Genomic DNA, 225,147 nt, shown 5'->3' with positions numbered 1-225,147 from the left:
GGCCGGCGGCCGAGGCGGGGCCGCCGGAGACGACCTCGCCGACGCGGACCGCGCGCTCGCCGGCGTGGAGGGCGAGGGAGAGGCGACGCGGCAGCGGTACGGTCTGGCCGGCGATGCCGATGGAGGCGCGGCGGACGCGGCCGTGGGCGATGAACTCGGACAGCACGACGGTCGCGGTGTTGCTGGCGACCGCGAAGCAGATGCCCTGCGCGCCGCCGATCATCGCGGTGTTAATGCCCACGACCTCGCCGTTCGAGGCGACGAGGGGGCCGCCGGAATTGCCGGGGTTCAGCGCGGCATCGGTCTGGATGACGTCGTCCATCAAGCGACCGGAGCGCGCGCGGAGCGAGCGGCCGAGGGCGGAGACGATCCCCGCGGTGATGGTGCTCTCGAAGCCCAGCGGGTTGCCGATGGCGACGACGAGCTGGCCTCGGCGGAGGGTCTTGGAATCGCCCAGGCGGGCGGAAGGGAAGGACCGGGCGCCGGTGGCGCGCAGCAGGGCGAGGTCGGTGTCCGGGTCGTCGCCCAGGACGGTGGCTTCGGTGGTCTGGCCATCCGGCAGGGCCAGACGGGCGCGGGTGGCGCCGGCGATGACGTGGCTGTTGGTGAGGACGAGGCCGTCCGGGGAGATGACGACGCCGGAGCCCATGCCGGCACGCCGGCGGTCGGCGGATTGCGGTTCGACGCGCACGACGGCGGGGCCGACGCGGTCCACGACGGAGGAGACGGTTCGGGAATAGGCGTCGACGGCCAGTGCGTCGGCCGGCGGAAGGTCGAGGGAATCGAGCATCAGAGGTGGATGACCCCCTGTCGGGCCGCGTGCGCAACGGCGTCGGTGCGGCCAGTGGCGTCGAGCTTGTCCACCACTGAAGCGACGTGGAACTTCGCGGTGTGGACGGAGATGTTCAGGGCGCGCGCGATCACCTTGTTCGACGCGCCCTCGGCCATGAGGGAGAGGACCTCGCGCTCCCGCGGCGTCAGGGCGACGCCGCCAGCGATCGCGACCGGCAGCGGCGCGGCGGCCGTCAGCGTCAGGTCCGCGGGCTGGCCGGGGCCGACGAGGCGCAGCCCGGGGATGGCGGCGAGGAGCGATGCGGCGCGGTCGGCGAGCGCGGGGTCGTCCACCGCGAGGGCGAGGGTCAGGAGCGTTCCGTCCCCCTCCCCTGCCCCGGGGCGTTCGGGCGCGTCGTCCTCGGCCAGGAGTTCGGCCGTGTCGCTCACGCCGCCGGCCTCTCCGCGATGGTCACCCGCACCTCCTGCACCGTCTCGCCGCGCTTCACCGAAAGGGGGATGTCGGTGCCCACGCTCTCCGGGCCAAGGGCGCGCATGATCGGGCGCAGGCCGGTCACGGGGGCTCCGGCCCAGGCGAGGATGATGTCGCCCTGCCGCAGGCCGGCATGGGCGCCGGGGCCGTTATCGGCGACCGTCATGACCATTGCGCCGGCGCCGCGGCCGCCATCCACCGCCACGGGCTGCAGGCCGAGGCCGAGCCAGCCGCGGGCGACGCGGCCGTGGGTGGAGAGGCGCTCGGCCACGCGGCCGATCGTCGCGGCGGGGATGACGATGACGCGGCGGCGCGGGCCGAAGACGGCCATGCCGAAGGCGCGTCCCGTGTCGTCGAGGGCAACGCCGCCCTCCGCGTCGCCGGGCATGGAGAGGCCGAGGCGGATGAGGGCATCGATCTGGCCGCCGCGGAGGGAGCGCCAGGCGGGGCCGGTCGTCGCGACGATGCCGAGGGAGGCGAAGGGGCCGGTCTCCGCCGCGCCGACGGCGAGGGCAAGGCGGCCGACGGCGGGAATGTCGGTCGAGAGCGGCAACGGCGGGGCGTTGAGGCCGGGGGCACGGAGTAGGACGACGTCGGTGCTGGGGTCGCGCCCGATGACCTCGGCGCGCGCCGAGGTGCCGGCCGTCGTGACGACGGCGACGTCGGTATCCTCGGGCAGGGCTTCCTCAGCGGTGACGACGAGGTCGTCGCGCCAGACGAAGCCTGAGGATCGGCCGCGCGCGGTGCGGACGGACACGATGGAGGGCGCGGCGCCGGCGACGATGCCGGCGATCGCGTCGGAGAGGGCGTGGAGGGACGTGCTCATGGATCCGCATGTGGGGCCCGGGGCCGGGCGGCGCCCACTAGCCGGATGGCGGGGGCGGGTGCGGCGGGCGGACCGGGGGTTCGGCCGGGCGACGCGGCCGCTCGCCCGGGCCTGCCGTCAGGCGGCGATGCGCGCAGGTTCGTCCACCTCCTCGACGGCGGCGAGCACGGCGTCCGGCGCGAACTGGTGCAGCATGTGCCCGAGGCCCTGGAGGATGCGGAGCGTGGAATCGGGAACCACGGCGTGCAGCGCGCGGGCGTGGGTGTCGGGGTCCACGATCCGGTCCTCGCTGCCGGCGAGGATGGCGACGGGCAGGCGCAGCTCGGCGTAGCGCGGGCGGAGCGACATGGTGTCGGGCGTCATCGTCATCGCGTTGGCACCGCCGGCGCGGATGACCTTCGGGCGGCGCAGCAGGGCGTCCGGGACGGCCGCGTCGAAGCCGGGCGGCACCGGCTGCGGCTGGAAGATGCGGCGCTTCAGCAGCGGAATGGTCAGGTCCGACAGGAACGGCTGGACGGTATAGCGCAGCAGGTCGCCGAGGATCGGTATGCCGCTCACCATGAACGGCACGTTGTCCGGCCGCGCGGTCGGGACGTAGTAGCCGGATACCAACACGAGGCCGCGCACCAGGTCGGGGTGGTGCACGCCGAGGGCCGCGGCGACGATCGCGCCGAAGGAGTGGCCGACGACGATAGGGCGGTCCAGGCGGAGCGCCCCGATGACTTCCGCGATCGCGTGGGCTTGCGCTTCCGAGCCCATTAGGTTGGGCCAGGGGCGGGAGGAATGGCCGAAGCCCGGCATGTCCAGCAGCACGACGCGGCGGTGGGCCGCGAGCATCGTGGCCAGGCCACTGACCGAGAAGTCCGTCGTCATGGATCCGTTGCCGTGCAGCATCAGCACCGGCGCGCGGCTGCCGCCGTCATGCGGCGCCTTGTCCACGACGTGGAAGCGGACGCCGCCGGCTTCGACGAAGCGGCCGGACGGGGGGTGACGGCGCTCGGCGGCGCGGGCCCGGAGAATGTTCCAGACTGCCATGGCCCCCAGGGCGGCGGCGAGGGCCGAAACGATGGCGGGGGCGGCGCTTCGGCGCGCGTGCGGCAGTCTCATGGGGTCGGATCCGTCACAGGTCCGGGCGGGAACCCCTTGGGTAGGGCGGGGTTGCGCCGTGGTGCTGCACTTGTGACGCTCCGACCCAAACCCCGCCGATCCGGAGACGTCATGCGCGAGATCGTCCATGTTCCCCCGCCGCCGACGTCCCGGGCGGTGCCGCCGCTCTCCTACGCGGCGCGGATCGGGGACTTGTTGTTCGTCTCCGGGCTGCCCGGCTACGACAAGGAGGCGCAGCTGGCGCCGGACTTCCCGACGCAATTCGGGCACGTGATCCGCACCCTGGATGGCGTGCTGGCGCATGCGGGCGCGGACCGCCGCCGGATCGTGAAGGCGAACGTGTACCTCGTGCGGGAGGAGGACGTGGCGGAGATGAACCGTCTCTACGCCGAGGCCTTCGGTCCCGCGCCCTATCCGGCGCGGACGACGGTCGTTGTGCGGGCGCTGCCCAGCCCGGAGATGCTGATCGAGATCGAGTGCGTCGTGGCGCTGGCGTGATGCCGCCCTGAGGCGTCGCCCCGCGTTGCGCCCGTGCCCTTCCGGGCGGGAGCGGCAGGTGACACTTCAGCAGGGCCTGGTCTTCGGCATCCTCGCGGCGATGATGGTCCTCTTCGTCTGGGACCGGATCCGGTACGACCTCGTCGCGATGCTCGGGCTGATCGCGGCGGTGGCCGCGGGGCTCGTGAAGCCGGGGGACGCGTTCAAGGGCTTTTCCGACGACGTGGTGGTGATCGTGGGCGCGGTGCTCGTCGTCTCCGCGGCGGTCGGGCGTTCCGACCTGCTGCGGCGGCTGATCCGGGCCATGGAGCCGCGGATGCGCACGACCGGGGCGCAGGTCGTCACCCTGACGGGCGCGGTGACGCTGCTGTCGGTGTTCATGAAGAACATCGGGGCGCTGGCGATCTTCCTGCCGATCGCGGTCGGCATCTCCCGGCGCAGCGGGACGCGGCTCTCGGCGCTGCTGATGCCCATGGCGTTCGGATCGCTCGTCGGCGGGCTCGTCACGCTCGTCGGGACGTCGCCGAACATCCTGGTCGCCCGGGCGCGGGCGGAGATGACGGGGCAGCCCTTCGGGATGTTCGACTACACGCCGGTGGGCCTGGGGATCGCGCTGGCCGCGATGGTCTTCCTGGCGCTGGGCTGGCGGCTGCTCGGAGGGGCGGGGCGGCGGGAGGCCGAGGCGGCGGAGGGCGTCGCGCCTTACCTGTCCGAGGCCCGGGTGCCAGAGAGGTCGCCCTTCGTGGGGCAGGACGTCGCGGCGGTGGTCGCCGCGGCGGACGGCGAGGTCGCAGTCATCGCCTTCCAGCGGGCCGGGGAGCGGCAGATGCCCGTGCCGGCGGACCTGGTGCTTCGGGACGGCGACCTGCTCGTACTGCGCGGTGAACCCGATGCGATCCGCGGGCTGATCGCGGAGGCCGGGCTTGAGTTGAACGCGGCGGACCGCGGCGCCGTGCGCGACCTGCCGACAGAGGCGGTCGGGGTGGTCGAAGCCGTGGTGATGCCGGCCTCCCCGCTCGTCGGCCGGACGCCGCAGCGACTTCGGCTGCGGGACACCCACGGGGTCAACCTACTGGCGATTGCGCGCAAGGGCCGACCGGTCGCCGAACGGCTGAAGGAGGTGCGGCTGCGGGTCGGCGACGTGCTGATGCTACAGGGGGCCGCGGACACGATGCCGACGGTGCTGCGCGACCTGGGGTGCCTGGCCTTCGGCGAGAGGAGCCCAGCCACAGGCCGGCGGCGGACGGATTGGCTGCCGGTGCTGATCCTGGCGGCGGCGATGGGGTCGGTGGCACTGGGGTTCGTCCCCGTGCCCTTCGCCTTCTTCGCGGCGGCCGTCGCCGTGGCGCTGACGGGCGTGCTGACGCTGCGGGAGGCCTACGAATCCCTGGACCTGCCGATCCTCGTCCTGCTGGCCTGCCTCATCCCGATCAGCGACGCGGTGAGCGAGACGGGCGGGGCGGCGCTGATCGCCTCCGGGCTCGCAGCGATCGGCGCGCACCTGCCGGCAGTGGGGGCGCTGGTGCTGGTGCTGCTGACGGCGATGGCGCTGACGCCGTTCCTGAACAACGCGGCGACGGCGCTGATCATGGCGCCTGTCGCGGTGCAGATGGCGCGCCAATTGGGGCTGCATGCCGATCCGCTGCTGATGGCCGTCGCGGTGGGCTGCGCCTGCGACTTCCTGACGCCCGTAGGGCACCAGTGCAACACGCTGGTGATGGGGCCGGGCGGGTACCGCTTCGGGGACTATGCCCGTCTCGGGGCGCCGCTGTCGTTGATCGTCGTGCTGGTCGCGACGTTGCTGATTCCGATCTTCTGGCCGCTGCGTTGAGCGTCAGCGGCCGTTCGCCTTCCGCCACTCCTTGAACACCTCGAGGTTGGCCTCGTCCGTCGGGGGGTAGAGGCCGAGGATGGACTGGCCTCCCCTCACCTTCTCCTGCACGAAGTCCTCGAAGGCCGTCATGTCCGTCGTCTCCGCCGCGATCTCCTCGGCGAGGTGGGCGGGGATGACGATCACGCCGTCCGTGTCGCCGACGATGACGTCGCCCGGGAAGACAGGGGCGTCGCCGCAGCCGATCGGGACGTTGATGTCGATGGCCTGGTGCAGCGTCAGGTTGGTGGGGGCGCTCGGGCGCTGGTGAAAGGCGGCGAAGCCCATGGCCGCGATGTCCGCGGCGTCGCGGAAGCCGCCATCCGTGACGACGCCGGCTACGCCACGGACCATCAGGCGAGTGACGAGGATGCCGCCGGCCGAGGCGGCGCGGGGGTCCTTGCGGCTGTCCATGACGAAGACGGCGCCGGGCGGGCATTCCTCGACGGCCTTGCGCTGGGGGTGGGCGCGGTCGCGGAAGACATCGAGGCGGTTGAGGTCCTCCCGCGCGGGCATGTAGCGCAGGGTGAAGGCCTCGCCGACCATGGACTGCTTCAAGGGAGAGAGGGGCTGGACGCCCTGGATCATCTGGCTGCGGAAGCCGCGCTTGAAGAGGGCGGTGGCGATCGTGGCCGTGGAGACGGCGCGCAGGCGGTCCCGCATTTCGGGGCTGAGGGGCATGGGCGCGGGTCCTAGTAGATCGCGGGTTCGTCGACGGGGACGCCGAACTCGGTGCGCAGGAAGTCGAAGTCGCAGCCTTCGTTCGCCTGCTGGACGTGCTGTGTGAACATGTGGCCGTAGCCCCGTTCGTAGCGCGGCTTGGGCGGCGTCCAGGCGGCCTTGCGGGCCGCGAGTTCCTCGTCCCCCACCTGCATGTTGATGCTGCGGTTCGGTACGTCGACCTCGACGATGTCGCCGGTCCGCAGCAGAGCGAGCGGGCCGCCGATCCAGGATTCCGGGGAGACGTGCAGGACGCAGGCGCCGTAGGAAGTGCCGGACATCCGCGCGTCTGACATGCGCATCATGTCACGGTGGCCCTTCTTCAGCAGCGCCTTGGGCATGGGAAGCATGCCCCATTCCGGCATGCCTGGGCCGCCCTGCGGTCCCGCGTTGCGGAGGACCATGACGTGGTCGGGCGTGACGTCCCAGTTCTCGTCGTCCACGGCCTTCTTCATCTCGGGGTAGGAGTCGAAGACGACCGCGGGGCCGCTATGCGTCAGGAAGCGCTGGTCCATCGCGGCGGGCTTGATGACACAGCCATCGGGGGCCAGGTTGCCCTTGAGAACGGCGAGCGAGCCTTCGGCGTAGATCGGGTTCTCCGTCGTACGGATGACATCGTCGTTGAAGACGCGGGCGCCGGCGATGTTCTCGCCGAGCGTGCGACCGGTCACGGTGAGACAGCTACGGTCGAGGTGGTGCTCGATGCGCGCCATGAGGCCGCGGATGCCGCCGGCGTAGAAGAAGTCCTCCATCAGATACTGGTTGCCGGAGGGGCGGACGTTGCCGATGACCGGGACCACCCGCGACGAGGCCTCGAAGTCGTCGAGGCCGATGTCCTGCCCCGCGCGGCGGGCCATGGCGATGAGGTGGATGATGGCGTTGGTGGAACAGCCCATCGCCATCGCGACGTTGATCGCGTTGACGAAAGAGGCGCGGCGCAGGATGCGCGCGGGCGTCAGGTCCTCCTTCACCATGTCCACGATGCGACGGCCGGACTCGGACGCGAGGCGGATGTGGCCGGAATCCGCCGCGGGGATGGACGAGCCCCCGGGGAGGACCATGCCCATGGCCTCCGCGATCGCGGTCATGGTGCTGGCGGTGCCCATCGTCATGCAGGTGCCGTAGGAACGGGCGATGCCGCCCTCCACGCCGAGCCAGTCCTGGTCGGTGATCTTCCCGGCGCGGAGCTCGTCCCAGTACTTCCAGGAGTCACTGCCGGAGCCCAGCGTCTTGCCCTGCCAGTTGCCCCGGAGCATCGGGCCGGCCGGGACGTAGATGCTCGGCAGGTTCATGGAGATCGCGCCCATCAGCAGGCCGGGCGTGGTCTTGTCGCAGCCGCCCATTAGGACGGCGCCGTCCACGGGGTGGGAGCGCAGCAGCTCCTCCGTCTCCATCGCCAGCATGTTGCGGTAGAGCATGGAGGTCGGCTTCAGGTAGCTCTCCGACAGCGACAGCGCCGGGAGCTCCACGGGGAAGCCGCCGGCCATGAGCACGCCGCGCTTCACGTCCTCCACCCGCGTCTTGAAGTGCATGTGGCAGGGCTGGAGGTCGGACCAGGTGTTGAGGATCGCGATGATCGGGCGGCCCTGCCATTCCTCCGGCGCGTAGCCCATCTGCATGGCGCGGGACCGGTGGCCGAAGGAGCGGAGGTCGGCGGGGCCGAACCAGCGGCGGGAACGGTAGTCCTCCGGCGCCTTGCGGGCGGGGCCGGGCTGGCCGGGTTCGGCCTCGAGCGGGTTGGGCGGCAGGTTCGGGTCGTGTGGCATCATCGCATTCCGGCGTTCGGCCGAAGGAACCACCAGCCGCGCGGAGCGGCAACCGCGGCAGCCCCGGATTGCGGGACTCGGGGCGCCCTGTTTCCCTGGCACGAAGATCGCAGGGACACCCGCATGGACCGCTTCTTTCGCCTCACCGAGAATGGCACGACACCGCGCACCGAGATCGTGGCCGGCCTGACCACCTTCCTGACGATGGCCTACATCATCGTCGTGAACCCCGGGATCATGGCGGCGGCGGGGATCGACCCGGGGGCGGCGTTCGTCGCGACCTGCCTCGCCGCCGCGATCGGGTCGGCGCTGATGGCGCTGCTCGCGAACTACCCGATCGCGCTGGCGCCGGGGATGGGCCTGAACGCCTACTTCGCCTTCGGGGTCGTGGCGGGGATGGGCGTGTCCTGGCAGGTGGCATTGGGGGCGGTGTTCCTGTCGGGCATCATCTTTTTTGCGGTGTCGCTCGCCGGGTTCCGGGAATGGCTGATCAACGGGATCCCGCTATCGCTCAAGTTGGGCATCGCGGCGGGGATCGGATTCTTCCTCGGGCTGATCGGACTCAAGAACCTGGGGCTCGTCGTAGCCCATCCCGCGACCTTCGTGGCCATGGGCAAGGTGACCTCCGCGCCGGTGCTGCTGGGGTGTGCGGGGTTCGTGCTGATCGCGGGGCTGGTGGCGCGGCGGGTGCCGGGCGCCATCGTGATCGGCATCCTCGCGACGGCGCTGGCGGGGCTTCCCTTTGGCCTGACGACGCTGTCGGGCGTGGTGTCGGCGCCGCCGTCTCTGGCGCCGACCTTCCTGCAGATGGACCTCGCGGGGGCACTGTCGCTCGGCCTCGTCGGGATCGTCTTCACCTTCTTCCTGGTGGACCTGCTGGACAATGCGGGGACGCTGATCGCGACGACGCACCGCGCGGGGCTGATGCGGCCCGACGGGTCGGTGCCGCGGCTCGGGCGCGCGCTGATGGCGGATTCGGGCGGGGCGATGATCGGGGCGACGCTCGGGACGAGCACGACGGTGTCCTACATCGAGAGCGCGGCAGGCATTCAGGCCGGTGGGCGGACGGGGCTGACATCGCTGACCGTCGCGGTGCTGTTCCTGCTCGCGCTGTTCCTCGCGCCGCTCGCGACCTCGATCCCGGCCTTCGCGACGGCGCCGGCGCTGGTCTTCGTCGCCTGCCTTATGGCGGCGTCGCTGCGCGACCTCGCCTGGGACGACACGACGGAATACCTGCCGGCGATCCTCGGCGCGATCGCGATGCCCTTCACCTTCTCGATCGCCACGGGGATCGGGCTGGGGTTCATCGCCTACGCCGCGATCAAGACGGTCGCGGGGCGGGCGGGCGAAGTGCACGGGGCGGTGTGGCTTCTGGCCGTGCTGTCGGCGGTGAAATTCGCGGTGGGCTGACGGGAGTATCCCGCCCGCCTTCGCTCGTCACTGATCCCCGGCGAAGCCCGTTTCGTGTCCGCGGAACGGCGGGGTGAAAACGCAGATCAGGCGGGTCGGTTCGGAGGCGAGGAAGGTGAAGCGGTCGCCGCGCTCCGCGACCCACAGCGATCCGGCGGCCACGTCGAGCCGCCGTCCCGAGCCGACCTCGTGGATGACCGCCCGGCCCTCGAGACAGTAGGCGATCTCGACGTGCTCGTCGTAGCCGTAGGTCGCCTCGACGCCGGGCTGCAGGACGATGTCCGTGACCGTCACGCCCAGCCCATCCTCGGCGAGGAGGAAGCGCGTCGTCTCGTAAGTGTCGTGGACCACATGCCGGCTCGTGCCTTGCAGGGCGGCCTTGGTGATCAGGCGCACGGGCATGGCCGGTTCCTCAGCCGATCCCGGCGCGCCGAAGTTCCCCGTCTAGCCGGCCCGTGGCAGTCAGCCACGCCATTTTCAGGTCGGAGCCAAGGGACCAAAGGGGGTAGGTGAAGGTCGCGGGGCGGTTGCGTTCGATCGTCATGTGGCTGATCCAGGCGAAGGCGTAGCCGCTGATGATGCCGAGGAGGATCATCCACCAGGTCGTCGTCACCAGCCCGAGCACGAACAGGCCGACGCCGACGAAGGTGCCGAAGACGTGGATCGCCCGTGTGCGGGGGTCCGCGTGTTCGCGGAGGTAGTGGAGCCAGAAGGCGTCGTAGTCGCGGATCCGTTCGGCCATGGGGCGTAGCGTAGCGCGCCCCGGTCAGGCCGCGCCATCGGCGAGTTGGGCGCGGTGCAGGCGGGCATAGGCTCCGTCGCCCCGGATCAGGTCGGCGTGGCGGCCCTCCTCGGCCACGCGGCCGTCCTCGACCACCACGATCCGATCGGCATCGCGGATGGTGGCGAGGCGGTGGGCGATGACGAGGGTGGTGCGGCCCTGCGCGAGCTCGGCGAGGGAAGCCTGGATGGCGCGTTCGGTTTCGGTGTCGAGGGCGCTCGTCGCCTCGTCCAGGATCAGGATCGGCGGGTTCTTCAGGAAGATGCGGGCGATGGCGAGGCGCTGCTTCTGGCCGCCGGAGAGGCGGACGCCGCGTTCGCCGATTTCCGTGTCCAGGCCCTTCGGCAGGGCCTCGATGACGCCGTCCAGCCGGGCGCGGCGGGCGGCCTCCAGAATGTCGGCGTCGGAGGCACCGAGGCGGCCATAGGCGATGTTCTCCCGCATCGTGCCGCCGAAGAGGAAGACGTCCTGCTGCACGATCCCGATCTGGCCGCGAAGCGATGCCAGGGTGAGGTCGCGAATGTCCGTTTCGTCCACCGTGATCCGCCCCGCCGTCACGTCGTAGAAGCGGGGCAGTAGAGACAAGATCGTCGTTTTGCCCGCGCCGGAGGGGCCGACGAAGGCGACCGTCTCCCCGGCGCGGATGGAAAGGTCGACGCCTCGCAGGACGGGGCGATTGGTCCCGTAGGCGAAGGCTACGCCCTCGTAGCGGATGTCGCCACGCAGCGCGGGCGCGGGGCGCGCGCCGGGCCGGTCGGCGACGTCCGGTTCGGTCGCAAGGAGGTCGAGGTAGCGGCGGAAGCCGGCGATGCCCTTGGGGTAGGTCTCGATAACCGAGTTGATCTTCTCGACCGGACGGAAGGAGACGCCGACGAGGAGGAGGAAGCCGACGAAGCCGCCCGGCGTCAGTTCGCCGCGCAGGACGAAGTAGGCGCCAACGACGAGGACGAGCATCTGGGTCAGGCGCATGCCGAGGTAGTTCAGCGACATGCCCGCGGCCATGAGGCGATAGGCTTCCAGCTTCGTCGTGCGGTAGCGCGCGTTGTCCGTCGCGAAGAGGCGGCGTTCATGCGCCTCGTTGGCGAAGGCCTGGACGACGCGGATGCCGCCGACGTTCTCCTCGATCCGCACGTTGAAGCCGCCGACGCGGCCGAAGAGGGCGCGCCAGTTGTTCGTCATCCGCGTGCCGTAGCGCAGGGTGACGAAGACGGACATCGGCAGGACGAGGCAGGTAAGCAGCGCGAGCTCGGCGTTGATCGCGAACATCAGGGCGAACGCGCCGAGGAACGTCATCACGGCGATGAAGAGGTCCTCGGGGCCGTGATGGGCGACCTCGCCGATCTCCTCCAGGTCCTTCGTCAGGCGGCCGACGAGGTGTCCCGTCTTGTTCGCGTCGAAGAAGGAGAAGGACAGGCGCTGGACGTGGGCGAAGGCACGGGCCCGCATCTCCGTCTCGATGTTGATGCCGAGCATGTGGCCCCAATAGGTGACCACGGCCATGAGGCCGGCATTGGCGACATACGCCGCGAGCAGGCCTGCCGTGGCGAGGCCGATCAGGGGCCAGTTCGCCTGCGGCAGCAGCACGTCCACGAAGGCCTTCACGGCGACGGGGAAGCCGAGCTCGAGCAGCCCCGACAGCACGGCGCAGCCGAAGTCGAGCAGGAACAGGCGCCGGTGCGGGCGGTAATAGGCGAAGAACTGGCGTAGCATCGCGCCGGTCCATAGCAAGATCGGCCGCCCGGTTCACGCGCCGTGACGCGCGGACGCGCGCCCTTGTGTCCCGGGCATCCCCCCTGTGATGCTATGCGCACCCACCGATGCCCCTTCCCGCCGCCCTCGTCCCCCTGCGCCACAGCGTGTTCCGCATGCTCTGGACGGCGAACCTCGTCTCCAACATCGGGGGCTGGGTGCAGAACACCGGGGCGGGGTGGCTGATGACCTCGCTCTCCCCCTCGCCGCTGATGGTGTCGCTGGTCCAGGCCGCGTCCCTGCTGCCGGTGTTCCTGCTCGCGCTGCCGGCGGGCGCGCTGGCGGACCTCGTGGACCGGCGGTGGTTCCTCATCGGTGCCCAGGCCTGGATCTGCGCGATGGCGGTGATCCTGTCCCTGCTGACGGCTTTCGGCCTCCTCGGCCCCTGGGGGCTGTTGGCGCTGACCTTCGCGATCGGGATGGGCAGCGCGGCGAACTTCCCGGCCTGGTCCGCGACAACGCCGGAGATCGTGCCGCGGGCCGACCTGCCGCAGGCCATCGTCCTCAACGGCATCGGCTTCAACCTGGCGCGGGCGGTGGGGCCGGCGATCGGCGGGCTGCTGATCGCCTGGGTCGGGACCGCGGCGACCTTCGCCTTCAACGCGGTGTCCTTCCTCTACCTCATCGTCGCGCTCTTCCTGTGGAACCGGCCGGTGCAGACGCAGACGATGCCGGGTGAAGGACTGGTCGCGGCGATGCGGACGGGCGTCCGCTACGTCGTGAACTCGCCGACGATGCGGGGGATCGTCGTCCGCGGCACCGTGGCCTTCTTCTTCGCCGCAGCGGTCTGGGGGCTGCTGCCGCTGCTCGTGCGGCAGCGGCTGCACCTGGGTCCCGAGGCCTTCGGGCTGATGCTCGGCTGCATGGGCGTGGGGGCGGTGACGGCGGGGTTCCTGCTGCCTTATGCCCGGTCGCGGCTGTCACGCTCCAACCTCGTCGTCGTCTCGGGCATCGTCAGCGGGCTGTCGGTGACGGGGCTCGGCCTCTCCACCCACTGGTTTCCGGCGGGGCTGTCTCTGCTGGTCTACGGCGCGACATGGATCTCGGTCGCCAGCACGCTGCAGGCCGCGGCGCAGCTGACCGCGCGGCCCTGGGTGCGGGCGCGGGCGATCGGGCTCTACCAGGTCACGACCTTCGGCGGGCTCGCGGCAGGGTCCTTCCTAGGCGGGACACTCGGGAATGCGGCGGGGATTCCGGTCGCGCTGACCGTGTTCGGGTTGGGCGGGGCGGCCTGCACCTGGCTGGTGCGGGGGCTCCGGATCGAGTTGCCGCCGCCCGGGGCGGCGCCCGCCGACGGCCAGGTGGAGCCCCGGCCCGCGGACCCGGCGCCGGAACTGCTGCCCACCCTGACGGCCCGCAACGACCGCGTGCTGGAGGCGGTGCGCTACCGCGTGCCGAACGGGCAGCGTGCCGGCTTCATGGCGGCGATGGCGGAAGTCCGGGGTGTGCGGCTCCGTGCGGGGGCGCTGGCCTGGCGGCTCTATGCGGACGTGGCGCGTCCCGACCTCTACGTGGAACTGTGGGCGGTCGAATCGTGGACGGACCACCTGCGGGAACAGGCGCGGCTGAGCGAAGGCGACCATGCCGCCCTGGCCCGGGCCGCGGCGTTCCACGCCGGGGCGGACGGGGCGGGGCCGGAGGCGGCGCGGTACGTCCACCTCCCTCTTTAACCACTTCGCTCCCCCAAACCCGCGCCCTCTCAGAACGGTCATTTCGCGTCGTGGTGCATCCGGGCTGAAACCCGGACGGCCCGCCCCACCTTCCCCCATGCTGCCTGCCGGGGAGGCCCCGGCCCGGGCGCTGGATCAGGAGAACGACATGGCGAGCCAGGCCACGACGCGAACCCGCAACGACACCGACACCAATGCCAAGGCGGTCAGCATCGACACGCTGCAGGCGGTGATTTCCGACGCGATCGACCTGACGAACGCGACGCGCCAGGCGCACTGGAACGTCAAGGGCAGCCACTTCTACGGCCTGCACCAGATGTTTGAGCGCTTCTACAACATGCTGGGCGAGCAGACCGACGAAATGGCGGAGCGCGCGGTGCAGCTGGGCGGCATCCCCGACGGCACGACCCAGGGGACAGGCGCGCGGACCCGGCTGGAGGCCTATCCGCGCGACATGCTGGATGGCCTGGACCACTGCGCGGCCCTCGCCGACCGCTACGCCGCCCTGGCCCGGAGCCTGCGTGAGGGGATCGAGCGGACGGACGAGGCGGGTGACCCCGACACCTCCGACCTGCTGACGGCCGTGTCGCAGGAGGTCGAGAAGGCGCTGTGGATGATCGAGGCCCACCTCCAGGGCAAGAACTGACGTCGGGCCGGGGTCCGGGACGGGGCGGGGCCCCGCCCCGGATCCGCAGCGGGCGCCCGCGCCTGTCGTGTTCCGCTTGGCCCCACGGGGCCGGGGCGGCTAGACCCCTACCCGCCGGCTGGGGGGCCGGTAGGGGGTTCCTCATGCGTCGTCATCACGTTCCGCAGGCGGCTTCGGCCGCGGTTGCAACGCCCACCCGGGAGGGCTAACTGTGGACCGGGAAGAAGAACAAGACATGAACGATCTTTTCGCGGGACGGCTCGGCAAGGGGGCGTCCAACCAGAGCTATTCCGCCGCCGACATCGAGGTCCTGGAGGGGCTCGAGCCGGTCCGGCGCCGCCCCGGCATGTATATCGGCGGCACGGACGAAAACGCGCTGCACCACCTGGCCTCCGAGATCATCGATAACGCCATGGACGAGGCGGTGGCGGGCCACGCCGACCGCATCGAGGTGACGCTGGAGCCGGACAACTGGCTGACGGTGCGCGACAACGGCCGCGGCATCCCGGTGGACCCGCACCCGAAATTCCCGAAGCTGTCGGCGCTGGAGGTCATCCTCACGACGCTGCACTCCGGAGGGAAGTTCTCGGGGAAGGCCTACGACACCTCGGGCGGCCTGCACGGCGTCGGGTCGTCCGTCGTGAACGCGCTGTCCGAGCGACTGGAAGTGGAGATCGCGCTGGACCGCACGCTGTTCACGCAGGCCTATGCGCGCGGCAAGCCGCTGACGAAGCTGAAGAACGCGGGCCCGGTGCACAACCGGCGCGGGACGACGATCCGCTTCAAGCCGGACCCCGAGATCTTCGGCAAGCTGCACTTCCAAGCGGCGCGTCTCTACCGCTTCTGCCGGTCCAAGGCGTACCTGTACCGCGGCGTCGAGATTCGCTGGTCCTGCGACCCGTCGCTCGTCATGGGCGAGACGCCGTCCAGCGCGGTGCTGCACTTCCCCGGCGGCCTCACCGACTACCTGGCCGCGGCCGTGGAGGGTCAGCCGACCGTGATTCCCGCCCCTTGGTCCGGCGAGGTCACCTTCCCCAACAATGCGGGCCGCGCGGAATGGGCGGCGACTTGGCTGGAGGGCGGCGAGGGCTTCCTCAACACCTATGCCAACACCATCCCGACGCCACAGGGCGGGACGCATGAGGCGGGGTTCCGCAGCGCGCTCGTGAAGGGGCTGCGGGCCTATGGAGAGCTGCGGAAGGAGAAGCGCGCGGCGAGCGTGACGGCCGAGGACCTGTTCGGCGGGCTAGCCGGCACGCTGTCGGTCTTCGTGCGCGACCCGCACTTCCAGGGGCAGACGAAGGACAAGCTGACGAACCCGGAGGCCGGTCGGCTCGTCGAGAACGCGCTGCGCGACCACTTCGACCACTGGCTGACCGGCGACTTCAAGCTGGCGGACAACCTGCTGGCCTGGGCGATCGAGCGGGCCGAGGACCGCATCCGCCGCAAGGAGCAGAAGGACACCCCCCGCAAGACAGCGACGCGGAAGCTGCGGCTGCCCGGGAAACTGGCGGATTGCGCGAGCGAGAGCAGCGAGGGGACGGAAATCTTCCTCGTCGAGGGCGACTCCGCCGGCGGGTCGGCCAAGCAGGCACGGGACCGGGTGACGCAGGCCGTGCTGCCGCTGCGGGGGAAAATCCTGAACGTGGCGTCGGCCTCCACGGAGAAGCTGCGGGCGAACCAGGAGCTGAAGGATCTGATCGAGGCGCTGGGCTGCGGCGTCGGGGACCGCTTCGACATCGCGCGGCTGCGCTATGCACGGGTCATCATCATGACCGACGCCGACGTGGATGGGGCCCACATCGCGGCGCTGCTGATGACCTTCTTCTACAAGGAGCTGCCGGCGCTGGTGCGCGACGGGCGGGTCTTCCTGGCGCAGCCGCCGCTCTATCGCCTCTCGGCCGGGCCGAAGTCGGTCTATGCGCGGGACGACGCGGACAAGGACCGGCTGATCAAGCGGGAGTTCAAGGCGAACCAGAAGGTCGAGGTCTCCCGCTTCAAGGGCCTGGGCGAGATGCCGCCGATGTCCCTGAAGGAAACGACGATGGACCCGCGGAAGCGGACCCTGCTGCGCGTGGTGCTGCCGCCGGAGGAGCGGGCGGATACGGCGAACCTCATCGAGGCGCTGATGGGTCGGAAGCCGGAGCTGCGCTTCAAGTTCATCCAGGAGAACGCGTCGAAGCTGGACGAGGCGGAGGTGGACGTCTGATCAGCTGCGTGCGCCCCGTTCCCTGACGAGGTCCACGAAGGCCTGCAGCGCCGCGGGCTGGTGGCGGCGGGAGGGGTAGTAGAGGTAGGGACCCTCGAAGGGTGGCAGCCATTCCGGCAGCAGCGGGATCAGTCGGCCGGCTTCCAGGAAAGGCTGGGCCCAGCCCTTGAAGGTCAGGTAGAAGCCGACGCCGTCGCAGGCAGCGGAAAGGGCGAGGTCGGCGTCGGTCGTGACCAGCGGGCCGTCCGGGCGGATCGCCACGGTCTCGCCGGCGCGCTCGAACTCCCAGGGCAGCAGCGTGCCGTTGCTGTAGCGGGTGCGGATGCAGGGCAGGCGCAGCAGGTCGGCCGGTTCGCGCGGGGTGCCGACAGATTCCAGGAACGACGGGGCGGCGACGAGGACGTATCGCATCGGGCCGCCGAGGCGCACCGCGATCATGTCGCGCGCCAGACTTTCCCCCCAGCGCACGCCCGCGTCGTACCCCTCCCGCACGATGTCGGCAAAGCCGCTTTCCGACGTCACCTCCATCGTCGCGCGGGGGTGGCGGGCGAGGAAGCGGGAGACGAGGGGCGCCAGGACCAGTTGCGTCGCGGGCGGGGGCGCGTTGATCCGGAGCGTTCCCGTGATGCTGTCCCCTGCCCTCCCCGCGTCATCCAGAGCGGCGGCGATCTCGCCGAGGGCAGGGCGCAGGCGGGCAAGCAGGGCGGCACCCGCCTCGGTTGGCGCGACGCTGCGGGTGGTGCGGTTCAGGAGGCGGACGCCGACCCGGTCCTCCAGCGCGCGGATGCGCTCGGTGACGCTGGAGGGGGAAAGGCCGGCCTCCATCGCGGCTCGCCGGAAACTGCCGTGGCGGGCGACGGCTGCGAGGAGTTCCAGGTCGGCGAGCGAAGCCCGCATTGTTCGCTCCATCCGAACAGATCGTCCGGACCATACGCGATGATGGCGTTGCCCGTCCCGCCCCAGATCGGCGGCACGCCAGAGCGGCGAAGGAGAGCCATCATGGAACAGCGTATTCTCGGTCAGGACGGGCCGGCGGTCTCGGCGATGGGGCTGGGCTGCATGGGCATGTCGGACTTCTACGGCCCGGCCGACCGCGCGGAGAGCCTGGCGACGATCGCGATGGCGGTGGAGCGCGGCATCACCTTGCTCGACACCGGTGACTTCTACGGCATGGGCCACAACGAGATGCTGATCGGCGAGGCGCTGCGGACGCTGCCGCGGGACCGGCTGGCCGTCAGCGTGAAGTTCGGGGCGCTGCGCGATCCCGACAGGGGCTGGAACGGGTACGACTCGCGTCCCGCGGCGGTGAAGAACTTCGTCACCTATTCGCTGCGGCGTCTCGGGGTGGATCACATCGACATCTATCGCCCGGCGCGGCTCGACCCCCAGGTGCCGATCGAGGACACGGTGGGCGCGATCGCCGACCTGGTGCGGGCGGGGTACGTGCGGCATGTCGGGCTGTCGGAGGTGAGCGCGGCGACCATCCGGCGCGCGGCCGCGGTGCACCGGATCAGTGACCTGCAGATCGAGTATTCCCTGCTGTCCCGCAGCATCGAGGACGAAATCCTGCCGGCCTGCCGCGCACTGGGCATCGGCGTCACGGCCTACGGCGTGCTCTCGCGCGGGCTGATCAGCGGGCACTGGTCGAAGCAGCGGAAAGGGCAGGACTTCCGCAGCGTCAGCCCGCGCTTCCAGAGCGGAAACCTGGACCACAACCTCGCGCTGGTGGAGGCGCTTCGTCAGGTCGCGGAGGCGCTGGGGGCCACCGTCGCACAGGTCGCCATCGCCTGGGCGCTGTCGCGTGGGACGGATGTCGTGCCGCTGGTCGGGGCGCGGCGGCGCGACCGGCTGGAGGAGGCGCTGGGGGCGGCGGACCTGACCCTCGACGCGGCGGGGCTGGCGCGGATCGAAGCGGCCGTGCCCCGGGGCGCCGCGGCCGGGGCGCGGTACCCGGAGTCGCAGTTGGCCCACATGGACAGCGAGCGAGGGCACGGCTGACCCTTGCCCGCCCGCCGTTCTTAGGTCACGCCTATGACCTAAGAACGGCGGGAGGAACGGAATGCGGCAGGACCTGCGGACCGAGGTGCTCGTCGTCGGCGGCGGGCCGGTCGGGATGACGCTGGCGCTGGACCTGGCCTCCCGCGGCGTGGGCGTGGTGGTGGCGGAGATGCGGCGGGCCGGGGAGCCGCCGAGCCCCAAGTGCAATCACGTCTCGGCCCGGTCCATGGAGGTGTTCCGGCGCCTCGGCGTGGCGAAGGCGCTGCGGGAGACGGGACTGCCGGCGGATTACCCGAACGACATCGCCTATCGCACGACGGCGACAGGGGTGGAGATGTCGCGCATCCCCATTCCCTGCCGTCGCGACCGCTACACCGCGACCGGCGGTCCCGACACCTGGTGGCCGACGCCGGAGCCGCCGCATCGGATCAACCAGCGCTTCCTGGAGCCCGTCCTGTTCGCCCACCTCTCGGCGACGCCGGGGGTGCGCGTGCTGAACCGGGTACAGGTCGAATCCTTCGCGCAGGATGCGCGCGGCGTGCGGGCGGCGGTGGTGGACCTGGATGGGGGTGACGGGTTCACGGTGGAGGCGCAGTTCATCGTGGGCTGCGAAGGCGGCCGTTCGATGGTCCGTCACGGGATCGGCGCGCGGTTCGAGGGGACGCCGGTCATCCAGCGCGTGCAGTCCACCTTCATCCGCGCGCCGTCGCTGCTGGGGCTGATGGGCGAGCCGGCCTGGATGATCGGCGCGCTGAACCCGCGGCGGCCCGGGATGGTCGTCGCGATCGACGGCGTGCAGGACTGGCTGGTGCACAGCCACCTGCCGCCGGGGATCGAGGATTTCGACACCTTCGACCGGGACTGGGCCATCCGCGCGATCCTCGGCGTCGGGCCGGACTTCGAATACGAGGTTCTGAGCCAGGAGGACTGGGTGGGGCGGCGTCTCGTCGCGACGCGGTTCCGGGATCGGCGAGCCTTCATCTGCGGCGACGCGGCGCATCTGTGGATGCCCTATGCGGGCTACGGGATGAATGCGGGGATCGCGGATGCGGTGACGCTGTCCTGGCAATTGGCGGCCCATCTGCGGGGCTGGGCGGAAGAGGCGATCCTCGACGCCTACGAGGCGGAGCGGAAGCCGATCACGGACCAGGTCTCGCGCTTCGCGATGAACCACGCGCTGGCGATGGTGCGGCAGCGCGGCGAGGTTCCGGCGAACATCGAGGACGATACGCCGGAGGGTGCGGCGGCCCGCGAGAAACTCGGGCGCGAGGCCTACGAGTTGAACGTCACGCAGTACTGCTGCGGCGGGCTGAACTTCGGCTACTACTACGCGGACAGCCCGATCGTCTGCGAGGACGGGGCGGAGGCGCCGGCCTATTCGATGGACGGGTTCACGCCGTCCACGGTGCCGGGTTGCCGGGCGCCGCACCTGTGGCTGGCGGAGGGACGGCCGCTGCTGGACGCGCTGTCGCCCGGGTACACGCTGCTGCGGCTCGACCCCTCGCTGGACGCGGGCGGGTTCACGGACGCTGCGGCGCGGGTGGGCATGCCCTTCGCCGTGCTGGACCTGGATCGCACCGCGGCGGAGGCGGCGGGCTACGACCACGCGCTGGTGCTGGTGCGGCCCGACACGCACGTGGCGTGGCGCGGCGACGCGCCCCCGGCCGATCCGGGCGCGGTCCTGGACCGGTTGCGCGGGGCGGCGGCTCAGCGCGCCCGTGCGGCCGCCTAGGGGACCGGAAGCATGGGGGGAACGGGAATGAACGACCTCGCGCGGCGCGGCCTGCTGGCCGGCGCAACCCTGGCGGTGACCGCCCCGGCAGTCGCGCAGGAGCGCTTCCCGAGCCGGCCGATCCGCCTGATCTCGACCTTCCCGCCCGGCGGCAGCAGCGACGTGATCGGCCGCATCCTCGCGTCGCGCGTCGAGGCGCGGCTGGGACAGCCCGTCGTCATCGAGAACCGGCCCGGCGCGGGCGGCAACATCGGAATGGAAGCGGTCGCGCGAGCCGCGCCGGACGGGCACACGCTGGGTATCGGGGCGGCAGGGGCGCTGGCGGTGAACCCCAGCCTCATGCCGAACATGCCCTACGACCCGCTGCGCGACCTCGCACCGGTCACCATGCTCGCGGGGATTCCCTTCGTCCTGGCGGCGTCGCCGCGGCTGAACGTGCGGAGCATCGCCGAACTGCGGGAGGCGGCCAGGGGGCGGGCGCAGCCGATGACGGTGGCGCATGGCGGGACCGGGACGGCGATGCACCTGTCGGCCGAGTTGCTGAAGCAGGCGGCCGACCTCCCGCTGGAGCCGGTCCCCTTCCGCGGCAGCGCACCGGCGCTGACGGCGCTGCTCGGCGGCCAGACGGACCTCGCGGTGATTGACCTGACCTCCATGGCGGGGCTGCAGGGGCAGGGCAACGTCGTGCCGCTCGCCGTCACGACCTCGGCCCGGGTGAGGAGCATGTCCGGGGTGCCGACGATCGCGGAGGCGGGCGTCGCGGGCTACGAATCCGTCGGCTGGTTCGGGCTCGTCGCACCGGCGCGGACGCCGGCGCCGGTCATCGCGGCGCTGAACGCGGCCTTCACCGAGGCGCTGCGGGAGCCGGAGGTCCGCGCGCGGCTGGAGGCCATCGGAACCGTCGCCCAGCCCACGACGCCGGAGGAGTTCGCGGCCTTCATCGCTTCGGAGACGCGGAAATGGGCGGAGGTCATCCGGCGGGCGAACGTGCGGGTGGAGTAGCCGGGCCCGCGACGCGCGGCCATGCCGCCGTCAGGCCGCGGCGCGACGAGGCGTTGCGGCGCGCTTCGGCGCGGCCTTGCGCGGCGCGGCGCCCTCGGGTTGTGCCTTGCGGGGCTTCGCCGCCTTCGTCCGGGATGGCGGCGCGGCCGACTTCTCCTGCTTCAGCCGCGCGAGCAGCGCGAGGACGGCAGCTTCTTCCGGCTTCAGGCGGGGCAGGTCGTTCCGCAATTCCTGTTCGGCCATTTCCGCGATCTCCAGCGCGAGCTTGCCGCCGAGATAGCCTTCCAGGATGTCGGGGTGGACGTAGGCCTTGCGGCAGACGGTCGGCGTGTTGCCGAGGCGGGCGGCGACCTGCTCGATCGCGGCGCGGACGTTCTTCTTCGCCGCCGTCGCGCTGTTGGCGGCCTCGAACTCCCGCAGGGCCAGGGCGGCGAGGACGGTGCCGGACCAGGTGCGGAAGTCCTTGGCGGTGATGTCGCCCCCGCTGATCTCCCGCAGGTAGGCGTTGACGTCCGCGGAGCCGACGTCGTGGATCGTACCGTCGTCGTCCTTGTAGGCGAAGAGTTCCTGTCCCGGCAGGTCCTGGCATTCGCGGACGACCTTCGCGACGCGCGGGTCGGTCACGTCCACCTCCCAATCCTTGCCGCTCTTGCCCCTGAAGTGGAAGGCGACGCGGCGGCCCTCGACCTCGGCGTGCTGGTTTTCCAGCGTTGTGAGGCCGTAGGAGCCGTTGGTGTTCGCGTATTCGTCGTTGCCGACGCGGATGAGCGTGGTTTCCAGAAGGCGGACCAGGGTGGCCAGCACCTTTTCCCGCGGCAGGCCGGGGCGGCGGAGGTCATCGGCGACGCGGGCGCGGATGCGGGGCAGGACCTCCGCGAACTCGGCCATGCGATCGTACTTCGTCTGGTCGCGGACCTCGTGCCAGCGGGGGTGATAGCGGTACTGCTTGCGGCCCTTGGCGTCGCGGCCCGTGGCCTGGATGTGGCCGTTCGCGTGGGGACAGATCCAGACCTCGGTGTAGGCGGGCGGGATGGCGAGCGAGCGGATGCGGGCGAGCGTCGCCTCCTCCTTCACCTTCGATCCGTCGGGGTTGCGGTAGGCGAAGTTCTTCCCGACCGCGTGGCGCGTGATGCCCGGGCGGTCGTCGTGGACGTAGCGGAGGCCGGCGGCCTCGGCCGCCTCCTTCGGTTCGATGATCGTGCCGGCTTCGAGATCCGACGTGGTGCTGGACATGGTGGCTCCGTTCCCCTGCCAGGAACGGCGGGGCGGGAATCCCGTTGCGGGGCGATGACGGCGGTGGGTCAGGCCGCGAGCCATTCCCGGAGCAGGGCGGTCGCGGCCGCCGGCGTCTCCATCGTCGGCAGGTGGCCGGAACCGGGGATGCGTTGCAGGACGGCGCCCGGGATGACGGCGGCCATTTCCTCGGCGAGTTCGGGCGGGGTGAGGATGTCGGCCTCCCCCACCGCGACGAGCGTGGGGACGGCGATCCGGGGCAGGTCGGGGCGGGAATCCGGACGGGACAGGATGGCGGCCTGCTGGCGCAGGAAGGCGTCGCGGCCCACGCGCTCCGCCATCTCCATGACCTCCTGCGCCAAGGGGGTGCCGAGGCGGCCGGGGTGGATCAGTTGCGGCAGCAACCGCGGCGTGACCCCGCGGAACTGGCCGGAGCGCGTGAGCGACATGAGGCCGCGCCGGCGGCGCGACTGCTCCGGGGTGTCGGGGCGGGCGGAGGTGTCGAAGAGGGCGAGGCGCAGGACGCGTTCCGGGGCGCGCCGCATGACCTCCAGCGCGACGTAGCCGCCCATGGAGAGGCCGGCGAGGGCGAAGCGCTCCGGGGCCGCAGCCAGGGCGCGGTCGGCCAGGGCGCCGACGCTGTCGTCCAGGGTGAGGTCGGCGACGATGGGATCGGCGATCCCGGACAGGCCGTTCACCTGGTCCCGCCAGAGCCGTGCGTCGCAGAGGAGGCCGGGGAGGAGCAGGAGGGGGATGCGCGGCATCGGCACTTGCTACACCGGCTGCGCTGGGGTGTCGTCGGAGCAGGCGGCGGCTGGGGCCGTCGCGGGCTGGCCCGCCGCGACCGATGCGACCCGGCTGGATGCCACGAATCCTTGCAACGACGCCGTTCCGGGGGCATATCGCCGGCGGGCGGGCGCGGGATTCCCTTCGATGGTCCCCGTGGTGCCGGTGCCTCGCGCGTCGCGGACGCGCTCTTGCGCCGCTTCCGCCCGGCCCTCGCCCCCTCAAGGGCACACCGCCGGCGCATCGCCGGCCCCTCCCTCGCGACCCGGCCTGGACCGGGCAACGCGCACAGGACACGAACGACTTTGAACGAGAACGAGACGACCGCCGGCCTTCGGGACGCCGCCCATGACGCGGCCCCGGAGGGCGCTGCCGCGCCGGAGAGCGTGGCCGTGAACGAGGTCCCCGCGGGGACGGTGCATGCCGGCGCCGCCGATGGCGACCCGGTCGGTGAGGGTTCGAGCGAGGGCTTCGCCGAGCGTCCCGCTGCCTTCGAGGAGGCCGAGCCCCTCGAGGCGCTGGCCGACGAGGACGAGGCGGACGAGGACGGCGACGACCTCGAGGACGAGGATTCGGACGACGAGGACCCGGAGGAGGTCGCGGCCGAGGAAGAAGGCCTGGCCCAGGCCGAGGCGGCCCCGCCCCGCGCGACCTTCGCCGATCTCGGCCTGTCCGAGCCGATCCTGAAGGCGGTCGAGGAGTCCGGCTACCTCCACCCCACGCCGATCCAGGAGCAGGCGATCCCGATCGTGCTCATGGGCCGGGACGTGATGGGCGTGGCCCAGACCGGAACGGGCAAGACGGCGGGCTTCACCCTGCCGATGCTCGACATCCTCGCGGGCAGCCGGGCCAAGGCGCGGATGCCGCGGTCGCTGATCCTGGAGCCGACGCGGGAACTGGCGCTGCAGGTCGCCGAGAACTTCGTGAAGTACGGCAAGTACCTCAACCTCACCCACGCCCTGCTCATCGGCGGGGAGAGCATGAATGACCAGCGCGACGTGCTGGAAAAGGGCGTGGACGTCCTGATCGCGACGCCGGGCCGGCTGCTGGACCTGTTCGAGCGCGGGCGCATCCTGCTGGCCGACTGCAAGGTGCTGGTGATCGACGAAGCGGACCGCATGCTCGACATGGGGTTCATCCCCGACGTCGAGCGGATCGTGTCGATGCTGCCGAAGATGCGGCAGACGCTGTTCTTCTCCGCCACGATGGCGCCGGAGATCCGCCGCCTGGCCGATGCCTTCCTGCAGAACCCGAAGACGATCGCCGTCTCGGCCTCGGCGACGGTCGCGACGACGATCGTGGCGGGCTTGGTCTGGGTGAAGGAGTACGACAAGCGCGAGGCGCTGCGCCGGCTGATCAAGTCGCAGGAGGTCCAGAACGCCCTGATCTTCTGCAACCGCAAGGTTGACGTCGACATCCTCTACAAGTCGCTGAAGAAGCACGGCTTCTCGGTGGGCGCGCTGCACGGCGACCTGCCGCAATCCGTTCGCTTCGCGACGCTGGAGAAGTTCAAGAACAACGAGCTGCAGCTGCTGGTGTGCTCGGACGTGGCGGCGCGGGGCATCGACATCGGCGGGCTGTCGCACGTCTTCAACTTCGACGTGCCGTTCCACGCGGAGGACTACGTGCACCGCATCGGCCGCACGGGCCGCGCGGGCCGCGAGGGGCATGCCTACACGCTGGCCGCGCCCTACGACGCGAAGCTGGTTTCCGCGGTGGAGCGGCTGACCGCGCGGCCCATCCCGCCGATGCTCGTCGAGGGCCTGGAGCCGCCGACGGCCGAGGAACTGCGCGAGGGCGAGAAGGCCGTGCGCGGCCGCGGCGGGCGCGGCGGGCCGTCCCGCGACGGGCGCTCCGGCGGGCGGGATCGCGGACGCGGCGGGGACCGTGGGCGCGAGGGCGGGCGGGATGCCAGCCGTGATGCAGGCCGCGACGCCGGCCGTGATCCTGGCCGCGACGCCGGTCGCGACAGGGGCCGTGGGCGAGACGAGCGCCCCTCCCGCAGCGCCGACCGCGTGCTGGAAGAGGTCAACCGGGAGGCTGCGCGTCCGGACGAGGGTCGGGGCGAGCCGCGGCGCGGGCGGGACGACCGTCCGCGGTCCGAGCCGCGTCGCGAGGAGCGTCCGCGGTCCGACCGGCCGCAGGAGGCGCGCGGGGATGACCGGTACCGCGACCGTGCACCGCGGGACGAGCGGCCGCGGGACGATAGGCCCCGCGACGATCGGCCCCGTGAGGATCGGCCCCGCGACGATCGGCCCCGCGACGATCGGCCCCGCGACGATCGGCCCCGCGACGATCGGCCCCGCGACGATCGGCCCCGCGACGATCGGCCCCGTGACGATCGGCCTCGGGACGATCGGCCTCGGGACGATCGGGGCAGCCGCGATGACCGTGCGCGCCGGTACCGGCAGGACGATCTGGGTCCGTCGGTCGTTGGCTTCGGCGACGCGACGCCGGCTTTCATGCTGCTGCCCATTCCCCGCCCGAGGCGGAACTCGGAGTCTCAGGACGCCGAGGCGGCCTGATCGTTACGGGTCGGGCGGGCGACCCCTTCCGGGGCGCCCCGCCGGGCCCGTCGTGCGCGAAGCTAGGTGAACATCGGCGCGGCCGGGTCTAGAACGGCGCGCCCCCAGGGAGGACGCCCGCCATGAACGTCGTGACGCCCATCTCCCCCGCCGACGCCGCCACCTCGGGCGAGCCCGAGGCGCCGCTGGCGCCGCGCCCCCGCTCGACTCCCGCCTTCCAGTGGGACGACCCGCTGCTGCTCGAGGAGCAGCTGACGGAGGACGAGCGGATGATCCGCGATGCCGCCCGGGACTTCTGCCAGGAACGGCTGATGCCCGGGATCATCCAGGCGAACCGGAACGAGACCTTCGACCGCTCCATCATGAACGCCTTCGGAGAGATGGGCTTCCTCGGCGCGACGCTCGAGGGATACGGCTGCGCAGGCGTGTCCTACGTCGCCTACGGGCTGATGGCGCGCGAGGTCGAGCGGGTCGACAGCGGCTACCGCTCCGCCTTCTCCGTCCAGTCCTCCCTCGTCATGTTCCCGATCCATGCCTTCGGGTCGGAGGAGCAGCGGCAGAAGTACCTGCCGAAGCTGCGCACCGGCGAGATGGTCGGCTGCTTCGGGCTGACGGAGCCGGATGCCGGGTCCGACCCGTCATCCATGCGCACGCGGGCGAAGAAGGTGGATGGCGGCTACCTCGTCTCGGGGTCGAAGACCTGGATCACCAATTCGCCGATCGCCGACATCGCCGTGGTCTGGGCGAAGGACGACGAAGGCATCCTGCGCGGCTTCATCCTGGAGCGCGGGATGAAGGGCCTGACCTTCCCGAAGATCGAGGGCAAGTTCAGCCTGCGCGCTTCCGTCACCGGCATGATCATGATGGATGAGGTCTTCGTCCCCGAGGAGAACCGCCTCCCCGGCGTGAAGTCGCTCGCGGGGCCCTTCTCCTGCCTCAACCGCGCGCGCTACGGCATCGCCTGGGGCGCGCTCGGGGCGGCGGAGTTCTGCTGGCACGCCGCGCGCGACTACACGCTGGGCCGCAAGATGTTCGGCAAGCCGCTGGCGCAGACGCAGCTTGTCCAGAAGAAGCTGGCGGACATGCAGACGGAGATTACGCTCGGCCTGCACGCCGTGCTCCGCGTCGGGCGGCTCTTCGACGAGGGCAAGGCGGCGCCGGAGATGATCTCCCTCGTCAAGCGCAACAACTGCGGCAAGGCGCTCGACATCGCGCGCGTCAGCCGGGACATGCACGGCGGCAACGGGATCGTCGACGAGTACCACGTGATCCGGCACGTCATGAACCTCGAGACGGTGAACACCTACGAGGGCACGCATGACGTGCATGCGCTGATCCTCGGCCGAGCGCAGACCGGACTGAACGCGTTCGGGTGAAGTGGTCCTTCGGCGCGTGATCTTCGGCGCCGATGACATCGCGGGGATCGAGCGGGCGATCGCCTCGGCGGTCGCCCCCGCCTTCCTCCTCAGCGGCATCTTCGCGCTGCTGAACGTGCTGACGGGGCGGCTGGCCCGGCTGATCGACCGGGAACGGTCGATCCGGGACGGGCGTTCCGCGCAGATCGCGGGCGAACGCGCGGCGCTGTCCCGCCGGGCGCGGGCGGTGAACCGGGCGATCCTTGCCTCGGTCGTCGCGGCCTTCCTGCTGTGCAGCCTGATCGTCTGGTCCTTCGTCGGCGGGTTCCTGGGGTTGCCCGTTGCCTGGGTGCTGGCCGCGCTGCTGGTCGGGGCGATGCTCGCGCTCATCACGGCACTTCTGTCCTTCGTGTCGGAAATCCGCATCGCGTCGCGCCACCTGCCCCTACCCGACAGGCCGGGGGATGAGTGACGCGATGCGCTTGAGCGTCGCGTCGATGGGGGCGGCGGGCGACGGCATCGCCCGCGACGACTCCGGCGCGCCGGTCTTCATTCCGTTCTCGCTCCCCGGCGAAGTCGTCCGCGTCACGCCCGGCGAGCGGCGCGGCGATGGTCGTTCGGCGACGCTGGAAGCGGTCGAGGTCCCCTCGCCCGACCGCGTCGTCCCGCCCTGCCCCCATTTCGGCACCTGCGGCGCCTGCGTGGTGCAACACTGGGCGGATCCGGCCTTCGCCGCCTGGAAGGCCGCGCGCGTGGTGGAGGCGTTGGGGCGGGCGGGGTTTCCGGACGTCGCGGTTCCGCCGGCCGTCGTCTCCGCGCCGAACACGCGGCGGCGAGCGGACCTGGCTATGCGGCGGACGGGCGGTGGCATCGTCGTCGGCTTCCACGCGCGGGGGTCGCGCGAGCCCTTCGACCTGCACGCCTGCTTCGTGCTGGATCCTCGGTTGCTGGCGCTCGTCGCGCCACTGCGGGATCTGGCGCGGCGTCTGTCGGCGTTCCGGCGTGCGGGGTCGGCCGTGGTGAACCTCCTCGACACTGGTGCTGACCTTCTGCTGCGGACGGACGGCGTTCCGACGGCAGCGGATCGCGCGGTGCTCGCGGCCTTCGGCGCCGCGAACGGCATCCCTCGCATCGCCTGGGCCGCCGAGGGCGGGCGGGAAGCGCCCGAGGTGGCGGCGCAGTCGGGGCCGGTTTCCATCGCGCTGTCCGGCGTGGCGGTGGCGCCGCCGGCCGGTGCCTTCCTCCAGGCAACGCCGGAGGGGGAGGCCGCGATCGTCGCGGCGGTGCTGGACGGCCTGCCGCGCCGGATGCCGCCGCGCGCGCCGATCGTCGAGTTGCATGCCGGCCTCGGCACGCTGACCTTCGCGCTGGCCCGGCGCGGGCGCGTCGTCGCGCATGAGGGCGCGGCGGAGGCGGTCGCGGCTCTCCGGGCGGCGGGCGCGGCGCGCGTGACCGCGACCCGGCGTGACCTGGCGCGACAACCCCTGCTGCCGCCGGAGATCGCGGGCAGCGCGGCGGTGGTGCTGGACCCGCCCTACGCCGGCGCGGCGGAGCAGGTGCCGGTGCTGGCCCGCGCCGCGACGCGGGTGGTCTATGTGTCCTGCAACCCGACTGCCCTCGCGCGCGACGCGGCAGCCTTCGCGCGGGCCCCCGGCTGGCGGGTGGAGCGGGCGGTCGCAGTGGACCAGTTCCGCTGGTCGTCGAGCGTCGAGGCCGTGGTCACCTTCGCCCGAGACTGACGCCGCCGGAGGCTGATGACGCCGGAGACTGACGGCGCCCGGGACTGAAGGCGCCCGGGACTGAAGGCGCCCGGGGCTGGCGGCTTCGGCTTGAACGCCCGGCGGCGCGCGGCATATGTGCGCTGCCCCAACGAGGGGCGGGAGACGATCCATGGAACGGCGCAGCATCCTCGCGGCGGGGCTCGCGGCCCCTGCCCTCCTCGGCACGGCCCGGGCCCAGACGGCGGCCCCCGCGGCGGAGCCGACCGCCCCGGCCTTCCACCGCTTCCAGGTCGGCGCGACGCCGGTCTTCGTGCTGCGTGAGGGCAATGTCGCCCGCCCCGACATCCGTCAGGGCTCCGTCGTCAACGCCTCCCCGGAACAGGTCCAGGCCGCACTGAACGCTGCGGGGATCACCGACTACGCGGTGCCCAACCCGTTCACGCCGACGGCGGTGCAGACCCGCGACGGGCTGGTGCTGATCGACGCGGGCTTCGGCCAGGGTGCGCCGAACGGGGCGGGATCCCTCTTCGCCTCCATGCGCGCGGCAGGGCTGGATCCGGCTTCCGTACGGACCGTGGTGTTCACGCATTTCCACGGGGACCACGTCGGCGGGTTGCTGGCCGCGGACGGCTCCCCGGCCTTCCCGAACGCGACGATCAAGGTGCCCGAAGGCGAGTGGGCGTTCTGGAACAGCGACGACGAGATGAACCGCGGCCCCGCCGCGCGCCGCCCGGCCTTCGAGAACGCCCGACGCCGCTTTGCCCCCTACGCCGCGAAGGTCGAGCGTTTCCGCGCGGGTGCGGAGGTCGCGCCGGGCGTCACCTCCGTCGCGACCTTCGGGCATTCGCCAGGACATTGCTCCTTCCTCGTCAGCGACGGGAACCAGCAGGCGCTGGTCATCGGTGACGCGGTGAACAACCCCGCGCTCTTCATGGCGAACTCGGAATGGTATCCGGGCTTCGACATGGACCCGCCCACGGCCGTCGCGACGCGCAAGGCGCTGCTCGATCGCGCGGCGACGGAGCGGATGCCCGTCATCGGCTACCACTTCCCGATGCCGGCGACCGGACGCGTGGAGCGCTCGGGGACCGGCTACCGACTGGTGCCGGTGAACGCCTGACGCGGGGGGCCCGCGTCCCGGCGAGCGTCTGCGCGCCGGGAACCGCCGCGGTGATGCGGGCGTTCGTGACGCCGGATGTCCGGCGGCGCGGCGGAAGGCTTGGGGGTGAACGAGGCGCCTGGACCGTCCCCTCCTGCTCTGCGCGCGGTCGTGCCGCACGTGGACGACCTGGGCATGTGCCATGGGGCGAACCGGGCCTTCCTGGAACTGGCTGCTGCCGGGCACGTGACCTGCGGATCGGTGATGGTGCCCTGTCCCTGGTTCCGGGAGATCGCGGAGGCCGGTGCGGCGGACCCGTCGCTCGACCTCGGCGTGCATCTGACCCTGACGAGCGAGTGGCAGGGGTATCGCTGGGCGCCGGTCTCCACGGTCAGCCGGGCCTCGGGGCTCGTCGATGGAGACGGCTTCTTCTGGCGCGACGTGGCCAGCCTCGCGCGTCACGTGGTGCCGGAAGCGGCGGAAGCGGAACTCCGCGCCCAGATGGACCGCGCCCTCGCCGCGGGGCTGCGGCCGACCCACCTGGACGCGCACATGGCTGCGGCGATGCTGCCGCAACTTCTGGACGCGCATGTCCGGATCGCCGTGGACTACGGCGCCTTCCCCGTGCTGCCGCGGGCCATCCGCTTCGCCCCGGACGCGGCGCGCTACGCCGAGGCCATCGCGGCGCTGGACCGCGCGGGCCTGCCGGTGGTGGACGAAATCCGCGGGACCCTGCCGGTCGCGGAGGAGGATCTGGCCGCGCGGTGGGACGGCATGATCGCCGGGCTGCCGGCGGGCGTCACGCACCTCGCGCTGCACGCGACGGTGCCGGGAGACTTCCAGGCGATCTCGCCCCAGCACGCGGCCTGGCGCTTCGCCGAGTACCGGCATCTGGCCTCCGGCGCGGCGACGCGGGCCTTCGAAGCGGCGGGGATTCGGCGGCTCGGCATGCGGGAGTTGCAGGCGACGTGGCGGCGCGCGCTGGCGGCGCGCCGGCCCGGGTGAGGTTTGGTCGCGGCGGGCGGTGGGCGTAGCCTGCGGCCGACGCAGGAGGACCGCATGGCCGGACGCCGCCCCTTGATCGCCGCCGGGCTCGTGGCCCCCGCCCTCGTTCTTCCCGTCCTCGCGCGGGCGCAGCCGGCGCTGCCGCCCACCGTCACGCTGCTCGTCGGCGCGGCGCCGGGCGGAACGACGGACACGCTGGCGCGGGAGATCGCGGAGGCGCTGCGCGAGCGGCTGTCGCGCAACGTCGTCGTGGAGAACCGGGCCGGCGCCGGGGGCAACGTCGCGGCCATCGCCGTCGCCCGCGCCGCGCCCGACGGCGGAACGCTGCTCGTCGCCTTCACGAGCCACACGCTGAATGCCGTGCTGATGCGCAACCTGCCGTATCGTCCCGTCGAGGACTTCACGCCGGTCGCGCTGCTCGCGCGGCTGCCGGCGAGCGTGCTGGCGGTCGGGCCTTCGGTGCGGGAGCGCGACCTCGCGGCCTTCGTCGCAGCGGCGCGGTCGCGGCCGGACGGGTTCTCCTTCGGCATCGGCGGCGTGGGATCGTCCCTGCACATGCAGACCGTGCTGCTGCGGAGCGCGTTGGGGCTTACCGGGCCGGAGGTGCCGTTCCGCGGCACGGCGCCGGCGCTGCTGGACGTCGTCGCAGGCAACGTGGACGCGATGTTCGTGCCGCTCGATGTCGCGGGCCCCGTGCTGCGGGAAGGGCGCGTGCGGGCGCTGGCGGTCAGCGGGGAGCGGCGGCTGCGTGCGCTGCCCGACGTGCCGGTGCTGGGCGAGGGCGTGCCGGGGGTGCGGACCGCGGCCGCCTGGTTCGGGGTGCTCGGCCCCGCGGGGATGAATCCCGCGACGACGGCGGCGCTGAACGAGGCGATCGTCGCGGCCATCCGGGGGCCCCGGATCGTCGAGCGCATCGAGAACGCGGGGGGCGAGGTGCAGGCGCTGTCGCCGGCAGCCTTCGGCACCTTCCTCGGGGGAGACCTGGCGCTCTGGCAGGAGACGGCGCGGATCGGGAACATCCGGCCCGAGTGAGGCGCGGCGTCAGTGACCCGCCGTTTCAGTGAGCCGCCGTGTCAGGCCGGATCGTCGAGGCGCGCGAGGCCGTCGCCGAGGCGGATGCGTCCGCCCCCGACGACGCGGGCGGTGATGCCGCCATGGCGCCGCACCGCGTTGTAGCCGCCGCGGCCCAACTCCTCCTCCATGCGGGAACACGGGTGGCACTCGCCGGACCATTCGAGGGCGGCCTCGCCGATGCGGAAGCGGCGGTCCTTCAGGGCGAGGAGGTTGATCCCGCGCACGACGATGTTGCGGCGCAGGCACCCGGCCTCGACGGGCGCGCGGCCGAGGAAGGAGCCGATCGCGGCCAGGTGCTCCTCCGCGATCAGGGTGACCTGGCGGGCGCCGTCGGCCCGCGCGTAGCGGTCGCCGCGCAGTCCGCGCCCGGGTTCGGCGACGGCTTCCGTGACCGGGAGGACCAGGGCGCGACGGGCGGGGCGGAGGCCGATCCAGACCACCGTGCCCTCCCCCATCGGCCCGCCGAGCAGCCGCCCGAGGAGGGAGTCGGGCGGGGGACCGCGGCGGGCGCCGAAGAGGTCAGGCTGCATCGGGGTGCAGCACCTCCTCCGCCGCGAGGATCGCGGTCAGGAAGACGTAGGCGCGGGAGGCGCGGTAGCGGGCATCGGTCTCGACGAGGGCCATGAAGGCACGATGCCCCGTCATGGTGCGGCCGACGAGGCATCCTGCGCCGGCCTCGCCCACCGCTTCGGCCGGCGCGTCCTCCCCGCCGTGCTGATGCATGTCGAAGCGGCCACGTGCCGGTGGGTCGCCGTCGCGCCGGAAGTTCCGGTCGGCGTCGCGGGTGACGGGGATGTCCTCTACCTGGACCAGGGCCTGATGCTCGCCGGGGCGGCCGGCGGCGTTCATGCCGACGACCCAGGCCTTGTGCTGGCCGGGGACGATGCGGAGGGCGCCACGGGCATCGATCGGCTCCTCCACGAAGCGGCGGCCCGGCGCCGTGGTGGCCTGCCAGGCGCCGCGGAGGATGGGGCGGCCATCCTCGATGGCGATGAGCAGTCGTGCATCGGAGAAGGCGTCGGGGCGCGGGTCCTGCGGCGTGCCGTCGGGCGACATGCCCTCGACGTAGGCGATGGTGAGGCAATCGGGGTGGCGGGCGACGAAATCGCCGCGGCGGAGCATGGCGCGGACGACCAGGCCCGGCAGGTCGTCGCCGGCGGCGAGCGGGAGGAGGCCGCCGGTATCGGCAAGAAGCAGGGTCTCGGCGGTGCGGCGGGTGATACCGGCGTTCAGGTCCTCCCCGAGCCGCGCGGCGTAGCGGGCCAGGGCCCAGCCGCCGACCGGTCCGAGGAAGCCGTCGGCGCCTGGGTCGAGCAGGCCGGCGAAGGTGAGTCGTTCCTGGACGTCACGGACGAGGGTTCGATCCTGGACGAGGAGCGGCAGCGGGATCGAGTCGTCGTGTCGGCCCGTCGCGACGTCGGCCAACCTCATTCACACCTCCCGAACGGCCGGGGCAGAACGGTCTCGCGGTCGCAGGGTTTGGCACCTGCGGGCGTCCCACGGGGGCGCCTCGTTCCGCGGGCGGGATGTCAATTCGCTTGCAGTCACGACTCTGCGACCTGTAATCCCGTAATCGCGCGCCGGTGAGCGCGGGGGGGGGAGGTCGGGTCGGTATGAACCTTGACGTCGCGTGGGATCGCCACCCGAATCGCCTGCCGCCCGGGCAGGCCATGACCTTCATCGTTGTCACGAGCGCGGCGCTCTGGGCGGCCCTGGCGAACGTGCTGCTCTGACAAGACCGGCGCCGAGCCCGGGTACCTCCATGCGGTGCTGGCAGGCCGACCCGACCGCAGCGTGCCGCCCGCCGCGGGCATCATCGGGACGCCGCGCCGGGGAGCCCTGCTCATGACCACCGTGCCGCTTTGGACCGATGCCGAGGTCGAGCGCGATCCGCGCGTCCGGGCCGTCTTCGACGACATCCGTGCGACGCGCGGATCGCCCTTCGTGAACAACTTCTGGCGTGGCCTGGCCAACCAGCCCGCCCTGCTCGAACGCAGCTGGGCCGCGCTGAAGGAGGTCATGTCGGCCCGGGAGGGCGGGCTCGATCCGCTGACGAAGGAGCTCGTCTACGTCGCCGTGTCCATCGCCAACGGGTGCAGCTACTGCATCCACTCCCATACGGCGGCGGCCCGCGCGAAGGGCATGACGGCGGGGCAGCACGCGGACCTCCTGGCCGTGGTCGCCATGGCGTCGCAGACGAACGCGCTCGCCAACGCCCTGCAGATCCCCGTGGATCCGGGGTTCCTCGTGGGTGGGGAGCGGGCGGGGTAGGCGGAACCCGCCGGCCGGCCGCATCAGGCCATGGGAGGCGCATCCCGGCCTGCCCAATCCGACCGTCCTCCACGGGGACCTCATTGCCCGGGCCGAACTCCGGGTGCCCGATCCCGGGCGAGAACGACCGGCGGCGGCGGTGGCTATCGCGGCAGCAGCGGCGTGACGCGCTGGACGAGGCTGGCCATCGCCGCTTCCGGCGTCTTCATGCCGAGCACGGCGGCCTCCGCCTCCTCCTTGAACAGGTCGGCCGCGCGCGCCGCCTCGTCGAAGGCGGGCAGCGGCACGCGCGCGACCTGCAGCACGCGCCGCTCCTCCTCCGCGTAGGGGATGCTCGCCTTGAAGGAGGGGTCGTCGTAGGTGCTGGGACGCACCGGGCCGTTGCCGCCGCGCGCCATCGTCAGCGTCGCGTCCTTCGACGACAGAGCCTTGATGAAAGCCCAGGACAGGTCCTTCCGTCGCGCATTGCGCGGGATCGCCATGCCCCAGAACTCGACCTTCGCGGGCGCCACGGGATAACGGTCCTGGATGGTGCGGGAGGCGGGGACTGCAACCGTCTGGAACCGGTCGGGGAATCGCGAGCGCTGGGGGTCGTTGTAGATCCGGTTGCGACTCATCGAATTCAGCGCGATGGCCGCGCGGCCCTGCTGCATCCAGGTGTTCACGTCTTCCGTCGAGATCGCGGTGAAGTTGCGCGGGAAGGCGCCGGCCTGGAACAGGTCGCGCAGCAGGCGGATGGCGTTCAGCATCCCCGGCTGGTCCGCGACGCAGCGGTAATCCGGCGTGATGAAGTCACCGTCCCAGGCGCGGGCGATGTCGATGACGTTGGGATAGGTGACCCCTGGGATCACCAGCCCGACGACCGGCGTGTTCTCCCGCCGATAGGTGCAGCGCTTCGCGACCTCGACGAGGTCTTCCATGGTTCGCGGTGGCTGCACGCCCCGTTCCTCCAGGATCGCGGCGTTGTAGTGCATGCCCGAGGACGCGTGCCGCACGGGCATCGCCACCTGCGCACCAGCCACCTTCAGCCCGCTGACGAGGCCGGGGAAGAGGTCGTCCGGCGCCTCGATCGGGTCCCGCGCCATGTAGGGGTCCAGCGGCTCGAACAGGTTCGCGGCGCGGGGCGTCATCTGCGTGTTCAGGATGAAGGCCACGTCCACGCTCGTCGCATCGAGCGACGCCTCGCGTTGCAGACGGTCCCAGAGCGGGCCCGTGTCGAAGGTCGTCCAGGTCACCCCCGCGCCGGTCGCGCGCACGAAGCCGGCCGTCGCGTCGCCGCCGGCGCCCGTCGCCACGGTCTGGTGCACCCGGTGCGACAGGACGGAGAGCGGCGCATCCTGTGCAAGCACCCCGCGCGGCGCGGCCAGGACTGCCGCACCGAGCCCGATGGCGCCGCGGCGGGTGATCGCGGTCATGGTTCTTCCTCCCGTTGGGGCGGCGTCGCGCCGCCGAAGATCTCGGTGATGGCGGTCTCCGCCGCCTCGAAATGCGCGAGCATCGCGCGCTCGGCCCGCGCGGGATCGCGTGCGACGATGGCGTCCAGGACCGCGACGTGCCGCGCGAGCGTCGCGCGCCAGTCCGGCTCCGTCCGCGTGCCCCGGTCGTTGAAGCGTCGCAGCAGTTCCTGCACGACGGGACGCAGTCCCTGCACCTGAAGGTGGACCAGCGCGTTGCCGGTCATGCGCCCCAGGTGGTCGTGGAAGTCGAGGTCGGCGGGAATCCAGCGGGGCACGTCGCCCATCGCCGCCTCCATGCGCGCGAGGATGGCGCGCATTCCCGCGATCCCCTCCCCGTCCGCGCGTTCGGCAGCGAGGCGCGCGACGCCAGGTTCCACCACGCGCCGCAGTTCAACCGCCTGCGCCAGGCCCGCCCGCGAGCCCGCCGCCGCGAACTGCCAGTAGCGCGCGAGCGGCCCGACATCCGCCGTCGCCGCGACGCGCGTGGACTTGCCTTGCCCGACCTGCAAGGCGCCGAGCGCAGCCAGTTGCCGCACCGCCTCCCGCACGACCTGCTTGGAAACGCCGAAACGCTCCGCCAGCCGTGACTCCGCCGGCAACGGGTCACCGGGCCGCAACCGCCCTTCCAGGATGGCGCGGGACAGCGCCGTGACGACCCCGTCCGCCAGGCGGATGGGGACCACCGCATCGTCCGGGAACAGCACGACGTCGGACATGGTGGGACCCTAGGCGGCACGGACCCACCTTGCAACTCAGCAACTCCTCCGATAGGTTTCCTGACAAGGGGGACCGCGATGTCCGACGCGCTGCGTATCCGGGAGGTCCGCGCCCACCCCCTTCGCGCGAGCCTCCCCACCGCCCAGCGCACGAGCCAGGGCGACTGGCCCGCGATCGAGATCGTCATCGTCGAGATCAGGACGGAATCCGGCCTGACCGGGATCGGGGAATGCCTCGGCCGGCGCGGAGCGGTCGGCTACGCGCGCTTCATCAACGCCGCCCTCGCCCCCGTCCTGGTCGGCCGGTCGGCGGGTGACCGCCGCGCCCTGTGGCGCGCCATGCGGGGCGTGCTTACGGGACGCACTGGCGGGATGCTGATCGAATGCGTCGCCGGCGTGGACATCGCTCTCTGGGACCTTGCGGGCCAGGCGGCGGGCGAACCGATCTGGCGCCTCCTCGGCGGCATGGGGCGTATGTCGGTGGATGCCTACGCGTCCTCCATCAACTGGTCCGATGACGCGCGGGTGGAGGCGGAGGTCGCGTCGGCGGTCGCGAAAGGCTTCCGCCAGATCAAGGTGAAACTGGGCACCCCGGTGCGCGACGCCGTCGCCCGCGTGCGGCAGGTCCGGCGCCTCGTCGGCGACGACCTCCGCCTCGGCGTGGACGCCAACTGGGCCTACGACGCGGACGAGGCGCTGACCGTCGGCCGCGCCCTCTGCGATACCGGCTACGACTTCTTCGAGGAACCGGTCCCGCCCGGCGACCACGCGGGCTACCGCCGCCTGTCGCAGCACCTGCCGATCCGCCTCGCCGCGGGCGAATCCGATTTCACCGCAGGCGATTCAGCCGCGCTCGTCCGCGACCACGTCCTCGGCATGATCCAGCCGGACGTCGCGCGATCCGGCGGCATCACGGAGACCTGGCGCATCGCCGAACACGCGGCGTTGCACGGCGTCGCCTATGCCCCGCATGTCGGCTGGTCCGGCGGCGTCTGCTCCGCCGCCTCGCTCCACCTCGCCGCCGCGGCGGAATCCTTCCGCACCTTCGAATGCATGGTCTTCGACAACCCGCTGCGCCAGGCGCTGACGACGCCCGTCGCCGGCGATGTCGGCGGGCTCGATGCCACCACCGGCCGCCTCGCGGTTCCCGCCGCCCCCGGGCTCGGCGTCGTCCTGCACCCCGAAGCACTGTCGCGCTTCGCCATCACGGAGGACTGATCGAGTGGACGCCGATACCTTGCGCCGCGCCGCGCAAATGGCCGATCCCCGGCTCTCCCGCTACGAACCGATGCCGCGGATCATCTGCCTCGACGACTTCGACCGCGGCTTCTGCGGCTACACGCAGCTCGTCGGCAACTACGAGCATACGCTGGATTCGATGCACCCCGAATACGCGCAGCATTCGGCGCACATGCTCTCGACGGCCATCGGGCACGATTGCGGGTCGCACAACGCGATCGACGGAACCTATTCCCTCAAGATCGCCAGCCGGGCAAAGCGCGGCGCGCGCAACGTCACGATCAAGCGCCTGACCTTCCGCAAGCGCGGTCCCATCCGGCTGGAATTCTACGTCACCTTCAAGCCCGAGGCCTCGGACCTGCGCCTGTCCGAAACCGATGTCCGCTCCTTCGGCTTCGGCTACGACCTCCAGGGCGGCGATGCCGACGGCGCGGAGAACGGGCGCGACGACCGCGTCATGCCCCACTGGCGCTTCCTCAACGCGCTGGACGGCGAGCACGTCCAGAAGTGGCAGTACAAGGCGGAGACGACGCCCTTCAAGGCCATTGGCAACGAGGGCAAGACCGTCACCCACGTCCACCTCGCCCATGAAGGGTGGCTGGACCTGCCGGGCGGTCACCAGAAGCTCTGCTACAACGAGATCCCGACGAAGGTGAATTGGCACTACGTCCGCTTCGACTACGACCTCGACGCGATGAAGGCGCTGCACTTCCAGTGCAACGATCGGATCTTCGACGTGTCGGCCTACAAGTCCATCCGCATCCCCGCCATGCGGAACCTATGGTGCATGCTGAACCTGTTCTTCTTCGTCGAGACCGACGTGGACAAGCGCGCCATGGCCTACCTCGACGGCGTCTGCCTGTCCGGGGAGTTCTGACATGCTGCGGGAAAGCCAGAACCTGGTCGTCGCGCGGAACGAGCCCTGGAGCGGCGAAGTCGCGTCCGAGCCCTACGAAGTGGGTTGGGCCAGCGAGGCCATCCTGTGGTTCCGCACCCTGGGCGTCGAAGGCGATGCCGCCGGCGCCACCCTCCGCGTCCAGCTCTCCCCCGACGGCCTGCGCTGGTCGGACGAAGGTACGACGCTCCCGGTCCCGCGCGAGGGCGAACAGGTCTATGCCCGCCTCCGCCACTTCGGCGCCTGGCTTCGCGTCACCGCGACGCTGCCGCCCGGCGTCACCGTGAAGCCGCTGCTGACCTTCAGCCTGAAGGCCTGAGGAACGCGGTGCGCGAGAGCCTCCTCACCCGCCTCGCGCTGCTGGCTCCGGCGCAGGGCCTGATCCTCGCGATCATCGTCCTGCCGGCCACCTACCTGGTGTGGCTGTCCTTCCAGGCCTCCTCCTTCGGCACCGGCGCGCGCTTCGTGGGGCTGGACAACTACCTGCGCATCGCCGGCGACCCGTACTTCTGGCGCGCCCTCCTCAACACCGCGATCGTCGTGCTGATCGTCGTCCACGGCGAACTGCTGCTCGGCCTTGGCATGGCGCTCCTCTTCGCCGCCGGCCTGCCCTTCCGGCGCCTGCTCGTCGCCGCCGTCCTCGCCCCCTACGCGGTGTCGGAAGTCGCGGCCGTCGTGATGTGGCGCTTTCTCTTCGACCCCGACGTGGGCCATGTCGCCTACGTGCTGAACGCGCTGGGCTTGCCCTCCCTCGAATACGCGGTCTCGCCCGCCAGCGGCCTCATCCTCGTCTCCCTGCTCTCGGTGTGGCTGCACCTGCCCTTCACCTTCACCATTCTCTACGCCGCCCGCCTCGCCCTGCCCGGGGAGGTCTACGAGGCCGCGCGCATCGACGGCGCCAGCGCTTGGCAGACCTTCCGCCGCGTCACGCTGCCGCTGATGGTTCCGGCGATGCTGCTGGCCATGCTGTTCCGCCTCATCTTCGCCTTCCGGTTGTTCAGTGAGGTCTGGCTGCTGACCGGCGGCGGCCCCGCGCGGCAGACGGAGGTCGTGGCCGTGTACCTCTACCTCGAAGCCTTCCGGTACAACGCTTTCGGCGGCGCCGCGGCGACCGGCTGGCTCATGGTCGTCACGTCGCTGCTGCTCGCGGCTCCGTACCTGTGGCGCCTCGCCCGCGCGCAGCGGGAGGATCGCTGACATGCGCGGCAGCCCCCTCCGCCGCGCCCTGATCGCCCTCGGCAAGGCCGTCGCCGTCGTCCTGATCCTCGCCTGGTCGCTCGGCCCCATCCTCTTGATCGTCACCTCCGCCCTGAAGCCGGAGCGCGAGATCTTCGCCGTCCCGCCCACCCTCGTCTTCACGCCGACGCTGGAGCATTTCACCGCGCTCTGGGCCCGCTGGCCCGACTTCTTCCGCGCCCTCGGCAACTCCGCGATCGTCACGGCCCTCGCGACGATCCTCGGCGTCTTCGCCTCGCTCCTCGCGGGCTACTGCTATTCCCGCTTTCCCTCGCGCTGGGTGAACGCCTCGGGCTTCCTGCTGATCGTCGTTCGCCTGATCCCGCCGATCGTGCTCACCCTGCCACTCTTCCCCGCCGTCAACGCACTGGGGTTCCAGGACACGCACCTCTTCCTCGCGGTTCTCTACGCGACCTTCTTCGTCTCCCTCGGCGCCTACGTCATGCGCGGCTTCATGGACCAGATCCCGAAGGAGATGGACGAGGCCGCGGCGGTGGATGGCGCCTCCCGCTGGCGCACCCTCTTCCAGGTCGTCGTGCCCCTCGCGGCGCAGGGCATGATGGCGGTCGCCGTCTTCATCGCCGTCTTCGCCTGGAATGAGTTCCTCTTCGCCTTCGTCTTCACCTCGACCCGCGCCAAGACTGCGCCGCTCGTCCTGGCGGAGGTCATCGGCAACTTCGACGGCGTCGAGTGGGGGGTCCTCTTCGCCGCGGCGACGGTGCAGTTGCTGCCCGTGCTCGCCTTCGTCTGGCTGACCCAGAAGTACCTCGTCGCCGGCCTGACCGCCGGCGCGACAAAGGGATGAACGGAGAAACGCCATGTCCATCACACGCCGCACCGCGCTCGTCACCGGCGCCGCACTGCTCGCCGCACCGTCCGTGCACGCGCAGGCTCGAAGACTCGATATCCTCTCCCACCGCGTCCACCAGAACGTTCTGACGACCGGCGCGGCCGGCGACCTGACGGGCGAGTGGCGCCGCGCCAATAACGCGGAGATCGCCTGGACCACGGCCGATATCGGCCCCCTCCAGGACCGCCTGCTGCGGGAAGCGTCGCTCCCGCAGACCGATTTCGGCGTCGGCTACCTCCTCAACTCCCGCGCCACCCAGGCCACCGCGAACCTGCTGGAGCCGCTCGACCCGCTCCTCTCGGCCGAGCCCATCGCGAACTACGACGACATCGCCCCCGGCCTGCGGGAGGCCATGCGCTTCGGCGGCAGCACCGCCGCCGTCCCCGTCCGCCACGCCACCAACGGCCTGTTCTACAACGCCGCGATGCTGGAGGAGCGCGGCGTCCAGCCCCCGCGCACGCTGGAGGAGTTCGTGGAGGCCGCGAAGCGCCTGACCTACCGCCCGGCATCTAGCGCGCCCGTGGTCGGCCTGGTGATGACGGCCTCCCTTGCCGCCTATCCCGTCATCTTCGCCCGGGCCTTCGGCGCCGACTTCATCACGCCGGACATGAAGGTCATCCCCGACCCCGCCGCCATGATCCGCGCCGTCGCGGTCATCCGCGACCTCTTCGAAGCCGGTGCCCTGCCCCGCACCTACGCGACCACGACCAACGAGGACCAGGTGACCTGGCTCCAACAGGGCCGCGCCGCCTTCGCCATCCTGCCCTTCGCCCGCCACGCGCAATTGAACCGGCCCGACGGCTCGCGCTTCCCCGGCAAGCTCCAGGTGATGGAGTTCCCCGTCTCGGCTTCCGCCCCCGCCGGCACCCGGATGGCCGCGACGGTCGAGTTCTGGTCAATGGCCATTCCGAAGACGGCGCGCGACAAGGGCCTCGCCTGGTCCTTCATTCGCGCCATGTCCTCGCCGGAGGTCACGCTGGGATCGGCGCGCAACGGCAACGGCCCGATCCGCCTCTCCACCTACGCCGACCCTGCCTTCGCCGCGGAGAATGCGGTGGCCGCGCTCGAGGCCGGTGCCCTCTCCCGCGCCCGCCCCCCCTTCCCCGCCTTCCCCGAAGCTTCCCGCGCCGAAGCCATCTTTGTCGAGGAGGTCCAGTCCGCCGTGCTTGGCCGCAAGGCGCCGGACGCCGCGGTGGCCGACACGATCGCCCGCGTCCGCCCGCTGATGCCCGCGACGACGTGATGCCGACCGTCGGCTGAACGGCGCCGCGCGCCCGTGGCGCGCGGCCTGGCCGCATGTCGGCGGCGTGGCCGCAACGGCGCGCCGTCATGCGCCGGCCGTCTTCCGCAGGATCGGCAGGACGGCGATGCGACGACGGACGGCGCGTCGGCATGCTCCGGGCGGAATGCACGAGGCGCCGTCGCTGGCCGAGGCGGTCGTGACGGCCCGGCGCCAGAGCCGGCAGGGCGGCTGGGCGGTCGCCTGCCGCCGGCTATTCGGGCGGCACGCCCGCGGCGACCCAGCAGGCCGCCCTTTGCGTGCCGCCCACCGACATCAGGGCGGGATCACGCTCCGTGCAGACGACGACACGGTCCGGGCAGCGCGGGGCGAAGCGGCAGCCCGGCGGGATGGCCGTCGCGTCAGGCGGATCCCCGGTCACCGTGATATCCGGCAGGCGGCCGGGGCGTGGTGGCAGTGCGGCGGTGATGAGGGCGCGGGTATAGGGGTGGCGCGGCGCCGTGAAGATGTCCTCGGTCCGCCCTTCCTCGACGACGCGGCCCAGGTACATGACGGCGACGCGGTCGCAGACCTGCCGCACGACCGCGAGGTTGTGGGAGATGAAGAGGTAGGCGAGGCCGAGCCGCGCGCGGATGTCATGGAGCAGTTCCAGGATCTGCGCCTGCACCGATACGTCCAGCGCGCTCGTCGGTTCGTCGAGGACGAGAAGGCGCGGTTCCAGCGCGAGGGCGCGGCCGATACAGACGCGCTGCTTCTGGCCGCCTGAGAGCTCGTGCGGGTAGCGCCAGAGGAAGTTCGCGGGCAGGCCGACGTCGTGCAGCAGGGCGGCGACCCGCGCGCGGAGGTCGCCGCCGATGCCCTGGATGACCAGGGGTTCCGACACCGACTGGAAGACGGTGCGGCGCGGGTTCAGCGCGGCGTGCGGGTTCTGGAAGACGATGGCGGCGTCCCGGCGCAGGCGTCGCAGGTCGGCGTCGCCGGCGCGCGTCAGGTCCTGGCCGTCGAAGGCGATGGTCCCGCCGCTGGGGTCGAGCAGGCGGAGGACGAGGCGGGCGGCGGTGGACTTGCCGCAGCCGGACTCGCCGACGAGGCCGAGGGACTCTCCCGGCCGAGAGGGTGAGGTCCACGCCGTCCACCGCGCGCAGGACACGGCCGCCGGGCAGGGCGAAGCGGCGCTCAAGGGCGCGCACGTCCAGCAGCGGGGTCACGCGGCGATCGCGCGTTCGGGCGCGACCTCCTCGGCGCGGTGGCAGGCGACGTGGCGGCCGTCCACCTCGCGCAGCACGGGTTTCTCGGCGCCGCAGCGCGTGACGGCCATGGGGCAGCGCGGGTGGAAGCGGCAGCCGGGCGGCGGGTGCAGGAGGTCGGGGATGTGGCCGGGTATGGGGCGGGCGCGGTGCTCCGGCCGGGCGAGGTCCGGCACGGCGGCGAGCAGGCCAAGCGTGTAGGGGTGGCGGGGGCGAGCGAAGATCAGCGTGGCGTCCCCGTCCTCGGCAATCGTGCCGGCGTACATGACGGCGATGCGGCGGCAGAGCGCACCGATGACGCCGAGGTCGTGCGAGATCAGCAGCAGCGTCAGGTTCGAGGCGCGGACGAGGTCGTCGATGAGGCGCAGCACGCCGGCCTGGACCGTGACGTCCAGCGCCGTCGTCGGCTCGTCGGCGATGAGGAGTCGCGGCGTGCCGGAGAGGGCGGTCGCGATGAGGACGCGCTGGCGCTGGCCGCCGGAGAGTTCGTGCGGGTAGCGATCCAGCAGGCCACCGGGATCGGGCAGGCGGACGGCAGCCAGCAGTTCCGCGGCGCGCTGCCGGGCCTGGAACCGCGGGCGGGCGCGCCGGCCGGTGGCGGTGTCATGCGCGCGGATCACGTCGGCCATTCCCTGCCCGATGCTGAACACGGGGTTCAGGAAGGTCATCGGGTCCTGGAAGATCATCGAGACGCCGGTGCCGCGCAGGCGGGCGAGCGCCGTGCGGTCCATGGCCATGACGTCGGCGCCGTCGAAGCGGACCGTGCCGGCTGTGATGCGCGCCGGCGGCATGGGGAGGAGGCGGGTGACGGAGCGCGCGAGGACCGACTTGCCGCAGCCCGTTTCGCCGACGATGCCGAGGGTCTCGCCGGGCTGGACGGAAAGGTTCACGCCGTCCAGGACCTGCGAACGCCCTTCGAAGCCGTCGAAGGCGAGGTGCAGGTCCTGAATGTCCAGTAGTGGCGAGGTCGTCACCCGCGCCCGCTCTTCGGGTCGAGGATGTCGCGGAGGCCATCGCCGAACAGGTTGAAGCCGAGGACGGTGAGGTAGATCGCAAGGCCCGGGAAAACCGCGTACCACCACCAGTTCGGCATGTAGGTGCGGGCGACGGAGATCATGGCGCCCCATTCCGGTGCGGGCGGCTTCGCGCCGAGGCCGACGAAGCCAAGGGACGCGGCCGACAGGATCGCGAGGCCCATGTCCATGGAGGCCTTGACGATGATCGGCGAGGCGCAGTTCGGCAGGATGTGCACGCCGAGGATGCGTGCGCGGGAGGCGCCGACGGAGTGCGCGGCTTCCACGAAGGGTTCGTTGCGCAGCGACAGGGCCTTGGCCTCGACCAGGCGGACATAGCCGGGCCACCAGACGAGGGAGAGGGCGACGATGCCGTTCATGATCCCTGGGCCGAGCGCCGCGACGATGGCGAGTGCCAGGACGAGGCCGGGGACGGAGAGGAAGACGTCGGTAATCCGCATGATGACGCTGCGGGTTCGCCCTCCGAAATAGCCAGCGGCAAGGCCGAGGGGCACGCCGATCGCGGCGGCGATGACGACGATCGTGAGGCCGACGTAGAGCGAGGTGCGCGTCGCGATGACGACGCGGGAGAAGAGGTCGTTGCCCATCTCATCCGTGCCGAAGAGGTGGGCGGCGGAGGGCGGCTTGAGGCGGTTGCCGAGGTTCATCGCGCCGGTCGCATCGTCCGGGTAGGGGACGATCCAGGGGCCGAAGGCGGCGAGGAAGAGGAAGAGCAGGACGAGCGCAAGGCCCAGCATCGAGGAGGGCGAGCGGGAGAATGCCCAGGCGTAGAAGCGGAGTTGCCGGATCGTGCCGGCGTGGCGTTCCCGGAAGGGCGGGCGCGCCGGAAGCGCGGTGACGCTCACGCCCGCGCCGTCCGCAGCCGGGGGTCGAGGACGCCGTAGAGCAGGTCCACGATCAGGTTGGCGACCATGAAGTTCAGGCCGATGAGCAGCGTGACGCCCATGACCGGCTTGAAGTCGCCGGCGATGGCGGAGGAGACCGCGTACAGACCGATGCCCGGCCAATCGAAGACCGTCTCGACCAGCACGGTGGAGCCGAGCATCCAGCCCCAGCGCAGCCCGATCATGGCGAGGGTGGGGAGCATGGCGTTGCGCAGGGCGTGGACGCAGACGACGCGCCAGGGGGAGACGCCGTGGGCGCGTGCCGCGGTGATGTAGTCGGAGGACAGGACCTCGATCATCTCGGCGCGGTTCACGCGAAGGATGGAGGCGAGGCAAGGAAAGGAGAGGACGAGGGCGGGGAGCACGGCGTGGGCCGACGCGTCGCGGAAGGTGGCCCATTGGCCCGCGATCAGACTATCGAGGAGGAGGAGGTTGGTAACGGGCGGCGGAGGCAGGGTCGAGACCTCCAGCCGGCCGGAGGTCGGGAGCCATTCCAGCCAGACGGAGAAGGCGAGTTGCAGGAGGATCCCGAACCAGAAGGCGGGGAGGGCGACGAGGGAGACGGCCACGAAGCGCGTCGCGTGGTCCGGGGCACGGTTCTTCATCACCGCCGAAAGCATCCCGAACGGCACGCCGAGGCCGACGCCGAGCAGCATGGAGAGGAGGACCAGCTCCAGCGTCGCGGGGAAGTAGCGCGACAGGTCCTCGGCCACCGTGCGGGTGGAGACGAGGGAGCGGCCGAAATCGCCCACCACGATGCCCGTCACGTAGCGGACGAACTGTTCGGGCAGGGGCTTGTCCAGCCCGTATTCGCGCCGGACCGTGTCCACCATCTCCGGCGTCGCGTCCGGCCCCGCCGCGAGTGCGGCGGGATCGGAGGGCGCGACGTTCGACACGACGAAGGTGATGCAGACGAGGCCGAAGAGCATCAGCCCCGTCAGCGCCACGCGACGCGCGACGTAGCCGAGCCAGGGGAGGATCAAGCGGCGTCGATCCACATGGGGTAGAAGTCCACTTCGCCCGTCAGGCGGAGCGGGCAATACTGGTAGCCCTTCACGTAGTCCCGTGCGATCCAGCGGCGGTTGGCGAGCATGCCGAAGATCTCGGGCTGCAGCTCCACCACTCGACGCTGGATGCTGGCGTAGAGCTCGCTGCGCTTGGCGTCGTCCGGCTCGATCCGCGCGGCGTCCACCCAGCCCGCGATCTGTTGGTCGGTCAGGTGGTGCATGCCCCAGTACTGTGAATGGGCGCGCGGGTGATACTTGCTGGCGATCACGTCGGGGTCGGTCGCGACCGGCGTGACGTAGACGGAGACCATGTCCGGCGCCGTTTCCGGCTTCGCGCCGCGGGCGACCATCGTCGGCCAGGGCTGGGCGGTGACGTTGACCTTGATGTTCAGCGGCTGGAGCGAGTTCAGCAGCGCCAAGCCAATGCGCCGCGGATCCTCGAGGCCCTGGACGTGGACGTATTCCAGCTCGAACCCGCCATTCGGGAAGCGGCTCTGCGCGAGGAACTGACGGGCCTTTTCGAGGTTACGGCGCGGCACGTCGGGCACGCTGACGTAACCGGGGATGGGCGGTGGGAAGGGGCTGTCCATCAGCGTCGCCGCGCCGTTGTGGATCTGGATCAGCGCGTCGTAGTCCAGCGCGTGCGCGATGGCGCGGCGGACGTTCAGGTCGGCGGTCGGGCCCTTCGTCGTGTTCATCGTGATGGCGAAGGTCGTGATGCCCGGGAAGTCGTAGGCGGCCATGCCGCGGGCGGACTTCAGCTGGTCGAAGTCGTCGGCGGGGATTTCCGCCATCATGTCGATCTCGCCGCGCTGGATCATGGCGCGGCGGGACGCGGGCTCACGGACGATGCGGTATACGACGCCAGAGAGGCGGTTGCGCTCCCCCTGCGGCCAGCCCTTCCAGTAGTCGGCGACGGCGTCCATCTGGATGATGGACTGCGGCTCGAACCGCCGCAGGCGGAAGGGGCCGGAGCCCGCGGCGTTCGTCGTCAGCCAGCGCTCGCCGTAGTCGTCGGCCTGGAGGTTCGCCTGCACCTGCTTCGGGTTCACGATGTACCAGAGCGGCACGAAGGTGATGAAGGAGGGCATCGGGCGGTTGAGGGTGAAGCGCACGGTGCGCGGGGCCACGGCCTCGATCTTCTCGGGGTCCAGGACCTCGCGGAGCATCCAGGCCACGCCCTTGTTCAGGCGGATGCCACGTTCGAAGGAATAGCGGACGGCCTCGGCGTCCACGGCGTCCCCGTTGTGGAACTTCGCGTTGCCGACGAGGTGGAAGGTCCAGACGGACTTCTCCGGGTTCGATTCCCAGCGCTCGGCGAGCCAGGGGACGATCTCCGGCGGGTTGTTCACGTACTTCGCAAGCGCGTCGTAGACGGATTGCTGGATCATGCGCGTCGAGAAGTCGTAGCGCGAATGCGGATCCAGCACGGGCACGGCCTGGCCGGCGGAGAAGACGAGGATCTTCCGCTGCCCGTCGCGCTCGAAGGCGTCGGCCGGTGCCGTGACCAGGCTGGCCGCGGCGGCCGCGCCACCCGCCAGGGCCGCCCGGCGACCGATCAGGATGTCCGTCATCGTCCTTTCCCCTTTCATTCGGCTGCCGGAGCGCGGCGGCGCCGCTCATCCTCTTCCGCCGCGCCGTCGGGGCCGATCGCCACGCCGTAGTCGCGCGATGCGGCCTCTGTGCTGATCATGCCGTCCCGCACGTCATCCAGGACGGCTTGCACGTCCCGGGCCAGGGGGTCGCCGTAGCCGGCGCCGCCGCAGAGCACGCTTTCCGCGACCTCCTCGGGACGGGTCAGGGTGACGAGGTCGCCCGTGCCGACGTCGATCAGGACCTCACCGGTCCCCGCGTTCCGGACGAGGCCGCGCGCCGTGCCGCCGGAGGCGCCGCCGAAGAGGCCGGGCGTCTCGATCCCCACGCCCTCCGGATAGAGCGCCGTCAGGGTGGGGAGGCCGTCATCGTAAAGCTTGCGCAGGCGCACGCGCTGGCCGAGGCCGCCGCGATGGCGGCCGGCGCCGCCGGTATCGGTCAGGTAGGCCTTCTCCTCGACCAGCACGGGGACGCGCTGTTCCATGAGCTCGATCGACGTGTTCGCGGCGGAGGTCGGCCAGAGCAGGCCCGACTTGCCGTCGCCGCGGGCCGATCCGCCCTGGCCGCCGCCCATGAAGAGGTGGTCGGAGTAGAGCCGCCCCGCCGCGTCGCGGCCGTAGAGCGAGATGGACTTGGGCAGGCCCGTCGCCGACTGCACCGTGTTCGGCGCGGCCTTCGAAAGGGCGCGGAATATGTTGGGGGCAATGTACCACCCGGTCCGCGTCCGCAGGTTCACCGCGGCCGGCTTGGCCGGGTTGAGGATGGAGCCTTCCGGCGCCCTGACCGTGAAGGGGCGGTAGCAGCCGGCATTGCCCCGGACGCCGGGGGAAAGCATGCACTTAAGCGGATAGGTCGCGTGGGCTTCGGTGTAGTTCAGCGTGGAGTTCAGCCCGCCGCGGGGCTGCTGCGGCGGCGCGCCGGCGAAGTCCACCGTCATCGAGTTGCCGGCGACGGTGATGGCGACGGGATAGGTCAGGACCTCGCCCAGTGGGTTGTTCTGGATCGTGGAGCGGTAGGTCCCGTCGGGGATGGCCCGGATCGCATCGCGCACGGCACGCTCGGAGCGGCCCTGCACGACTGCGGCCAGCGCGCGCAGGTCGTGCATGCCGTATTCGCGCATGAAGGCGAGCAGCCGCTCCGCTCCCAGCGCGTTCGCGGCGATGAAGGAATGGATGTCGCCGAGAACCTGGTCGGGGTTGCGGACATTCTCGCGGATCAGGGCGAAGAGGTCCTCATTCAGCAGCCCCTCCCGCGCCATCTTCATCGGCGGGATCTGGATGCCTTCCTCGTAGAGTTCGCGGGCGCGGAGGCTGTCCTTCGTGCCGCCTATGTCGGAGACGTGGCCGACGCAGGCGACCAGCCCGACCAGCCGCCCGTCGCGGAACACCGGCGTCACCACGGCGATGTCGAAGAGGTGCCCGGCGCAGAGCCAGGGGTCGTTCGTCGTCAGCACGTCGCCGGGCTTCAGGGTGTCGGGCGGGAAGCGTTCCAGCAGCGCCTTCACCGCGCGCTGCACCGTCAGGTTGAAGACGGGCATGGCGCGGGGGGAATGGGCGAGCGTCTCGCCGTCCGGGTCCAGGATGTCGCAGGCGAAGTCCTGCGCTTCGGAGATGATGAGCGAGAAGGCGGTGCGGCAGACGGTCAGCCACATCTCGTCCACGACGGTGACGAGGCGGGACCACATGATCTCCAGCGCGATCGGGTCGGCCTCGATCCGCGCGACGGCGGTCTCAAGCGGCATGTCCTGGGTAATGACGGCGTCGGGGATGGCGGCGGAGGCGACGGCGATGCGGAGGTTCCCGGCGTCGTCCACCGACATGCTGTCGCCTGGCGGGACGAGGGTCGTCGCCTCCCCCTCCTCGACGATGGCCGGGCCGGCGATGCGGTCTCCGGAACGGAGGGCATAGCGGTCCCAAACCGTCGTCTCGTTCCAGGTACCGTCGAAGTAGATGCGGCGCGTGCCCTTCCGCGCCGGGCCCGTGGCGTCCGCGCCGGCCTGGCGGAGGGACAGTGCGGGTTCCGGCCCGATGACGCGGACGCGGAAGGAAATGGCTTCGATCGTGGCCCCTGGCGGCAGCGCGGTGTAGCGCCGGGTGTAAACCTGCTCGAAGGCAGCGCGGATGGCGTCCAGAGCGTCCTCGCCCATGGCACCGCCGGGCAGAGGCACGTTGGTCTCGTGCACCTGGCCGACGAGGCGCATGTCGGCGGAGCGTTCCACCCGCATGTCGGACGCGGCGACGCCGGCTTCGGCCAGCCGGGCCCTGCATTCGGCCTCCAGGGCGTCGAGGGCCCCGTTGACTAGTCCCGCATCGAAGCCGGGTGCCAGCACCACGGGCAGGCTGCGAACGGCCTCGAAGGACAGCGGGGCGACGAGGAAGCCCAGCGCGGAGGCCGCGCCGGAGGCGGGCGGGATGATGACCTCGGCGACGCCCAGGGCGCGGGCGACCATCGCGGCATAGGCCGGACCGGCACCGCCGAAGCCGACCATGGCGTAGCGGCGGGGGTCCTTGCCCTTCTCGACGAGATGCACGCGGGCGGCGGCGGCCATGCTTTCCGTCACGACCTTCGCGATGCCCCAGGCCGCCTCGATCGGCGTCAGGCCGAGCTTCGCGCCGACCCTGCCCAGGGCGCGTTCCGCTGCCGCCGCGTCCAGCGGCATCCGGCCGCCGAGGAAGGCGGCGGGGTCGTACCAGCCCATGGCGACGTTGGCGTCGGTGACCGTCGGCTCCGTCCCGCCACGGCCGTAGCACGCGGGTCCCGGCGCGGCGCCGGCGGAGCGCGGGCCGACGCGGAGGAGCCCGACCTCATCGAGTGCGGCGATGGAGCCGCCCCCGGCGCCGATCTCGATCATGTCGATGACCGGCGCCTTGATCGGCAGGCCGCTGCCCTTCTTGAAGCGGTGGACCCGCGCCGCCTCCATCATCGGGGCGATCTCCGCGCGCCCGTCCTCGATGAGGCAGGCCTTGGCGGTGGTGCCGCCCATGTCGAAGGAAATGACGTCCTTCTGGCCCGCCCGGCCGCCGAAAAGCGCGGTCGCAAGGCCGCCGCCCGCGGGTCCCGATTCCAGCAGGCGGATGGGGAAGGCGCGCGCCGCCGCTGGCGACACGAGCCCGCCCGCGCTGTGCATCAGGCGCAGCGCACCGCGGAAGCCGCGGGCCCACAGCTCGCGCTCCAGACGCGTGAGATAGCGGTCCATCAGTGGCTGGACGTAGGCATTGGCGCAGGTCGTCACGGTGCGCTGGTATTCCCAGAGCTCCGCCACGACTTCGGAGGAGAGGGAGACTGCGACGCCCGGCGCGGCCTGCCGCACGATCTCCGCCGCGCGGCGTTCGTGCGCGGGATTGCGGTAGGCGTGCAGGAAGGAGATCGCAATGGCGCCTGCGCCCGCCGCAGCCAGTTCGCGCGCCGCGGCCTCGACCGCCGCCTCATCCAGCGGGGTCACGACGTTGCCGTCGCGATCCATTCGTTCCGCGACCTCCAGCCGGCGCCGGCGCGGCACCAGGGGGGCGGGGAATTGCAGGAACAGGTCGTAGATGTCGTAGCGCTGCTCGGTGCCCATCTCCAGCAGGTCGCGGAAGCCGCGCGTGGTGATAAGGCCGAGCGCCGCCCCGCGCCGCTCGATGATCGCGTTGGTGACGAGGGTGGTGCCGTGCACCATTTCCCCCACGTCGGAGAGGGCGATCCCGGCCGCCGAGGTGATCTCCGCCAGGCCTTCGAGGGCACCGACCGACGGGTCCTCAGGCGTCGTGAGGCACTTGTGGAGCCGGATTTGGCCGGACTCGCTGTCCGTCAGGATGAAGTCGGTGAAGGTGCCACCGATGTCGAAGCCGATGCGCCAGCGGGAAGACATGACATGAGCGTAGCAGGTCGGCCGCACCCTTGCCCATCGCATGGGATCATCGTCCCGGAGTGTGCCGCTGCGGGAAAAACGGCCACACCGCCCGGCGGCGTCCCCGCCGCCTGATGCGCCACACCTCCGCATCCTCCCGCGCGCTCTCCCTCGAAACGGTGACGCGGCGCCGAAGCCTCCCGCTTCCGCGAAGCATCACGCAGAAGAGGCGGGGGCCACTGCTCCGCGCGTTGCGAAGGCCGCGTGTCCCGCGCGCATCAACCCGCGGTCCCGGCACCGCACCGACCAGCACCGCCCTTGGCGAGGGGATTTCACCGAGGTGCAGCGTGCCCTCGGGTCAGGACGACAGAAGGTCAGCCTGGCACGCGCCCAGATCCGGTCCCCAGCGCGATGGCTCCTCACGCCACGGCTGCTCGGCGCGCGGCGGGCTGCCGGCCGTCCCGGATCACCCTGTCCAGGCGCCGGCTCACCGTCTCCGGTGCCATCGCCTGGCGACGCCGCGCGCGGGAATCCCGCCGCCCTGGACCGAATCGTTCACGAGAAATTGACTTTAGCACCCAACCCCATGATTCCTGGACGCCTCCAGGACGGGGGGCGGGTGGTGGAGTATCCGGAGACAGGCGACCCAGGCGGGCGTCCGGGCTTCGCCGACGCGGCGGGGTTCCGGGGCTCCGCCCTCGCCGACCGACCCTTCGCGCCGCCGGAAGCCTATGCCGAGGATGCCACTCGGCCCTTTGCCAGCACCGGTCCCCACGGCCACCGGCAGCGGATGCGGGAGAAACTGGTCCACCGCGGCGCCGAGGCCCTGGCGGATTACGAGCTGCTGGAAATGGTCCTCTTCGCCGCCTTCCGGATGGGCGACACGAAGCCGCTGGCGAAGTCCCTCATCAACCAGCACGGGTCGCTCGCCGCGGTGCTGGCGGCGCGGGCGGACCACCTGGCGGGCGATCCGGCGCTCGGGCTTCCGGGCGCCGCGGCGATCAAGCTGGTGCACGCCACGGCGCTGCGGATGATCCGGGCCGAAGTCTCGGCGATGCCGATCCTCTCCAGGTGGGACCGGCTGATCGAGTACCTGACGGCGGCGCTGGCGGAAGAGCGGACGGAGCAGTTTCGGGTCCTTTTCCTCGACCCCCGGAACCGGCTGATCGCGGACGAAGTCCTGCACCGCGGCACCGTGAACCACACGCCGGTCTATCCGCGGGAGGTCGTGAAGCGCGCGCTGGAACTGCACGCGACGGCGCTGATCCTGGTCCACAACCACCCCTCCGGCGACCCGACGCCGAGCGAGGCGGACGTGGTGATGACGAAGGCGGTGAAGGACGCGGCGGCGCTCCTGGAAATCCGGGTGCACGACCACGTCATCGTCGGGCGGGGCGACTGGAACTCGCTGCGACAGCTCGGGCTGATGTAGCCGCCCATCCGGTGCGACGCGCGACGGCGCGGCCCACGACGATGCCGCGGCCCGGCTGGATCACGCGCGCCGGCGACCCTACCTGTCCGCCATGAAGCGTTTCTGGGATCGGGCCGAGGTCGCGGCCGAGGGCGATGCGTTCGGGATCGTCCTGGACGGGCGGCCGCTGCGGCTGCCGGGCGGCGGGTCGCTCCGCCTGCCGCACCGGGCCGTGGCAGATGCGGTGGCGGCGGAATGGGACGCCGCGGGCGGTGCGAAGGGCACGGAGTTCACCTACGACGACGTGCCGTTGACGCGCCTCGTCGGCACGGCGGTGGACCGCATCGCGCCGGACCCCGCGCCGAGCGCCGAGGCCATCGCGAAGTACGGCGAGGCCGACCTGCTCTGCTACCGCGCGGAGGACCGGCGCCTCGCAGCGCTGGAGGCGGAGCGGTGGCAGCCGCTGCTGGACTGGGCGGCGCTGCACCTGGACGCCCCGCTGCTCGTCACGACGGGCATCGGGCATGTCGCGCAGCCCGAGGACTCGCTGCGGGCGATCCGCGCGGCGGTGGCGGCGCAGGACGCCTTCGGGATCTCGGCGCTGGGGCTGGCGGTGCCCGCGCTCGGCAGCGTCGTGCTGGGCCTGGCCATGGCGCATGGGCGTCTCGACGCGGCGGAGGCGCATGCCCTGGCGAGCCTGGACGAGACCTTCCAGGAGGAACTCTGGGGGACGGATTCCGAGGCGCAGGCGCGCCGCGCGCGGATCGGCGCCGACGTCGCGCTGGCGGAGCGGTTGATGCGGCTCTCCCGCGCCGTCCCCCACGGCCGGGCGGCGTGAAGGCCCGCCTGCTGCGCATCGAGGGCCGCGTCCAGGGCGTGGGCTACCGTGACTGGCTGATCGGCATCGCTCGCCGTGCCGGCGTCTCGGGCTGGGTCCGGAACCGGACCGACGGCTCGGTCGAGGCCCTGCTCTCCGGCGACGAAGCGGCGGTGGGCCAAGTCCTCCTCGACTGCCGCCGCGGCCCGCCGCTGGCGCGGGTGGACCGGATCACCGAATCCTTCACGGACCCGCCGGAGGAACCGGGCTTCGTGCGACGGCCGACAAGCTAGTCGTATCGATTTCGCATCGTCATCCCACTTCCCTCGACGCCTCTCGCGACCGTGAAGTAGGCCGGCCAGTATGGCTCTTTCACCGGCACCAACGGAAACGACTCCCTCCCGGGCTCCGACTCTCCGGACAGCATTGACGGCCTCGACGGCGCCGACACCCTCATCGGTTCGCCGGACGACACTCTGGACGGCGGGGCCGGCGACGACCTTCTCGTAACCTCCTGGTCCGTGACGGTGACGACGGGCGTCGGCCGCGACACGGTCCGCCTGTCGAATGTCGGCGCATCGCCTGCCATCACCGTGACCGATTTCACGGCAGGCCCGGTTGGCGATCGTCTCGACCTCTCCGCCCTGCTCGCCGGGGCAACGGGCAACCCGTTCGAGGGAACGCCGAGGTTCCGTCTCGTGCAGGAAGGGGCCAACACGCTTGTCTTCCACCAGCCCTTCCTGAGCGCGCCGGTGACCTACGTCGTCGCCCGTCTTGCCGGCGTCACCGCGTCGAGCCTCACGACCGAGAACCTCGGCTACGATCCCGGCTTCGGCCTCGTCCTCACCGGCACCGACGAAGGGGAGTCCCTCGCGGGCGGCGACCGCGCCGACACCCTCTCCGGCGGTGGAGGCAACGACACCCTCCGCGGCCTCGGCGGCCGCGACTCCCTCCTCGGCGGCGAGGGCGCCGACTCGCTCGACGGCGGCCCGGGAGACGACCGACTGGCCGGCGGTGCGGGGAACGACACCCTCGTGGGCGGCACCGGCGCGGACCTTCTGGAGGGGGCGACGGGAACGACAGGCTCTCCGGCGACGGCTCCGACACGCTCGACGGCGGGGCGGGCGACGACACGATGACGGGCCCGATCCCGTCCAACGCGTCCTCCGCCGTGGCTCTCGGCGGCGACGGGGCCGACGCGATCTCCGGCCACTTCCTCCGGGTCGACGCGGGCAAGGGCAACGACTGGGTCTACGCCTTCTCGCCCCTGATTGATCTCGGCGATGGCGACGACGTCTTCCTGCCGTCCTTCGTCGGGTCGCCGGGCGTGCCGTCGGTCACTCTCGGGGCAGGCCGCGACACGATCGTCCTGCCCAACAGCACCTACGGGTATTCCGGGCCCCGGATCGTGGACTTCGCCCCCGGCAACGGCGGAGACCGGCTGGATGTCACCAGCGCCGTGCCGATCGATCTGCCGGGCGATGCGCGTCCGAACCCGTTCGGGACCGGGGGGACCCTTCGCCTGCTCGCCGACGGCGCGGACACGCTCGTCCAGATCGGGTTCAGGCCGCCCTCGGGTGCCGTGACCTGGAATACGGCGCTCCGCCTCGTCAACGTCGCGCCAGGCGCGCTCACGGCGGAGAACCTCGGCGGCTTCGCGCCCGACGGGTCGAACCCGCCCGGCCTCGTCGTCGGTACGCCGGGCGACGACACGCTCACGGGCGGGCCGGGCGATGACAGGATCTTCGGCCGCGACGGGGCAGACCGCCTGGACGGCGCCGGCGGCCGGGACAGCCTGGACGGGGCGGAGGGAGACGACGTGCTCCTCGGCGGTGCCGGGGACGATACCCTGTCGGGCGGCGCGGGTTACGACGCGCTGCGCGGCGGCGCGGGCGCAGACGTCCTCGACGGTGGGGCCGGGATCGACGTGCTCGACCTCTCCGGGGCGACGGGGCGCGTCAGGGTGGACCTCGGTCTCACCGGCATCCAGGCGATCTCGAGGGAGGAGGGCCGCGACCTGCTCCGCTTCATCGAGGATGCCCGGTCAGGCAGCGGCGACGACATCCTCATCGGGTCGGCCGAGGCCAACCGGCTCTCGGGGAACGACGGCGCGGACCGGCTGCTCGCAGGGGCGGGGAAGGACTTCCTCGAGGGCGGCGCGGGCAACGACCTCCTCGATGGCGGCACCGGCGGCGACACCATGCGTGGCGGCGCTGGCAACGACATCTATGTCGTGGACGACGCGGCCGACGTGGTGATCGAGGAAAACAGCATCGGCGGGGACCCCGGCGGGCTCGACCGGGTGGTCGCCTCCATCTCCTACACGCTGCCCCGCTTTGTGGAGGACCTGCGCCTGGACGGCACGGCGGGCTGGGGCACCGGCAACGGCTTGGCGAACCGCATTGGGCAACGAGGCGACGAACTACCTCTTTGGAGACGGCGGCGACGACGCCCTGGCCGGCGGCGGCGGTAGCGATTTCCTGACGGGCGGGGCGGGAGACGACAGTCTCAACGGCGGGAACGATGTCGACGTCCTGACCGGTGGCGAGGGGGACGACGTCCTCGTCGGCGGTGCCGGCGCGGACATCCTGATGGGTGAAGCGGGCGGTGACCGCCTCGCGGGCGGCGACGGCGCGGATCTCCTGACGGGTGGGGATGGCTCGGACCGGCTTCAGGGTGGCGACGGCAACGACACCCTCTCCGGCGGTGCCGGCGCCGACGACCTGACGGGGGGCGCCGGCGCGGACCGCTTCGTCTTCGACACCATCCCAATCCCAGGCGCCGCCGACCTCATCCGCGACTTCGCGCCGGCGTCGGACCACCTCGTCTTCTCCCGCGCGGCCTTCGGCCTTGCTGGCGGCGCCACCTCCCTCACCCTCATCGCCGCGCCCGTCCCGGTGGCGACGGGCGCCGGGCCAGTCCTCCTCTTCGACACGCTGGGTCCGGGCCGCGGCGAACTCTCCTTCGACCCCGACTGCACCGGCGCCGCCGCCGCCGTCCTGATCGCCCGCCTCCTGGGCCTTCAGGCCCCCACCCAGGCGGACATCCTCCTCCTCTGACGCGCCCTGACACCAGACGCGTCAGGCCGCCCCCAGCGACCAAGCCCTGCCGGCCGGTTGACAATCAAGGTATCTTATCCTAAGATGCCGCGTGGCTGCTAGGAAGGATGACCGATGCCGCGGATAGCGCCGGCCCCGTCCATCCTCCCGCCCGTCCCGCCGCGCGCCCGCGTGCGACACAGCCCCGGGGACGCCTCCGCGACACTCTCCCCCGTGCAGGTCCGGACCGAACGATCGAGCGCAAGTCCCCTGATCCGAAAAGCCTGGCCCTATTCTTCGCCCGCGGCTTCCGTCCGAAACGCGCCCGCACCAGCCGGACGCAGCGCCGCCCTGACCGTCCCCTGCTCCACCGTACCCACCCCTTTCGTCCGAACGCCGCAGCGGCTTGCGTCCCGTGCGGAACCCCTCGCCCGCCGTTCCAGGTTCTCCGCGGGAGTTCGCGGGAACACCTCCACGGCCCCTTTTGTCCGAATGTTGCGCGGGCCTGCTTCCAACCCCGCGCTTACCGCCACCGGCACCCGCGCCGCCCCACGCGGCGCCCCGCCGGCCCACCGCTGCTTCCCCCTTACGTCCCTCCCTCCCGCGACCACGGTCGCTCCGCACGGGACCGCGGCCATCCCGTTCGTCCGAAAGGCGCCGCGGCAGGCTTCCGGCCCCGTAACCCCCGCGCGGAACGCCGGAACCGTCTCGCACACCGTCCGCTGCAACACGTGCGGTCCTTTTGTCCGAACCCCGCCCACCCTCACCGAACCGCTTGCAACCTCGCCCCGACCGGTCCATGTACCGCCGGCGCCCGGCAGCCTTGCCGCGGCCACGCTCCGGCCGCGTGAGACGGCCGCCCCGCGCGATCCTGCGCGCGGCCCTGTCCGGGGCGTTCACCTGATCCTGACGAATGGGATGCGACCGGACACGCGGGGCGCTCCCCGCCTGGGCCGCACCGGACGTGCGGCCACGTGAACGGAATTCCATGACGAACTTTACCGACCTCGGCCTCTCGGCGCCGCTCCTGCGCGCGCTCGAGGAAGAAGGTTACACGACGCCCACGCCGATCCAGGCACAGGCGATCCCGGCCGCGCTCGCCGGCCGTGACGTGCTGGGCATCGCCCAGACCGGCACGGGCAAGACCGCCGCCTTCGCCTTGCCGCTGCTGCACCGCCTGGCCGCCGAGCCGCGCCGCGCGCCGCCGATGGGCTGCCGTGCGCTGATCCTCTCGCCCACGCGGGAACTGGCCTCCCAGATCCTCGAGAGCATCAAGGCCTATGGCCGCCACATCCGCCCGCGCACCGCGCTGATCTTCGGCGGCGTGCCGGAAGGCGGGCAGAAGCGGACCATGGCCCAGGGCGTCGATATCCTCGTCGCGACGCCGGGCCGGCTCCTGGACCTGATCGGGCAGCGCGCGGTGCGGCTGGACGGGATCGAGACCTTCATCCTCGACGAGGCGGACCAGATGATGGACCGGGGCTTCTGGCCCTCCATCAAGCGGATCTCGGCGATGGTGCCGAAGGTGCGCCACACGATGTTCTTCTCGGCGACGATGCCGGAGGACATCGCGGCACTTGCGAAGCAGCTGATGCCGGAGCCGGTGCGCGTGGAGGTGACGCCCGTCGCCACGACGGCGGAGCGCGTGAACCAGCGCGTGATCCACACCGACCGCGACGGCAAGCGCGAGGTCCTCGCGAGGATCCTGCGCGGTGAGGGTGTGGGCCGTGCGCTCGTCTTCTCCCGCACGAAGCACGGCGCGGACCGCATCGTGAAGCAGCTCGAGCTGGACGGCCTCGCCGCCAACGCGATCCATGGCAACAAGAGCCAGGGGCAGCGGGAGCGGGCGCTGGACGCCTTCAAGCGCGGCACGGCGCCGATCCTGGTGGCCACCGACATCGCGGCGCGCGGCATCGACGTGGACGGCGTGACCCACGTCGTCCAGTACGACCTGCCGGAGGTGCCGGAGACCTACGTCCACCGCATCGGCCGCACGGCCCGCGCCGGCGCTTCGGGTGAGGCGGTGGCGCTCGTGGCGCCGGACGAGATCATGCTCCTCCGCGCCATCGAGAAGCTGACGAGGCAGCAGGTGCCGGCCGAGGGCGAGGTCTATCGCGGCCCCGTCGTGAAGCCGGCCTACCGCCTGACGCAGGGCCGCAACGCCCAGCAGTCGCGCGGACCGCGCCCCGATGCGGGGCGACACCACGCGCGTCCGTCGGGCCCGTCCGCCGGCCGTCCGGCGCCGCAGCGGGATGATCGCCGCCGCGACGACCGGGCGCCGTCACGCGCCCCGGCCCGGAGCGAAGCGGGCCGGAGCGACGGTGCTAAGGACCGTTCCTGGCGCAACTCCGACTTCCGGGACGCCGACCGGCATTGACGCGATCGGGGGGCGCGAGGCGTCCCCCGCCTGGTTCAGGCCGCCTCGGCGGCCTGAACCTCCCCGAAGACCTCCGACCACGCGGCTATCAGGGCCGCGTCGGCTTCCTCCATCGTGGCGAGGATGCCGAGGTCGTGCAGTGACGTGACGCCCGCGTCGCTGATCCCGCATGGGACGATCCCCGCGTAATGTGACAGGTCGGGCTCCACGTTCAGCGCGACGCCGTGCCAGGACACCCAGCGGGAGAGGCGGACGCCGAGCGCCGCGATCTTCGCGTCCCCGCCTGTGCGGGGGTGCCGCACCCAGATGCCCACCCGTCCGTCACGCCGCTCGCCGCGGATGTTGAATCGGTCCAGCGCCCGGATCAGCCACTCCTCCAGGCCCGTCACGTAGGCCTTCACGTCGCGCGGGCGGACCGCGCCGTGCGTGCGGTTCAGGTCGAGCATGACGTAGGCCGTGCGCTGTCCCGGGCCGTGATAGGTCCACTGCCCCCCCCTCCCCGCCTCGTGGATGGGGAAACGGGCGTCGGTCAGGTCTTCCCGCCGGGCCGAGGTGCCGGCGGTGTAGGTCGGCGGGTGTTCCAGCATCCACACAACCTGGCCGGCGGTTCCGTCGCGGATCGCGGCGGCGCGGGCGGCCATGGCGTCCAGGGCTGCGGCATAGGGGATCAACCCTTCCGAGATCGCGAAGGGGGGCGTTGCCGGGTCGGGGATCATCGGTTATACGCCGCGCCCTCTACACGGCTTGCGGTCGTGGCGGAATGGTAGACGCGCTAGCTTGAGGTGCTAGTGGGGGAAACCCTGTGGAAGTTCGAATCTTCTCGACCGCACCAGTTTCAGTCCCGGCCTGACTCAGTTCGCTCCTGACGCGGCCTCGCGGACCAGCCCCACGTAGAGTTCCTCCATCGCCCGGCAGAGCCCAGCGGAATCGCAGGCGGGGGATCGGCGCAGGGCGTCGCGCAGGCCGGCGCGTAGCGGCGCGAGCAATGCGCCCGCCGCCGCGGCGTCGTTCGCGAGAAAGACGGCCCGCGCGACCAGCGCGCCCGCATCGGGTAGCACCCAATCCCCGAGCCCGGCCGCGCTGAGCAATGAGGCGCTGGTGCGCGCGGCCCAGCGATCGCCGTCCGTCGCCAGCACGGGCACGCCCTGCCACAGCGCCTCGGTCGTCGTGGTGCCGCCGTTGTAGGGGACGGCGTCCAGCGCGACGTCCACCTCCGCATAGTCGGACAGGAAGGCGTGGTGGTCGGCGGGGCCTTCCAGCGTGACCCGCGCCGGGTCCACGCCGAGCGCGGCCATCCGTCCCGTCAGATCGTCGCGGTTCGACACCTCGCCCAGTGCGCCGTTGCGCAGCCGCAGCCGCGCGGTCGGCGCCGCACGCAGGATCGCGGCCCAGGTCGAGAGCGTCGTGTCGGTCAGCTTGTAGAGCGAACAGAAGGACCCGAAGGTCAGGTAGCCGTGCCGCAGGACTGGCGGCGGCGCGACTGCCGGAACGGCGTATGTGACGTCGAAGGCCAGGTAGGTCCCAGGCAGGCGGTGCAGCCGCTCGCCGTAGTCACCCTCCTCGCCGTCCCGGATCACCGCGCCGTCGCCGACGAGGTGCCCGATCTCCGCCACGCCGCCGGGCGCGTAGCTGTTGAACCAGGCGACCTGCACCGGCGCGGGCCGCAGCGTGAAGAACGGGAGGCGCGCGGGCAGGCTGTAGGAGTTCAGGTCCACCAGCACGTCCAGCCCGAGACGCCGCAGGTGGCCGGCGAGGCGGTCGTTCGGGACACCCCGGACCTCGTGCACCCGGTCGTCGTCGTGGTCGCGGTAGCCACTTTCGGCCGAGGGCGGCCTGCCGTCGGAGATCATGTGGATCTCGAAGCGGGCGCGGTCATGCGCGTTGATGAGGCCCCAGACCGGCTTCATGTAGTTCGCGGAGCCGAAGAAGGCGCTGACGTAACCGACCCTGAGACGGCGGCCCTCCGGCGGGGCCGGGCGCGGAGGCGGCACGGCCGCCGCACGCAGCGCCTCGCGTTCGCCGGTGATCCAGGCCTCGCGCGCCGCGCGGACGTCCGCGGTCGTGGAGCCGGGGTGGCCGGGCAGCATCACCGCGAGCTCCTTCAGCGCGGCGCGGCGGAGCGAGGGCTCGCGCCGGGCGATGTCGAGAAGGATGGGAGTCCCCTCCTCCATCCGCCCGACCATCATGAGGGAGGTCGCGAGGTTGAACCGCGGCGCGGGCAGGTCCGGGCGGATCGCGGCGGCGCGGCGGAACGCAGGGATGGCGGCGCCGTGGGCGTTCAGCGCCAGGTGCGCGCAGCCGAGGCCCCACCACGGGCCGTACTCTCCCGGGCGGGCCTCCGTCAGCGGGCGATAGGCCGCGGCCGCCTCGGCGGCACGGCCGGCGAACATGAGGGCGTCGGCCCGCATAAGCGCCAGTTCGGGGTCGTCCGCGGCTGGATCGAAGCGTTGGATGAGCGCCAGCGCCTCCGCGCCAGCACCGGCGTCCAGGAGGGTGCGCAGCCGGTGCCGCGGCGGCGTCAGGGCGCTCTGCATGTCCGATCCCCCGGTGCGGGCGGCGCCCGCGCCGGGGATCATGGCACGCGGCGGGGCGGCCCGGCCAAGGGGTCCACCCGCCCTGACGGCCGCTCAGCGGCCGCGCTGCTCCGGACCTTCCGTCTCGGCCTGGCCCTGGGCGGGGTCGTCCGGCTCTTCCCCCTTGCCGCCGCCGAGCCGCTCCAGCTTCCGCTTCACGGCCTTGTCGTGCTCGGTCAGGGGCACCGGCTCGGCCGGGGCCACGCCGGGAGGCACGGCATCACCGGGGTCGAAGTCGCGCTTGCCCGTCATGGCCTCAGCCCCCGCCGACCCCGTGGACCACGACGCCCGTGCCGTTGCAATTCCCGCACGGCTTGCCGGAGAGCGTGCCGGTACCCTGGCATTCCGGGCAGATGTCCTCGCCGGTGCCCGGCGTTCCAGGCGGAGCGTCGTCGCCCGGGGCCATGCCGCCCTTCGTGTCCTCGGCCATCGTCGCCTCCCGCGTCGTGGTCCGGGGTGAACGCGACGGCAGGCGGGCCGGTTCCCGCCCGGCGCCTGGTCCGGCATAAACCGGGGATGGACGAGGACTTCCGGCGCGCCGCGCTCGACTACCACCGCCTGCCACGGCCGGGTAAACTGGCCATCGAGCCGACGAAGCGCATGGCGACGCAGCGCGACCTTGGTCTGGCCTACTCTCCGGGCGTCGCCGCGGCCTGCGAGGCGATCGCGGCCGACCCGAACGCCGCCTACGACTACACGGTGCGCGGCAACCTCGTCGCCGTCATCACCAACGGCACGGCGGTGCTGGGCCTCGGTGCCATCGGCGCGCTGGCCTCGAAGCCAGTGATGGAGGGCAAGGCCGTCCTCTTCAAGAAGTTCGCCGCGATCGATTCCATCGACATCGAGGTGGAGGAGCGCGACCCCGACCGCTTCGTCCAGGCCGTTGCGGCGCTCGAGCCCTCCTTCGGCGCGATCAACCTCGAGGACATCAAGGCCCCCGAGTGCTTCGAGATCGAGCGCGCGCTGCGGGAGCGCATGCGCATCCCCGTCTTCCACGACGACCAGCACGGCACGGCGATCATCGTCGCGGCCGCGGTGCGGAACGGATTGCTGCTGCAGGAGAAGCGGCTGGAGGAGGCGCGGATCGTCGTCTCCGGCGCCGGCGCGGCGGCGCTCGCCTGCCTCGACCTGCTCGTCGCCATGGGTGCGCGGCGGGACAACATCACGATCTGCGACATCGAGGGCGTGGTCTACGAAGGCCGCCCGGTCCTGATGGACCCGTACAAGTCACGTTATGCCCAGAAGACCGAGGCCCGGACGCTGGCCGACGCGCTGCCGGGGGCGGACATCTTCCTCGGCCTGTCGGCACCGCGCGTGCTGAAGTCCGAATGGCTGCCGGGCATGGCGCCGCGGCCGCTTATCCTGGCGCTCGCCAACCCCGAGCCGGAGATCCTGCCGGAGGCCGTCCGCGCCGCGCGGCCCGATGCGATCGTGGCGACGGGGCGGAGCGACTACCCGAACCAGGTCAACAACGTCCTCTGCTTCCCCTTCATCTTCCGTGGTGCGCTGGATGCGGGTGCGACCACGATCAACGAGGAGATGAAGGTCGCGGCGACCGAGGCCATCGCGCGGCTCGCACGCGCCGAGGCGAGCGAGGTGGTCGCGGCCGCCTATGGCGGCCACGCCCCGGTCTTCGGTCCCGAATACATCATCCCCAAGCCCTTCGACCCCCGCCTGATCCTGGAGATCGCGCCGGCCGTCGCGCGCGCCGCGATGGATTCCGGCGTCGCGCAGCGGCCGATCGTGGATTTCGATGCGTACCGGCGCGAACTGGAACGCTTCGTCTTCCGCTCCGGCGACCTCATGCGCCCGGTCTTCGCGGCCGCGCGCAACCACCCCCGCCGCATCGCCTATGGCGAGGGCGAGGCGGACCGGACGCTGCGCGCCGTGCAGACCGTGCTCGACGAGGGGATCGCCGAACCCGTCCTCGTCGGACGGCGCGAGGTCATTGCGCAGAAGGTCCGCGCGATGGGGCTGCGCATCAACCTGGACGAGAGCGTCACGATCGTGGACCCCTCCTCGACGGAGGAGGCGGATAGCGCGGTCTTTGCGAACCTGCTGGAACTGTACCGGGCAAAGGTCGGGCGGCGCGGCGTGCCGCCCGACGCGGCGGCGGTGAACCTGCGGACGGTGCCGACGGTCGCCGCGACGCTGCTGCTGGAATCCGGACGCGTGGACGCCGCCATCGTCGGCGGCACGGGCGAATGGATGGGCCACTGGCATCACGCCTTCGACATCGTGGGTAAGCGCAGCGACGTCAGCCGGGTCTATGCCATGACCGGCGTCATCCTCGGCACGGGCACGCTGTTCTTCGTGGACACGCACCTGCTGCTTGACCCGACGGAGGAGCAGATCGCGGAGATGACGCACCTGGCCGCGGAGCAGGTGCGGGCCTTCGGGGTTGCGCCCCGGGTCGCATTGCTGTCGCATTCCTCCTTCGGCGCGTCCGGCGCAGGCTCCGCGCGGAAGATGCGGCACGCGTTGTCGCTCATCCGCCACCGCGAGCCGGGGCTGGAGGTGGACGGGGAAATGCACGCCGATGCCGCGCTGGAACCGGCGATCCGCGACCGGGCCGTGCCGGATTCCCGCCTGACGGCGTCCGCCAACCTGCTGGTCTTCCCGAACCTCGATTCGGCGAACATTGCCTACAACCTGCTGAAGGCCGCGGCCGATGGCCTTCAGCTGGGGCCGATGTTGCTCGGCATGCGCAAGCCCGTGCACGTCATCGTGCCCAGCACGACGGCACGCGGCATCGTCAACCTCTCGGCGATCGCGGCAACGCAGACGGCTGCCTGATCCCGGGCTGCGCTGCTCGCGGCCTGCGTTCTGCCGGGGGTGCCCCCATTTCGCGGGGCTCCAGCCAGGGACATCAAACGGAACGAGGGGTCCGGGAGGTGCGTTCACTCCCGTCGATGCGCGAAGGCACGCGTTCGCGCAGGGGTCCGGGAGGCAGCACCTCCCGGACCCCTGCGCGCCACCGCCAGAACCCAGGCCCCGACCAACCCAGCCGCGGTCAGAGTGGCGCCGGCTTACCCGGGGCGACCGGCGGTGCCGGAACGGGGCGGGGGGCGGGCTGGACCGGGCGGGCGGGGGCCGGGGTGGCGCCCGCTGGCGCGGGCTTCGCGCCGGGGGCAGCCGCCGCGGGCGGGACGACGACGGCCGGCGCGGCGGCCGGGCCGGGCGTGGCGCCCGGCGGGAAAGCGCGCGCCGTCAGCCCGAGTTCCCGAACGAGGTCGCCGGATGGGTTGCCCGAAACACCCATCAGCGCACCGAAAGCGAGCGGCTGCGGCGGGCGCATCGCGATCTCGATGGTCCCGGGGTTGCGGATGAAGTTCGCCACGGCCTGCCGGATCAGGCGCGTCGCGTTGGGGTCGCGTCCCTCCGGCAACGGCGTCTGCAGGGTCATCTGCGCGTACTGGTCGCGCAGCCGCGCCTCGGGCACCCGCTGCTCCCGCGCCTGCTGCGCGAAGACGCGGGGCAGCAGCCCGGCATCGGCGTAGCGGATGGCGAAGGATGCGAGCTGCCACTCCGCCATGCGGGCGAGCGCCTGGCCGGAATCCGACATGTCGCTGCCAGCCGGGGGGTTCGACCAGTTCCGGATGTCCATCCGGAGCTCCAGGCGCCCCATGTTGTCGGCCGTGATCGCCAGCGGGTCGGCGGTGAGGGTGCGCGACGCCTCGCTGCCGGTGCTCGTCACGTCGATGCGGCCGGTGAGGGCGCGGTAGCCGAGGCCGGACAGCAAGCTGCCCCCGGCCTCGGGCGGCAGGTCCAGGGAGATGCCCTCGACCGTCATCGTCCCGGCCTGGGCGGTGGGGTCGTTCGGCATCGGGGCGGATTCCAGCCGCATGCCGCCTATCGCCACCACCTGCCGACCGCTGAAGGTGGCCGAAAGGCCCTGGGCCATGCCGCTCACGGCCCGCGTCGGTGCGGCGGAGGGCGGGGCCACGTTCCGCGCCATGGCACGCGCCGTGTTGTACATAGGGAAGCCCGAGAACTCGAGCCGGCCGGCACGCAGGTCGAAGTCGCCGACCGTGCCGTTCCCCGGCCCGGCGAAGGCGAGGCCGGCGAGGGCGGCGCGGGTCAGACGTCCCTCGCCCCAGCCCTCCACCTCCAGGCGGCCGAGGCGGAAGGTGATCCGCTCGCCCGGGAGGTCGAGCTCGGCACCCTCGATCAGCGCGGTGTCGGCCGTCAGGGTCCACGGGTCCGCGTCGGCGCCGATGCGCGGGATCGTCGCGTTGGCCAGGCGCGCGCGGCCCAGCGCCATGCGGCCCTGGCCCTTGGACGGGTCCTCGGTGAAGCGCAGGCCTTCGAGCGTCGCCTCGCCAATCCGTCCCGGCGCGTAGTTCGAGAGGGTGACGCGGCCGAGGGTGAAGGCGCCGGGGTCCGGGGCCTCGAAGGCGACGGCCTCCATGACGGCGGATTCCACGGCGGCCTCGGCCCAGTTCACTGCGGCCGGCCCGGTGCCACCGGCGCCGGGCAGGCGGAGGTTGGTGAGCGAGGTCTGGGCAATCGTCAGCGCGCCCGAGGCGGCCGCGGGGGCGGCCCCGGGTGCCGGCCCCTTGCCCCCGGTCGGCGGGGCGGCCGGCGGTACCGCCGGCGTCGCCGACCGGGCAGGGCCTGTGAGGCGCAGCCCGCGCACGGTGGCGGCGCCGACGCGGTCGTCGTCGAGGTCGCGGAGCGTCACCTCCTCCGCCACCAGCTGGCTCTCGCCGTCGCGGACAAGGACGGAGGTCAGGCGGGCGACGCCGGTCACCGGGTCCACGGTCCGGCCGCGCATCTCGAAGGTCGAGCCGGGCGGGAGGACGGCGCGGAAGCGGTCGAGGGCCGCGTCCAGCCGGCGCTCCGCCTCGGCCTGGGCGACGGCATGCGCGGCGAGGCCAAGAAGGGTCGCGAAGGCGGCGGAGGCGAGCAGGGCGCGGCGGCGGGTCATGGGAACGCTCCGGTTCTGTCGTCGGCGGCCGAAGCTAGGCCGCGGCTCCCGCCCGCGCCAAGCCGCGGGGGGTGCCCGTTTCGTCGCGCCTGTCGCACCCTATCTTCACGTCATGGCGAAGCCACCCGTTCCCGCCGGGGTCCCTGCCGGGGGCCAGGGCGCCGTCGCGGCCTTCCTGGCGCGCGCAGCCTCGGTGCCCGCGCTGCGGGCGGCCCCCTCCCCCGCCCGGCTGCTCTTCGGCGTGGACGCCACGGCGAGCCGGCAGCCGACCTGGGACCATGCGGCTTCGGTCCAGGCGGAGATGTTCGGGGCCGCCGGCGGGCGGCTTGCCGTGTCGCTCGCCTACTACCGGGGCGCGGGGGAGTTCGCGGCGACGCCCTACCTGTCGGACGCGCGGGAGCTGGCGGGGCGGATGTCCCGCGTGACCTGCGCGGCGGGGCACACGCAGATCCTGCGCCTGCTGCGCCATGCGGAGGCCGAAGCGGCGACGCGGTTGCGCGCGATGGTCTTCGTCGGCGATGCCTGCGAGGAGGAGGCACGTCCCATCCTCGACGTCGCGACCCGGCTGGGGATCCTGCGGGTGCCGGCCTTCGTCTTCCAGGAGGGCGACGACCCCGCCGCGACGCCGGTGCTGCGGGAGGTCGCGCGCCGCTCCGGCGGGGCCTGGGCGCCCTTCGACCATCGTTCCGCCGGGGCGCTCGCGGCGCTGCTGCGCGGCGCGGCCGCCTATGCGTCGGGCGGGCGGGAGGCGCTGGCGCGGCTGCCCGGCGGGGCTGCGCTGCTCGCGCGTCTGGCGGCGCCGTCGTGACGGGCCGCCATGTGCAAGACGTGGTGAGGGCGCGAGACGTCGTGAGGGGGCGGCCGTGATCGCCTTCGTCATAGGCGGGGCCGTCCTGCTGGTCGTGCTCGCCGCGCTCTACGCCTTCGCGGGGGCGAGCGTCGCCGGCGCGAAGCGGGCGCTGCTCTGGAGCGGCGGGATCCTGGCCGCGATCGGGGGCGCGGTGCTGCTGCTGTCGGGGCGGGGCGGCTGGCTGACCTGGGCGCTCGTGCTCCTCGGCCCTGCGGCCTGGCGCTGGTGGCAGGGGCGGCGGATCGCGGCGACCTTCTCCGCCGCCGCCTCGGGCGACGCGGTGGAGACGACGACGCTCTCGATGCGGCTGGACCCGGCGGACGGCGCGCTTTCCGGCGTCGTGCGGCGTGGGGAATGGGCGGGGCGGGACCTCGCGGACCTGCCCCTTCCGGCGCTGCGCGGGTTGCTGGCTGGTTGCGCGGCCGACGACCCGGAAAGCGTGCCGCTGCTCGAGGCCTGGCTCGACCGGGCGCATCCGGGCTGGCGGGACGAAGCCACCGCGTCCCCGGGTCCGATGACCCGGGCGGAGGCGCTGGCCATCCTCGGTCTCGGGGACGACGCGGCGGAGGAGGCGATCCGCGCGGCGCATGCCCGCCTGATGCGCGCGGCCCATCCGGATGCAGGCGGTTCGCACTGGCTCGCCGCGCGGCTGAACGCGGCGCGCGACGTCCTGCTCGGCTCGCGCGCATAGCCGAGAACAGGTCGCGGCGGCGCGGCCGCGGCGGGCGCCGCCCTATCGCGCGGCGACCTGAATCGGGGCGGGGGATTCCTCCGCGCGCATCTCCGCGACCTCGGTCATCGTCGCGCTGAGGGAGCGGGACAGGTCCGCGTAGACCTCTGCCAGGGTGAGGGACCGCCCGTTGCGGACGAACAGCTCGCGGTTCGCGCGCCCCGCCCTGCCGACGGTCTGCAGGGCGGACCGGCGCGGCGACCGCGAGAGGTCCGTGAGGAAGCGCTGCGCGCCGGACGCACCGAGCAGGTGGACGAGGTAGAGGTCGGTCTGCGTCGGCTCCCGGCTGAGCGCGGTGCGAAGGGCCGGGCGCCAGGCCTCGAAGCGCGCCGCCGCGATGGCGGCCGCGAGCTGCGGGTCGTGACGGAGGCGCAGCACATCGCCGCGCAGCCTCGGCGGCGGGGATTTTCCCTGCTGGTGGGCCTCCGCGAGGGCCCTGGACTGCCGTTCCAGGCCGTGCCGGGCACCGAAGTCGCGCACGGCCTCGAGCCAAGTGTCGTCGGTGAACTGCATCAGGCCGCGCGCGGAGGACCGGCGGCTGCGGGCCGTGGTGTCCAGCCGGCTCTCCCGCTGGCCTACCGCGAGGAGAAAGGTGCCGTCCACGCCCGTGGCGGCCTCCGCCCGGCGCACCGCGGAGAGGACGGCGTCGCGGGGCGCCGCGACGGGTCGCGCGGGTTCGGGTCGGGCCCGAGAGGCGGGTTGGGCGGTGGAATGGGCCGCGCGCTCACCCCTCGAGGCCCGGTCGGCCCATCCGGGCTGGGACGTGGAGAGCACCGCGACGGCAACCGCGACCCCGGCCAGGCGCAAGGCGGCGGGGCGTCGGTCCCGACGGCTGGGAAAGGTGTCGCCCGGTGGGACGGCGATCGGTTGGCTTGGCACGGGCAGGGGAGCGCGGTGGAGTCGCCCCGGTTACGCGCGGCAGCGGAAACGTGAGATCGCGCCGCCCGCCCGAGCCGGGCTTTCGCGGCCGATTTCCGCGGTGGCGCCCTATTGCACGGCAACGAGGCTGCCATGGACCCAGGCTTCCGCGGCGCCGTTGCCGACCTGGTACCAGCCGCCGGGCGCCTCGCCGAGGATCGTGAAGGTCTCGCCGGGCCGGGCGACGCGGACGACGCTGCTGCCCGCGACCGGGGAGGACCGGAGGTTCGCGTTGGAGCGCACGACGAGGGTCCCGCCCGCCCGCGCCGCCGCCTGGGCTGCGGGGACGCTTGGCGCCGGGGCGTCCGCCCTTGGGGGAGAGGCCGCCAGGGGTTCCCGGCCCGGGTTCGGATCGGGCATGCCAGTCGGGAGAGGCGGGATCGGGGGCGCGACGGCAGGGCCGCCTCCGGGCCGGGGCACCGGGCCACCGCCGTCGAAGCAGCGCGTTACCGTCTCGGCGTAGACCCGCGCGGCCTCGGTGCCGGTCCGGCCGAGATACGCGTCCACCTCCGCGCCCGGGGCGACCACCGCGACGAAGAGGGTGAAGGTCGGGCCATCCGACAGGTTGGTCTGGCCACAGACCGCGAAGGCGTCGGGGACCGCCTGGCGATAGACCTGGACGCCGCGGAAGCGCGCCCCGGCCCCGGGCCTGAGGGCCCGCAGCCTGTCCTCCGCCGCAACGCGGACACGAGCGGCGTCGTCGGCCGCGGCCGGTGCACGGCGCGCCTCCTTCTCCCAGCATCCGCCGAGGAGGGCGACGAGGGTCAGGGAGAGGAGGACGCACGCGGCGGTCGACGGCGGCACGCGGCGGGTCCGGGCCAAATGGGCCGGGTCTCGGGCCGGGTCTCGGGCCGGGTCTCGGGCCGGGTCTCGGGCCGGACCGTCGGGACCGGGCATCGGACGAGCCATTGCAGCGTGCCTCCTCGACCGGCGGTCTCACGCGTCCGCGGCGGTCGCAGCCCCGGGACGCGGCACGCGCTGCTTCGGACCCGCAGTGGCCGGAACGAGCGCGGGCCGACCGCCGTTCCGGTCCACGGGACGTCCGACCATAGCCGTCCCGAGCCGATCTGGCATGCGATGATGGGCATCCGGTGATGGGCATGCGCGGATGAGCATGCGGTGATGGGAACGCTTCCTCGCCCTGGCGGTTCCGCCGCGTCGCCCCGGCCGATCCCGCAGGGCGAGACGTGAGGCCGCGCCGTGGGACCGCGCCGGCCTGGGGCGCCGCGACCGGATCCCGCTCACGCGTGCGACGACCCGGCCGGGTGCGACCGCCTTCCCGGCGCCACGCGGCCGTGGCATCCCTCCTCCGCTTTCCGGAAGGATTCCGACCCACGTGCCCAAGCCGTTGAAGAAGGCCGTCATGCCCGTCGCGGGCCTCGGCACCCGCTTCCTCCCCGCCACGAAGGCGCTGGCGAAGGAGATGCTGCCGATCGTGGACAAGCCGCTGATCCAGTACGCGGTGGAGGAGGCGCGCGCCGCGGGCATCGAGCAGTTCTGCTTCATCACGGGCCGCGGCAAGACCGCGATCGTCGAACATTTCGACGTGGCCTTCGAGCTCGAGCGCACGCTGCAGGAGCGCGGCAAGCAGGCCGTGCTGGAGGAGCTGCGCGCTGGCGCCGTGGAGCCCGGCAGCATCAGCACGGTGCGCCAGCAGGTGCCGCTGGGCCTGGGCCACGCGATCTGGTGCGCGCGGACCTTCATCGGCGACGACCCCTTCGCGATCCTGCTGCCGGACGACCTGATGCAGTGCGAGGTATCCTGCACGAAGCAGCTGGCCGACGCCTACCTGGAGACGGGCGGCAACGTCGTCGCGATCGAGGAGGTGCCGCGCGACAAGGTGAACCGCTACGGCGTCCTCGACGTGCTGGAAGACAAGGGGCGGCTGGTTTCGGTGAAGGGACTGGTGGAGAAGCCGCCGGTGGACAAGGCGCCCTCGAACCTGACGGTCATCGGGCGCTACGTGCTGATGCCCGAGGTGATCGGGCACCTGGCGAAGATGGAGCGCGGCGCGGGAAACGAGGTGCAGCTGACCGACGGCATGGCGAAGCTCATAGGGCACCAGCCCTTCCACGGGGTGCGCTACGAGGGACGGCGCTTCGACTGCGGAGACAAGGCGGGTTTCCTGGAAGCGCAGATTGCCTTCGCGCTGGCGCGGCCCGACCTGGCCGATGCGGTGCGCGGATTCCTGCCCCGCTACGCGTGAGGGAAACGAAATCCGTTCTGGTGCGATACTGACCCGGTTCGAGCTTAAGCTGAGGGGATAACCGCGGATGCGGATCGCGATGATCGGGGCCGGCTATGTCGGCCTCGTGTCCGGCGCCTGTTTCGCCGAGTTCGGGACGGAGGTCTGCGTCGTCGATACCGACGCTGCCAAGGTGGAAGCGCTGCTGGCCGGCCGCATGCCGATCTACGAGCCTGGCCTGGACAAGCTGGTGACGGAGAACGTCGCGGACGGTCGCCTATCCTTCACGACGGATGTTGCGGAGGCCATGCGCGGCGCCGAGGCGGTGTTCCTCGCGGTCGGGACGCCGTCGCGGCGCGGCGATGGGCACGCGGACCTGACCTACGTCTTCGCGGCGGCCGAGGGCGCGGCGAAGGCGGCCGAGAAGCCCTTCGTGCTCGTCACCAAGTCCACCGTCCCGGTCGGGACGGGCAAGCGGATCAAGGAGATCGTGGCGCGCGTCCGGCCGGACCTCGAGATCGCCGTCGCCTCCAACCCGGAGTTCCTGCGCGAGGGCTCGGCCATTCCGGACTTCATGCGGCCCGACCGTGTGGTGATCGGCGCCGAGACGGACCGCGCCTTCGAGGTGCTGCGACGGCTCTACCGGCCGCTCTACCTGATCGAGACGCCGATCGTGCAGACGGGGATCGAGACGGCGGAGCTGATCAAGTACGCGGCCAACGCCTTCCTTGCCACGAAGATCACCTTCATCAACGAGATGGCCGACCTCTGCGAGGTGGTCGGCGCCGACGTGCATGACGTCGCGCGCGGGATGGGCCTGGACGGGCGGATCGGGCGGAAGTTCCTCCATGCCGGGCCGGGCTATGGCGGGTCCTGCTTCCCGAAGGACACGCTGGCGCTGGCCCGCACGGCGCAGGATGCGGGCAAGCCGGTGCGCCTGGTCGAGACGACGATCCAGGTGAACGACCAGCGGAAGGCAGCGATGGCGGACCGGATCGTGGCGGCCATGGGCGGGGACGTGAAGGGCAAGACGGTCGCGGTGCTCGGCCTGACCTTCAAGCCCGAGACGGACGACATGCGGGACAGCCCGTCGCTCGACATCATGCCGCGACTGGCGGAGGCAGGGGCGGTGCTGCGGGCCTACGATCCGCAGCCGTCGCATGCGCGGCAGATGATGCCGCCAGGCGTTCACTTCGCGGGCTCCGCGCTGGAGGCGGCCGAAGGCGCCGACGCGGTCGTGCTGCTGACGGAGTGGAACGAGTTCCGGGCGCTGTCGCCGGACCGGCTCAGGAAGACGATGCGCGGGGACGTTGCCCTGGATCTGCGCAATGCCTGGGACCCGCAGGCCTTCCGCGAGGCGGGCTTCCGCTACTCCTCCATCGGGCGGCCCTGACGTCGGACGCCCCGGGGGAAGCGGTTCCGGCGCCCCGGGTTCTGCGGTAGAGCCGGGGCAGGAACGCCAGAGACAGGACAGGGGCCCCACGTGCCGTTCAGTCATCGCTTCGATCCGACCTCGCTGCGCGAGTACGACATCCGCGGAATCGTCGGGAAGACGCTTTCGGGCGACGACGCTTTCGCGATCGGGCGGACCTTCGGGTCCTTCGTGAAGCGTGCCGGCGGGTCGAAGGTCGCGGTCGGGTATGACGGGCGCCTCTCCTCGCCGGACCTGGAGGCGCGGCTCGTCGAAGGGCTGGTCGCCTGCGGGATGGAGGTGCTGCGGATTGGCTGCGGGCCGACGCCGATGCTCTACTTCGCCGGCGTGCACCTGCGGACCGACGGCGCGATCATGGTGACGGGGTCGCACAACCCGCCGGACTACAACGGGTTCAAGTCCACGCTCGGCGGCAAGCCGTTCTACGGGAAGCAGATCCAGGAACTCGGGCGCCTGGCCGCGGCGGGCGACGTGGTGGAGGAGGGCAAGGGGTCCTCTCGTCAGGTCGACGTGTCGGAGGCCTACATCGATCGCATGCTGCGCGACTACGACGGCGGCGATCGCGCCATGACCGTCGTCTGGGACCCGGGCAACGGCTCGGGCGCCGAGATCTGCCAGCGGCTCGTCGCGCGACTGCCCGGCACGCACCACGTCATCAACGGGGAGATCGACGGGCGCTTCCCGGCGCACCACCCCGACCCGACCGTCGCGAAGAACCTGGAGCAGATCATCGCGGAGGTCGCGCGCAGGAAGGCCGACCTCGGCATCGCCTTCGACGGCGATGCGGACCGCATCGGCGTCGTTGACGGTGAGGGGCACATTCTGTTCGGCGACCAGTTGATGGTCGTGCTGGCGCGCGACGTGCTGAAGGCCAAGCCGGGCGGGACGATCATCGCGGACGTGAAGGCGTCCCAGGTGCTGTTCGATGAGATCGGGCGCGCCGGCGGGGTGCCGCTGATGTGGAAGACCGGCCACTCCCTCATCAAGTCGAAAATGGCGGAGACCGGGGCGCCGCTGGCCGGCGAGATGTCCGGACACATCTTCTTTGCCGACCGCTGGTACGGCTTCGACGACGCGCTGTATTCGGCCGTGCGGCTGCTCGGGATCGTGGCGCGGTCGTCCGAACCGCTCTCGGCCACGCGCGCCGCCATGCCTCAGGTCGTGAACACGCCGGAGCTGCGTTTCGACTGCGCGGAGGACCGGAAGTTCGCGGTGGTGGAGGAAGTGAAGGCCCGCCTCTCCGCCGAAGGCGCGAACGTCCAGGCCGTGGACGGGGTGCGGGTGCTGACGGAGGACGGGTGGTGGCTGCTCCGCGCCTCCAACACCCAGGCCGTGCTGGTGGCCCGCTGCGAGGCCAAGAGTGAGGAAGGGCTGGAGCGGCTGAAGGGCAGCCTCGTCCGGCAGTTGGAGGCCAGCGGGCTGCAGGCGCCGGACTTCTCCGGCGAGAACGCGGGGCACTGATCCGCGGTCCTTGTCGCGGCCGGTCTTCCTCTACGGGACCTTGCTCGACCCCCGGGTCCTGGCGCGGCAGTCGGGCGATCCGCGGCTGCCACGGCGGGTGCGGGCGGCCGTGCTGCACGGCTACGCGCGGGTGGAGTTCCGCGGGACGCCCTACCCGACCCTTGTCCGGCGGTCCGGGGCCTGCGTGAGCGGACTGGTGGTGCGTCCACCGGCATCGGCCCTGGCCGCGCTGTCCGCCTACGAGGGGGCCTGCTACGCGCTCCGGCCGGTCAGGGTCCTGACGCGGCGAGGGGCGTTGCGGGCCCGGGCCTGGATGGTTCCGGTCCGCCTGGCCGGATGCGCGGAGTGGGCGCCGGCCGTCCCGCGACGCCGGGCGTGATACGCGGAGCACGGGACGCCGCCGCGCTCCGCAGGCCCCGCGCTTCCGTCCGACCGTGCGGACTGCCCCGGCCGTCCGCGCGAAGACCGCTGCCCGACGACGAACGGGCCTCGCCGGTATAGCCTGACCGCCTACCGAGGAGACGCCAATGATCCAGCGCCCACCCGCCGAGCCCGGCATGCGGGAGGAGGAGGTGGATACCCCTGCCTTGCTCCTCGACCTCGATGCCTTCGAGGCCAACCTGGACGCGATGGCGCGGCGGCTGGAGGGAACGGGCGCGAAGCTCCGCGCGCACGCCAAGACGCACAAGTCGCCGGTGATCGCGCTGATGCAGATGGCGCGCGGGGCGGTTGGCCAATGCGTCCAGAAGGTCGGAGAGGCCGAAGCCCTGGCCTGGGGCGGGGTACCCGACATCCTCGTCAGCAACGAGGTGGTGACGCCGCGGAAACTGGCGCGGCTGGCGGCGCTCGGCTCCATCGCGAAGGTCGCGGTCTGCGCGGATGACGAGGCGGTCGTCGGGCTGATCGGATCGGCGGCCGAAGCGGCGGGGCGGCGATCGAGGTGCTGGTGGAGATCGACGTCGGCATGAAGCGCGCCGGCGTGCAGCCGGGGCCGGAGGCCGTGGCGCTGGCCGAGCGAGTCGCGGCATCCCCGCACCTGATCTTCGGCGGCCTGCAGGCCTATCACGGCAGCGCCCAGCATCGGCGGAAGCCGGAAGAGCGGCGGGCCGCGATCTCCGCGGCGGCGGAGGACGTGCGGCGGACGGTCGAGCAGCTGCGGCAGCGCGGGCTGCCCTGCCCCATCGTCGGCGGCGCGGGGACCGGGACCTTCGAGCTGGAGCTGGAGACGGGGCTCTGGACGGAGATCCAGGCCGGGTCCTACGCCTTCATGGATGCGGACTACGCGCGGAACGAGGGGGCGCCGCCGTTCCGGCAGAGCCTCTTCGTCCTGGCTGGCGTGATGTCCGCCCCGGCCAGGGCGGGGCGGGTGGTCGTGGATGCGGGCCACAAGGCGGTGGCCGTGGAAAGCGGCCTGCCGTTGGTGCATGACCGGCCGGGGCTGCGCTACACCGGCGCGTCCGATGAGCACGGCACCATCGTCGTCGAGGACGGGGAGGCACCGCGCGTCGGGGAGTCGCTCCGCCTCGTCCCCGGGCATTGCGACCCGACGGTGGATCGGCACGATTGGTATGTCGGCGTGCGGAACGGGCGGGTGGAATGCCTCTGGCCCGTGGCGGCGCGGGGCGCGATGGCCTGAAGGCCGGGCGCGGCGTCGGGACCGGACCGCGTCAGCCCCCGTCGCACCCGGTGGTGCGACGGATCGCGGCGGGCGGGACCGTCGGCGGCAGCACCCTCAGCCCCGGCGGGCCGTCCGGACCGGCGGGCGGGCCGGGCTGGCGGTCGGGCGGACCGATGCCGAAGAGGCAGCGCGGGGCGGGCTCGGCAGGCGCAGGACGTTGCCGCCGTCGCCTTGTTCGACGACGCGTCGGCCGCGCGGCGCGGCGGCGGCCGAGGTGCCGCGCGCGATCCTCACCGAGGCCGGCCGGGCCGCGGCGGCGCGGGCCGTGGAGACTGTGCGCACGCCGCGCGGGACGGGCGAGGCCGCGATCGTCGCGGCCTGGGCGCGGCCCATCAGGATGGGGCGCGCCGCCCCCGCGAAGGCGGGTCCGGAGACCAGCGCCATGGGCGCTGGCGCCGCCGGACGGTTCGATGGCGCGATGCCGAGGCGGGCGAAGGCTTCGTCCAGCAGCATCGCGGCGTGCTGGTCGCGCTCCCACCCCGAGTTGCCGCCGAAGACGGCGGCGAAGACCCGCTGTCCCCCGCGCTGGGCCGACACGACGTTGTTGAAGCCGGACGCGCCGATGTAGCCGGTCTTGATGCCGTCAACGCCCTCGACCTCTCCGACCATGCGGTTGTGGTTGCGGAAGGTCCAGTTGCCGACGCGGGCATAGGCGTTGCCGAAGAAGTGCCAGCGGTCCGGGAAGTCGGCGTAGAGGCGGCGGCCCAGGGTCGTCATGTCCCGCGCCGTCGTCGTCTGGTCCCAGTCGGGCAGGCCGGAGGCGTTGCGGAAGGTCGTGCGGGTCATGCCGATCTCGCGGGCCCGCATCGTCATGGTCTGGGCGAAGCGGGTCTCGTCGCCCGCGAGGAGTTCGCCGACCGCGACCGCCACGTCGTTCGCCGACTTCAGGATGAGGGCGTAGATCGCGACCTCGACCGAAATGGAGGTACCGGGCGGGATGCCGAGCTTGGACGGGATGCGGGAATTCGCCTCGACCGAGATGGGGACCCGGGTGTCCATCGTGACGCGGCCGTCGCGCAACGCGCCGAACAGCATGTAGAGGGTCATCATCTTCGTCAGGGACGCGGGGTAGCGCGGGTCGTCCGGGTTGGCGGCGGAGAGGACGTTGCCCGTGCGCCCGTCCACGACGATCGACGCGTAGCGGTCAGACCCGATCTGGGCCGAAGCAGGGTGCGAGAGGCCTAGGGCACCGAGTGCAAGGCCACAGGCAGCGGCGAGGCCGCGGCGCAGCATCCAACCCATTCTGACCATCCCCCTCAGGCCGCCATGGCGGCGTAGCACACGCGCCGGGATACCGGGCGCCGGAAATCGGCCCCCCCGAGCCTCCCTCCTGTTCCGGTTCTAAGGCTTGGCGCGGCGCGCTGTCCACGGAAACAGGGAGGAAACGACTGCAAGCCACGGAAAGGACAGGAGGTTCACTCTCGCGCGACCAAGCGGATGCGAGCGGAGACGGCGTGCCCGGAGACGCGGAGCCGGGTTCGGCCCGTGCCTGCGCTTGGCCATCCCTCGGATTCCCTGCAGTGGGCGATGCGTCCTGTTCCTTGTCCGACGACCGCGGTCATGGGCCTCGGCCGTCCTGCCTCGCGTTACCGACGGCAGCTTGCCTCCGAAGCAGTAAATGGATCGGAAACGGGTTCATGGTGCAGTGCACAAAAAGCCCTGGACAAGGGTTGGAGAGCGGCGCTAAACGCCACCATGTTGCAACGCAGCATGGCCGAACCGGGGACTTGCCCGGGCCGGCCACCCGCCGGCCACGGCATCAACCCGAGAGGAAGTCAGAGAATGAACGCCGAGACCCCCAAGATCGCCCGCCTCGCCAGCGAGACCGTGACGGCCGCGACGCAGAACGCGCATTCCTTCGCCGAGGCCGGGGCCACCCAGGCCCGCGTCGCGATGGAGAAGGGGATGGAGCAGCTCACCAAGTCCGCCGAGGGCGCCTTCAAGGCGGCCGAGGAGTTCGCCGAGTTCTCCCGCGGCAACGCCGAGATCTTCGCGACCGTCGCGCAGACCTGGTTCACTGGCACGCAGGACCTGTCGCGCCAGGCCTTCGCGATGGTGCAGGGGCTGACGGACCATGCCCTCGAGGGTGCCCGCGCCCTCTCCGGCGTGAAGTCGCTCAAGGAGGCCGCCGAGATCCAGGCGACCTACACGCGTGGCGCCCTGGACAAGGTGATGACCGAGACCGCGCGCCTGCAGGAGTCTTCCTTCAAGCTGGCAGAGCAGGTCTCCACCCCCATCGCCGCCCGCGCGAAGGTCGCGATGGAGAAGGTCGCCACCACCCGCCCGATGGCGGCCTGAAGGCCTGCCCATTCACGGCTGACGGACCGGCCTCGGCCGGTCCGCGATAGCAAAGGCTCCGCTCCCCTGCCCGTCCGGGCAGGTGGGGCGGGGCCTTTCGCGTTCTCAAATGTGGGCGCAGGCTCATGATCATGTTCCGCCTGCGCGTCGGCGGTGCGACGGCCCTTCACCTGCGGGCCCGCGCTCCGATATCCTCCCAATCCAAACACGGCAAAGGCGGCGGGCCGGTCGTGCCCGAGAGGTGGTGGTCCCGAGATGAGCAGGCTGGAGAGGTTGACCAGCGCCGGATGGCCGGAGGCCGCGGCCCCGATCCTGGGGCCGGCCGAGGACGAGCCGCCGCGTCGCGGCGGTGGTGGCAAGGTCGAGACGCCGGGCAATGGCGGGGACTCGCCGAACACCGGCGTGGTGGTGAAGGCGCGCCCCAAGACGCGCAAGCCCACCATGTACAAGGTGCTGATGCTGAACGACGACTACACGCCGATGGAGTTCGTCGTGCACGTCCTCGAGCGCTTCTTCTCCAAGACCCGGGAAGAGGCGACGCGGATCATGCTGCACGTTCACAGGCGGGGGGTCGGGGTCTGCGGTGTCTTCACCTACGAGGTCGCGGAAACCAAGGTGACGCAGGTGATGGATCTGGCACGCCAGAACCAGCACCCGCTGCAGTGCACGATCGAGAAAGAGTAACCCGTGATAGGGGCCACGGCCGCCGGAGAAGCAGCTGGGCGAAGGGCAGGAAGAACGCCGGATACAAGGCGTAACCGTCCCGCCATCTCCGCGTTGGGGATGGCAGGACCCATGTATGTGCCGAAATAGATTTGCTTAAGCGGTCGCCGCGAGCAGGCGCCCAAGGGGGCGTCGGCGGGGACAGACCTGACGGCCGCTGGTGATCAGGGAGCGTCGCCTGACATGCTTTCCCGTAATCTCGAACAGACGCTCCACCGTGCGCTGGGCCTCGCGAGCGAGCGCCGCCACGAATACGCAACCCTGGAGCATCTCCTCCTGTCCCTCGCCGATGATGCGGACGCGACCACCGTCCTCCGCGCCTGCGGGGTGGACGTGGACAAGTTGAAGCGCGACCTCGGCGAGTTCCTCGACAAGGACCTGGCCGGGCTCGTGACCGACCGCGGCGGGGACCCGAAGCCGACGGCGGGGTTCCAGCGCGTCGTCCAGCGCGCGGCCATCCACGTCCAGTCCTCCGGTCGCGACGAGGTGACGGGCGCCAACGTGCTCGTCGCCCTGTTCTCGGAGCGTGAGAGCCATGCCGTCTACTTCCTGCAGCTGCAGGACATGACGCGGCTCGACGCGGTGAACTTCATCTCCCACGGGATCGCCAAGGCCCCGGGTCGTTCCACGACGCGCCCGGTCGCGGGCCAGAAGGGCGGCGACGGCGAGGAGGGCGAGGGGCGCGAGGAACGTCGCGAGCAGGGTGGCGGCAAGCGTGGCCAGGACGCGCTGTCCAACTACTGCGTCAACCTCAACAAGAAGGCGCAGCAGGGCAAGGTCGATCCGCTGATCGGGCGTGATTCCGAGATCGAGCGGACCATCCAGATCCTGTGCCGCCGGACGAAGAACAACCCGCTCTACGTCGGTGACCCGGGCGTCGGGAAGACCGCCATCGCCGAGGGCCTGGCCAAGCGGATCGTCGAGGAGGACGTGCCGGAGGTCTTGCTCAAGTCCACGATCTACGCGCTGGACATGGGTTCGCTTCTGGCCGGCACTCGTTACCGCGGCGACTTCGAGGAGCGGCTGAAGGCCGTGGTGTCCGAGCTGGAGGCGCAGCCGGGCTCGATCCTGTTCATCGACGAGATTCACACGGTGATCGGCGCCGGCGCGACCTCGGGCGGTGCGATGGACGCGTCGAACCTGCTGAAGCCGGCGCTGGCCCAGGGCACGCTGCGGTGCATCGGCTCCACGACCTACAAGGAATACCGGCAGCACTTCGAGAAGGACCGCGCTCTGGTCCGCCGGTTCCAGAAGATCGACGTGAACGAGCCGACGGTCGAGGATTCGGTGAAGATCCTCCAGGGCCTGAAGGCGAATTACGAGAAGCACCACAAGGTGAAGTACACGCCGGAGGCCATCCGCGCGGCGGTCGAGCTGTCGGCGAAGTACATCCACGACCGGAAGCTGCCGGACAAGGCGATCGACGTGATCGACGAGGTCGGGGCGTCTCGCATGCTCGTGCCGGAGAACAAGCGGAAGAAGACGGTCACGCTGAAGGACGTGGAGGACATCGTCGCGAAGATCGCGCGCATCCCGCCCAAGTCCGTCTCCTCCGACGACAAGGAGACGCTGCGGAACCTGGAGCGCGACCTGAAGTCGATGGTGTTCGGCCAGGACCAGGCGATCGATGCCTTGTCCGCCGCGATCAAGCTGTCCCGCGCGGGGCTGCGCGATCCGGAGAAGCCGATCGGCAACTACCTGTTCAGCGGCCCGACCGGCGTCGGCAAGACCGAAGTCGCGAAGCAGCTGGCCAAGACGCTGGGGATCGAGCTGATCCGCTTCGACATGTCGGAGTACATGGAGCGGCACTCCGTGTCCCGGCTGATCGGCGCGCCCCCGGGCTATGTCGGCTTCGACCAGGGCGGTCTGCTGACCGACTCCATCGACCAGCACCCGCACGCCGTGCTGCTGCTCGATGAGATCGAGAAGGCACACCAGGACCTGTACAACATCCTGTTGCAGGTCATGGACCACGGGAAGCTCACGGACCACAACGGCAAGACCGTGGACTTCCGCAACGTCATCCTGATCATGACGACGAATGCGGGGGCGTCCGACATGGCCCGGCCCGCCATCGGCTTCGGGCGGGAGACGCGCGTGGGCGAGGACGAGGAGGCGGTGAAGCGTCTCTTCACGCCGGAGTTCCGCAACCGCCTCGACGCCATCGTGCCCTTCGCCGGCCTGTCGCCGGAGATCGTCGCGAACGTCGTCGAGAAGTTCGTCATGCAGCTGGAGGCCCAGCTGGCCGACCGGAACGTGACGATCGAGTTGTCGTCGGCGGCGAAGGAGTGGCTGGCGGAGAAGGGCTACGACCGCCTCTATGGCGCACGGCCGCTGGCGCGTGTGATCCAGGAGCACGTCAAGAAGCCGCTGGCCGAGGAACTGCTCTTCGGCAAGCTGGTGAAGGGCGGCGCGGTGAAGGTCGGGCTGAAGGACGGGGTCCTGACCTTCGACGTGGCCGAGGCACCGCCGCCGGCGCTGCCGAAGCCCGAAGGCGGCGACGGTGAAGGCGACGCGGAGAAGGAGCCGGAGGCGGCCGGCTGAGGCCGGCCCCTTCACGCGCACCGGCCACGTCGCTAGCGTCCCGCGACGCGTCCGGTGGTGACGGACCGGATCGGATCTTCCCGATCCGTTCCGGCCGCGACCAGGGCGGGCGGTTGTCGCGGGAGTAGGCGGGCGTTGAGCGTCGGACACATCGGGGTTCTCGGTTCTGGCGTTGGTGTCGTGGCCGTCGGGGTCCTGTTCCTGATGGCCGTGCTGAGGATGTCGCGAGATCGAGGCATGCGTCGGTCTGCTTCGACCGACGCTGACGGCTTTCTCTCCGACGAGGCGGGCGCGTCCGGCCCGTCGCATGCCGGGCCGCCGGAGTTCGCCGACCTCGCGGAGGCTCTGGAACACTACGTCCTTCCCGTGCATGAGGCCCACCCGGAGTGGGAGCGCCTCGACGGGGCGGTTGGCATCAAGGGCCGTCCGGCTTTCCGCTTCGAGAGGAACGGGATCCGCTTCGAAGTCAACGGGGACGCGCCGTTCCCTCCACTCCTCGCGGCCTGGGATTGGATGGCTGCGAACCCTGGCGAAGACCCCCTCGAGGTGGATCGGACCGGCCGCATCGCCACCTTACGACTCCGGAGCGACGTCTGGCCGCAGCCGAAGGACCTGCGCATCCTGGCCAACTAGCGTGCGTCAGGCGGCGCGCCGTGCCGGGCCGCCCAGCCACGCGGCGACGTCGTCCAGCACCGGCGCGCCGGCCAGTCCCAGTTCCCGCAAGGGTGCGGCGAAGGACGCGACGATGCCGATGTGCCCGGTGTCCGGATAGAGTCGCTCCGTCACCGGCACGTTCTGCGAACGCAGGAGTTCGGCGAAGCGGGTCGTCTGGGCGGGGCGGACCGTGCGGTCACCCGTTCCGTGCAGCAGGAGGAACGGCGGCGCGCCCCGCAGGTCCGCTGCGTCCGGCGGTGCCGCGCGGGCTCGGCCGTCGGGCGCGTCGCGGAAGGTGCCGGTCGTGTCCTCCTCCGGTCCGTAGGAGTATGGGCCGGCGAGGGCGATGCAGCCGGAAAGGCCGTCGCGCGCGGGTCGGCCGAGCCAGCGCGGGTCGGCCGTCAGCGCCACGGCGATGAAGGCTCCGGCCGAGTGACCCATGAGGATGATGGGCCGGCCGCGTCCCGGCCCTTCGCGGATGGCGGCGACCGCGGCCGCGCCGTCCTGCAGGAAAACGGGCCAGCGGCCCTCCGGCAGCAGGCGGTAGTCCGGCACGGCGACGAGGGCGCCGAGCGCGGCGAGCGGATAGGCGACGAAGCCGTAGCCGTCGCGGGAGCCGGAGGTCCAACCGCCGCCGTAGAAGAAGACGATGAGTGGCGCGTCGGGCGCGAGGCCCGCGGGAGCGTAGAGGTCGTAGCGGGCGCGGGGGCCAGGGCCGTAGGCGATGCCTTCCTGCACCGTCGTCCCGCCACGCGGCGTCAGGCCATTGGCGATGCCCTGCGGCGAGCAGGCGGAGAGCAGCGGCGCGAGAACCGTGGCGAGGAAGGGACGTCGGGTCATCGCGGGGCGGAACGCGGGCGGTCGCGCGGCGGTTCCGGGGTCAGGCGCCTTCCGCACGAAGGCGGTCCCGGGCACGAGCGAGGCCGGCCTTTTGCTCCGCCGTGACCTCGGGGTAGCGCAGGTCCAGCGCTTCCATGGCTTCGATGATCGCCTCGGCGACGATCAGGCGCGTCAGCCATTTCCGGTCGGACGGGATGATGAACCAGGGCGCGTGCGGCGCCGCGGTGGCGCGGATCGCATCCTCGTAGGCGTGGCGGTAGTCGTCCCATCGGGCGCGGTCATCCAGGTCGCCTTCCCGAAACTTCCAGTTCTTGTCCGGTTCGTCGATGCGGGCGAGGAGGCGCTTGCGCTGCTCGTCCTGGCCGACATGCAGGTAGAATTTGAGGACGACCGTGCCCTGGCGGGATAGGTAGCGCTCGAACGCCGCAATGTCCTCCAGCCGGTCCGTCCAGATGTCGTCGCTGATCAGGCGATGCGGGAGGGAGGAGGCGTGCAGGATCTCGGGGTGAACGCGGGGCGCCAGAACCTCCTCGTACCAGGACCGGTTGTGGATGCCGATGCGGCCGCGGCGCGGGAGGGCGAGGACGTGGCGCCAGAGAAAGTCGTGGTGCCGCTCCAGCGTGCTGGGGGCGGCAAAGGATTCGACCTGGCAGCCCTGGGGGTTCACGCCGGAGAAGACGTGCTTGATCGCGCTGTCCTTCCCCGCCGCATCCATCGCCTGGAACAGGCAAAGGATCGACCAGCGCGGGTTGGCGTAGAGCAGCGCCTGGAGCTCGGCGAGGCGGTCCACGCCGTGCTGCAGGGCTTCTCCCGCCGTGGATTTGGTCAGGCCGATTCCGCCGTCGGTGCCGGTGTCGCGGCCCTTGAGCGAGAAGCCGGTTCCGTCGGTGACGCGGCATTCCGCGACGAGGTCGCGCAGGTCTTTCGTCTTGCTCATGCGCGGGGCTCCTTCGGGGCGATGGCGAACCAGAACAGCGCGGCTGCGTGGAGGAGGATCGTGAGGGCGAGGGCCCAGGCATAGCCCTCCGGGTCCCAGCCGCCGGAGGGCGTGCGGGGCCAGAGATCGAGGATGCGGCCGATCAGGTTCTGCACCACCACGACGCCGGCGAGCATGGAGAAGTTGATCGCGGTCGCGACCCGCCCGGCCAGCGCGGGCGGGAAGCCCTGCGACACCGCGGCATAGGCGACGGGGCCGGTCGCGGCGGAGAAGGAGAAGAGCGTCCAGGCCGCCGCGAGCCACGTGAAGGATGCCGGCGGGAACATCGCCAGCCAGGCCTGCGCGGCCATGAGCAGGAGAGTCGCACCGACCGGCACGGCCATCGGGCCGAAGCCGCGGCGCTGGACCCAGTTCGAGGCGGCGCCCGCGCCGAGGTTCCCGGCCATGAGGCCGAGCGCGTAGATCAGCAGGAGCACCGCGCGGGCCTCGTCGCCGAGGCCGCCGGCGTCGCGCAGCCAAGGACCGACCCAGAGGCCCTGGTAGGTGAAGTTCATCACCGACAGCATCGCGGCGACCGGCACCAGCCGCACGAAGCGCGGGTGGCGGAAGATGCCGCGGAATTCCAGCGCCTCCGTCAGCAGGCCGCGGCGCGCGGTGCCGCCGGGGGCGCGGGCAGGGAGCGACAGCGTGATCCAGGCGATGATGGCGAGGCAGAGCGCGGAGAGGAGCCAGAAGACGCCGCGCCAGCCGATGTCCGGCAGGACGGCCTGGACGGGCCAGGTCGCGGCGACGCCGCCCATGGAGCCGACGAAGACGCCCAGGCCCGTGGCGCCGGCGACGCCGGCGGACGGGTAGTACTGGGCGTTGGCTTTCATCATCGCCATCAGCCCGGCGGATACGCCGAGGCCGGTGATGAGGCGGCCGGCACCGAAGGCTAAGGCATCGGGCGCGGTGGCCGAGATCACGAAGCCCGCGGCCGCGACGGCGGTGAGGATCATCTGCACGCGCCGCGCGCCATAGACGTCGAGGGCCACGCCCACCGGCAGTTGCGCCGCGCCGTAGGCCATGAAGAGGATCGCGGCGAGCAGGCCGAGATCGCCCGCCGACAGCCCGAACTCGATGGCAAGCAGCGGGCCGAGGAGGGCGAGGGCGCTGCGGCTGGCCTGGTTGATGAAGTTCACGCCCGCGAGCGGGAAGGTCACGCGGAGGAAGGTTCCGCCGCGCGGCGCGATCCCCGTCACGGCGCGCGGAGCGTCACGGAGACGGGGCAGTGGTCGGAGAGGCGGTTGCGCCATTCCGCGCCGCGCTCCGCGTAGACGAGAACGCGGAGGCTGTCCGGGACGAGCCAGCCGCGTGCGGGACCGCCGAGCAGGATGTGATCGATGAAGGGCCTGCCGCCCCAGCAGGGATTGGAGCGGCCGGCCGTCGTCCGCAGCAGGGGCGCCGCGCGTTCCAGCGCGGGAAGCACGACGGGATCGCGGTCCATGCGGCGGTTGAAGTCGCCGACGATGGCGAAGGCCTCGCCCGCGGTCTGGCGCTCGGCGATCCAGCCGGCGAGGATCACGGCCTGCTGCAAAAGGTTCTCGCAGGCGCGGCCCTCGTCGTCCGGCTCGCGACAGCCGGCGTTGAGGTGGATGGAGAGGACGCGGATCGCCGAGGTCCCTTCCCCCACCGTCACGTCCACGCCGCGGCGCAGGGACCGGCGGGACTGCGGGGCCAGGTCGAGGGCGGCGAGGTCCGGGTTCTGCCGCGCGGGCAGGCCGCGGCGGACGGCGATGGCGGCGCGCTGCACGTCGGGTTCGTCGGGGAAGAACAGCGCCCAGTCGCGACGGTCGAGGACGAGGGCGGCGGCTTCCGGCCCGTCCACCTCCTGCAGGGCGATCACGTCGGCGGCGAGGCGGCGGCCGTAGTCGCGCAGGCGCGCGAGGTCGTCGTTGCTGCGGGGCGTGACGTTGCCCGGCAGGTCGGGGTGACCTGCGGGCTTCGTCGTGAGCCAGGCGATGTTCCAGGTGGCGAGCTTCAGGTCGGCCGCCGCGGCGGCGCCGGTCAGGAGGAGCAGGAGGACGAGGGCGGCGCGGAGCATCGGCGCGGAGGTTAGAACAGGGCGGGCGCCGGGTCTGCCTCGGCCGGGATGGGAGAGAGGGGCGCGGCGCCGCAGGCCAGGAGGTAGTTGGCGACCTCGTCGAAGGCGGCGGCCTGGCGGGTGGGGTCGTGCCAGCGGCCCGCGGCCGCGCTGCTGCCGCGGGGGATCCAGATCACTGTCTCGTATCGGGCACGGGTCAGCAGGACGCGGTAGGTGTTCAGGGTGAAGGCGCGGCGGGCGTCGCTGCGCACGAGGTTCCAGCGGGAACCGGAGAGGTCGCGGACCATCCAGGCGCCGGCGCCGCGGAGGAGGTCGCCGCCCCAGGCAAGGCCAACCTGGTCCAGCTCCAGGCCCTGGCAGTCGTATTCCGTTGCCACCGTCTCCAGCGCGTCGGAGGCGCGGATGTCGGGCCAGGAGTCGAGGAACCACCGTGGGACGTCGGCGACCTGCACGCCCAGGCCCTCTGCGCGGAGGCGCTTCGCGCCGGAGGAAGCGACGAGACCTGCGCGCCGCAGGCCGCGCGCGAGGTAGCGCAGCGAGGACCGCATCGCGCCGAGGTCGCGCGTGACGAAGTAGGGCACGCCGCCCGCCTCGCGCGCGATCCGTGCCGCTGCGGAGATGTCGCCGACGAGGACCGCATCCACCCAGGGCGCGCCATGCGGGTCCCGGACGGAACGCATGGGCACGGTCAGGTCGAGGTCGTCGTCGAGCGTCAGCCAGGGCTGCGGCGCGTCGGCCAGTCGCTGCTCGGGACGCGCGGCCGACAGGGCGCGTGTTGGCGCCACGGCGCGCCAGCCGGGCGAGGCAGCGACCACGCGGCCCCACTCGCGCAGGCCGGCCTCGCCGGTGTTGATCTCCTGCCCGTTGCCGATGAGGGCGACGATCACGGCCCAGCCCGCGTGCCGCGACATGATCTCCAGCGTGTGGGCGGGTTCGCTGTCGGTCAGCACGCTCGCCCCACGGCGCTGGGAGGGGCGGACGGCCTGGTCCCGGTCCCAGGCGCGCTGCGCCTCGTCGAAGACGATGACGCGTTCGGGCGGAACCTCGTCCCGGTGGACCGCGTGGTGCTCGAGGAAGCGGTGGACGTTCTGCAGGGCCGTCACCGCCTCCCGCCGCGCAGCGCCGCGGCCGCGGTCCGGGGCGGCCTGGCGCGCGAGGCTCTCGCGCAGGACGGCGACGAGCGGGGCGTTGCCGGTCAGGAAGGCGGCGCCGGACTCGCGCAGCGCGCCGAAGACGATGTTCAGGCCGCAGAGCGTCTTCCCCGCGCCGGGGATGCCGGTGACGAAGACCACGCGCCGCTCCCCCGCCGCGCGGGCGCCGGCGATGGCGCGCAACACGGCGTCGGTCGTGCGGGTGAGGTTCGCGGCATCGGCGCGGGCGGAGATCATCTCCGCGCTGCGATGCCGGTCGAAGAGCATCTGCGCCGCTTCCAGCACGTTCGGCACGGGACGGTAGGGGGCGGAAAGCCAAGCAATGTGGTCCATCGCATGCTCCGGCAGTCCGATCGCCGCGTGGATGGCCCGCAGCACGGTGCGGAGGTCGCCGGCGTTGGCGCGGAATGGCTCGGGCGGGACGCCATGCCAGATCAGGGGCGGGACGAAGCGCTCGGACGCCGCGCGCGTGGCGACGAGGACCGGGACGACCGGCACGGTGCGGCAACCCGCGTGGAAGTCGCGGAGGTCGAGGGCGTAGTCCTCGACCTGCCTTGCGTCGGCGGGGGTGAAGGCGGTGGCGCCGTCCTTGATCTCCAGCACGAGCACGGCGCGGTCGGTCAGGATGACGCAGTCCGCGCGCTTCTCCAGCCGCAGCAGGTCGTATTCCAGCAGGACTGTCCAGTCGCGCGCGTCATCGTCGGAGAGCGCGTCGCGGAGCAGCCGGGCCGTCGCGACCCACGCGCCGCGCTGTGCCAGTTCGAGCGTCGCGTGGCGCCCGGCCTGGGCATAAGCGAGGCGCGCGGCGACGTCCTCGGGCGGCGTCGCCAGCAGCTCGGGGACGGAGAGGGTAAGCCAGGCCCTCACGCGCGGCGGCTGGGCCAGGTGGCAAGCAGGATGCTGGCGAGCATCAGCACGAAGCCCGCGGCGTGCGTGGCGGTGAAGGCCTCGCCGAGGAACAGGACGGCGGTGACGGCGGCGGTCGCGGGCAGGAACGTCGTGAAGACGCCGGCGCGGGATGCGGGAACGCGGCGCAGGCCGGCGTACCACAGCAGCAGGCAGAGGATGCTGGACGTGACGCTGTGAAAGACCAGCAACCCCAACAGGTGGGGATCGGCCAGGCGCGCGATCGCCGTGGCGTGTGGCAGCCAGAAGGGCAGCAACAGGAACGCGGAGAAGACCTGCATCAGCAGCGCGGCCGTCAGGACCGGCACGCCGCCCGCGCGCTTGGCGAGGAGGACGTAGGCGGCCTCTCCGATCACGCCGAGGAAGACGAGGGCATTGCCCGCAAGGCTGCCGCCCGCATCCGGGGCATTGCGGGCGAGGACGACGGTGCCCATGCCGAGCGCCGCGATGAGCGCGGCGGCCGCGGCGCGGGGGGAGAGGCGTTCGCGCAGGAAGATCGCGCCGCCCAGCGCGACGACGGCGGGGAGGGTCGCGAGCACCAGCCCGCCTTCCAGCGCCGTCGTCAGGCGCAGGCCGGCGAGAAGGCCGGCGTTGTAGAGGGCGGTACCGAAGGCCGCCTGCCAGAACAGGTTCCAGAGCATCGGGCGGGAAGGCAGCCGCAGCCCGTCCCAGCGGGCGGCGAGCGGCAGCAGCAGGGCGCTGGCGAGCAGGCAGCGCAGCCCCGCGATCATCGCGATCGGCAGGGAATCGCTCAGCACCTTCGCGACGGCGACGTTGGCACCAACGAGGGCCATGGAGGCGGCGAGCTGGAGGTAGGCAAGGGTGACGCCCCTCCCCTCACCCACGCCGATCGGTCCGGCGGGAGACATCAGGCGGTGGGCAGGACGGGCATGCCGTCGTGTTCAGCAAGCCAGACCTTCAACGCAACCAACCCGGACCTCGCGGCGCCGCGTCTACACCGGTTTCGGTGCGGCTGTCGTTAACGGGACCGAACCGACCTAATGCAGCGGCGCCGCCTTCAGGAAGCGCCGGCGGTCGCCGGAGGTGACGGCGAGGTCGAAGCGGTCGCCCTCCCGGTCCACCAGCAACGGCACGTCCACCCCCGCCTCACCGAGCCCCCAGATCGCGCGGAAGAAGCCGGCGAGGTCGGCAACCGGGGTCTTCCCGACCGCCAGGATCTCGTCGCCCTTGCGCAGCCCGGCGCGGAAGGCCGGGCCGCCCTTGCTGACGCCGACCAGCAGGATCCGGCCCTCATCCGCGGTGGCGGAGACGCCGAGCCAGGGCCGGGGCGGCCGGTTCGGCTGTCCCAGGCGGAGCATGTCGTCGAGGATCGGCGGCAGCAGGTCGATGGGCACGCTCATGTTCAGGACGCGCACGCGCCCGTCGCCGGGGTCGTGGCCCAGTTGGATCGAGCCGATGCCCAGGAGTTCGCCCGCCGGCCCGATCAGCGCGCCGCCGCCCCAGAGGGGGTGGGCGGGGGCGGTGTAGAGCGCCTCGTCCAACAGGTATTCCCAGTAGCCCTCGAAGGGCTGGCGGGAGACGATGCGGCCGGCCAGCGACGCGGGCAGGCCGCCGGCGGCGGCGAAGACAATGTCCTCTCCCACCCGGACCTTGCCGGAGGCGCCGAGCGGCAGGGAGGGCAGGTCCAGCTTCCCGAGCGCCTGCACCAGGCCGAAGCCCGTCACATGGTCGTAGGACATGACGTGGCCCGGCAGGACGCGGCCTTCGGCGGTGGTGATCCACACCTCGTTCGCCTCGGTGACGAGGTAGCCAATCGTCAGCAGCAGGCCGGAATCGTTGATGAGGACGGCATTGCCCACGCGCTCCGTGCCGAGGGTGCCGGCGGTGAAGGCGTCCTCCGGCACGCGGGCGCGAAGGAGGACGACGCCGCGCAGCGCGGCCGTCAGGTCGTATTCATAGTCGGCGGGCTGGGGGCGCATGGAGAGCGGCACCATCCCGTCCTCGTCGGTTCTCGGCATCGCGTCGTCCTCCGGACCCCCATCGTGCGGGTCTTGGCCGGCCCAGGGGCCTCTCGTCTCGTTCGCGGACCCGATCCGTCGCGGAGGGGTCCAGCATATCCGCCCCGACTTGGCCCCTTGGGGCCTACCGTTCCAGGGCGCGCGCGTCAGCCGGCCTCCTCGCCCTCGCGCCGGTAGGGAGAGAGGGTCGAGAGGGCCTCGATCTCGTGCTCCATCGCCGCGCATTCCCGCCGCAGCGCGTCGCCGACGGCACGCCGAAGGCTGGGATGTGAGATGAGGTGGGCGGACCAGGTCTTCACCGGCAGGTAGCCGCGCTGGATCTTGTGCTCGCCCTGCGCGCCGGCCTCGACGCGGGCGAGGCCGTTGGCGATCGCGAAGTCGAGGGCCTGATAGTAGCAGAGTTCGAAGTGCAGGAAGGGCACGTCCACGAGCGCGCCCCAGTTGCGGCCGTAGAGCACGCCGTCGCCCATCAGGTTCAGCGCGCCGGCAACGGGCGTGCTGTCCTTGTAGGCCACCATGAGAACGACGCGGTCGCCCAGGCGCTCCCCCATCAGCGGCCAGAAGCGGGCGTTCAGGTAGGCGCTGCCCCATTTCCGGTCGGTGGTGCTGCGGTAGAAGCGGTGGAAGGTCTTCCAGAGGTCCGGCGTGATCTCCGGCCCGCGCAGCGTACGGAAGGTGAGGCCGGAGGCCGCGACGTCGCGCCGTTCGCGCTTCAGGGCCTTGCGCTTGCGCGACGACACGGCGCCGAGGAAGTCGTCGAAGGTGGCGTAGCCGTGGTTGTGCCAGTGGAACTGCACGCCGACGCGCTGGAGCCAGCCGGCCTCGCCGAGGGCGGTCCATTCCTCCTCCGTGCAGAAGGTGACGTGGCAGGAGGAGAGGTCCAGCGACTCCGTCGCGCGCGCGAGAGCCGCGGCGAGCGCGGCCGGTGGCAGGTCCGTGCCGCGTCGCGCCAGCAGCCGCGCGCCGGGCACGGGGGAGAAAGGCACGGAGACCTGGAACTTCGGGTAGTAGGAGCCGCCGGCGGCTTCGAAGGCCCGGGCCCAGCCGTGGTCGAAGACGTATTCGCCGTAGGAATGGGATTTCGCGTAGGCCGGCGCGACGCCGAGCAGCGCGCCATCGGCGTCGCGCAGGGCGACGTGGCGCGGCAGCCAGCCGGTGCGCGGTCCCGTGCAGCCGCTCTCCTCCAGGGTCAGGAGGAAGGCGTGGGAGGTGAAGGGATTGCCGTCCCCGCAATCATCCCATTCCGCGGCGGGGATCTCGGAGATCCCGCCGTGCAGCGTCAGGGTCAGCTCGGTCGCGGGCATCGGGATGGATGTGCGACCGGGAGCGGCCGGTGCAAGCGGCCGCGGAAAGAGGCGGTCACGCCACCTCGAAAAGAGCCTCAACCTCGACCGCCGCGTCCCCGGGGAGGGACGGCACGCCAATGGTGGTCCGGGCATGGCGACCAACGTCGTCGAAGACCGCGACCGCCATGTCGGAGGCACCGTTCATGACCTGCGCGTGCAGGGTGAATTCCGGCACCGCCGCGATGAAGCCGCCGAGCCGGACGACGCGAGTCACCCTGTCGAGGGAGCCCAGCATCGCGCGGGCCTGGGCCAGGACGTTGATGAAGCAGAGCTGCGCGGCCTGCTGGCCCATCTCCACCGGCACGCCGGCGCCGAGCTTTCCCGTATAGGCCAGCTTGCCCTCACGCATCGGAACCTGGCCTGACACGAAGAGCAGGTTCCCTGTGCGCACGGCCGGGACGTAGTTGGCGATGGGCTTCGCCGGCTCGGGCAACACCACGCCGAGGGAGTGCAGCCGGGCTTCGATGCGATCGGTCGTGATGCTCATGCGCGTCTCACCCCACGAGCTTCAGGGCGCGGCGGCGGGCAGAGGGGGCACCCGTGGCCGGGAGATCGGGGAGGAGCGGCAATTGCTGCCCCGCGGGGCCGACGGCGTCGGGGCCGCATTCCTCCTCCGTCGGGTCGGGCAGGGCGGGGCCGCCGAGGTGGTCCAGCGCCAGCCGCCGAAAGGCCCAGTCGAGCACGGAGGAGGCGCGCGCGATGGCCGGGTCGCCCTCCACCGCGCCGGCGGGGCCAAAGCGGGTATAGGCGAAGGCGCTGACGTATTCGTCGAGCGACACGCCGGCCGCGAGGCCCGTGTTCACCGCCGTGCAGAGGGCGTCGAGCACGCCGCGGAAGGCCGCGCCGTCCTTCGCGAGGGACAGGGCGATCTCCGACAGGCCGCCATCCGTCTCGACGGTGCGAAGGGTGACGCGGTGGCCGGCGACCGTGACCTTCCAGGCCGCGCCGCGGCTGGGCCCCACGCGGGGGGTGACCTTCGGGGCTGGACGCGGGGCGGCGGGCTGCGCCACGGCCGCGGGCGGCTTGGCGTGGAGGAAAGGTGCGACCGATGCCTCCATAGCCGCGCGGGCGCCGGGACCTCGGGGCGCGAGGAGCCGGGCGGCGTCCGCGCCGGCGAGGAGGGCAGCGCGGGTCGGGACCTCGCGCAGCACGCCGTCGGCGCCGGCGACGACGGCGCGTGGCGGCCGGGGCCGGGGCGAGGCCACCCGTCTCGACGCCGAGCAGGGCTTCCACCGCGTCCGGCGGGGACAGGACGACGAGGGCGGCGTGGCGCAGGCCCGGCGCGCCGGCCGCGGCGTCGAGGGCGGCGCGGGCGGCGTCGGCCAAGCCGGGGATGGCGGTTTCGCCCGGCGGGGCCGGCCAGATGAGGGACACCGGCTCCCGCGCGCCGTGGCGGTCGGCAATCTCGCCGGAGGCTGCCTCGGCTGCGCCGCGGGTCAGGGCGGCGATGGCGGCGCCGATGTCGCGCGCCGCGGCGGAGTCGTAGTCCAACCGCAGCGCGGCCAGCAGGCCGGCGAGGTCGGCGAAGCCCAGACGCAGCCGCGCCGCCTTGCCGCCGCCGAGGATGTCGAGGGCGATGACGGCAATCCGGACCGCCTCGGCATAGGCGCCGGCGTCGAAGCCGCCCTCCGGCTCATGGAAGGCGGGGAGGCTCAGGACGAAGCGCGGCTCGGGGTCCGCGCCGCCGCGCCAAGTCGCGACGCCCGGCGCCCCGCGGCGGGTGGCGAGGAGGAGGCGCAACGCCTCCGCCATCTCGTCGGCCGCGGCGATGGAGGAGAGGATGCCGAGCTTCCGGCCACGCGCGGTCAGGCGGCCGATCCAGGTCTCGGCGAGGCGCGGGAGGGAGACGGGGCCGTCACCGGGCGAAAGGGCGGCGAGCGCCTCGGCCGCCTCGTCCTCCCAGTCCGCGGGGAGCGCGACGGCGCGGGCCGGGGAGTCCGGGTCTACGGCGGCGCGGACGCGGCGCAGCGCCATGCCCTCCCAGGCGGTCGTTTCCTTGGCGGCGCTCAGCGGCATGGCGGCACCTTAGACGCCGCGGTTTGGGGGGTGAAGGCACGATCTTGTGGTGGCCGGTCGTTTCGGGCCCAAGATGCTGTGGGTCGCCCGACGCCTTTCCGCTGGGGGAGCGGCGTGCCATATGCCGCGGTGCACACGTCCCGGCCCCCCGGTTCCGGAGCCCCCCATGTTCAAGCTTCGCCTCTTCCTCGCCGGCCTGTCCGGCCGCCGCGTCGGCACGGACGAGTACGGCAACGCCTATTTCGAGGGCCGGAAGGGCTACTTGGCCTACGGCCGGAAGCGCCGGATCGTGATCTACAAGGGCGAGGCCGAGGCGAGCGCCGTCCCGCCGGCCTGGTTCGGCTGGCTGCACCACACGACGGACACGCCGCTCGACACCTCGCGCCAACTGCCCTGGGTGAAGCCGCACCAGGCCAACATGACGGGCACGTCGCAGGCCTATCGGCCGAAGGGTCACGACTACTCGGGCGGGGAGCGCGCGCGGACGGCGGGTGACTACGAGGCCTGGACACCCGGTTCCTGATGGCGGACGTCTGACGGGATGAAGGGGCGGAGCGTCGCCGAGGTTCTTGCAGGCCTCGCCATCCTCATCGTGGCCGGGGGCTTCCTAGTCTATGCGATCACGGGGTCGGGGCGGAGCATGATGGCTTCGACCGCCGGGATCACACTGACGGCGCGCTTCGACCGGGTGGACGGGCTGGCGCCCGGTGCCGACGTGCGGATCGCAGGCGTGAAGGTAGGAAACGTCGTGTCGCAGCGGATCGATCCGCAGACCTTCCTCGCGGTCCTGACCCTGCGCGTGGACGGGGGGCTTCGCATCCCCGACGACACCTCGGCCGAGATCACCTCGGAGGGGCTGCTGGGCGGGAAGTACGTCGCGCTGGTGCCGGGCGGCGGGGAACGCCTGCTGCGGGACGGGGGGGAGATCCGGATCACCCAGTCCGCGGTGTCCCTGGAAAGCCTGCTCGGGCGGTTCATCTTCTCGGTGACGGAGATGAACCAGAACCGGCAGGGTGCGGAGGGCGGCGGCAACGCTCCCGCCCCGGCGCCGGCGGGTGGAGCCCCGCGGTGACTGCCGATCCGCTTGCCCCGCCCGAACTCTGGCCCGGGACGGACGGGCAGCCGCTCTCCTGCCGGGAGAAGCTGAAGGTGCTGGCGGAGAACCACACGGAGGTCGCGCAGGTGCTGCGCGACGCCTTCGAGGACGCGGTGATCATGGGCGTGGATGAGGCGGCGATGCGCCGCGTCTTGGCCGACCTCGTGGCCGCGCTGCCGAGCCCGAGGCGACGGGCGGCTTGAGGTGGGTCACAGCCCTGGCGGCCGCGGGTCTCGTGCTCGCGGCCACGGCGCTGGCGCAGAGCTGGGTGCCGAAGCGCGTCGCGAAACTGCAGGCGCTTGACAAGGTCACGGCGCGGATCGCGATCATCGACGCAACCGTGGACCAGCCGATCCGCTACGGAACGCTGACGATCACGGTGCGCGCCTGCAACGCGCGGCCGCCGGACGAAGTGCCGGATGCCGCGGCCTACATCGAGGTTCGGGACAACCTCGCGGCGGGAAACGCGCCGCCGGCCTTCCGGGGCTGGATGCTCGCCAACGCCCCGGCCGCGAACATGCTGGAACATCCGGTCTACGACCTGCGCATCCTGGAGTGTCGCTGAGAACGCTCCTGACGGGCGCGTGAGCCGGGGTTGTCCGGCACCCTGCCTGCCCGACATCCTACCCTGACGATGACCGCGCCCGGCCCGAACAACGTATCCCCTCCCCTGCCCGGCGACGATGCGGCGCTGTTCCTGGACCTGGATGGCACGCTTCTGGAGATCGCGCCGCGACCTGACGAGGTGGTCGTGCCGCCCGGCCTGCCGGCGATGTTGGCGGCCCTGCATGCGCGCCTCGACGGGGCCGTGGCGATCGTGACCGGGCGGCCCCTGGCTGTTGCGCGAGGCTATGCCGGCGTGCCGGCGATCGCGGTGGCGGCAGAACACGGAGCGGTGCTCGACCCGCCCCTGCCCGGGACGCCGCCCCTTCCTGTCCCCGATCCGGACTGGCGGCGCGCCGCGGATGCCTGGTCGGCGGAACGGCCGGGCACGCTCGTCGAGCACAAGACGCACGGCATCGTCCTGCATTTCCGGCTGGCGCCGGAGGAGGAGGGGGCGGCCGTTTCGTTCATGGAGGCGCTGCTCGGCGGCGCGGCGGCGGATCACGGCTTCCGACTCGTCCCGGCACACGCCGCGATGGAGTTGCGGCCGCTCGTGGCCGACAAGGGTGGCGCGGTGCACCGCTTCATGGCCGTGCCGCCGTTCCATGGCCGCAAGCCGATCTTCATCGGTGACGACGTGACGGACGAGGACGGGATCGCGGCAGCCGCGGCATATGGCGGCGGAGGCCTTCGCGTACCGGTGGATTTCGACGGGCGACCAGCACTGGTCCGCGATTGGCTGGGCCGCTTCGTCCGGCACCGTATCACCGCGTGAAAGCTGGCAGGTCACCTGGCATGGGTCGAAGCCGCCGCATCGCCATGCGGCATCGCTTATCCTGCGTTAGGGCTCCTGGTGGGCAGCCGTGTTTTGCGCAACCGCGTCTTCCGTACGGGGTTTTCCCGGCCGTGGAAGGGTGGGCCGTGGTGGGGTGGGACAGGACAGGACGCGAGGCGCCCGGGCAGCCCCCCGCCGGCGGGCGGAGGCGGATGACTTGGCGGGACTCGCCGGGTCGCGCCGGGAGATGCAAGGTCCAGGGGGCGGCGAGCTGATGGGGCGGCTCGTCGTCGTCTCGAACCGGGTGGCGGTGCCGCGTCGGGGCGAGGTGCCCTCGGCAGGTGGATTGGCGGTCGCGCTCGCCGATGCCTTCGCGCGCCGCGGTGGTCTGTGGTTCGGATGGAGCGGCACCGTCGCGCCGGACGCGCCGGACGTGGTGCGTCGGGCCCGGCGCAGCGGCGTGGATTACGCCGTGATGGACCTCGCCAGCAGCGAATACGACGGATTCTACCTGCGCCATTCCAACGCTACGCTCTGGCCTCTCTTCCACTTCCGTCTCGGGCTGATGCAGTACGATCGGGCGGCATCGGAGACCTACCGCGCGGTGAACCGGCGCTTCGCAGAAAACCTGCTGCCCCTGCTCAAGCGCGACGACACGATCTGGGTACACGACTATCAGTTGATCCCGCTCGGCGCGGAGTTGCGGCGCCTCGGGGCCAGGCAACGGATCGGGTACTTCCACCACATTCCCTTCCCGCCCTGGGCGGTGCTGTCCACCCTGCCCTGCGCCGGCGACCTGATCCGCGACCTGCTGAGCTACGACCTCGTCGGCGTGCAGACGAACAGGGACGTCGCAGGGCTGCAGGACGCGATGGCGGCGGGGACGGGGATGCGCGTGCGTCCGGACGGTTCCGTGCGGCTGCGGGGCAGGCGGACGCGGATGGCGGCGTTCCCGATCGGAATCGCGACCGCGGAGTTCGCGGATCTCGCGCGGGAGCAGGCCGCATCCGGGGAGACGCAACGTCTCGTGACGAGCCTGACCGGGCGGTCCCTCATCATCGGCGCGGAGCGGCTGGATTACACGAAGGGTCTGCCGGAGCGCATGCGGGCCTTCGCGGCGCTGCTGAAGCGATGGCCAGAGCACCGCGGCGCCGTCACCTACCTCCAGGTTGCCGCGCGCTCGCGCGAGGACGTGGAGTCCTACAAGGAACTGAAGCGCGAGATCGAGCGCCTGGCCGGGACGATCAACGGCGAGTACGCGGACGCGGACTGGACGCCGGTGCGCTACGTCGGCCGCGCGCTGCCCCGGGGGACGCTGGCGGGATACTACCGCGTGTCCCACGTCGGGCTGGTGACGCCGGTGCGGGACGGCATGAACCTCGTTGCGAAGGAATACGTGGCGGCCCAGGACCCGGAGGATCCGGGGGTGCTGGTCTTGTCGCGCTTCGCTGGGGCAGCGGAGAGCATGCCGGAGGCGCTGCTGGTGAATCCGCTCGATGCGGTCGGCGTCGCCGAGGCGCTGGATCAGGCGCTGCGGATGCCGCGGGGCGAAAGACGGGCGCGGCATGCGGCGATCTTCGCGCGGTTGATCGAGCGCGACGTGTCCGGCTGGTCCGCGGACTTCCTGCGGGCGTTGGAGGGCGACGATCCGCTGGAGGATCGGCCGGCGACGCGCGAGGCGGCCTGAGGAAGGCTCAGCCTTCCCGCAATACGGCGACTTCGGCTTCGAGGACGCTTCGCGGCAGTTCGGTGATCCAGGTGGCCGGCGTGTCGAGCGCGGCGGCAAGCATCTGGCGGTATTCGGCCTGCGCGATTTCCTCGGCGCCGAAGCGGGCGAGGTGGTCGGTCAGGAACTGCGTGTCCAGCAGGGTGAAGCCGCCGCGCCGCATCCGAACGACCAGGTGGACGAGGGCGACCTTCGAGGCGTCGGTCGCGCGCGAGAACATGCTCTCCCCGAAGAAGGCGGCGCCGATCCGCACGCCGTAGAGGCCGCCGACGAGGGCCCCGTCCTGCCGGACCTCGATCGAATGCGCATGGCCGAGGGCGTGGAGATCGTTGAAGAGGCGCTCGATCTCCGGGTTGATCCAGGAATCCTCTCGGCCCGGTGCCGGGGCGGCGCAGCCGGCGAGGATGCCGGCGAAGTCCTCATCGGCCGCGACCGTGAACCGGTCCGAGAGGACGGTGCGGCGCAGGCGGCGCGGCAGGTGGAAGCGGTCGAGCGGCAGGACGCCGCGCATCCGCGGGTCGAGCCAGTAGAGGCGGTCGGAGCCGCGGCTTTCGGCCATGGGGAAAAGGCCGAGCCGGTAGGCGCGGAGGACGAGGTCGGGGGTGAGGGCGAGGTGACGGCGGCTCATGGGTCGGCGACCTCCATGCCGAGGGCGCGGGCGGCGGTGGCCATGGCCTTGTCGCAGGTGAGGACTGGGAGGGCGAGGCGGGAGGCCATCGCGAGATGAAGCGCGTCGGGGGCCCGGAGGTTCACATCGAGGCGGCGGAGCCAGACGGTCGCGAGCGAGACCTCGGCAGGCGTGAGGACGGCAGGCGTGAGGACGGCAGGCTCCGTGTCCTGCCGTCGCCATTCATCGAAGGCGTCGAAGGCGTCGTGTCCGGCCTGTCGGGTCATGGGGCGCATCCGGACCTCCCGCGTGATCACCGCGGAAAGCTCCGCCGCAGCGAAATAGGACACGACCAGCGCCACTCCGGTCGAGAGAAACGCGCCGGCCCGATCGGTCCAGAAATCGGAGCGGAAGAGCGGGACGATGGCGCTCGTATCGAGGAGGATACGCAGGCTCAGGGACCCTCGTCCCGCATCCTACGGACGAGGTCCGGCCCGCTTGGCGCGCCGGGAGCGGGAGCGGGAGCGGGAGTCACGCGCACCGAGTCGAGCCAAGCCAGGCGCTCGGGGGACATTGGTCCCGGCGTCCGCCGCAGCGCGTTCAGCGAAGCCTTGATCCCGACACCGCCGGCTATGATGACCTCCTCCCCCTGCGCGGCGCGCTGGAGGAAGGCAGGCAGGCGCTCAAGAGCCTCCTCGATGCTGTAGGTGGCCATGGGCGGAGTATAGGTACCACCCCCAACCGCTTCCACCGGAACCGGGCGCTACCCGCCCCCGTGCCGAGCCACGAAGCGTTCGAGCCAGTGGATGGTGTAGTCGCCCGCCTGGAACTCCGGATCGTCCATGATGATCTGATGCAGCGGGATGGTCGTTGCGATCCCGTCCACCACCATCTCGGTCAGCGCGCGGCGGCAGCGGGCGATGGCCTCGGCCCGGGTCGAGCCATGGACGATGAGCTTCGCCACGAGGCTGTCGTAATGGGGCGGGACGGAGTAGCCGGCGTAAAGCGCGGAATCGACCCGGACGCCGAGGCCGCCGGGGGCGTGGTAGGCGTTCACGCGACCGGGCGACGGGCGGAAGGTGACGGGGTCTTCCGCGGTGATCCGGCACTCGATGGCGTGGCCGCGGAACTGGACGCCGGACTGGTCGTAGCCGAGCGGCTCGCCGGCGGCGACCCGGATCTGTTCGCGCACCAGATCCACGCCGCAGACCATCTCGGTCACGGGGTGCTCGACCTGCAGGCGGGTGTTCATCTCGATGAAGGCGAACTGGCCGTCCTGCCAGAGGAACTCCAGCGTGCCGGCGTTGCGGTAGCCGAGCTCACGCAGGGCAGCGGTGACGGTGCGGCCGAGGGATTCGCGGTCGGCCGTCGTCAGTACGGGGGAGCCGGCTTCCTCGACCAGTTTCTGGTGGCGGCGCTGGAGGGAGCAGTCGCGTTCGCCGAAATGCACGACGTTCCCGTAGGTGTCGGCGAGGACCTGCATCTCGATGTGGCGGGGCCGGTCGAGGTACTTTTCCAGGTAGACGCTGTCGTCGCCGAAGGCGGCCTTGGCCTCGGTTCGCGCGACGCGCCAGGCTTCCTCCAGCTCGTCCTCGGAATGCGCGACCTTCATGCCACGGCCGCCGCCGCCCGCCGCCGCCTTGATGAGGACGGGGTACTTCACGGAGGCCGCGACGTCCCGCGCCTCCTCGAGCGAGGCCAGCGCGCCGGGGGAGCCGGGGACGAGCGGCACGCCGAGCCGGCGCATGGCGTCCTTCGCGGCGATCTTGTCGCCCATGACGCGGATATGCTCGGGCTTCGGGCCGATGAAGGTCAGGCCATGGGCCTCCACCATCTCGGCGAAGCGGGCGTTCTCCGACAGGAAGCCGTAGCCGGGGTGGATGGCCTCGGCGCCGGTGATGGTGGCAGCGGAGAGGATGGCGGCGACATTGAGGTAAGAATCGCGGGCGGAGGGCGGGCCGATGCAGACGCTCTCATCGGCCAGGCGAACGTGCATCGCCGTGTCGTCGGCGGTCGAGTGCACCGCGACGGTGCGGATGCCCATCTCCTTGCACGCGCGATGGACGCGCAGCGCGATCTCACCGCGGTTGGCGATGAGGATCTTGTTGAAGGCGGGCACTTCTTACTCGATCACCAGCATCGGCTCGCCGAACTCCACGGGCGTGCCGTTCTCGATGAGGATGCGGGTCACGGTACCCGACTTCGGCGCCTTGATCTGGTTGAAGGTCTTCATCGCCTCGATCAGCAGGACCGTCTGGCCCTGCGCGACCTTGCCGCCGAGGGTGATGAAAGGCGCGGCGCCCGGCTCGGGCGAGAGGTAGGCGACGCCGACCATTGGGGACGTGATGGCGCCGGGGGTGGCCGCCGTAACCTCCTCGCTCGCGGTCGTCGGGACGGAGGGGGTGCGAGGGCAACGCCCGGGGCCGGCGCAACGGCCATCGGCGCGGCCACGGCCTGGACGACCTGCGGCGGCGGCGCGGCGCGGACGACGCGGATCCGGCTCTCGTTTTCGACGAGTTCGATTTCCGTGAGGTCGGTCTCGCGCAGGATCTTCGCCAGGGCGCGGATCGCCTCGGGGTCGAAGGAAAGTCCGCTCATGCCGCCGGGCTCATTCTGATTCGTCCTGTACGATAAGGCCGGCCATCGCCCGGAGCGCGAGGGAGTAGCCCCCGACGCCGAGGCCGCAGATGACGCCGGTGGCCGCGCGCGAGACGTAGGAGTGGTGCCTGAAGGCCTCGCGCCGGTGGATGTTGGTGATGTGGACCTCGACGACCGGCAGCTCGACCGCGAGCAGCGAGTCCATCAGGGCGACCGAGGTGTGGGAGTATCCGGCGGGGTTGATGACGATCCCGGCGGCCCGGCCACGGCATTCCTGCACCCAGGAGATTAGCTCGCCCTCGCCGTTGGTCTGTCGGAAATCGATGGCCAGGCCGAGTTCGTCCGCCGTCTCGGCGCACAGGGCCTCAACGTCGTCGAGTGTGGCAGAGCCGTACTTCTCCGGCTCGCGCGTGCCGAGCAGGTTGAGGTTGGGGCCGTTGAGGACGGCGATCAGCGGCGGTTCCAAGGCGGGGTCCCGTAGAGTGGGCGGCGGGCTAGCAGGGGTGGGGGCCGGCGGCAAGCGCGGGCCTGTCGCGCCCGTGTCGCGGGCCCGCCGCGCTTGTCCCGCGGCGGGGCCCGGTCCACATGCCGGGCATGTCGGAGACGGTGTCGGCAGTGCGGATCACCCTGAACGGGGAAGCACGGGAATTCCCCGCGGGCTCCTCCGTGACCGACCTCCTGGCCGCGATCGGCCTTGACGGTCGGAAGGTCGCGGTGGAGCGGAACGAGGAGATCGTGCCCCGCTCCGCCTACGGCACGACGGCGCTCGCGGCCGGCGACGCGATCGAGATCGTCCACTTCATCGGGGGCGGCTGACCATGGACGGGCTGACCACCGCGGCCGCCGACGACACCTGGGAGGTCGGGGGCACCGCTTCCGCTCGCGGCTGGTCGTCGGCACGGGGCGGTACAAGTCGCTGGAGGAGACGGCCGCGGCGATCGAGGCCTCGGGCGCCGAAATGGTCACGGTCGCGGTGCGGCGCGTGAACCTGTCTGACCCGGCGGCGCCGATGCTGCAGGACTACGTGCCGCCGAACCGCTACACATACCTGCCAAACACGGCGGGCTGCCACACCGCGAAGGACGCGGTCCGCACGCTGCGGCTGGCGCGGGAGGCCGGGGGCTGGAACCTCGTGAAGCTCGAGGTCCTGGGGCCGCCGCCCTTCCTCTATCCCGACATGGCCGCGACGGTGGAAGCGGCCGAGGCGCTGATCCGCGACGGCTTCCAGGTCATGGTCTATTGCGCCGACGACCCGGTCGCCGCGAAGCGGCTGGAGGAGATGGGCTGCGTCGCCATCATGCCGCTGGGCGCACCGATCGGGTCGGGGCTCGGGATCGCCAACCCCTACATGATCCAGTCCATCAAGCGGCAGGCGACGGTGCCCGTGCTGGTGGATGCCGGGATCGGGACGGCAAGCGAGGCGGCGCAGGCGATGGAACTGGGCTGCGACGCGGTGCTGCTGAACTCCGCCATCGCCCATGCCCGCGATCCCGTGCGGATGGCGCGGGCCATGAAGGCGGCGGTAGAGGCGGGGCGGCATGCCTTCCTCGCCGGGCGGATGCGGCGGGGGTACGAGGCCGATGCGTCCTCCCCGATGACCGGGCTGATCGCGCCGTAGATCGGCTCAGGCGTCTCAGGAGTTCGGGACGGGAAGGTCCATCGGCGTGAAGTCCGCGACGTTGCGGGTAACGACGGTCAGGCCGTGGACCAGGGCGGTGGCCGCGATAAGAAAGTCGTAGGCCGGCCGTGGGCCTGGGACGTTCAGGCGGGCGCAGATCCGGGCGACCGCGGGATCACCGGCAGGGCGCGGCTGCCAAGTGGCGGATGATGGTGCCGTCTAGCCAGCGGCGGAAGACGGCACCCGCCACCGGATCACGCCGCTCGATCCGCAGGACACCCTTTTCCAGCTCCAACAGCGTCATCACCGACAGGAGCAGCGTGCGCGCAGGCTGTCCGGATATCCAGTCAACGACCTTGCGGTCTGCTCCGCCCGTCGGGGCCTTGCGGAGTTCCGAGACGACGTTCGTGTCGAGCAGTGAAGTCAGTCGAAGGTCACCTTGTCGCTCCAGACCTCGCGCGAAAGCTTCGGATCGAACTCCACGTCGCAGGGCTCCACCATCCCGAAGAGGTCGAGGGCGTTCGGCTCCGCGCCCGCCGCCAGCCGCTCATACTCATGGATCGTCATGAGGACCTGGGAAGGCTTGTCCCGGTCCGTAATGCGGACCGGGCCCTCCCGTGCCGGGCGCTTGGCTGAGCCGGTGTCCTGGTTGAACGCACGGCTGGTCATTGTCCGCATGCTCGATGTAGGAACGGTTCTACCAATCCGTTCAACACGCTCCCAGCAGCCACGCGCAGCCGGAATCCCGGGCCACGGCGCGAAGGCGGCTCATGACGGCAGGTGCCATCGGGAGGCCCGTCGCTTCTCGCCTCGCGCGCTCTTCCCATTCCGGGTCACCAGGGATGCGCACCGGCTGCGCCGGATCGGCCCGCGGCGCCTCGCGCAACGTGTCGAGCACGTCGTCCAGGTCGGCCGTGAACTCCTCCAGCGGCCGGAAGGCGGCGGGGTTCAGGGCGAGGAAGAACAGGCCGATGTCGTCGGGGTCTGCCGGGCCCTGGGTCCGCAGCCGCAGCGGGGTAAAGGAGGCGCCGGCGAGCGTCGCGCCGAGGATCTGGGCGAAGAGGCCGAGGCCGTAGCCCTTGTGCCCGCCCGTCAGCGTGGAGCCGCCGCCGAGGGGCGTGAGGCCGCCGACCCGTTCCCGCAGGAGGCGGTAGCCGAGCTCGGCGTCGGTCACGTCCCTCCCCTCCCCGTCCACGACCCAGCCGGCGGGGATGCCCTTGCCCTGGACGCCGTAGACGCGGATGCGGTTCGAGGGGACGACGCTCGTCGCCATGTCGAGCACGACGGGCGGGTGCCGGCCGGCGGGCGCGGCGAAGGCGAAGGGGTTGGTGCCGAGCATGGGCGTGGCGCCGCCCGTCGGCACGACGGTGGCCAGGCGCGTGGCGCAGGAGACCATCGCGATCAGGCCGCGGCGTACCGCGCGCTCGGCATAGGTGCCGCAGGCGCCGAAGTGGTTGGCGTTGCGCACCGCGACGACGCCGACATCCGCAGCCTCGGCCTTCCGGATCGCGAGGTCCATCGCGAAGCGGCCGGTCGGATGCCCCATCGCGGCCATGCCGTCGACCAGGGCGGTGCTGGCGCTTTCGCGGAGGATGCGGGGCTTCGCGTCCAGGCGGATCTGCCCGGCGCGGACCATCGGTGCGTAGACCTCGAGCATCGAGGTGCCGTGGGACTCGATGCCCTTGAGGTCGGCGTCCACGAGGACCTCGGCGGTGGTCGCCGCGTCCGCCTCGTCCAGGCCCCAGGCACGGAGGATGGCGCCGGCCTGAGCGCGCAGCAGTTCGGCAGGGATGCGCGGGGCGGGATCGGGGGTGGTCATCGGGCGGAGGATCGCGCGACCTGCTGCCGCCCGGAACCCCATCCTGCCCCCGCTTCCAACACGGGCGAACCACGATCTCCCGATCGTTTGCGGATGCGCAAGGCTCCAGGCCGGACCACAGCCTCGCCCCATGCGGCGACGGGCCACGCGCGACGGTCACGAAGCGACGGCGCCGTTCGCTGCGGCAGGACCACCCCGCGGTAGCAACGCTGCCCCCCCGGCGCCCTGTCCTCATCCCGCTCACGATTCCGCCGTTGCCATCTTCTGGCGGGGACGGGCGGTCGACAGCATCCCCCGCGGCATCCAATAAGCCGCGATGCCGAACAGTCCGGACGGACGGCCTGCCGCCGCGCCGACGACCCGCCGCGCCCTCGTGATCGCGTCCGTCATGGCGGCGCTCTTCATGATCGCGATCGAGGCGACCATCGTCTCCACCGCCATGCCGCAGATCGCGGGGCAGCTCGGGGACCTCCACCTCTACTCCTGGGTCTTCTCGTCCTTCCTGCTGACCCAGACCGCGGCGACGGTCGCCTTCGGCAAGCTGGCGGACCTGTATGGCCGCAAGCCCGTGCTGCTGGTCGGGATCGGCATCTTCCTGGGGGGCTCGGTCCTCTGCGGGCTGGCCTGGTCCATGCCGTCGCTCATCGCCTTCCGCCTCATCCAGGGCGTGGGCGCCGGGGCGATCCAGCCGGTCTGCATCACCGTCGTCGGCGACCTCTATCCCGGGCCGCAGCGGGCCAAGGTCCAGGGTTACCTCGCCAGCGTCTGGGGCGTGTCGTCGGTGATCGGGCCGCTGGTCGGGGCCTTCATGATCGGGCACCTGCACTGGGCCTGGCTGTTCTGGATCAACGTCCCGATCGGCGTCGCCGCGGCGGCGGGCTTCGCCGCCTACCTGCACGAGAACATCGCGCCGGCGGAGCGGAGCGTGGATGTGCTGGGGGCCGCGATCTTCACGGTGAGCGTGGCGTCGCTCATGGTCGCCCTGACCGGGATCGGCGCGTCGGGACACGGGATCGCGCTGGCGGCCGCCGGCCTCTTCGCCGTGAGCATCCCGCTCTTCGTGCTGCAGGAACGGCGGGCGCGGGACCCGATGATGAACTTCGGCCTGCTCGGGCGGCGGCCGATCGCGACCGCCAATGCCGTGACGCTGCTCGGCGGCATGTCGCTCGTCGGGCTCACGACCTTCCTGCCGATGTACGTGCAGGGGGTGCTGCGTCAATCCGCCATGGTCGCGGGCTTTGCGCTCACGATGACGGTGCTGGGCTGGCCGATCGGCGCGACGATCGCGGCGCGGCAGATGGCGCGTTTCGGGCTGCGGCCCATCCTCCTCTGCGGCGCGGCGCTGCTGCCGGTCGGGGCGGCCTTCATCGCGCTGCTCGGGCCGGGGAGCTCGGTCATCCCGGCAGGCGTCGGCTCCTTCGTCATGGGGCTGGGGATGGGCTTCCTGAACAGCGCGGCCATCATGATCGTGCAGGGCAGCGTCGGTTGGGAGGAACGGGCCTCGGCCACCGCGTCCAGCATCTTCTTCCGCAACCTCGGCAGCACGCTCGGCGCCGTCGCGCTGGGGGCGGTGCTCAACCTTGGACTCGCCTCGGGCCAGGGCGGGGCCCCGATGCTCGACTCCGAGCAAATCCGGCAGCTCCTCGACGCGCCGACGAATACGATGGACGTCGCCGTTCAGCTCGCCCTCGGGCGATCGCTGCACGCGACCTTCCTCGTCATGCTGGGGATCGCAGTCCTCGCCGTGCTCGCCGCGGCCTTCGTGCCCCGCGTAGCGCTCGAGGCGCGTCCCGCGACGGGCGCGGGCGGACGCCGCTGACGGTTCGGACGAACCGCATGCCCGTCCCCGGCGGAACGCCGGCGCCCCGGGGACCTCCAGTTGTCGCGGGCAGCCAACCCATCCACCGCCGCGGGCGTGGCGCCCGGGCGGGGGCGGGTCAGTGCGCCGCGCCCCCGCGCCGGGCTTCGGCAGCGTGACGAAGTACACCAGCGGCACCGCCAGGAAGAACAGGACGGCGATGACGACGAGGACGTCGTTGTAGGCGAGGATCGTAGCCTCCCGCGTGAGAAGGTTCGCGACGCGGCGGAGGGCGGCAAGGTCGGCGGCATCGCCGAGGCGCCCCGCCAGGCCGGCGGAGATGGCATCCACCGACGACGTCACGCCGGAGCGGGCCCAGGTCAGGGCCTCCGACAGATGGAGCCGGTGGAAGGCGGAGCGGTCGATCACCAGCGTGTTTATCATCGCCAGCCCCACGGCGCCGCCGAGGTTGCGCATGAGGTTGTAGAGGCCGGAGGCGTTCTTCAGCATCGCCGGCGGCAGGGTGCCCAGCGCGATCTGGTTCACCGGCACCATCGTCATCATCGTGCCGATCCCGCGCAGCGACAGCGGCAGCCAGAGTTCTGGCAGGGCGGAGTCGGCGGTCAGGCGGGACGTCAGCCACATGGCGTAGCCGGTCATGGCGAGCCCGCCCGCGAGGAGGATGCGGATGTCCATCACCTTGCTCAGCCGCCCGATGACGGGAGCCGCGATGAACATCGCGAGGCCCGTGACGAACATCGTCTCGCCGATCTGGAGCGAGTTGTAGCCGCGGATGCGCCCGAGGAAGAGCGGGATGAGGTAGACCGCGCCGTAGAGCCCTACGCCCACGATGAAGGAGAACAGCGAGCCGAAGGCGAAGTTCGCGTTGCGGTAGGCGCGCAGCTCCACGATCGGCTGCGGCGCGGTGAAGGCGCGCCAGAAGAAGACGAGGGCGCCGGACACGCAGAGGAAGGCGGCGGCCGCGACCGTCGGGTCGTCGAGCCAGTCCCAGCGCGGACCTTCTTCCATGACGTATTCGAGGCAGCCGAGGAAGAGCGCCATGGCGCCGAGCCCCCACCAGTCGAACTGGCGCAGCAGGCTGCGGTCGCCCTTGTCGATGTCGAGCGTGGCCCAGACGACGATCGCGATGAAGGCACCGATCGGGACGTTGATAAGGAAGAGCCAGTGCCAGGACAGGCTCTCGGTCAGCAGCCCGCCGAGCGTCGGGCCGATGGTGGGCGCGAGCGTCGCGGTCAGGCCAATGAGGACGGAGATGCCGGCCCGGCGCTCCGCGGGGAAGAGGATGAAGGCCGTCGCGAAGACGGTCGGGATCATGGCGCCGCCGAGGAAGCCCTGCATGGCGCGAAAGACGATCATCATCGGCAGGCTGCTCGCGAGGGCGCAGAGCAGCGAGAAGACCGTGAAGCCCGCGGCGGAGATCGTGAACAGCACGCGCGTGGACAACAGGCGAGACAGGAAGCCCGACAGCGGGATCATGACGATCTCCGCAATGAGGTAGGAGGTCTGGACCCAGGAGGCCTCGTCAGGCGAGGCGGCGAGGCCGGCCTGGATGTCGGAGATGCTCGCCGAGACGATCTGGATGTCCAGGATCGCCATGAACATGCCGAGCACCATCGTCATGAAGCCGACGAACTGCCTGCCGGTGACGTGCTTGCCCGAGGCGATCGGGGCGGGGCGGGCCGCGGGGACGCCGCCGGCTGGAGCGCGGCCGAGCCGCGCTGACGTTACGGACATGGCGGCGCCTCCCGGTTCAGCGAAGGTTCAGGGCGGAGGCCGTGGCGGCGATCACGCCGCGCGGCGCGTTCGGGTCGTCGCGCGTGTCCACCTCCGCCTCGACCGACAGGCCGGGGCGCAGGCGGGACACGTCCTGGCCCGGGGCGAGGGCGATGCGCACGGGAACGCGCTGGACGATCTTCGTGAAGTTGCCCGTCGCGTTCTCCGGCGGCAGCAGGGAGAACAGGGAGCCGGTGGCCGGCGCAAGGCTGTCCACCGTGCCGTGCAGCACGCCGCCGGCGTCCAGGTTCAGGTCCACCGGCTGGCCGACACGCATGCGGCGGATCTGCGTCTCCTTGAAGTTCGCCGTGATGAATTGCCGCTCGGCGGGCGGGGCGACGGCGATGAGGTTCTGGCCCGGGCGCACGTGCTGGCCGGGCTGGGCCGCACGGTTGCCGGCGATGCCGTCGAAGGGCGCGCGGATCACGGTGTAGGCGACGTTGCTCTCGGCGAGAGCGAGGGCGGCCGCGGCAGCATCGCGGCGGGCGACGGCGGCGCGGGCCTGGGCGTCGAGCACCGGCAGTTGCTGCTGCGCCGAGCGCAGGTTGGCCTGGGCTGACTGCACGGCGGCCTCGGCCTTGCGCTGGTTCGCGATGTTCAGGTCGTTCGTCTGGCGCGAGGCGAAGCCACCGGCGACGAGGCTGCCGGTGCGCGCGGCGTCGGCGGCGGCGCGCACGCGCTCGGCGTCCGCTTCGGCGATGCCGGCCTGGGCCTGGGCGATCGCGGCCTCGGCCTGGCCCCGCTGCGCCGCGATGGTGCCGATGCTCGCCTCGGCCTCGGCAAGGTTGGCGGCGGCCTGGTCGCGGCGGGCGCGGGCGTCGCGGTCCTCCAGTTCGATCAGGGGCTGGCCGGCGGTGACCGTCGCGTTGTCGGCGACGAGGATTCTCGCGACGTCGCCCTCGATCCGGGGGGAGAGGACGGAAATGTCGCCGCCGACATAGGCGTTGTCGGTACTCTCCAGGAACCGAGCGACGTTCCACCACCACGTCCCGCCCAGCCCGGCGCCGACAGCGGCGACGAGGCCGATGACGGGCAGCAGACGACGGAGGCGGGAGCGGCGCGGCGGGGGCGGCGCAGGCTCGCTGACGCGGATCTCAGGATCGGGGATGGGGCGGGCAGAGGCGTTCATGGCAGGACTGAACCGTTCAGTTCAGTGTGGGTTATGGGAGCGCCTGATCACATTGTCCATGGAAAACTGAACCGTTCAGTCTAATATGCCCGCGACCGCCGGGAGGCTTGTCCGTTGTCCGTTGCCGTCACCGCGTCCGTCGTCGAGTCCAGCCCGAAGCGAGCCGCGATCCTTGACGCGGCGGCAGAGCTGTTCCTGGCGCAGGGCTATGCGTCCGTCTCCATGGACGCAGTGGCGAAGGCGGCCGCCGTGTCGAAGGCGACGCTCTATGCATACTTCAGCGGCAAGGACGCTCTGTTCGGGGCGATCGTGGCGGAGCGGTGCGCGGCCATCACCGCAGAGGCGGAGGCGCTGCTGTCGGCTGATGCCTTGCCGGAGCAGGCGCTGCGGCAGGCGGCGCGGGTCTGGCTGAAGTTCCTTCTCTCGCCGCACACCCTGGCGATCTACCGGACGGTCGTGGCGGAGGGGCCGCGCTTTCCCGACCTGGCGCGGACCTTCCAGGCGGCGGGGCCATCTACCGGCCGCGCCTGGCTGACGCGTCTGCTGCGTGAGGAGCAGCGCCTCGGCCTGCTGCGGGCCGATATGGATCCGGAGGCGGCAGCGGGGCAGTTGGGCGCGCTGATGCGCGGCGACCTGCACCTGAGGGCGATGCTCGGAGCCGTACCCCCTTCGGACGAGGAAGTGGCAGCGGCGGCTGATGCAGCGGTGGCGATGTTCATTCGCGCCTACGGCGTACCCCGGGAACCGTAAAGCCCCCGGAAACTGCAGGACTGATCGGCGGATTTCGCCGGGTTTCGACAGCCGGTTCCGGCCGCTTTCCGGTCCGCCGACGAGGTCCCCGGAAAAAATCAGCGTTCACGGCCGATTGATCCTTGCGCAGGGTGGGTGCCGGGGCTATTTGCCCCCTCAGACGCAGTACGCACGTGCCTCTGGCCCACGCGGTTACGCAACGACGTCAAGCGTTCTGGCAACCCCCCGGGGTTTCGGCCGTCAGGTCGGGATCACGGGGCCTCACTTGGTCGCTGGTTCGTTCGACCGTTCGTCAACCCGGCTGGGCCGCCCGCACAAGGGTGGCGGCTCTGCCACATCCTTTGCGGAGGGTGGTGCGATGACCCCGAAGATTGCTCGCTTCCTGGCCGAGAACGACCTGGCGACGCCTTGCCTCGTTCTCGACGTGGACCGGGTCGAGCAGAATTACCGTCGCCTGAAGAGGGCCCTGCCCCTCGCGCGTATTTATTACGCCGTTAAGGCCAACCCGGCCCGCCCGATTCTCGAGCGGCTGGTCGGCCTTGGCTCCTGCTTCGACGCCGCTTCCTTTGAAGAGGTCTCCGCGGTGCTGGATGCCGGCGCGGCGCCCGATGCGGTGTCCTACGGCAACACCGTGAAGAAGGAGCGGGCGATCAAGGCCGCCTTCGAGCGCGGCGTGCGCATGTTCGCCTTCGACTCGGAGGAGGAGCTGGACAAGCTCGCCCGCTCCGCGCCGGGCGCGAAGGTGTATTGCCGCATCCTCGTCGGGAACGACGGGGCGGAGTGGCCGCTGTCGCGCAAGTTCGGGTGCGAGCCGGAAATGGCGCGCGACCTGATGATCCGCGCGGCGGGCCTTGGCCTCGATCCGTTCGGGCTGTCCTTCCACGTCGGCAGCCAGCAGACGGACACGGGCGCCTATGCGGCGGCGATCGCGAAGGTCGGTATGCTCTTCACCGACCTGAAGGATGCCGGCGTGAACGTTCGCATGGTGAACCTCGGGGGCGGCTATCCCGTGCGCTATCGCGCGGAGGTGCCGGAGATCGAGGCCTTCGCCGACGCGATCATGGGCGCGATGGTCGAGCACTTCGGCAACGCCATCCCCGACATGGTGGTCGAGCCGGGCCGCTTCATTGCGGGCGATGCGGGCGTGGTGCAGTCGGAAGTCGTACTCGTCTCCCGCAAGGCGACGGACGATCCGGTTCGCTGGGTCTACCTCGACGTCGGCCGCTTCGGCGGCTTGGCGGAGACGGAGGGCGAAGCAATCAAGTACGCCTTCCGCACGCCGCATGACGGCGGGGCGGAGGGTCCGGTGACGATCGCGGGTCCGACCTGCGACAGCACGGACACGCTGTACGAGAAGGCGAACTACCGGCTGCCGACGGCGCTGCGCGCCGGCGACAAGGTCGAGATCCTGGCGACGGGCGCCTACGTCACGACCTATGCTAGCCAGGGCTTCAACGGATTCGCGCCCCTGGCCGAGCACTACGTCTGATCCGGAAGGGAATGGGAGGAACCGCGGCTCCTCCCATTCCCGTGATCGCTCTAACGGTTTCGTAATACCTTCGGATTAGTCGTGCCATCGCGGTGCAGCACAGCCGGTGGTTGCATTCGCTGAAATTCGCTATGAGCATTCCCGATGTTCCATCGTCTCAGCCGCGGATTTCGCTTCCCTTTCCATGAACAACCGGTAATAAGAATGTTGGAAGACCGGGGGCTGACGTGGCGGAGATCCAGGAAATCTGGGCGAGTTACGGAGCCCTCGCATACGTTCTGGCCGCGTTGTGGGCCTTCTTCGAAGGGGAAACCTTCGTCCTCATCGCGTCCGCGCTGGGTGCCGCAACGGGGCTCGTCGATCCCTGGATCCTGCTCGTCGCCGTCTGGATCGGGTCGTTCCTTGGGGACCAGACCTGGTTCAGCCTCGGGCGCCGCTACGGCCCCGGCGTCCTCAAGCGCTTCCCGAACGCCGAGGCGAAGTTCCAGAATGCCACGGGGATGCTGGATCAGTATGGGACCTGGTTCATCCTGTCCTTCCGCTTCCTGTACGGCATCCGCAACGTCGCCGCAGCGGCCTGCGGGCTGGCGGGTTTCGATCGCAAGCGGTTCATGATGCTGAACTTCGTGGCGGCGGGCGTCTGGGCGTCCTCCTTCGTCGCGGCGGGCTGGTTCCTCGGCGGGCTGATCGGGCCGCAGAACCTGTTCTACGTGATCGCCGGCAGCGCACTTCTCCTCCTCACCGTGTTCCTCTACCGCCGCTTCCGGAGGCGGCGGGTCGTCGCCCCGGCCATCTGACCCAGCCCCGCCGTAATTTTTCCGGTCTCGGGGTGGGCGCCCGCCTGACAAGCCCGGCCGCCCGGGTCTAGGCTGGCGGGATGGACGAGAGTGACCGCAACATCCTCATCGCCGTGCAGCAGGACGGCGCCGCGGGGCTGGCGGACCTGTCCAAGGTCGCCGGCCTCTCCGTCTCCGCCACAGCCGAGCGCCTGAAGCGGCTGGAAGAACGCGGGACGATCCGCGGCTGGCACGCCGCCCTGAATCCGACCGCGGTGGGGTGTCCCCTCCTCGCCCACGTGCTCGTCGCGATCCGGCCGGGACGTGACGACGCCTCCTTCCGCAAGGCAGTGCGCCGGGCGGAGAACGTGTTGGAGTGCCACGCGGTCAGCGGGCGCTGGAACTACATCATCAAGCTCCGCGTCCCCGACCTCGCCGCCCTCAATGCCTTCGTGGCGGAGGAGATCCGATCCCATGCAGGCGTGGAGCGGACCGATGTCATGGTTGCGCTCGGCACGGAGAAGGAGACGATGATCCTCCCCGTCGCGCCTGCCGACGAGGAATAGGCGGCCCCCCGGGGAGCGATCCGGACGGGGCGAGCCGCACGGTGGCCCGCCCCGGCACAGGTCAGCGCATCACCGCGGGCCGGGTACCCATGGCGACGGTGCGCTCATCCGCCCGCGGCTCGTAGGTGATACCGCGCTTGGACGCCCACACGTTGGTGAGCTGGAAGAGCGGGATGATGCCAAGGTCGTCCATCGCCACCTTCACCGCCTGCTGCAGGGCCTTCTCCCGCTCCCCGTCGTCGAGGATCGCGGTCGCGCGCTCCGTCAGCGTGTCCAGCGCCGGGTTCGAGTAGCGCCCGTTGTTGCTGGCCCCCGTGCGCTTCGCCGCGTCGAAGGTATTGAGGATGTTGACCAGGAGGTAGGAGGCCTCCCCCGTCACCGATCCCCAGCCGACGAGGCGGATCGCGTATTCCTGCCGCGCGTTGCGAGGGGAGAAGGCGGCCCAGGGCTGCGCGTCCACCTGCGTCTGCACGCCGACCCGCGTCCACATCTGGGCGATGGCCTGGATGGTCTGGGCGTCGTTGGGGTAGCGGTCGTTCGGGCCGTGCAGGGTCACGCGAAAACCCTGCGGGAACCCGGCCTCAGCCAGCAACGCGCGGGCGCGGTCGGCCTGGAAGGGCGGGGGCGTGACCTCCGGGTTGTAGGAGTACGAGCCGGGCGGCAGCCACTGTCCCGTCGGCTGCGCCGTGCCCTGCATGATCTGGCGGCACAGGGCCTCACGGTTGATCGCGAGGGACAGGGCCTGCCGCACCTTCAGGTCGCGGAACGGGTTGCGGGGAAGCGGCGTGCCGGCGTTGTCCGTGACGTAGGGCGAGGGGCCTTCGCGGGAAAAATCGGGGAAGAGGTAGATCAGCCGGAGGCCACCGATCTCGGCGATCGAAACGCGGTTGTCGCCCCGCATGCGGGCGAGGTCGCTCGTCGGCACCTGGTCGATCAGGTCCACGTCTCCGGCGAGCAGGGCCGCGGCGCGGGAGCTGTCATTCGCCATGAAGCGGTAGGACACGCGGGACCAGGGCTCGGCTCCGCCCCAGTAATCGTCGTTGCGGACGAGTTCCGTCCGGTCGCCCGGGCGATAGGCCGCGATCTTGTAGGGACCCGTGCCGATGGCTGCCCGGCCCGAGTTGAAGTCCGCCGTCGTCGCATTGCCCGCGGCATGCCGGGCGATGATGGCGACGGACGCCAGCTCGGTCGGCAGCAGCGGGTGCGGCGCCGCGGTGTGGAACCGGATGGTCAACGGATCCACCACCTCGGCTCGCGTGATGGCGCGGAGGAAGCCGCCGAAGCCGCCGGGGGAATTCGGGACGTTCGGCGCCCGTTCGACGGTGAAGGCGACGTCATCGGCCGTGAAGTCGCGGCCATCATGCCACTTCACGCCGCGGCGCAGCTTGAACTCCCACACCGTAGGCTCGACCGCCCGCCAGGATTCGGCGAGCCCTGGGGACACGCGCGCCGCCGCATCGCGCTGCACAAGCATGTCGAAGACGTGCATCGCGAGGGAATTGTTCGGGGAAGCGTTAAAGAAGTGCGGATCGAGGGAGGTGACGGAACCGCCGATGCCGACGGTCAGGTTGCGCTCCGCGCCGCCCGCGCCGCCCTGGGCCGCGCCTCCTTGAGCCGAGGCGCCGACGGCAGGCATGGCGAGGGCCGCGCCGGCACCCAGCAGGGCTCGGCGGGTGGGGTGGATGGTCAAGGCTTGGCCTCCCGGTCCGGTTCATGCATGGGCCGAAACTAGCGGCGGTTCGGGCCGGCTGCTAGGATCGGGGCACGAGGCGGTGGCGAACGCTGCCCGGGGGGCGACATGATGAGAAGGCACCTTCTGGCGGCCGTGACCGCGATTCTGCCGTCGGTGGCGATGGCTCAGGCGCCGGGCGCCGCGCCGCCGAACACGGCGATGCTGACGATGGGCGTCGGGTCGCCCGTGACGTCGCTCGACCCGCATTACCACCAGTTGTCGCCGAACAACGCGGTTTCGGACATGATCTTCGACAAGCTGGTCAACACCGACGCACGCGCGAACAACGTGCCGGGCCTGGCGACGGAATGGCGCGCGGTCGGGCCGACGACCTGGGAGTTCAAGCTGCGGCCGGGCGTCCGCTTCCACAACGGGCGCGAGTTCACCGCAGAGGACGTGGCCTTCACGATCGGCCGCCTGCCGAACGTGCCGAACTCGCCGTCCTCCTACGCCATCTATTCCCGCCCGATCACGCGCATCGAGATCGTGGATCCCCTGACGGTGCGCTTCCACACGGCGCAGCCCTATCCGCTGCTGCCGCTGGACATGACGAATGTCCGAATCCTCAACCGTGCGACGAACGAGACTTCCACGACCGAGGATTTCAACGCCGTGCGTGCCGCCGTGGGCACGGGGCCGTACCGCGCCGTCGAGCATCGGAACGGCGACCGCATCCTGTTCGAACGGAACGATGCCTACTGGGGTGATCGCCCGGCCTTCGCGCGCGTGAACTACCGGATGATCACGAACGACGCGTCGCGCACGGCCTCGCTGCTCGCGGGCGACGTGGACGTGATCGACCAGGTCCCGACGACGGATCTGACGAAGTTGCGGGCCGACAACCGCGTTTCCCTGTCGGAGATCGTGGGGTTGCGGCTGATCTTCCTCGGCCTCGATCACCTGCGCGCGGCGAACGAGAACTCACCCTTCGTCACCGACAATGAGGGGCGGCCGCTCGGTCGCAACCCGCTGCGCGACGTGCGCGTGCGTCGGGCCCTTTCCATGGCGATCGATCGGGAGGCCATCACGTCCCGGATCATGGAGGGCGCGGCGACGCCGGCGTCCCAGTTCCTGCCGCCGGGGACTTACTCCCACGTTCCCGACTTGCCGGTCACGCGCTTCGATCCGGAGGGTGCGCGGCGGCTGCTGGCCGAGGCCGGCTACCCCCAGGGCTTCCGCATCCAGCTGAACACGCCGAACGACCGCTACATCAACGATTCCCGCATCGCGCAGGCGGTCGGGCAGATGTGGACCCGGGTCGGCGTCCGCACGGGCGTCGAGGCGCAGACCTGGGCGCTGTTCGTCGGGCGCGCGGCGCGGGCGGAATACTCGTCACACCTGATCGGCTGGGGCTCCAACCCCGACGGCTCGCATCCGCTGCGCAACATCATCGGCACCGTCAGCAGCGAGCGGGGCTGGGGCGCGTCGAACCGCGGGCGCTACTCCAACCCGGAGATCGACGCACTGATCGTCGAGTCTCTGTCCGAACTCGACAACGAGAAGCGGGAGCAGATCCTCGTGCGCGCGCAGCGGATGGCGGCGGAGGACGTGGCCGTCATTCCGCTGCATATCCAGACCAACATCTGGGCATCACGTCGCGGCCTGACGATCGACGCGCGCGCGGACGAGCTGACCCGGGCGCAGGACGTGCGCCCCGCGGCGCGGTAAGGACCGGGCGAGGTGAGCGTCTATCTCCTCCGGCGGCTCATCCAGGCCGCCCTCGTGATGTTGATCATGTCGGTGATCGTGTTCATCGGCGTGTACGCGATCGGCGATCCGGTGGAGATCCTCATCTCGCCCGATGCGGACCAGGCGGAGCGGGCGCGGGCCATCGCGGCGCTCGGCCTCGATAAGCCGCTCTGGGAACAGTACTTCGTCTTCCTGTCCAACGCGGTGCGCGGAGACCTCGGCCGGTCCTTCGTGTTCAACGAGCCCGCGCTGCAACTCATCGCGCAGCGGGCGCCGGCGACGCTGGAGCTGGCGATCGGCGCGACCTTCGCGGCAGTGCTGATCGGGATCCCGCTCGGGCTCTACGCAGGGCTGCGGCCGCATTCGCTCGGCGCGAAGGCGATCATGGCAGGGTCCATCCTCGGCTTTTCGCTCCCGACCTTCTGGGTGGGGCTGATGCTCATCATGGTCTTCGCGGTGCAGCTGGGGTGGCTCCCCTCCACCGGGCGGGGCGAGACCGTCGAGATCCTGGGGATGCGCTGGTCCTTCCTGACCCGCGACGGACTGGCCCACATGCTCATGCCCGCGCTCAATCTCGCGCTATTCAAGATCAGCCTCGTCATCCGCCTGACCCGCGCCGGCGTGCGGGAAACGATGCTGATGGACTTCGTGAAGTTCGCCCGCGCCAAGGGGCTCTCGCCCTTCCGGGTCACCTTCGTGCACGTGTTCAAGAACATCCTGATTCCCGTCATCACCGTCACGGGGCTCGAGCTCGGCTCGACGATCGCCTTCTCCGTCGTGACGGAGAGCGTCTTCGCCTGGCCGGGCATGGGCAAGCTGATCATCGACAGCATCAACGTCCTCGATCGACCCGTCATCGTCGCCTACCTCATGGCGATCGTCCTGATGTTCATCGTCATCAACCTGGTCGTGGACCTCCTCTACTCCGTCCTCGATCCCCGCGTGCGGCTGGAGAGCAAGGGATGAGCGTCACCACCGCCCCCGGCGCGGTCGCCGCGCCGACACCGCCGAAGGTCGAGACGCCGTTCCAGCGCTTCGTCTCGGAGTTCATGGAAAGCAGGATCGCGGTCGGCGCGCTGATCGTCTTCGTCGTCATCGCACTGATCGCCATCTTCGCCCCGCTGATCGCGCCGCAGAACCCCTACGACCTCGCGCAGCTGGACATCATGGACGGGCGGCTGGAGCCGGGTTCGCGGAACGGCGACGACACGATGACCTTCTGGCTGGGTACGGATGACCAGGGGCGGGACATGCTCTCGGGCATCATGTACGGCCTGCGGATCAGCCTGATCGTCGGCGCCGGGTCGGCGATCGTGGCGGCACTCGTTGGTGCTTCGCTCGGGATGCTGGCGGCCTATGCCGGCGGGCGGACGGATACCGTGATCATGCGGGCGGTGGACCTGCAGCTGTCCTTCCCGACGATCCTGGCGGCGCTGATGATCCTGGCCTTCCTCGGCAAGGGCATCATGAATGTTGTGATCGCGCTGGTGATCGTGGAGTGGGCGTACTACGCCCGCACCGTCCGCGGGACGGCGCTGGTCGAACGGCGGCGGGAATACATCGAGGCCGCGCAATGCCTCGCCCTGCCGACGCGGCGCATCATCTTCCGCCACCTCCTTCCCAACTGCATGGCGCCGCTGATCGTCATCGGCACGATCCAGATCGCCCGCGCCATCGCGCTGGAGGCGACGCTCTCCTTCCTCGGCCTCGGCGTGCCGATCACGGAACCGTCGCTCGGTCTGCTGATCGCCAACGGCTATGAGTACATGCTCTCCGGGAAGTACTGGATTTCCTTTTATCCGGGCATCGCGCTGCTGGTCACCATCGTCTCCATCAACCTCGTCGGCGACCACCTGCGCGACGTGCTGAACCCCCGGCTGAAGAAGTGAGCACGACGCTGTCCGCGGCGCCGACCGCCCCGGCCACGGCGCGCCCTGCCGTCACGCTCGACGTCCGCGGCCTGTCCACCTCCTTCTTCACCCGCGCGGGCGAGGTGAAGGCGGTGAACGACGTGTCCTTCACGGTGGGACGCGGGCAGGTAATGGGGCTGGTGGGGGAGTCCGGTTCCGGCAAGACGGTCACGGGCTTCTCGATCATGCGGCTGGTGGACGCCCCGGGGCGGATCACCGGCGGGCAGATGCTGTTCGGCGGGCGCGACCTCGTCACGGCGTCCGAGGAGGAGATGCGTGCGATCCGGGGCAACCGGATCGCGATGATCTTCCAGGACCCGATGATGACGCTCAATCCGGTCTTGCGCATCGACACGCAGATGATCGAGACCATGCAGGCCCACGTGAAGATCAGCAGGGAGGACGCGCGCCAGCGCGCCCGAGACACGCTGGGCATGGTCGGCATCCCCTCGCCGGACGAGCGCCTGAAAGCCTATCCGCACCAGTTCTCCGGCGGCATGCGGCAGCGCGTGGCCATCGCCATCGCCCTGCTCCACAGCCCCGAGCTGATCGTGGCCGACGAGCCGACGACGGCGCTGGATGTCACGATTCAGGGGCAGATCCTGGCGGAGGTCCAGAAGCTCGCGGCGACGACAGGCACCTCGCTTATCTGGATCACGCATGACCTTTCGGTCGTGGCGGGCCTCGCGGACGACATCGCCGTCATGTACGCCGGCCGTATCGTGGAAACGGGCGACGTCTCCGACGTGCTGGACCACCCGATGCACCCCTACACGGTCGGGTTGCTCGGCTCCGTCCCCTCCCGTAACCGGCGTGGCGAGCCGCTGCGCCAGATTCCCGGCATGACCCCTTCCCTGCTGAACCTCCCACCCGGCTGCCCCTTCCAGTCCCGTTGCCCGCGCGCCGCTGAGGTCTGCCGCAACGATCCCGCGCTGGACGAGCTGCTGCCGGATCACCGCGCCCGCTGCTTCCTGCCGCACCTGGGGGCGGCGGCGTGAGCGCCGTGCTGGAACAGCCGCCCGTCGCTTCGACCGCGGCGCCGATGATCGAGGTGCAGGGCGTCTCCCGCCGCTTCGCCAAGCGCCTGGACATCGCGGGCAAGATCCTGGCGAAGCTCGGCATGCCGCTGCGCGACGAGGTCGTGCACGCCGTGGACAAGGTGGACCTGACGATCCGCAAGGGCGAGGTCGTCGGGCTCGTCGGGGAATCCGGCTGCGGCAAGTCCACGCTGGGCCGCATGGTTGCGGGCATCCTGCCGCCGTCGGACGGCACGATCCTTTGGAAGGGGCGCGACCGCGATACGCTCTCGGGCAAGGAAGCGCGGGCCGCGATGCTGCAGGCCCAGATGATCTTCCAGGACCCGATGTCCTCCCTCAACCCGCGCCTGAAGGTGCAGGACATCATCGGGGAGGCACCGCTCTTCCACGGGCTGACGACACGATCCGAACTCGCCCGCTACGTGGACGACCAGATGCGACGCGCGGGGTTGGATCCGGGCTTCAAGGAACGCTACCCGCACCAGTTCTCCGGCGGGCAGCGGCAGCGCATCGGGATCGCGCGGGCGCTCGCGGTGCAGCCGGAGTTCCTCGTCTGCGACGAATCCGTCGCGGCGCTCGACGTCTCGATCCAGGCGCAGATCCTCAACCTGTTCATGCGGCTGAGGAAGGAGCTGGACCTCACCTACCTCTTCATCTCGCATGACCTTGGCGTGGTGGAACATCTCTCCGACCGCGTCGTGATCATGTACCTGGGGCGCGTGGTGGAGGAGGCGCCGAGCGAAACGGTCTTCGCCGGCGCGAACCATCCGTACACGCGCTCCCTCCTCGCCTCCGTGCCGCGGATCGAAGCGCGGAAGAAGGCCTTCGCGACGGTGCAGGGGGAGATCCCCTCCCCGCTCAATCCGCCCTCCGGGTGCCACTTCCACCCGCGCTGCCCGCATGCCTTCGACCGATGCCGCGCCGAAATCCCTGTGCTGAAGGACATCGCGCCGGGCCACCGCAGCCGCTGCCACCTGAACGACGAACCGGGCCGCGCGGGGCTGCCGACGTGACGCGCGCCGTCGTCGCCTTCCTTGCCCTTCTGGGGCTGAGCGCCTGCGAGCAGCGCGAGGGCGCTCGCGGCGGCTATGTCGGCGGGGGCGGCGGCATCAACCAGTTGCGCTGACATGCGGTTGGCGCTGGACCACCTGCACCTCCGTTCCCTCGATCCGGAGGGAGCGGCGCGGTGGTACGAGTCCGTGCTGGGTGCGCGCCGCCTGCCGCCGCCCGATCCGAAGGCAGGGCGGGTCGTGCTGGACCTCGCGGGCCTGCGCCTCTTCCTGGACCTCGTGCCGGAGCGCACGCTGGCGGCACCGCGACCGCCGCATCTCGGGATGGAACATCTGGGTTTGGGCGTCTCCGACCTCGATGCCGCGCTCGCCGCGGCCCGCGCGGCCGGGGCCACCGTCGCGAACGGGCCGCTCGACATACGGGGCGTGCGCATCGCGTTCCTCGACGGCCCGGACGGGGTGGTGATCGAACTCCTGGAACGCGCGGCGGCCTGATGGCCGCAATCTCGCGCGGCGGCCTAATGGCCGCAATCTCGCGCGGCGAACTCGGCGGGGCGCGCCTGGGCACGACCCTCGTCTTCCTCGTCACGGGCATCGGCACGGGGGCCTGGGCGGCGTCGCTGCCGGCCTTTCAGTCGCGGCTGGGACTCTCCGAAGGGGCGCTGAGCATCGCCCTCCTCGCCTTCGCGGCGGGGGCGGTGCTGTCCATGCCGGTGGCGGGGCTGCTGGCGCCCCGGCTCGGCACGGGCCGGGCGACGCGGTGGCTGGGGCTGGCATTCGCCGCGGCAACGCTGCTGCCGCCGCTCGCGGGCGGGCTGGCGTCGCTCTCGGTCCTGGCCTTGCTGCTCGGCGCGGCAATGGGGGCGACGGACGTTGCGATGAACGCCCATGCCAGCCACGTCGAGTCGCGCTGGGATGGGGCGATTATGTCGTCCTTCCACGCGGCCTTCTCCGCGGGCGGGCTGGTCGGCGCGGGGCTGGGCGCGGGCATCGCCTGGCTCGGCGGGGCCGAGGGCTGGATCATGGCGGGCGCCGGACTGCTCTGCCTGGCGCTGGTCGGGGCGGCCTGGCCCCGGATCGGACCGGGCGAGGCAGGCGGCGGAGGACCGGCCTTCAGGTTGCCCGGCCGAGCCGCCCTCGGCCTCGGCGCCGCCGCGGGGGCCTGCATGGTGGCCGAGGGCGCCATGGCCGATTGGAGCGCGGTGTACCTTTCTACTGTCGCGAAGGCCTCTCCCCCGGTGGCTGCGGCGGGATACGCCGTCTTCTCCGCGGCGATGGTGCTGGGGCGGCTGACCGGCGACCGCATCGTGCGCGCCCTCGGCCCGGCGCGGGTCGCGGCAGGGGGCGGGGCGCTTGCGGCGCTGGGCTACGCGCTGGCCGCCGCTACGCCGGAGCTCGCGATCGCTGGGTGCGCACTGATCGGCCTCGGTCTGTCGAACATCGTGCCTGTGCTGTTCAGCGCGGCGGGGCGGCTCGGCCCCTCTCCCGCCACGGGGATCGCGATGGTGGCGACGGCGGGCTACGCGGGGTTCCTGCTCGGCCCGCCGGTCGTTGGGGGCATCGCCTCGGTCACGGGGCTGCGGGCGGCCTTCATCCTGCTTGCGTTGCTGGCAGGCGCGGTCGCCGTCATGGGCGCGCGGCTGCGGCGGGCGTGAGCGCTACGGCAGGACGGCGACGAGGTCGGTGGCGCCGGTATCCTCCCCCAGGCGGGTGAGAACCGCGTGCGCCTGGCCCCGATGATGGGTCTGGTGGTTGAAGAAATGCGTCACGACGATGGCGGTGGGACGCCTCATGTCCTGCTGCAGTGAACTGGCGAACCAGTGGAACTCGCCCGCGAGCCAGTCCGCCTCGATCGTGTCGGTCCAGTCGGCGACCCGGCGGTCGAGCGAGGCACGGAGGCGCAGCATCTCCTCCCAGGTCTCGACCATTCGTCCGCTGTCGCGGATGCCGACCGAGGGCTTCTCCCCGCCGTCGAAGCGGGCCATCCACATCATGTCGGCCCAGATCAGGTGCGACAGGGTGGCGTGGAGAGAGCCGAAGAAGGCGCCCTCCTCCCGCCGGCGCGCCTCGTTCGGCAGGCGTGCCGCAGCGACGTAGAGGCGGCGGTTCATCTCCGCGTTGTAGGCGGCCATCATGCGGCACCAGTCCGGCGTGATCACGCGACGCGCTTCCAGAAGAAGGTCGTGTCCACGGGGGAGCCGTCCGGCTCGATCGCGTAGCCCGGCACCGTCCCGACCTCCATCCAGCCGAGGGCGCGGTAGAGCACGGCGGCTTCCCGGTCGCTCCAGGTGTCGAGGATGAGGAGTTTACGGCCGATGCCACGCGCCGTCTGTTCCACCCGTTGCATCAGGGCCCGGGCGATGCCGCGGCGGCGGTAGGCCGGGTCCACGAGGACCTTCGCGACCTCTGCCCGGTGCGGGCCGTTGGGCTGCTGCGCGAGGACGAGCTGCGCGGTGCCGGCGATCTGCCCGTCGCACCAGGCGACCAGCAGGACCGTCCCGCCGGTCGCGACGCTGGCGGAGACGCCGCGCCAGAACGCCTTCGCGATTTCGAGCGAAAGCGGCGGCAGGAAGGAGACGGAAGCGCCACCGTTCACGCAAGCGACGAGGATATCAGCCAGGCGCCGCTCCGCGCTCGCGGCCGCGGCGGCGTCCAGCGCGTCCACCACCAGCCCGACGGCCGGCTTGGCGTAGCGGAATTCCAGCGACTTCGAGATGTCGTCGAGGATGCGGATGGAGCCGGAGCGGACGTAGCCCCGCTTCTCGTAGAAGCGGTGCGCCGCCTCGAACCGCGTGTCGGTCCAGAGGATCATCCGCCGTGCGCCCTGGGCCACCGCGTGGCCCTCCGCCGTCCCGATCAGCGCGTGGGCGAGGCCGCTGCCGCGATGCGCCTTCGCGACGTACATCTTCGCGATCTCCCACGCCCGGTCGTCGTTAAGCGGCCGCGTCGCGACCATGCCGACGAGCGCGCCATCCTCCTCCGCCGCCCAGACCGTGCCACCGAGGCCTGCGAAGTAGGTCGCGAGGGTGCGCAGTTCCGGCAGCTCCCCGTCCACGTCGAGGATGCAGTTGGGGTATTCCGACCAGGCATCCCCGATCAGGCGGATGAAGCCCTCGGCGTCCTCGTCCCGCCCCGGCCGGATCAAAGGGGGATGAATGGTCGCCGTCACACCACGCCCCGGCAGAAGGCTTGGATGCGGGTGCAGGCCTCGCGCAGCGTGGCGTCGTCCGTCGCGTAGGACAGGCGGATATAGGGCGACATGCCGTAGGCCGTGCCGGCCACGGTGCCGACGTGGACTTCTTCCAGGATCGCCATCGCCACGTCCTCGTCCGTCTCCAGCCGGGTCCCGCTCGCGCTGTGCCGCCCCAGGAGGCCGGCCACGGACGGATAGACGTAGAAGGCGCCGTCGGGCCGGTGGCATTGCAGGCCCGGCGCCTCGTTCAACATCGCGACGACCATGTCGCGGCGGGCGCGGTAGCCCTCCATTCGCTCCCGCACGCCGTCCTGCGGTCCGTCCAGCGCGGCGATGGCGGCGGCCTGGGCGACGGTGGCGATGCCGTTCGTCGTCTGGCTCTGCATGTTCACCATTGCCTTGATCAGCGGCTTCGGCCCGCCGCAGAAGCCGACCCGCCAACCCGTCATCGCGTAGGTCTTGGAGGCGCCGTTCACCGTCAGCGTGCGGTCGCGCAGACCGGGTTCCACCTGCGCCACCGTCGAGAATTCGAAGGGCGGGTAGACGACGTGTTCGTACATGTCGTCCGCCATGATCCAGACATGGGGATGCTTGAGCAGCACGTCGGTCAACGCGCGCAATTCGTCCCGCGTCAGCGCCGCGCCGGAGGGGTTGTTCGGGAAGTTCAGCACCACCCACTTGGTCCGCGGCGTGATCGCGGCGTCCAGGTCCTCCGGCCGCAGCTTGAAGCCGTTGTTCTGGGGACAGGCGACGAAGACGGGCGTGCCACCGGCGAGTTTCGCGATGTCCGCGTAGGCGGTCCAGAAAGGAGTGTGGACCACCACCTCGTCACCCGGATCCACGCTGGCGAGCATGGCGTCCAGGATGACCTGCTTGCCGCCGTTGCCGATCATGATCTCGTCGAGCGCGTAGTCCAGGCCGTTGTCGCGGCGGAACTTGCGCTGCACCGCGGCCTTCAGTTCCGGCCAGCCGTCGTTCGGCGGGTACTTCGTGCGGCCCGCCAGCGCGGCCTGGTGGGCGGCCTCCACGGCATGCGCCGGCGTCGCGAAGTCCGGCTCCCCGACGGTGAGGGAGATGACCTTATGCCCGGCCTCGCGCAGCTCGCGCGCGCGGATCGACATGCGGGTGGAACCGGACAGCTTGACCTGTTCGAGGCGCTGGGCGAGCGCGGGCATCGGCGAGACCTGGACTCTGCGGAAGGGGCGGCGAACCTAGGGCCCGTTCCTTCCGCCGCCAACCCTCAGGCCAGGATCGCGCGCGCGTCGTCCCACATGCGCCGGACGACCTCGCCCGCGGGCTCCGCGCGGGCCAGGCGGGCGCCCTGCCCTGCCCACATCTGCAGGTGCTCCGCGTCGCCGGCGCGGAGCGCGGCGTCCCGCATCGGCCCGGTGGCCATCCGCTGCAACGGATAGGGCAGCGCGTCGTCGCCGACCGCTTCGGTCCAGGCGCTGCGAACAGCCCGGGCGAAGCGGCCAGAGAAGGCGCGCGTCATGACGGTGTCTTCGGGCCGCGTGCGGCCGATGGCCTCGGCCCAAGGCGGCGCGATACCGGCCTCCGGCGTCCGCAGCAGGGCCGTGCCGACCTGCACCGCCGCGGCACCGAGGGCCAGCGCCGCCGCCAGCCCGCGCCCGTCCGCGATCCCGCCCGCGGCGATCACGGGCACGCGGACCGCGTCGGCGACCTGCGGCACGAGGGCGAAGGTCGTGCCCGTCCGCGACGCGGCCTCCTCCGCTTCGAAGGCGCCGCGGTGTCCGCCCGCCTCCGCGCCGGAGACGACGACGGCGTCCGCCCCAGCCGTTTCCGCAGCCCGCGCCTCCTCGAGGCAACTGACATTCGCGAACCACGCGATTCCCCGCGCTCTGCACGCCTCGACGAAGTCGGGGGGATAGAGCCCCATGATGGAGGAAACGACGTTCGGCCCGGCCGCGAGGATCGCTTCCAACTGGGCGCCGAAGTCCGGCAGCCCCGGACCGTCGAGGTCGCCCATGTCTGCCCCGTGCGCGGCCAGCAGCCCGCGCATCCGTTCCTCCTGCACCGGGTCGCGGGGTGGCGCCGGATCGGGGATCCAGGTGTTGACCTGGAATGCGCCGTTCGAGCGCGAGCGGAAGGTCCCGGCCCAGTCCGCGATGGCCACCGGCCCCATCTGCAGGGCACCGAGGCTGCCGAGCCCACCGGCGTTCGCCACTGCTGCCGCAAGGGCCGGAGGCGAGGCGCTGGCCATCGGTCCCATCACGACGGGGACGCGGAGACCGAACCGTTCACAGAAGGCCTCGGCACGCTGCTTCGGCGTGGGCATGGTCGCGATCTCCGCTGGACGTCTCGCAAAGGCTAGCGCCAGGCGCCGGCGCGGGCGATCAGGCGCCGGTGCAGCGCACCTCCGCGCGCTGGGCCGGGCGCCCTCGGCGGGGCTGACACCGCGGGGCTTCGGCCCGGGGCTGGGTGGCTGGCGCGCACGCGTGCGCCCTGACTGTGGTCAGCCGGGACTGTGGTCAGCCGGGCGTCGGCGCATCCTGGGCCGGCCGTTCGAACTGCACGTCCCATTCTGTCTCACCCGTGCGGCGGAAGCCCGCGCGCGCGTAGAAGCGCTGCGCCGGGCTCCCCTTCAGCACCTCGAGACGGTGCGACAGGCCGGGGCGCTCCGCCAGGATCGCGTCGAGCACCGAGCGGCCGAGGCCGCGGCCCTGATGCGCTGGCTCGAGGTAGAACAATCCGATCTCCACGTGATCGCCTCGGGGCGCGACGTCCACGCAGCCCGCAAGGTCGCCGTCCACGAGGACCAACCGCATCGTCGCGGGATCGAAGCGCCGCCGCAGCATCGCCCGGGCCCGCTCCGGGTCGAACCGGCCGACACGCTCCAGGTGTTCCCGCATGGTGCGGAGGCGGAGGTCGAGCAGCCGCTCGAAATCCCCCTCCGCGGCCGGCGCGAAGGCGAAGTCCAGTGCAGGCCCTCTACTTGAGATCGGCGCAGAACCGCTTGATCCGCGCGCAGGCCTCGCGCAACACCTCGTCGCCCTCGGCATAGGAGATCCGCATGTAGCCGGGGAACAGGAAGGCGGAGCCGTGCACCGTCGCGACGCCGCCTTCCTCCAGCAGCGCCATGACGAAGTCCTCGTCGGTGGCCAGCTTGCGCCCGCCCGCCGTCGTCTTGCCGAGGCAGCCCTGGACGGAGGGGAAGACGTAGAAGGCGCCTTCCGGCGTGTTGCAGTGCAGGCCGGGGCATTCGTTCAGCAGGCGCACCACCATGTCGCGCCGGCGCTCGAAGGCCCGGCGCATCTCCTCCACCGTATCCTGCGGCCCGTCCAGCGCCTCGACCGCCGCGGCCTGGGTGATGGAGGACGTGTTGGACGTGGACTGGCTCTGCAGCTTGTCCATCGCCTTGGCCAGCGGCAGCGGCACGCCCGCGAAGCCCAGGCGCCAGCCCGTCATGGCATAGGCCTTGGAGCAGCCGTTCATCGTGACCGTGCGGTCCTTCAGCCCCGGCTCGACCTCGACGACGGTCGCGAACGTGAAGCCGCCGAAGACCAGCTTCTCGTAGATGTCGTCCGTGAAGACCCAGACGTTGGGGTGCCGCATCAGCACGTCGGTGAGCGCCTTCAGCTCCTCCCGCGTGTAGGCGGCGCCCGTGGGGTTGCACGGGTTGTTCAGCATCAGCCACTTGGTCTTCGGCGTGATGGCGGCTTCCAGCTGCTCCGGCGTGATCTTGAAGCCCTGGTTCGGCCCGGCTTCCACGATCACCGGCGTCCCGTCCGCCAGCGACACGATGTCGGGGTAGGACACCCAGCACGGCGCGGGGATGATGACCTCGTCGCCCTTGTCGAGCGTCGCGACCATCGCGTTGAAGATGACCTGCTTGCCGCCGGTGGAGACGACGATCTCCTCCGGCTTGTAGTCGATGCCGTGGTCCCGCTTGAACTTCCGCGCCACCGCTTCGCGCAGCTTCCGCGTGCCCGAGACGTCGGTGTAGCGCGTCTCCCCATTCTCGATCGCGCGGATCGCCGCGTCCTTGATGTTGCGCGGCGTCTCGAAGTCCGGCTCGCCGGCCGAGAGGGAGATGACGTCGCGTCCATCCGCCTTCATCGCCCGCGCCTTGGCGGAAATGGCGATGGTCTGGGACGGGGAGATCCGGTCCAGGCGCTCGGCGGTGAGGGCGGCGGGTGGAATGGCGTTCATCGGTCCGGGGTCGGGTTTCTGGCGGGGCGGGACCCTAGCCCCCTTCCCTGCGCCACGGAACCGCCAAAGGCGCCGGATCAGCCCCGCTTCCGCAGGACCCAGCCCGCTAGGCCCAGCGCCGCCCCGGCCAGGACCAGCAGCACCGCGGCCAGCGCATTCACCTCCGGCGTCATCCCGAGCCGCAGCATGGAGAAGAGCGCGACCGGCAGCGTCGTCCCCGCGGGTCCCGAGGTGAAGGAGGCGAGGACCACGTCGTCGAGGGACATCGTCAAGGCGAGCAGCCAGCCCGCGACGAGGGAGGGCGCCATGAGCGGCAGGGTGACGGTGCGGAAGGCGACCCAGGGCGTCGCGCCGAGGTCCGCCGCCGCGTCCTCGACGTCCCGGTCGGAGGTCGCGAGCCTGGCCTGGACGACGACCGCCACGTAGGCGGCACCGAGGGTCGCGTGCGCCAGCAGGACGGTCAGCGCGCCCCGGCCCGCCGGCCAGCCCACCGCGTTCTCCAGGGCCACGAAGGCCAGCAGCAGGGACAGGCCCGTCACCACCTCCGGCAGCACGAGCGGCGCCCCGGCCAGCGCGCCGAGGATCGCCCGCCCGCGGGACGGCCCGCCCCGCGCCATCGCCCAGCCGATGCAGCCCCCCAGCAGCACCGCGAGCGTCGCCGCCCCCGCGGCCACGCGGAGGGACAGCCACGCGGCCTCGACCAGGCGCTCATTGGCCCAGAGAGCCGTGAACCAGCGCAGCGAGAAGCCGCCCCAGCGGAAGGGCAGCCGGTCCGCCGAGAAGGCGTAGGCGATCAGCAGCACGACTGGCAGCCAAAGGAAGGCCAGCCCGATCCACATCAGCCAGCGGACGGAGCGCGGGATCCCGTGCGGACTCACGCCGCGCGCCCCAGGCGCTGGAACAGCAGGATCGGCCCGATCAGGAGCACCAGCAGCGCAACCGCCAGCGCCGAGGCGACGGGCCAGTCGCGGTTGCCGAAGAACTCCTCGAACAGCACGCGCCCGACGAGCGTGGCCTCCGCCGGGCCGAGCAGCGTCGGGATCACGTATTCCCCGGCCGCCGGGATGAAGACCAGCAGGAAGGCCGCCGCGAGCGCCGGGAACAACTGCGGCAGGGTCACCGTCACGAAGGCCAGCCCGGGCGTCGCGCCGAGATCCGCCGCCGCTTCCTCCAGCGAAGGGTCCAGCCGCGTCGCCGCCGCGAAGATCGGCAGCACGGCGAAGGGCAGGTAGGCGTGGACCATCCCCACCAGCATGGCGCCGTTGGTGTAGAGGAGCGGCAACGGCGCCTCGATCCACCCCGCGGCGCGGAGGATGCCGTTGATCCAGCCCTCGTCGCGCAGCAGCCCGATCCAGGCGCCGACGCGGATAAGGAATCCCGTCCAGAAGGGCAGCAGCACGGCGGCCAGCAGCGCCTCCCGACGGCGCGCCCGTGCAATCGCGATCCCCATGGGACCGCCGAGGAAGATGCAGCCCGCCGCCGTGGCCGCGGCGATGACGAGGGATTGGAGCAGCGCGTCCCGGTAATGCGGGTCGTCCAGAATCAGGCGCAGGTTGTCGGGGTTGACCCCCTGCCCGCGCCAGGGCGGCGCGTAGGGCGGGATCCCCTCGGCCTGCCAGGACACGGCCATGACGCCGACCAGGACGAGCGGCAGCGCGACGAACAGCACGAGCCAGGCTGCCGGGGCCGCACGGATCAGCCGCACAGGGGCACCACCGCCGCTTCGTCCCAGGCCAGCGCGACGGCGGCGCCTCGCCCGGGCGGCGCCCCGTCTTCCTCCGCGTGCGCCACCCGCAGCGACGCGCCCCCGGCAGGCGCACGACGAGCATGGTGTCGTCGCCGCGGAAGGCCGCTTCCTCGACCACGCCGGAGACGCCGTTGACGGTGGGCGCGGCCGCGACCAGCCGGACGCGTTCGGGCCGCAGCGCCGCCGCGACCACGCCAGGTGCGAAGGGCGCCGTCCCGCGCAGCACCACCCCGGGCGACACCAGCGCCCCGTCCTCGACGCGACCATCCAGGACGTTCGCCGCGCCGAGGAAGTCGGCGACGAAGCGCGTCGCGGGTCTTTCGTACACCGCGCGCGGCGGCCCTTCCTGCACCACCCGCCCGCGCTCCAGGACCGCCACGCGATCGGCCAGCGCCAGGGCCTCGGCCTGGTCGTGCGTGACCATGACGAAGGCGGCGCCGCTCTCGCGCTGGATGGCGCGGAGTTCGAACCCGGTCCTTCCCCGCAGCCCGGCGTCCAGCGCACCCAGTGGCTCGTCCAGCAGCAGCAGCCGCGGCCGCTTCACCAGCGCGCGGGCCAGGGCCACGCGCTGCCGCTGCCCGCCCGAGAGCGCGTGGGGCCTGCGCCCCTCCAGCCCGTCCAGCCGCACCGCGGCCAGCGCTTCGCCGACCCGCCGCGCGACATCCGCCCGCGCCACGCCGTCGCGACGCAGCCCGTAGGCCACGTTGTCGAAGACGTTCATGTGCGGGAACAGCGCGTAGGACTGGAACATCATGTTCACGGGCCGGCGGTGCGGCGGCACGCCCGTCAGGTCCGCCCCGTCCAGCAGCACCGCACCGGAATCCGCGCGCTCGAACCCCGCGACGACGCGCAGCAGCGTGGACTTCCCGCTGCCCGATCCGCCGAGCAGCGCCACGAACTCCCCGGCCCCGACATCGAGCGACGCGCCGTCCAGCGCTGGCACGTCCCCGAAGCGCCGGACGACGTCCCGGACGGAGAGAAGCGTCAACGGCCCGCCTTGAACCGTGACCAGGTGCGGCTGCGCGCACGCTCCGCCGCCGCGCCGGGCGCCGAGGCGGTGAAGGTGCGCGCCACCATCTCCGCCGTCGGGAAGACGTTGGGATCGCCCGCCACCTCCGGCCGCACGGAGGGCCGGGAGGACGGCACGGCGTTGGGGTAGCGCACCTGGTTCGTCACGCCCGCGATGACCTCGGGGCGCAGCATGAAGTTCACGAAGGCCTGCGCGTTCTCCGGATTCGGCGCGTCGGCCGGGATCGCCAGCATGTCGAACCACAGCTGGGCACCCTCCCGCGGCTGCACGTAGGTCAGCCCCTCCGAATCGCGGCCCACGCCCCGCCCCGACTCGCGCGCGCGCCCCTGCGCCTGCACCACGTCGCCGGAATAGGTGATGACGGCGCAGTATTCCCCGTTCGCCAGCGCATCCATGATGGCGGAGGACGCGACGATGGCCCGCACGTGCGGCCGGATCGCGAGCAGCGCCTGTTCCGCCGCCCGCAGGTCCCCCGCGTCGGCCGAGTTGGGATCGCGCCCCAGCCACCGCAGGACGGAGGGGATCACGTCGATCCCGCTGTCCATGATGGCGATGCCGCAGCGCGCGAGGCGCCGCGCATTCTCCGGCCGCAGGATCAGGTCCCAGGAATCGAGCGGCGCATCCGGCGCGAGCGCCCGGATGCGGTCGGGCCTGATCCCCATCCCGATCGTACCCCAGAGGTAGATGGCCCCGTGCGCGTTTCCCGGATCGCTCGACTCCACCTGCCGCAGCAGCGCGGCGTCCTGGTTCGCGAGGTTCGGCAGGGCCGCTCGATCCAGGCGCCGCAATGCGCCGGCGCGCACCAACCTCGAAAAGGTCGGCTCGCTCGTCGGCACGATCACGTCGTAGCCCGACCGCCCCGCGCTGAGCTTCCCTTCCAGCGTCTCCAGGCTGTCGAAGACGTCATAGCGCACGCGGATCCCCGTCTCCTGCTGGAAGCGCTCGATGGCATAGGGGTCGATATAGTCCGTCCAGTTGTACACGTTGACCACCCGCTCCTGCGCCATCGCGAGCGACGGGAGGGCGAGGAGGAGCGCGGCGAGGGCGCGGAGGAGGATCATGCGCGGACCCGTGCTGGGAAGGTTGGCGCGCAGGCTACAGGCGATCCTCGCCGCCCGGAACGGCCCGCGGATCGTGACGTTATAGGCCGTTTTTCCTTGACATAGGTTGTCGTTCCGGAGTAACGCCTGCTCGTCAACGGGTGAACTGCGCCCGTCCCCCACCCAGCCCTTGCCTGAGCCCCGCCGGCCCCCGCCGCGCGGGGCTTTCCGCGTTCGCGCCGCCTCGTCCCGCCGGAGCCCCCGCATGCCCTACGAACCGCAGAACCTCATCCCGCTCGTCGCCGCCGACAACTTCTCGATGTGGCTCTACCGGACGACCGACACGCGCGCCGTCGTCCTCGCCCCAGGCTACTTCGCGACCGCGACCAACCGTCTGCGCCCGGGCCACATCGTCGTCGTCCAGGCGGGCGACGCGACCTCCATCCTGCCGGTGCGCGAGGGCGGCGGCGTCGGCAACGGCCTCGTCGTGGACGCCTCCTCGCCCGCGTTGCGGCTGACCGCGGCGGGGCTGCTGGACTTCGACGCGGCGCTGACCGCCACCGCCGTGGCGCGCTGCCTCACCCTCGGCCCCGTGCCCGCCGGCCTCAACGTCGGCGAGGCCTTCGCGATCGGCGCGACGGTCACCGGGCCCGTCGCGACGGTGCGCTTCACCCTGCTCGACGCGGCCGGCAACGTCGCCGCCGGTCCCAACGACGTCGCCGTCGCCGGCGGCGCCGCGACGACGACCTTCACCGCCCCGGCCGCCGCCAACGGCTACCGCCTGCGCGCGGCCGATGCCGCGGAGCCGCTGGTGACCCAGACCTCGCCCTCCTTCGTGGTCCTCTCCGCCTTTGCCCTGCTGCTGGAGACCGGCGCGGGCCTGCTGCTCGAGAACGGCGCGCGCCTCGCGCTCTGAGCCGTTCCTGCCCGAAGCCCTCCACAGCCCGAAGCCCTCCACAGACGGAACCCCCGATGCCCGATAGCCGCATCAGCGAACTGCCGCCCGCGACGACCCTCCAGGACACGGACTACGCGCCGATGGTCCAGGGCGTCGGCGTCGGCGCCGAGACCCGCCGCGCCACCTACGCCCAGCTCCGCGGCTCCATCCAGGCGGAGCGCGCGCTGCACGTCCGCGACTTCGGCGCCAGCGGCAACGGCACGACCGACGACGCGGTCGCGATCCAGGCCGCGATCAACGCGGCCAGCGCGGCCGGCGGCGGCATCGTCCTGCTCGGCCCGCGGCGCTATCTCGTGGACGGGACGGACCTCGTCATCCCGCAGGGCGTGACGCTCGCGGGCGGCGCCGATCCCTGCGGCTTCCGGGTGAACAACGACTACACCGCCGTCCCCCACTGCATCATCCTGAATCCCGCGCGCACCATCCGCCTGCGGCGCAACGCGACGCTGGAGCGCCTGGCCGTCATCCGCAAGGGCTTCGTCGCCCCGTCCTCCGTCCGCACCGCGCTCGACGCGATCGCGGCCTTCTCCGGCACGGCCGTGACGATCGGCGACGGGAGCACCGGCGCCAGCGCGACCAACGCCACCGACGCGACCGTGCGCAAGCTCCTCATCGTCGGCTTCACCTGGGGCATCCGGTCGGACGGCGCGAGCCGCACGCGGATCCTCGACATCCTCGGCGACTGCACGAACGGCCTCTACCTCGGCAAGTCCTACGACATCGCGCACAACGAACGCATCAACTGGCACCCCATCGGCACGGGCGGCCGCACCTTCTCCTCCACGACCTACACGGTCACGGCCTGCGCGAACAACGGCGCCGGCCTCGTCCGTCTCACCTTCTCCGGCGCGCACGAATTGCAGGCCGGCGACCTGCTGATCGTTCGGAGCGTCGGCGGCGTCCCCGGCGCCAACGGCCGCTTCGCCGTCGCCGCCGTGCCGTCCGCGACCCAGGTGGACCTCGCAGGCACCACCTTCTCCGGCACCTATACGTCCGGCGGCACCGCCGACCCGGGCGTCACCTACCGCCGCGGCAAAGCCTTCCACGTCTACGACGTGGACATGCCGAACTTCGTCAACTGCTTCGAGTTCGGCCACGAGACGGGCTGGCACCTCGACGACCTCTGCCATGCCGTGCAGCTGACGAACTGCGGCGTGGACGGGTCGGGCCGCGACCCCAACTCGGTCGGGGTGCGCATCAGCGGCCTGTCCAACCGGAACAAGTGGTACGGCGGCTTCTGGTCGGACAAGGGCACGGCGCTGGTCGTGGAGAGCACGGCGGTGGACCACAACACCATCGCCGGCGTGATGCTGCCCACCGGCAACGGACGCTCGGTCCAGGTGGATGACGGGGCGCTGATCCTCGTCGGCTGCGACGTCTACGGCCAGGTCTATCTCGGCGACAACGCGGACTCCGTCCAGCTCGTCGGCTGCGACGCGAAGAGCGCGACCTTCGCCGGCCAGTCCGCCGCCGCCCTCGGCCGGCTTCTCGTGGTCGGCTCGCGCCTGTCCGCCGGCGCCGCCGTGGCCCGCCTCGCCGGCGGACAGGCGGAGCTCGCCTCCGTCTCCTCCGGCGGCACCTTCGAGACCCGCCTGTCCGCGCGGGGCGACGGCGCGGTCGCGATCCATCGGCGCAGCGGCACGCAGGGCGCGCAGATCCGGCTGAACGATGCGGCCGATGCGGTCTCGGCGACCTTCGGCCTTGCGAACGACGACGTGGTGATCGAGACGCGCGTCGCCGGTACGGTCGCCGAGCGCTTCCGCCTCGCCGCCTCGGGCGCGGTGACGCTCAGCGGCCCGCTGACCCTGCCGGCGGATCCGACCGCCGCCTCGCAGGCCGCAACCAAGGCCTACGTGGACGCCAATGCAGGCGGCACGAACCGCGTGCTGCGGTCCGGCGACACGATGACCGGGCCGCTCCCCCTGCCCGGTGACCCGACCGTCGCGCTGCACGCGGCGACGAAGGGCTACGTGGACGGCGGCACGGCCAGCCGCGTGGCCCGGTCCGGCGACAGCATGACCGGCGCGCTCACGCTCCCGGCCGACCCGACCGCCGCCCTGCACGCGACGACCAAGGGTTACGTCGATACGGCGGCCGGGACCCGCGTCGCGCGGTCCGGGGACGCCATGACCGGCGCGCTGACCCTGCCCGGCGACCCGACCGCCGCCCTGCACGCCGCGACGAAGGGCTACGTGGACGCGCAGTTCACGGGGCGCGCCATCCCCACCGCCACCGCTGCCGGGGCCACGGCGCTGACGGCCGCGGCGCACAACGCGCGGATGGTCATCGCCAATGCGGGCACGACGCTCTCGGCCGACTGGGCGGCCACGGGGCACGGCTTCTCCTGCATGGTCGTCAACCGCACGGGTGCGGACATGACGGTGGCGCTGACCGGCTTCTCCGGGCCGATCGCGAACGCGGATGGGAACACCCGGATCAAGGCCGGCGGTATCGCCAGCCTCTTCGCCTATTCGCCGGACGGCGGCACGACGAAGGTCATGCACCTCGCCGGATCGGGGGCACCCTGATGCTCGGCGCCATCCCCGCCGCGCTCGGCGCGCTCGATCCCGGCCCGCGCGTGCTGGTCGTGCCCGGCGCGCTCGGGTCCGGCCTCGCCTTCTCCCGCGCCTCGACCGCGCTCGGCCTCGGCGCCGACGGTGCCTCCTGGGCCAGCGCCGCGGCCAACCTGCCCCGGTTCCACGGCACCGCGCGCCGTCTGCTGATCGAAGGCAGCCGCACCAACGGCATCCGGAACCCGCTGTCCGAGGGCACCGTCGCCGGCACGCCCGGCACCACGCCGACGAACTGGGTCGTCAGCTCCTCGGCCAACGGCATCGCGCGCCAGGTGGTGGGGACGGGGGTCGAGTCCGGCGTCGCCTACGTGGACATCCGCTACAGCGGCACCGCGACGGCGTCGGGGACGATCTCCATCGCGCCGGAGGGCAACACGGCGGTCGCGGCGGCCGTCGGCCAGACCTGGACGGCCTCGTTCTTCACGCGGGTCGCCGGCGGCAGCCTCTCCGGCCTCACCACGACACTCATGATCCGTGAACGGGACACCGCCGCGGCTTCCCTCGGGACCGGCTCGGTGGCGGTCTCGCCCGGTTCGTCGCTGGCGACGAGCCGGCAGACGCTCACGCGGCAGTTGAACCAGGCGGCCTGCGCCTTCGTTCAGTCCTCGCTGAACCTGGCCTATGCCAGCGGCGCCGTGCTCGACGTGACGCTGCGGATTGGGCAGCCCGGGCTGGAGCTGGGTGCCTTCGCCTCCAGCCCGATCGCACCGCCGGCCGGCGCGCCGGCGGCGGCGACGCGTGCGGCCGACGCGGCGAGCCTGAGCCTCTCCGGCGCGGTCGCAGCGCAGGGGACGCTCGTCCTGCGCGCCCTGCTGCCGCAGCTCGCCGCCTCATCACTCGATCAGGGGTTGCTGCAGCTCGACGACGGGACGGACACGAACCGGCTGGTCCTGCGCAACACGGCGGGCGGGGGTCGGTCGCGGCGCTCGTGATCTCGGGCGGTTCGACGGCGGCGACGCTGACCGGCGGCACGGTCGCGGCGGGGACCGCCTTCCGTGCCGCGCTGGCCTGGGGGCCGGGTGGCACGGCGCTCTGCGTCACCGGCGGCGCCGTCCAGATGAGCGCCGCCGTACCCCCGGCGGGCGCCACGCGGCTGCTCATCGGTCACGCGTCCGCCGCGCTGAACCGCGCCCTGCACGGGGAGGTCGAGCGGCTCGAACTCTACCCCGCCCGCCTGCCCGATTCCTCGCTCCTCGCCCTCGCCAATTCCTGACGGAGAACGGACATGCCCGCTTCCCTCACCGACCACGCCCGCAACCTCCTGGCCCGCGCGCTCTGCGGCCGCGCGCCGACCCTGCCGGGCTCGGTCTTCGCCGCCCTCGGCACCGGCGGCACGGTCGCCGCCGGGCTGAGCGGCGAGCCCGCCGGCAACGGCTACACGCGCCAGCGCGTTACCTTCACCGGCACCGGCACGCAGCGGAACGTCGAGGCGCTGCGATTCGTCTTCGCCGCGGGGGCGGGGACGCTGACGCACGTGGCCCTCTACGACGCGCCCTCGGGCGGCAACCCGCTGATCGTCTCGACGCTCGCGGCACCCGTCGCGGTGACGGGGCCAGGGACGGTCACCTTGCCCGCGGATGCCATGACGGTGACACCGGCCTGACCTGGCGGGCGCTGCGGTCCCCGCGCCGCGCCGCGCGCCGGGGACGCAGCCGCCCGACCCCCGGTCAATGCCAGTCCCGGCTGCCCGGGAAGACCCGGGGCACCCCTTCGCGCGGGTCGTAGCGGGACCCGCGCACCACCTCGTCCGCCCGCGCCAGCGGCACTGGGACGGGCGTGCCGACCGCGTGCAGCCCGTCCAGCAGGTCGGAGCGGTCCTCCAGCCGCTGCCCCAGAAGGTGCACGATCGGCACCGCGCCCTCGTCGTATCGTTCCACGCGTCCCTCCACGAACAGTAGGCGCGCGGCGACGACGGGGGCGCGGTAGGCCTGCGTGGTGTGCTTGTGAAGGACGAGGTTCACGACGCCGAACTCGTCCTCCAGCGTGAAGAAGACGACGCCCTTCGCGGTACCCGGCCGCTGCCGCACCAACACGAGCCCCGCGACGCGCAGGCGCTGGCCCTGGCGACCCGCCGTGACGGCGCGGCTGTCGGCGCAGCGCAGCGCGTCGAGACGGGGCCGCAGCAGCGCCAGCGGGTGGGCGCGGAGGCTGAGGTTCGTGGCGCCGTAGTCCAGGACCGTGCTCTCGCCGCGATCTCCTCGGGCAGGCGCGGCTCCGCTTCCACCCCGTCCAGCAGCGGCAATGACCTGGCCCGCTCGGACTGCCGAGGGTCACGGCGCCGGGACGGGGCGGACAGGCTCGCGCCGGGCGCGGACAGGCTCGCGCCGGGCGTACCACCCTCGACGGCCGCCGCTTCCCACAGGGCGCGGCGGCGATCGAGGCCGAGGCCGCGGAAGGCATCGGCCCCTGCCAGCAGGTCCACGACGCGCCGCGACAGCCCCGCGCGCGCCAGTTCGGCCGGTCCGCCACGGATCATGGCGACGCGCTCCCCTTCCTCCTTCGACAGCCCGGACACCTGCCGCAGCCCCAATCGCAGCGCGAGGCCGCCCTTGCTCCCCGGATCCGGTTCCAGCGTGCAATCCCAATGGCTGGCCGTCACGTCGACAGGACGCACGACAACATCATGCTCCCGCGCGTCTCGCACGATCTGCGCCGGCGCGTAGAAGCCCATCGGCTGGGAGTTCAGCAGCGCCGCCGCGAAGATCGCGGGGTGGTGGCACTTGATCCAGGACGAGACGTAGACGAGGTGCGCGAAGGACGCGGCGTGGCTCTCCGGAAAGCCGTAGCCGCCGAAGCCCTTGATCTGGGACCAGCAGCGCTCGGCGAAGTCGGGCTGATAGCCGCGGGCGATCATGCCCGCGATGAACTCCTCCTGGAAACTGTTCAGTCGGCCGTCATGCTTGAAGCTGGCCATGGAGCGCCGCAGCTCGTCCGCGCGCTTCGGCGAAAAGCCAGCGGCAACGATCGCCATTTCCATCGCCTGTTCCTGGAAGAGCGGGACGCCGAGGGTATTCTCCAGAACGCTCTTCAGTTCCGGCTTGGCGTATTCCGGCTTCTCCAGCCCCATGCGGCGCCGCAGGTACGGGTTGACCATGTCGCCCTGGATCGGGCCGGGGCGGACGATCGCGACCTCGATGACCAGGTCGTAGAACCGCTTCGGGCGCATGCGCGGCAGCATGTTCATCTGCGCCCGGCTCTCGACCTGGAAGACGCCGAGAGAATCCGCGCGCGACAGCATCTCGTAGGTTTCCGCATCGTCGTCCGGAAAGGAGTAGAGTTCTGGTTGGACGTCCAGGTGCTTCTCCATCAGCCCGAAAGCGCGCTTCAGGCAGGTCAGCATCCCTAAGCCCAGCACGTCCACCTTCAGCATGCCGAGGATCGCGATGTCCTCCTTGTCCCATTCGACGGTGTGGCGGCCCTCCATCGCGGCCTTGGTCACGATCGCCAGCTCCGTCAGCGGCCCGCGGGTGATGACGAAGCCGCCGACATGCGTCGCGAGGTGGCGCGGGAAACCCTCCAGCTCCGCCGCGAGGTCGAGCGCCATCGCCAGCCGCGGGTCGCCTTCCGGATCCAGCCCCGCATCGCGCGCCATCGCCGCACGCTCGTCCATGTCGTAGTGCCAGGACCCCTTGGCGAGGCGGCCCGTGACATCGGCCGAGAGGCCCAGCGCTTTCCCGACCTCCCGGATCGCGCTGCGAGCGCGATAGCAGATCTGCGTCGCCGTCAGCGCCGCGCGGTCGCGGCCATAGCGTTCGTAGATGTGCTGGATCACCTCCTCCCGCCGCTCGTGCTCGAAGTCGATGTCGATGTCCGGCGGCTCGCCCCGCGCATCGGACAGAAAGCGGGCGAAGAGGAGGCGATGCTTCTCCGGATTCACCGCGGTGATGCCGAGGACGAAGCAGACAGCGGAATTCGCGGCGGAACCGCGTCCTTGGCAAAGAATGCCCTGATCCTTTGCGAAGCGGACGATCTCGTGGACCGTCAGGAAGTACGGGGCGTATTCGCGGCGGGCGATGAGTTCCATCTCCTCCGCGATCTGGCGTGTCACCTTCTCCGGCGTGCCACCCGGCCAGCGCTCGCGCACCGCCTCCTCCACCCGTCGCTCCAGCGTCTGCTGCGCGGTCAGGCCGGGTTCCAGGATCTCCTCGGGGTATTCGTATTTCAGTTGCCGCAGGGAGAAGCTGCACGCCCGCACAACCCGCAACGTCGCGTCCACCGCGTCCTCGTGTCCCTCGAACAGGCGGCGCATTTCCGCGGCGGGCTTCAGGTGCGCCTCGGCATTCGGGTGGGCGTGGAAGCCGAGCGTGTCCACCGTCCGTCCCAGGCGGATCGCCGCGACGACGTCCGCCAGCCGCCGACGCGACGCGACGTGGTACCGCGCCGCCCCCGCCGCGAGGAGCGACGCGCGCGCCTGCCCGGCCATCGCCGCCAGCCGGTCCAGTCGCTTGCGGTCGTCGCCGCGCAGGCGGTTGTCGGCGGCGCAGAACAGCGGCATGGCCAGCGCGCGGCGCATCGCGTCGGCATCGCGACGCAGGCGTTGCGCGAAGGCTTCGTCCGGCGCCTCCGGCGGGATCAGGGCCATCACCTGGCCTTCCGCGGCGGCGATCAGGGCGTCGCGGGGAATGTCGCACTCGTCCTTCTCGCCCGTCATGCGGGCGGCGGAGAGCATGCGGGACAGCCGGCCATAGGCCGCGACATCCGTCGGCCAGACGAGGTATTCAAAGCCGTCGGACAGCGCGACGCGGCAGCCCGGGACGAAGCGGATGCGCCAGTCCTCGCCGGTCTTCGTGTCGAAGTGCTCGCTCGCGGCCATGGCGCGGACGAGGCCGGCGAAGGTGTTGCGGTCGGCGATGCCGACGGCCGCGTGGCCCAGCACCTTCGCCGCCGCGACCAGTTCCCAGGGATGCGACGCACCTTCCAGGAAAGTGTAGTTCGACATCGCGCCGAGTTCGGCGAAGGCGCCGGCTTCAGCACGCGGCGTCGATTCCCGGCGGATCGCGGGCAGCGGGACGACGGGACCACTCACGCGAAGAGGCCGTGCAGGTACCAGTCGGGCGATCCCGGCCCGCCGGCGCGGCAGACCCACCAGCGGCGCCCGTCCTCCAGCTCCACGCGGTAGTAGTCGCGCAAGGGGCGGTCCGGGCGGTCGCGCCACCATTCGGGTTCGAGGCGCTCCGGCCCCTCGGCGGCGCGCACGGGGATCCAGCGGCCGCGGTGCTGCAAGCGCGAGGGCGCCGCATCGGGCAGGAGCGAGACGGCCTGCAGGCGTTCGGGCCGGCGCAGCAGGCGCAACGGGCGGGGGCGCGCGACCCAGCCCTCAACCCATTCCCTTGGCGGCGCGACGTCGTCCAGCGGTCCGACGCGTTCCACCCCGCGCTCCGGCCAATGCGTGGCGCGCGGACGCAGGCGGTGGACGGGCAGGCGCTGCATCAGCCGGTCCACCAGTGCCGCGAGAGCGCCGCGCGCGTCCTCCGCATCCGCCAGCAGACGGGCCTGGGCGGCGGCGAGCGGCTCGACCTCGTCCGCCAGCAGCGCCATGCGGTCGAAGCCGAAGCCGGGGGCCAGTTGCTCCAGCCGGCTCTCCAGAAGGCGCGACAGGTGGCGCGGGTCGCGGGACGCCAGGCCGGTGCCGATCGCGATCTCCTGCACGCCGCCATCGGCGCGGTGGGCGCGCAGCGTCAGACGCCGCAGCCCCCGCCCGCCCTCCGCCAGGCGCGCGCAGAGATCGGCCAGCAGCCGCGCGACGGCGTGGTCGATCGCCGTGCGGGTGATGATCGGCTCCAGGAACTCCCGCGCGACCCGCCATTCCGGCGCGGGGCGGATGGAGCGGAAGGGCGTCTCGATCGCGCCGGTCAGGGCGTCCAGCGCGAAGGCGATGGGCTGGCCGAAGCGCCGCACCAGCGGCGCGCGGGGCTGGCGCAGCACGTCGCCGACCTGATGCAGGCCGAGCCGGCGCAGGCCGGCAAGGACCGCCGGGTCCACGGGCAGCGCGGCGACCGGCAGGGCGGCGACCGCGGACACTTCCTCCTGCACCGAGAGCACGCCGGCGGTGCCGTGGCGCGCCAGGGCCGCCGCGGCGCGTGCGGTGCCCGCGACGACGCCCACCGCCGCGTGGCCGAGTCGCGCGAGGCCCGCGACCGCTCGGCGCAGCAACGCGTCCTCCCCACCGAAGAGGTGCGCGCCGCCGGTGATCTCCAGCAGCAGCGAATCCGGCGGCTCCATCGCGACGAGGGGCGAGAGGCGCAGCGCGGAGAGGGCGAGCGACTCGAGCCGGTTCGCCGTGCGCGCGGGGTCGTCGGGGATGCAGGCCACGCCCGGTGCCAGCGCGTTCGCGTCGCCGAGCGGCATGCCCGGACGCAGGCCGAGTCGCAGCGCCGCCGCATCGGCCGCGACGACGAGCCGCCGGTTTCCGTCCGTCATCCAGGTCAGGACGGGACCGGCGTGGCGCAGCGTCTCCGTCGCGAGGAAAGGCAGGTGCAGCGCGAGGAAGCGGCGGCCAGCCTCGTGAAGCGAGGGCGCCGGGCCAGGCGGCGCCTCACGGATCGCGGGCACGGCAGGGGGAGTGCCGGCCCGCGAATCCTCAGGCGCCCGCAATCGGGGCGGTTGCGCAGCGCGACGCCTCACCGCGCCCGCCCCTTCGGGATGAAGGAGGCGGGCGCGGCTGCCGGCGTCCTTCGTCGGGGGGCCCGAAGGATCGGCATGTTCCCTAAATGTTCCAGATCGACCGGAGTTTGCAAGCCCGTTCGTGGCCAGGGTGGCCAATCTTGAACTGCGCGTGTGCGGCCGTGCGGCATCCTTCTTGCTGCGCCTCGTGCACCGCTCGCTCAGAGGACCGACCGATGTCCCTCACCGCATCCCGCCGCCAGATCCTGATGGGTACCGGCGTTGCCGCCGCCGGGCTCGCCATGCCCGCCCTCGTCCGCGGCCAATCCATGCCGCGGCTGCGCTTCTGCATCGACTGGGCGCGGCAGGGCCCCAACGCCTACGTCACCCTCGCGCGGGAGAAGGGCTTCTTCCGCGAGGCCGGCGTGGACGCCACCGTGGACCGCGGCTTCGGATCGGGCCGCGTGCCCGTGGACGTCGCGGCCGGCACCTACGACATGGGCCAGGCTGACATGAACCCCGTCATCAAGTTCATGGCGGAGAACCCGAATTCCGGCCTGGTGATGATCGGCATCTGGGGTGACCGTTCCCTGCTCTGCGCTACCGTGCGCGCCGACGGGCCGGTCCGCACGCCAAAGGAATTGGAAGGCCGGACGCTCGCCGCGCCGGAGAGCGACGCGGGGCGGCAGCTCTTCCCCGCCTTCGCGAAGGCGGCGGGGATCGATGCCGCGAAGATCAACTGGCTTACCGTCTCACCCGAGCTGCGGGAGCCGATGCTGGTGCAGCGGCGCGCGGACGGCATCACCGGCGCCGTCACCTCGACGAGCATGTCCCTCAAGGCGCTGGGCATGGACATGTCGCAACAGCGGATCATGATGTACCGCGACCACGGCCTCGACCTGCTGGGCACCTGCTACCTTACGACGCGCACCTTCATCGAGCGCAACCCGGAGGTCGTGCGCAGCTCCCTCCGCGCGCTGTTCCGCGGCCTGGTCTACGCCAACGCGAACCGGGAGGAGAGCATCGCGATCCTCAAGCGCGTGGAACCGCTCACGGACGTCGCGATCGAGACGGAGCGGCAGGTGATCAGCATGGAGGAGCAGGTGATCTCCGACCACGTGCGCGCGAACGGCCTGGGCAACCCGGACCGTGCGCGGTTCCAGCGTGCGCTCGCGACGGTGGAGGAAGCCTACGGGCTGACGCCGCGCCTGACGGTGGATGCCGTGTACACCGACGCGTTCCTGCCGCCCGCGGCGGAGCGACGGCTCTCGCCGGGGGCGTGAGTCGGGCGCAGAGGAAGGCGCGTCCTTCCTCCGGCCTCAGCCCGCATTGGCCTCAGCCCGCACCGGCCTCAGGCAAACGGTTCGGCGCCGGGGGCGCGACGACCGCCGCGTTCGCGGCACCGCACGATCCAGCCCCGCGCCGGGCGCGTCAACGCGGGCGCGCCGACTGCACCGAGCAGCCCCCGGGGTCCCGCGCGCGGCTGGACGGCACCCAGACCGTCGTCGCGCTGCGGGCGGCGATCGTCAGGTCACCGCGGCCGATGCTGCCGCTCTGCGGGCAGACCGGACGGTAAGCCATCTCCGTCGCGCAGGAATTCGCGAAGCTGTAGCCATAGGCCGAGAGCGCCGCGTCGTAGCGGCTGCCGGAAAAGGTGACGCCACAGGCACCAGCCGGCAGCGCGGCGACGGTGCGGGGCGCGGCGGGCGGCTCCTCCGGCCGTGGCGTGGGCAGGGCGGCGAGCCGCGCGGCGGCGTTGCGTCCCGCCTCGCCGGACGGATCGAGCCGGCGCAGGTCGGCGTAGGTCCGCCGCGCCTGCTCCGTGCGGCCGAGCTCGCGCTGCAGGTCGCCCAGGGTCAGCATGGCCGCGGGATCAGGCAGCAGCCGCAGGCCGCCTTCCAGCAGGCGCGCGGCCTCGGCGGGCTGCCGCGCCTCCCGCGCGCCGGAGGCGGCGGCGACGAGCGCACGGGCCATGTCGGCCTTGTCGGGCGGCGGGTTGGCGTGCAGCCGTGCCCGCGTCTCCTCGTCCAGGTCGTCGTCGGGCGGGAGGCCCGCCGCCGCGCGGAAGACGCGGATGGCGACCTGCGTGCGCGGGCCGATCGCGCCGTCGGCCGGCCCGGGATCGAGGCCGAGGAAGGCGAGACGCTGCTGTGCGCGACGGACCTCGTTCCGGTCCGGCGGGCCAGAGGCGACTGGGGCGGAGGCGGCCGGGGCGGGCTCGGCCGCGGGATCGCGGGACGTGGCCGCCGACGGGGCGGGCGGCGCGGAAGCGGCTGCGGATGGGGAGACGACCGTGCCCGGTGCCACCTCGGCCAGCCGCGCGCGGGCGATCGGCGCGAAGACGCCCCCGGGCCAGCGGTCGAGATAGGCGCGCAGTTCCGCGGGGCGGCTGCTGGCCTGGATGGACTGCCAGAACAGGGTTTCGATGTTGACGCCCTCGGCGCCGGGGGGCGGTGCTGCCGGGGCCGCCCCGGTCGGGGGCGGCGGCGCCAGGAACAGCTCACCCGTTGCCTGGTCGTAGATGGCGGGATTCTGCTGGTGGCGGACGCTCGCGGCATCGGCCCGCACCCTCTCCCGCACCTGCTTCACCGCCGTGTCCAGCGACACGCCGCGGGTATCCAGCGCGGGCAGCAGGTGGCGCGTGAAGACGGAGTTCGGGGACGCGTCGGCATCCGACAGCCGGTCCAGCGCCGCCTCCCCGATGCCCGCGGAATAGACGACGTAGGTACCGCGCGGTGCGTCGACGCGGCCGAGGCCGCGGGTGCGCCCGACGGACCGCCCGGCCTGGCGCGGCAGCGGGTTGTCGCGGCAGGCGTCGATGACGAGGACCGAGTAGCGCACGCCGGAATCGGACATGATCTGCGCGACGTCCGACAGCAGCAGGCCTTCCCGCAGCACGACGGTTTCCGACAGCGTCGCCGGCAGGTCGGCGGGCAGCAGGACGTTCGTGCCGCGGATTTCGACGCCATGGCCGGCGAAGAAGAAGAAGCCGACCTCGGCGCCGCGGAGCTTCTCCTCGAACTCCGACATGCCGTCATTGATGGCGCGCCGGTCGGCATCGGTGCGCAGCACGACGTCGAAGCCGCTGGCCTTCAGCCGGTCGGCGATGGCGGTGGCGTCGTTCTTCGCGCGGGTCAGGCGGTCCACGGACTGGTAGCTGTCGATGCCGATGACGAAGGCGACGCGGCGGCCCTGCGCCTCGGCAGGGGCGGCATGCAGGGCGACCGCGGCCAGGAGAAGCAGGGCGGCGAGGATCGGGCGAAGGTTGCGCGGCATCTCGGGGTCCCGGCCCCTGGTTTCCGACGCAGGAGGCGTCGAGAATCGCTACTTACCATCGGCCGTCGCGGCCGTCGCATCAACGGGCCGGCATGTCTTGTCAGTCGCGCCCGCCGGCGGGAGTCTCGGGCCTCCACCGGGACGAGGTGACGGGATGCGCAGCGTGATGGCGGGGCTGATGGGGTTGGTGCTGGCCATGCCGGCGGCGGCGCAGCCGGCGCGGAGCGGCGAGACGGCCGGGCGCTACGCGGTGACCTCGGTCGCCGGCAGCAATGGCGGCCCGGCGACGGTGATCATGGTGGACACCGCGACGGGGCAGACCTGGATGCTGGTGCAGACGCCGGGGCCGCCGATCCAATGGGCGCCGGTGCGGTTCCTGACGCCCGGGAACCCCGCGACGCTGACGCCGCTGCCGCCCGCGCCGAACGCGGTGGGGACGAGGCCGGTCACGGGAGAGACGGCGCGGTGAGGGCTGGTGCTGCCAGAGAGGATTGAACTCTCGACCTCTCCCTTACCAAGGGAGTGCTCTACCACTGAGCTACGGCAGCGAGCCCGGCGTCGGCCGCTTGCAGCCGGACGGCGCGGGACCTAGCCCTTCGGCCGGGGCCGCGCAACCCCTTGGACGGGTCGCCACGGTGGTCAGGCGGCGATCGACATCGCGTCCCCCCGCAGGCGAACCGGGCCGTCCCGGCCCTCCGGCGGGAACTCGATCCCCGCCTCCACGAGCGCCTCCCGCAGGGCCAGGATCGTGGCGCGCTGCGGCCGGTGACGGCCGGCCTCGAGGTTGCGGACGGTCGCCGCGGCATGCAGGGCGCGGGCGCCGAGTTGACCCGCCGACCAGCCGAGGAGGTGCCGCGCGGCGCGGCATTGCTCGCCCGTCACGGCTCAGGGCGCCTTCGAGACGTTGATCAGCAGCGGCGAGAAGATGGCGGCCGCGAAGAGGATGCCCCCGAGGACAGTGAACATGGCGATTTCTCCCGTCATGCGTTGGCCGGGGCGGCGTCGGCCGGCCCGTCGTGACGGCTTCCTTGTGACGGTCCCGTGTCGCAGGATCATTTCGCGCCCAGCCCGCCGGTGTCGCGTTCGTCGCGTCGGGGGCCTTGCCAGACCGTTTGACCAGCCGGCCGCTTGACCGGCCGCGCGAGACCGGGTCTGCCGCGCGGATGACGGACGAGAGACCCCGGCCCCCCTCCCCCGCCCTGCTGCCCCCGCCGTGGGCCGGGAGGAACGCCTGGCGGCGGCGCTGCGGGAGAACCTGCGTCGCCGGAAGGCCCAGGCGCGGGCGCGAGAGGAAGGGGCACCGCCGGCGAGCGACGAATCGGCGAAGGACGAGCCGCGCTGACGTTGCCGCGGGCAACCTCGGCCGCTATCCCGCCCGCCTACCTACGGAAACGCCCGCCATGCCGATCATGCCCGACCGCTGGATCCGCCGCATGGCCGAGGAGCGGGGGATGATCGAGCCCTTCGTCGAGGCGCAGCGGCGCCAGGGCGTGATCTCCTTCGGTCTCTCCTCCTACGGCTACGACGCGCGGGTCGCCGACGAGTTCAAGGTCTTCACCAACGTGGACAACGCGCTGGTGGACCCGAAGAACTTCTCCGACGCGGGTTTCGTGTCGCGCAAGGGCGAGACCTGTATCGTCCCGCCCAATTCCTTCGTGCTGGCGCACACGGTTGAGTACTTCCGCATCCCGCGTGACGTACTGGTGATCTGCCTCGGAAAGTCCACCTACGCGCGCTGCGGGCTGATCGTGAACGTGACGCCGCTGGAGCCGGAATGGGAAGGCCAGGTCACGATCGAGATCAGCAACACCACCCCCCTCCCCGCCCGCATCTACGCGAATGAGGGGATCTGCCAGTTCCTGTTCCTGAAGGGCGAGGGCGAGCCGGAAGTGTCCTACGCCGACCGCGCCGGGAAATACATGCGCCAGCGCGGCGTCTCGCTGCCGCGGCTGTAGGGGGGGTTACGATGGACCGCATCCGCATCCGCGGGGGGCGGCGCCTCTCCGGCACCATTCCCGTCTCCGGCGCCAAGAACGCGGTGCTCGCGCTCATGCCGGCAGCGCTGCTCGGCGGGCCGCTGACGCTGGAGAACGTGCCGGACCTGGCGGACGTCGCGACCATGTCGGCGCTGCTCGCGCAGCACGGGCTGGCGGTGGAGCATGACCGCGCGGCGCGTCGGCTTGCGATCGGCGGGGCTGCCACGAACCTGGAAGCGCCCTACGACATCGTGCGGAAGATGCGGGCCTCGGTGCTCGTCCTCGGGCCGCTGCTGGCGCGGTACGGGCGGGCGCGGGTCTCCATGCCAGGCGGCTGCGCCATCGGCACGCGTCCCGTGGACCTGCACCTCAAGGCGCTGGAGGCGCTCGGCGCCACCGTCGAACTCGAGGCCGGCTACATCGAGGCGCGCGCGCCGGACGGCGGCCTGCGCGGCGCGAAGATCATCTTCCCCGTCGTCTCCGTCGGCGCGACCGAGAACACGCTCATGGCGGCCGTGCTGGCGGAGGGCGAGACGGAGATCGTCAACGCGGCACGGGAGCCGGAGATCGAGGATCTTTGCCTGTGCCTCATGCGCATGGGTGCGGTGATCGAGGGCGTCGGTACCGACCGGCTGCGCGTGACCGGCGTGCGTGAACTCGGCGCCGCGACCCACCGCGTCGTCGCGGACCGGATCGAGGCGGGGACCTTCGCCTGCGCCGCCGCGATCACGGGCGGGGAGGTGCTGCTGGAAGGCGCGCGCCTCGACCACCTCGGCGCCGTCGCGCGCGTCCTGCGGGAAGCGGGCGTCGGCATCCAGGAGGACCCGCGCGGCCTCCGCGTCACCCGCCTGAACGGACTGCACGGCGTGGACGTGCAGACCGACCCCTTCCCCGGATTTGCGACGGACATGCAGGCCCAGTTCATGGCGCTGATGAGCGTGGCCGAGGGCGCCTCCATGATCACGGAGACGATCTTCGAGAACCGCTTCATGCACGTCCCCGAACTGCTGCGCATGGGGGCGCGGATCAACTACCACGGGGCGTCCGCGATCGTGCGCGGCGTGCCGCAGCTGTCCGGGGCGCCGGTGATGGCGACGGACCTGCGCGCCTCCGTCTCCCTCATCCTCGCGGGGCTGGCCGCGCAGGGGGAGACGATCGTGAACCGGGTCTATCACCTCGACCGCGGCTACGAGCGGGTCGAGGAGAAGCTGGCCGCCGTGGGCGCGGAGATCGAAAGGCTGCGCGGGTGAAGGACGACGCACTCCACGCCGCGCTGGACTACGTCCCGCGCTGGCTCGACTTCCAGCGGACGATGCTGGACCTGCCCGGCATCGCCGTCGCCGTCGCGCGGGACGGGGTGGTGGTGCTGGACGCCGCGCTCGGCGTCGCGGACTGGCGGAGCGGGGAGGCCTTGACTCCCGGCACCGGCAGCGCGTCGCATCGCATTCCAAGACCTTCACCTCCGTCGGGATCATGCGCCTTCGCGAACGGCGGCGGCTCGGCCTGGACGACGAGGCGGGACGCCACGTCCCGGGACTGCACCCGGAGGTCGCGGCGACGACGATCCGGCAATTGCTGTCGCACGGCGCGGGGATCATCCGGAACGGGCGCGACGGCGGGCACTTCGCGGACCGCAAGCCTTATCCGGACGCCGCGGAGATTGCGCGGGACCTGGCGGAGCCGCCGGTCATCGCGGCGGAGACGCGGCTGAAGTACTCGAACCACGGCTATGCCCTGCTGGGCCGGGTGATCGAGGCCGTGACCGGCGAGCCCTACCACGACTGGATCATGCGGGAGGTCGTGCGGGCCGCCGGCCTGACGGAGACGACGCCGGACGCCCCGATCCCGGGGGGCGTGCCCTTCGCGCGGGGCCACACGCTGCCGCTTGGCGGGGGAAGGCGCCTGCCCATTCCCGGCGACAACCGGACCGATGCCTATGCCGCCGCGGCGGGCTTCGTCAGCACCGCGTCCGACCTCGCGCGCTTCTTCGCGCGCCTGTCGCCGGAAGCCCCTGAGAGCATCCTCTCCCCCGCCAGCCGCCGCGCGCTGGTGCACCGGCAGTGGCGCGATCCATACAGCCCCTTCGACCGGCACTACGGACTCGGCACGATCTGCGGCGCCACGGGCGGGTGGGAGTGGTTCGGACATTCCGGGTCCTTCCAGGGCTACTCCTCCCGCACCGTCGTCGTGCCGGAGCAGGGGCTGACGGTCTCGGTGCTGGTCAACGCGATCACGGCGCCAGCCGACCCGATCGGCGACGGCGTGCTGCACCTGCTCCGCCTCTTCGCCGAGCGCGGCGCGCCGGGGGAGGCGGTTCAGGGCTGGACGGGACGCTACGCCAACCTCTTCGGAACGGTGGACCTGCTGCCCTGCGGCGATCGCGTGCTGGTCGCGCTGCCCGCCTTCTGGAACCCGATCGGCCACGTGGCGGAAGTGGCCGTCGAAGGCCCGGACGCCGGGCGCATCGTGAAGTCCGGCGGCTTCGGCAGCCAGGGTGAGGAGGTCCGGCTGGTCCGCGACGCGGAGGGCGCGATCGCGGAGCTCTGGCTGGCCGGCACGCGGTCCGTGCCGGAAGCCGTGCATGCCGCGGAGCTGGAGGAACGGTACGGCGCGGGATGACCGGTCATCCGTGCCGAGCCGCCGTCGCCGCGGCTGCGGGGATGCGACGTGGCTACCCCGTAAGCGCCCCGGCCCGCAGGACGCGCGACGCCTGGCCGGCGAAGCTTGCGCTCGGCGCGGACGGTCGCGGAACCGTCGCTTCCGCCCCGCCGCCGACCGGGCTAGAGACCGGCCGATCATGACCGTGCAGTTCCCTGCCCCCGTGCTCCGTCAGGCCGCCGCGGACCTGAGGGGGGCGCCGCTGGTGTTCGCGCTCCCGAAGGGGCGCATCCTGAAGGAAATCGGGCCGCTGCTGGCCGCCGCCGGCGTCGCGCCCGGGGGCGACTTCGCGGACGAGGATCGCGCCACCTGCGCTTCGCCACGAACCATGCGGGGCTGGACGTGGTGCGCGTGCGCCCCTTCGACGTCGCAACCTTCGTTGCCCATGGCGGCGCACAGATGGGCATCTGCGGCGCCGACGTGCTGATGGAGCATGACGACGCGGAGATCTATGCCCCGCTCGACCTCGGCGTGGGCCGCTGCCGCGTTTCGGTCTGTGGGCCGCCGCCGGACCCCTCGGACGAGCCGGCGCGGTGGTCCCGCGTCACGGTCGCCACGAAGTACCCGCACATCGCGCAACGCCACTTCGCCGCGCGGGGCGTGCAGGCCGAGGTCGTGCACCTGAACGGCGCGATGGAACTGGCGCCGTCGCTCGGCCTCGCGAGCCTGATCGTGGACCTCGTGCAGACCGGGGCGACGCTGAAGGCGAACGGGCTGGTGGAGCACGAGGTCATCGCGAACGTGACCTCGCGCCTCATCGTCAATCGCACCGCGTTGAAGACGGAGCCCGAGCGGATCGGCGCCTGGCTCGCGCGCTTCCGGACCGCGCTGTCGGCGTGACTGATCCGGTCGCGCGGGACTACGATGCCCTCGCGTCCCAATATGCGCGGCAGCTCGGCGGGGAACTCGCGCACAAGCCCTTCGATCGGGACTGGCTGTCGGCCTTCGCGCGGCGGATGGCCGGGCGCGGGCCCGTTGCCGACCTGGGCTGCGGGCCGGGCCACGTCACGGCCTTCCTCGCGGCGCAGGGGGTGGAGGTGGTCGGGATCGACCTCTCGCCCGGGATGATTGGGCAGGCGCGCGGCGCGCATCCGGGACTGGCCTTCGAGGTCGCGGAGATGCGCGACCTCGGCGCGGACCCCGGTCGCTTCGCGGGCGCGGTCGCGGCCTATGCGCTGATCCACTTCGACGACGATGCAATGCGTATGGCCCTGGCCGCGATCCGGACGGCGCTGCGGCCGGACGGAGAGTTGATCGCCGCGGTCCATCTCGGGGAAGGCGTGCTGCGGCCTGGCGCCATGTGGGGCGTGTCGGTCGGGCTGGGTTTCCGGATGTTCGGGCCGGGCGAACTCGACGCGTCGCTCGCCGCCGCGGGGTTCGAGGTGCTGGAGAGCGTCGCGCGCGACCCCTACCCGGACGTCGAATACCCCAGCCGGCGGGCCTACCTCCGCGCGCGGGTCACGCCGGGTCCGTGCTGAAGCGTAGGATCGTCGTGGAGCGGAAGGTCTCGCCCGGGCGCAGCACGGTGTTCGGGAAGGCCGGCTGGTTCGGGCTGTCAGGGAAGTGCTGCGTCTCCAGCGCGAGGCCGTCGCCCTGGCGGTAGGCGCGGCCGGAGGGACCGACGAGCGAGCCATCCAGCCGGTTGCCGCTGTAGAATTGCAGGCCAGGCTGGTCGGTCAGCACCGTCATCACGCGACCCGTCCCAGGGTCGCGCAGGCGCGCCGCAGGGCGCGGCTCCGGGGCAACGCCGCCGCGGAGGGCCCAGCAATGGTCGTAGCCGAGGCCGGCGAGCAGTTGCGGCTGGTCGTCCCGGATGCGGGCGCCGATCTGGGCGGCGGCGCGGAAGTCGAAGGGCGTGCCCGCGACCGGTGCGATCTCGCCGGTCGGGATCATGGTCGGGTCGGTCGGCAGGTAGGCATCGGCCTCGATCGTGATCTCATGGCCGAGGACGCTGCCGGACCCCTCCCCGCCGAGGTTCCAATAGGTGTGGTTCGTGAGGTTCAGGACCGTCGGCGCGTCCGTCTTCGCCGCGTAGGCGACCCGCAGCGATTCCTCGCCGTCCAGCGCGTAGGTGACGTGGACCCGGAGCGTGCCGGGATAGCCTTCGTCGCCATCGCCGCTGACGAGCGAAAGGTCCAGGCGCCGGGGCGTCGCGGCTTCGACGGTCCAGATGCGCTTGTCGAAGCCCGTGCGGCCGCCGTGCAGGGCGTTCGGGCCGTCGGTCGTCGCGAGTTGGTAGTCCCGCCCGTCCAACGTGAAGCGCCCGCGGGCGATCCGGTTGGCGTATCGGCCGACGAGCGCGCCGAAGTAGGGGGAGCGCGTCCGGTACTCGCCGGGGGAGCGCAGGCCGAGGACGACGTTGGCCCATTCGCCCCGGGCGTCGGGCGTCTCCAGCCGCTCGATGATCCCGCCCAGCGTCAGGACCGCGACGCGCAGCCGCGACGCCTCGAGGAGGTGGCGGTGGACGGGCGTTCCGTCCTCCAGCCTGCCGTGGGGTTCCTGGTCCAAGCGCGCCTCCTGCGCTGCGACAACGCTCGAAGGGCGCCGAAGGTCAGGAATGCGGGCGGCAGGGCTCCCGCGTCGCGGCCATGACGGTGCGGGGCGAGACGTGGAGGAGGAGGCGCCGCTCCGACGCCTCGCGCATCCACCCAAGGGGGCGGTGATGCAGCCCTCCCCGATGCCGAGCGCCGGGCTGAGTTCGATGAGGAAGCGCGCGGAACCGCTGCCGGGCGCGGGCACGGGCAGGACGTGCATCACGCCGATCCGCGTCTCCTCGTCGTCGAAGACCTCGCGCCCGCCGAGGTCGGCGGCGGCGACGTGGCGCTCCTGAAGGGCGAGGGAGAGCGGCTCGGGCGGGTGCGTCCCCGCAGCCTGCGGCGCCGCCGCGGCGAGGGCGGGGCCCGCGGCCAGGAGGGAGAGGAGGGTCACGGCGGTGCGGATCATGGGGGCGAGGGCGCTGGACCTGGCGGCGCCGCGTGGCCGGGCGCCGATTCGGTCGGGCGTGTAGCGCGCCACCGCGGCCGCCGGTAGGAGCATGACGCGGGGCGGGCCCGCGTCATGCTCCTACCGGCCGGGCTTCCCGGGGCGTCGGCCGCCTGCCCCTCGCCGGCCGGCGCGGGTCGCGCCATAAGCAGCGGCCATGCAGAGACTGGACACACGGAACCCCGGCTTCGCGGCCGCCTTCGAGGCGCTGCTCGACATGGCGCGGGACACGACGGCGCGGGTGGACGGGGCGGTCGCCGGGATCATCGCCCGCGTCAGGGGCGAGGGCGACGCGGCGCTGCTGGACCTGACCGCGCGCTACGACCGCTGGACGCCGCGCGACGCGGCCGCGCTGCGCGTAACGGAGGCGGAGGTCGCGGCGGCCGTGGCCTCCGTCCCCGTGGGGCTGATGGAGGCACTGGACCTGGCCGCGGCACGGATCGAGGCCTTCCATCGCGCGCAGATGCCGGCGGACATCACGGTGCCCGACCCCGCGGGGCTGACGATGGGCGTGCGCTGGGGGGCGGTGGACGCGGCGGGGCTCTACGTCCCCGGCGGCAAGGCGGCCTATCCGTCCTCGGTCCTGATGAACGCGATCCCCGCGCGGGTGGCGGGGGTGGGGCGGGTGGTGATCGCCGTGCCGACGCCGGACGGGGAACTGAACCCGCTGGTGCTCGCGGCGGCCTCGCGCGCGGGGGTCGCGGAGATCTGGCGGATCGGCGGGGCGCAGGCCGTTGCGGCGCTGGCCTGGGGGACCGAGAGCATCCGGCCCGTGGACAAGATCACCGGCCCCGGCAACGCCTACGTCGCGGAGGCCAAGCGCCAGGTCTTCGGCCGCGTCGGCATCGACAGCATCGCAGGGCCTTCCGAGGTCGTGGTGCTGGCCGACGGCGCGCAGGACCCGGCGCGGGTCGCGATGGACCTGCTGGCCCAGGCCGAGCACGACGAAGCCGCGCAGGCCATCCTGGTGACGGATAGCCCGGCGCTGGCCGATTCCGTCGCGGCGGCGGTCGAGGCGGCGCTGCGCGTGCTGCCGCGCGCCGGCATCGCGGGCGAGTCCTGGCGGCGGCACGGGGCGGTGGTGGTGGTCCGCGATTGGAACGAAGGCGCTGCCCTGACGGACCGGCTGGCGCCGGAGCACCTTCAGGTGATGGTCGCGGATCCCGCGGCACTGTTCGCGCGGGTGCGGCACGCCGGGGCGGCCTTCCTTGGCGCCTGGTGCCCGGAGGCGCTGGGGGACTACGTCGCGGGGCCGAACCACGTGCTACCGACGGGTCGGACGTCCCGCTTCGCCTCGGGGCTCAGCGTCTTCGACTTCCTCAAGCGCACGACCTGGATCGCGGCGGAGGAGCAGGGCTTGCGCGCCATCGGCCCGGCCGCCGTGGCGCTGGCGCGGGCGGAGGGGCTGGAAGCCCATGCCCGCAGCATCGCGGATCGGATCGGGGCGTAGGGCGCGTCCCCGCAGCGAAGGCCGGACCGCTGAGCGCGGCGGTCCACGCCTGATGCGGCGATCGTTCCACGCGTGGCGTCCCGCGCAGGCACGCCGCGCGCAGGTCCTGGACGGCGCCCCGTCCGCGCGGAGGCATCAGCCGGTCAAGTCGCATCGCGGCGCGATGTTCCGGGTGAGGCGGTGATCCACCGCCCCACCCGCGAGACCGCGCCGGCGCGCGTCAGGCCAGGATGAAGTCCGACGCGCCGGAGATCGAACCGCCCTGGAACTGGGCGATCAACTCCCGCGCACCGGCGCCCGTCCCGTCGGCGTCCCACCAGAGGATGTCGCGATCCGTCTCGAAGACGAACTGGCCGAAGGTGGCGGCCGCCCGACCCGACTCGTTGGCCGCGAAGCGGGTCGGATCGAGGGCGCCGGCCGCCAAGCCGCCGCCGAAACCCGCGACCGAGATCTCGATCACGTCCCGGCCCGAGGCGAAGCCGTAGATCACGTCGCGACCCTCAACCGCCGACCCGTAGGCTATCGTGTTCGCCGCGTCCGGGGCGTCGGGATTGGTGTTCAGGGCAACGTAGATCCGGTCCGCGCCGATACCACCGCGGAGCACATCGGCACCGAGGCCGCCGATCAGGACGTCATTGCCGCCGCCGCCCACCAGGACGTTGTCGCCGGCATTGCCGACGATGCGGTTGGCGACGCCGTTCCCCGTGCCGCGCAGGCCGGCGTCGCCGAGGAGAACGAGGTTCTCGACCTCGGCCGCGAGGGTGACGCTCACGCTCGCCCGGACCGTGTCGTTGCCGCCACCCGCCAGCTCGATGACCACGTCGTCCGCGTTGTCCACGACGTAGACGTCGTTGTCCTGGCCACCCTCCATCACGTCGATGCCCGAGCCGCCATCGAGGATGTCCGCGCCGAGCCCGCCGAGCAGGACGTCGTTGCCGTCCTGGCCGAACAGCTTGTCGGCGCCCGACGCGCCGTCGAGCGTATCCTTGCCCGCCGCGCCGGCGACCGTGTCGTCTCCGCCCAGCGCGCGGATGTCGTCGTAGGACACGCGGCCGACGAGGCGGTCGTTCCCGTCGGTGCCCGTCGCCTCCCGTTCCAGGACGGTGTCGGCCCGGGCAGAGAGGTTCTGGATGCGCGTATCGAGCTCGACCGGCGTGTCCGCCTCGTCATAGGCGGCCTCGGGCGTGCCGTGGAAGCGGTCGAGGTATTCGAAGAGCGCCTGCTGCTCGCCGAGGAGCGCGCTGCCGGCCGGCGTGTTCGCCGCGATGACCGCGGGATCCGTGAAGTTCAGCGCCTCGTCCACCGGCGCGGAAAGCGAGCCGTCGGAGAGCAGGTAGCGGAAGTTATCGCCGTTCGCCTTGGCCGGGTAGCCGTCACCGCCATTGGCGAGGAAGTTGAGCGTGACCACCGTGATCTTGCCCGGCGCGCCGGCCAGCAGCACCCCGTCGTCGTAGAGAGTGTAGGCCAGGTTCCCGCGTCCATCGAGGAGCGCGATGTCCGTCACGCGGCTGCCTGCCGGCGCCGAGGGATCCCAGGAGAAGGCGACGCCACCGATCTGGGGGAAACGCCCCTGGAGCGTCCCGGCCGCGACGCCGTGTTCCAGGATCGCCTTCATGCCCTGCGCGGTCGTGTCGAAGGCCATCAGCTTGTTGTCGAAGCGCAGCGAGTTCTCGATGTCGAGCTGGGAGACGCCGCCCTCCGGCTTGCCGGCGGAGGGGTTCGCGGGCGGCGGAAGCTTGTCCACCGTCCCGTCCACCGGATCGGGCGCCGAGACCGTGCCGATCTGCGCGCGGATGCCGCCGCCGTTCTTGAACGACACGACGACCTCAGGCAGGCGCAGATCGAGCGCCTGCCGGAGCGCGAAGGCATTGGCGTCCGCCGTGAGCGAGCCGAGGTTGGTCTCCTCGCTTCGCACCTCGGAGCGCTCGCCCTCCAGGTAGACGTCCGTGAAGCCCGCGACATTGCCGTCCTTGACGCTGATGACCGCGCCCACAGCGTCGGTCAGGTCGCGAACCTGGTCGCCCTTCGTGCCCTCGGCGAAGGCCGTCGTCTCCAGGTTGTCGACGGTAGTCCCCCAGGCCTCGGCGACGTTCTCGGCGGTCGAGGCATAGGCCCCGTTGACCACCGTGTTCGCCTCGAGGCTCGGCAGGATGATGTTTCCGTCCGCGTCGAAGTCCACCACCAGGCGGCCGAGATAGGTGTACTCGTTGTCCGTGTTGACGATGAGCGTGGTGCCGCCATCCGCGTCCGTCGCGACGATCGGGTACGGGCCGGCGAAGTTCGCGGCATGGCCGGGGAAGGCCACGGGCACGTCGTCCGCGTCGCCCAGCCGCGTGTTCGACCCGGCGCTGAGGATGATGTCCACGCCCTTCAGCAGCGTCGCGAGCAGCTGTTCGTTGACGATCACCTGGAGGTGGGAGATGAGGACGATCTTATTGATCCCCTCCGCCCGCATCTCATCGATCACCGGCTGCAGCTGGGAGGCGAGAAGGGCCATGTCGTCGGCCTCGCCGTTCGCGCCCGGGCCGGTCGGGAAACCCTTCACCTCCGTGCCCGTCGGGGACGAGATCGACTCGAGCAGCTGGGTCGTCGCGCCGACGATGCCGATCTTCTCGCCGCCCTCCTCGACGACCGTCGCGGGAACGATGCGGCCCTTGAGCGTCGAGGCGAGCGGCGTCGGCGTCGTGCCGTCGCCCACCGTGTTGGTGAAACGCGGGTTCAGCGCCGCGTCGCCGGAGAGGTCGAGGTTCGCGGAGACGAGGGCGTAGTTCGCCCCAACCCAGCCGCCACCCGGCGTGAAGGACGCGGCGAAGACGTTAGACCCCAGGTCGAACTCGTGGTTCCCGATGCCCGAGACCTCGACGCCGATGGCGTTGTGGATGGCCGTGTCCACCGCGCCGATCGGCACCGTCGCGCCCGGCGCGATCGTGCTTCCGGACACCGCGTTGAGCGTGGGGATGACCGAGGGGTCGGTGCCGGCCGCAAGGAAGGGGCCCGGCAGGAAGTTGTCGCCACCCGACAGGATCAGGGTGTTCGCGTAGGCGCCGTCGAACGCATCCGTCAGGGCCGCGAGATACTTCGCGGTCGTTCCGGCCAGCAGGCCGGCCTCCCCGTCGGAGAGGTGCAGGAGTTGCAGCGTGTACGCCGTCTCGCCCCGCAGGTTGAGGCCAAGCACGACCGGATCGTGGTCCGAGACCCGCGCCGGCGTGTCCGCGTCGAAGTAGGACGGGTCGCGTTCGTTCGTGGTCAGGTCGGCATTGAAGTTCAGCTGGTAGTCCAGCGCATCCGCCTCGTCGGCGTTGATATGCCAGTCGGCGACACCCGTGACGTTGTCCGAGAGCGACCCGCTCGTCATGATGTGATCCAGCGAGCCGCGCTGTCCGTCGAAGACGTAGCTGTAGCTGTCGGCGCCCTGGTCCGTGAAGCCGGCCGCGGTGAGGATGTCGATCGGATCCTCCTTCGCATAGGCGTTCAGGTCGCCAAGGATGATCTTGTCCGGATCGGCCGCGCCGGTTGGGTTCGTCGCCAGCCAGTCGCGGAGGGCGGTGGCAGCGAGTTCCCGCTGGTTGTTCCAGCTCCCCGCCCCATCCCGCGCATCGGCGTCGGCCCCGGTGCCGGAGCCGCTCTTCGACTTGAAGTGGTTGACGCTGATGGTGACGTCCTCGCCGGTCGCGATCTCCTCGAAGGTTACCGCGAGGGCGGCCCGGCTCGTATTGAGCCCGTTGAAGACGCCGCCCACCGTGCTCTGCGCGACGAGCGCGGCAGCCTCCGCGTCGGTGTCGTCGAGGATCGCCACCGTCGTGCCCGGCGTGATCCGCACCTCCGTCTTGTCGTAGATCACGCCGACCGCGATGGCGTCCCCGCCGACGAACTGCTGGCCGGGGCGCACCCAGTCGTACTTCTCGAAACCGACCTCTAGGTTGAGCTGGCCGACGAGGTATTCGATCGCATTGCCCGGTGACCCCGGCTGGAAGTCATTCTCGAGCTCGATAAGGCCGAGGATGTCGGCGTCGAGCGTGAGGATGGTGTCGACCAGCTTGTCGGTCTGGCGGGTGAACTCCGCGGCCGTCTCGGCGCCGCGCGGCTCCGACCCGTTGGCGGTGGAACCGCCGTCATCGAGCGTGCGGAAGTAGTTCAGGACGTTGAAGGACGCGACCTTCAGGGTGCCGCCGACGTCGGGCGGCGTCGCGGGCCGCGGGTTGGCGTCGATGAAGTCGTTGATCCCCGGCCCGTTCTGGATCGCCTGCACGCGATACTGGCTGAAGTCGTAGTCCAGGATGCCGGTCAGGTTGGTAACGGTATCGCCCATCCGGGGCGCCGTCGCCGTGTTGTAGTCCCCGTCTACGACGGTGTTGTCGAGGTTGGGGTTGGAGACGCTGCGTCCGTCATCGAGGAGGATGGAGCGTGACGCGATGTCGCGGAGATGCGCGTCGTAGCCGGCCACGCTCGGGTCGTTCGTCTGCGTGTAGGAAGACGGGTACTCGCCCTGGGTCAGCCGGACCTCGCCGAACTGGTCGAGGTTGAACTGCTCCGTGATCGTCAGGACCTCGGGGAAGCGGACCAGCATGCCCTCGTAGGCTTCGAGGTCGGCACGGTAGGTGCCGTTGGTGCCCTGGACGTCCGCAGTGGGCAGATCCACGTCCACCGCGAGGTCGTTCACGTCGGCGACGGCGCCGGCCTGAACCACGGTGACGGAGGTCGCCACGATCTGCGTCTTGCCGAAGTTCTCGGCCACCGTGCCCGTCACGCGGACCCGGTCGCCGAGGGCGACGTCGGTCGGCAGGCTCGCGGCCGAGATGAAGACGCCTTCGGAGGACAGCGCGTTCCCGTCCTGGTCGAAGGCCTCCTCCTGCAGGAAGAAGCCGCCGAGGTTGCGGGCCGTGTCCGCGTCCCCGTTCTGGAAGTCGCCGACGACGATGGCTTCCACCGTGACAGTGCGGCCGACGAGGGTCGAGGCCGTGCCGGCGCCCTGGACCTCGGAGATGCGCGTCACGTTGCTCGCTTCGTAGACGGTGACGGAGCCGCTGATCTCGTTGGCGGTGATGACGAGCGCGCGGCCGACCGGCGAGTTCTCGGCGGAGACGAAGGTGATCACCTCCGGCCCGTACTCGCCAGCCGTCGGCGGGATGTAGCGGACGAACTGTACGTCGTCCGGCGTGGACAGGTCCCACACCATCACGCCGCCGATGCGCTCCAGCGACAGGAAGGCGTAGGGCTTGCCATCGACCGTGCCGACCGTCACGCCCTCCGGCTCGGCGCCCTTGTTGTCGGAGCGCGTGTCGAAGGCGCCGCCATTCTCTCCGTTGAAGACGGTGCCCGCGTTGGGCAGGGCCGCGATGATCTGCTCCAGGTCGCCGCCCGTCTCGTCCACCTTCTCGATGCTTCCGTCGGCGTTCTGGCGGAAGACCGAGAATCCGCGGCCGCCGAAGGCGTAGAGGTCGTCGGTGCTGGACCAGACGGTGTCGAGGTTCAGCCGCGCGTAGTCCGCCGGCGCACCGGACTGGACGGCGCTCGCACGCGCCTCGTTCAGCGCGACCTCGCCGATGCTCGGCCCGGAGATGATGCGGCTGTCACCCTCGTTCGCCGTGACGAAGTACGTCTGGCCGCCGACACTGAAGGTTGCGATCGCGTCGGGCTGCAGCAGTCCCTTGACCGGCGAGTTGCCGACGGAGATGGACGGCGCGCCGCCCGGCCCGTCGCGGTCGGAGAAGTCGGCCTCGTTGCCGGTCAGGGAGAAGTCCACGGCGCCGAGGGGCAGAAGCTTCATCGGCGCGGTCGCCGCCGTATCCGTCAGGTCGATGACCGCGACGGCGTTCGCCTCCTGGATCGTGACGTAGGCCTTGGTGCCGTCCGGGGAGACGGCGATGTACTCCGGCTCCAGGTCGCCCGAAACGGAGGAGGCGGGAACGTTGACCCCGCCGGCCGTGGTCGCGCCGAGGGTCTTGATGCCGAGGGCCGCGAGCTCCGCGCCGAAGGGATCGAGGGCGGTGAAGCCGACCGTGTTGCGGACGGAGGCAAGGGACGGGTCGGCGGGGATCGCGATGATGCTGATCGTGCCCGGCGCGTTCTCCACCGTCGGCGTGCCCGAGGTGTCGTAGTAGCGCTCCGCCTCGTTCGCGACGAGCAGGAGGGACCCGTCGGGGCTGAAGGTCAGCTGGTCCGGCTGCACGCCGACTTCCAGCACCTTGATGAGGTCGCCGTTCCCGTCGAACAGGGCCACGATGCCGTTGGACCCGCCGTCCTTGTTCTGGATCGCTACGGCCACGATCCCGTTCTTCACGGCGACGGAGTTCACCTCGCCGTAGAGGTTGGTGCCGGCAGCGGCGGCCACGTCGATCGAGCCGACGAGGCTCGGTGCCGCCGGGTTGGACAGGTCGAGGATGTCCACCCGGTCCTTCGCAGCGTTGGTGAAGTAGGCACGATCCGTGGTGGGGTCGAAGGAGATCGATTCGGCGCCGCCGGCCCCGTCGCCGGTCACGTAGTTCGCAACCTGCCGCAGGCCCAGGCTCTCGGTCGCGACCGGGGTCGAGACGGATCCGGTGAGCGACGCGGCCTGCTGCAGGATCTCGATCCCGCCGAGGTTCGTCGTGGCCGGCGGATCGTCGTTCGTGATCTGCACGGTGAGCTGCCGCTGGACGTCGTTCAGGGTGGCCGTGACCGTCAGGGCCTCGGTCGGCTCGAAGGCCGCGTCCTGGATGCTCTCCAGGGTGACGGTGGCGCTCGCCTGGCCCGCCGGGATGGTCACGCTGGCCGGCAGGGCGTTGAAGTCGGCCGTGTCGCCGGTCGCGGTCAGGGTCACCACCGTGTCCGCGCCGGCCGCGGCAGTCAGCGTCACCGTCAGTGTGAAGGTGGCGCCCTCGGCCTTCGGGGTGGCGTCGGCGGAGATGGACAGCAGGCCCGGCGCCGCGGGCGCGCCGATGGTGAAGGACACGCCGGCGATCGGCGATTCCGGGTCGGTCCGGAACGGCGCGTCCGGGGTGGTGCCGTCCGCATCCTGATCGCCCGCGCCGTCCTGGCGAATCCAGTTCGCGGCGTCGTTCAGGACCGTCAGCGCCGCGTCACGCGTCGCGAAGGCGGTGCCGCCGACGGAGGGAAGGTAAGCCGCGACGTCGGTGCCGGCAGGCAGCGCGACGGCGTTCACGCCGGCGGTCAGGCCCGTGCCCGTGAGCGGTCCGTCGCCGGTGGTGAAGGAGCCGGCATTGGTAATGGCGGCGAGGAAGGTGGTCGGCGCCGTCTCGCTCGTTCCCACGAAGGCATAGACGGTCTCGGCCGTCGCGCTGAGCGACAGGGTCCCGCCGGACAGGCTGCCGAGGGAGGCCGAACGGGACGCGGCGTCGGAGGTCGCCGTGAACTCGATGACCGTGCCGGCCGGAATGGCGGAGGCGGGGCTCGTCCAGGTCGTCGAGCCTTCGCCGGTGTTGAAGGCCGTGCCGTTGTATTCGTTGTCCTGGAACCGGATGACGGTGCCGGCCGGGATCTCGTCCACCGCGACGAAGGCGAGGCCGTCTGTTCCGTCCGCGTTCCAACCGAGGAACGCGATCGAGCCGGTGGTGAGGGGCATCGGAGGATCCTGCGCTGGCGTTGTTGCCCGCGCTTGTCTTCGACCCGTCCAACCTCGGACTATCGCCTTTCGGCGGCACGAAGATTACGAATTCGTTAAAGGCGGGACAGGCAGGGCGCCTGCCGGGGCTACCCCTGCCCGGCCGCCGAGCCCAAAATCGGGTGAGATGCTTTCCTCACAAGGCGCCGTCCTCGGCCTCGAATCCTCCTGCGACGAGACCGCGGCGGCCGTGCTGGCGCCGGACGGCGCGGTGCTGGCCGAAGCGGTGCTGTCTCAGACGGCGGAGCATGCGCGCTTCGGTGGCGTGGTGCCGGAGATCGCGGCGCGGGCCCACCTGGCCCACCTGCCGGGGCTGGCGCGGCGGGTGATGGAGGAGGCCGGGGTGGGCCCGCGTGACCTCGGCGGGGTGGCCGCGACCTCGGGCCCTGGGCTCATCGGGGGCTGATCGTGGGCGCGGGGTTCGGAAAGGGACTGGCACTGGCGAATGGGCTGCCCTTCGTCGCGGTGAACCACCTGGAGGCGCATGCGCTGACGCCGCGCCTTCCCGGACTGGTGGAGGGCGGGGTGGCGTTCCCCTACCTCCTGCTGCTGCTTTCGGGCGGGCACTGCCAATGCGTCGCGGTCAGGGGGCTCGGGCAGTACCAGCGTCTGGGGACGACGCTGGACGACGCGGTGGGAGAGGCCTTCGACAAGGCAGCGAAGTTGCTGGGCCTGCCCTGGCCGGGCGGGCCGTACCTGGAGCGGATGGCGGCCTCGGGCGACGCGGCGAAGGTGCCGCTGCCCCGGCCGATGCTCGGGCGGGCGGGGTGCGACTTTTCCTTCTCCGGGCTGAAGACGGCGGTGGCGCAGGCGGTCGGCAAGCATGCGCCGGAGGACGTGGCGGCGTCCTTCCAGGCGGCGGCGGCGGCGGTGATCGCGGACCGGGCGCGGAATGCCTTGGCCATGGCGCTCGGCATGACGGCGCTGGTGGTGTCCGGGGGTGTCGCGGCGAATGGGGCGATCCGCGCGTCGCTGGCGGGGGTCGCGGATGCCGCGGGGTTGCCGCTCGTGGCGCCGCCGATCCGGCTCTGCACGGACAACGCGGTCATGGTGGCCTGGACGGGGATCGAGCGGCTGCGGGCGGGCTTGACCGATCCACCGGACCACGCGCCGCGACCGCGCTGGCCGCTGGCCGACCTTTCGCCGGCCGCGGCCGGGGCCCAACTTCCCTGACGGAAGGGGAGTGACGGATGGATGGGGTGAATGCGGTCGCGGGGCCGCCAGGGCGCGACGCGGCAGCCGGCGGTCGCCCGGTCATTCCGGTGCTGGACCTGCGGGACGAGGCTTTCCCGGCGGCTGCGGCCTGCACCGCGCTGCCGCTGCATGTCGGCGCGATCGTGGGCGCGGCGGTGCGGCATTACACGGCGACGGGCGTGTCGGTCGGCGATGCGATCTCGCGGCGCTGGCTCGGGCGCAACGGATCGGCGTACCGGGCGGAGGTGGATGCGGTCGCGCGTGTCATCGGGCGGCCCGGCGTGCACTTGCTGAACGCGTCCTTCGAGTGGGCCTGCACGACCGGCGCCGCGCCGGACGGGCGGGGCGGGATGACGATGACCCGCGTGCTCGACTGGCCTTTCGACGGATTGGGGCGGACCCTGACGGTGATCCGGCAGCGTGGGCCGGCGGGGATTTGGCTGAACCTCGGCTGGCCGGGGTTCGTGGGGTGCATCACGGGGTTGGCGCCCGGGCGATTTGCAGCGGCGATCAACCAGCCGCCGCTGCCGGAGACGCGCGCGGGTGCGGCCGCGCGGGCGCGGGGGTGGCACCGTCCGGCCTTCGTGGCGGACTGGCTGGCCGAGCGGCCGGCGACGTGGCGAACCGATGCTCCGCCGCCGTCGCACCTGCTGCGTCGGGCGATGGACGAAGCGTGCGGCTACGACGAAGCGGTGGAGATGCTGACGGCGACGCCGATCGCGGCCCCCGCTCTCTTCGCGGTCGCGGGACCGCGGGAGGGTCAGGGCGTCGTGATCGAGCGGGGGCGGACCACGGCAGCGCTGCGGCACGCGGCGCCGGCCGTGGCCGTCGCGAACCATTGGGACGCGCTGCCGATCCGCGGGGCGCCGCGCTGGCGCGACAGCGAGGTGCGGGAGGCGTGCCTCGCCGAGCTGATCGGTGCCGTGCCGGAGCACGATCCGCTGCGGCTGCCGGCGCCCGTGCTGAACGAGCTGACGCGGCTGGTGGCCGTGATGCACCCGGCGACGGGCCGCGTATCCGTCGCCGGGTACGAGGCGGGGCGGCGGGCGACGGAACTCCTCGTCCTCGATGCGGCGTGATGGGCTCGCCCGCTCGCGACGTGCCGATCGCGTCGGGCTCGGGGTGCGGGGACCGGGCCGGGGAACCCGGCACCGCCGCATGGGGCCTGCGAGAATGCGGCTTCACGCCGTTCCGATGAGACGGCGCGAGCCCGCAGGGTGGGATGCATGAGCGTGACGATTCGACGGCCCACCGAGGCCGATGGTCCCGCGCTGATTGCGGCGCACCGTGCGGGGCGGGAGCTGCATCATCCCTGGATCCATCCCTTCACCGACGAAGCGGGCTTCGACGCCTGGCGGGAGCGCGCGCTGACGGGGAACTTCCTGGGCCTGATCGTGGAAGCAGAGGAGGGCATCGCGGGCATCGTCAACATCAGCAACATCGTCCTCGGGGCGTTTCGCAACGCGACGCTGGGGTACTGGGCGATGCCGGGAATGACGGGGCGCGGGTATCTGAGCGAGGGCGTGCGGCAGGTGGCGATGCTGGCCTTCACGGAGTTGGGACTGCATCGGTTGGAAGCGAACATCCAGCCGGGGAATGCGCCGTCGCTCGGCGTCGCGCGGCGGGCTGGGTTCCGGAAGGAGGGGTTTTCCCCACGGATGCTGCATATCGCGGGTGAGTGGCGGGATCATGAGCGCTGGGCGCGGCTGGCGGAGTACCCGGCGCCGCGATGAACTACCGCCACGCCTTCCATGCCGGGAACTTCGCGGATTGCGTGAAGCACGCGCTGCTGCACGCGATCGTCGCGGCGCTGCGGCGCAAGGCCTCGCCGTTCCGGGTGCTTGATACGCATGCGGGAATCGGGACCTACGACCTCCAGGCGAACGAAGCGCGGCGCACCGGGGAATGGCGGGAGGGCATCGGGCGGCTCGGGCGCGTGGGCGACGGGCCGCTGCTGCCTTGGCTGGAGGTGGTGCGCGGGTTCGGGGTGGCGGCCTATCCCGGATCCCCGGCGCTGGTGCGGGCGATGCTGCGGGCAGAGGACCGGCTGGTGCTCTGCGAACTGCATCCGGACGACGCGGCGCTGCTGCGCGCGGCATACCGGCGCGATCCGCAGGTCGCCGTGCACCAGCGCGACGGTTACGAGGCCGCGACGGCGCTGACGCCGTTTCCGGAGCGCCGCGGCCTCGTGCTCATGGATCCGCCCTTCGAGGCGACGGACGAGTTCGCGCGGCTGGAGGAGGCCGTGCGGCGCGTGCACAGGCGCTTCGCGACGGCGGTGCAGGCGGCCTGGTATCCGGTGAAGGGCGCGCAGCGTCTCGGGCGCTGCGCGACGGGATCGTTGCCTCCGGCATCCGCGACGTGGTGGCCTGCGAGTTCCACCTGCGCGAGCCAACGGATCCGGCGCGTCTGAACGGGTGCGGGCTGCTCGTGGTGAACCCGCCTTTCGGTTTTGAAGAGGCCGCGCGTGACATCCTCGGCGAATTGTTGCGTACCCTGTCGGACGGCGAAGCGGGAGCGGCAGTAGAGGTGATCCGGGTGGCTGGCGAATGAGGATCGCGGTGATCGGGGCGGGCGCCTGGGGCACCGCGCTGGCGATCCAGGCCGCGCGGGTCGTGCCGGACGTCGTGCTCTGGGCGCGGGATCCGATGCGCGCGGCATTGATGCGCGGCGTGGGGAAGAACGCGCGGCACCTGCCCGGCGTGACCTTCCCGCAGGGCATGCGCGTGACGTCGGAGGCGGAGGAGGCGCTGGACGGCGCGGCGATCGCGGTGCTGGCCGTTCCCACGCAGTTCCTCGCGGCCGTGCTGGAAGGGCTGCCGCCGCTGCCGCCCGTCATCCTCGCGGCGAAGGGAGTGGAGACGGCGACGCTGCGGCTGCCGCATGAGATCGTGGCGGCGGCGCGCCCCGGCCTGTCCGTGGCGCTGCTGTCCGGGCCGAACTTCGCGGAGGAGATCGCGGCGGGACTGCCGGCGGCGGCCGTCCTGGCGACGACGGATGGCGACCTGGCGGAGGCGGGGGTGGCCCGGCTCTCCTCCGCCGCGTTCCGGGTCTATGCGGGGTCCGATCCGGTCGGCGTCGCGGTCGGCGGGGCGGCGAAGAACGTCGCGGCGATCGCGGCCGGCGCCACGATAGGCGCGGGGTACGGGGAGAACGCACGCGCCGCGCTCGTGACGCGGGCGCTGGCGGAGATCGGGCGGTTGTCGGCAGCGCTCGGCGGGCGGGCGGAAACCGTCGCAGGGCTGTCGGGGCTGGGCGACCTGATGCTGACCTGCGCCTCGCCGAAGAGCCGGAACTTCTCGCTCGGCGTCGCCATCGGGCAGGGGGAGGACGCGCGGGCGATCCTGGCCACGCGGTCGAGCGTGACGGAGGGGGTGGCGACGGCGCCGGCGATCCTGGCCCGGGCGCGGTCGGTGGGAGTCGCGATGCCCGTCGCCGAGGCGATCGCGGCGGTGCTGGAGGGGAAGCTGACGGTGCGGGACGCGATGCGGTCGCTGATGACGCGGCCGTTGCGGGAGGAGTGAAGGGCCCCTTCCGCTTCGGGCTGGTCGCGGCGGCGGCGCTGCTGGTCCTCGGCTACTGCGCGACGACCCCGCATTCGTCGGTCGAGGTGCCCTGGCCCGATCCGGGCGCGCAGGTGCGGATCGAGATCCGGGGCATCCTGTCGGAGGATTGGTGGATCGTCGCGGAGACGCCGGGCGGCCGGTTCGCGCGGGCGATGTGGACGAACTGGGGTCCGGCGCGGACCGCGAACCTGTACCGGACGGAGGAGGGCGGGGTCGCGGTGGTCGGCGCGGGGATGCTCGCCGCGACGCTGTCCCTGCCGCCGCGCGGGCAGCCGCGTGAGGTCGCGGTGCGAGGGAATGGCAGGGATTGGCGCTACCTCGGCGTCGTCACGATCTCGGACGGGCCCATGCGGTTCCTCCCCGCTTCGGCGGCACCGGAGTGCATCGCGCTCTACGGCATCGGGTCGGTGCCGGTCCGGGCTGACATGCAGCGGCGGGAGTGTGCGACGCCTTGACCGCACGCGGGCGGGGATGCCCGCGGGTCAGCGCCACCAGCCCGTGACGTCCCCGCCGAGCCAGGCCGAACGGTAGGGGCGATGTGGGGCGAGGGCCGGTTCGGCCGCAGGGTCGGGATCGGCGGATTGCAGGACCTCAAGGCCAGCGGCCTGGACCAGGGGCGTGCGGCCGCGGAGGAAAGGGTCGTCCTGCGCGATGCCGGCGACCGCGGCCATGCGGGACGGGTCCTCGGCGGCGGCGAGGACGAAGCGGCGGAGGCGGGTCAGGGCTGCGGTTTCGTCGTCCGACATCGCGATGCCGTTGGCAGCGGCGAGGCGGGAGAGCGCCGCAATGGGTTCCAGCGCAAAGAGGTGGTAGTGCAGCGCCATCGCACCGCGCGCGAGTTCCTGCGGCAGCGCGCCACGCTCGTCCACCTGCACGAGCTGGGCGCGGAGGCGGGCGATGCCCCAGTCCAGCAGCGCGCGGTCGCCGGCGGCGACGCCCGCCGCGGCGATGGCGAGGCCGGCCCAGGCGGCGTGGTTGTTCCGCGTGTCGTTGATCAAGGCCGCCGAGATCCGGTCGTAGCGGGGGCGGACGGCCAGGGCGACCTCGCGCAGCCAGCGTGCCGTGCGGCCGCGCTTGAGGGGGTCGAGGCCGGGCGCTTCGGCGACGGCGACGAAGGCCAGGGCGGCGCCGGCGAGGGTCCATTTGCGGTGGTAGGAGCCCTGGAGGTTGAAGCCGCCCAGCAGGGCGCCCGTGCGGGCCCAGGCGTCGAGGGTTTCGAGGACGCAGGCGACCGCGCCCGCTTCGCCGCGGCGGTAGCGGGCCAGGTCGTGCTGCACGGCGCGGAGCCAGTCGCGGAGGGGCTTCGCCGCCTCTTCGTCGGCGCGGAGGCGGTCGGGATCGGCGCGGGAGAAGGCGGCGTCGGCGTAGTACGCGACGCCTTCGAGGTTGCGGACGGGGTCGGGGACGGGCTGGCACAGGGCGGCGGGGCCAGCGACCGCGGGCGCTGCGGGAAGGAAGGGAGAGGCGAGGCGCGCGGCGTCCGGGACGAAGGTCTGCGCCGGCGCGATGCCCGGCAGCAGCGCCCCCGGGAGCAATGCGAGGAACACAGCCGCCGCGCGACGGGGCGTCACGACGGGGGGAAGAGGGGCAGGACCTCGCCGGACTCGCCGCGCGCGCGACGGGCCGGCGGCTTCGCAGCGCGGCGCAGCGTCAGGAGTTCGTCGAACAGACGATCCATCGTCACCCAGAGCGGTTCGTTGCCGCGCCGTTCGGACAGGACGAACTTGTGGGCGGCGAGAGTGACGTTGAGGGTGCCGCGCGTCGTCTCCGGCCGCGGCATCCGCATCTGGAGCAGGGCTTTCTCCACCTCCTCGAGCGGAGCGGAGAGGGCTGCGGCGATCTGCTCGGGCTCGTGGCCCGCGCGGCGGAGGCGGCGAGCCTCCGCGATCGCGTCCTCGGGGAGGGCGATCTGCGGGCGCAGCGCCTTGGTCTTCCGCGACATCTCGCCGGAGCCGGAGCCCGGCGGCTTTCCCTTGAAGGCCATGCGTCATCAAGACACGAAGACGCGGCGCGGTTCCAGACGGCGCGTTGGGAAACATCCGTAAATCAGCGATCGCGGGGGCCGGGAAAGGGCGGGATCGCGCGATTGGGATGCGGCGCGGGGTCATCTTTCTGCGGCCGGCAACCGCGACGGGCAGGGACCGTTCGGCCGGCGCATGGATGGCAACCCCCTCCCCTACGGTGTCGACGCGGCGCTTCGCGGGCTGGCGGAGGCGGTGCGCGACACTGGGTACCATTTCGTCACGGTCACGCCGGCGACGCATGCGCGGGTGAATGCGCGTCCCGGCAACGACCGCGCGCGGAACCTGCGGGACGTGTTCGGATGGAGCCGGCCCTTCGTGCCGGAGGCCCTGCCGCCGGGTATCCTCGACCTGATGCACCGGGCCGGCGTGGTGGACGAGGCTGGCGGCGGGCTGCTGCGCAGCCTCGTGCGGATCTCGTCGCTGGACGGCGAGGTGATGCTGCACTCGGCCTATCCGACGGGCGCGGCGGGGGCGGTGTTCTTCGGGCCCGACACCTACCGCTTCGCGCAGGCGATCGGGGCGGAGATGGCCGCGCGGACGGCGCCGGTGCGGCGTGCCGTGGATGTCGGCGCTGGGGCGGGTCCCGGCGGGATCGTCGTGGCGAAGGCGCATCCGGGGGCGGAGGTCTGGCTCGGCGACATCAACGAGGACGCACTGCGGCTGGCGCGGGTCAATGCGGCAGTCGCGCACGCAACGAACGCACGGGCGGTGCACAGCGACCTGCTGGACGGCGTCGGGGGCGAGTTCGACCTCATCGTGTCCAACCCGCCTTACCTGCTGGATCCGGCGCGGCGCGCGTACCGGCACGGGGGCGGGGCGCTCGGGGAAGGGCTGGCGGTCGCGATCCTCGACGCGGCGCTCGGGCGCCTGGCGCGGGCTGGGACGCTCGTCCTCTACACCGGCGTTGCGATCGTGGGGGGCGCAACGCGTTCCTGGAAGCCGCGGAGCGGCGTCTGGAGCGCGGCGGCTTCGACTGGCGCACCCGCGAGATGGACCCCGACGTGTTCGGGGAGGAACTGGAAGGCGGCGCCTACGACGCCGCCGACCGCATCGCGGCCGTGGTGCTCACGGCGACGCGGACGGGAGGATAGGGCGATGCCGGACGGAACGACCGACGCCGGACTGGGCGACGACGCCGCGCACGCGCAGCAGGTCAGGCTGTGCGAGCTGAACCGGCGGCGCTTCACGCCGGCGCTCCCCGACGAGGTGCCCGACGACGACCTCGATGCCTTCTTGGACATGCAGCGGGAGGAGATCGGGTTCATCGAGGCCGCGCGGGCGCGCGTCGCGGCGCGGTCGGCGGAGGCGCCGGTGGACGCCGACGGCTTCGTCGCGTGGTTCGAGGAACTGGACCGCTCCGGGCCGGGACAAGGCGATCCCCTGCACCCCTGGCTCGCCGAGACCGCGACCATGGAGCAAATGCGCTGGTTCCTGACGCAGGAGGTCGCGGGCGAGGCGGGCTTCGAGGATCTGGCGGCCATCACGCAGGTGCGGCTGCCGACGCGGCCGAAGCTCGAGATCGCGCGGAACTACTGGGACGAGATGGGACGCGGGAACCCCAAGGGCATGCACGGACCGATGCTCGACATGCTCTCGCACAGCCTGCAGCTGACGCCGACGATCGAGACGACGGTGTGGGAGTCGCTCGCGCTGGCGAACACGATGGCGGGGCTCGCGGCGCATCGGCGGTATGCGTACCATTCCGTCGGCGCGCTCGGCGTGATCGAGCAGACGGCACCGGGACGGACGGGGCTGGTGGCCAAGGGGCTGCGGCGGCTCGGGGTGCGCGGGAAGGACCGGCACTATTTCGACCTGCATTCGGTGCTCGACGTGAAGCACTCGGCGGCCTGGAACGCGGAGGCGATCAGGCCGCTGGTCGAGGCGGATGCGCGCTTCGCCCGGGCGATGGCGGAGGGTGCGCTGATGCGGCTGGAATGCGGGGCTGCCTGCTTCGGGCGGTACCGGCGGGAGTTCGGACTGGCTGGCTAGCGGCGCAGGCCGATCCGACCTTCCCGGTCCGGCGCGTCGTGGCTGGGCGCGGTGGTGTCGCGTGATGGCGGGGACCCCCTGGCGCCGCCTGGCCATGCCGAGACGATGTGGCGCTCGCCGATGACGGCGTGACGGGGCCGTACCGCCGGTGACCGACGCGACAATCCGACGGGCGATCGCGGAGCGACGGCAGCGGTAAGGTCCGCGTCGCCGGGCGGCATGGTCACGCGGCCGCCCGGCCCCGGGCTTGTCGATCGCGCGCTCCGCAGCGTGGCGTCCGGCCCGGGCGGGATCACCGTTCGGGGTCGGCCGCGTTCAGCGTCGCCCCGAGAGCGCGGAGCACGCGGCCATGGGCGACACCTGGGCGACGCACCCCTTTCCTCCCGGAGGGCACCTGCACTTCTCGCCGCTGCGGCGCGTGCAGGAGCGGCAGGATTCGGACGGCGTGACGCACCGCATCCTCGTGCAGACGGAGGAGATGTCCTGCGGGCCGGCCGCCTGCGCGATGCTGATGGATCTGTGGAACGGTCAGCAGCACGCGGACGCCTCGGCCTGGGAAATGCGGCTGAAGGCAATCGCGGGGCGGTTCCCCGGCTCGATGGTCGAGCAGGACCGGATCTGGCGGAGCCAGGGGCCGGCTTCCGGGCACGAGGGGTCGCAGGTGACGAACCTGGAACGGCTGCTGCAGAGCCAGCGCGTCCGGATCCGCGGGATCTGGCACCGCTGGACGGAGCGCGCGGGCACCAATGCGCTCGCGCTGGGGTACATCCGGCAGCATCCGTGCCTGCTGCTCTGGGGCTGGTACGATGCGCGCGGGAACCGCAACGGCGGGCACTTCACGGTGGGCGCGCGGGTCACGTCGCAGCACAAGGTCGTCGTGCTCGACCCCTGGGACGGGTCCCTCGGCGAGGTGACCTCCACGGGGAACTACATGGGCAACGGGCAGCTCGACGCGGTGGTCTACACGGGCTGAGGACCCGGCCTCAGCCGTCCCGAAGTGCGGCGCCGGCAGCGAGCGGCGCGAGCGGCAGGGCGCCGGCGAGCAGGGCGCCGAGGAAGAGCAGGAAGGGCCGCGGGGAGGTGTCGGACGCCCCGGCCTCGATCGCGCCGGCGGCGAAGATCACGACGGGGACGGCGAGCGGCAGGACCAGCAGGGGGAGGAGTGCGCCGCCGCGGCGCGCGCCGAGGGTCAGGGCCGCGCCGACGGTGCCCAGGAGCGAAAGGACCGCGGAGGCGAGCGCGAGGGCGAGGATCGCGGTGGGCCAGGCCTCGGTCGGAAGGTTCAGGAAGGCGGCGGCCACGGGTGTCGCGAGGAGGAGGGGTACGCCGGTCAGCAGCCAGTGGGCGGCGGCCTTCGCGGCGGCGATCAGCGGTGGCGAGACGCCGGAGAGGAGGAGGAGATCGAGGGAGCCGTCCTCGGCCTCCGCGCCGAAGAGGCGGTCGAGCGGGAGGATGGCGGCCAGCAGCGCGGAGGCGACGAGGGCGCCGGGGGCAAGGCGCGCGAGGGCTTCCGGCGCGGGACCGATGCCGAAGGGAAAGAGGGCGCAGACGATCACGAAGAACAGGACGGCCGCGAGGGCGTCGGAGGGGTGGCGCAGGGCCAGCCGCAGTTCGCGGAGGAGGATCGCGGTCACAGGGTGGCGGTCCGCGCATCCGGCAAGGGCAGGTCGAGGTGGGTGGCCGCGATGATGATCCCACCGCGGGCGCGGTGGGTGGCGAAGGCCTCGCCGAGGCGGGCGACGGAGGCAGTGTCGAGGCCGAGCGTGGGTTCATCGAGCAGCCAGAGGGGGCTTCGCCGAGGACAAGGCGGGCGAGGGCGAGGCGGCGGCGCTGGCCGGCGGAGAGGACGCGGCAGGGCAGGTCCGAGAGCGCCGTCAGGCCCATGGCGGCCAGGGCGGTTACGGGGTCGCCGCCGTGGAGGCGGGACCAGAAGGCCAGGTCCTCGCGCGGCGTCAGGGCGGGCTTGATCGCGTCGGCGCTGCCGAGCCAACGGGTGCGCGCGGCGTGGGCGGTGCGGTCGGCGGCGATCTCCTCGCCGTCCCAGGTAACCGTGCCGGATTCGGGGCGAAGCAGTCCGGCGAGGAGTCGGAGGAGTGTGGTCTTGCCCGCGCCGTTCGCGCCGAGAAGCAGCAGCGCCTCGCCCGGCGCGGCGTCGAGCGAAAGGTCGGCGAAGACGATGCGCCCGCCGCGCCGCGCGGCCAGGTCCCGAGCGGACAGCACGGCAGCCCCCTATCGCGGCCAGGGGTCATGGAGGGGGGTCCCTCCCCTGGACCGGCTGCCTTCCGGCATGCTTCAAGCCGCCTCATCTGACAAGTCGAACAGATTCAGGCGCGAAGAGGGGTCATTCCGCAGATGAGCGAGACGGAAACGAAGGCCGTGGGCGCGAAGACGGGCCAGGACACCCTCAAGGTCCGCCGCACGCTGTCGGTGGACGGAAAGACCTACCACTACTTCTCGATCCCCGAGGCGGCGAAGGCGCTGGGCACCGACCTGACGCGGCTGCCGACCTCCCTCAAGGTTCTGCTGGAGAACGTCCTGCGCTGCGAGAACGGGCGGTCCTACAAGGTCTCCGACGCCCAGGCGGTCGCAGACTGGCTGAAGGAAGGCCGTTCCGAGCAGGAGGTGCCGTTCCGCCCCGCGCGGATCGTCATGCAGGACTTCACGGGCGTGCCGGCGGTGGTGGACCTCGCGGCGATGCGTGACGGGATGCTGAAGCTCAGCGGCGACCCGCAGAAGGTGAATCCGCTGGTGCCGGTGGACCTCGTGATCGACCATTCCGTCATGGTGGACTTCTCCGGCACGGCGGACGCGCTGCGCCGGAACGTCGAGATCGAGTACGAGCGGAACGGCGAGCGCTACGAGTTCCTCCGCTGGGGCCAGGGCGCCTTCGCGAACTTCCGCGTTGTGCCGCCCGGCACGGGCATCATCCACCAGGTGAACTTGGAATACCTGTCCCAGGTCGTCTGGACCGACGTGGATGCGGGCGACACCATCGCCTATCCGGATTCCTGCTACGGCACGGACTCCCACACCACGATGGTGAACGGGATGGGCGTACTGGGCTGGGGCGTCGGCGGGATCGAGGCGGAGGCCGCGATGCTCGGCCAGCCCATCGCCATGCTGATCCCGGACGTCATCGGGTTCCGGCTGACGGGCAAGCTGCGGGAAGGTGTGACGGCGACGGACCTCGTGCTGACGGTCACGCAGATGCTGCGCAAGAAGGGCGTTGTCGGCAAGTTCGTGGAGTTCTACGGCGCGGGGCTCGACGACCTGCCGCTCGCGGACCGCGCGACGATCGGGAACATGGCGCCGGAATACGGTGCGACCGTCGGGTTCTTCCCAGTCGACGAGATCGCGCTGGGCTACCTGCGCTTGTCCGGGCGTGAGGAGCACCGCATCAACCTCGTGCGCGAATACTGGAAGGCGCAGGGGATGTGGCGTGACGCGTCCACGCCGGACCCGGTCTTCACGGATACGCTGGAGCTGGACCTCTCCACCGTGCAGCCCTCCCTCGCAGGGCCGAAGCGGCCGCAGGACCGGGTGGACCTGACGAACGTTGCCGGGTCCTTCGAGAAGGAGGTGGCCGGTGGGCTGGCGCTGGAGGGCGCGCCGGCGCTCGGGCACAGGGTGCCGGTAGCCGGCACGAACTACGAGATCCAGCACGGCGACGTGGTGATCGCGGCGATCACGTCGTGCACCAACACCTCCAACCCCTACGTGCTGATGGCGGCTGGGCTGGTCGCGAAGAAGGCGAACGAGAAGGGGCTGCGCGTGAAGCCCTGGGTGAAGACGTCCCTCGCGCCGGGATCGCAGGTCGTGACGGATTACCTGAACGCATCGGGGCTGCAGCCGCACCTCGATGCGCTGGGCTTCCAGACCGTGGGCTATGGCTGCACGACCTGCATCGGCAATTCGGGTCCGCTGCCCGAGGCGATCGTGGACGCGATCGAGAATGACAAGCTGGTCGTCGCGTCGGTGCTGTCGGGCAACCGCAACTTCGAGGGGCGCGTGCACCCGAACGTGCGGGCGAACTACCTGGCCTCGCCGCCGCTCGTCGTGGCCTACGCGTTGGCGGGGACGGTTCGGAAGAACATCTCGACCGACCCGATCGGCGAGGGATCCGACGGCAAGCCCGTCTACCTGAAGGACATCTGGCCGACGCAGGCCGAGGTGAACGACGCCGTCGAGCGCTTCGTCACGCGGCAGGCCTTCCAGACGCGCTACGCCGACGTGTTCAAGGGCGACGACAACTGGCGCTCCATCCGCGTGGACACGGGCACGGACACCTACCGCTGGAACTCCGGGTCCACCTACGTGCAGAACCCGCCCTACTTCGAGGGGATGACGGGGACGCCGGAGCCGGTGACGTCCATCCGCGGGGCGCGCGTCCTCGCGAGGCTCGGGGATTCGATCACGACGGACCACATCTCGCCGGCCGGGTCGATCAAGAAGACTTCGCCGGCCGGTTCCTACCTCATGGAGCATCAGGTCCGGCCGAACGACTTCAACTCCTACGGCGCGCGGCGCGGGAACCATGAGATCATGATGCGCGGCACCTTCGCCAACATCCGCATCAAGAACGAGATGGTGCCGGGCATTGAGGGCGGGGTCACGCGGCACCAGCCCTCCGGCGACGTGCTGCCGATCTACGACGCGGCCATGCGCTACAAGGCGGAAGGCGTGCCGCTGGTGATCTTCGGTGGCAAGGAATACGGCACGGGCTCGTCGCGCGACTGGGCGGCGAAGGGGACGATGCTGCTCGGCGTGAAGGCGGTGGTCTGCGAGTCCTTCGAGCGCATCCACCGCTCCAACCTCGTCGGCATGGGCGTGCTCCCGCTGGTCTTCAAGCCGGGCGAGGACCGCAAGACCCTCGGCCTGACGGGCGAGGAAACGGTGGACATCCTCGGCCTCGAGAACCTGAAGCCGCGGATGCTGCTCGACCTCGTCATCACGCGTCCCGACGGGTCGCAGGTCACGACGCAGGTGCAGTGCCGCGTCGATACGCTGGACGAGGTCGAGTACTACAAGCAGGGCGGCATCCTGCACTACGTGCTCCGGGAAATGGCAGGGGTTCGCCAGGCAGCCTGACGGCAGGCGCTATCCATGGCGCAGTTGGACGCGCGGTGCGCGGTCCTCTGCGCCTGGGTATTCGACCTGGAGGGCGGCGGGGAGCCGCCCTTCGGCTTCCAGGTCCTCGACATCCTGCGCGGGGCGGGGAACGGGTATCTCGGCGCGGTGCTGCACGGGGCCGGGCCGGATGGCGGGATCTTCGTCGTCAACCGGGGAACGCGCTTCGACACGCGGTCGCCGGGGGCGCTGTTCGGCGGCCTGAAGGAGGACCTCGGCACGGCGGGGGCGATCCTGGCAGGGGCGGCCGCGATCCCCGCCTTGGATGCGGCGGTCGCGGCGGCGCTGGCGGTGCAGGCGCGCTGGCCGAATGCCGGGGCGCTCCGGTTCACCGGGCAATCCCTCGGCGGCGGGCTGGCGCAGTTGCAGGGGGCGGCCTGCCTTGCGGCGCGGGCGCGGAATGCGGCGCTGCCCGACATCCGCGTCGTAACCTTTGGGGCGATGGACGTGTCGCGCACGCTCCGGCGGCGCTTGTCGGCGGAGCTGCAGGCGGCACTAGGGTCGCGGGCGGAGAACGCGGTGTCGGACCGCGACGGCTTGACCGGGCCGCGGGGCGTCCTCGGAACGTCCGCGGTGGGGGAGCAGCGGGTCGTCCGGGACATGGACGGGCCGCGGCCCGGCGGAGCATTCGCCTTTCATCGGGCACGCGCCTGGGTGAACCACTGCGAGGGCCTGCCAGTTGATGCGCCGGAACGGCCGCACCCCCGGGACTGGGCCGGGTGGGACGCCCTCCGCCGACGTGGCTGGCTGCCGCCAGGATGGCCGGCGGAGCGCGACTGAACGGCGAAGGGCGAGGCCGCCTACATGGGCGGAAGGGTCGGCAGCACCACGATGAAGAAGGTGGCGCGCCAGGGCAGGTCCATCAGGCCGCGCAGGACGCCCGAGAGGGTCAGGGGGGGAAGCTGAACGCTTCGCATGGCACGCACGGTCGTATTCCTCGATCAGGCCGAGCGGATAGCATCGCGCCACCGCGGCGCGCGGGGGTAGTTAACGTTCGGCCATGCGGATGCTTCGCTCTCGTCGCGCTCGACGGGCCGCATGGGGGACGGTTGGAGGAGCGGGGCGTTCCAAGGCGGCTCCATCGAAGCACCGAGTGGCAGGCGGGGCGAACGCGTAGGATGGCGGGATGTGATGACGGGCATCGGGCGTCTCCGTTCCTGGTCAGCGTCCCGATTTTCGTGACGCTTCACGAATGGACGGTTACCGGCAACCGTGAGCCGCGCCGGCGCGTTCCGCGCCCGAACCGGCCGAGACCGTCCCCCTCCGCATGACCCGCGCTGCATTGGTGCTGAACGAGCGCGCCGGCACTCTCCTGAGCCGTCCCGAACTCGTGCAACTCGTCGAGGAGGAGCTGCGCGCGGCGGGCTTCGACCTGCTGGTGATCCGCGCCGGAGACGTGGAAGGGACCGGCATCTCCGCGCGGATCGAGGCGGCGATCGAGAGCGGGGCGCCGGTCGTCATCGTCGGCGGCGGTGACGGGACCATCCGGGCGGTCGGCGCGCAGCTTGCCGGCACGGGCCGGACGCTCGGGGTGATCCCGGTCGGTACGCTGAACCTGCTGGCGCGCGACCTGCGTCTGCCGCTGGAGCCGCTGGAGGCGGCGCAGGCGCTGGGGCGCGCGACGACGCGGGCCATCGACGTCGGCATGCTCAACGGCGAGGCCTTCCTGTGCCAGTCCGTCATCGGTGCGCCGAACGCGATCGCTCGCTTCCGGGAACAGTACCGGCACCAGCGCACCTGGCGCGCGCTGCTGCGCGTCGTCTTCGCCTTCGTGCGGGCGATGCGGCGGAAGCGGCCGTACCGGCTGACGGTCATGGCACCGGGCTGGCGTCGGCCCTGGCGGCTGTGGACCCGGGCGCTGTCGGTCGTGAACAACGAGTACGACGAGGCGCCGGGGGCGATGTTCCGACGCGTGACGCTGGATGGCGGGCGCCTGACGCTGCACGTGCCGCGGCGCTTCACGATGGTCTGGTCGGTCCGGATGCTGCTGCGCATGGCGCTCGGCGCCTGGAAGCGCGATGCGGACGTCGCGATCCTGTCGGAGCCCGGCTTCGTCATCCTCTCGCGGCGGCCGCACCTGCGGGTGATGAATGACGGCGAGGTCGCGGTGCTGGACACGCCGCTGCGCTACGAGGTGCGGCCGCGCGCGCTGAACGTGCTGGTGCCGAGGCCGGAGGATGCGGCGGCGTGAGGCGGCTGGACCACATCTCCGACCTGCATTTCTGCCGCGTCGATCAGGGGGCGGTGGACTCGCTGCTGGCGCGGCTGAACGGGGATCCGGCCGACCTCGTCGTCGTGTCGGGGGACCTGACCATGCGGGCGCGTCGGCGGGAATACGCGGCGGCGCGGGCCTTCCTGGACGCGCTGCGCGCGCCCTGGGTCGCGGTGCCAGGCAACCACGACATCACGGCCTATTATCCTTGGGAACGGTTTCTCGATCCCTTCGGACGCTGGGGCGAGTTCATCGCCGAGGATCCGGAGCCCGTCTGGCAGGACGGGGAGGTGCAGGTCATCGGGCTGAACACCGTGGCACGGGCGCATCTCAACACGCTGGACTGGCAGAATGGGCGGGTGCCGCGCGCCGGGCTGCTGCGCGTGCTGCGGCGCCTGCGGCGGCTGCCGGAGGGGCCGTACCGGATCGTCGTGGCCCACCACCCGTTCCTGGCGCCGGAGGATGCGCCGACGACGCCGGTGCTGGAACGGGGGAGCGCGCGCTGCGTGACCTGGCGCGGGCGGGGGTGCGGCTGGTGCTCGCGGGGCACCTGCACCGGGGCTACGCGCGGACGCATGGGGTGGCAGCGGATGGCGGGGCGTCACTGACGGTGCTGCAGGCGGGCTCCGCAACCTCCACGCGGCTGCGGGGGGAGGCGAACGCCTACAACCGGATCGTCGTGGACGGACGCGGGGCGACGTGGACGACGCACCGGTGGGATGGGGCGGGGTGGGCGTGACCTCTCCCGCCGCTGGCGTCGGCGGGCTATCCTTGGTGCTGTGACCGACCTGCCTTACCCCACGGTTCGCGGGACGATCGTCGTCAGCGACCCGGAGATCCTGAGCGGCACGCCCGTCGTAAAGGGCACCCGGGTTCCTGCCGGAAACATCCTGGCCGAGATCCGGCACGGCACCTCCCGCTTCGACATCTTTCGGCATTACCCGTCGCTGCCAGTGGATGGGATCGATGCCGTGCTGGCCTGGGAGCGCGCCGGAAAGCCCCTTTGAGGGACCCTTTCCTTTTCGACGAGTGCCTTTCCCCGGACCTCGCCGCATTCGCCCATGCCCGGGGCAAAGCGGCGACGCACGTCAACTTCCCGGGCCTGTCCGGCACGCCGGATCACCGCCTGATGCGGGTCATCCGAGACGGCGGATACGTCTTCGTCACCAGCACCGCGCGCGATTTCCTTCGCCTCTACGCGCAGGAGAATATCCATGACGGGCTCGTCATCGTGGTGCCCGGAGATTTGCGGGTAGACGAGCAGGCCCGCTACTTCGGCGGAGTGCTGGCGGCCCTTGAGCCCCTGGACGACTTGACCACCAAGCTGGTCGAGGTGTTTTCGCACGGCGCCATCGTTATTCGTGGCTGGCCCGCGTCGTAGGACCGCTCGTCAGGCACGCCTCCCTCCCGCCAGGTCCACGCCACGGGAAGTGCGGCGAAGCCCATGAGTGCGGCGGCCAGGAAGACGCCGGCGCCTGACCCGGCGTAGAGCGGCCCCGCGGCGAGGGTGCCGAGCGCGATGGAGGCCGTGCCGCCCAGGGCGGCGTGGAGGCTCTGCATCGACAGCGCCTCGCCGGGCGGGGCATGGGCGGCGATCCAGCGCATGGCCGCGAGGTGCTGGGCGCCGAAGGTCACGGCGTGCAGCGCCTGGAGCGCCAAGAGGGCCGCGAGGTCCGTGGTGGCGGCGGTGCCGGTCCAGCGAAGGATGACGGCGCCCACCGCGAGCAGGGTCAGGGCACGCGGGGACCAGCCGGCGAAGAGGCGGCCGGCCCAGAAGAAGAGCGCGACCTCGACGAGCACCGCCTCGGCCCAGAGCAGGCCGATGCTGTCGGCGGAATGGCCGGCGCGGAGCCAGTGGATGCTGCCGAAACCGTAATAGGCGGCGTGGCTGCCCTGGATGAGGGCGCTGAGGACTACGAGGCGGGTGAAGCCGGGGACGCGGAACAGGTGCAGGGCGAAGACGCCGCCGCGGGCGGCCGGGGCTGGTCCGGCGGCGCGCGGGAGCCACCAGGCCGCGACGACGACCGCGAGGTAGGAGCCGGCGAGGAGGGGCGGGACCGCCTCGGTCCCGGCGCGCGTGGCGAGCCATCCGGTGGCGAGGGCTGCGAGGATGAAGGCGGCGGACCCCGCGGCGCGGACGCGGCCGTAGTCCAGCCGTTCCCGTTGTGCCGCGGCGACCCAGAGGGCCTCGGCCAGCGGGACGATCGGGGCGATGGCGAGGGAGAAGGCCGCCATGAGGATCAGGAGGGCCAGGAAGCCGTCGGCGGCGAGGTAGAGCAGCGCGGCGAGGGCGGCCGCCAGGCCGCAGGGGATCAGGAGGAGCCGGCCGTCGCCAAGCCGGTCCGCGGCGCGGCCGAGCGGCGGGCCGGCGAGGAAACGGATGACGGAGCCGGCGAACAGCACCACCGCGACCTCCCCCGCCGTGAGGCCGCGGGAGGCCAGGAAGGGCGGCACGAAGGGCATGGCGACGCCCACCCCGAGGAAGACGGCGGCGAGCAGCCCGGCGTGGCGGAGCGCGGTCCTGGGCGGCTGGGTGGTGCTGTCCATGCGGGCGGCGCCACCCTCCCCCTCCTCCATCGGCTTGCCAATCCCCCGAAGCCCCGCCACACGTCGGCGCAGATGAGCGACATGTTCCCCGCGCGGGTGAAGGCGGTCCTCGGCCCGACCAACACCGGCAAGACCCACCTCGCGATCACGCGGATGCTGGCGCATTCCAGCGGGATCATCGGCTTCCCGCTGCGCCTACTGGCGCGCGAGAACTACGACCGCATGGTCGCCGCGAAGGGCGAGAAGAATGTCGCCCTGCTCACGGGCGAGGAGAAGATCGTCCCGCCGGAGGCCAAGTGGTTCGCCTGCACCGTCGAGGCCATGCCGCTGGACCGGCGCGTGGAGTTCGTCGCGGTGGACGAGATCCAGCTTTGCGCCGATCCCGACCGCGGCCACGTCTTCACGGACCGGCTACTGCATGCGCGGGGGCTGGTCGAGACGATGTTCCTCGGCGCGGAGACGATCCGGCCGCTGCTGCAACGTCTCGTTCCGCAGGCGGAGGTCGAGGGCCGTCCGCGGCTTTCGCAACTGACCTATGCGGGGCCTGCGAAGCTGACGCGGTTGCCGCCGCGCTCGGCCGTCGTCGCGTTCAGCGCGGGCGAAGTCTATGCGATCGCGGAGGCCATCCGGCGGCGGCGCGGCGGATGCGCCGTGGTCATGGGGCGGCTGTCGCCGCGGACCCGGAACGCGCAGGTCGCGCTGTACCAGAACCGGGAAGTGGACTTCCTCGTGGCCACCGACGCGATCGGGATGGGCCTGAACATGGACGTGGACCACGTGGCCTTCGCGTCCCTCAACAAGTTCGACGGGCATCGGCCCCGGCCGCTGACGCCGCAGGAGGCCGCGCAGATCGCGGGGCGCGCGGGGCGCGGGATGCGGGACGGGACCTTCGGCGTGACCGCGGACTGCCCGCCGCTGGCCGACGACTTCGTGCAGAAGATCGAGGGGCACCAGTTCGAGCCGCTGACGACGCTGGCCTGGCGGAACTCGGCGCTGGATTTCGCGAGCATCGACGCGCTGCTGGCGTCGCTCTCGCAGCCGCCGCCCTTCCAGGGGCTGGCGCGTGGCAACGACGCGACGGACTACGTGACGCTGGAGGCGCTCTCGCGCGAGCAGGAGATCCGCAACCTGTCGGACCACCGGCGGCGGGTGCAGATGCTGTGGGATGCCTGCCAGGTCCCCGACTACCGTAAACTGGCGGATGACAGCCATATCCGCTTCTGCGCGCGGGTGTTCACGGCGCTGGCGAAGCACGGAACGCTGGAAACCGACTGGCCGCGGTCCGCGCTGGCGGCGCTCGACAACACGGAGGGCGACCTCGACACGCTGATGCAGCGCCTCGCGGGCATCCGCACCTGGACCTACGTGGCGTCGCGGGCCGACTGGCTGCGTGATGCGGCGGAGGTGCAGGAGATGGCGCGGGCCGCGGAGGACCGCGTCTCCGACGCGCTGCACGAGACGCTAACGACGCGCTTCGTGGATCGGCGCTCGGCACACCTGATCCGCAAGCTGGACGAGGACGGGGACAACCTCCTCTCGGCCGTCGCGCGGAACGGGGAGGTGGTCGTGGAGGGCCATCCCGTCGGCCATGTGCGCGGCTTCGTCTTCGAGCCGGCGGCCGATGCCGGCGAGAAGGAGGAGCGGGAGGTGATGCTCCGCGCCGCCCGTCGCGCGCTGCGGGAGGAGATGCCGCGCCGCGTCGCGCTGCTCGAGGCCTCGCCGGACGAGGGCTTCGCGATGACTCGCCTCCAGCGCATCACCTGGAAGTTCGGGGAGCACGAGCCGGCCGAAGTGGCGAAGCTCAAGCCCGGCGAGAAGCCGGAGAAGCCGGTGATCGAACCGCTGGACTCGGAGTTCCTCGACGGCGCGCAGAAGGAGCGGATCCGGGCACGGCTGGTGGCGTGGCTGGACGCCGTCGTCGCCCGTGACTTCGCGCCGCTGATCGAGGCGGAGAAGAAGGCGGAGGAGGATGCGAGCCTCCGGGGCCACGTGTTCCGTCTGCGCGAGTATCTCGGCCTGCTGCCGGGCGGGACGGAGCGGGAGATCAACCAGGAGATCCGCGGGAAGCTGAAGGCGATCGGCGTGCGCGCCGGGCGGTTCGCGCTGTACCTGCCGGAGATGCTGAAGCCGCGGCCCATGGCGCTGCGGGCGCAGCTTTGGGCGATCCGAGCGAACCAGGCGGTGCCTGAGTTGCCGGGGGCGGGCTGGTGTCCATCCAGCCGCCGCGGGACTGGCCGCGGCTTCGCCGGGACGATGGGCTGGGTGCCGGCCGGGCCGCTGATGGTGCGGCTGGACGTGGCGGAGCGCATCGCGGGCGAACTGGGCCACATGGCGCGGCGCGGGCCGGCGGCGCTGCCGCCGGACATCGCCTCGCGCCTCGGGGCGAAGGCGGACACGCTGGCGGCGGTGCTGGGGACGCTCGGCTTCCGGCTGGTGCCGCAGGAACCGCTGCCGGAGGGCTTCCTCGGGCCGGCGACGCCGCAACTCGTCGCGGCCCGGCGGGACGAGCCGCGGGTGCCGCGGCCGGACGGGCAGCGGCGCGGGGAACGGCGGCCGGATCGTCGGCCGGGGCAGCAGCGCGCGGCGGAAGCGCCGGCCACCGGGGATGCCGCGCCGGCCGAGGGTGCGACGGCCCCGGCGGAGGGTGCGGCGCCCGATCGGCCACGGCGCGAGGGCGACCGCCCCCGGCGCGACGACCGCCGGCCGCGGGATCGGAGCGCCCAGGGCGATCGGCCGCAAGGCGACCGTGCCCCGGCCGAGCGTGCCCCAGGCGACCGTACCCCGGGCGACCGTATGCCCGGAGATCGGCCGCACGGGGAGCGGGGACAGCAGGCCGGCGCGCCGCGTGGCGAGGGCGACCGTCGTGGGCCGCGCGGGCCCGGCGGGCCGCCGCGTGACGGGGACCGGCCCCGCGACGGGCGCGGCGGGCCCCCGCGGGGCAACCGGGGCGGGCCGGAGCTCGGGCCGGCGCGTCCGGTCTTCGCGCCGCGGGACCGGGGCCCCGATCCCGACAGCCCCTTCGCGGTGCTCGCGAAGCTGAAGCTCGGGAAGCCGTCCTGACGGCTGCGCGTCCATGAGCGGTGCCGGGACCGGGACGGAGGACCGGGACTGGCAACGCCTGGACAAGTGGCTGTGGTGCGCGCGCCTGCGGAAGACGCGCGCGGATTGCGCGCGGATGGTCGAGGCCGGGGCGGTGCGGGTGAACCGGCAGCCGGTCGACAAGCCGCATTACCGGCTGCGACCGGGCGACGTGCTGACGCTCGCGCTGGGCGATGCTGAACGCGGCGTGGTGCGGGTCTGGCGCGTGGCGTCGCTGGCGGCTCGGCGCGGGCCACCGGCAGAGGCGCAGAGTCTCTACGAGGACCTGGATGCCGCGGCGTCCTGAGCGCCGGAACGCGTCCCTGCCGCGCGGCCGGACGACTTGTGCACCGCACCACTTCGGGCCATGTCTGCCGCATACCTGACAGCGTGACCGGAACCCGCCCGCCGTGACCTACGTCGTCACCGAGAACTGCATCAAGTGCAAGTACATGGACTGCGTCGAGGTCTGTCCGGTGGACTGCTTCTACGTCGGCGCCAACATGCTGGTGATCCACCCAGACGAATGCATCGACTGCGGCGTGTGCGAGCCGGAGTGCCCGGCCGAGGCCATCGTGCCGGACTCCGACCCGAAGGCGGCGGAGTGGGTGGAGATCAACCGGAACTACTCGACGTCCTGGCCAAACATCACCCGCAAGGGGGAGGCGCCGGAGGACGCGAAGGAGTGGGACGGGAAGCCGGACAAGGCGAAGCTCTTCGACCCCGCGCCGGGGTGAGGCCGTTCCGGTTGCCGTGCTGAACTCCGGCGGTACCGGAGGCGTTCGGGCCGGATGGTCGGGACGCGTGACGGAATCGGCGATTCGTGATAGGGTAATGATGGAACGCTAGTCTCGGACGGGAAGGGCGGCGGGATACGCCGTTTCGGACCCCCGGCCGGGCGCAGGGTGCCGCCTCCGCGGTGCCGCGGCGTCCCCCTCGCGCGGAGAACCGCATGCCGAAGTCAGCCGGCGCCCCGGCCAGCAAGAAGACCCCCGCCAGCAAGGCGGCACCGAAGGGGAAGGCCAAGGCCGTGCCGGAGAAGTCCAGGGCGACCGCCAAGGGCAAGGCGATCGCGCCGGCCCGCAAGGCGGCGCCGGTGAGCAAGCCCCCGCGAAAGCCGCCGTGCCCGCGACCGCGAAGCCGGCCGCGAAGGCCGCGCCCGCGCGGCCCGCGTCGAAGGTCGCCCCGCCCCCGTCGCAGCCGGTCAGGCCGCCGTCCAAGGTGCCCGAGGCGAAGCCCGCGCCCCAGCCCGCGGCGAAGAAGGAAACCCCGAAGGTTACAAGTCCCCTCCCCGCACCGAAGCCGCCCGAAAAGGCGACGCCGGCGCCGAAGCCCACCTCTGCGGTGCCCAACCCGCCCGCGCCTAACCCTGTCGCGCCCAGCCCGGTCGCCAAGGCTGCCGACGCCGTGAAGCCCGACGCTCCCAAGCCCGACGCGCCGAGCGCTGCCGCCGCCGCGCCGGCGCCCCAGGCGGCGCCGGCAAACCGGCCGAAGCCCGCGGCACCCGAGGCGGCGCGTCCTGGCCTGGCGGAAGCGCAGGCGGCCGCGCCGCAGCCGCCGCCCGCGCCATCCGTCATCCAGGGGCCGATCCGCCCTGCCCCGCCGCCGAAGCCGACCGGCAACCCGGGCAAGGACTTCAAGGCGGGCGACGACGTGGTCTATCCGACCCACGGCGTCGGCCACGTCGTGGGGATCGAGGAGATCCCGATCGCCGGCCATGTCCTCAAGGTGATCGTCATCACCTTTGAGGAGAATCGGATGACGCTGAAGGTCCCGATGGCGAAGGCCGCGTCGTCGGGGCTGCGGAAGCTCGCGTCCGAGAAGGTGATGACGGAGGCGATGGACACGCTGCGCGGCCGCGCGCGGATCAAGCGCACGATGTGGTCGCGCCGGGCGCAGGAGTACGAGCAGAAGATCAATTCCGGCGACCCGATCGCCATCGCCCAGGTCGTGCGCGACCTGCACCGCAACGCGGGGCAGCCGGACCAGTCCTTCTCCGAACGCCAGATCTATGAACTGGCGCTGGAGCGGCTGTCGGCGGAGGTCGCGGCCATCGACAAGACGGACAAGGCGACGGCGCAGGCCAAGCTCATTACGACGCTCGGCAAGGCCGATCCGAAAGAGGCGAAGATCGAGGAGTAAGGCGGGGGAGCTTCCCCCCCGCCTCAGCTTCCCAGGACGCCGCTGGTGCGGGGCTGCTCCGGTGCTCGTGCCGGCGGCGCCGGACGCGGGCCGCCTGCCGGTGCCCCGAGGGTGTTGCCTCCGCTCGGCGGCGGCGCGGGGCGGGCGGCACCCACCGGCGCGCCGAGGTAGTTTCCGCCGCGAGGCGGCGGCCCCACCGGGGCAGGCTGCGGATCCCGCCGACGGTCATAGACGTCACGGGAGCGCCGGTCTTCGTTGCGGCGATCTTCGTTGCGCCGGTCTTCGTAGCGTCGTTCGTCGTAGCGGCGGTCATAGGCGCGTGCGTCGTAGCCACGCCGATCGTAGTAGGGCGGCGGTGCGTAGCGCGCCCCGCCATAGGCGCGCCCCGGCGCGTAGTAGGCGGGCGGCGGCGGACGATAGCCATATCCGGGCGCAACGTAGCCCGGCGCGACGTAGTCGCCGGTGACGTAGCCCGGAGAGACGTATTCTGGCGCCACCGAGCCGGGCGCCCCGTACTCCGGGGCCGCGTAGCCCGGCGCGGCGTAGGTCGGCGCGGCCGCGTAGGGCTCCGCCGCCACGCAGCCGCCTAGGAGGAAAAGGGGAAGGAGTGCGCGCATCTGACCTCTCCGGTAGTGAACGCTTGGCGGGACCATTCGTCAGGCCTGAGGCACCATAACGTCCGAAAGACGACGCGGGCGATGTCCTGCGAGAAAGACGGGTTTCGCGCGGGCAAGCCGGTCGAGGCTTGCCGCTCCGGACGGACTCCGGCGACAGGGTGGTGCCCCTTGCCCCTCCGGGCCGTACGGTACAGCGGTAGGTGGCGGGCTGAGCAGCAGCTACGGGTTCCTCGATCGGGGCGTTGAAAGCCTCCTGTTCCCGGCCCGCGAGAGGTCCCAGGCACGCGTCCCTGGGCTGGCCCAGCGGCTGCGAGTATCGCGCTCGCGCGCATGAAACACCCCGGGGGATCGCTCCCCCGGGGTCTTCCAACTCGCCCGGCCGCGCCGGCCGATCAGTCGGACGACACGTCAGTCGGAGGACTGGCGGACGCCCATGAACTGAAGCAGCAGCTGGAACAGGTTGACGAAGTTCAGGTAGAGGCCGAGCGCGTCGAAGACGGAACGCTTGGCGGCCTCGTCCGAACCCTCGGCGTAGGCGTACTCGACGTAGTCGTTCTTGATGCGCTGCGTGTCGAAGGCGGTCAGGCCGACGAAGACCACGACGCCGATGACCGAGATCGCGAAGTGCAGCGCGGAGGACTGGATGAAGACGTTCACCAGCCCGGCGATGAGGATGCCGATCAGCCCCATCATCAGGAACGAACCCATCCGCGTCAGGTCGGCCTTCGTCGTGTAGCCGTAGATCGAGACGGCCGCGAACATGCCGGCGGTGACGAAGAAGGTCGAGGCGATGGAGGCGCCCACGTAGACCGCGAAGATGTTCGCCATGGAGGCGCCCATCGCGACCGCGAAGAGCCAGAACAGCGCCTGCGTCGCGCCCTTGCTCAGCCGGTTGATGCCGAAGGACAGCACCAGCACGAAGGCGAGCGGGGCGAACATCGCGACGAAGCCGAGGATCGTCGGCTGGGTCGCGAGGCCACGCGGGGTGCGCACGACGGTGTAGAACAGCTCGCCCAGGCCGGTGTTCGCGATCACGTAGGCGGTGATCGCGGTCAGCAGCAGGCCGGACGCCATCCAGTTGTAGACGCGCAGCATGTAGGCGCGCAGGCCGGCATCCAGCGTCGCGGCATCCACCGACGACGCGGTGCGGCCCAGCGGGTTGGTCCAGGCCGAAAGGTTCGGCTGGAACCGGTTGTCGGGACCAAGGGCCATGTGGCTCAGAACTCCTCCCCCAAGGGGTCGCGGCGGGACCGAGGGGCCCCTTCCGATGACCGGTATATGGAGAAACTGTAATCCCTATCAAGAGGGCTCAAGCGGCACCCGGGATCCAGTAGCCATGATGTGGCGCAGCCGCCTCGTCCTCCAGGCAGGGACCGATGACCTCGGGCGGCGCATGGGCGGTTTCCAGCACCCCGCGGCAGGTCAGGGACAGGCCGGCCGTATGGGGCTGGGCGTTCCGCAGGTGCAGGATGGCGGCGTTCGAAAGGCCATACACCAGCCGTCCCAGGCCCGTGTAGAAGATCGCGGCGGAGCACATCGCGCATGGCTCGCCGGACGAATAGATCGTGGCCTGCGCCAACGTCCCGCGCGAGATACCGGCGCGGATCGCGGCGCCGCAGGCGTTCATCTCGGAGTGCGCAAGGGTTCCGTCGCCGCTGGCGCCCTGGGTAGACCCGGCCTCGACGAGGACGGCGCCATCGGCATCGGCGATGACGGCGGCAAACGGGCGGTCACCGCGGGCGCGGGCCTCGCCCGCGAGGGCGATGGCGCGGCGGAGCAAGGCGGCGTCCCGGTCGGTGAGCGAATCGGCCATGAAGGTGATCGTAGCCCAGGCGACCTGGCCCCTGCCCCCCCCCCCCGATCGGGGCTGGTCAGGCGTCCCAGCGCGCGGGGTGGGTTCCGAGCGGGACGGCATGGCGGTCCCAGCCGGCGGGGATACCGTCCAGGGTGGCCGCGTGGCGGACGGCGGTGAGGCGGCCGAAGCCACTGTCGGTGGTTTCGAGGTAGGGGGCGGGGTCGGGCTTCGGAACGGCGAAGCCCTCCTCGACGCGGCCGAGCCCACGGATCCAGTGGGCCGTGCGGGCCAGCGAGACCTCGACGTGCCAGGACCCACCCTCCTCCGCGCGTCGCAGCAGGGCGGCCATCGCGCCGAGGGCCAGGAGGTAGCCGGAGCCGTGGTCGAGCCCCTGGACGGGGAAGGGCTTCGGCTCGCCGGACGTGCCGGCGGCGACGCCCTCCGCGTGGTTGAAGCCCGTCGCGGTCTGGGTCAGCGAATCGAAGCCGCGGCGACCGGACCAGGGGCCGGCCGAGCCGTAGGCCGAGAGGGAGACGCAGACGATGCCGGGGCGCAGCGCGGCCAGGTCCTCCGGCCCGAAGCCGCGGGCGGCGAGGGCGCCGGGGCGATAAGCCTGCAGGAACACGTCGGCACCGCGGATCAGGTCGCGCAGCGTGTCCCGGCCCGCCTCGTCGCGCAGGTCGAGGGCGGCGGAGCGCTTGCCCCTCCCGGTGTCGGCGACGAGGGTCGGGATGGAAGGCAGGTGCGGGCCGCTGATCAGGAGCACGTCAGCCCCGTGGGCGGCGAGGGTGCGGCCGGCGACGGGGCCGGCGACGATGCGGGTCAGGTCCAGGACCCGGACGCCGGAGAGGGGGCGGCGCGCCTCGCCGCGGAAGCCCTCGGGCGGGGCATCGCCGGTCCGGCGGATATGGACCAGCGGGAGGGAGGCGACGGCGGTGGATTGGGGGTGGGCGTCCCACTCGGCGAAGTTGCGCATGCGGGAACAGGGCAGGCCAGTCGCCGCGGCTGCCTCGTCGAAGGCGGAAGCGTCCCAGGCCTCGAACGCGCGCGTGACGGAGGCACGGTCGTAATCCGCGCCGAGGAGGCGGAGGAACCCGTCGCGGTGGTGCGGGAAGTTCGTGTGGATGCGGACCACCCCGCCGTCGCGGCAGCGGTAGGCACCGGCGAGCGCGTCCCAGGCCTCGCCCATCGGGGCGCCGTCCACGCGGAGGTGCCCTTCGCTGGCGAATTCCACGGCGGCGTGGCGGGTGTCGAGGGTGACGGCGGCGGCGCGGCCGGTGCGGCGGCGCAGGACTTCGGAGGCGGCGAGGGCGGCGCCGGCAATGCTGCCGGCCGCGGCTTCGGCGAGCCGGAAGGAGGAGGGGAGGACGTGCGCCGGGCCGGCGATCAAGGCGCGGCCGGCCAACCCTCGGTCCAGGCCCACCCCGTCCAGCAGGTCGGCGAGGATGGCGGGATCGGTCATGCGGTCCAGCGCAGCACGGCCGCGGCGCGGGCCGCAACGCGCCCGAGACGCATGGCGGTCAGGCGAAGGAGGAGGGGCGGGGCAGGGCGCCGCCCGGCTGGGGCGCCGGGACGGCGGGGGTGCCCTGCCCCCGTCACTCGTTCCAGCAGCGGCGCGGCTTTGGCCCGCAGCGCGAGCGCGGTGCCCGCGTAGCCCATGGCGAGCGTCAGCAGCACGCAGAGGATGATCGTCAGCGCGAGGGTTCCGGGCAGGAAGGTCCAGTCGGCGCGCATGACGTAGCGCGTCACGCCCCAGGACGCGGCGGCGCCGACGATGCTGGCGACGATCCCCGCCACGAGGCCGAGGAGGCCGAACTCGACGAGCCAGGCGCGGCGGATCTGGGCCCGCGTCGCGCCGAGGGTCTTCAGGACGACGGCGTCGCGGATGCGGCGGCGCTGGCCCGCGGCGACGGCACCGGCCAGCACCAGCAGGCCGGAGAGCAGCGTCACGGATGCGGTGGAGCCGAGCGCGGTGCCGAGCCGCGTCAGCACGGTGGCGAGCGCGTCCAGCGCGTCGCGGACGCGGATGCCCGTGACGTTCGGGAAGGCGTCGGTGATGGCGCGCAGCACGCCCGCGTCGCGCGCCGGGTCGTTCCCGGCGACGCGCAGTGGCGATGTGCGTATGGGGCGCGGCGGAGAGCAAGCCGGGCGAGGCGAGGAGGGTGAAGTTGATGCCGAGGCTGCGCCATTCCACGTCGCGGAGGTTGGCGATGCGCAGGTCGATGTCGCGGCCCAGCACGTTGACGGTGATGGTGGATCCGATGCCAGCGTTCCAGCCGCGGGCGAGGTTGGCGTCGAGGGAGACCAGTGGCGGGCCGTCGTAGTTCGGCGGCCACCACTGGCCCGCGACGATGCGCGTGTTCTCGGGCATCGCGTCGGCGTAGGTGAGGCCGCGGTCGCCGCGGAGGGCCCAACGGGTCTCCTCCGTCGCCTGCACCTGCTCGGCAGGAACGCCGTTCACCGCGACGATCCTGGCGCGGAGGGAGGGGACGCGGCGGATGTCGCCGGCGCCGGGCTGCGCGCGGGCCAGGGCGTCGAACTCCGCGACCTGATCGGACTGGATGTCCACGAAGTAGAAGGACGGGGCGGCGCTGGGCAGGCTGTCGCTGATCTGCTGGCGCAGATTGCCCTCGATCAGCGCGATCGCGGCGAGGGTGGAGAGGCCGATGCCGAGCGAGACGAGCATGAGCGGCGTCGGCGCGCCGGGGCGGTGCAGGTTGGCAAGTCCGAGGCGGAGCGAGGGGCGGCGCATCGCGGGGATGCGGCGCGCGATCGCCATCAAGGCCCAAGCTGCGCCGCGGAAGAGGGCAAGGGTGGCAAGGGCGGCGGCGCAGAAGGAAAGCGCGAAGAGCGGGCGCTCGGCAGTGAGGACCACGAGCGCGACGAGGGCGGCGACGGCGGCGGCGTTGGCTGCCAGGAGCGCCAGGCGCGGCCGGCCGCGCGCGGGCTGGACGGCGTCGCGGAAGAGGGCGGCGCCCGGGATTTCCCGCGCGCGGCCGAGGGGCCAGAGCGCGAAGGCGAGCGCGGCGAGGAGGCCGTAGAGCGCGGCGGTGCCGAGCGGCACGGGGTAGAAGCCGAGGCGCGGGGGGACGGGCAGCGCGTCCGCCAGAAGTAGGCGGCGGCCCAGGTCAGGCCGTAGCCCGCGACGAGGCCGATCGCGATGCCCGCCAGCGCGAGGACCATCACCTGGATGAGGTAGGTCGCGAAGATCGCGCCGGCCGGGGCGCCGAGGCAGCGCAGCGTCGCGATGGTTCGCGCGCGCTGATCGAGCCAGGAACGGACGCCCGTCGCGACGCCGATGCCGCCGACCAGAAGTGCCGTGAGGCCCGCGAGAGTCAGGAAGGACGCGGCCTGGTCGAGGAAGCGGTTCACGCCGGGCTGGCCTTGCGAGGACAGGCGGATGCGCCAGCCGCCATCCGCGAAGGGCTGGGCGCGGAGGTCGCGCGCGAAGGCGGCGGCGTCGGTGCCGGGCGGCAAGGTGACGCGCGTCTCGTAGTTCACGAGGGAGCCGGGCTGGACCAGGGCGGTCGCGGCCAGGGCCGAGGCGGGTATGATGGCGCGGGAGCCGAAGAGGGCGGCGCCCGCGGCCTTGTCGGGCTCCGACGCGATGGCGCCGCGGTAGGCGAAGCGGCCCTCGCCGATCCGGACGACGTCGCCGGGGGTGAGGCCGAGGCGGCTGGCGGTGACAGGTTCCAGCGCGACGGGCGGAAGGCCGTTGGCGCCCCCACCGAAGGGGCCGGGCGGGTCGAGGACGAGTTCGCCGATGAGCGGGTAGGCCGCGTCCACGGCACGGAGTTCAACGAGGGTGCGGTCGCCGGAGGGGGCGACGGCCATGGCACGCATGGAGACGAGGTCGCTCGTCCGCGCGCCGCGGGCGCGCAGCCATTCATGCGCGGGCTCGCCGATGTCGCGCTGGGAGGTCGCGATGGCCATGTCGCCGCCGAGCAGCCGGGCGCCGTCGGCGGTCAGCCCGGCTTCCGTCGCCGCGCGTAGCGTGCCGACGGCGGCGATGGCGGCGACGCCGAGGGCAAGGCAGGCGAGGACGATGCGCAGCCCCTTCACGCCGCCGCGCAGCTCCCGCCGCGCGAGGCGCCAGCCGATGGCGAGGTGGCTCATGCAGCCACCAGCGCCGAATCTGCGACGATGAGGCCGTCGCCGACGCGCACCTGGCGCTCGCACCGCTCGGCCAGCGCGGGGTCGTGGGTGATGAGGAGAAGCGTGGTGCCGAAGCGCGCGCGCATCTCGAAGAGCAGGTCCATGACCTTATCGCCGGTCGCGCGGTCGAGGTTGCCGGTGGGCTCGTCGGCAAGGAGGAGCTTGGGCTCGGCGACGAAGGCGCGGGCGAGGGCCACGCGCTGCTGCTCGCCACCGGAAAGTTGCCCGGGGTAGTGGCGCAGACGGTGGGCGAGGCCGACGGAGCGGAGCGCGGCCTCCGCACGCTCGAAGGCGTCGGCGCGGCCGGCGAACTCCAGCGGGATCGCGACGTTCTCGAGCGCGGTCATGGTGGGGACGAGGTGGAAGGACTGGAAGACGATGCCCAGGTTGTCGCGGCGGAACCGCGCGAGGGCGTCCTCATCCATCGCGGCGAGTTCCTCGCCGGCGACGCGCAGCGTGCCGCCGGTCGCGCGCTCCAGGCCCGCGAGCAGCATCAGCAGCGTCGTCTTGCCGGAGCCGGAGGGACCGACGATGCCGACGGCCTCGCCGCGGCCGATGGAGAGGTCCACGCCGCGCAGGATGTTGACCTCACCCCCCGCCCCCACCACCCTGAAGGACAGGTTGCGCGCCTCGATCAGGGGCGCGCCATCCGTGGCGCCCCGCCCCGCGGGCCCCGTGGGTGGAACATGGTTCAGGGAATCCGGCATGGCCGCGATATCGGGACGGCGCGCGGCGTTGCACAGGGGCGCGGTCGGTATCGCTCTGTTTCTTGGCGCAACGAGTGTCCAGGCTCAGGGAGTGGCGCAGGCGCCCGCGGGGCGTCCGTTGCGACTGCTGATGCTGGGCGACAGCATCACGGCGGGCTACGGACTTCCGGGTCCCGATGCGCTGCCCGTGCGGCTGCAGGAGGCGCTGCGGGCGCGCGGGCGCAACGTGACGGTCATCAATGCCGGGGTGTCCGGCGACACGACGGCGGGCGGGCGGGCGCGGCTCGACTGGTCGCTGGCCGAGCGGCCGGATGCGGTGATCGTGGCGCTCGGCGGCAACGACGTGCTGCGGGCGATCGAGCCGCGGGCGACGCGGGCGAACCTCGCCTCCATCCTCGACCGGTTGCAGCAGCGCGGGCTGCCGGTGCTGCTGGCGGGCATGCTCTCCCCGCCGAATCTCGGGCGCGACTACGCGCGGGAACTGGACGCGGTGTTCCGCGACCTCGGGACGCGGGAGGGCGTGGTGTTCTACCCGTTCCTGCTGGATGGGGTGGCAGGTGATGCGGCGCTGAACCAGCCGGACCGCATTCACCCGAATCCGCAGGGCGTCGCGGTCATGGTGCAGCGGATGCTGCCGGCGGTGGAGACGCTGCTCGATCGCGTGCGGGTCGCGTGAGGACATGGTCCGGTTGTTCGTGGCGCTCGCCTTGCCGGCGAGCCTCCGCACGCACCTGTCCATGTTGGCCGGCGGGATCCAGGGCGCGCGCTGGGTGCCGCCGGCGAACTACCACCTGACGCTTCGCTTCATCGGGGAGGTGGAAGGCTGGCGCGCCGACGAGGTGGACGAGGCGCTGTCCACGATCCGCACGCGGCCGTTCGACCTGTCCCTGGCGGGGGTCGGGACCTTCGAGAAGGCGGGGAAGATCGGCGCCCTCTGGGTCGGGGCGGACCGGTCGGAGGCGCTGTCGCACCTACAGGCGAAGGTGGAGACGGCGCTGCAGCGCATTGGGCTGGAGCCGGAACGGCGCCGCTTCGCCCCGCACGTCACGCTCGCCCGCACCGACAAGGCGCCGACGCACAAGCTGGTGGAGTTCGTGCAGGCACATTCGCTGTTCCGCGCGCCGCCGGTGCGGGTGGAACATTTCACGCTTTTCTCCTCCCGCCTGGGCAAGGAGAACCCGGTCTACGTTCCGGAAGTGGAGTACGAGCTGGCCTGAAGCGGCGCACGAATCGGGGCCGGAATCATGGCCAAATCGTGTTCGATGGCCGCGGGACGCGAGTGCTAGCGTACCCGTCATGCGAACCCCCGCCGCTGCCTCGGATCACCGACCCCGGACGGATTGGGCCAGCGTCTTCCGGGACGTGCCGAAGGCCCTTGCCCTGATCGGCGTCGTCCTGGCCGGCCTGCTCTTCGCCGGGCTGATGCCCTGATCCGACCGACCCGCCGGGGCTGGCACCCTACCGGCCGGTGAGGCCGGCAGCGCGGTAGGCCGCGTTGATCACCGCGCCGATGTCCAGGATGCCACGCACGGGGGTGGGTTCGACGGGCGCGGCGCGCGGGGCGGGGGCATGTCGGGGACAACCTGGCCTGCCGCGTCGACGACGAAGACCCGGCCCGATGGCACGGGCAGGCGGGAAGGGGCCGCGGCGGCCGACGCTTCGGCCGGCGCCTCCTCCAGTCCCCAGAAGGCCAGGATTCCGTGGGTCGAGGACACGCCGACGTCGAGCAGGAAGGCACCGGCCTCGCCGCAGCAGCCATCCCCCTCGCCGGGCGAGAGGGGGACGCCGTGGCCCATGCCGGCGATCCGGTGGTCCTCGACGCGGACCTGGCCGTCCGGCCCGTGCCAGCGACGGACGACGTGATTCGGGGAACGACGCAGCGTGACGGGCGCCGCGGCGGACAGGCCGTGCAGGTCCAGCCATTGGCGCGTGCAGGCCTCGGCGTTGCCGGCGTTCACGGTCAGGTCCGCGTCGCCATGCCAGACGGAGACCCGCGGCCAGGCGCCGGCATGCCGCCCAGCCCGTCGCACGGCGTCGCCGCGGGCGGAGGCGGGAAGGTCGCCTGGGTGGGACATCGCCGCCAGCGCCTGCTGGACGCCCCAGCCCGCGGCATAGGGCAGGCCGGCGACGATCGCGCCGGCCGCGAAAACCTCCGGATAGGTCGCGAGCATGACGGAGGCCATGGCGCCCCCTGCCGAGAGGCCGGTTACGAAGATCCGGGCCGGGTCCAGGCCGTGCTCCGCGACCATGTGCGCGACCATGGCCTGGATCGAGGCGGCCTCGCCCGCCCCGCGCGCGGCGTCGCCCGGCTCGAACCAGTTGAAGCAGAGGTTCGGGTTGTTCGCCCGCCGCTGCTCGGGGAGGAGGAGGGCGAAGCCCAGCCGCTCCGCCATCGCCGACCAGCCGCTGCCCCGATCGTAGCCTGCGGCGGTCTGGGTGCAGCCATGCAGCGCGACAACGAGAGGCGCGCCGGGGCGCAGCCCTTCCGGCACGTGCGAAAGCATGCGCAGGCCGCCCGGGTTCGGCCCGAATTCCGCGACGTCCAGCAGATGCCCGTCGCCGGCCGGACCGGGCACCCCCATGCCCCCGCGGCGGAGTCGCATGAGGGCCGCGAGGTCGAGGCGAGGTTTGCGCATGGTGGTCCTTCAGGGGCGATCCGCGGCGACGGAACACTGCGGCGCCCTATGCTGCACTGCAATATGGGACGCGATCGGCCACCTGGCGGCCCGATCACGCGCTCTTGCCCGCCGCTTCGCCCGCTGGTGCCAGGGGACGGGGGCCGCTAAAGGCCCGGCCATGCGTGCCGTCCGGCCCGTCCTGACCGCCCTCTTCGCCCTGGTGCTGCTCGTGCAGACGGGGTGGGCGGCGGCGCACTGCCTGGCCATGGCGGCGCCGGCCGGACACCTCGTCGAGATCTGCTCGTCCGACGGGACGCGCGTGGTGCGGATGACCGCGGACGGAACGGTGCTGCCAGAGGCGCCGCCGCACGCTGAGCCCGGCTTCTGCGCCGCCTGCCCGCTCCTCGCCGCCCCTGCCCTTCCCACGCCGCCCACCCTGTCGGAGCCGGCCTGGACCGTCGCGGAGGTGCCGGTCCCGATCGCCGCGGCGCGGGGGCTGCGCCCCGCCGCCCGCGCGCCGCCCTACGCACCGAGGGCACCCCCGCCTTCGCCTGACCGATCCGCCGCCGGTGCGTTCGCGCGCCCGGCCCCGACACGTCAGAGCGACAGGCTCACCATGTCCATCGTCACACGCGGGGCCGCGTGCCTCGCCCTTACCGGCCCCCTCATGGGCGCCCTCAGCGCGCCTGCCGCGGCGCATGTCACGCTGGAGGTCCAGCAGGCGCCGGCGAACGCCATCTACCGCGCCGTCTTCCGCGTCCCCCACGGGTGCGAGGGCGCCGCGACCACCCGCATCACGGTCCAGGTCCCGCCCGGCGTGACCCAGGCCCTGCCGATGCCGAAGCCGGGCTGGCGGCTGACGACCACGCCGCGCGAGGAGGTGCCCCCGCCCGCCGGTCCCCCGCCCACCCGTCATGGCGCCGTGCCCGAGGTCGCGACAGTCACCTGGGAGGGCGGGCCGCTTGATCACGCCCATTACGACGAGTTCGTCGTGCGGATGCGGCTGCCGGACCGGCCGGGGGAGCTGCTCTACGTCCCCGTCGTGCAGGGCTGCGAGGACGGGCGCTCCGCGTCCTGGACCCAGATCCCCGACCCGAACCGGCGCCCGACGGAAAACCCCACCCCGGCGCCGGCGCTCCGCCTGCTGCCGCGCTCGTGAGGAGGCGCGCCATGGACAGACGCCACCTATTCTTCCCCGCCGCGGCGATCGCGGCGGCCGGGGTCCTCGCCCGCCCCGCGCGGGCCTGCGACCCCGCGGAGATGGACGCCTACATCACCGCCGTTGCGAACGCGGCGGTCGAGCCTGCGCTGGCCGCCCTGGACGCGGCCCTGCCCCACGCCACGTCGGCGGAACGCGCCCTGGCCGAGCGCGGCGCCGCCCTGGCGCGCGCGGCGGCGCGGGACGGGGACCCGAAGGTTGCCGTGCGCACCGCGGCGGCGCTGGCGCGGCTCGCGGGACGGATCGAGGCGCGGGCGGGACTGTCGCCCGAGATCGGGGTGGGATGAGAACCATGACGCGACGGGCTTCCATCCGGGCGGTCTTGCTGGCGGCGGCGCTCCTCGCCGCGCTTCCGGCCCGGGCGCAGGAGACGGTCGCGGGCGAGGTCGCCATCCTGCGACCCTGGTCGCGGCCGGCGCTGCAGGGTGGCACGGCGGCTGGCTTCATGACGCTGCGCAGCACCGGCGCCGCGGACCGCCTGCTCTCGGCCACGACTCCAGCGGCGCGCTTGGCCGAGCTGCATTCGATGACGATGGACGGCGGTGTCATGCGCATGCGGCCGGTCGAGGGCATCGCCGTGCCGGCCGGCGGTACCGTGACCCTGGCGCCGGGCGGGCTGCACCTCATGCTCATCGGTCTTGCCGCGCCGCTGCGCGCGGGCGATCGCGTGCCCGTGACGCTGACCTTCGAGCGGGCGGGGAACGTGCAGGTGGAGTTGACGGTGGAGGCGCCGGGCCGGCCGGGGGCCACGCGCACCGAGGGCCACGCGCACTGAGAGCCCCCACGCGTCGCCGCGCTGCGCCGGGGGGACGCGGCAGCGTTTGCTCCGGGGCCGGCGGCCGCGCGTGGCCCATGGCGGGCCCGGAGGTCCCCGCCGCCCGGCTTGACGCCGTGCGGAACGGGGCCGACCTGCGGGCGGCATGGCCCCCGGCGCCCGTCCCCCGAACATCGTCGTCCTGACCGGGGCGGGAATTTCCCGCGAATCCGGGCTGCACACCTTCCGCGATCCAGAGGGCATCTGGGCGCAGGTGCGGATCGAGGACGTCGCGACGCCGGAGGCCTTCGCGCGCGATCCGGCGTGCGTGCAGGCGTTCTACGACGCACGCCGGATGCAGCTCCGCAACGCCGGCGTGGAACCGAACGCGGCGCATCGCGCGCTCGCGGAACTGGAGGCGCGCTGGCCCGGCGGGTTCCTGCTGGTGACGCAGAACGTGGACGACCTGCACGGCCGCGCGGGGTCGCGGCGGCTGATCGCCATGCACGGGGAACTGGCGAAGGCGCGCTGCCTGACCTGTCACGCCGTCGTCGTGTCGCCCGACACGCTCGCTGACGGGCCGGCCTGCCCGGCCTGCGGCGTGCCGGGGCGGCTGCGGCCGCACGTCGTCTGGTTCGGCGAGATGCCGCTGGAGATGGAGCGGATCGGGGAGGCGCTGTCGGTCTGCGACCTCTTCGTCTCCATCGGCACGAGCGGCGCGGTATATCCGGCCGCGGGCTTCGTCGCGGAGGTGCGCGGGCGGGCGGAGACGCTGGAGCTGAACCTGGAGCCGAGCGAGGGGACGCGCCTGTTCGACGAGGCGCGACACGGGCCGGCGACCCGCCTCGTTCCCCAATGGGTCGGGGAGGTGATGGCGCGGTGGCGGTGACGCCCCGGCGGCGTCGGGCGGCGCTGGAGGATCCCTTCGCGGTGCCGGCGGCGCGCCGGACCGATGTCGCGGCCCGCGATCCAGGCTTCCCGGCGGGTGTCGGCATGGACGAGGCCGCGGCGCTGGCGCGGTCCTGCACGCTATGCGCGGACCGGTTGCCGCTCGGGCCGCGGCCGATCTGCCAGTTGCACGCGGAGGCGCGGATCCTGGTCACGAGCCAGGCGCCGGGGACGAAGGCGCATTTCTCCGGCGTGCCCTTCGACGATGCCTCGGGGGAGCGTCTGCGGGACTGGCTCGGGATGGACCGCGCGACCTTCTGGGACCCGACCAGGCTCGCGATCCTGCCGATGGGCATGTGCTACCCGGGGCGGCTGCCGAATGGCGGCGACGCGCCGCCCTGCCGCGACTGCGCGCCGACCTGGCACCCGCGCATCCTCCCGCTGTTCCGCGACCTGCGGGTAAGGCTGCTGGTCGGGTCCTATGCCGTGCGGTTCGTGCTGGGGCCGAAGCCCGGGCTGGCGGAGCGCGTGCGCGAGTTCCGCGCGACGCTGCCGGGCGTGTTCCCGCTGCCGCATCCGTCGTGGCGGACGCTCGTCTGGGCGAAGCGGAACCCGTGGTTCGAGGAAGACGTGCTGCCGGCGTTGAGGCAGGAGGTCGCGCGGGCGCTGTCCTGAGGGCGCGTCACGGCAGCGGCGCCGTGCGGAACAGTTGCACGCGGAGGCCGCCATGGGGCACCGGCGCGTCCGGCGGCAGGAAGGGGAGGCCCGTGGCGCGGGCCAGCGCGGGCTCGGCGGTGACAAGGCCGACACGCCAGCCGGCGAAGCGCGTCACCAGGATCTGGCCGATCGCGCGGTGGAGCGGGACGAGGTCCCTCCCCTCCCCGATGCGCGCGCCGTAGGGCGCGTTGAGGATGACGAGGCCGGGTGGGCCGTCGGGGGGCGTGATGTCGCTGATGGTGGCCTGCCGGAACGCGGCAAAGTCGGCGACGCCGGCGCGTTCGGCGTTGGCGCGGCTCGCCGCAATGGCGCCTGCGTCGCGGTCGCTGCCGTGCAGGCGATGCGGCGGGGTGCGGGCGCGGGAGACGTCGCGCATGCGCGCCCAGGCCGCGGCGTCGAAGGTCGCGAGGTGTTCGAAGGCGAAGCGGCGCACGCGTCCCGGGTTGAGGCGGGCGGCGATCTCGGCTGCCTCGATAACGAAGGTACCTGAGCCGCACATGGGGTCGAGCAGCGCTTCGTCGCCGTCGTAGCCGCAGCGGCGGAGGAAGAGGAGGCCATGGTCTCGCGCATCGGCGCGCGGGCGACGGCTTCCTTGTAGCCGCGCTTGTGCAGCGGGTCGCCGGAGGTATCGACGCTGATCGTGCAGGTGTCGTGGTCGAGGCGGGCCGCGACGGTGACCGGTGCGTCGGGCGATTCGGGAGCACCCGTCGTGTCGCGGATGGCCGTGGCGATCCGCTGGGACGCGGCGCCGCTGTGGTAGATCCGGGAGGCGTGGCAGGTCGCCTCGACGCGGAACGGCGTGTCGGGGCGCAGGACCTCCGCCCAGGGCACGCGGTGGGCGCGGGCGTCGAGCTCGGCCAGGTGCGCGGCGTGGAAGGACGCGATCCGGACGAGAACGCGGCCCGCGCCGCGGAGCCAGAGGTTGGCGCGCCAGGCATCGGGCCAGCCGCCGCGCAGGACCACGCCGCCGGGGACGACCTTCGGCTGGCGGAAGCCCTTGCCGCGCACCTCCTCCCAAAGCACGGGCTCCAGGCCGGGCGGGGCTTCCAGGAAGATCTCGTGGTCCGCGTCGCGCGTCATCCGGGCTGCATCGCACGCCGACCGGCGCCGCGCATCCGCGCGGGGCAAACGTCCTCCGCCCCACGCCCGGGCGTGAAGACGATAGCCGTGGCGCACCGCGTCAGCGCGAGGCCGCCGGTGGCTGGCGGGTTCAGGCCAGCATCGTCGGTGGGGCGCGGCGGTCCGGGCGGTCCTCGCGGCGCGCGAGGTCGGCCATGATGCCAGGAATCTCAGCCAGGAGTTCGCGGGCGAGGAAGCCGAGGGGGCCGCGCCGCGCGGACATGCGGTGCCCCGCCTCGGCGTGGAGCCAGACGGCCCAGCAGGTCGCGGTGAAGGGGTCTGCGCCGCGGGCGAGCAGGCCGCCGACGATGCCGGCGAGGGTGTCGCCGGAGCCGGAGGTGGCGAGGCCGACATGGCCGTGGCCAGAGCGCGCGGCGCGGCCGGACGGGGCGACGATCCAGGTGGTCGCGCCCTTCATGGCGACGACCGCGTCGAGGCGCGCGGCGGCCTCGCGCGCGGCGGCTAGGGGATCGGCCTCCACCGCGTCGCGCGGGCGGTCGAGGAGGCGGGCCATCTCGCCGGCATGGGGCGTGACGACGCTGCGGCCGGCATGACGGCGGATCACCGCGTCGTTGCCGGGGGCCGTGAGGGCGGCGGCGTCGAGGACGATCGCGGGGCCTGGCTCGGCGCTGCCGAGGAGGGCCGCGACGAGGTCGCCGGCGCCGTCCTCCGGCATGCCGGGGCCGAGGACCAGGGCGGTGCAGCGCGACAGCTGCGGGGCAACCGCGCGGGCGGCGCCGGCGGCGATGCAGCCGCCCTCCGTCTCATCGAGGCCGAGGACGAGGGACTCGGGCACGGCGATCGCGAGTTGCGTGGCGGCGGAGCGGACGGTCGCCATCTGCAACCGCCCCGCGCCGGCGCGGAGCGCGCCTTCGCCGGCTAGCAGGACGGCGCCCGGGATCTCGGCGCAGCCGCCGACGACAAGGACGGTGCCGCGGCCCGTCTTGTCGTCGTCCTCGGCGGGCATCGGCAGCGGGTTAGCGGCGAGCCAGTCCGGCGTAACCTCCTCGACCCCGCTCAAGACGCGGCGGCCCTGGCGTCCGGCGCGGCGGTGACGGGCGTGCCTGCGCGCAGCATGGGGGCGACGAAGTTGTAGCGCCGGAGCACGAGACCGCCGCCCGCGCCCTGCGCCGGGTCGTGCGCGTATTCCGTGACGCCGCAGTTCGGCACGTCGCCCTCGCGGTCCACCGCCAGGATCTCGTCCTCCGACATCCGCTCCAGCAGGTAGCGCATGCAAAGGACGACGACCTGATGTCCGACGATCAGCACCCGCCGGCCGGCGTAGTGCAGGGAGATCGTATCGAGGGCCGAGCGCAGGCGGAGGATGACGTCGCACCAGGATTCGCCGCCCGGCGGCCGGTGGTAGAACTTGCCGAGGAGGCGGCGGAACTCCGCCTGATCCGGGTGGACCTGGCGGATGCCGTGGCCGGTCAGGCCGTCGAGGACGCCGAACTTCTTCTCCCGCAGCCGTTCGTCCACGACGAAGTCGGCGCGGTGGATCGGCAGGCGGCCAGTCTCGGCGATGAGTTCCGCCGTGTGGCGGGCGCGGAGGTAGGGGGAGCAGAGGATCGCCTCGGGGCGTCCGTCCTCCGGCAGGTCGCCGAACCAGCGGCCGAGGGCGCGGGACTGTTCCTCGCCGAGCGGGGAGAGGGGCACGTCCACGTCGCGCCCCTCGAGCGCGATGCGGGAGGCGCCCTCGGCCTGGGCGCGGTCGCGGGCAAGGTTCCCCGCGCTCTCGCCGTGGCGGACGATCCAGAGGGTATGCGGCCAGTTGAGCGCCATCGCTTCGGCCAACGCCCGGGGGCGGGCGGGGTTACTCCTCCCGCTCCAGGCGTTCGATGCCTTCCTCCGAGTAGCCGAAATGGTGGGCGATCTCGTGGATCAGGACGTTGCGGACGAGGCGGAACAGGTCCACCCCCGTCTCGATCCACTCGACCAGGATAGGCTCGCGGTAGAGGAGGATGGTGTCCGGCTCCATCGGCGCGTCGAGGACGGATTTTTCCGTCAGCGGCGTGCCCTTGTAGAGGCCGGTGAGTTCCCAGGGGTGCTCCAGGCCCATCGCCTCCAGCGTCTCGTCGTCCGGGTTGTCCTCGACGATGATGGCGGCGCCGCGGACGGCCTCGCGCAGTTCCGCGGGTATGGCGGCGAAGGCGGCCTCGGCGAGGTCGGCGATGTCCTCGGCGCCGGGCGGGGGGCCGAAGCGGCTGGCGGTTCCCATGGCGCGGTTCGGCACGTATCTGGGCCGGAGGTCAAGCCGGAACGATGCCGATGGTCGCCCCCCTCACATCCCAACGCCGCGCGGAACTGCCGGCGCTGCTGCCGGGCTGGACCGTCGTGGAAGGGCGGGACGCCATCGCCCGGACCTTCCGGTTCCGCGATTTCGTCGAGGCCTTCGGGTTCATGTCCCGGGTGGCGCTGCTGGCGGAGAAGCAGGACCACCACCCCGAATGGTTCAACGTGTGGAACCGGGTGGAGGTGGTGCTGACCACCCACGATGCGGGTGGGCTTTCGGAGCGGGACGTGATGCTGGCGCAGGCGATGGACGCGCTCGTCGCGACGGTGGGCGGCCCGTGAGGACTGGCCTCGCGGCCCTCGCCGCGGCGGCGCTCGCGCTGCCTACCTTCGCGCCGGGCACCTTCGCGCAGCCCGCATCGGTCCAGCCCGGGCCCGCCAGCCCGCCGGCCGAGGAGGCCCGCACGGAGACCTCCGACCAGGCGGCGGCGCAGGATGCCGAGCGGGAGCCGTCGGTGGCGCCGCTCCTGGGGCCTGTCGGCAACCTCTTCGGCCTCCGGGATGCGGCGGAGGCACGCGGGCTGGAGTTCTCCGTCACCTACATCGGGGAGGTCCTCCGGAACGCGTCGGGCGGCGCGCGGCGGGGCAGCGCCTACGAGGGGCGGGTGGATCTCCAGGCGGACCTGGACCTCGGCCGCGCCGTCGGGTGGGAGGGGGCGAAGATCCACGCCAACCTCTTCGCCATCCACGGGCGCGGGCTGAGCCGCGGGTATGCCGGGAACATCCTGACGATCAGCGGCATCGAGGCGCTGCCTTCGACCCGGCTTTACGAGCTGTGGTTCGAGCAGTCCTTCCGCGGCGGCTCGATCCGGATCGGGCAGCTCGCGGCGGATACGGAGTTCCAGGTCAGCGAGTACGGCGCGCTCTTCGTGAACTCGACCTTCGGCTGGCCGGCGTCGTCGGGGGCGAACCTGCCCTCGGGAGGGCCGGCCTACCCTCTGGCCACACCCGGCGTGCGGCTGCGGCTCGACCCGGCGGAGGGGTGGACGATCCTCGCAGGCGCCTTCAACGGCGACCCGGCGGGCGCGGGGGAGGAGGACCCGCAGCGCCGGAACCGCGACGGGCTGCGCTTCCGGCTGAGGGACGAGCCCTTCGTCATCGCCGAGGCGCAATACGCCTATGGCCGCGGCGGGCTCGCGGGGCGGGTGAACCTCGGGGCCTGGTACCATTTCGGCCGCTTTCCCGACCCCCGGTTCACGCAGGACGGGCTTTCGCTTGCCGATCCGGAAGCGGGCGGGTCGGCGCGGCTCCGGCGGGGCAATCACGGCCTCTATGCGGGGGTGGATCAGGCGGTCTGGCGCGGGGAGGGCGATGCCCGGGTCGGGGTCTTCGCGCGCGCCGGGGCCTCGCCGGGCGACCGCAACCTCGTCTCGCTCTACGCGGATGGCGGGATCGTCGCGAAGGGGCTGGTGCCCGGAAGGCCCGACGACACCTTCGGCCTCGCGGCGGCCTATGCGCGCCTGGGTGGCGCCACGCGCGGGCTGGACCGCGATGCCCGACTCTTCGGCACGCCGGACGCGCCGGTCCGGTCGAGCGAGGTGCTGATCGAGGCCACATACCAGGCGAGCGTCGTGCCGGGCTGGACGGTGCAGCCGGTCCTGCAGCGCGTCATCCGCCCCGGCGGTGGCGCGATGGCGGCGCGCGCGGAGGGCGACCCGCCCCGGCGCGCGCGGGATGCGACGGTGATCGGGCTGCGGACCGCGATCCGGTTCTGAGCGGATCGCGGGACGCTTGCTCGCCTCCCGCGCCAGGGCGCCGCCTTCGCCCACCGCCGGGCGACACGGCGGCGGAGGTCACGCCATCATCTGCACCCGCCGCGCCATGCCGGGCTTCGAGGCCTCGACCTCGGAGGATGCTCACCGGGCCGGCGAACGTCCCGGCGCCGACCCTCTCGAGGCTGTCCGGGAGTGCGGGCGCGGCAGTGATGCGGCCGGACGTCGCGGCGCGGCACCGGGCGCGCGGCGCGGAGGTGACGCGGACGACGCCGGAGGCGACGCGCGCTTTCGTCCCGGCGGAGATTGAGAAATGGGGCGAGGCGGCGCTGCGGGCAGGCATCAGACCGCAAGCCGCGGGCTGACGGGAACGCCCGGCCGGGGTGGACCGCTCACGCCCGTAGCAGTCGCCCGGCCGGTGCACAGCAGCGCGGCAGCACGGTGGCGGCTGGGGTAAGGGGGCCGTCGTCGAGGAGGGTGACAAGGCTTGTCACGCCGGTCCAAACCGGGGGCATGAGCCCGAAGTCTCCCGTCCTCGTGATTGGCGCCGGCTTCACCGGGACCGCGCTGGCCGTGCAGTTGGCCAGGCGGGGCGTGCCGGTGGCGCTGTTCGACCCGGCGACGCCGGGGGCGGGCGTGGCCTACGGGACGCAGGAGCCGATCCACCTCCTCAACGTCCACGCACGGAACATGTCGGCGCTGGCGGATGAGCCGGAGCACTTCTATCGCTGGACCAGCACGCGCGATCCCGCGGAGTTCGGGCCGCTCTGCCCCGCCCCGGGGCCGGACGCCTTCGTGCCGCGGCTGCTCTACGGACGGTACATGCGCGACCTGCTCGCAGGCGTGGAGGGGGTGACGCACCACCCGCTGCGCGCGACGGCGGTGCGGCGAGACGGCGCGGGCTTCGTCATGGAGCCGGCCGGGATCCACGGGCGGGCGGTGGCGCTGTGCCTCGGCAATCCGCCGCCGCGGCCGATGGCGGAGGGGCCGGGCGTCATCCACGACCCCTGGGCGCCGGGGGCGCTGGACCCAATCGGCGAGGACGACGCGGTTCTCGTGCTCGGCACGGGGCTGACGACGGCGGACGTGATCCTGAGCCTGCGGGAGCGGCGGGGGCATCGCGGCGCCATCCACGCGGTCTCGCGCCACGGCTGGGCGCCGCTGCCGCAGGTGGAGCCGCGGCCGCCGGCGCGGCCCGCCGGACCGTTCCGGGTCGAGCGGGGGCTCGCGCAGGCGATGCGGAGCCTGCGGGCGCATTGCGCGGAGGAGCCCTGGCAGGCCGGCTTCGACGGGCTGCGGCCGCAGACCACCCCGGCTTGGCGCGCGATGGACGCGGCGGCGCGGCGGCGCTTCCTGCGGCACGGGCGCACGGCCTGGAACATCCACCGGCACCGGCTGGCACCGGTCGTCGCGGCGCGGCTGGCGGCCGAGCAGGAGGCAGGCGGGCTGACGCTGCACGCGGCTAGGCTGGCCTCCTTCGCGCCGGGGGACGCACGGCTTCAGCGGCGCGGTGGGGCAGAGGCGTCGGTCGCGGCGCAGTGGCTCATCAACTGCACGGGGCCGGACAATGCGGGCGGGCTGCTGGCGCAGCCGCTGGTGCGGGGGCTGGTCGAGACGGGGCTGCTCTCGCCCGACCCTTACGGGCTCGGGATGCTGACGGATCCGGAGACGCTGGAGGCCTCGCCGGGGCTCTACCTGCTGGGGCCGGCGACGCGCGCGACGTTCTGGGAGGCGACGGCGGTCCCCGAACTGCGCGTGCAGGCGGAGAAGGTGGCGACGCACCTGGCGGGTCGCGTGGTGCCGGCGTGAAGGTCCGGGCGGCGTGACCGTGGCACCTGCCAGGGCGGGGCTCGAGGTCCGGGACGCCAGGCCGGAGGACGCGGAGGCGGCCTGCGACGTGCTGCGGCGGTCCATCGTCGCGCTCTGCGGCGAGGACCATCGGGGAGACCCGGATCGGCTCGCGGCCTGGCTCGCGAACAAGACGCCGGGGAACGTGCTCGCGTGGATGCGACAGGCGGGGCACAGCCTGCTCGTCGCGGCGGAGGAAGGGCGCGTCCTCGCCGTCGGCGGGGTCACCGATGCGGGGCAGGTCACGCTGAACTACGTGGCACCCGAGGCGCGGTTCCAGGGGGTCAGCCGCGCGATGCTTCGCGCGCTGGAGGACCGGGCGCGGGAGCGTGGTGCCGCACGGTTGAGCCTGACGAGCACGGCGACGGCAAGGCGCTTCTACGTCGCGGCCGGGTATCGGGAGGACGTGGCGGCCGCGCCATCCGCACCCGTGGATTCGGGGGTCGCGATGTCGAAGCCGATCCCGGGCGGACCGCCGGAGGACTGACCGGGCCGCGGCCTTCGCGACCAGGCGAATGCCGTGAGGACCATCGCTCCGCTCGTCGCGGGCCTACCTGGCCTCCGTCGCGGGCCAGCCGGCCATTGCACGGACCTCGGCGGGCGTGCGTCCGGACTCGCGCAGGCTGCGGAGCGTCGCGGCGCCGTCGCGCTTGGCAAGGCGGCGGCCGTCGGCGCCGGTCAGCAGGCAGTGGTGGCGGTAGCGAGGGGCAGGCCAGCCCATCAGGGTTTGCAGGACACGGTGGACGTCGGTCGCGGCGTGCAGGTCCTCTCCGCGGGTAACGAGAGTAACACCCTGAAGCGCGTCATCGTGGGTGACGCAGAGGTGGTAGGAGGCCGGGGCGTCCTTGCGGCCCAGCACCACGTCGCCGAAGCGGAGCGGGTCGCAGGGGATCGTGCCCCGGTCGAGTTCCTCGAAGGAGAGCGGGCCCGTGGCGGCGACGGCCGTCGTCATGTCGAGGCGGAGGGCGTAGGGCATGCCGGCGGCGATACGGGATGCGCGATCGGCGGGCGAGAGGCGGCGGCAGGTGCCGGGGTAGAGCACGCCCTCCGGTCCGTGTGGGGCGTGGCCGGCGGCGGCGACTCCCGCGCGATCTCGGCGCGAGTGCAGAAGCAGGGGTAGAGCATGCCCCGGGCCGCGAGCGAATCGAGCGCCGCGCGGTATTCCGGCAGGTGCGCGGACTGGGTCCGCACTGGGCCATCCCAGTCGAGGCCGAGCCAGCGCATGTCCTCTTCGATCGCGGCGGCGAGGTCGGGGCGGCAGCGGCCGGGGTCTATGTCCTCCAGGCGCAGGAGGAACCGGCCGCCGGATTGGCGTCCGACGTGCCAGGCGAGGAGGGCGGAATACGCGTGGCCCAGGTGCAGGTATCCCGTCGGGCTCGGCGCGAAGCGGGTGGTTTCGGGGCTTGCCGCCATGGGGGCCACCGGGTAGCGGCGCCGCGACCTTGTGGGAACTGCCGATGCCCGATCTCGATGGCCCGCGCTGGGGGCCGGCCTCCGGCGGCCCCGCGAAGCAGGTCGTGCTCCTGTTGCACGGCTACGGGGCCGACGGAAACGACCTGATCGACCTCGCGCCGCGCTGGGGGCAGGCGGTGCCGGACGCGCTGTTCGTCGCGCCGAATGCGCCGGAACCGCTGCCCGGCTCGGCGTTCGGGCGGCAGTGGTGGGACCTCTCGGACCGGAACCAAGCGCGGATGGAGGCAGGAGTGCGCGCGGTCGTCCCGGTGCTGGACGCGGTCATCGCGCGGGAATGCGCCGCGGCGGGGGTGCCGGAGACCAACGTGATGCTCATGGGCTTCTCCCAGGGGGCGATGACCGCGCTGTTCTGCGGGTTGCGTCGCGCGGCGGCGCCGGCGGCGATCCTCGCGTTTTCCGGCTACCTCATCGCGCCGGCGGCGCTGACGGCCGAGATCCGGTCGTGTCCGCCGGTGCTGCTGGTGCATGGCGAGGTGGACGAGGTCGTGCCGGTGATGGGCAGCCGTGCCGCGGAGGCCGCGCTGCGCGAGGCCGGGGTGCCGGTGGAGGCCGCGTATTCGCCGCGGCTGGGGCATGGGATCGACGAGGTCGGGCTCTCGCTCGGCGCGCTGATGCTGCAACGGGCCGTGGCGAGTTTGTCGGGCGCGTAACGGACCAGTTCGTTTCGTGACGGCGGCGTGAACACCGGGGACCGATGTGTTGCGCGGCGTGGGAACCGCTGCCATCTTCGAGGCGTTTCCGCACTGTGCCACATGATCTGGGGCCGGACCGCGTGAGGGCGCCCCAGGGCTTGTGGCCGCTTCGGCGGAACGGTTCGGCGCGGCGTCTCGCGTCCGGGTGACCCCACCCGTTCGCCCCCGCGCGTGGCTGGGGAGCGGCGCGTGCCCGATGGCGTAGACTTCGCGGGATCGGATGGATCGGCCTATGCAGCCGCGCTGATCGGCGGGCGGTCGTTCCCGGCGCTGGTGCTGAACGCGGATTTCCGGCCGCTTTCCTACTACCCGCTCTCGACCTGGTCGTGGCAGGACGCGGTGAAGGCCGTGTTCCTCGACCGTGTGTCCGTGCTGAACGAGTATGACCAGGAAGTGCACTCGACGTCGCTGACCATGCGGCTGCCGAGCGTGATCGCGCTGAAGGAGTATATCCCCGCGGCGCGGCGTCCCGCCTTCACGCGGTTCAACGTGTTCCTGCGCGACCGCTTCTCCTGCCAGTATTGCGGCGCCGAGCAGGCGACGCCGGACCTGACCTTCGACCACGTGATCCCCCGCTCCCGCGGCGGGCGAACGACGTGGGAGAACGTCGTCGCGGCCTGCGGGCCGTGCAACCTGCGCAAGGGGAGCCGGCTGCCGCGAGAGTGCCACATGCACCCGCGTCAGGCGCCGCGGCAGCCCACGTCCTGGGAGTTGCAGGAGAACGGCCGGGCCTTTCCGCCGAACCACCTGCACGAGTCCTGGCGGGACTACCTGTACTGGGACTCCGAATTGGAGAGCTGAAGGCGTCGGAGCACCAATGCGGCGGGGTTGCGCGGCCCCGGACGTTAACGGATGTTCATCCGATGCGTCGCCGGGGCCTTCTCGCGCTGCCCGCGCTCCTGCTCGCTCCGGCGGCGCGGGCCGAGGTCTCGACGGATCCGGCGCTCTCGGCGGCAGGCTGGACCCATGCGCCCTACGAAGGGCTACGGCCCGCGCGGTTCCGGGGCGTGCCGGACGGGATCGCGATCGAGGGGACGGGCGAAGGGTCCTTCGTCTGGCGGCGCGTGTCCGGCGCGGCGGCGTGCCTGTCCTGGCGCTGGCGGGTGGAGGCTGGGCCGCCGCCGACGGACCTGACGCGGAAGGGCGGGGATGACCGGGCCGTCGCGATTTCTGTCGGCTTCGGCGGATGGCCGCCGCGGGCGACGGCCTGGAACCGGATGCAGCACGCGGTGGCGCAGGCACGGGCGGGGAGCCACAGCCTGCCCCGCTCCGTGCTGATCTACGTGTGGGGCGGGACGGGACGGGAGCCGAACCACTTCTACTCGCCCTGGATCGGGGCACTCGGACGCGTGCACGTCCGGCGTGCAGCGACGACGCCGACGGGGCGGTGGTTCGAGGAGCGGGTGGACCTGGCGCAGGACTGGCGCGAGTCCTTCGGAGCGGACCCACCGCCGGTCCAGGAGATCGCGGTCGGGACGGATGCGGAGGATACGGGGGCGAGGGTAAGTGCGGTGGTGGAGAGAATTCGCCTGCACGCATGCTGAGGGGGGGGCGGCGATGCGCCGCGATCAAGTCAGCCGGCGCGGGGCTCGGCGGCGGCGAGCAGCATGCCATCGCCCTTCGCGTCGCGGGCGCGGTCGTGGAGCGCAAGGACGGTGAGCGCGCCGGCGAAGCCCACGGCGGCGAGGAAGGTGCCGTCGATCGAGCTCCGCGAAGACCCCGTCACCACGAGGGCGCCGACGAGGCGCAGCCCGCGCAGGTGGACCTCGCGGCGACGGCCCGGCCGCGATCCACGAGGTCCAGGAACTTCGCCGAGGTCCTGTTCACGGCCAGGCTGCCGAGGACGATGAGGAGGCCAACGAGCACCGCGAAGGCGAGGGTTATGGCGCCCTGCGGCTTACCGTCCCACGATCTCGTGAATGCGTGTTCCGCGGGGGGACCGAGACTGCACCGCGACTGGGCGAGTTTCGGCGATGCGGCGGTTGGCAGGGGACATGCGACGTACCGTCGTCGCACGTCCGCCTGCCGGTTCACCGCCGTCGCGTCACACCCTCTCGCTCACCGCGATCGCGACCTTGCAGCCGGCCTTGATGAAGGCCGAGAGCGCGCGGTAGGCGGGAGCCTGTTCCGCCTCGTTCTCCAGGCCGATGTCGCGGTGTTCGAGTTCCTCCTGGCGGAAGCGTTCGATGGTTTCCTTCAGCGGGGCCTCGTCCTCGCCCAGGGCGGCGTGCTGGGCGGCGTAGTGCTCGTCGATCGCCTCCTCGACCGCGACGGTGCAGGCCATGGCGGCGCGGTGGCCCATCAGGGCGGTCGCGGCACCGAGCGCGAATCCCGCGACGTGCCAGAGGGGGAGGAGGGCGGTCGGGCGCACGCGACGCTCGCCGATCAGGCGGGAGAAGGTGCGGAGGTGCTCGATCTCCTGGGCCTTCATGTGCTCGAGCACCGGACGGTACTTGGTGCGGCCGAGGACCGCGAGTTGCCCTTCGTAGATGCGTTGCGCCCCGTATTCCCCCGCATGGTCCACGCGGATGATACGCTCGACCACCTGTCGCGGGGTGGGGTCGCCGGGCAGGCGGTCCTGCGCCGTCAGCCGCACGTTCGATCCGTCCATCACATCGTCCTCCTGCGCGCCCACGTAAGCGCGAGCGCGGCCAGGGCAAGCGCGTAGATTCCGTTCATCGCGGCCATCGAGAGGGGCAGGTCGGGGATGAGGTAGGTCGGCGCGTCGCAGGGCTTGGACGGGGCCGCGGCGAGGCCGCGCATCAGGTCCTCGACGGTCGCGGCACCGGTGACGACCTGGGCGGAGCAGGCCGGGAGCGGGCTGGGCCACCAGCCCTGCTCGACGCCGACATGCAGGCCGGCGACGGCGGCGGAGCCGAGGATCACGACGCCCGCCGCGGCGAGGAGGAGGCGGGAGCGGAGGCCCGCGGCCACCAGGGCGATCACGACCGCCACCCAGTAGGGCCAGCGCTGCCAGAGGCAGAGGGCGCAGGGCACGAGGCCGGCGAACCGCTCGCTCGCCATCGCCAGGAGCGGGGCGGCGGCGGCCAGGGCAGCAAGGGTGATCGCGGCCGGGCGGGGCTGGAGCGTGGTCGCCATGCGCCGGGGATGCGCTGCGCCCGGCGCTTCGGCAAGCCGGGTGCCTATTTCCATTTCGCGCTCCGGCCCCGCGCGGTCCGCGTGGGCGCGTGGGAGCCCGGCGGCTTCGTCGCGACCCAGGAGAGGAAGTCGGTCAGCTCCGGGGCGCTGCGGAGGGTGTCCACCTCGGTCAGGCGGCGGGCCAGTTCCGTCTCGGTCCAGCGGGCGTGGATGGCGGAATGGCAGATCTGGTGCAGCCGCACGGTGCCCTTGTGCGTGCCCCCGCGCAGCCGCGGGGTCAGGTGGTGGCGGCTGGACTTCGCGCCGGCCGGGATGGGGCGAAGGCAGAGGGCGCAGCGCTCCTCGGCGGGCTCGGGGCGAGGCGCCTCGGCGAGGTCGCGCGCCGCCTTCCTTTCATGGCGTCTCGACACCGGCTGGATATGGGCAGCCGGGGGCGGTTGGCCCAGGGCGGCGGAGCGGCCTAACCTGCGGCGGAACGAATGGGGGGATGTCCGTGCTCACGATCTACGGCCGCGCGAACAGCAGCAACGTGATGAAGGTGCTCTGGGCCTGCCACGAGCTGGACGTGCCCTTCACGCGCGTGGACGCGGGCGGAGCATTTGGGCGGACGAAGGACCCGGACATGCTCGCGAAGAATCCAATGGCGCTGGTTCCCACCGTCGAGACGGAGGACGGGTTCACCCTGTGGGAGAGCCACGCGATCCTGCACTTCCTCGCGAACGGGTCGCCGCACGCCGCGCGCGTGCTGCCGGCGGATCCGAAGCGGCGGGCGAAGATGCACCAGTGGATGGACTGGGTGCTCTCGGCACTGGGACCGACGATGACGCCGGTGTTCTTCGGGCATGTGCGTATCCCGCCGGAGAAGCGGGACCACGCGGCAATCCGGGCCTCGACGATCGAGGCGGGGCGGCTCTGGGGGATGCTGGACGCGGAGCTGTCGGACGGGCGGGACTACGCCTGTGGGGAGTTCTCGCTCGCGGACATCGCCTTCGGGCCGCACCTGCACCGATGGATCATGCTGCCGGTGGACCCGAATCCCGATCTGCCACGGCTCGTGGCCTATCACGCGCGGCTGCGGGCGCGGGCGGGCTTCGCGGCGCATCTCGACCATCCCATCACCTGAGGAGGCGGTAATGGGCACGACGGTCAGCTACGCCGCCGGCGCACGCTACGATGCGGGGCTGCGCGGGTTCTTCGCCTACCGTGACCTCGGCGCGAAGGCGGCGACGGGCGGGACGCACACCGCGCACATCATCCGTGCGGTGCCGGGCGAGGGTGCAAAGCCGCAGTGGCACACGCACGACCTGTCCTTCCAGTTCGTGCTGGTGCTGAAGGGCTGGGTGCGGTTCGAGTACGATGACATCGGGGAAGTGCTGCTGGCGCCGGGCGACAGCGTGGTGCAGCCGCCGGGCATGCGGCACCGGGAAGTCGCGCATTCCGACGACCTGGAGATGCTGGAGGTGACTTCCCCGGCGGAGTTCCCGACGCAGGAAGTGGCGGCGCCCTGATCAGCCGGGGGCCGGACGCTCCTCCATCATCGTCCGGATCGTGCGGGAAAGGGCGTCGATCGCGAAGGGCTTGGAGACGAGTTCCATGCCCGACTCAAGGAACTCCGACCGGGTCGAAGCGCCGCCGGGGTAGCCCGTGATGAACAGCACGGGCAGGCCTGGCCGGAGCCGCCGCGCGATGGCCGCGAGGTCCCGTCCGTTCATGCCTGGCAAGCCGACATCGCTCACCATCAGATCCAGTCGGACGTCGCCGCGTAGGATGGGCAACGCGTCGTCGGCGCGTCCGACGGCATGCGCCCGGTAGCCGAGGTCGCGGAGCACCTCGAGGACGAGCATCCTAACGGCCGGGTCGTCCTCCACCAGCAGCACGGCCTCGCCTTGGCCAGGCTGGGCGGCAGGGGCGGGCGCCGGCGCGTCCGGGGCGTCGTCGGCCCGCACGAGGGGGAGGTGCAGGGTCACGGTCGTGCCGGCGCCGGGGCTGCTGTCGATGCGGACGGCGCCGCCGGACTGGTGGACGAAGCCATGGATCATGGACAGGCCGAGGCCGGTGCCCTGGCCGATGGGCTTCGTCGTGAAGAAGGGGTCGAAGGCGCGCTCCAGCACCTCCGGCGTCATGCCCGTGCCGGTGTCACCGACTGCGATGGTCGCCATTCCGTCGGGGCCAATGCCGGTCGAGACCGTGAGGATGCCGCCGTCCGGCATCGCGTCGCGGGCATTGATCGCGAGGTTCAGGAGGGCGCTTTCCAACTGGTTTTCGTCGGCCAGCGCCGAGGGCTCGGCCGGGTCCAGGCCGGTCCGCAGCACCACGCCCTCGCCGAGCGTACGGCGTAGCAGGTCCTCCATGGAGCGGACCAGCCGGTTCAGGCTCACCGGCCGTGGGTCCAGGGACTGGCGCCGCGAGAAAGCGAGCAGGCGATGGGTCAGCGAGGCCGCGCGCATGGCCGAGGCCCGGGCGGCTTCCATGTAGCGCTCCACCCCCTCGGTCCGGCCGTCACGGAGGCGCCGCGCCGTCAGGTCCAGCGCGCCGATGATGCCGGTGAGGAGGTTGTTGAAGTCGTGGGCGATGCCGCCCGTCAACTGGCCCACGGCCTCCATCTTCTGCGACTGGAAGAGCCGAGCCTCGGCCTGCTGGCGTTCACCCACCTCCGCCAGCACGCGCGCCTCGAGCGTCGCGGTGAGTTCGCGCAGCGCGGCCTCACTGTCGCGCAGGGCGGCGGTGCGGTCTTCGAGTGCCGTCAGGTGGTCGCGGAGCTGCCGCTGGCGGCGGCGGGACGCGAGCGCCCATTCCACCGCGCTGACGAGCGAGGCGGTGCTCAACGGGCGTTCCAGCGTCATCGTGCTGGTCGCGGCGGGGACGAGGCGGCGCGGGTCCTCCCGCATCGGGCCGCCGCGGGGGCGGGCGAGAAGCACCGTCGGCAGGTCGGACCAGGGGGGCTGCGCATCGAGCGCGGCGCGGAGCGGCGTGGTGTCCGAGCGTTCCAGCGCCTCTTCCGTGATGAGCATCGCGCCGGCGGAAGGGTCCACGCCCTCAGCGAGTTCGGCGAGACTCCCGGTGATGCGGCTGGGGATGCCGTGCTTCGCGAGGACGCGCACCGCGGCCTCCGCGTCCCGGCCGGCGGGGGCGAGGACGAGGACGGGGCCGGCCGACCCGTCAGACGGCATCGCCGCTCCGCGCTTCCAGCAGCGGGCCGCCCTCGCCGACGTAGGTCGGGGTGCCCGTCAGGATGCCGCGGAACTGCGTCAGGGGTGCCCCGACCCGGAAGCCCTGCTCGTCCACCCGAAGCTCGCGGATCGCGTCCTCATGCGGGCCGCCCCGGTTCTTCACGACGGAGATCGCCTTGCGGATGCGCCCACCGGCCTCGAAGAAGCGGAGCAGCAGCACGGCGTCTGCCATGAAGGAGACGTTCAACGCCATGTTGGACATGCCGGCCATCATCCCGGTCTGCGGGTGCACCAGGATCGTCAGCACGCCGCGCTGGTTGAGGTAGGACAGCAATTCGTGGAGGTGGAGGAGAATCTGCTTCTCCTGCGGCATCGCGCTGAGGTAGCCGGCGATGCTGTCCACGACGATCAACCGCGCGCCTTGCTCCGTTGCATCCCGCACGGCCGCGGTGAACTGGCCGGGCGTCAGTTCGGCCGGGTCAACCTGACGCAGGTCAAGCAGGCCAGCCGCCATGAAGGGCGCGAGGTCCATGTTCATCGCGCGCGCGCGGGCCAGGAGCGTGCCGATGCGCTCGTCGAACTGATACGTCGCCACCTTCTCGCCCCGGGCGCAGGCGGCGTGGACGTACTGCAGCGCGAGTGTCGTCTTCCCCGTCCCGGCCGGCCCGAGGACAAGCGTGCTGGTTCCCCGCAACGGGCCACCGCCGAGCAGGGCGTCGAGCTCGTCCGATCCGCTGGACACGGGTTCGCCGACGAAGGGCTCATGCTGCCCGGTCGCGACGAGGCGGGGGAAAATGTCCAGGCCGCCGCGACGGATCAGCATGTCGTGGTACCCCGCCTGGAACGCAACGCCACGAAGCTTCTGCACTTCCACCCGGCGGCGGGCCGCGCCGAACTCGAGCGTCAGGCGCTCCAGCGTGATGACACCGTGGCAAAGGGAATGCAGGTGCGCATCGCGTCCTTCCGGCGTGCCGGCGAGGTCGTCCACCAGCAGCACGGTGGAGTTCCGGCCGGAGAAGAACTGCTTCAGGCCCAGGATCTGCCGCCGGTAGCGCAGCGGGTCCTGCGCCAGCAGCCGCATTTCCGAGAGGCTGTCGAAGACGACGCGGCGCGGCGAGATGCGGGTCACCTCGTCGGTGATGAGGCGGACCGTCTCGCCAAGCTCGACCTCCCAGGGGTGCAGGAGGGTCTGGTGGCGGCCGTCGCCGAGCACCTCCTCGGCGGCGCCGAGCTCAAACATCTCGATGCCGTCGAGGGTCCAGCCGTGGGAGGCGGCGACCGCCCGCAGTTCCTCCGTCGTTTCGGAGAGGGTGACGTAGAGGACGGGTTCCCCCAGCCGGACGCCGGCGAGGAGGAACTGAAGCGCGAGCGTAGTCTTGCCGGCGCCAGGCATTCCTTCCACGAGGTACAGGCGGTCCGGAGTCAGGCCGCCCTGCAGGATCTCGTCCAGGCCGGTTATTCCCGTGGACACACGGGGGTCAGCATCAAGCATCGCCATCGGCCTCACGTTGGCTGATTCGTTTATCGCGAGGCCTGTGGACCGCCAAGGCGTACGCCCTGGACGACCCCGGCCCGGCATGGCATCCACCCCGGCGCGCGGGCGTGGTGGAACTGGTAGACGCGCCGGACTCAAAATCCGGTTCCCGCAAGGGAGTGTCGGTTCGATTCCGACCGCCCGCACCAGCGTTTTCGGGCAGCACCTCCCCGACTCTCCCCGTCGGTCGCTCTCTTGGACGTGACCGGTCCGGTGCGTTCGCGCGACGCGCGCGACGGAGAGGGGCCGTGCGCGACACGGGCCTGAGACGGGACGGGGCGTATCTCACGGGCACCCCAGGCGGCGCTCCGGACCGGAGGCCACGGCTCGATCCGGAGATGCCCCCAATGCGTGCCACCATGTTCGCCTTCCTCGTCGTCGCGATGTCGATGCACCTCTATGCGCGGCAGACCGCGCAGTCCTCGGAGCAGATCTTCACGGCGAACCGCCTGGCGGTCGTCGCGGGCAGCCCCGTCGTCATCCGCTGACACGACCGGCGCCGCCCGGGCCCGGCCCGGGGTCATCGGCGCAGGATGATGGCCGGACCCGCGACACGGGGCGCGGCGCCGGTGTAGGTCTCGGTCGTCCCGGGTCGTCCACCCGGACGCGATGGGGCGCTGCGTGGCCGCGGGCAAGGATCTTCCGAAAGTCGAGGTGACGTCGCGCGCAGCGTGGCGCGCGTGGCTCGTCGCCAATCACCGACAGAGTGGGTCCGTCTGGCTCGTGACCTTCCGCAAGCACGTCGCGGATCGGCACGTGCCCTACGACACGGTCGTGGAGGAAGCGCTGTGCTTCGGCTGGGTGGACAGCCTGCCGCGCGCCCTGGATGCGGACCGGACGATGCTGCTGCTGTCGCCGCGCAAGGCGGGGAGCAACTGGTCAGCGCTCAACAAGGACCGGGTGGAGCGGATGATCGCGGCGGGGCTAATGACGCCGGCCGGGCTCGAGAAGATCGAGGCCGCGAAGCGCGACGGGTCCTGGGCGAGGCTCGACGCCGTCGAGGCGCTGGTCGTGCCGGACGACCTGGCGGCTGCGCTCGCGGCGGCAGTACCGGCCAGCGGGAACTTCGCGGCGTTTCCGAAGTCGGTCCGGCGGGGGATCCTGGAGTGGATCGGGAACGCGAAGCGTCCGGAGACGCGGGCGGCGCGGGTGGCGGAGACGGCGCGGCTCGCGGCGGAGAACCGACGCGCAAATCAGTTCGACCGAGGCGCGGCCGCGGCCAGGCGGGAAAGGGTCGCGGGGTCTCCTTCCCCGTCGAAGTAGCGATCGAGCGCGGCGCGGAAGGGGCCCGGGTCCTCCGCCACCGCGGCGAAGAGGGTCATGCAGGATCGGAACTTCAGGTCGTCGGGGCTGCCGAGGATGTCATGTGCCGTGCGGTCCCGGACCGCGTTGACGAGCGCCGTGCAGTCCAGCAGCCGCGGGCCGAGCACGGGGTGGGCGAGGTAGGCGCGGGCTTCGTCGGTGCCGGAGATGGCGTAGCGCCGCGCCGCGTCGCTGAAGCCGAGCCCGGCGATCTGCGGGAAGACGAACCACATCCAGTGCGTGCGCTTGCGGCCCTCCTCGAGTTCGCGGCGGACGGATTCCATCTCCGGCTCCTGGGCGCGGAGGAAGCGGTCCAGGTCGAAGGGGCCGGCGGTCATGCGGGGACAGGGCCCCTGGCCTTCTCGGCAGCCTGCTCCGCCTCGTCGCGCAGGGCGAGGTAGGCGTGGATCTGGGCGACGGCGGCCGCCCCCTCCCCCACCGCGGCGGCGACGCGCTTGACGCTGCCGCTTCGGACGTCGCCGATCGCGAAGACGCCGGGAATGCTGGTCTCAAGCGCGTAGGGCTTCCGGGGTTCGGCCCAGCCGGCCCCGCGCAGGGCGGCGTCGTCCAGCGCGTCGCCGGTGCGGATGAAGCTCGCGCGGTCGAGCTCGACCCAGCAGCCATCCATCCAAGCGGTGTTGGGATCGGCGCCGATGAAGAGGAAGAGGTTGCGGCAGGGGCATTCCTGGGATTCGCCGCTGTCGCGGTTGGTCCAGGTGATGGAGGTCAGGCCGCCGCCGCGGTCGCCGTTCAGGGCCGAGACCTCGGTGCGCGCGTGCAGGTGGACGTTGGGGAGGGAGGCCAAGCGGTCGATGAGGTACTTCGACATGGTCGCCGCCAGCCCGTCGCCGCGGATCAGCATGTGCACGGCCTTGGCGTGGGAGGCGAGGTAGACGGCCGCCTGCCCCGCGGAGTTGCCGCCGCCGACCAGGGCGACCTCCCTGCCCTTGCAAAGCCGCGCCTCCACCGGGGAGGCCCAGTAGGAGACGCCGTTGCCCTCGTACCGCGCCAGGTTGGGGATGCGCGGGCGACGGTAGGCGGCGCCGGACGCCACGACGATCGCCTTCGCGTCCACGCGGCGGCCATCCGCGAGGTAGAGGCGGTGGTGGTCGGAGGAGCAGTCGAGGCGGGAGACGGTCACGGGAACCGCGATCTCGGCGCCGAATTTCTGGGCCTGGGTGAAGGCACGGCCGGCGAGGGCTTGGCCGGAGATACCGGTCGGGAAGCCGAGGTAGTTCTCGATGCGCGCGGAGGCGCCGGCCTGGCCGCCGAAGGCGCGGGAGTCCAGGACGACGACGGAAAGGCCTTCCGACGCGGCGTAGACCGCGGTTGCGAGGCCTGCAGGGCCGGCGCCGACGACGGCGACGTCGAAGGACTTGCCGCGAGTGATCTGGGACATGCCGAGGCAGGCGGCGAGTTCGCCCTCGGTCGGCGCGTCCATGACGGTGCCGTCGGGGCAGACGACGAGGACGCGGCCCTCCGCACGGGCACCGAAGCGGCGCGCGGTGGCGGCGGCCTCCTCGTCCTTCGTCGGGTCCAGGACGGAATGCGGCATGCCGTTGCGGGTCAGGAAGCCGACGAGGCGGACCATGTCAGGGGCAGAGGCCGCGCCGATCAGGACCGGGAGGCCACTGCCAGACTCGATGAGGGCGACGCGGCGGAGGATGAGGGCGCGCATGATCAACTCGCCGAGGGCGGCGTCGGCGACGATCGCTGCGCGGAGGCCCTCGGGGGGAGGAGGAGCGCCTCGACGTCCCCAATGGCGCGGCCGTCCACGAGGGCGGGCTTGCCGGAGAGTTGCCCGACCTCGGCGAGGAAGTGTCCCAGGCCCTGGGTCACGACGGGGACGTCGCCGCCGAGGCCGTCGCGGCGGGTCACGGCGCAGGAGCCGGAGAGGACCACGAACATGCCGGGGCCGGTGACGCCGGCCTCGAACATCAGCGCGCCGTCGGGCCAACGGCGGATCTCGCCGAAGGGACGGAGGCGGTCGATCTGCTCGGGGGTCAGGGTCGGGAAGGCCTGGTGGTCCCGGTTGCCCGGGCGCGCCGCGCCGCTCGTCGTCTCGCCCATGCCGCGTCTCTCCAAAGCCTGGGACGAAGGCGTAGCGCGACGCTGCCCAGCGCCGCCATCGTCTCATGCGTGACGGTTCCGTGCGCTTGGCCGGGTGGGGAGGGCGAACCCGGAATTCGCGCGTGAGGACGGTTCGGGGCTACGCTGTCCGCCGCCCCTTTGACGGAACTGCACATGGCCCCCCTGCCCCGCCGCGCCCTGATCCGGACCGCCCTCGCCGCGCCGGTGGCCTTCCCCGCCCGCGCACAAACGGGACGCCCGGTCGTCGTGGCGTCCAAACTGGACACGGAGGGGGCGCTGATCGGGCAGATGATGCTGCAGGTGCTGCAGCGGCGCGGGGTGCCGGTTCAGGCGCGCTTGCAACTGGGACCGACGGCGGTGGTGCGACGGGCGATCCTGGCCGGGGAGGTGGACCTCTACCCCGAATACACGGGCAATGGGGCGTTCTTCTTCCAGATGGACACGGACCCGGCTTGGCGGCGCGGCGACACGGCCTACGAGAAGGTACGGACGCTTGACGCGGAGCGGAACGACGTCGTCTGGCTGAAGCCGGCGCCGGCGAACAACACCTGGGCCATCGCGGTGCGGGCGGACCTGGCGGGCAGTGCGAACCTGCGGACGATGGAGGACCTGGCCCGGCACATCGCGGCGAACGGGGCTTTCAAGCTCGCGGCCTCGGCGGAGTTCGTGGAGAGCCCGGCGGCGCTGCCCTCCTTCCAGCGGACCTATGGGTTTACTCTTTCGCCGGAGCGGCTGCTGGTGCTGGCGGGGGGCGATACGGCGGTGACGATGCGCGCGGCGGCGGAGCGGCTGAACGGCGTGAACGCGGCGATGGTCTACGGCACGGACGGGGCGATCGCCGCGCTGGACCTGCGGGTGCTCGAGGACACGAAGGGCGCGCAGATCGTGTATGAGCCGGCCGCCTGCGTGCGGGGTGCCATCGCGCGCGCCACGCCGGGGCTGGCGGAGTGGATGGCGCCTGTCTTCGACTCGCTCAGCCTGACGCGGCTGCAGGCGCTGAACGCGCGGATCGTGGTGGAAGGGCGGCCGGTGGCGGAGGTGGCGCGCGAGCACCTGCGCGGGCTGGGCCTGGCCTGACGGGGCCTCGTGCCGCGGCGAGCCCGGCGCTTGCCGTGCTCGCCTTCGGGGCCGGGGTGGCGCCCCTCGCGCTCGGCTGGATCGCCGTCGCGCCGAACCGGCTGCTCAGCGCGCGCGCGGTGGCGTTGCCCGCCGATCCGGGGGTGATGGCAGCGGCGGGGGCCTTCCTGATCTCCTGCGCGCTGGTCGCCTTCGCCGCGCTCCGTCCCCTGCGGCCATCCATCGCGGAGGGTGCGGCGGCCGTCGGGATCGGTGCATTGGTCCTCGCGGCGGGGCTGGGGGCAGGTCATGCGACGGCGGATGCCGGGGCGCTTGCGCGCGCCTCGCCGACGGCGGGGGCATGGGGCGCGGTGTTGCTGCTTTGCCTCGCCGCGACGATGGCGGCCGGGCGGTCCGGGGCTTCGCCGGCGCGGCCGTTGCTGGTGGCCCTGGCGGGCGTGGTCGTGATCGGCGCGGGCGGTTGGCTTTCGGCCCTGTCGCTTGCGCGGGAGGCGCAGGGGCGCGCAGGCGAGGTCGCGGCGGCCGTCGTCACGCACCTCGCGATCTCCGGCGGCGCGCTGGCGCTGGCGTTGCTGGTGGCCCTGCCGCTTTCGCTGCGGGCCCTGTGGCGGCCGCGGCTGGAAGGCTCGCTCCTCGGCGCCGCGACGGCCGTGCAGGTGGTGCCGTCGCTCGCGCTGTTCGGGCTGCTGATCGCGCCGCTGGCCGCGCTGGCGAACGCGGTTCCCGCGCTGCGGGCGATCGGCTTCGGCGGGATCGGGCCGGCGCCCGCGGTGATCGGGATCGCGGCCTACCTGGTCCTGCCGCTGGCACGCGGCACGCTGTCGGGGCTGCGCGCGGCGCCGGCGCCGCTGCTGGACGCGGCGCGGGGGCAGGGGTTGTCGGAGCGGCAGGTGCTGCTGCGGGTCCGGATGCCGCTCGGCGCGCCGGTGCTGCGGGCGCGCTGCGGCTGGCGGCGGTGCAGGCGATCGGGCTGGCGACGCTGGCCGCGCTGGTCGGGGCGGGCGGGCTCGGGACGCTCGTCTTCCAGGGGATCGGGCAATTGGCGGGGGACCTGATCCTGCTGGGAGTGCTGCCGGTACTCGGGCTTTCGCTGGCGGCCGATGCACTGATCGGCGGCGATCGGTCTGCCACGTGATCCGCTTCGAAGGCGTGTCCCGGCGCTACGACGGACTGGATGCCGTGCTCGACGTGACGTTCGACGTCCCGGCTGGCGGCCTCTGCGTGCTGCTGGGCGAGAGCGGGTCGGGGAAGACGACGCTCTTGCGGATGGTCAATCGCCTCGTCGAGCCGACCGCCGGGCGCGTGCTGCTGGGCGGCACGGATGTCGCCACCCGCAACCCGGATGCCCTGAGGCGGGGCATCGGCTACGTCATCCAGTCCGTGGGGCTGTTCCCGCATCGCGACGTCGCGGCCAACATCGCGACGGTGCCGCGGCTCCTGCGCTGGGATGCGGCGCGGGTCGCGGCGCGGGTGGATGCGCTTCTGGACCTGGTTGGGCTGGAGCCCGGGGCGTTCCGGCACCGGATGCCAGGAACCCTGTCCGGCGGGCAGGCGCAGCGGGTGGGGCTGGCTCGCGCGCTGGCTGCCGACCCGCCTGTCCTGCTGATGGACGAGCCCTTTTCGGCGCTGGACCCCGCGACGCGGCGAACCATGCAGGCGGAGCTGCGGCGCATCCACGCCGCGACCGGCAAGACGATCCTGCTTGTGACGCACGACGTGGAGGAGGCGCTCGTCCTCGCCGACCTCCTGGCGGTGATGGACCGGGGGCAGCTGGTCGCGGCCGGGCGGCCGCTGGAGGTGCTGGGCCGGGACGCCCCGGGCCCCGTCCGCGCGCTGTTCGGCGCGGAGACGCTGGCCTTCCACCGGCTGGCCCTCCACCCGGCGGCGGTGCTGGCACGGCCGGACAAGTCGGACGACGGGCCGGCCCTGGCGACGGGCGCGAGCGCGCGGGACGCGCTGATGCTGATGCTCGCTGTTGGGCGGGATCGCGTTGCGCTGGACGGCGATCCGTCCCGGACCGTGCGGCTGGCTGACCTGCTGGACCTGCCGTGAGGCGGGCGGGGCTGCTGACGGCCGAGGCCGGGGTATTCCTGTTGGCGCTCTGGGCCGCGCCGCGGCTGGAACCGCTCTGGCACGCGCTGTTCCCGGAGGTGGCGCGTCCGGCCTACGTGGCGGAGCCCTGGTTCGTCCTCCTCGGCAACCACCTCGCCCTGGCCTGCGGGGCGATGGGGGTCGCGGCGGTGCTGGGCATCGGGGCGGGCATCGCGGCGGCGCGGCGGCCGGAAGCGCGATCGGCCCTGGACGGGGTGTTCGCCCTGGCACAGGCGGTGCCGCCTGTCGCGGTGATCGCGCTGTCCCTGCCGGTCCTGGGCTTCGGGGCCGCCCCGACGCTCCTAGCCCTCGCGCTCTACGCCGCGCTGCCGATGCTGCGGGCGACGGCGGCGGGGCTGGCCGCCATCCCGCCGGATGTCGCGGAGGCGGCGCGGGGCTTAGGCATGGGGCCCTGGCGTCGGCTGCAGGAAGTCGAACTGCCCCTGGCCGCGCCGGTCATCCTATCGGGGCTGCGGGTTGCGGCGGCCCTGTCGGTCGCGACCGCCGCGATCGGGGCGGTGGCGGGGGCGCGGTGCCTCGGGTCGCCCATCATCCTCGGGCTCGCGAATGGCAATCCAGCCTACGTCCTGCAGGGCGCGCTGTTCACGGCCTGGCTCGCGCTGCTGGTGGACCGCGCGCTCGGGCTGATCGGGGCGGGGCGGGAAGCGGGGGCCTGAGCGACCCCTGCCCCTGGACTTCACCGCCCATCCGGGGCAATCACCCGCGTCTTTCCAGAACCCCTGGCCGACCCCGCCCGGCCGGACGCGCCCCGTGGGCGGCTCCCCGTCCGACCCGGCAACGGGGCCGCCCCTCGCCCGCAGGAGCCTCCTCCATGGCCGAAACCGGCCCTTCTTCCGTTGATGCCGGGGCGAACGGCCCGATCTTCGACCGCGTCGCGGACATCATCGCCGCCAACTCCGAGGTGGCGCGGGACAAGATCATGCCCGACAGCCACGTGACCGAGGACCTGGGCATCGACAGCCTGGACTTCCTCGACATCGTCTTCGCGATCGACAAGGCCTTCGGGATCAAGGTGCCGGTGGAGAAGTGGACGCAGGAGGTGAACGCCGGCGAGCAGCCGGCGGAGCACTACTTCGTCATGAAGAACCTCGCCGCGCGCATCGGGGAACTCGTCGCCGCCAAGGCGAGCTGAGCCCCGACCCCGCGTGCTCCTCGAATACTTCCAGATGGTGGACCGGGTCGTGTCGCTTGAGGGCGACGCGATCACGGTGGAAAGCCGCGTGCCCGACACGTCCCCGGTCTTCGAGGGGCATTTCCCAGGTCACCCGCTCGTTCCCGGGGTGCTGATGGTCGAGACGATGGCGCAGACGGGGGGCTGGCTCGTGCTGGCAACCAATGGATTTGCGGCGATGCCCTTCCTGATGTCGGTGAAGGAGGCGAAGTTCCGATCCTTCGTCGGACCCGGGGCGCCGCTGACCGTGACGTCGCGGCTGACGCATGAGGGATCAGGCTACGTCGCGACGCAGGGGCGGATCGAGAGTGCGGGGAAACGCATTGCCGATGCCGAGATCCTGTTGCGCACCATGCCTTTCCCCGCGCCGGAGCTGGAGGCCGCGATGCGCGCCCGCGCCGTGCAGATCGCGCTTCCTGGTTTCGTCGCGGCATGAAGAAGCAGTCCGTCGTCGTCACCGGGATCGGGATCGTCTCCTCGCTCGGCGAGGGACCGGACGCGCATTGGAACGCGCTATCGGCCGGCGCGGTGCCGTTGACGGATGAGGCGTCCTTCGCGCCGTGGACGGTGCATCCGCTTCCCGCGCTGAACCTCGACGCCCAGATCCCGAAGAAGGGTGACCAGCGGCAGATGGAGCCCTGGCAGCGGCTGGGGACCTACGCAGCGGGTCTTGCGATCGACGATGCCGGTGCGCGTGGGCTGGTCGAGAACATGCACCTGATCGTGGCCGCCGGCGGCGGCGAGCGCGACGTCGCGCTGGACGAGCAGGTCGCGGCGGAGCTGACCGGCGCCAATGACGGCGCGCGGTTGAACGAGCTGCTGGCAACGGGGCTGCGGCCCACGCTGTTCCTGGCGCAACTCTCGAACCTCGTCGCGGGCAACATCTCCATCGTGCACGGCGTGACTGGATCGTCGCGCACCTTCATGGGCGAGGAATCCGCGGCGGCGGACGCGCTGCGGATCGCGCTGGCGCGGATCTCCGAAGGGCGTGGCGACATCGCGCTCGTCGGCGGCGCCTTCACGGCGCAGCGCTGGGACATGATTCTCCTCTATAAGGGACACGAAGGGCTGCATCGCGGGCCCTGGGCGCCGCTGTCGCAACGGGATGGGATGATCCTCGGCGGCATGGCCGGGTTCCTCGTGCTGGAAACCGAGGCGCATGCGCGGGCACGCGGGGCGCGGATCCTGGCGCGGCTTGACGCTGTCGCGTCCAACGCGACGCACCGGACGGCGCGGGGGAAGCCGCAGCGGCCGCGCGCGACCTGCTGCCGAAAGTAGCGCCGGGCGGAGTGCAGGCGGTCCTCTCCGGCATGTCCGGCCATCCCGGCGCGCGTGAGGAGGAGGAAGCCTTCCTCCGGGATCTCGACGCGGCGGTCCGGCGTCCGGCCTCGCTGCTCGGCCACGGGGTCGAGGGGGCGTTCCCGACCCATGTGGCATTGGCCGCGCTCGCGCTGTCCCGGGGCGGGTTCTTCGGGCCGATGGACCCGGCGGATTCCCGCACCATGTCCATACCTGACCGCATCCTCGTCACGGCCTTCGGCCAGTGGCGGGGGGAGGCGCTGGCCCAACTGTCCCGCGCGGAGTGAACCCCATGCGCGACCACCTGGAACGTCCGCTCGTCGCCGTGACGGGCATCGGCGCCGTCACCTCGCTCGGCTTCGGTCGGGAGGAGAACTGGCGCCGCCTGCTGGCGGGGGAGTCGGGCATCCGGCGCATCGCGCGCTTTCCGACCGACCACCTGAAGACGACGATCGCCGGCACGGTGGACCTGCCGGGCGAAACAGCGGGCGAGGTCATCACATCGCCCGAGCGGGTGGAGCGGATGGCCGCCTTCGCGATGGAGGAGGCGATGTCCGGCGCGGGGATCGGGGGCAACGGGACCTTTCCCGGCCCGCTCTTCCTGGGCA

Annotated in this window: 211 protein-coding genes, 3 tRNA genes and 11 pseudogenes (2 of these 225 only partly in view); 127 read left to right on the top strand and 98 right to left on the bottom strand. The window is 72.2% G+C overall.

Features of this window, described 5'->3' with window-relative positions; all coding sequences use genetic code 11:
* The 4 genes from ACE7GA_RS17145 to ACE7GA_RS17130 all read right to left on the bottom strand — a co-directional run.
* Positions 1-790, bottom strand: partial view of a S1C family serine protease gene (locus tag ACE7GA_RS17145; protein ID WP_376088992.1) — the 5' portion only. It extends 167 nt beyond the left edge of the window; only the first 790 of its 957 coding nucleotides appear in the window; the start codon lies at positions 788-790; the stop codon falls past the left edge of the window.
* Positions 790-1,221 (bottom strand): response regulator transcription factor, encoded by a 432-nt coding sequence (locus tag ACE7GA_RS17140; RefSeq protein WP_376088989.1) that lies wholly within the window; start codon positions 1,219-1,221, stop codon positions 790-792. The genes ACE7GA_RS17145 and ACE7GA_RS17140 overlap by 1 nt, the downstream gene beginning before the upstream one ends.
* Positions 1,218-2,090, bottom strand: coding sequence for a S1C family serine protease (locus ACE7GA_RS17135; protein ID WP_376088986.1), 873 nt, complete (start codon positions 2,088-2,090; stop codon positions 1,218-1,220). The genes ACE7GA_RS17140 and ACE7GA_RS17135 overlap by 4 nt, the downstream gene beginning before the upstream one ends.
* Before the next feature lie 117 nt (positions 2,091-2,207).
* A complete protein-coding gene (locus tag ACE7GA_RS17130; RefSeq protein ID WP_376088983.1) occupies positions 2,208-3,197 on the bottom strand; it encodes an alpha/beta fold hydrolase in 990 nt (329 codons plus the stop codon).
* A gap of 111 nt (positions 3,198-3,308) precedes the next feature.
* Here ACE7GA_RS17130 and ACE7GA_RS17125 point away from each other — a divergent pair, with 111 nt between their 5' ends.
* Positions 3,309-3,695: a RidA family protein gene (locus ACE7GA_RS17125; RefSeq protein ID WP_376088980.1), complete on the top strand. Its 387-nt coding sequence runs from the start codon at positions 3,309-3,311 to the stop codon at positions 3,693-3,695.
* A 58-nt stretch (positions 3,696-3,753) separates the two neighbouring features.
* Entirely contained in the window at positions 3,754-5,526 is a 1,773-nt protein-coding gene (locus tag ACE7GA_RS17120; RefSeq protein WP_376088977.1) for an SLC13 family permease, read from the top strand.
* Between the two features lie 3 nt (positions 5,527-5,529).
* Here the strand turns inward: ACE7GA_RS17120 and ACE7GA_RS17115 are convergent, their stop codons facing one another.
* Both ACE7GA_RS17115 and araD read right to left on the bottom strand, forming a co-directional pair.
* Positions 5,530-6,246 (bottom strand): ribonuclease activity regulator RraA, encoded by a 717-nt coding sequence (locus tag ACE7GA_RS17115; protein ID WP_376088974.1) that lies wholly within the window; start codon positions 6,244-6,246, stop codon positions 5,530-5,532.
* Between the two features lie 11 nt (positions 6,247-6,257).
* Positions 6,258-8,051, bottom strand: a complete 1,794-nt coding sequence (araD, locus tag ACE7GA_RS17110; protein WP_376088971.1) for an L-arabinonate dehydratase — start codon at positions 8,049-8,051, stop codon at positions 6,258-6,260.
* A gap of 123 nt (positions 8,052-8,174) precedes the next feature.
* On the opposite strand from araD, the gene ACE7GA_RS17105 reads away from it, so the two are divergent.
* On the top strand, positions 8,175-9,461 hold the full coding sequence (locus ACE7GA_RS17105) for an NCS2 family permease (RefSeq protein WP_376088968.1): 1,287 nt from the start codon (positions 8,175-8,177) through the stop codon (positions 9,459-9,461).
* Between the two features lie 27 nt (positions 9,462-9,488).
* Here the strand turns inward: ACE7GA_RS17105 and ACE7GA_RS17100 are convergent, their stop codons facing one another.
* From ACE7GA_RS17100 to ACE7GA_RS17090, 3 genes are read right to left on the bottom strand one after another with little or no spacing between them, the layout of a single operon-like run.
* Positions 9,489-9,863, bottom strand: a complete 375-nt coding sequence (locus ACE7GA_RS17100) for an ectoine synthase (RefSeq protein WP_376088965.1) — start codon at positions 9,861-9,863, stop codon at positions 9,489-9,491.
* Between the two features lie 10 nt (positions 9,864-9,873).
* Positions 9,874-10,203 carry an Mpo1-like protein gene (locus ACE7GA_RS17095; RefSeq protein ID WP_376088962.1) on the bottom strand — a complete coding sequence of 110 codons (330 nt, stop codon included), beginning with the start codon at positions 10,201-10,203 and terminating at the stop codon, positions 9,874-9,876.
* A 24-nt stretch (positions 10,204-10,227) separates the two neighbouring features.
* Positions 10,228-11,952, bottom strand: coding sequence for an ABC transporter ATP-binding protein (locus ACE7GA_RS17090; RefSeq protein WP_376088959.1), 1,725 nt, complete (start codon positions 11,950-11,952; stop codon positions 10,228-10,230).
* A gap of 107 nt (positions 11,953-12,059) precedes the next feature.
* Between ACE7GA_RS17090 and ACE7GA_RS17085 the strand changes: the two genes are divergently transcribed.
* From ACE7GA_RS17085 to parE, 3 genes are all read left to right on the top strand, one after another.
* Complete coding sequence (locus ACE7GA_RS17085; RefSeq protein WP_376088956.1) at positions 12,060-13,661, top strand: MFS transporter; 1,602 nt, start codon at positions 12,060-12,062, stop codon at positions 13,659-13,661.
* A gap of 97 nt (positions 13,662-13,758) precedes the next feature.
* Positions 13,759-14,307 carry a DNA starvation/stationary phase protection protein Dps gene (gene dps / locus ACE7GA_RS17080; RefSeq protein WP_376088953.1) on the top strand — a complete coding sequence of 183 codons (549 nt, stop codon included), beginning with the start codon at positions 13,759-13,761 and terminating at the stop codon, positions 14,305-14,307.
* 235 nt (positions 14,308-14,542) lie between these two features.
* The gene (gene parE / locus ACE7GA_RS17075; protein ID WP_376088950.1) at positions 14,543-16,516 is read left to right on the top strand and encodes a DNA topoisomerase IV subunit B; all 1,974 of its coding nucleotides are present in this window, start codon (positions 14,543-14,545) and stop codon (positions 16,514-16,516) included.
* Here parE and ACE7GA_RS17070 read toward each other — a convergent pair whose 3' ends face one another.
* A complete protein-coding gene (locus ACE7GA_RS17070; protein WP_376088947.1) occupies positions 16,517-17,425 on the bottom strand; it encodes a LysR family transcriptional regulator in 909 nt (302 codons plus the stop codon).
* A gap of 90 nt (positions 17,426-17,515) precedes the next feature.
* On the opposite strand from ACE7GA_RS17070, the gene ACE7GA_RS17065 reads away from it, so the two are divergent.
* The 3 genes from ACE7GA_RS17065 (at position 17,516) to ACE7GA_RS17055 (ending at position 21,248) form a co-directional block, all read left to right on the top strand.
* Positions 17,516-18,514, top strand: a complete 999-nt coding sequence (locus ACE7GA_RS17065; RefSeq protein ID WP_376088944.1) for an aldo/keto reductase — start codon at positions 17,516-17,518, stop codon at positions 18,512-18,514.
* Positions 18,515-18,575: 61 nt separating this feature from the next.
* A complete protein-coding gene (locus tag ACE7GA_RS17060) occupies positions 18,576-20,246 on the top strand; it encodes an FAD-dependent oxidoreductase (RefSeq protein ID WP_376088941.1) in 1,671 nt (556 codons plus the stop codon).
* Between the two features lie 27 nt (positions 20,247-20,273).
* A complete protein-coding gene (locus ACE7GA_RS17055; protein WP_376088938.1) occupies positions 20,274-21,248 on the top strand; it encodes a Bug family tripartite tricarboxylate transporter substrate binding protein in 975 nt (324 codons plus the stop codon).
* A 30-nt stretch (positions 21,249-21,278) separates the two neighbouring features.
* Here ACE7GA_RS17055 and ACE7GA_RS17050 read toward each other — a convergent pair whose 3' ends face one another.
* Together ACE7GA_RS17050 and ACE7GA_RS17045 are read right to left on the bottom strand one after the other, a co-directional pair.
* A complete protein-coding gene (locus ACE7GA_RS17050; protein WP_376088935.1) occupies positions 21,279-22,481 on the bottom strand; it encodes a DNA topoisomerase IB in 1,203 nt (400 codons plus the stop codon).
* A 68-nt stretch (positions 22,482-22,549) separates the two neighbouring features.
* Positions 22,550-23,245, bottom strand: coding sequence for an alpha/beta fold hydrolase (locus ACE7GA_RS17045; protein ID WP_376088932.1), 696 nt, complete (start codon positions 23,243-23,245; stop codon positions 22,550-22,552).
* 639 nt (positions 23,246-23,884) lie between these two features.
* Between ACE7GA_RS17045 and ACE7GA_RS17040 the strand changes: the two genes are divergently transcribed.
* From ACE7GA_RS17040 to ACE7GA_RS17010, 7 genes are all read left to right on the top strand, one after another.
* The gene (locus ACE7GA_RS17040) at positions 23,885-25,792 is read left to right on the top strand and encodes a DEAD/DEAH box helicase (protein WP_376100329.1); all 1,908 of its coding nucleotides are present in this window, start codon (positions 23,885-23,887) and stop codon (positions 25,790-25,792) included.
* Between the two features lie 122 nt (positions 25,793-25,914).
* Positions 25,915-27,168: an acyl-CoA dehydrogenase gene (locus ACE7GA_RS17035; RefSeq protein ID WP_376088929.1), complete on the top strand. Its 1,254-nt coding sequence runs from the start codon at positions 25,915-25,917 to the stop codon at positions 27,166-27,168.
* Between the two features lie 16 nt (positions 27,169-27,184).
* Positions 27,185-27,619, top strand: coding sequence for a DUF2721 domain-containing protein (locus tag ACE7GA_RS17030; RefSeq protein ID WP_376088926.1), 435 nt, complete (start codon positions 27,185-27,187; stop codon positions 27,617-27,619).
* Between the two features lie 4 nt (positions 27,620-27,623).
* Positions 27,624-28,886, top strand: coding sequence for a class I SAM-dependent RNA methyltransferase (locus tag ACE7GA_RS17025; protein ID WP_376088923.1), 1,263 nt, complete (start codon positions 27,624-27,626; stop codon positions 28,884-28,886).
* A gap of 151 nt (positions 28,887-29,037) precedes the next feature.
* Entirely contained in the window at positions 29,038-29,988 is a 951-nt protein-coding gene (locus ACE7GA_RS17020; protein ID WP_376088920.1) for an MBL fold metallo-hydrolase, read from the top strand.
* Positions 29,989-30,093: 105 nt separating this feature from the next.
* The gene (locus tag ACE7GA_RS17015; RefSeq protein WP_376088917.1) at positions 30,094-30,972 is read left to right on the top strand and encodes a polysaccharide deacetylase family protein; all 879 of its coding nucleotides are present in this window, start codon (positions 30,094-30,096) and stop codon (positions 30,970-30,972) included.
* A 54-nt stretch (positions 30,973-31,026) separates the two neighbouring features.
* On the top strand, positions 31,027-32,004 hold the full coding sequence (locus ACE7GA_RS17010) for a Bug family tripartite tricarboxylate transporter substrate binding protein (RefSeq protein WP_376088914.1): 978 nt from the start codon (positions 31,027-31,029) through the stop codon (positions 32,002-32,004).
* Between the two features lie 41 nt (positions 32,005-32,045).
* Here ACE7GA_RS17010 and ACE7GA_RS17005 read toward each other — a convergent pair whose 3' ends face one another.
* The gene (locus tag ACE7GA_RS17005; RefSeq protein ID WP_376088911.1) at positions 32,046-32,576 is read right to left on the bottom strand and encodes an MOSC domain-containing protein; all 531 of its coding nucleotides are present in this window, start codon (positions 32,574-32,576) and stop codon (positions 32,046-32,048) included.
* A complete protein-coding gene (locus ACE7GA_RS17000) occupies positions 32,566-33,477 on the bottom strand; it encodes a hypothetical protein (RefSeq protein WP_376088908.1) in 912 nt (303 codons plus the stop codon). The genes ACE7GA_RS17005 and ACE7GA_RS17000 overlap by 11 nt, the downstream gene beginning before the upstream one ends.
* Positions 33,478-33,813: 336 nt before the next feature.
* On the opposite strand from ACE7GA_RS17000, the gene ACE7GA_RS16995 reads away from it, so the two are divergent.
* Complete coding sequence (locus ACE7GA_RS16995) at positions 33,814-34,317, top strand: carboxymuconolactone decarboxylase family protein (RefSeq protein WP_376088905.1); 504 nt, start codon at positions 33,814-33,816, stop codon at positions 34,315-34,317.
* A gap of 143 nt (positions 34,318-34,460) precedes the next feature.
* Here the strand turns inward: ACE7GA_RS16995 and ACE7GA_RS16990 are convergent, their stop codons facing one another.
* Together ACE7GA_RS16990 and ACE7GA_RS16985 are read right to left on the bottom strand one after the other, a co-directional pair.
* Positions 34,461-35,732: an ABC transporter substrate-binding protein gene (locus ACE7GA_RS16990; RefSeq protein ID WP_376088902.1), complete on the bottom strand. Its 1,272-nt coding sequence runs from the start codon at positions 35,730-35,732 to the stop codon at positions 34,461-34,463.
* Entirely contained in the window at positions 35,729-36,490 is a 762-nt protein-coding gene (locus tag ACE7GA_RS16985; protein ID WP_376088899.1) for a FadR/GntR family transcriptional regulator, read from the bottom strand. The genes ACE7GA_RS16990 and ACE7GA_RS16985 overlap by 4 nt, the downstream gene beginning before the upstream one ends.
* Positions 36,491-36,568: 78 nt before the next feature.
* On the opposite strand from ACE7GA_RS16985, the gene ACE7GA_RS16980 reads away from it, so the two are divergent.
* From ACE7GA_RS16980 to ACE7GA_RS16955, 6 genes are read left to right on the top strand one after another with little or no spacing between them, the layout of a single operon-like run.
* Positions 36,569-37,708 carry a mandelate racemase/muconate lactonizing enzyme family protein gene (locus tag ACE7GA_RS16980; RefSeq protein WP_376088896.1) on the top strand — a complete coding sequence of 380 codons (1,140 nt, stop codon included), beginning with the start codon at positions 36,569-36,571 and terminating at the stop codon, positions 37,706-37,708.
* Positions 37,709-37,712: 4 nt separating this feature from the next.
* On the top strand, positions 37,713-38,606 hold the full coding sequence (locus tag ACE7GA_RS16975) for a DUF6772 family protein (protein ID WP_376088893.1): 894 nt from the start codon (positions 37,713-37,715) through the stop codon (positions 38,604-38,606).
* Position 38,607: 1 nt separating this feature from the next.
* Positions 38,608-38,943: a hypothetical protein gene (locus ACE7GA_RS16970; RefSeq protein ID WP_376088890.1), complete on the top strand. Its 336-nt coding sequence runs from the start codon at positions 38,608-38,610 to the stop codon at positions 38,941-38,943.
* An 8-nt stretch (positions 38,944-38,951) separates the two neighbouring features.
* Entirely contained in the window at positions 38,952-39,821 is an 870-nt protein-coding gene (locus ACE7GA_RS16965) for a carbohydrate ABC transporter permease (RefSeq protein WP_376088887.1), read from the top strand.
* Between the two features lies 1 nt (position 39,822).
* Positions 39,823-40,665, top strand: a complete 843-nt coding sequence (locus tag ACE7GA_RS16960; RefSeq protein ID WP_376088884.1) for a carbohydrate ABC transporter permease — start codon at positions 39,823-39,825, stop codon at positions 40,663-40,665.
* A gap of 13 nt (positions 40,666-40,678) precedes the next feature.
* Positions 40,679-41,953 (top strand): ABC transporter substrate-binding protein, encoded by a 1,275-nt coding sequence (locus tag ACE7GA_RS16955; RefSeq protein WP_376088881.1) that lies wholly within the window; start codon positions 40,679-40,681, stop codon positions 41,951-41,953.
* Between the two features lie 250 nt (positions 41,954-42,203).
* Here ACE7GA_RS16955 and ACE7GA_RS16950 read toward each other — a convergent pair whose 3' ends face one another.
* Genes ACE7GA_RS16950 through ACE7GA_RS16925 form a run of 6 tightly spaced genes read right to left on the bottom strand, consistent with a single transcriptional unit; the run spans position 42,204 to position 51,565 of the window.
* Positions 42,204-43,130, bottom strand: a complete 927-nt coding sequence (locus ACE7GA_RS16950) for an ABC transporter ATP-binding protein (RefSeq protein ID WP_376088878.1) — start codon at positions 43,128-43,130, stop codon at positions 42,204-42,206.
* Positions 43,131-43,154: 24 nt separating this feature from the next.
* Entirely contained in the window at positions 43,155-44,171 is a 1,017-nt protein-coding gene (locus ACE7GA_RS16945) for an ABC transporter ATP-binding protein (protein WP_376088875.1), read from the bottom strand.
* Complete coding sequence (locus ACE7GA_RS16940; protein ID WP_376088872.1) at positions 44,168-45,076, bottom strand: ABC transporter permease; 909 nt, start codon at positions 45,074-45,076, stop codon at positions 44,168-44,170. Before ACE7GA_RS16940 ends, ACE7GA_RS16945 begins: the two co-directional genes overlap by 4 nt.
* Positions 45,073-46,098, bottom strand: coding sequence for an ABC transporter permease (locus ACE7GA_RS16935; protein WP_376088869.1), 1,026 nt, complete (start codon positions 46,096-46,098; stop codon positions 45,073-45,075). The genes ACE7GA_RS16940 and ACE7GA_RS16935 overlap by 4 nt, the downstream gene beginning before the upstream one ends.
* Positions 46,095-47,696, bottom strand: a complete 1,602-nt coding sequence (locus ACE7GA_RS16930) for an ABC transporter substrate-binding protein (protein WP_376088866.1) — start codon at positions 47,694-47,696, stop codon at positions 46,095-46,097. Before ACE7GA_RS16930 ends, ACE7GA_RS16935 begins: the two co-directional genes overlap by 4 nt.
* 14 nt (positions 47,697-47,710) lie before the next feature.
* Positions 47,711-51,565 carry a hydantoinase B/oxoprolinase family protein gene (locus tag ACE7GA_RS16925; RefSeq protein ID WP_376088863.1) on the bottom strand — a complete coding sequence of 1,285 codons (3,855 nt, stop codon included), beginning with the start codon at positions 51,563-51,565 and terminating at the stop codon, positions 47,711-47,713.
* A 565-nt stretch (positions 51,566-52,130) separates the two neighbouring features.
* Here ACE7GA_RS16925 and radC point away from each other — a divergent pair.
* The 7 genes and pseudogenes from radC to ACE7GA_RS16890 all read left to right on the top strand — a co-directional run bounded on the left by radC (position 52,131) and on the right by ACE7GA_RS16890 (position 59,187).
* Positions 52,131-52,976 carry a DNA repair protein RadC gene (gene radC / locus ACE7GA_RS16920; RefSeq protein WP_376088860.1) on the top strand — a complete coding sequence of 282 codons (846 nt, stop codon included), beginning with the start codon at positions 52,131-52,133 and terminating at the stop codon, positions 52,974-52,976.
* A 91-nt stretch (positions 52,977-53,067) separates the two neighbouring features.
* Entirely contained in the window at positions 53,068-53,793 is a 726-nt protein-coding gene (locus ACE7GA_RS16915; protein ID WP_376088857.1) for an ATP12 family chaperone protein, read from the top strand.
* Positions 53,790-54,065, top strand: coding sequence for an acylphosphatase (locus ACE7GA_RS16910; protein ID WP_376088854.1), 276 nt, complete (start codon positions 53,790-53,792; stop codon positions 54,063-54,065). The genes ACE7GA_RS16915 and ACE7GA_RS16910 overlap by 4 nt, the downstream gene beginning before the upstream one ends.
* A gap of 93 nt (positions 54,066-54,158) precedes the next feature.
* Positions 54,159-54,836: pseudogene (locus ACE7GA_RS16905) on the top strand (calcium-binding protein); the annotation flags it as partial.
* Positions 54,837-54,907: 71 nt separating this feature from the next.
* A complete protein-coding gene (locus tag ACE7GA_RS16900) occupies positions 54,908-56,245 on the top strand; it encodes a hypothetical protein (RefSeq protein WP_376088851.1) in 1,338 nt (445 codons plus the stop codon).
* Positions 56,175-56,831 (top strand): calcium-binding protein, encoded by a 657-nt coding sequence (locus tag ACE7GA_RS16895; protein ID WP_376088848.1) that lies wholly within the window; start codon positions 56,175-56,177, stop codon positions 56,829-56,831. The genes ACE7GA_RS16900 and ACE7GA_RS16895 overlap by 71 nt, the downstream gene beginning before the upstream one ends.
* Positions 56,832-57,798: 967 nt before the next feature.
* Positions 57,799-59,187, top strand: a complete 1,389-nt coding sequence (locus ACE7GA_RS16890; protein ID WP_376088845.1) for a DEAD/DEAH box helicase — start codon at positions 57,799-57,801, stop codon at positions 59,185-59,187.
* A 35-nt stretch (positions 59,188-59,222) separates the two neighbouring features.
* Here the strand turns inward: ACE7GA_RS16890 and lipB are convergent, their stop codons facing one another.
* Positions 59,223-59,903, bottom strand: a complete 681-nt coding sequence (gene lipB / locus ACE7GA_RS16885) for a lipoyl(octanoyl) transferase LipB (protein WP_376088842.1) — start codon at positions 59,901-59,903, stop codon at positions 59,223-59,225.
* A gap of 30 nt (positions 59,904-59,933) precedes the next feature.
* Here lipB and ACE7GA_RS16880 point away from each other — a divergent pair.
* Positions 59,934-60,019 (top strand) — tRNA-Leu (locus ACE7GA_RS16880).
* 19 nt (positions 60,020-60,038) lie between these two features.
* On the opposite strand, the gene ACE7GA_RS16875 is transcribed toward ACE7GA_RS16880, so the two are convergent.
* The 3 genes from ACE7GA_RS16875 to ACE7GA_RS16865 form a co-directional block, all read right to left on the bottom strand.
* The gene (locus tag ACE7GA_RS16875; protein WP_376088839.1) at positions 60,039-61,721 is read right to left on the bottom strand and encodes a hypothetical protein; all 1,683 of its coding nucleotides are present in this window, start codon (positions 61,719-61,721) and stop codon (positions 60,039-60,041) included.
* Positions 61,722-61,814: 93 nt separating this feature from the next.
* Complete coding sequence (locus tag ACE7GA_RS16870; protein WP_376088836.1) at positions 61,815-62,012, bottom strand: hypothetical protein; 198 nt, start codon at positions 62,010-62,012, stop codon at positions 61,815-61,817.
* Between the two features lie 4 nt (positions 62,013-62,016).
* A complete protein-coding gene (locus ACE7GA_RS16865) occupies positions 62,017-62,190 on the bottom strand; it encodes a hypothetical protein (protein ID WP_376088833.1) in 174 nt (57 codons plus the stop codon).
* Between the two features lie 86 nt (positions 62,191-62,276).
* Here ACE7GA_RS16865 and ACE7GA_RS16860 point away from each other — a divergent pair, with 86 nt between their 5' ends.
* On the top strand, positions 62,277-64,556 hold the full coding sequence (locus tag ACE7GA_RS16860; protein WP_376088830.1) for an NADP-dependent malic enzyme: 2,280 nt from the start codon (positions 62,277-62,279) through the stop codon (positions 64,554-64,556).
* Between the two features lie 217 nt (positions 64,557-64,773).
* On the opposite strand, the gene ACE7GA_RS16855 is transcribed toward ACE7GA_RS16860, so the two are convergent.
* A complete protein-coding gene (locus tag ACE7GA_RS16855; protein WP_376088827.1) occupies positions 64,774-66,690 on the bottom strand; it encodes a hypothetical protein in 1,917 nt (638 codons plus the stop codon).
* A 112-nt stretch (positions 66,691-66,802) separates the two neighbouring features.
* On the opposite strand from ACE7GA_RS16855, the gene ACE7GA_RS16850 reads away from it, so the two are divergent.
* Positions 66,803-67,498: a VWA domain-containing protein gene (locus ACE7GA_RS16850; protein ID WP_376088824.1), complete on the top strand. Its 696-nt coding sequence runs from the start codon at positions 66,803-66,805 to the stop codon at positions 67,496-67,498.
* A gap of 55 nt (positions 67,499-67,553) precedes the next feature.
* Positions 67,554-68,231 carry a hypothetical protein gene (locus ACE7GA_RS16845; RefSeq protein WP_376088821.1) on the top strand — a complete coding sequence of 226 codons (678 nt, stop codon included), beginning with the start codon at positions 67,554-67,556 and terminating at the stop codon, positions 68,229-68,231.
* A 42-nt stretch (positions 68,232-68,273) separates the two neighbouring features.
* On the opposite strand, the gene ACE7GA_RS16840 is transcribed toward ACE7GA_RS16845, so the two are convergent.
* Together ACE7GA_RS16840 and ACE7GA_RS16835 are read right to left on the bottom strand one after the other, a co-directional pair.
* Entirely contained in the window at positions 68,274-69,077 is an 804-nt protein-coding gene (locus ACE7GA_RS16840) for a transglycosylase SLT domain-containing protein (protein WP_376088818.1), read from the bottom strand.
* Between the two features lie 180 nt (positions 69,078-69,257).
* Complete coding sequence (locus tag ACE7GA_RS16835; protein ID WP_376088815.1) at positions 69,258-69,992, bottom strand: SH3 domain-containing protein; 735 nt, start codon at positions 69,990-69,992, stop codon at positions 69,258-69,260.
* Positions 69,993-70,524: 532 nt separating this feature from the next.
* Here ACE7GA_RS16835 and galU point away from each other — a divergent pair.
* From galU to ACE7GA_RS16805, 6 genes and pseudogenes are all read left to right on the top strand, one after another.
* Positions 70,525-71,394, top strand: coding sequence for a UTP--glucose-1-phosphate uridylyltransferase GalU (galU, locus tag ACE7GA_RS16830; protein ID WP_376088812.1), 870 nt, complete (start codon positions 70,525-70,527; stop codon positions 71,392-71,394).
* Between the two features lie 67 nt (positions 71,395-71,461).
* Positions 71,462-72,766: a UDP-glucose dehydrogenase family protein gene (locus tag ACE7GA_RS16825; RefSeq protein ID WP_376088809.1), complete on the top strand. Its 1,305-nt coding sequence runs from the start codon at positions 71,462-71,464 to the stop codon at positions 72,764-72,766.
* Positions 72,767-72,856: 90 nt separating this feature from the next.
* Entirely contained in the window at positions 72,857-74,266 is a 1,410-nt protein-coding gene (gene pgmG, locus ACE7GA_RS16820; RefSeq protein ID WP_376088806.1) for a phosphoglucomutase/phosphomannomutase PgmG, read from the top strand.
* Positions 74,267-74,276: 10 nt separating this feature from the next.
* Positions 74,277-74,645, top strand: coding sequence for a gamma-glutamylcyclotransferase family protein (locus tag ACE7GA_RS16815; RefSeq protein WP_376088803.1), 369 nt, complete (start codon positions 74,277-74,279; stop codon positions 74,643-74,645).
* A gap of 148 nt (positions 74,646-74,793) precedes the next feature.
* A pseudogene (locus ACE7GA_RS16810) lies at positions 74,794-75,479 on the top strand (alanine racemase); the annotation flags it as partial.
* Between the two features lie 54 nt (positions 75,480-75,533).
* Complete coding sequence (locus ACE7GA_RS16805) at positions 75,534-75,902, top strand: hypothetical protein (protein ID WP_376100326.1); 369 nt, start codon at positions 75,534-75,536, stop codon at positions 75,900-75,902.
* 96 nt (positions 75,903-75,998) lie between these two features.
* Here the strand turns inward: ACE7GA_RS16805 and ACE7GA_RS16800 are convergent, their stop codons facing one another.
* Positions 75,999-77,186: a serine hydrolase gene (locus ACE7GA_RS16800; protein ID WP_376088800.1), complete on the bottom strand. Its 1,188-nt coding sequence runs from the start codon at positions 77,184-77,186 to the stop codon at positions 75,999-76,001.
* Between the two features lie 540 nt (positions 77,187-77,726).
* On the opposite strand from ACE7GA_RS16800, the gene ACE7GA_RS16795 reads away from it, so the two are divergent.
* The 4 genes from ACE7GA_RS16795 to ACE7GA_RS16780 all read left to right on the top strand — a co-directional run bounded on the left by ACE7GA_RS16795 (position 77,727) and on the right by ACE7GA_RS16780 (position 82,142).
* On the top strand, positions 77,727-78,242 hold the full coding sequence (locus ACE7GA_RS16795) for a phasin family protein (protein WP_376088797.1): 516 nt from the start codon (positions 77,727-77,729) through the stop codon (positions 78,240-78,242).
* Between the two features lie 255 nt (positions 78,243-78,497).
* Positions 78,498-78,926: an ATP-dependent Clp protease adapter ClpS gene (clpS, locus tag ACE7GA_RS16790; RefSeq protein ID WP_376088794.1), complete on the top strand. Its 429-nt coding sequence runs from the start codon at positions 78,498-78,500 to the stop codon at positions 78,924-78,926.
* A 222-nt stretch (positions 78,927-79,148) separates the two neighbouring features.
* Positions 79,149-81,509, top strand: a complete 2,361-nt coding sequence (gene clpA, locus ACE7GA_RS16785) for an ATP-dependent Clp protease ATP-binding subunit ClpA (protein WP_376088791.1) — start codon at positions 79,149-79,151, stop codon at positions 81,507-81,509.
* Between the two features lie 237 nt (positions 81,510-81,746).
* The gene (locus ACE7GA_RS16780) at positions 81,747-82,142 is read left to right on the top strand and encodes a hypothetical protein (RefSeq protein ID WP_376088788.1); all 396 of its coding nucleotides are present in this window, start codon (positions 81,747-81,749) and stop codon (positions 82,140-82,142) included.
* Positions 82,143-82,148: 6 nt separating this feature from the next.
* On the opposite strand, the gene ACE7GA_RS16775 is transcribed toward ACE7GA_RS16780, so the two are convergent.
* The 10 genes from ACE7GA_RS16775 to ACE7GA_RS16730 form a co-directional block, all read right to left on the bottom strand.
* Complete coding sequence (locus ACE7GA_RS16775) at positions 82,149-83,003, bottom strand: alpha/beta hydrolase (protein ID WP_376088785.1); 855 nt, start codon at positions 83,001-83,003, stop codon at positions 82,149-82,151.
* Between the two features lie 40 nt (positions 83,004-83,043).
* On the bottom strand, positions 83,044-83,940 hold the full coding sequence (locus tag ACE7GA_RS16770) for a polyphosphate kinase 2 family protein (RefSeq protein WP_376088782.1): 897 nt from the start codon (positions 83,938-83,940) through the stop codon (positions 83,044-83,046).
* Positions 83,937-85,181 carry an MFS transporter gene (locus tag ACE7GA_RS16765; RefSeq protein WP_376088779.1) on the bottom strand — a complete coding sequence of 415 codons (1,245 nt, stop codon included), beginning with the start codon at positions 85,179-85,181 and terminating at the stop codon, positions 83,937-83,939. Before ACE7GA_RS16765 ends, ACE7GA_RS16770 begins: the two co-directional genes overlap by 4 nt.
* The gene (locus ACE7GA_RS16760) at positions 85,178-86,023 is read right to left on the bottom strand and encodes an endonuclease/exonuclease/phosphatase family protein (RefSeq protein WP_376088776.1); all 846 of its coding nucleotides are present in this window, start codon (positions 86,021-86,023) and stop codon (positions 85,178-85,180) included. Before ACE7GA_RS16760 ends, ACE7GA_RS16765 begins: the two co-directional genes overlap by 4 nt.
* 11 nt (positions 86,024-86,034) lie before the next feature.
* Positions 86,035-88,041 (bottom strand): DNA/RNA helicase domain-containing protein, encoded by a 2,007-nt coding sequence (locus tag ACE7GA_RS16755; RefSeq protein WP_376088773.1) that lies wholly within the window; start codon positions 88,039-88,041, stop codon positions 86,035-86,037.
* Entirely contained in the window at positions 88,038-88,949 is a 912-nt protein-coding gene (locus tag ACE7GA_RS16750; RefSeq protein WP_376088770.1) for a DMT family transporter, read from the bottom strand. Before ACE7GA_RS16750 ends, ACE7GA_RS16755 begins: the two co-directional genes overlap by 4 nt.
* Before the next feature lie 129 nt (positions 88,950-89,078).
* Positions 89,079-90,059 (bottom strand): S1C family serine protease, encoded by a 981-nt coding sequence (locus tag ACE7GA_RS16745; RefSeq protein ID WP_376088767.1) that lies wholly within the window; start codon positions 90,057-90,059, stop codon positions 89,079-89,081.
* Positions 90,060-90,205: 146 nt separating this feature from the next.
* On the bottom strand, positions 90,206-91,363 hold the full coding sequence (locus ACE7GA_RS16740; protein WP_376088764.1) for a GNAT family N-acetyltransferase: 1,158 nt from the start codon (positions 91,361-91,363) through the stop codon (positions 90,206-90,208).
* 55 nt (positions 91,364-91,418) lie between these two features.
* Entirely contained in the window at positions 91,419-91,892 is a 474-nt protein-coding gene (locus tag ACE7GA_RS16735) for a RidA family protein (protein WP_376088761.1), read from the bottom strand.
* A gap of 7 nt (positions 91,893-91,899) precedes the next feature.
* Positions 91,900-92,610 carry a hypothetical protein gene (locus tag ACE7GA_RS16730; protein WP_376088758.1) on the bottom strand — a complete coding sequence of 237 codons (711 nt, stop codon included), beginning with the start codon at positions 92,608-92,610 and terminating at the stop codon, positions 91,900-91,902.
* A 977-nt stretch (positions 92,611-93,587) separates the two neighbouring features.
* Between ACE7GA_RS16730 and ACE7GA_RS16725 the strand changes: the two genes are divergently transcribed.
* The 6 genes from ACE7GA_RS16725 (at position 93,588) to ACE7GA_RS16700 (ending at position 97,582) form a co-directional block, all read left to right on the top strand.
* Positions 93,588-93,944, top strand: a complete 357-nt coding sequence (locus tag ACE7GA_RS16725; RefSeq protein ID WP_376088755.1) for an NADH:ubiquinone oxidoreductase subunit NDUFA12 — start codon at positions 93,588-93,590, stop codon at positions 93,942-93,944.
* 18 nt (positions 93,945-93,962) lie between these two features.
* The gene (gene mlaD, locus ACE7GA_RS16720) at positions 93,963-94,493 is read left to right on the top strand and encodes an outer membrane lipid asymmetry maintenance protein MlaD (protein WP_376088752.1); all 531 of its coding nucleotides are present in this window, start codon (positions 93,963-93,965) and stop codon (positions 94,491-94,493) included.
* Positions 94,490-94,720, top strand: coding sequence for a hypothetical protein (locus tag ACE7GA_RS16715; RefSeq protein ID WP_376088749.1), 231 nt, complete (start codon positions 94,490-94,492; stop codon positions 94,718-94,720). Before mlaD ends, ACE7GA_RS16715 begins: the two co-directional genes overlap by 4 nt.
* On the top strand, positions 94,717-95,082 hold the full coding sequence (locus ACE7GA_RS16710) for a DUF2155 domain-containing protein (RefSeq protein WP_376088746.1): 366 nt from the start codon (positions 94,717-94,719) through the stop codon (positions 95,080-95,082). The genes ACE7GA_RS16715 and ACE7GA_RS16710 overlap by 4 nt, the downstream gene beginning before the upstream one ends.
* 69 nt (positions 95,083-95,151) lie before the next feature.
* Positions 95,152-95,895 (top strand): trehalose-phosphatase, encoded by a 744-nt coding sequence (otsB, locus tag ACE7GA_RS16705; RefSeq protein WP_376088743.1) that lies wholly within the window; start codon positions 95,152-95,154, stop codon positions 95,893-95,895.
* 274 nt (positions 95,896-96,169) lie between these two features.
* Positions 96,170-97,582, top strand: coding sequence for a trehalose-6-phosphate synthase (locus tag ACE7GA_RS16700; RefSeq protein ID WP_376100323.1), 1,413 nt, complete (start codon positions 96,170-96,172; stop codon positions 97,580-97,582).
* 7 nt (positions 97,583-97,589) lie between these two features.
* On the opposite strand, the gene aat is transcribed toward ACE7GA_RS16700, so the two are convergent.
* The 6 genes and pseudogenes from aat to aroQ all read right to left on the bottom strand — a co-directional run bounded on the left by aat (position 97,590) and on the right by aroQ (position 101,292).
* Positions 97,590-98,249 (bottom strand): leucyl/phenylalanyl-tRNA--protein transferase, encoded by a 660-nt coding sequence (aat, locus tag ACE7GA_RS16695; RefSeq protein WP_376088739.1) that lies wholly within the window; start codon positions 98,247-98,249, stop codon positions 97,590-97,592.
* Positions 98,246-98,653, bottom strand: a complete 408-nt coding sequence (locus ACE7GA_RS16690; protein WP_376100320.1) for a type II toxin-antitoxin system VapC family toxin — start codon at positions 98,651-98,653, stop codon at positions 98,246-98,248. The genes aat and ACE7GA_RS16690 overlap by 4 nt, the downstream gene beginning before the upstream one ends.
* Positions 98,654-98,682: 29 nt before the next feature.
* Positions 98,683-98,943, bottom strand: coding sequence for a hypothetical protein (locus tag ACE7GA_RS16685; protein ID WP_376088736.1), 261 nt, complete (start codon positions 98,941-98,943; stop codon positions 98,683-98,685).
* A 48-nt stretch (positions 98,944-98,991) separates the two neighbouring features.
* A complete protein-coding gene (accC, locus tag ACE7GA_RS16680; protein WP_376088733.1) occupies positions 98,992-100,347 on the bottom strand; it encodes an acetyl-CoA carboxylase biotin carboxylase subunit in 1,356 nt (451 codons plus the stop codon).
* Positions 100,348-100,350: 3 nt separating this feature from the next.
* Positions 100,351-100,826 (bottom strand): annotated as a pseudogene (gene accB, locus ACE7GA_RS16675) (acetyl-CoA carboxylase biotin carboxyl carrier protein).
* A 10-nt stretch (positions 100,827-100,836) separates the two neighbouring features.
* On the bottom strand, positions 100,837-101,292 hold the full coding sequence (aroQ, locus tag ACE7GA_RS16670) for a type II 3-dehydroquinate dehydratase (protein WP_376088730.1): 456 nt from the start codon (positions 101,290-101,292) through the stop codon (positions 100,837-100,839).
* A gap of 128 nt (positions 101,293-101,420) precedes the next feature.
* Between aroQ and thiS the strand changes: the two genes are divergently transcribed.
* Entirely contained in the window at positions 101,421-101,642 is a 222-nt protein-coding gene (gene thiS, locus ACE7GA_RS16665) for a sulfur carrier protein ThiS (RefSeq protein ID WP_376088727.1), read from the top strand.
* A 37-nt stretch (positions 101,643-101,679) separates the two neighbouring features.
* Entirely contained in the window at positions 101,680-102,444 is a 765-nt protein-coding gene (locus tag ACE7GA_RS16660) for a thiazole synthase (RefSeq protein WP_376100317.1), read from the top strand.
* Between the two features lie 175 nt (positions 102,445-102,619).
* Here ACE7GA_RS16660 and ACE7GA_RS16655 read toward each other — a convergent pair whose 3' ends face one another.
* The 3 genes from ACE7GA_RS16655 to ACE7GA_RS16645 form a co-directional block, all read right to left on the bottom strand.
* Entirely contained in the window at positions 102,620-102,748 is a 129-nt protein-coding gene (locus tag ACE7GA_RS16655) for a hypothetical protein (RefSeq protein WP_376088724.1), read from the bottom strand.
* Positions 102,749-102,867: 119 nt separating this feature from the next.
* Complete coding sequence (locus ACE7GA_RS16650; RefSeq protein WP_376088721.1) at positions 102,868-103,113, bottom strand: type II toxin-antitoxin system Phd/YefM family antitoxin; 246 nt, start codon at positions 103,111-103,113, stop codon at positions 102,868-102,870.
* 40 nt (positions 103,114-103,153) lie between these two features.
* Entirely contained in the window at positions 103,154-104,263 is a 1,110-nt protein-coding gene (locus ACE7GA_RS16645) for an Ldh family oxidoreductase (protein ID WP_376088718.1), read from the bottom strand.
* Between the two features lie 316 nt (positions 104,264-104,579).
* Between ACE7GA_RS16645 and ACE7GA_RS16640 the strand changes: the two genes are divergently transcribed.
* Positions 104,580-106,082 carry an MDR family MFS transporter gene (locus ACE7GA_RS16640; RefSeq protein ID WP_376088715.1) on the top strand — a complete coding sequence of 501 codons (1,503 nt, stop codon included), beginning with the start codon at positions 104,580-104,582 and terminating at the stop codon, positions 106,080-106,082.
* A 219-nt stretch (positions 106,083-106,301) separates the two neighbouring features.
* Here the strand turns inward: ACE7GA_RS16640 and ACE7GA_RS16635 are convergent.
* A pseudogene (locus ACE7GA_RS16635) lies at positions 106,302-107,678 on the bottom strand (DHA2 family efflux MFS transporter permease subunit); the annotation flags it as partial.
* Between the two features lie 154 nt (positions 107,679-107,832).
* On the bottom strand, positions 107,833-108,984 hold the full coding sequence (locus ACE7GA_RS16630) for an HlyD family efflux transporter periplasmic adaptor subunit (RefSeq protein WP_376088712.1): 1,152 nt from the start codon (positions 108,982-108,984) through the stop codon (positions 107,833-107,835).
* A 114-nt stretch (positions 108,985-109,098) separates the two neighbouring features.
* On the opposite strand from ACE7GA_RS16630, the gene ACE7GA_RS16625 reads away from it, so the two are divergent.
* The 4 genes from ACE7GA_RS16625 to ACE7GA_RS16610 all read left to right on the top strand — a co-directional run bounded on the left by ACE7GA_RS16625 (position 109,099) and on the right by ACE7GA_RS16610 (position 112,565).
* On the top strand, positions 109,099-109,734 hold the full coding sequence (locus tag ACE7GA_RS16625) for a TetR/AcrR family transcriptional regulator (protein ID WP_376088709.1): 636 nt from the start codon (positions 109,099-109,101) through the stop codon (positions 109,732-109,734).
* A gap of 358 nt (positions 109,735-110,092) precedes the next feature.
* On the top strand, positions 110,093-111,223 hold the full coding sequence (locus ACE7GA_RS16620) for a type III PLP-dependent enzyme (RefSeq protein ID WP_376088706.1): 1,131 nt from the start codon (positions 110,093-110,095) through the stop codon (positions 111,221-111,223).
* Positions 111,224-111,450: 227 nt separating this feature from the next.
* Positions 111,451-112,020 carry a DedA family protein gene (locus ACE7GA_RS16615; protein WP_376088703.1) on the top strand — a complete coding sequence of 190 codons (570 nt, stop codon included), beginning with the start codon at positions 111,451-111,453 and terminating at the stop codon, positions 112,018-112,020.
* 80 nt (positions 112,021-112,100) lie between these two features.
* A complete protein-coding gene (locus ACE7GA_RS16610; protein WP_376088700.1) occupies positions 112,101-112,565 on the top strand; it encodes an Lrp/AsnC family transcriptional regulator in 465 nt (154 codons plus the stop codon).
* Positions 112,566-112,626: 61 nt separating this feature from the next.
* On the opposite strand, the gene ACE7GA_RS16605 is transcribed toward ACE7GA_RS16610, so the two are convergent.
* The gene (locus tag ACE7GA_RS16605; RefSeq protein WP_376088697.1) at positions 112,627-114,255 is read right to left on the bottom strand and encodes an ABC transporter substrate-binding protein; all 1,629 of its coding nucleotides are present in this window, start codon (positions 114,253-114,255) and stop codon (positions 112,627-112,629) included.
* A 135-nt stretch (positions 114,256-114,390) separates the two neighbouring features.
* On the opposite strand from ACE7GA_RS16605, the gene ACE7GA_RS16600 reads away from it, so the two are divergent.
* From ACE7GA_RS16600 to ACE7GA_RS16570, 7 genes are all read left to right on the top strand, one after another.
* A complete protein-coding gene (locus tag ACE7GA_RS16600; RefSeq protein ID WP_376088694.1) occupies positions 114,391-115,965 on the top strand; it encodes an ABC transporter substrate-binding protein in 1,575 nt (524 codons plus the stop codon).
* Between the two features lie 12 nt (positions 115,966-115,977).
* Complete coding sequence (locus tag ACE7GA_RS16595) at positions 115,978-116,952, top strand: ABC transporter permease (RefSeq protein ID WP_376088691.1); 975 nt, start codon at positions 115,978-115,980, stop codon at positions 116,950-116,952.
* Positions 116,949-117,875 (top strand): ABC transporter permease, encoded by a 927-nt coding sequence (locus ACE7GA_RS16590; RefSeq protein ID WP_376088688.1) that lies wholly within the window; start codon positions 116,949-116,951, stop codon positions 117,873-117,875. The genes ACE7GA_RS16595 and ACE7GA_RS16590 overlap by 4 nt, the downstream gene beginning before the upstream one ends.
* On the top strand, positions 117,872-118,894 hold the full coding sequence (locus ACE7GA_RS16585; RefSeq protein WP_376088685.1) for an ABC transporter ATP-binding protein: 1,023 nt from the start codon (positions 117,872-117,874) through the stop codon (positions 118,892-118,894). The genes ACE7GA_RS16590 and ACE7GA_RS16585 overlap by 4 nt, the downstream gene beginning before the upstream one ends.
* 44 nt (positions 118,895-118,938) lie before the next feature.
* Positions 118,939-119,946 (top strand): ABC transporter ATP-binding protein, encoded by a 1,008-nt coding sequence (locus tag ACE7GA_RS16580; protein ID WP_376100314.1) that lies wholly within the window; start codon positions 118,939-118,941, stop codon positions 119,944-119,946.
* Positions 119,947-120,060: 114 nt separating this feature from the next.
* Positions 120,061-120,438: a VOC family protein gene (locus tag ACE7GA_RS16575; protein ID WP_376088682.1), complete on the top strand. Its 378-nt coding sequence runs from the start codon at positions 120,061-120,063 to the stop codon at positions 120,436-120,438.
* 26 nt (positions 120,439-120,464) lie between these two features.
* Positions 120,465-121,598: an MFS transporter gene (locus ACE7GA_RS16570; protein WP_376088679.1), complete on the top strand. Its 1,134-nt coding sequence runs from the start codon at positions 120,465-120,467 to the stop codon at positions 121,596-121,598.
* A 3-nt stretch (positions 121,599-121,601) separates the two neighbouring features.
* Here ACE7GA_RS16570 and ACE7GA_RS16565 read toward each other — a convergent pair whose 3' ends face one another.
* The 10 genes and pseudogenes from ACE7GA_RS16565 to ACE7GA_RS16520 form a co-directional block, all read right to left on the bottom strand.
* Complete coding sequence (locus ACE7GA_RS16565; RefSeq protein ID WP_376088676.1) at positions 121,602-122,102, bottom strand: DinB family protein; 501 nt, start codon at positions 122,100-122,102, stop codon at positions 121,602-121,604.
* Entirely contained in the window at positions 122,099-123,088 is a 990-nt protein-coding gene (locus tag ACE7GA_RS16560; RefSeq protein WP_376088673.1) for a GNAT family N-acetyltransferase, read from the bottom strand. The genes ACE7GA_RS16565 and ACE7GA_RS16560 overlap by 4 nt, the downstream gene beginning before the upstream one ends.
* A gap of 20 nt (positions 123,089-123,108) precedes the next feature.
* Entirely contained in the window at positions 123,109-124,311 is a 1,203-nt protein-coding gene (locus ACE7GA_RS16555; RefSeq protein ID WP_376088670.1) for a pyridoxal phosphate-dependent aminotransferase, read from the bottom strand.
* Between the two features lie 65 nt (positions 124,312-124,376).
* The gene (locus tag ACE7GA_RS16550; protein ID WP_376088667.1) at positions 124,377-125,432 is read right to left on the bottom strand and encodes an NAD(P)H-dependent flavin oxidoreductase; all 1,056 of its coding nucleotides are present in this window, start codon (positions 125,430-125,432) and stop codon (positions 124,377-124,379) included.
* 193 nt (positions 125,433-125,625) lie between these two features.
* The gene (locus tag ACE7GA_RS16545) at positions 125,626-126,006 is read right to left on the bottom strand and encodes a GNAT family N-acetyltransferase (RefSeq protein ID WP_376088664.1); all 381 of its coding nucleotides are present in this window, start codon (positions 126,004-126,006) and stop codon (positions 125,626-125,628) included.
* 79 nt (positions 126,007-126,085) lie between these two features.
* Positions 126,086-127,306 (bottom strand): pyridoxal phosphate-dependent aminotransferase, encoded by a 1,221-nt coding sequence (locus ACE7GA_RS16540; RefSeq protein WP_376088661.1) that lies wholly within the window; start codon positions 127,304-127,306, stop codon positions 126,086-126,088.
* Positions 127,307-127,383: 77 nt separating this feature from the next.
* Positions 127,384-128,145 carry an ABC transporter permease gene (locus ACE7GA_RS16535; protein ID WP_376100311.1) on the bottom strand — a complete coding sequence of 254 codons (762 nt, stop codon included), beginning with the start codon at positions 128,143-128,145 and terminating at the stop codon, positions 127,384-127,386.
* Positions 128,146-128,180: 35 nt separating this feature from the next.
* Positions 128,181-128,975: an ABC transporter permease gene (locus ACE7GA_RS16530; protein WP_376088658.1), complete on the bottom strand. Its 795-nt coding sequence runs from the start codon at positions 128,973-128,975 to the stop codon at positions 128,181-128,183.
* 142 nt (positions 128,976-129,117) lie between these two features.
* A pseudogene (locus ACE7GA_RS16525) lies at positions 129,118-129,948 on the bottom strand (ABC transporter ATP-binding protein); the annotation flags it as partial.
* A gap of 89 nt (positions 129,949-130,037) precedes the next feature.
* The gene (locus ACE7GA_RS16520; RefSeq protein ID WP_376088655.1) at positions 130,038-131,144 is read right to left on the bottom strand and encodes an extracellular solute-binding protein; all 1,107 of its coding nucleotides are present in this window, start codon (positions 131,142-131,144) and stop codon (positions 130,038-130,040) included.
* A 244-nt stretch (positions 131,145-131,388) separates the two neighbouring features.
* On the opposite strand from ACE7GA_RS16520, the gene ACE7GA_RS16515 reads away from it, so the two are divergent.
* The 5 genes from ACE7GA_RS16515 to ACE7GA_RS16495 are packed head-to-tail and all read left to right on the top strand — an operon-like array spanning position 131,389 to position 136,257.
* Positions 131,389-132,039 carry a hypothetical protein gene (locus ACE7GA_RS16515; RefSeq protein ID WP_376088652.1) on the top strand — a complete coding sequence of 217 codons (651 nt, stop codon included), beginning with the start codon at positions 131,389-131,391 and terminating at the stop codon, positions 132,037-132,039.
* A gap of 56 nt (positions 132,040-132,095) precedes the next feature.
* Positions 132,096-134,609 carry a glycosyl hydrolase family 28-related protein gene (locus tag ACE7GA_RS16510; protein WP_376088649.1) on the top strand — a complete coding sequence of 838 codons (2,514 nt, stop codon included), beginning with the start codon at positions 132,096-132,098 and terminating at the stop codon, positions 134,607-134,609.
* Positions 134,609-135,586, top strand: coding sequence for a hypothetical protein (locus ACE7GA_RS16505; protein WP_376088646.1), 978 nt, complete (start codon positions 134,609-134,611; stop codon positions 135,584-135,586). The genes ACE7GA_RS16510 and ACE7GA_RS16505 overlap by 1 nt, the downstream gene beginning before the upstream one ends.
* Positions 135,583-135,867 (top strand): hypothetical protein, encoded by a 285-nt coding sequence (locus ACE7GA_RS16500; RefSeq protein ID WP_376088643.1) that lies wholly within the window; start codon positions 135,583-135,585, stop codon positions 135,865-135,867. The genes ACE7GA_RS16505 and ACE7GA_RS16500 overlap by 4 nt, the downstream gene beginning before the upstream one ends.
* Before the next feature lie 12 nt (positions 135,868-135,879).
* Positions 135,880-136,257 carry a hypothetical protein gene (locus ACE7GA_RS16495; RefSeq protein WP_376088640.1) on the top strand — a complete coding sequence of 126 codons (378 nt, stop codon included), beginning with the start codon at positions 135,880-135,882 and terminating at the stop codon, positions 136,255-136,257.
* Between the two features lie 64 nt (positions 136,258-136,321).
* Here the strand turns inward: ACE7GA_RS16495 and ACE7GA_RS16490 are convergent, their stop codons facing one another.
* The 3 genes from ACE7GA_RS16490 to ACE7GA_RS16480 are packed head-to-tail and all read right to left on the bottom strand — an operon-like array spanning position 136,322 to position 141,206.
* Complete coding sequence (locus ACE7GA_RS16490) at positions 136,322-136,681, bottom strand: OB-fold nucleic acid binding domain-containing protein (protein ID WP_376088637.1); 360 nt, start codon at positions 136,679-136,681, stop codon at positions 136,322-136,324.
* Complete coding sequence (locus ACE7GA_RS16485) at positions 136,612-139,680, bottom strand: error-prone DNA polymerase (RefSeq protein ID WP_376088635.1); 3,069 nt, start codon at positions 139,678-139,680, stop codon at positions 136,612-136,614. Before ACE7GA_RS16485 ends, ACE7GA_RS16490 begins: the two co-directional genes overlap by 70 nt.
* Positions 139,677-141,206, bottom strand: coding sequence for a DNA polymerase Y family protein (locus ACE7GA_RS16480; RefSeq protein WP_376088633.1), 1,530 nt, complete (start codon positions 141,204-141,206; stop codon positions 139,677-139,679). Before ACE7GA_RS16480 ends, ACE7GA_RS16485 begins: the two co-directional genes overlap by 4 nt.
* 287 nt (positions 141,207-141,493) lie before the next feature.
* On the opposite strand from ACE7GA_RS16480, the gene ACE7GA_RS16475 reads away from it, so the two are divergent.
* Positions 141,494-142,540, top strand: a complete 1,047-nt coding sequence (locus tag ACE7GA_RS16475) for an ABC transporter substrate-binding protein (RefSeq protein WP_376088630.1) — start codon at positions 141,494-141,496, stop codon at positions 142,538-142,540.
* Between the two features lie 148 nt (positions 142,541-142,688).
* Here the strand turns inward: ACE7GA_RS16475 and ACE7GA_RS16470 are convergent, their stop codons facing one another.
* On the bottom strand, positions 142,689-144,533 hold the full coding sequence (locus ACE7GA_RS16470; RefSeq protein ID WP_376088627.1) for a caspase family protein: 1,845 nt from the start codon (positions 144,531-144,533) through the stop codon (positions 142,689-142,691).
* A gap of 154 nt (positions 144,534-144,687) precedes the next feature.
* Between ACE7GA_RS16470 and ACE7GA_RS16465 the strand changes: the two genes are divergently transcribed.
* Positions 144,688-145,002 carry a hypothetical protein gene (locus ACE7GA_RS16465; protein WP_376088624.1) on the top strand — a complete coding sequence of 105 codons (315 nt, stop codon included), beginning with the start codon at positions 144,688-144,690 and terminating at the stop codon, positions 145,000-145,002.
* A gap of 4 nt (positions 145,003-145,006) precedes the next feature.
* On the opposite strand, the gene ACE7GA_RS16460 is transcribed toward ACE7GA_RS16465, so the two are convergent.
* Both ACE7GA_RS16460 and ACE7GA_RS16455 read right to left on the bottom strand, forming a co-directional pair.
* Positions 145,007-145,081 (bottom strand) — tRNA-Thr (locus ACE7GA_RS16460).
* 91 nt (positions 145,082-145,172) lie between these two features.
* On the bottom strand, positions 145,173-145,415 hold the full coding sequence (locus ACE7GA_RS16455; RefSeq protein WP_376088620.1) for a multiprotein-bridging factor 1 family protein: 243 nt from the start codon (positions 145,413-145,415) through the stop codon (positions 145,173-145,175).
* Positions 145,416-145,746: 331 nt separating this feature from the next.
* Between ACE7GA_RS16455 and ACE7GA_RS16450 the strand changes: the two genes are divergently transcribed.
* From ACE7GA_RS16450 to ACE7GA_RS16425, 6 genes and pseudogenes are all read left to right on the top strand, one after another.
* Positions 145,747-145,875 (top strand): hypothetical protein, encoded by a 129-nt coding sequence (locus tag ACE7GA_RS16450; protein ID WP_376088617.1) that lies wholly within the window; start codon positions 145,747-145,749, stop codon positions 145,873-145,875.
* Between the two features lie 58 nt (positions 145,876-145,933).
* Complete coding sequence (gene dcd / locus ACE7GA_RS16445) at positions 145,934-146,488, top strand: dCTP deaminase (protein ID WP_376088614.1); 555 nt, start codon at positions 145,934-145,936, stop codon at positions 146,486-146,488.
* An 11-nt stretch (positions 146,489-146,499) separates the two neighbouring features.
* Positions 146,500-147,759, top strand: a complete 1,260-nt coding sequence (gene murA / locus ACE7GA_RS16440; RefSeq protein WP_376088611.1) for a UDP-N-acetylglucosamine 1-carboxyvinyltransferase — start codon at positions 146,500-146,502, stop codon at positions 147,757-147,759.
* Positions 147,680-149,128 carry a serine hydrolase domain-containing protein gene (locus ACE7GA_RS16435; protein ID WP_376100308.1) on the top strand — a complete coding sequence of 483 codons (1,449 nt, stop codon included), beginning with the start codon at positions 147,680-147,682 and terminating at the stop codon, positions 149,126-149,128. Before murA ends, ACE7GA_RS16435 begins: the two co-directional genes overlap by 80 nt.
* 178 nt (positions 149,129-149,306) lie before the next feature.
* A pseudogene (gene hisG, locus ACE7GA_RS16430) lies at positions 149,307-150,007 on the top strand (ATP phosphoribosyltransferase).
* Positions 150,004-150,645, top strand: a complete 642-nt coding sequence (locus ACE7GA_RS16425; protein ID WP_376088608.1) for a class I SAM-dependent DNA methyltransferase — start codon at positions 150,004-150,006, stop codon at positions 150,643-150,645. Before hisG ends, ACE7GA_RS16425 begins: the two are co-directional and overlap by 4 nt.
* Here the strand turns inward: ACE7GA_RS16425 and ACE7GA_RS16420 are convergent.
* Positions 150,626-152,110, bottom strand: a complete 1,485-nt coding sequence (locus tag ACE7GA_RS16420) for an aldose epimerase family protein (RefSeq protein ID WP_376088605.1) — start codon at positions 152,108-152,110, stop codon at positions 150,626-150,628. The two genes, ACE7GA_RS16425 and ACE7GA_RS16420, sit on opposite strands and share 20 nt — an antisense overlap.
* Positions 152,111-152,306: 196 nt before the next feature.
* Here ACE7GA_RS16420 and hisD point away from each other — a divergent pair, with 196 nt between their 5' ends.
* Positions 152,307-153,599 (top strand): histidinol dehydrogenase, encoded by a 1,293-nt coding sequence (gene hisD, locus ACE7GA_RS16415; RefSeq protein WP_376088602.1) that lies wholly within the window; start codon positions 152,307-152,309, stop codon positions 153,597-153,599.
* A 220-nt stretch (positions 153,600-153,819) separates the two neighbouring features.
* Here hisD and ACE7GA_RS16410 read toward each other — a convergent pair whose 3' ends face one another.
* Positions 153,820-161,160, bottom strand: coding sequence for an ExeM/NucH family extracellular endonuclease (locus ACE7GA_RS16410; RefSeq protein ID WP_376088599.1), 7,341 nt, complete (start codon positions 161,158-161,160; stop codon positions 153,820-153,822).
* Between the two features lie 166 nt (positions 161,161-161,326).
* Between ACE7GA_RS16410 and tsaD the strand changes: the two are divergent.
* The 6 genes and pseudogenes from tsaD (at position 161,327) to ACE7GA_RS16380 (ending at position 166,414) form a co-directional block, all read left to right on the top strand.
* Positions 161,327-162,372, top strand: a pseudogene (gene tsaD, locus ACE7GA_RS16405) (tRNA (adenosine(37)-N6)-threonylcarbamoyltransferase complex transferase subunit TsaD).
* A gap of 17 nt (positions 162,373-162,389) precedes the next feature.
* Positions 162,390-163,472, top strand: coding sequence for a hypothetical protein (locus ACE7GA_RS16400; protein WP_376088596.1), 1,083 nt, complete (start codon positions 162,390-162,392; stop codon positions 163,470-163,472).
* Between the two features lie 153 nt (positions 163,473-163,625).
* Entirely contained in the window at positions 163,626-164,126 is a 501-nt protein-coding gene (locus ACE7GA_RS16395) for a GNAT family N-acetyltransferase (protein WP_376088593.1), read from the top strand.
* Positions 164,123-164,946, top strand: a pseudogene (locus tag ACE7GA_RS16390) (23S rRNA (adenine(2030)-N(6))-methyltransferase RlmJ). The gene ACE7GA_RS16395 and the pseudogene ACE7GA_RS16390 overlap by 4 nt, the downstream one beginning before the upstream one ends.
* Positions 164,943-165,917, top strand: coding sequence for an NAD(P)H-dependent glycerol-3-phosphate dehydrogenase (locus ACE7GA_RS16385; RefSeq protein ID WP_376088590.1), 975 nt, complete (start codon positions 164,943-164,945; stop codon positions 165,915-165,917). The pseudogene ACE7GA_RS16390 and the gene ACE7GA_RS16385 overlap by 4 nt, the downstream one beginning before the upstream one ends.
* Positions 165,914-166,414, top strand: coding sequence for a hypothetical protein (locus tag ACE7GA_RS16380; RefSeq protein WP_376088587.1), 501 nt, complete (start codon positions 165,914-165,916; stop codon positions 166,412-166,414). Before ACE7GA_RS16385 ends, ACE7GA_RS16380 begins: the two co-directional genes overlap by 4 nt.
* Positions 166,415-166,441: 27 nt before the next feature.
* Here ACE7GA_RS16380 and ACE7GA_RS16375 read toward each other — a convergent pair whose 3' ends face one another.
* Both ACE7GA_RS16375 and ACE7GA_RS16370 read right to left on the bottom strand, forming a co-directional pair.
* Positions 166,442-167,530, bottom strand: coding sequence for an alginate lyase family protein (locus ACE7GA_RS16375; RefSeq protein ID WP_376088584.1), 1,089 nt, complete (start codon positions 167,528-167,530; stop codon positions 166,442-166,444).
* Positions 167,527-167,943, bottom strand: coding sequence for a hypothetical protein (locus ACE7GA_RS16370; protein WP_376088581.1), 417 nt, complete (start codon positions 167,941-167,943; stop codon positions 167,527-167,529). The genes ACE7GA_RS16375 and ACE7GA_RS16370 overlap by 4 nt, the downstream gene beginning before the upstream one ends.
* Before the next feature lie 172 nt (positions 167,944-168,115).
* On the opposite strand from ACE7GA_RS16370, the gene ACE7GA_RS16365 reads away from it, so the two are divergent.
* Together ACE7GA_RS16365 and ACE7GA_RS16360 are read left to right on the top strand one after the other, a co-directional pair.
* On the top strand, positions 168,116-169,972 hold the full coding sequence (locus tag ACE7GA_RS16365; RefSeq protein WP_376088578.1) for an iron-containing redox enzyme family protein: 1,857 nt from the start codon (positions 168,116-168,118) through the stop codon (positions 169,970-169,972).
* A gap of 349 nt (positions 169,973-170,321) precedes the next feature.
* Positions 170,322-170,945: a hypothetical protein gene (locus ACE7GA_RS16360; RefSeq protein ID WP_376088575.1), complete on the top strand. Its 624-nt coding sequence runs from the start codon at positions 170,322-170,324 to the stop codon at positions 170,943-170,945.
* A gap of 10 nt (positions 170,946-170,955) precedes the next feature.
* On the opposite strand, the gene ccmB is transcribed toward ACE7GA_RS16360, so the two are convergent.
* Positions 170,956-171,606 carry a heme exporter protein CcmB gene (gene ccmB / locus ACE7GA_RS16355; protein ID WP_376088572.1) on the bottom strand — a complete coding sequence of 217 codons (651 nt, stop codon included), beginning with the start codon at positions 171,604-171,606 and terminating at the stop codon, positions 170,956-170,958.
* A pseudogene (gene ccmA, locus ACE7GA_RS16350) lies at positions 171,603-172,192 on the bottom strand (heme ABC exporter ATP-binding protein CcmA). The gene ccmB and the pseudogene ccmA overlap by 4 nt, the downstream one beginning before the upstream one ends.
* Before the next feature lie 132 nt (positions 172,193-172,324).
* Here ccmA and acnA point away from each other — a divergent pair.
* From acnA to ACE7GA_RS16315, 7 genes are all read left to right on the top strand, one after another.
* The gene (gene acnA / locus ACE7GA_RS16345) at positions 172,325-175,060 is read left to right on the top strand and encodes an aconitate hydratase AcnA (RefSeq protein ID WP_376088569.1); all 2,736 of its coding nucleotides are present in this window, start codon (positions 172,325-172,327) and stop codon (positions 175,058-175,060) included.
* Between the two features lie 15 nt (positions 175,061-175,075).
* Positions 175,076-175,879 carry a hypothetical protein gene (locus tag ACE7GA_RS16340; RefSeq protein WP_376088566.1) on the top strand — a complete coding sequence of 268 codons (804 nt, stop codon included), beginning with the start codon at positions 175,076-175,078 and terminating at the stop codon, positions 175,877-175,879.
* A 487-nt stretch (positions 175,880-176,366) separates the two neighbouring features.
* Entirely contained in the window at positions 176,367-177,290 is a 924-nt protein-coding gene (locus ACE7GA_RS16335; protein ID WP_376088563.1) for a diacylglycerol/lipid kinase family protein, read from the top strand.
* A complete protein-coding gene (locus ACE7GA_RS16330) occupies positions 177,287-177,919 on the top strand; it encodes a metallophosphoesterase family protein (protein WP_376088560.1) in 633 nt (210 codons plus the stop codon). Before ACE7GA_RS16335 ends, ACE7GA_RS16330 begins: the two co-directional genes overlap by 4 nt.
* A gap of 2 nt (positions 177,920-177,921) precedes the next feature.
* Positions 177,922-178,050, top strand: coding sequence for a hypothetical protein (locus ACE7GA_RS16325; protein WP_376088557.1), 129 nt, complete (start codon positions 177,922-177,924; stop codon positions 178,048-178,050).
* Positions 178,051-178,090: 40 nt separating this feature from the next.
* Entirely contained in the window at positions 178,091-178,318 is a 228-nt protein-coding gene (locus ACE7GA_RS16320; RefSeq protein ID WP_376088554.1) for a DUF433 domain-containing protein, read from the top strand.
* Entirely contained in the window at positions 178,315-178,692 is a 378-nt protein-coding gene (locus ACE7GA_RS16315; protein ID WP_376088551.1) for a DUF5615 family PIN-like protein, read from the top strand. The genes ACE7GA_RS16320 and ACE7GA_RS16315 overlap by 4 nt, the downstream gene beginning before the upstream one ends.
* On the opposite strand, the gene ACE7GA_RS16310 is transcribed toward ACE7GA_RS16315, so the two are convergent.
* Positions 178,581-179,858: an MFS transporter gene (locus tag ACE7GA_RS16310; protein WP_376088548.1), complete on the bottom strand. Its 1,278-nt coding sequence runs from the start codon at positions 179,856-179,858 to the stop codon at positions 178,581-178,583. The two genes, ACE7GA_RS16315 and ACE7GA_RS16310, sit on opposite strands and share 112 nt — an antisense overlap.
* A 72-nt stretch (positions 179,859-179,930) precedes the next feature.
* On the opposite strand from ACE7GA_RS16310, the gene ACE7GA_RS16305 reads away from it, so the two are divergent.
* From ACE7GA_RS16305 to ACE7GA_RS16290, 4 genes are all read left to right on the top strand, one after another.
* Positions 179,931-182,918 (top strand): helicase-related protein, encoded by a 2,988-nt coding sequence (locus ACE7GA_RS16305; protein ID WP_376088545.1) that lies wholly within the window; start codon positions 179,931-179,933, stop codon positions 182,916-182,918.
* 13 nt (positions 182,919-182,931) lie between these two features.
* Positions 182,932-183,243 carry an RNA-binding S4 domain-containing protein gene (locus ACE7GA_RS16300; RefSeq protein WP_376088542.1) on the top strand — a complete coding sequence of 104 codons (312 nt, stop codon included), beginning with the start codon at positions 182,932-182,934 and terminating at the stop codon, positions 183,241-183,243.
* Positions 183,244-183,346: 103 nt separating this feature from the next.
* Positions 183,347-183,673, top strand: coding sequence for a ferredoxin FdxA (gene fdxA / locus ACE7GA_RS16295; protein WP_376088539.1), 327 nt, complete (start codon positions 183,347-183,349; stop codon positions 183,671-183,673).
* 670 nt (positions 183,674-184,343) lie between these two features.
* Positions 184,344-185,078, top strand: coding sequence for a CarD family transcriptional regulator (locus ACE7GA_RS16290; protein WP_376088536.1), 735 nt, complete (start codon positions 184,344-184,346; stop codon positions 185,076-185,078).
* 23 nt (positions 185,079-185,101) lie between these two features.
* Here ACE7GA_RS16290 and ACE7GA_RS16285 read toward each other — a convergent pair whose 3' ends face one another.
* The 7 genes from ACE7GA_RS16285 to ACE7GA_RS16255 form a co-directional block, all read right to left on the bottom strand.
* Positions 185,102-185,695 carry a hypothetical protein gene (locus ACE7GA_RS16285; RefSeq protein ID WP_376088533.1) on the bottom strand — a complete coding sequence of 198 codons (594 nt, stop codon included), beginning with the start codon at positions 185,693-185,695 and terminating at the stop codon, positions 185,102-185,104.
* Positions 185,696-186,103: 408 nt separating this feature from the next.
* On the bottom strand, positions 186,104-186,907 hold the full coding sequence (locus tag ACE7GA_RS16280; protein ID WP_376088530.1) for a Bax inhibitor-1/YccA family protein: 804 nt from the start codon (positions 186,905-186,907) through the stop codon (positions 186,104-186,106).
* Between the two features lie 97 nt (positions 186,908-187,004).
* A complete protein-coding gene (locus ACE7GA_RS16275) occupies positions 187,005-187,508 on the bottom strand; it encodes a nucleoside deaminase (RefSeq protein WP_376088527.1) in 504 nt (167 codons plus the stop codon).
* 58 nt (positions 187,509-187,566) lie between these two features.
* Positions 187,567-188,952, bottom strand: a complete 1,386-nt coding sequence (locus ACE7GA_RS16270; RefSeq protein WP_376088524.1) for a CoA transferase — start codon at positions 188,950-188,952, stop codon at positions 187,567-187,569.
* Positions 188,949-189,560 (bottom strand): FtsX-like permease family protein, encoded by a 612-nt coding sequence (locus ACE7GA_RS16265; protein WP_376088521.1) that lies wholly within the window; start codon positions 189,558-189,560, stop codon positions 188,949-188,951. Before ACE7GA_RS16265 ends, ACE7GA_RS16270 begins: the two co-directional genes overlap by 4 nt.
* A 708-nt stretch (positions 189,561-190,268) precedes the next feature.
* Positions 190,269-191,606: an ABC transporter permease gene (locus ACE7GA_RS16260; RefSeq protein ID WP_376088518.1), complete on the bottom strand. Its 1,338-nt coding sequence runs from the start codon at positions 191,604-191,606 to the stop codon at positions 190,269-190,271.
* The gene (locus ACE7GA_RS16255; protein ID WP_376088515.1) at positions 191,603-192,352 is read right to left on the bottom strand and encodes an ABC transporter ATP-binding protein; all 750 of its coding nucleotides are present in this window, start codon (positions 192,350-192,352) and stop codon (positions 191,603-191,605) included. Before ACE7GA_RS16255 ends, ACE7GA_RS16260 begins: the two co-directional genes overlap by 4 nt.
* A gap of 91 nt (positions 192,353-192,443) precedes the next feature.
* On the opposite strand from ACE7GA_RS16255, the gene ACE7GA_RS16250 reads away from it, so the two are divergent.
* The 3 genes from ACE7GA_RS16250 to ACE7GA_RS16240 all read left to right on the top strand — a co-directional run bounded on the left by ACE7GA_RS16250 (position 192,444) and on the right by ACE7GA_RS16240 (position 193,783).
* Positions 192,444-193,028 (top strand): arylesterase, encoded by a 585-nt coding sequence (locus tag ACE7GA_RS16250; protein ID WP_376088512.1) that lies wholly within the window; start codon positions 192,444-192,446, stop codon positions 193,026-193,028.
* 4 nt (positions 193,029-193,032) lie between these two features.
* A complete protein-coding gene (thpR, locus tag ACE7GA_RS16245) occupies positions 193,033-193,569 on the top strand; it encodes an RNA 2',3'-cyclic phosphodiesterase (protein ID WP_376088509.1) in 537 nt (178 codons plus the stop codon).
* 79 nt (positions 193,570-193,648) lie between these two features.
* The gene (locus ACE7GA_RS16240) at positions 193,649-193,783 is read left to right on the top strand and encodes a hypothetical protein (protein ID WP_376088506.1); all 135 of its coding nucleotides are present in this window, start codon (positions 193,649-193,651) and stop codon (positions 193,781-193,783) included.
* A 68-nt stretch (positions 193,784-193,851) separates the two neighbouring features.
* Here the strand turns inward: ACE7GA_RS16240 and ACE7GA_RS16235 are convergent, their stop codons facing one another.
* Positions 193,852-194,988, bottom strand: a complete 1,137-nt coding sequence (locus ACE7GA_RS16235) for an alpha/beta hydrolase family esterase (protein WP_376088503.1) — start codon at positions 194,986-194,988, stop codon at positions 193,852-193,854.
* 160 nt (positions 194,989-195,148) lie between these two features.
* On the opposite strand from ACE7GA_RS16235, the gene ACE7GA_RS16230 reads away from it, so the two are divergent.
* The 5 genes from ACE7GA_RS16230 to ACE7GA_RS16210 all read left to right on the top strand — a co-directional run bounded on the left by ACE7GA_RS16230 (position 195,149) and on the right by ACE7GA_RS16210 (position 198,506).
* Positions 195,149-196,129, top strand: a complete 981-nt coding sequence (locus ACE7GA_RS16230; RefSeq protein ID WP_376088500.1) for a YcnI family protein — start codon at positions 195,149-195,151, stop codon at positions 196,127-196,129.
* Between the two features lie 11 nt (positions 196,130-196,140).
* Positions 196,141-196,476, top strand: a complete 336-nt coding sequence (locus ACE7GA_RS16225; protein ID WP_376088497.1) for a hypothetical protein — start codon at positions 196,141-196,143, stop codon at positions 196,474-196,476.
* Between the two features lie 5 nt (positions 196,477-196,481).
* Positions 196,482-196,964 carry a copper chaperone PCu(A)C gene (locus ACE7GA_RS16220; protein ID WP_376088494.1) on the top strand — a complete coding sequence of 161 codons (483 nt, stop codon included), beginning with the start codon at positions 196,482-196,484 and terminating at the stop codon, positions 196,962-196,964.
* Positions 196,965-197,109: 145 nt separating this feature from the next.
* Positions 197,110-197,832, top strand: coding sequence for an NAD-dependent deacylase (locus tag ACE7GA_RS16215; RefSeq protein WP_376088491.1), 723 nt, complete (start codon positions 197,110-197,112; stop codon positions 197,830-197,832).
* On the top strand, positions 197,823-198,506 hold the full coding sequence (locus tag ACE7GA_RS16210) for a uracil-DNA glycosylase family protein (protein WP_376088488.1): 684 nt from the start codon (positions 197,823-197,825) through the stop codon (positions 198,504-198,506). The genes ACE7GA_RS16215 and ACE7GA_RS16210 overlap by 10 nt, the downstream gene beginning before the upstream one ends.
* A gap of 7 nt (positions 198,507-198,513) precedes the next feature.
* Here the strand turns inward: ACE7GA_RS16210 and ACE7GA_RS16205 are convergent.
* The 4 genes and pseudogenes from ACE7GA_RS16205 to ACE7GA_RS16190 form a co-directional block, all read right to left on the bottom strand.
* Positions 198,514-199,628: pseudogene (locus ACE7GA_RS16205) on the bottom strand (class I SAM-dependent RNA methyltransferase).
* A gap of 130 nt (positions 199,629-199,758) precedes the next feature.
* Complete coding sequence (locus tag ACE7GA_RS16200) at positions 199,759-200,688, bottom strand: NAD(P)H-hydrate dehydratase (protein WP_376088485.1); 930 nt, start codon at positions 200,686-200,688, stop codon at positions 199,759-199,761.
* Positions 200,685-201,449 (bottom strand): histidine phosphatase family protein, encoded by a 765-nt coding sequence (locus ACE7GA_RS16195; protein WP_376088482.1) that lies wholly within the window; start codon positions 201,447-201,449, stop codon positions 200,685-200,687. The genes ACE7GA_RS16200 and ACE7GA_RS16195 overlap by 4 nt, the downstream gene beginning before the upstream one ends.
* 31 nt (positions 201,450-201,480) lie before the next feature.
* A complete protein-coding gene (locus tag ACE7GA_RS16190) occupies positions 201,481-201,885 on the bottom strand; it encodes a metallopeptidase family protein (RefSeq protein WP_376088479.1) in 405 nt (134 codons plus the stop codon).
* A 50-nt stretch (positions 201,886-201,935) separates the two neighbouring features.
* Here ACE7GA_RS16190 and ACE7GA_RS16185 point away from each other — a divergent pair, with 50 nt between their 5' ends.
* The 5 genes from ACE7GA_RS16185 (at position 201,936) to ACE7GA_RS16165 (ending at position 206,006) form a co-directional block, all read left to right on the top strand.
* Entirely contained in the window at positions 201,936-202,241 is a 306-nt protein-coding gene (locus ACE7GA_RS16185) for a 4a-hydroxytetrahydrobiopterin dehydratase (protein WP_376100305.1), read from the top strand.
* Entirely contained in the window at positions 202,238-203,674 is a 1,437-nt protein-coding gene (locus tag ACE7GA_RS16180) for a carbohydrate porin (RefSeq protein WP_376088476.1), read from the top strand. Before ACE7GA_RS16185 ends, ACE7GA_RS16180 begins: the two co-directional genes overlap by 4 nt.
* A gap of 137 nt (positions 203,675-203,811) precedes the next feature.
* Positions 203,812-204,036: a hypothetical protein gene (locus ACE7GA_RS16175; RefSeq protein WP_376088473.1), complete on the top strand. Its 225-nt coding sequence runs from the start codon at positions 203,812-203,814 to the stop codon at positions 204,034-204,036.
* Between the two features lie 148 nt (positions 204,037-204,184).
* Entirely contained in the window at positions 204,185-205,480 is a 1,296-nt protein-coding gene (locus ACE7GA_RS16170) for an FAD/NAD(P)-binding protein (protein ID WP_376088470.1), read from the top strand.
* Positions 205,481-205,493: 13 nt separating this feature from the next.
* Complete coding sequence (locus ACE7GA_RS16165; protein ID WP_376088467.1) at positions 205,494-206,006, top strand: GNAT family N-acetyltransferase; 513 nt, start codon at positions 205,494-205,496, stop codon at positions 206,004-206,006.
* 63 nt (positions 206,007-206,069) lie between these two features.
* Here the strand turns inward: ACE7GA_RS16165 and gluQRS are convergent.
* Positions 206,070-206,932, bottom strand: a pseudogene (gene gluQRS / locus ACE7GA_RS16160) (tRNA glutamyl-Q(34) synthetase GluQRS).
* A 44-nt stretch (positions 206,933-206,976) separates the two neighbouring features.
* Between gluQRS and ACE7GA_RS16155 the strand changes: the two are divergent.
* From ACE7GA_RS16155 to ACE7GA_RS16145, 3 genes are all read left to right on the top strand, one after another.
* On the top strand, positions 206,977-207,642 hold the full coding sequence (locus ACE7GA_RS16155) for an alpha/beta hydrolase (RefSeq protein WP_376088464.1): 666 nt from the start codon (positions 206,977-206,979) through the stop codon (positions 207,640-207,642).
* Positions 207,643-207,927: 285 nt separating this feature from the next.
* Complete coding sequence (locus ACE7GA_RS16150) at positions 207,928-208,485, top strand: HNH endonuclease (protein ID WP_376100302.1); 558 nt, start codon at positions 207,928-207,930, stop codon at positions 208,483-208,485.
* 62 nt (positions 208,486-208,547) lie between these two features.
* Entirely contained in the window at positions 208,548-209,228 is a 681-nt protein-coding gene (locus ACE7GA_RS16145; protein WP_376088461.1) for a DUF3047 domain-containing protein, read from the top strand.
* Positions 209,229-209,257: 29 nt separating this feature from the next.
* Here ACE7GA_RS16145 and ACE7GA_RS16140 read toward each other — a convergent pair whose 3' ends face one another.
* The 5 genes from ACE7GA_RS16140 to ACE7GA_RS16120 form a co-directional block, all read right to left on the bottom strand.
* Positions 209,258-209,410 carry a hypothetical protein gene (locus tag ACE7GA_RS16140; RefSeq protein WP_376088458.1) on the bottom strand — a complete coding sequence of 51 codons (153 nt, stop codon included), beginning with the start codon at positions 209,408-209,410 and terminating at the stop codon, positions 209,258-209,260.
* Positions 209,407-209,550: a hypothetical protein gene (locus ACE7GA_RS16135; protein ID WP_376088455.1), complete on the bottom strand. Its 144-nt coding sequence runs from the start codon at positions 209,548-209,550 to the stop codon at positions 209,407-209,409. The genes ACE7GA_RS16140 and ACE7GA_RS16135 overlap by 4 nt, the downstream gene beginning before the upstream one ends.
* A gap of 178 nt (positions 209,551-209,728) precedes the next feature.
* The gene (locus ACE7GA_RS16130; protein WP_376088452.1) at positions 209,729-210,295 is read right to left on the bottom strand and encodes a demethoxyubiquinone hydroxylase family protein; all 567 of its coding nucleotides are present in this window, start codon (positions 210,293-210,295) and stop codon (positions 209,729-209,731) included.
* Positions 210,295-210,783 (bottom strand): disulfide bond formation protein B, encoded by a 489-nt coding sequence (locus ACE7GA_RS16125; protein ID WP_376088449.1) that lies wholly within the window; start codon positions 210,781-210,783, stop codon positions 210,295-210,297. The genes ACE7GA_RS16130 and ACE7GA_RS16125 overlap by 1 nt, the downstream gene beginning before the upstream one ends.
* A 44-nt stretch (positions 210,784-210,827) precedes the next feature.
* Positions 210,828-211,193, bottom strand: a complete 366-nt coding sequence (locus ACE7GA_RS16120; protein ID WP_376088446.1) for a restriction endonuclease — start codon at positions 211,191-211,193, stop codon at positions 210,828-210,830.
* A 77-nt stretch (positions 211,194-211,270) separates the two neighbouring features.
* On the opposite strand from ACE7GA_RS16120, the gene ACE7GA_RS16115 reads away from it, so the two are divergent.
* Positions 211,271-211,906 carry a glutathione S-transferase family protein gene (locus tag ACE7GA_RS16115; RefSeq protein ID WP_376088444.1) on the top strand — a complete coding sequence of 212 codons (636 nt, stop codon included), beginning with the start codon at positions 211,271-211,273 and terminating at the stop codon, positions 211,904-211,906.
* A gap of 10 nt (positions 211,907-211,916) precedes the next feature.
* On the top strand, positions 211,917-212,291 hold the full coding sequence (locus tag ACE7GA_RS16110; protein WP_376088441.1) for a cupin domain-containing protein: 375 nt from the start codon (positions 211,917-211,919) through the stop codon (positions 212,289-212,291).
* Here the strand turns inward: ACE7GA_RS16110 and ACE7GA_RS16105 are convergent, their stop codons facing one another.
* Both ACE7GA_RS16105 and ACE7GA_RS16100 read right to left on the bottom strand, forming a co-directional pair.
* Complete coding sequence (locus tag ACE7GA_RS16105) at positions 212,292-213,953, bottom strand: ATP-binding protein (protein ID WP_376088438.1); 1,662 nt, start codon at positions 213,951-213,953, stop codon at positions 212,292-212,294.
* Positions 213,943-215,445: an ATPase domain-containing protein gene (locus ACE7GA_RS16100; RefSeq protein WP_376088435.1), complete on the bottom strand. Its 1,503-nt coding sequence runs from the start codon at positions 215,443-215,445 to the stop codon at positions 213,943-213,945. The genes ACE7GA_RS16105 and ACE7GA_RS16100 overlap by 11 nt, the downstream gene beginning before the upstream one ends.
* Positions 215,446-215,549: 104 nt before the next feature.
* On the opposite strand from ACE7GA_RS16100, the gene ACE7GA_RS16095 reads away from it, so the two are divergent.
* From ACE7GA_RS16095 to ACE7GA_RS16085, 3 genes are all read left to right on the top strand, one after another.
* A tRNA-Leu gene (locus ACE7GA_RS16095) sits at positions 215,550-215,636 on the top strand.
* Positions 215,637-215,834: 198 nt separating this feature from the next.
* The gene (locus tag ACE7GA_RS16090) at positions 215,835-215,975 is read left to right on the top strand and encodes a hypothetical protein (protein WP_376088432.1); all 141 of its coding nucleotides are present in this window, start codon (positions 215,835-215,837) and stop codon (positions 215,973-215,975) included.
* 166 nt (positions 215,976-216,141) lie between these two features.
* Positions 216,142-216,750, top strand: coding sequence for a YdeI family protein (locus ACE7GA_RS16085; protein WP_376088429.1), 609 nt, complete (start codon positions 216,142-216,144; stop codon positions 216,748-216,750).
* Here ACE7GA_RS16085 and ACE7GA_RS16080 read toward each other — a convergent pair.
* From ACE7GA_RS16080 to ACE7GA_RS16070, 3 genes are read right to left on the bottom strand one after another with little or no spacing between them, the layout of a single operon-like run.
* Entirely contained in the window at positions 216,681-217,127 is a 447-nt protein-coding gene (locus ACE7GA_RS16080) for a DUF1810 domain-containing protein (protein ID WP_376088426.1), read from the bottom strand. The genes ACE7GA_RS16085 and ACE7GA_RS16080 overlap by 70 nt on opposite strands.
* A complete protein-coding gene (locus ACE7GA_RS16075; RefSeq protein ID WP_376088423.1) occupies positions 217,124-218,467 on the bottom strand; it encodes an FAD-dependent oxidoreductase in 1,344 nt (447 codons plus the stop codon). The genes ACE7GA_RS16080 and ACE7GA_RS16075 overlap by 4 nt, the downstream gene beginning before the upstream one ends.
* 2 nt (positions 218,468-218,469) lie before the next feature.
* Positions 218,470-218,859 carry a Crp/Fnr family transcriptional regulator gene (locus ACE7GA_RS16070; protein ID WP_376088420.1) on the bottom strand — a complete coding sequence of 130 codons (390 nt, stop codon included), beginning with the start codon at positions 218,857-218,859 and terminating at the stop codon, positions 218,470-218,472.
* Between the two features lie 174 nt (positions 218,860-219,033).
* On the opposite strand from ACE7GA_RS16070, the gene ACE7GA_RS16065 reads away from it, so the two are divergent.
* The 9 genes from ACE7GA_RS16065 to ACE7GA_RS16025 form a co-directional block, all read left to right on the top strand.
* Positions 219,034-219,957 (top strand): ABC transporter substrate-binding protein, encoded by a 924-nt coding sequence (locus ACE7GA_RS16065; RefSeq protein WP_376088417.1) that lies wholly within the window; start codon positions 219,034-219,036, stop codon positions 219,955-219,957.
* A 35-nt stretch (positions 219,958-219,992) separates the two neighbouring features.
* Positions 219,993-221,012 (top strand): ABC transporter permease subunit, encoded by a 1,020-nt coding sequence (locus ACE7GA_RS16060; RefSeq protein WP_376088414.1) that lies wholly within the window; start codon positions 219,993-219,995, stop codon positions 221,010-221,012.
* Positions 221,013-221,088: 76 nt separating this feature from the next.
* Positions 221,089-222,009 carry an ATP-binding cassette domain-containing protein gene (locus ACE7GA_RS16055; protein ID WP_376088411.1) on the top strand — a complete coding sequence of 307 codons (921 nt, stop codon included), beginning with the start codon at positions 221,089-221,091 and terminating at the stop codon, positions 222,007-222,009.
* Complete coding sequence (locus tag ACE7GA_RS16050; RefSeq protein WP_376088408.1) at positions 222,006-222,725, top strand: ABC transporter permease; 720 nt, start codon at positions 222,006-222,008, stop codon at positions 222,723-222,725. The genes ACE7GA_RS16055 and ACE7GA_RS16050 overlap by 4 nt, the downstream gene beginning before the upstream one ends.
* A 155-nt stretch (positions 222,726-222,880) precedes the next feature.
* Entirely contained in the window at positions 222,881-223,201 is a 321-nt protein-coding gene (locus tag ACE7GA_RS16045; RefSeq protein ID WP_376088405.1) for an acyl carrier protein, read from the top strand.
* 13 nt (positions 223,202-223,214) lie between these two features.
* Positions 223,215-223,676, top strand: a complete 462-nt coding sequence (locus tag ACE7GA_RS16040; RefSeq protein WP_376088402.1) for a 3-hydroxyacyl-ACP dehydratase FabZ family protein — start codon at positions 223,215-223,217, stop codon at positions 223,674-223,676.
* Positions 223,673-224,518: a beta-ketoacyl-ACP synthase gene (locus ACE7GA_RS16035; protein ID WP_376088399.1), complete on the top strand. Its 846-nt coding sequence runs from the start codon at positions 223,673-223,675 to the stop codon at positions 224,516-224,518. Before ACE7GA_RS16040 ends, ACE7GA_RS16035 begins: the two co-directional genes overlap by 4 nt.
* Before the next feature lie 11 nt (positions 224,519-224,529).
* Complete coding sequence (locus tag ACE7GA_RS16030; RefSeq protein WP_376088396.1) at positions 224,530-224,826, top strand: hypothetical protein; 297 nt, start codon at positions 224,530-224,532, stop codon at positions 224,824-224,826.
* 5 nt (positions 224,827-224,831) lie between these two features.
* Positions 224,832-225,147 carry the beginning of a beta-ketoacyl-ACP synthase gene (locus ACE7GA_RS16025; RefSeq protein WP_376088393.1) on the top strand. Its footprint extends 938 nt past the window's final position, so 316 of the gene's 1,254 nt are visible here — the first part of the coding sequence; it begins with the start codon at positions 224,832-224,834; its stop codon lies off the right edge, out of view.

The sequence above is a fragment of the Roseomonas sp. CCTCC AB2023176 genome (genome assembly GCF_042259275.1).
GTDB lineage: Bacteria > Pseudomonadota > Alphaproteobacteria > Acetobacterales > Acetobacteraceae > Roseomonas.
The sequence above is the reverse complement of the archived record's forward strand: the minus strand, read 5'-3'. Positions and strand labels throughout refer to the sequence as shown.

Coding starts and splice junctions, on each gene's coding strand:
- ACE7GA_RS17135 (WP_376088986.1), bottom strand. CDS start 2,090: ATGAGCACGTCCCTCCACGCCCTCTCCGACGCGATCGCCGGCATCGTC.
- ACE7GA_RS17130 (WP_376088983.1), bottom strand. CDS start 3,197: ATGAGACTGCCGCACGCGCGCCGAAGCGCCGCCCCCGCCATCGTTTCG.
- ACE7GA_RS17125 (WP_376088980.1), top strand. CDS start 3,309: ATGCGCGAGATCGTCCATGTTCCCCCGCCGCCGACGTCCCGGGCGGTG.
- ACE7GA_RS17115 (WP_376088974.1), bottom strand. CDS start 6,246: ATGCCCCTCAGCCCCGAAATGCGGGACCGCCTGCGCGCCGTCTCCACG.
- araD (WP_376088971.1), bottom strand. CDS start 8,051: ATGCCACACGACCCGAACCTGCCGCCCAACCCGCTCGAGGCCGAACCC.
- ACE7GA_RS17105 (WP_376088968.1), top strand. CDS start 8,175: ATGGACCGCTTCTTTCGCCTCACCGAGAATGGCACGACACCGCGCACC.
- ACE7GA_RS17100 (WP_376088965.1), bottom strand. CDS start 9,863: ATGCCCGTGCGCCTGATCACCAAGGCCGCCCTGCAAGGCACGAGCCGG.
- ACE7GA_RS17095 (WP_376088962.1), bottom strand. CDS start 10,203: ATGGCCGAACGGATCCGCGACTACGACGCCTTCTGGCTCCACTACCTC.
- ACE7GA_RS17090 (WP_376088959.1), bottom strand. CDS start 11,952: ATGCTACGCCAGTTCTTCGCCTATTACCGCCCGCACCGGCGCCTGTTC.
- ACE7GA_RS17085 (WP_376088956.1), top strand. CDS start 12,060: ATGCCCCTTCCCGCCGCCCTCGTCCCCCTGCGCCACAGCGTGTTCCGC.
- dps (WP_376088953.1), top strand. CDS start 13,759: ATGCTGCCTGCCGGGGAGGCCCCGGCCCGGGCGCTGGATCAGGAGAAC.
- parE (WP_376088950.1), top strand. CDS start 14,543: ATGAACGATCTTTTCGCGGGACGGCTCGGCAAGGGGGCGTCCAACCAG.
- ACE7GA_RS17070 (WP_376088947.1), bottom strand. CDS start 17,425: ATGGAGCGAACAATGCGGGCTTCGCTCGCCGACCTGGAACTCCTCGCA.
- ACE7GA_RS17065 (WP_376088944.1), top strand. CDS start 17,516: ATGGAACAGCGTATTCTCGGTCAGGACGGGCCGGCGGTCTCGGCGATG.
- ACE7GA_RS17060 (WP_376088941.1), top strand. CDS start 18,576: ATGCGGCAGGACCTGCGGACCGAGGTGCTCGTCGTCGGCGGCGGGCCG.
- ACE7GA_RS17055 (WP_376088938.1), top strand. CDS start 20,274: ATGAACGACCTCGCGCGGCGCGGCCTGCTGGCCGGCGCAACCCTGGCG.
- ACE7GA_RS17050 (WP_376088935.1), bottom strand. CDS start 22,481: ATGTCCAGCACCACGTCGGATCTCGAAGCCGGCACGATCATCGAACCG.
- ACE7GA_RS17045 (WP_376088932.1), bottom strand. CDS start 23,245: ATGCCGCGCATCCCCCTCCTGCTCCTCCCCGGCCTCCTCTGCGACGCA.
- ACE7GA_RS17035 (WP_376088929.1), top strand. CDS start 25,915: ATGAACGTCGTGACGCCCATCTCCCCCGCCGACGCCGCCACCTCGGGC.
- ACE7GA_RS17025 (WP_376088923.1), top strand. CDS start 27,624: ATGCGCTTGAGCGTCGCGTCGATGGGGGCGGCGGGCGACGGCATCGCC.
- ACE7GA_RS17020 (WP_376088920.1), top strand. CDS start 29,038: ATGGAACGGCGCAGCATCCTCGCGGCGGGGCTCGCGGCCCCTGCCCTC.
- ACE7GA_RS17010 (WP_376088914.1), top strand. CDS start 31,027: ATGGCCGGACGCCGCCCCTTGATCGCCGCCGGGCTCGTGGCCCCCGCC.
- ACE7GA_RS17005 (WP_376088911.1), bottom strand. CDS start 32,576: ATGCAGCCTGACCTCTTCGGCGCCCGCCGCGGTCCCCCGCCCGACTCC.
- ACE7GA_RS17000 (WP_376088908.1), bottom strand. CDS start 33,477: ATGAGGTTGGCCGACGTCGCGACGGGCCGACACGACGACTCGATCCCG.
- ACE7GA_RS16990 (WP_376088902.1), bottom strand. CDS start 35,732: ATGACCGCGATCACCCGCCGCGGCGCCATCGGGCTCGGTGCGGCAGTC.
- ACE7GA_RS16985 (WP_376088899.1), bottom strand. CDS start 36,490: ATGTCCGACGTCGTGCTGTTCCCGGACGATGCGGTGGTCCCCATCCGC.
- ACE7GA_RS16980 (WP_376088896.1), top strand. CDS start 36,569: ATGTCCGACGCGCTGCGTATCCGGGAGGTCCGCGCCCACCCCCTTCGC.
- ACE7GA_RS16970 (WP_376088890.1), top strand. CDS start 38,608: ATGCTGCGGGAAAGCCAGAACCTGGTCGTCGCGCGGAACGAGCCCTGG.
- ACE7GA_RS16960 (WP_376088884.1), top strand. CDS start 39,823: ATGCGCGGCAGCCCCCTCCGCCGCGCCCTGATCGCCCTCGGCAAGGCC.
- ACE7GA_RS16955 (WP_376088881.1), top strand. CDS start 40,679: ATGTCCATCACACGCCGCACCGCGCTCGTCACCGGCGCCGCACTGCTC.
- ACE7GA_RS16930 (WP_376088866.1), bottom strand. CDS start 47,696: ATGACGGACATCCTGATCGGTCGCCGGGCGGCCCTGGCGGGTGGCGCG.
- ACE7GA_RS16925 (WP_376088863.1), bottom strand. CDS start 51,565: ATGTCTTCCCGCTGGCGCATCGGCTTCGACATCGGTGGCACCTTCACC.
- radC (WP_376088860.1), top strand. CDS start 52,131: ATGATTCCTGGACGCCTCCAGGACGGGGGGCGGGTGGTGGAGTATCCG.
- ACE7GA_RS16915 (WP_376088857.1), top strand. CDS start 53,068: ATGAAGCGTTTCTGGGATCGGGCCGAGGTCGCGGCCGAGGGCGATGCG.
- ACE7GA_RS16900 (WP_376088851.1), top strand. CDS start 54,908: ATGACGGGCCCGATCCCGTCCAACGCGTCCTCCGCCGTGGCTCTCGGC.
- ACE7GA_RS16890 (WP_376088845.1), top strand. CDS start 57,799: ATGACGAACTTTACCGACCTCGGCCTCTCGGCGCCGCTCCTGCGCGCG.
- lipB (WP_376088842.1), bottom strand. CDS start 59,903: ATGATCCCCGACCCGGCAACGCCCCCCTTCGCGATCTCGGAAGGGTTG.
- ACE7GA_RS16875 (WP_376088839.1), bottom strand. CDS start 61,721: ATGCAGAGCGCCCTGACGCCGCCGCGGCACCGGCTGCGCACCCTCCTG.
- ACE7GA_RS16870 (WP_376088836.1), bottom strand. CDS start 62,012: ATGACGGGCAAGCGCGACTTCGACCCCGGTGATGCCGTGCCTCCCGGC.
- ACE7GA_RS16865 (WP_376088833.1), bottom strand. CDS start 62,190: ATGGCCGAGGACACGAAGGGCGGCATGGCCCCGGGCGACGACGCTCCG.
- ACE7GA_RS16860 (WP_376088830.1), top strand. CDS start 62,277: ATGGACGAGGACTTCCGGCGCGCCGCGCTCGACTACCACCGCCTGCCA.
- ACE7GA_RS16855 (WP_376088827.1), bottom strand. CDS start 66,690: ATGACCCGCCGCCGCGCCCTGCTCGCCTCCGCCGCCTTCGCGACCCTT.
- ACE7GA_RS16850 (WP_376088824.1), top strand. CDS start 66,803: ATGGCGAAGCCACCCGTTCCCGCCGGGGTCCCTGCCGGGGGCCAGGGC.
- ACE7GA_RS16825 (WP_376088809.1), top strand. CDS start 71,462: ATGCGGATCGCGATGATCGGGGCCGGCTATGTCGGCCTCGTGTCCGGC.
- ACE7GA_RS16805 (WP_376100326.1), top strand. CDS start 75,534: ATGGATGCGGACTACGCGCGGAACGAGGGGGCGCCGCCGTTCCGGCAG.
- ACE7GA_RS16800 (WP_376088800.1), bottom strand. CDS start 77,186: ATGGGTTGGATGCTGCGCCGCGGCCTCGCCGCTGCCTGTGGCCTTGCA.
- ACE7GA_RS16795 (WP_376088797.1), top strand. CDS start 77,727: ATGAACGCCGAGACCCCCAAGATCGCCCGCCTCGCCAGCGAGACCGTG.
- clpS (WP_376088794.1), top strand. CDS start 78,498: ATGAGCAGGCTGGAGAGGTTGACCAGCGCCGGATGGCCGGAGGCCGCG.
- clpA (WP_376088791.1), top strand. CDS start 79,149: ATGCTTTCCCGTAATCTCGAACAGACGCTCCACCGTGCGCTGGGCCTC.
- ACE7GA_RS16780 (WP_376088788.1), top strand. CDS start 81,747: ATGCGTCGGTCTGCTTCGACCGACGCTGACGGCTTTCTCTCCGACGAG.
- ACE7GA_RS16775 (WP_376088785.1), bottom strand. CDS start 83,003: ATGACCCGACGTCCCTTCCTCGCCACGGTTCTCGCGCCGCTGCTCTCC.
- ACE7GA_RS16770 (WP_376088782.1), bottom strand. CDS start 83,940: ATGAGCAAGACGAAAGACCTGCGCGACCTCGTCGCGGAATGCCGCGTC.
- ACE7GA_RS16760 (WP_376088776.1), bottom strand. CDS start 86,023: ATGCTCCGCGCCGCCCTCGTCCTCCTGCTCCTCCTGACCGGCGCCGCC.
- ACE7GA_RS16750 (WP_376088770.1), bottom strand. CDS start 88,949: ATGTCTCCCGCCGGACCGATCGGCGTGGGTGAGGGGAGGGGCGTCACC.
- ACE7GA_RS16745 (WP_376088767.1), bottom strand. CDS start 90,059: ATGCCGAGAACCGACGAGGACGGGATGGTGCCGCTCTCCATGCGCCCC.
- ACE7GA_RS16740 (WP_376088764.1), bottom strand. CDS start 91,363: ATGCCCGCGACCGAGCTGACCCTGACGCTGCACGGCGGGATCTCCGAG.
- ACE7GA_RS16735 (WP_376088761.1), bottom strand. CDS start 91,892: ATGAGCATCACGACCGATCGCATCGAAGCCCGGCTGCACTCCCTCGGC.
- ACE7GA_RS16725 (WP_376088755.1), top strand. CDS start 93,588: ATGTTCAAGCTTCGCCTCTTCCTCGCCGGCCTGTCCGGCCGCCGCGTC.
- mlaD (WP_376088752.1), top strand. CDS start 93,963: ATGAAGGGGCGGAGCGTCGCCGAGGTTCTTGCAGGCCTCGCCATCCTC.
- otsB (WP_376088743.1), top strand. CDS start 95,152: ATGACCGCGCCCGGCCCGAACAACGTATCCCCTCCCCTGCCCGGCGAC.
- ACE7GA_RS16700 (WP_376100323.1), top strand. CDS start 96,170: ATGGGGCGGCTCGTCGTCGTCTCGAACCGGGTGGCGGTGCCGCGTCGG.
- aat (WP_376088739.1), bottom strand. CDS start 98,249: ATGAGCCGCCGTCACCTCGCCCTCACCCCCGACCTCGTCCTCCGCGCC.
- ACE7GA_RS16685 (WP_376088736.1), bottom strand. CDS start 98,943: ATGGCCACCTACAGCATCGAGGAGGCTCTTGAGCGCCTGCCTGCCTTC.
- thiS (WP_376088727.1), top strand. CDS start 101,421: ATGTCGGAGACGGTGTCGGCAGTGCGGATCACCCTGAACGGGGAAGCA.
- ACE7GA_RS16655 (WP_376088724.1), bottom strand. CDS start 102,748: ATGACGCTGTTGGAGCTGGAAAAGGGTGTCCTGCGGATCGAGCGGCGT.
- ACE7GA_RS16650 (WP_376088721.1), bottom strand. CDS start 103,113: ATGACCAGCCGTGCGTTCAACCAGGACACCGGCTCAGCCAAGCGCCCG.
- ACE7GA_RS16645 (WP_376088718.1), bottom strand. CDS start 104,263: ATGACCACCCCCGATCCCGCCCCGCGCATCCCTGCCGAACTGCTGCGC.
- ACE7GA_RS16640 (WP_376088715.1), top strand. CDS start 104,580: ATGCCGAACAGTCCGGACGGACGGCCTGCCGCCGCGCCGACGACCCGC.
- ACE7GA_RS16630 (WP_376088712.1), bottom strand. CDS start 108,984: ATGAACGCCTCTGCCCGCCCCATCCCCGATCCTGAGATCCGCGTCAGC.
- ACE7GA_RS16620 (WP_376088706.1), top strand. CDS start 110,093: ATGACCCCGAAGATTGCTCGCTTCCTGGCCGAGAACGACCTGGCGACG.
- ACE7GA_RS16610 (WP_376088700.1), top strand. CDS start 112,101: ATGGACGAGAGTGACCGCAACATCCTCATCGCCGTGCAGCAGGACGGC.
- ACE7GA_RS16590 (WP_376088688.1), top strand. CDS start 116,949: ATGAGCGTCACCACCGCCCCCGGCGCGGTCGCCGCGCCGACACCGCCG.
- ACE7GA_RS16580 (WP_376100314.1), top strand. CDS start 118,939: ATGATCGAGGTGCAGGGCGTCTCCCGCCGCTTCGCCAAGCGCCTGGAC.
- ACE7GA_RS16575 (WP_376088682.1), top strand. CDS start 120,061: ATGCGGTTGGCGCTGGACCACCTGCACCTCCGTTCCCTCGATCCGGAG.
- ACE7GA_RS16570 (WP_376088679.1), top strand. CDS start 120,465: ATGGCCGCAATCTCGCGCGGCGAACTCGGCGGGGCGCGCCTGGGCACG.
- ACE7GA_RS16555 (WP_376088670.1), bottom strand. CDS start 124,311: ATGCCCGCGCTCGCCCAGCGCCTCGAACAGGTCAAGCTGTCCGGTTCC.
- ACE7GA_RS16550 (WP_376088667.1), bottom strand. CDS start 125,432: ATGCCCACGCCGAAGCAGCGTGCCGAGGCCTTCTGTGAACGGTTCGGT.
- ACE7GA_RS16545 (WP_376088664.1), bottom strand. CDS start 126,006: ATGCGGGAACACCTGGAGCGTGTCGGCCGGTTCGACCCGGAGCGGGCC.
- ACE7GA_RS16540 (WP_376088661.1), bottom strand. CDS start 127,306: ATGAACGCCATTCCACCCGCCGCCCTCACCGCCGAGCGCCTGGACCGG.
- ACE7GA_RS16535 (WP_376100311.1), bottom strand. CDS start 128,145: ATGTGGATCGGGCTGGCCTTCCTTTGGCTGCCAGTCGTGCTGCTGATC.
- ACE7GA_RS16520 (WP_376088655.1), bottom strand. CDS start 131,144: ATGATCCTCCTCCGCGCCCTCGCCGCGCTCCTCCTCGCCCTCCCGTCG.
- ACE7GA_RS16515 (WP_376088652.1), top strand. CDS start 131,389: ATGCCCTACGAACCGCAGAACCTCATCCCGCTCGTCGCCGCCGACAAC.
- ACE7GA_RS16510 (WP_376088649.1), top strand. CDS start 132,096: ATGCCCGATAGCCGCATCAGCGAACTGCCGCCCGCGACGACCCTCCAG.
- ACE7GA_RS16505 (WP_376088646.1), top strand. CDS start 134,609: ATGCTCGGCGCCATCCCCGCCGCGCTCGGCGCGCTCGATCCCGGCCCG.
- ACE7GA_RS16495 (WP_376088640.1), top strand. CDS start 135,880: ATGCCCGCTTCCCTCACCGACCACGCCCGCAACCTCCTGGCCCGCGCG.
- ACE7GA_RS16475 (WP_376088630.1), top strand. CDS start 141,494: ATGTCCCTCACCGCATCCCGCCGCCAGATCCTGATGGGTACCGGCGTT.
- ACE7GA_RS16470 (WP_376088627.1), bottom strand. CDS start 144,533: ATGCCGCGCAACCTTCGCCCGATCCTCGCCGCCCTGCTTCTCCTGGCC.
- ACE7GA_RS16465 (WP_376088624.1), top strand. CDS start 144,688: ATGCGCAGCGTGATGGCGGGGCTGATGGGGTTGGTGCTGGCCATGCCG.
- dcd (WP_376088614.1), top strand. CDS start 145,934: ATGCCGATCATGCCCGACCGCTGGATCCGCCGCATGGCCGAGGAGCGG.
- murA (WP_376088611.1), top strand. CDS start 146,500: ATGGACCGCATCCGCATCCGCGGGGGGCGGCGCCTCTCCGGCACCATT.
- ACE7GA_RS16420 (WP_376088605.1), bottom strand. CDS start 152,110: ATGATCCGCACCGCCGTGACCCTCCTCTCCCTCCTGGCCGCGGGCCCC.
- hisD (WP_376088602.1), top strand. CDS start 152,307: ATGCAGAGACTGGACACACGGAACCCCGGCTTCGCGGCCGCCTTCGAG.
- ACE7GA_RS16410 (WP_376088599.1), bottom strand. CDS start 161,160: ATGCCCCTCACCACCGGCTCGATCGCGTTCCTCGGTTGGAACGCGGAC.
- ACE7GA_RS16400 (WP_376088596.1), top strand. CDS start 162,390: ATGGATGGGGTGAATGCGGTCGCGGGGCCGCCAGGGCGCGACGCGGCA.
- ACE7GA_RS16385 (WP_376088590.1), top strand. CDS start 164,943: ATGAGGATCGCGGTGATCGGGGCGGGCGCCTGGGGCACCGCGCTGGCG.
- ACE7GA_RS16370 (WP_376088581.1), bottom strand. CDS start 167,943: ATGGCCTTCAAGGGAAAGCCGCCGGGCTCCGGCTCCGGCGAGATGTCG.
- ACE7GA_RS16365 (WP_376088578.1), top strand. CDS start 168,116: ATGGATGGCAACCCCCTCCCCTACGGTGTCGACGCGGCGCTTCGCGGG.
- ACE7GA_RS16360 (WP_376088575.1), top strand. CDS start 170,322: ATGGGCGACACCTGGGCGACGCACCCCTTTCCTCCCGGAGGGCACCTG.
- acnA (WP_376088569.1), top strand. CDS start 172,325: ATGAGCGAGACGGAAACGAAGGCCGTGGGCGCGAAGACGGGCCAGGAC.
- ACE7GA_RS16340 (WP_376088566.1), top strand. CDS start 175,076: ATGGCGCAGTTGGACGCGCGGTGCGCGGTCCTCTGCGCCTGGGTATTC.
- ACE7GA_RS16335 (WP_376088563.1), top strand. CDS start 176,367: ATGACCCGCGCTGCATTGGTGCTGAACGAGCGCGCCGGCACTCTCCTG.
- ACE7GA_RS16310 (WP_376088548.1), bottom strand. CDS start 179,858: ATGGACAGCACCACCCAGCCGCCCAGGACCGCGCTCCGCCACGCCGGG.
- ACE7GA_RS16305 (WP_376088545.1), top strand. CDS start 179,931: ATGAGCGACATGTTCCCCGCGCGGGTGAAGGCGGTCCTCGGCCCGACC.
- ACE7GA_RS16300 (WP_376088542.1), top strand. CDS start 182,932: ATGAGCGGTGCCGGGACCGGGACGGAGGACCGGGACTGGCAACGCCTG.
- ACE7GA_RS16285 (WP_376088533.1), bottom strand. CDS start 185,695: ATGCGCGCACTCCTTCCCCTTTTCCTCCTAGGCGGCTGCGTGGCGGCG.
- ACE7GA_RS16280 (WP_376088530.1), bottom strand. CDS start 186,907: ATGGCCCTTGGTCCCGACAACCGGTTCCAGCCGAACCTTTCGGCCTGG.
- ACE7GA_RS16275 (WP_376088527.1), bottom strand. CDS start 187,508: ATGGCCGATTCGCTCACCGACCGGGACGCCGCCTTGCTCCGCCGCGCC.
- ACE7GA_RS16270 (WP_376088524.1), bottom strand. CDS start 188,952: ATGACCGATCCCGCCATCCTCGCCGACCTGCTGGACGGGGTGGGCCTG.
- ACE7GA_RS16260 (WP_376088518.1), bottom strand. CDS start 191,606: ATGAGCCACCTCGCCATCGGCTGGCGCCTCGCGCGGCGGGAGCTGCGC.
- ACE7GA_RS16255 (WP_376088515.1), bottom strand. CDS start 192,352: ATGCCGGATTCCCTGAACCATGTTCCACCCACGGGGCCCGCGGGGCGG.
- thpR (WP_376088509.1), top strand. CDS start 193,033: ATGGTCCGGTTGTTCGTGGCGCTCGCCTTGCCGGCGAGCCTCCGCACG.
- ACE7GA_RS16240 (WP_376088506.1), top strand. CDS start 193,649: ATGCGAACCCCCGCCGCTGCCTCGGATCACCGACCCCGGACGGATTGG.
- ACE7GA_RS16235 (WP_376088503.1), bottom strand. CDS start 194,988: ATGCGCAAACCTCGCCTCGACCTCGCGGCCCTCATGCGACTCCGCCGC.
- ACE7GA_RS16230 (WP_376088500.1), top strand. CDS start 195,149: ATGCGTGCCGTCCGGCCCGTCCTGACCGCCCTCTTCGCCCTGGTGCTG.
- ACE7GA_RS16225 (WP_376088497.1), top strand. CDS start 196,141: ATGGACAGACGCCACCTATTCTTCCCCGCCGCGGCGATCGCGGCGGCC.
- ACE7GA_RS16220 (WP_376088494.1), top strand. CDS start 196,482: ATGACGCGACGGGCTTCCATCCGGGCGGTCTTGCTGGCGGCGGCGCTC.
- ACE7GA_RS16215 (WP_376088491.1), top strand. CDS start 197,110: ATGGCCCCCGGCGCCCGTCCCCCGAACATCGTCGTCCTGACCGGGGCG.
- ACE7GA_RS16195 (WP_376088482.1), bottom strand. CDS start 201,449: ATGGCGCTCAACTGGCCGCATACCCTCTGGATCGTCCGCCACGGCGAG.
- ACE7GA_RS16190 (WP_376088479.1), bottom strand. CDS start 201,885: ATGGGAACCGCCAGCCGCTTCGGCCCCCCGCCCGGCGCCGAGGACATC.
- ACE7GA_RS16185 (WP_376100305.1), top strand. CDS start 201,936: ATGGTCGCCCCCCTCACATCCCAACGCCGCGCGGAACTGCCGGCGCTG.
- ACE7GA_RS16175 (WP_376088473.1), top strand. CDS start 203,812: ATGCTCACCGGGCCGGCGAACGTCCCGGCGCCGACCCTCTCGAGGCTG.
- ACE7GA_RS16170 (WP_376088470.1), top strand. CDS start 204,185: ATGAGCCCGAAGTCTCCCGTCCTCGTGATTGGCGCCGGCTTCACCGGG.
- ACE7GA_RS16155 (WP_376088464.1), top strand. CDS start 206,977: ATGCCCGATCTCGATGGCCCGCGCTGGGGGCCGGCCTCCGGCGGCCCC.
- ACE7GA_RS16145 (WP_376088461.1), top strand. CDS start 208,548: ATGCGTCGCCGGGGCCTTCTCGCGCTGCCCGCGCTCCTGCTCGCTCCG.
- ACE7GA_RS16130 (WP_376088452.1), bottom strand. CDS start 210,295: ATGGACGGATCGAACGTGCGGCTGACGGCGCAGGACCGCCTGCCCGGC.
- ACE7GA_RS16125 (WP_376088449.1), bottom strand. CDS start 210,783: ATGGCGACCACGCTCCAGCCCCGCCCGGCCGCGATCACCCTTGCTGCC.
- ACE7GA_RS16115 (WP_376088444.1), top strand. CDS start 211,271: ATGTCCGTGCTCACGATCTACGGCCGCGCGAACAGCAGCAACGTGATG.
- ACE7GA_RS16110 (WP_376088441.1), top strand. CDS start 211,917: ATGGGCACGACGGTCAGCTACGCCGCCGGCGCACGCTACGATGCGGGG.
- ACE7GA_RS16105 (WP_376088438.1), bottom strand. CDS start 213,953: ATGCCGTCTGACGGGTCGGCCGGCCCCGTCCTCGTCCTCGCCCCCGCC.
- ACE7GA_RS16100 (WP_376088435.1), bottom strand. CDS start 215,445: ATGCTTGATGCTGACCCCCGTGTGTCCACGGGAATAACCGGCCTGGAC.
- ACE7GA_RS16090 (WP_376088432.1), top strand. CDS start 215,835: ATGCGTGCCACCATGTTCGCCTTCCTCGTCGTCGCGATGTCGATGCAC.
- ACE7GA_RS16080 (WP_376088426.1), bottom strand. CDS start 217,127: ATGACCGCCGGCCCCTTCGACCTGGACCGCTTCCTCCGCGCCCAGGAG.
- ACE7GA_RS16075 (WP_376088423.1), bottom strand. CDS start 218,467: ATGCGCGCCCTCATCCTCCGCCGCGTCGCCCTCATCGAGTCTGGCAGT.
- ACE7GA_RS16070 (WP_376088420.1), bottom strand. CDS start 218,859: ATGGGCGAGACGACGAGCGGCGCGGCGCGCCCGGGCAACCGGGACCAC.
- ACE7GA_RS16065 (WP_376088417.1), top strand. CDS start 219,034: ATGGCCCCCCTGCCCCGCCGCGCCCTGATCCGGACCGCCCTCGCCGCG.
- ACE7GA_RS16045 (WP_376088405.1), top strand. CDS start 222,881: ATGGCCGAAACCGGCCCTTCTTCCGTTGATGCCGGGGCGAACGGCCCG.
- ACE7GA_RS16035 (WP_376088399.1), top strand. CDS start 223,673: ATGAAGAAGCAGTCCGTCGTCGTCACCGGGATCGGGATCGTCTCCTCG.